This is a genomic window from Acidithiobacillus sp. AMEEHan (assembly GCF_030996345.1).
Classification (GTDB): domain Bacteria; phylum Pseudomonadota; class Gammaproteobacteria; order Acidithiobacillales; family Acidithiobacillaceae; genus Igneacidithiobacillus.
In genome coordinates this window covers 680001-905560 of sequence record NZ_CP118747.1, presented here as the reverse complement: position 1 = coordinate 905560, position 225560 = coordinate 680001, and the positions used below count along the sequence as shown (strand labels likewise).

216 protein-coding genes, 2 tRNA genes and 8 pseudogenes (2 of these 226 cut by a window edge) are annotated in these 225560 nt (G+C 58.8%); 123 read left to right on the top strand and 103 right to left on the bottom strand.

The features are described 5' to 3' along the window. Window positions 1-1823, bottom strand: partial view of an O-antigen ligase family protein gene (locus tag ORD17_RS04645; RefSeq protein ID WP_308389710.1) — the 5' portion only. The gene continues 256 nt to the left of window position 1, outside the view; 1823 of the gene's 2079 nt are visible here — the first part of the coding sequence; it begins with the start codon at window positions 1821-1823; its stop codon lies beyond the left edge, outside the window. 235 nt (window positions 1824-2058) lie between these two features. Here ORD17_RS04645 and ORD17_RS04640 point away from each other — a divergent pair, with 235 nt between their 5' ends. From ORD17_RS04640 to ORD17_RS04550, 19 genes and pseudogenes are all read left to right on the top strand, one after another. Further along, window positions 2059-2988, top strand: coding sequence for a glycosyltransferase family A protein (locus ORD17_RS04640; RefSeq protein ID WP_308389709.1), 930 nt, complete (start codon window positions 2059-2061; stop codon window positions 2986-2988). A 458-nt stretch (window positions 2989-3446) separates the two neighbouring features. Continuing rightward, window positions 3447-4304, top strand: a complete 858-nt coding sequence (locus ORD17_RS04635; RefSeq protein ID WP_308389708.1) for an oligosaccharide flippase family protein — start codon at window positions 3447-3449, stop codon at window positions 4302-4304. Between the two features lie 103 nt (window positions 4305-4407). Beyond that, complete coding sequence (locus ORD17_RS04630) at window positions 4408-5337, top strand: glycosyltransferase family 2 protein (protein ID WP_308390055.1); 930 nt, start codon at window positions 4408-4410, stop codon at window positions 5335-5337. 400 nt (window positions 5338-5737) lie between these two features. After that, window positions 5738-6385 carry an ABC transporter permease gene (locus ORD17_RS04625; protein WP_308389707.1) on the top strand — a complete coding sequence of 216 codons (648 nt, stop codon included), beginning with the start codon at window positions 5738-5740 and terminating at the stop codon, window positions 6383-6385. 14 nt (window positions 6386-6399) lie between these two features. Continuing rightward, the gene (locus ORD17_RS04620) at window positions 6400-7125 is read left to right on the top strand and encodes an ABC transporter ATP-binding protein (RefSeq protein ID WP_308389706.1); all 726 of its coding nucleotides are present in this window, start codon (window positions 6400-6402) and stop codon (window positions 7123-7125) included. Window positions 7126-7358: 233 nt separating this feature from the next. Then, a complete protein-coding gene (locus ORD17_RS04615) occupies window positions 7359-8321 on the top strand; it encodes an NAD-dependent epimerase/dehydratase family protein (RefSeq protein ID WP_308389705.1) in 963 nt (320 codons plus the stop codon). Next, on the top strand, window positions 8318-10225 hold the full coding sequence (locus ORD17_RS04610) for an HAD-IIIA family hydrolase (protein ID WP_308389704.1): 1908 nt from the start codon (window positions 8318-8320) through the stop codon (window positions 10223-10225). Before ORD17_RS04615 ends, ORD17_RS04610 begins: the two co-directional genes overlap by 4 nt. Then, window positions 10222-11202 carry a hypothetical protein gene (locus ORD17_RS04605; protein ID WP_308389703.1) on the top strand — a complete coding sequence of 327 codons (981 nt, stop codon included), beginning with the start codon at window positions 10222-10224 and terminating at the stop codon, window positions 11200-11202. The genes ORD17_RS04610 and ORD17_RS04605 overlap by 4 nt, the downstream gene beginning before the upstream one ends. Before the next feature lie 19 nt (window positions 11203-11221). Next, a complete protein-coding gene (locus tag ORD17_RS04600; RefSeq protein WP_308389702.1) occupies window positions 11222-11800 on the top strand; it encodes an SIS domain-containing protein in 579 nt (192 codons plus the stop codon). Between the two features lie 76 nt (window positions 11801-11876). Continuing rightward, on the top strand, window positions 11877-12932 hold the full coding sequence (locus ORD17_RS04595; protein WP_308387902.1) for an IS5 family transposase: 1056 nt from the start codon (window positions 11877-11879) through the stop codon (window positions 12930-12932). Window positions 12933-13194: 262 nt separating this feature from the next. Further along, window positions 13195-16437: a methyltransferase domain-containing protein gene (locus tag ORD17_RS04590; protein ID WP_308389701.1), complete on the top strand. Its 3243-nt coding sequence runs from the start codon at window positions 13195-13197 to the stop codon at window positions 16435-16437. Further along, on the top strand, window positions 16428-17375 hold the full coding sequence (locus ORD17_RS04585; protein ID WP_308389700.1) for a glycosyltransferase family 2 protein: 948 nt from the start codon (window positions 16428-16430) through the stop codon (window positions 17373-17375). Before ORD17_RS04590 ends, ORD17_RS04585 begins: the two co-directional genes overlap by 10 nt. 109 nt (window positions 17376-17484) lie before the next feature. Then, window positions 17485-17880 (top strand): annotated as a pseudogene (locus ORD17_RS04580) (ISAs1 family transposase); the annotation flags it as partial. Continuing rightward, window positions 17870-18912, top strand: a pseudogene (locus tag ORD17_RS04575) (IS256 family transposase); the annotation flags it as partial. The pseudogenes ORD17_RS04580 and ORD17_RS04575, both read left to right, overlap by 11 nt. A 489-nt stretch (window positions 18913-19401) precedes the next feature. Further along, entirely contained in the window at window positions 19402-20886 is a 1485-nt protein-coding gene (locus tag ORD17_RS04570; protein WP_308389699.1) for a glycosyltransferase family 2 protein, read from the top strand. Window positions 20887-21380: 494 nt separating this feature from the next. Next, on the top strand, window positions 21381-22187 hold the full coding sequence (locus ORD17_RS04565; RefSeq protein WP_308389698.1) for a glycosyltransferase: 807 nt from the start codon (window positions 21381-21383) through the stop codon (window positions 22185-22187). A gap of 281 nt (window positions 22188-22468) precedes the next feature. After that, window positions 22469-23507 (top strand): annotated as a pseudogene (locus tag ORD17_RS04560) (IS5 family transposase). Between the two features lie 182 nt (window positions 23508-23689). Next, the gene (gene glf, locus ORD17_RS04555) at window positions 23690-24826 is read left to right on the top strand and encodes a UDP-galactopyranose mutase (RefSeq protein ID WP_308389697.1); all 1137 of its coding nucleotides are present in this window, start codon (window positions 23690-23692) and stop codon (window positions 24824-24826) included. 95 nt (window positions 24827-24921) lie between these two features. Next, window positions 24922-25935, top strand: a pseudogene (locus tag ORD17_RS04550) (IS5 family transposase). Window positions 25936-26113: 178 nt separating this feature from the next. Here the strand turns inward: ORD17_RS04550 and wbaP are convergent. The 3 genes from wbaP to ORD17_RS04535 form a co-directional block, all read right to left on the bottom strand. Beyond that, complete coding sequence (wbaP, locus tag ORD17_RS04545) at window positions 26114-27565, bottom strand: undecaprenyl-phosphate galactose phosphotransferase WbaP (protein WP_308389696.1); 1452 nt, start codon at window positions 27563-27565, stop codon at window positions 26114-26116. A gap of 381 nt (window positions 27566-27946) precedes the next feature. Beyond that, window positions 27947-28369: a type II toxin-antitoxin system VapC family toxin gene (locus ORD17_RS04540; RefSeq protein ID WP_308389695.1), complete on the bottom strand. Its 423-nt coding sequence runs from the start codon at window positions 28367-28369 to the stop codon at window positions 27947-27949. Continuing rightward, a complete protein-coding gene (locus ORD17_RS04535; protein WP_308389694.1) occupies window positions 28366-28620 on the bottom strand; it encodes a plasmid stabilization protein in 255 nt (84 codons plus the stop codon). Before ORD17_RS04535 ends, ORD17_RS04540 begins: the two co-directional genes overlap by 4 nt. 508 nt (window positions 28621-29128) lie before the next feature. Between ORD17_RS04535 and ORD17_RS04530 the strand changes: the two genes are divergently transcribed. The 4 genes from ORD17_RS04530 (at window position 29129) to ORD17_RS04515 (ending at window position 32889) form a co-directional block, all read left to right on the top strand. After that, on the top strand, window positions 29129-29944 hold the full coding sequence (locus tag ORD17_RS04530) for a hypothetical protein (protein WP_308389693.1): 816 nt from the start codon (window positions 29129-29131) through the stop codon (window positions 29942-29944). Then, on the top strand, window positions 29941-30825 hold the full coding sequence (locus tag ORD17_RS04525) for a toprim domain-containing protein (protein WP_308389692.1): 885 nt from the start codon (window positions 29941-29943) through the stop codon (window positions 30823-30825). The genes ORD17_RS04530 and ORD17_RS04525 overlap by 4 nt, the downstream gene beginning before the upstream one ends. Continuing rightward, window positions 30818-32200 (top strand): AAA family ATPase, encoded by a 1383-nt coding sequence (locus ORD17_RS04520; protein WP_308389691.1) that lies wholly within the window; start codon window positions 30818-30820, stop codon window positions 32198-32200. The genes ORD17_RS04525 and ORD17_RS04520 overlap by 8 nt, the downstream gene beginning before the upstream one ends. A 227-nt stretch (window positions 32201-32427) precedes the next feature. Beyond that, window positions 32428-32889, top strand: a complete 462-nt coding sequence (locus ORD17_RS04515; RefSeq protein WP_248885619.1) for a hypothetical protein — start codon at window positions 32428-32430, stop codon at window positions 32887-32889. Between the two features lie 482 nt (window positions 32890-33371). Here the strand turns inward: ORD17_RS04515 and ORD17_RS04510 are convergent, their stop codons facing one another. Continuing rightward, window positions 33372-34742: a divalent metal cation transporter gene (locus ORD17_RS04510; protein WP_308389690.1), complete on the bottom strand. Its 1371-nt coding sequence runs from the start codon at window positions 34740-34742 to the stop codon at window positions 33372-33374. 245 nt (window positions 34743-34987) lie between these two features. Between ORD17_RS04510 and ORD17_RS04505 the strand changes: the two genes are divergently transcribed. After that, window positions 34988-35446 carry a hemolysin III family protein gene (locus ORD17_RS04505; protein WP_308389689.1) on the top strand — a complete coding sequence of 153 codons (459 nt, stop codon included), beginning with the start codon at window positions 34988-34990 and terminating at the stop codon, window positions 35444-35446. A gap of 1130 nt (window positions 35447-36576) precedes the next feature. Here the strand turns inward: ORD17_RS04505 and ORD17_RS04500 are convergent. The 4 genes from ORD17_RS04500 to mobF form a co-directional block, all read right to left on the bottom strand. Further along, window positions 36577-37356 (bottom strand): hypothetical protein, encoded by a 780-nt coding sequence (locus tag ORD17_RS04500; protein WP_308389688.1) that lies wholly within the window; start codon window positions 37354-37356, stop codon window positions 36577-36579. 3 nt (window positions 37357-37359) lie between these two features. Further along, window positions 37360-38076, bottom strand: a complete 717-nt coding sequence (locus ORD17_RS04495; RefSeq protein WP_308389687.1) for a hypothetical protein — start codon at window positions 38074-38076, stop codon at window positions 37360-37362. Window positions 38077-38086: 10 nt separating this feature from the next. Beyond that, entirely contained in the window at window positions 38087-38398 is a 312-nt protein-coding gene (locus ORD17_RS04490) for a hypothetical protein (protein ID WP_308389686.1), read from the bottom strand. Between the two features lie 341 nt (window positions 38399-38739). Next, window positions 38740-41613, bottom strand: a complete 2874-nt coding sequence (gene mobF, locus ORD17_RS04485; protein ID WP_308389685.1) for a MobF family relaxase — start codon at window positions 41611-41613, stop codon at window positions 38740-38742. Between the two features lie 241 nt (window positions 41614-41854). Here mobF and ORD17_RS04480 point away from each other — a divergent pair, with 241 nt between their 5' ends. The 10 genes from ORD17_RS04480 to ORD17_RS04435 all read left to right on the top strand — a co-directional run bounded on the left by ORD17_RS04480 (window position 41855) and on the right by ORD17_RS04435 (window position 55661). Further along, window positions 41855-45388, top strand: coding sequence for a helicase-related protein (locus ORD17_RS04480; protein WP_308389684.1), 3534 nt, complete (start codon window positions 41855-41857; stop codon window positions 45386-45388). Between the two features lie 202 nt (window positions 45389-45590). Then, window positions 45591-46208 carry an NYN domain-containing protein gene (locus tag ORD17_RS04475; RefSeq protein WP_308389683.1) on the top strand — a complete coding sequence of 206 codons (618 nt, stop codon included), beginning with the start codon at window positions 45591-45593 and terminating at the stop codon, window positions 46206-46208. A gap of 8 nt (window positions 46209-46216) precedes the next feature. Next, the gene (locus ORD17_RS04470) at window positions 46217-49114 is read left to right on the top strand and encodes a DUF1156 domain-containing protein (protein ID WP_308389682.1); all 2898 of its coding nucleotides are present in this window, start codon (window positions 46217-46219) and stop codon (window positions 49112-49114) included. Window positions 49115-49124: 10 nt separating this feature from the next. Further along, window positions 49125-49688: a hypothetical protein gene (locus tag ORD17_RS04465; RefSeq protein WP_308389681.1), complete on the top strand. Its 564-nt coding sequence runs from the start codon at window positions 49125-49127 to the stop codon at window positions 49686-49688. After that, window positions 49628-51967 (top strand): DUF499 domain-containing protein, encoded by a 2340-nt coding sequence (locus ORD17_RS04460; RefSeq protein WP_308389680.1) that lies wholly within the window; start codon window positions 49628-49630, stop codon window positions 51965-51967. Before ORD17_RS04465 ends, ORD17_RS04460 begins: the two co-directional genes overlap by 61 nt. A gap of 381 nt (window positions 51968-52348) precedes the next feature. Then, complete coding sequence (locus ORD17_RS04455; RefSeq protein WP_308389679.1) at window positions 52349-52690, top strand: hypothetical protein; 342 nt, start codon at window positions 52349-52351, stop codon at window positions 52688-52690. A 10-nt stretch (window positions 52691-52700) separates the two neighbouring features. Beyond that, window positions 52701-53240 carry a hypothetical protein gene (locus tag ORD17_RS04450; RefSeq protein WP_308389678.1) on the top strand — a complete coding sequence of 180 codons (540 nt, stop codon included), beginning with the start codon at window positions 52701-52703 and terminating at the stop codon, window positions 53238-53240. A 155-nt stretch (window positions 53241-53395) separates the two neighbouring features. Then, window positions 53396-53896 carry a hypothetical protein gene (locus ORD17_RS04445; protein ID WP_308389677.1) on the top strand — a complete coding sequence of 167 codons (501 nt, stop codon included), beginning with the start codon at window positions 53396-53398 and terminating at the stop codon, window positions 53894-53896. Window positions 53897-53950: 54 nt separating this feature from the next. Next, the gene (locus ORD17_RS04440; protein ID WP_014003049.1) at window positions 53951-55168 is read left to right on the top strand and encodes an ISL3 family transposase; all 1218 of its coding nucleotides are present in this window, start codon (window positions 53951-53953) and stop codon (window positions 55166-55168) included. Further along, a complete protein-coding gene (locus tag ORD17_RS04435) occupies window positions 55149-55661 on the top strand; it encodes a reverse transcriptase family protein (RefSeq protein WP_308390054.1) in 513 nt (170 codons plus the stop codon). The genes ORD17_RS04440 and ORD17_RS04435 overlap by 20 nt, the downstream gene beginning before the upstream one ends. A gap of 152 nt (window positions 55662-55813) precedes the next feature. On the opposite strand, the gene ORD17_RS04430 is transcribed toward ORD17_RS04435, so the two are convergent. The 3 genes from ORD17_RS04430 to rsmI all read right to left on the bottom strand — a co-directional run bounded on the left by ORD17_RS04430 (window position 55814) and on the right by rsmI (window position 57947). After that, window positions 55814-56866, bottom strand: a complete 1053-nt coding sequence (locus tag ORD17_RS04430) for a site-specific integrase (protein ID WP_308389676.1) — start codon at window positions 56864-56866, stop codon at window positions 55814-55816. A 102-nt stretch (window positions 56867-56968) separates the two neighbouring features. After that, window positions 56969-57044, bottom strand: a tRNA-Phe gene (locus ORD17_RS04425). A 15-nt stretch (window positions 57045-57059) separates the two neighbouring features. After that, window positions 57060-57947: a 16S rRNA (cytidine(1402)-2'-O)-methyltransferase gene (gene rsmI, locus ORD17_RS04420; protein ID WP_308389675.1), complete on the bottom strand. Its 888-nt coding sequence runs from the start codon at window positions 57945-57947 to the stop codon at window positions 57060-57062. 27 nt (window positions 57948-57974) lie between these two features. Between rsmI and ORD17_RS04415 the strand changes: the two genes are divergently transcribed. From ORD17_RS04415 to ORD17_RS04375, 8 genes and pseudogenes are all read left to right on the top strand, one after another. Further along, window positions 57975-59801 (top strand): penicillin-binding protein activator, encoded by a 1827-nt coding sequence (locus ORD17_RS04415; RefSeq protein ID WP_308389674.1) that lies wholly within the window; start codon window positions 57975-57977, stop codon window positions 59799-59801. Window positions 59802-59803: 2 nt separating this feature from the next. Further along, window positions 59804-60169, top strand: a complete 366-nt coding sequence (locus ORD17_RS04410; protein WP_308389673.1) for a YraN family protein — start codon at window positions 59804-59806, stop codon at window positions 60167-60169. Further along, a complete protein-coding gene (rfaE2, locus tag ORD17_RS04405; protein ID WP_308389672.1) occupies window positions 60166-61236 on the top strand; it encodes a D-glycero-beta-D-manno-heptose 1-phosphate adenylyltransferase in 1071 nt (356 codons plus the stop codon). The genes ORD17_RS04410 and rfaE2 overlap by 4 nt, the downstream gene beginning before the upstream one ends. Then, window positions 61233-62615 (top strand): FAD-linked oxidase C-terminal domain-containing protein, encoded by a 1383-nt coding sequence (locus ORD17_RS04400; RefSeq protein WP_308389671.1) that lies wholly within the window; start codon window positions 61233-61235, stop codon window positions 62613-62615. Before rfaE2 ends, ORD17_RS04400 begins: the two co-directional genes overlap by 4 nt. A gap of 6 nt (window positions 62616-62621) precedes the next feature. After that, entirely contained in the window at window positions 62622-63392 is a 771-nt protein-coding gene (locus ORD17_RS04395) for an RMD1 family protein (protein WP_308389670.1), read from the top strand. 53 nt (window positions 63393-63445) lie between these two features. Then, window positions 63446-64491, top strand: a pseudogene (gene waaF / locus ORD17_RS13445) (lipopolysaccharide heptosyltransferase II). Next, complete coding sequence (locus ORD17_RS04380) at window positions 64491-66803, top strand: cation-translocating P-type ATPase (protein ID WP_374693404.1); 2313 nt, start codon at window positions 64491-64493, stop codon at window positions 66801-66803. The pseudogene waaF and the gene ORD17_RS04380 overlap by 1 nt, the downstream one beginning before the upstream one ends. Then, entirely contained in the window at window positions 66800-67165 is a 366-nt protein-coding gene (locus ORD17_RS04375) for a cation transporting ATPase C-terminal domain-containing protein (protein ID WP_374693389.1), read from the top strand. Before ORD17_RS04380 ends, ORD17_RS04375 begins: the two co-directional genes overlap by 4 nt. 84 nt (window positions 67166-67249) lie before the next feature. On the opposite strand, the gene ORD17_RS04370 is transcribed toward ORD17_RS04375, so the two are convergent. From ORD17_RS04370 to ORD17_RS04355, 4 genes are all read right to left on the bottom strand, one after another. Next, window positions 67250-67798 (bottom strand): OmpA family protein, encoded by a 549-nt coding sequence (locus ORD17_RS04370; RefSeq protein ID WP_308389668.1) that lies wholly within the window; start codon window positions 67796-67798, stop codon window positions 67250-67252. 51 nt (window positions 67799-67849) lie between these two features. Further along, window positions 67850-69193, bottom strand: coding sequence for an OprD family outer membrane porin (locus ORD17_RS04365; RefSeq protein WP_308389667.1), 1344 nt, complete (start codon window positions 69191-69193; stop codon window positions 67850-67852). 142 nt (window positions 69194-69335) lie between these two features. After that, window positions 69336-70619, bottom strand: a complete 1284-nt coding sequence (locus tag ORD17_RS04360; RefSeq protein ID WP_308389666.1) for an esterase-like activity of phytase family protein — start codon at window positions 70617-70619, stop codon at window positions 69336-69338. Between the two features lie 47 nt (window positions 70620-70666). Further along, window positions 70667-71971 (bottom strand): porin, encoded by a 1305-nt coding sequence (locus ORD17_RS04355; RefSeq protein ID WP_308389665.1) that lies wholly within the window; start codon window positions 71969-71971, stop codon window positions 70667-70669. Between the two features lie 235 nt (window positions 71972-72206). Between ORD17_RS04355 and ORD17_RS04350 the strand changes: the two genes are divergently transcribed. Continuing rightward, entirely contained in the window at window positions 72207-73130 is a 924-nt protein-coding gene (locus tag ORD17_RS04350) for a LysR family transcriptional regulator (protein ID WP_308389664.1), read from the top strand. A gap of 32 nt (window positions 73131-73162) precedes the next feature. Beyond that, complete coding sequence (gene hemN, locus ORD17_RS04345; RefSeq protein WP_308389663.1) at window positions 73163-74545, top strand: oxygen-independent coproporphyrinogen III oxidase; 1383 nt, start codon at window positions 73163-73165, stop codon at window positions 74543-74545. Between the two features lie 153 nt (window positions 74546-74698). On the opposite strand, the gene ORD17_RS04340 is transcribed toward hemN, so the two are convergent. Continuing rightward, window positions 74699-75829, bottom strand: a complete 1131-nt coding sequence (locus ORD17_RS04340; RefSeq protein ID WP_308389662.1) for an SAM-dependent methyltransferase — start codon at window positions 75827-75829, stop codon at window positions 74699-74701. A gap of 10 nt (window positions 75830-75839) precedes the next feature. Between ORD17_RS04340 and ORD17_RS04335 the strand changes: the two genes are divergently transcribed. From ORD17_RS04335 to rimO, 3 genes are read left to right on the top strand one after another with little or no spacing between them, the layout of a single operon-like run. After that, entirely contained in the window at window positions 75840-76580 is a 741-nt protein-coding gene (locus tag ORD17_RS04335) for an SDR family oxidoreductase (RefSeq protein ID WP_374693403.1), read from the top strand. Window positions 76581-76593: 13 nt separating this feature from the next. Then, window positions 76594-76968, top strand: coding sequence for a NifU family protein (locus tag ORD17_RS04330; RefSeq protein ID WP_308389660.1), 375 nt, complete (start codon window positions 76594-76596; stop codon window positions 76966-76968). Beyond that, the gene (gene rimO, locus ORD17_RS04325; RefSeq protein WP_308389659.1) at window positions 76965-78296 is read left to right on the top strand and encodes a 30S ribosomal protein S12 methylthiotransferase RimO; all 1332 of its coding nucleotides are present in this window, start codon (window positions 76965-76967) and stop codon (window positions 78294-78296) included. Before ORD17_RS04330 ends, rimO begins: the two co-directional genes overlap by 4 nt. 34 nt (window positions 78297-78330) lie before the next feature. Here rimO and ORD17_RS13440 read toward each other — a convergent pair whose 3' ends face one another. The 8 genes from ORD17_RS13440 to ORD17_RS04290 form a co-directional block, all read right to left on the bottom strand. Further along, entirely contained in the window at window positions 78331-78585 is a 255-nt protein-coding gene (locus ORD17_RS13440; protein ID WP_374693402.1) for a TrmH family RNA methyltransferase, read from the bottom strand. 158 nt (window positions 78586-78743) lie between these two features. Further along, a complete protein-coding gene (locus ORD17_RS04320) occupies window positions 78744-79961 on the bottom strand; it encodes an ISL3 family transposase (protein WP_014003049.1) in 1218 nt (405 codons plus the stop codon). A gap of 177 nt (window positions 79962-80138) precedes the next feature. Then, window positions 80139-80549 carry a hypothetical protein gene (locus ORD17_RS04315; RefSeq protein WP_308389658.1) on the bottom strand — a complete coding sequence of 137 codons (411 nt, stop codon included), beginning with the start codon at window positions 80547-80549 and terminating at the stop codon, window positions 80139-80141. A gap of 49 nt (window positions 80550-80598) precedes the next feature. Further along, entirely contained in the window at window positions 80599-81147 is a 549-nt protein-coding gene (locus ORD17_RS04310) for a hypothetical protein (RefSeq protein WP_308389657.1), read from the bottom strand. 190 nt (window positions 81148-81337) lie between these two features. Continuing rightward, on the bottom strand, window positions 81338-81877 hold the full coding sequence (locus tag ORD17_RS04305) for a hypothetical protein (RefSeq protein ID WP_308389656.1): 540 nt from the start codon (window positions 81875-81877) through the stop codon (window positions 81338-81340). Window positions 81878-82084: 207 nt separating this feature from the next. After that, window positions 82085-82627, bottom strand: a complete 543-nt coding sequence (locus tag ORD17_RS04300) for a hypothetical protein (RefSeq protein ID WP_308389655.1) — start codon at window positions 82625-82627, stop codon at window positions 82085-82087. Beyond that, window positions 82624-83844: a hypothetical protein gene (locus ORD17_RS04295; RefSeq protein WP_308389654.1), complete on the bottom strand. Its 1221-nt coding sequence runs from the start codon at window positions 83842-83844 to the stop codon at window positions 82624-82626. The genes ORD17_RS04300 and ORD17_RS04295 overlap by 4 nt, the downstream gene beginning before the upstream one ends. Further along, window positions 83844-84503: a hypothetical protein gene (locus tag ORD17_RS04290; protein ID WP_308389653.1), complete on the bottom strand. Its 660-nt coding sequence runs from the start codon at window positions 84501-84503 to the stop codon at window positions 83844-83846. Before ORD17_RS04290 ends, ORD17_RS04295 begins: the two co-directional genes overlap by 1 nt. Window positions 84504-84621: 118 nt before the next feature. Here ORD17_RS04290 and ORD17_RS04285 point away from each other — a divergent pair, with 118 nt between their 5' ends. From ORD17_RS04285 to pyrC, 4 genes are all read left to right on the top strand, one after another. Then, on the top strand, window positions 84622-84825 hold the full coding sequence (locus tag ORD17_RS04285) for a hypothetical protein (protein WP_308389652.1): 204 nt from the start codon (window positions 84622-84624) through the stop codon (window positions 84823-84825). 137 nt (window positions 84826-84962) lie between these two features. Beyond that, complete coding sequence (locus ORD17_RS04280; RefSeq protein ID WP_308389651.1) at window positions 84963-85574, top strand: OmpA family protein; 612 nt, start codon at window positions 84963-84965, stop codon at window positions 85572-85574. Next, window positions 85571-87484 carry a penicillin-binding protein 2 gene (locus tag ORD17_RS04275; protein ID WP_308389650.1) on the top strand — a complete coding sequence of 638 codons (1914 nt, stop codon included), beginning with the start codon at window positions 85571-85573 and terminating at the stop codon, window positions 87482-87484. The genes ORD17_RS04280 and ORD17_RS04275 overlap by 4 nt, the downstream gene beginning before the upstream one ends. A 196-nt stretch (window positions 87485-87680) precedes the next feature. Then, entirely contained in the window at window positions 87681-88733 is a 1053-nt protein-coding gene (pyrC, locus tag ORD17_RS04270; protein WP_308389649.1) for a dihydroorotase, read from the top strand. Between the two features lie 128 nt (window positions 88734-88861). Here pyrC and lysA read toward each other — a convergent pair whose 3' ends face one another. From lysA to ORD17_RS04250, 4 genes are all read right to left on the bottom strand, one after another. Beyond that, entirely contained in the window at window positions 88862-90112 is a 1251-nt protein-coding gene (lysA, locus tag ORD17_RS04265; protein ID WP_308389648.1) for a diaminopimelate decarboxylase, read from the bottom strand. Further along, complete coding sequence (locus ORD17_RS04260) at window positions 90112-90243, bottom strand: lipoprotein (protein ID WP_308389647.1); 132 nt, start codon at window positions 90241-90243, stop codon at window positions 90112-90114. Before ORD17_RS04260 ends, lysA begins: the two co-directional genes overlap by 1 nt. Next, window positions 90240-91628, bottom strand: coding sequence for an argininosuccinate lyase (argH, locus tag ORD17_RS04255; RefSeq protein ID WP_308389646.1), 1389 nt, complete (start codon window positions 91626-91628; stop codon window positions 90240-90242). The genes ORD17_RS04260 and argH overlap by 4 nt, the downstream gene beginning before the upstream one ends. A gap of 212 nt (window positions 91629-91840) precedes the next feature. Beyond that, a complete protein-coding gene (locus ORD17_RS04250) occupies window positions 91841-92428 on the bottom strand; it encodes a cytochrome b/b6 domain-containing protein (protein WP_308389645.1) in 588 nt (195 codons plus the stop codon). 100 nt (window positions 92429-92528) lie between these two features. On the opposite strand from ORD17_RS04250, the gene ORD17_RS04245 reads away from it, so the two are divergent. Then, window positions 92529-92837, top strand: a complete 309-nt coding sequence (locus ORD17_RS04245; protein ID WP_308389644.1) for a hypothetical protein — start codon at window positions 92529-92531, stop codon at window positions 92835-92837. Between the two features lie 12 nt (window positions 92838-92849). On the opposite strand, the gene ORD17_RS04240 is transcribed toward ORD17_RS04245, so the two are convergent. From ORD17_RS04240 to ORD17_RS04230, 3 genes are read right to left on the bottom strand one after another with little or no spacing between them, the layout of a single operon-like run. Continuing rightward, window positions 92850-93782 (bottom strand): homoserine kinase, encoded by a 933-nt coding sequence (locus ORD17_RS04240; protein ID WP_308389643.1) that lies wholly within the window; start codon window positions 93780-93782, stop codon window positions 92850-92852. 4 nt (window positions 93783-93786) lie between these two features. After that, on the bottom strand, window positions 93787-94119 hold the full coding sequence (locus tag ORD17_RS04235) for a DUF2782 domain-containing protein (protein WP_308389642.1): 333 nt from the start codon (window positions 94117-94119) through the stop codon (window positions 93787-93789). 17 nt (window positions 94120-94136) lie between these two features. Next, entirely contained in the window at window positions 94137-94856 is a 720-nt protein-coding gene (locus tag ORD17_RS04230; protein ID WP_308389641.1) for a TIGR00730 family Rossman fold protein, read from the bottom strand. 66 nt (window positions 94857-94922) lie between these two features. On the opposite strand from ORD17_RS04230, the gene polA reads away from it, so the two are divergent. Further along, window positions 94923-97628 (top strand): DNA polymerase I, encoded by a 2706-nt coding sequence (gene polA / locus ORD17_RS04225; RefSeq protein WP_308389640.1) that lies wholly within the window; start codon window positions 94923-94925, stop codon window positions 97626-97628. Window positions 97629-97631: 3 nt separating this feature from the next. On the opposite strand, the gene ORD17_RS04220 is transcribed toward polA, so the two are convergent. After that, window positions 97632-98090, bottom strand: a complete 459-nt coding sequence (locus tag ORD17_RS04220; RefSeq protein WP_308389639.1) for an NAD-binding protein — start codon at window positions 98088-98090, stop codon at window positions 97632-97634. A 56-nt stretch (window positions 98091-98146) separates the two neighbouring features. Further along, window positions 98147-98866: a ribosome biogenesis GTP-binding protein YihA/YsxC gene (gene yihA / locus ORD17_RS04215; RefSeq protein WP_308389638.1), complete on the bottom strand. Its 720-nt coding sequence runs from the start codon at window positions 98864-98866 to the stop codon at window positions 98147-98149. Window positions 98867-98974: 108 nt separating this feature from the next. Here yihA and ORD17_RS04210 point away from each other — a divergent pair, with 108 nt between their 5' ends. Continuing rightward, window positions 98975-100798, top strand: coding sequence for a cytochrome c biogenesis protein ResB (locus ORD17_RS04210; RefSeq protein ID WP_308390052.1), 1824 nt, complete (start codon window positions 98975-98977; stop codon window positions 100796-100798). 28 nt (window positions 100799-100826) lie between these two features. Further along, the gene (gene ccsB, locus ORD17_RS04205) at window positions 100827-102005 is read left to right on the top strand and encodes a c-type cytochrome biogenesis protein CcsB (protein ID WP_308389637.1); all 1179 of its coding nucleotides are present in this window, start codon (window positions 100827-100829) and stop codon (window positions 102003-102005) included. A gap of 2 nt (window positions 102006-102007) precedes the next feature. Here the strand turns inward: ccsB and ORD17_RS04200 are convergent, their stop codons facing one another. Together ORD17_RS04200 and panD are read right to left on the bottom strand one after the other, a co-directional pair. Beyond that, window positions 102008-103237, bottom strand: a complete 1230-nt coding sequence (locus ORD17_RS04200; RefSeq protein ID WP_308389636.1) for an MFS transporter — start codon at window positions 103235-103237, stop codon at window positions 102008-102010. Window positions 103238-103243: 6 nt separating this feature from the next. Further along, window positions 103244-103609: an aspartate 1-decarboxylase gene (gene panD, locus ORD17_RS04195; protein WP_308389635.1), complete on the bottom strand. Its 366-nt coding sequence runs from the start codon at window positions 103607-103609 to the stop codon at window positions 103244-103246. Window positions 103610-103845: 236 nt separating this feature from the next. Here panD and ettA point away from each other — a divergent pair, with 236 nt between their 5' ends. The 8 genes from ettA to ORD17_RS04155 all read left to right on the top strand — a co-directional run bounded on the left by ettA (window position 103846) and on the right by ORD17_RS04155 (window position 110327). Then, a complete protein-coding gene (gene ettA, locus ORD17_RS04190) occupies window positions 103846-105513 on the top strand; it encodes an energy-dependent translational throttle protein EttA (RefSeq protein ID WP_308389634.1) in 1668 nt (555 codons plus the stop codon). Between the two features lie 64 nt (window positions 105514-105577). Continuing rightward, window positions 105578-106177 carry a nitroreductase family protein gene (locus tag ORD17_RS04185; protein ID WP_308389633.1) on the top strand — a complete coding sequence of 200 codons (600 nt, stop codon included), beginning with the start codon at window positions 105578-105580 and terminating at the stop codon, window positions 106175-106177. 90 nt (window positions 106178-106267) lie between these two features. Next, the gene (aroQ, locus tag ORD17_RS04180) at window positions 106268-106708 is read left to right on the top strand and encodes a type II 3-dehydroquinate dehydratase (RefSeq protein ID WP_308389632.1); all 441 of its coding nucleotides are present in this window, start codon (window positions 106268-106270) and stop codon (window positions 106706-106708) included. A 22-nt stretch (window positions 106709-106730) separates the two neighbouring features. Beyond that, window positions 106731-107204, top strand: coding sequence for an acetyl-CoA carboxylase biotin carboxyl carrier protein (gene accB / locus ORD17_RS04175; RefSeq protein ID WP_308389631.1), 474 nt, complete (start codon window positions 106731-106733; stop codon window positions 107202-107204). A 1-nt stretch (window position 107205) separates the two neighbouring features. After that, window positions 107206-108552 carry an acetyl-CoA carboxylase biotin carboxylase subunit gene (gene accC, locus ORD17_RS04170; protein WP_308389630.1) on the top strand — a complete coding sequence of 449 codons (1347 nt, stop codon included), beginning with the start codon at window positions 107206-107208 and terminating at the stop codon, window positions 108550-108552. Next, window positions 108549-109451 carry a 50S ribosomal protein L11 methyltransferase gene (gene prmA / locus ORD17_RS04165; RefSeq protein WP_308389629.1) on the top strand — a complete coding sequence of 301 codons (903 nt, stop codon included), beginning with the start codon at window positions 108549-108551 and terminating at the stop codon, window positions 109449-109451. Before accC ends, prmA begins: the two co-directional genes overlap by 4 nt. Then, window positions 109426-110070, top strand: a complete 645-nt coding sequence (locus ORD17_RS04160; protein WP_308389628.1) for a zinc-ribbon and DUF3426 domain-containing protein — start codon at window positions 109426-109428, stop codon at window positions 110068-110070. Before prmA ends, ORD17_RS04160 begins: the two co-directional genes overlap by 26 nt. Window positions 110071-110096: 26 nt before the next feature. Beyond that, window positions 110097-110327, top strand: coding sequence for a helix-turn-helix domain-containing protein (locus tag ORD17_RS04155; protein WP_308389627.1), 231 nt, complete (start codon window positions 110097-110099; stop codon window positions 110325-110327). On the opposite strand, the gene ORD17_RS04150 is transcribed toward ORD17_RS04155, so the two are convergent. Both ORD17_RS04150 and ORD17_RS04145 read right to left on the bottom strand, forming a co-directional pair. Beyond that, window positions 110309-110962, bottom strand: coding sequence for a transglycosylase SLT domain-containing protein (locus tag ORD17_RS04150; protein WP_308389626.1), 654 nt, complete (start codon window positions 110960-110962; stop codon window positions 110309-110311). The genes ORD17_RS04155 and ORD17_RS04150 overlap by 19 nt on opposite strands. Next, window positions 110959-111372 carry a ClpXP protease specificity-enhancing factor gene (locus tag ORD17_RS04145; protein ID WP_308389625.1) on the bottom strand — a complete coding sequence of 138 codons (414 nt, stop codon included), beginning with the start codon at window positions 111370-111372 and terminating at the stop codon, window positions 110959-110961. The genes ORD17_RS04150 and ORD17_RS04145 overlap by 4 nt, the downstream gene beginning before the upstream one ends. A 177-nt stretch (window positions 111373-111549) precedes the next feature. On the opposite strand from ORD17_RS04145, the gene ORD17_RS04140 reads away from it, so the two are divergent. From ORD17_RS04140 to ORD17_RS04130, 3 genes are all read left to right on the top strand, one after another. Then, window positions 111550-112224 (top strand): hypothetical protein, encoded by a 675-nt coding sequence (locus tag ORD17_RS04140; protein WP_308389624.1) that lies wholly within the window; start codon window positions 111550-111552, stop codon window positions 112222-112224. Between the two features lie 70 nt (window positions 112225-112294). Beyond that, entirely contained in the window at window positions 112295-113713 is a 1419-nt protein-coding gene (locus ORD17_RS04135; protein WP_308389623.1) for an NAD(P)/FAD-dependent oxidoreductase, read from the top strand. Window positions 113714-113731: 18 nt separating this feature from the next. Next, complete coding sequence (locus ORD17_RS04130) at window positions 113732-114451, top strand: glycosyltransferase family 2 protein (RefSeq protein ID WP_308389622.1); 720 nt, start codon at window positions 113732-113734, stop codon at window positions 114449-114451. Here ORD17_RS04130 and fabG read toward each other — a convergent pair. From fabG to ORD17_RS04065, 13 genes are all read right to left on the bottom strand, one after another. Continuing rightward, window positions 114448-115167, bottom strand: a complete 720-nt coding sequence (gene fabG / locus ORD17_RS04125) for a 3-oxoacyl-ACP reductase FabG (protein ID WP_308389621.1) — start codon at window positions 115165-115167, stop codon at window positions 114448-114450. The genes ORD17_RS04130 and fabG overlap by 4 nt on opposite strands. After that, window positions 115164-115595, bottom strand: a complete 432-nt coding sequence (locus ORD17_RS04120) for a hypothetical protein (RefSeq protein ID WP_308389620.1) — start codon at window positions 115593-115595, stop codon at window positions 115164-115166. The genes fabG and ORD17_RS04120 overlap by 4 nt, the downstream gene beginning before the upstream one ends. Before the next feature lie 12 nt (window positions 115596-115607). Continuing rightward, window positions 115608-116417, bottom strand: coding sequence for a beta-ketoacyl synthase chain length factor (locus ORD17_RS04115; protein ID WP_308389619.1), 810 nt, complete (start codon window positions 116415-116417; stop codon window positions 115608-115610). Beyond that, complete coding sequence (locus ORD17_RS04110) at window positions 116414-117610, bottom strand: beta-ketoacyl-[acyl-carrier-protein] synthase family protein (protein ID WP_308389618.1); 1197 nt, start codon at window positions 117608-117610, stop codon at window positions 116414-116416. The genes ORD17_RS04115 and ORD17_RS04110 overlap by 4 nt, the downstream gene beginning before the upstream one ends. After that, the gene (locus ORD17_RS04105; RefSeq protein WP_308389617.1) at window positions 117607-118800 is read right to left on the bottom strand and encodes a hypothetical protein; all 1194 of its coding nucleotides are present in this window, start codon (window positions 118798-118800) and stop codon (window positions 117607-117609) included. The genes ORD17_RS04110 and ORD17_RS04105 overlap by 4 nt, the downstream gene beginning before the upstream one ends. Before the next feature lie 8 nt (window positions 118801-118808). Beyond that, window positions 118809-119495 (bottom strand): hypothetical protein, encoded by a 687-nt coding sequence (locus ORD17_RS04100; RefSeq protein WP_308389616.1) that lies wholly within the window; start codon window positions 119493-119495, stop codon window positions 118809-118811. After that, window positions 119492-121819 carry an MMPL family transporter gene (locus ORD17_RS04095; protein WP_308389615.1) on the bottom strand — a complete coding sequence of 776 codons (2328 nt, stop codon included), beginning with the start codon at window positions 121817-121819 and terminating at the stop codon, window positions 119492-119494. The genes ORD17_RS04100 and ORD17_RS04095 overlap by 4 nt, the downstream gene beginning before the upstream one ends. Beyond that, window positions 121809-122411, bottom strand: coding sequence for a LolA-related protein (locus ORD17_RS04090; RefSeq protein ID WP_308389614.1), 603 nt, complete (start codon window positions 122409-122411; stop codon window positions 121809-121811). Before ORD17_RS04090 ends, ORD17_RS04095 begins: the two co-directional genes overlap by 11 nt. After that, a complete protein-coding gene (locus tag ORD17_RS04085) occupies window positions 122395-123297 on the bottom strand; it encodes an acyl-CoA synthetase (RefSeq protein WP_308389613.1) in 903 nt (300 codons plus the stop codon). The genes ORD17_RS04090 and ORD17_RS04085 overlap by 17 nt, the downstream gene beginning before the upstream one ends. Then, complete coding sequence (locus ORD17_RS04080) at window positions 123294-123554, bottom strand: hypothetical protein (RefSeq protein ID WP_308389612.1); 261 nt, start codon at window positions 123552-123554, stop codon at window positions 123294-123296. Before ORD17_RS04080 ends, ORD17_RS04085 begins: the two co-directional genes overlap by 4 nt. 23 nt (window positions 123555-123577) lie before the next feature. After that, on the bottom strand, window positions 123578-124897 hold the full coding sequence (locus ORD17_RS04075) for an AMP-binding protein (RefSeq protein WP_308389611.1): 1320 nt from the start codon (window positions 124895-124897) through the stop codon (window positions 123578-123580). Window positions 124898-124922: 25 nt separating this feature from the next. Further along, complete coding sequence (locus ORD17_RS04070; protein WP_308389610.1) at window positions 124923-125360, bottom strand: hypothetical protein; 438 nt, start codon at window positions 125358-125360, stop codon at window positions 124923-124925. A gap of 129 nt (window positions 125361-125489) precedes the next feature. After that, window positions 125490-125804 (bottom strand): phosphopantetheine-binding protein, encoded by a 315-nt coding sequence (locus tag ORD17_RS04065; protein WP_308389609.1) that lies wholly within the window; start codon window positions 125802-125804, stop codon window positions 125490-125492. Window positions 125805-126342: 538 nt separating this feature from the next. On the opposite strand from ORD17_RS04065, the gene ORD17_RS04060 reads away from it, so the two are divergent. Beyond that, the gene (locus ORD17_RS04060) at window positions 126343-127347 is read left to right on the top strand and encodes a hypothetical protein (protein ID WP_308389608.1); all 1005 of its coding nucleotides are present in this window, start codon (window positions 126343-126345) and stop codon (window positions 127345-127347) included. A gap of 69 nt (window positions 127348-127416) precedes the next feature. Here ORD17_RS04060 and ORD17_RS04055 read toward each other — a convergent pair whose 3' ends face one another. From ORD17_RS04055 to ORD17_RS04005, 11 genes are all read right to left on the bottom strand, one after another. After that, window positions 127417-128421 carry a class 1 fructose-bisphosphatase gene (locus ORD17_RS04055; protein ID WP_308389607.1) on the bottom strand — a complete coding sequence of 335 codons (1005 nt, stop codon included), beginning with the start codon at window positions 128419-128421 and terminating at the stop codon, window positions 127417-127419. Between the two features lie 23 nt (window positions 128422-128444). Then, window positions 128445-129194 carry a cell division protein ZapD gene (gene zapD / locus ORD17_RS04050; protein ID WP_308389606.1) on the bottom strand — a complete coding sequence of 250 codons (750 nt, stop codon included), beginning with the start codon at window positions 129192-129194 and terminating at the stop codon, window positions 128445-128447. A 63-nt stretch (window positions 129195-129257) separates the two neighbouring features. Further along, window positions 129258-129854, bottom strand: coding sequence for a dephospho-CoA kinase (gene coaE / locus ORD17_RS04045; protein WP_308389605.1), 597 nt, complete (start codon window positions 129852-129854; stop codon window positions 129258-129260). Beyond that, window positions 129851-130654, bottom strand: a complete 804-nt coding sequence (locus ORD17_RS04040) for a prepilin peptidase (protein WP_308389604.1) — start codon at window positions 130652-130654, stop codon at window positions 129851-129853. Before ORD17_RS04040 ends, coaE begins: the two co-directional genes overlap by 4 nt. Next, window positions 130638-130820 (bottom strand): hypothetical protein, encoded by a 183-nt coding sequence (locus ORD17_RS04035; protein ID WP_308389603.1) that lies wholly within the window; start codon window positions 130818-130820, stop codon window positions 130638-130640. Before ORD17_RS04035 ends, ORD17_RS04040 begins: the two co-directional genes overlap by 17 nt. A gap of 41 nt (window positions 130821-130861) precedes the next feature. After that, window positions 130862-132001 carry a sigma-54 dependent transcriptional regulator gene (locus ORD17_RS04030; protein WP_308389602.1) on the bottom strand — a complete coding sequence of 380 codons (1140 nt, stop codon included), beginning with the start codon at window positions 131999-132001 and terminating at the stop codon, window positions 130862-130864. After that, window positions 131998-133551, bottom strand: coding sequence for an ATP-binding protein (locus tag ORD17_RS04025; protein WP_308389601.1), 1554 nt, complete (start codon window positions 133549-133551; stop codon window positions 131998-132000). The genes ORD17_RS04030 and ORD17_RS04025 overlap by 4 nt, the downstream gene beginning before the upstream one ends. Window positions 133552-133588: 37 nt before the next feature. Then, window positions 133589-135289 carry a type IV-A pilus assembly ATPase PilB gene (pilB, locus tag ORD17_RS04020; RefSeq protein ID WP_308389600.1) on the bottom strand — a complete coding sequence of 567 codons (1701 nt, stop codon included), beginning with the start codon at window positions 135287-135289 and terminating at the stop codon, window positions 133589-133591. After that, window positions 135265-136119, bottom strand: coding sequence for a shikimate dehydrogenase (locus ORD17_RS04015; RefSeq protein WP_308389599.1), 855 nt, complete (start codon window positions 136117-136119; stop codon window positions 135265-135267). The genes pilB and ORD17_RS04015 overlap by 25 nt, the downstream gene beginning before the upstream one ends. After that, window positions 136113-137249 (bottom strand): anhydro-N-acetylmuramic acid kinase, encoded by a 1137-nt coding sequence (locus ORD17_RS04010; RefSeq protein WP_308389598.1) that lies wholly within the window; start codon window positions 137247-137249, stop codon window positions 136113-136115. Before ORD17_RS04010 ends, ORD17_RS04015 begins: the two co-directional genes overlap by 7 nt. 21 nt (window positions 137250-137270) lie before the next feature. Next, entirely contained in the window at window positions 137271-137756 is a 486-nt protein-coding gene (locus ORD17_RS04005) for a peptidylprolyl isomerase (RefSeq protein WP_308389597.1), read from the bottom strand. 144 nt (window positions 137757-137900) lie between these two features. Between ORD17_RS04005 and ORD17_RS04000 the strand changes: the two genes are divergently transcribed. The 8 genes from ORD17_RS04000 to ORD17_RS03965 are packed head-to-tail and all read left to right on the top strand — an operon-like array spanning window position 137901 to window position 145455. Next, the gene (locus tag ORD17_RS04000) at window positions 137901-140852 is read left to right on the top strand and encodes a type I restriction-modification enzyme R subunit C-terminal domain-containing protein (RefSeq protein ID WP_308389596.1); all 2952 of its coding nucleotides are present in this window, start codon (window positions 137901-137903) and stop codon (window positions 140850-140852) included. A 41-nt stretch (window positions 140853-140893) separates the two neighbouring features. Further along, complete coding sequence (locus ORD17_RS03995) at window positions 140894-141154, top strand: type II toxin-antitoxin system prevent-host-death family antitoxin (protein WP_308389595.1); 261 nt, start codon at window positions 140894-140896, stop codon at window positions 141152-141154. Continuing rightward, window positions 141144-141431, top strand: coding sequence for a type II toxin-antitoxin system RelE/ParE family toxin (locus ORD17_RS03990; RefSeq protein ID WP_308389594.1), 288 nt, complete (start codon window positions 141144-141146; stop codon window positions 141429-141431). The genes ORD17_RS03995 and ORD17_RS03990 overlap by 11 nt, the downstream gene beginning before the upstream one ends. Then, entirely contained in the window at window positions 141428-141586 is a 159-nt protein-coding gene (locus tag ORD17_RS03985) for a hypothetical protein (protein WP_308389593.1), read from the top strand. Before ORD17_RS03990 ends, ORD17_RS03985 begins: the two co-directional genes overlap by 4 nt. After that, the gene (locus ORD17_RS03980) at window positions 141583-143001 is read left to right on the top strand and encodes a restriction endonuclease subunit S (protein WP_308389592.1); all 1419 of its coding nucleotides are present in this window, start codon (window positions 141583-141585) and stop codon (window positions 142999-143001) included. Before ORD17_RS03985 ends, ORD17_RS03980 begins: the two co-directional genes overlap by 4 nt. Further along, window positions 142998-143732 carry a HipA family kinase gene (locus ORD17_RS03975; protein ID WP_308389591.1) on the top strand — a complete coding sequence of 245 codons (735 nt, stop codon included), beginning with the start codon at window positions 142998-143000 and terminating at the stop codon, window positions 143730-143732. Before ORD17_RS03980 ends, ORD17_RS03975 begins: the two co-directional genes overlap by 4 nt. Next, window positions 143729-144586: a DUF3037 domain-containing protein gene (locus tag ORD17_RS03970; protein WP_308389590.1), complete on the top strand. Its 858-nt coding sequence runs from the start codon at window positions 143729-143731 to the stop codon at window positions 144584-144586. The genes ORD17_RS03975 and ORD17_RS03970 overlap by 4 nt, the downstream gene beginning before the upstream one ends. After that, window positions 144583-145455 (top strand): GIY-YIG nuclease family protein, encoded by an 873-nt coding sequence (locus ORD17_RS03965; protein ID WP_308389589.1) that lies wholly within the window; start codon window positions 144583-144585, stop codon window positions 145453-145455. The genes ORD17_RS03970 and ORD17_RS03965 overlap by 4 nt, the downstream gene beginning before the upstream one ends. Before the next feature lie 108 nt (window positions 145456-145563). On the opposite strand, the gene ORD17_RS03960 is transcribed toward ORD17_RS03965, so the two are convergent. Continuing rightward, a complete protein-coding gene (locus ORD17_RS03960; protein ID WP_308389588.1) occupies window positions 145564-145842 on the bottom strand; it encodes a DUF1778 domain-containing protein in 279 nt (92 codons plus the stop codon). A gap of 142 nt (window positions 145843-145984) precedes the next feature. Between ORD17_RS03960 and ORD17_RS03955 the strand changes: the two genes are divergently transcribed. Next, window positions 145985-147493 carry a class I SAM-dependent DNA methyltransferase gene (locus tag ORD17_RS03955; RefSeq protein ID WP_308389587.1) on the top strand — a complete coding sequence of 503 codons (1509 nt, stop codon included), beginning with the start codon at window positions 145985-145987 and terminating at the stop codon, window positions 147491-147493. 60 nt (window positions 147494-147553) lie between these two features. On the opposite strand, the gene hemH is transcribed toward ORD17_RS03955, so the two are convergent. The 3 genes from hemH to ORD17_RS03940 are packed head-to-tail and all read right to left on the bottom strand — an operon-like array spanning window position 147554 to window position 149902. Further along, window positions 147554-148528, bottom strand: coding sequence for a ferrochelatase (gene hemH / locus ORD17_RS03950; RefSeq protein ID WP_308389586.1), 975 nt, complete (start codon window positions 148526-148528; stop codon window positions 147554-147556). Then, window positions 148525-149298: an exodeoxyribonuclease III gene (locus ORD17_RS03945; protein WP_308389585.1), complete on the bottom strand. Its 774-nt coding sequence runs from the start codon at window positions 149296-149298 to the stop codon at window positions 148525-148527. The genes hemH and ORD17_RS03945 overlap by 4 nt, the downstream gene beginning before the upstream one ends. 10 nt (window positions 149299-149308) lie before the next feature. Next, complete coding sequence (locus tag ORD17_RS03940; RefSeq protein ID WP_308389584.1) at window positions 149309-149902, bottom strand: glutathione S-transferase N-terminal domain-containing protein; 594 nt, start codon at window positions 149900-149902, stop codon at window positions 149309-149311. 155 nt (window positions 149903-150057) lie between these two features. Between ORD17_RS03940 and rlmJ the strand changes: the two genes are divergently transcribed. Genes rlmJ through prmB form a run of 4 tightly spaced genes read left to right on the top strand, consistent with a single transcriptional unit; the run spans window position 150058 to window position 152828 of the window. Continuing rightward, window positions 150058-150879, top strand: coding sequence for a 23S rRNA (adenine(2030)-N(6))-methyltransferase RlmJ (gene rlmJ / locus ORD17_RS03935; protein ID WP_308389583.1), 822 nt, complete (start codon window positions 150058-150060; stop codon window positions 150877-150879). Further along, on the top strand, window positions 150876-151151 hold the full coding sequence (locus tag ORD17_RS03930) for a hypothetical protein (protein ID WP_308389582.1): 276 nt from the start codon (window positions 150876-150878) through the stop codon (window positions 151149-151151). The genes rlmJ and ORD17_RS03930 overlap by 4 nt, the downstream gene beginning before the upstream one ends. Then, window positions 151152-151913 carry an exodeoxyribonuclease III gene (locus tag ORD17_RS03925; RefSeq protein ID WP_308389581.1) on the top strand — a complete coding sequence of 254 codons (762 nt, stop codon included), beginning with the start codon at window positions 151152-151154 and terminating at the stop codon, window positions 151911-151913. Between the two features lie 9 nt (window positions 151914-151922). Next, the gene (gene prmB / locus ORD17_RS03920; RefSeq protein WP_308389580.1) at window positions 151923-152828 is read left to right on the top strand and encodes a 50S ribosomal protein L3 N(5)-glutamine methyltransferase; all 906 of its coding nucleotides are present in this window, start codon (window positions 151923-151925) and stop codon (window positions 152826-152828) included. Here prmB and ORD17_RS03915 read toward each other — a convergent pair. After that, entirely contained in the window at window positions 152786-153727 is a 942-nt protein-coding gene (locus ORD17_RS03915; RefSeq protein ID WP_308389579.1) for a LysR family transcriptional regulator, read from the bottom strand. The genes prmB and ORD17_RS03915 overlap by 43 nt on opposite strands. Window positions 153728-153817: 90 nt before the next feature. Between ORD17_RS03915 and ORD17_RS03910 the strand changes: the two genes are divergently transcribed. Beyond that, entirely contained in the window at window positions 153818-155323 is a 1506-nt protein-coding gene (locus ORD17_RS03910; protein WP_308389578.1) for an MFS transporter, read from the top strand. Here the strand turns inward: ORD17_RS03910 and ORD17_RS03905 are convergent. Beyond that, window positions 155284-156189 (bottom strand): mechanosensitive ion channel domain-containing protein, encoded by a 906-nt coding sequence (locus ORD17_RS03905; RefSeq protein ID WP_308389577.1) that lies wholly within the window; start codon window positions 156187-156189, stop codon window positions 155284-155286. The two genes, ORD17_RS03910 and ORD17_RS03905, sit on opposite strands and share 40 nt — an antisense overlap. Window positions 156190-156267: 78 nt before the next feature. Between ORD17_RS03905 and argS the strand changes: the two genes are divergently transcribed. Further along, a complete protein-coding gene (argS, locus tag ORD17_RS03900) occupies window positions 156268-158010 on the top strand; it encodes an arginine--tRNA ligase (protein WP_308389576.1) in 1743 nt (580 codons plus the stop codon). Window positions 158011-158016: 6 nt separating this feature from the next. Continuing rightward, window positions 158017-158817, top strand: coding sequence for an SPOR domain-containing protein (locus ORD17_RS03895; protein WP_308389575.1), 801 nt, complete (start codon window positions 158017-158019; stop codon window positions 158815-158817). Here the strand turns inward: ORD17_RS03895 and ORD17_RS03890 are convergent. Together ORD17_RS03890 and rsmA are read right to left on the bottom strand one after the other, a co-directional pair. Further along, window positions 158786-159250 carry a YbjN domain-containing protein gene (locus ORD17_RS03890; protein WP_308389574.1) on the bottom strand — a complete coding sequence of 155 codons (465 nt, stop codon included), beginning with the start codon at window positions 159248-159250 and terminating at the stop codon, window positions 158786-158788. The two genes, ORD17_RS03895 and ORD17_RS03890, sit on opposite strands and share 32 nt — an antisense overlap. Further along, window positions 159247-160065 carry a 16S rRNA (adenine(1518)-N(6)/adenine(1519)-N(6))-dimethyltransferase RsmA gene (rsmA, locus tag ORD17_RS03885; RefSeq protein ID WP_308389573.1) on the bottom strand — a complete coding sequence of 273 codons (819 nt, stop codon included), beginning with the start codon at window positions 160063-160065 and terminating at the stop codon, window positions 159247-159249. Before rsmA ends, ORD17_RS03890 begins: the two co-directional genes overlap by 4 nt. Window positions 160066-160130: 65 nt before the next feature. On the opposite strand from rsmA, the gene ORD17_RS03880 reads away from it, so the two are divergent. Beyond that, window positions 160131-160685: an HNH endonuclease gene (locus tag ORD17_RS03880; RefSeq protein ID WP_308389572.1), complete on the top strand. Its 555-nt coding sequence runs from the start codon at window positions 160131-160133 to the stop codon at window positions 160683-160685. Here the strand turns inward: ORD17_RS03880 and pdxA are convergent. From pdxA to ORD17_RS03835, 9 genes and pseudogenes are all read right to left on the bottom strand, one after another. Then, window positions 160682-161683: a 4-hydroxythreonine-4-phosphate dehydrogenase PdxA gene (gene pdxA, locus ORD17_RS03875; RefSeq protein WP_308389571.1), complete on the bottom strand. Its 1002-nt coding sequence runs from the start codon at window positions 161681-161683 to the stop codon at window positions 160682-160684. The two genes, ORD17_RS03880 and pdxA, sit on opposite strands and share 4 nt — an antisense overlap. Then, window positions 161680-161943 carry an RNA-binding S4 domain-containing protein gene (locus ORD17_RS03870; RefSeq protein WP_308389570.1) on the bottom strand — a complete coding sequence of 88 codons (264 nt, stop codon included), beginning with the start codon at window positions 161941-161943 and terminating at the stop codon, window positions 161680-161682. The genes pdxA and ORD17_RS03870 overlap by 4 nt, the downstream gene beginning before the upstream one ends. Then, complete coding sequence (locus tag ORD17_RS03865) at window positions 161936-162058, bottom strand: hypothetical protein (RefSeq protein ID WP_308389569.1); 123 nt, start codon at window positions 162056-162058, stop codon at window positions 161936-161938. Before ORD17_RS03865 ends, ORD17_RS03870 begins: the two co-directional genes overlap by 8 nt. Next, window positions 162055-162854 (bottom strand): annotated as a pseudogene (locus tag ORD17_RS03860) (ABC transporter ATP-binding protein). The gene ORD17_RS03865 and the pseudogene ORD17_RS03860 overlap by 4 nt, the downstream one beginning before the upstream one ends. A 4-nt stretch (window positions 162855-162858) precedes the next feature. Then, window positions 162859-163170 (bottom strand): STAS domain-containing protein, encoded by a 312-nt coding sequence (locus tag ORD17_RS03855; RefSeq protein WP_308389568.1) that lies wholly within the window; start codon window positions 163168-163170, stop codon window positions 162859-162861. Further along, window positions 163160-163816: an ABC transporter substrate-binding protein gene (locus tag ORD17_RS03850; RefSeq protein WP_308389567.1), complete on the bottom strand. Its 657-nt coding sequence runs from the start codon at window positions 163814-163816 to the stop codon at window positions 163160-163162. Before ORD17_RS03850 ends, ORD17_RS03855 begins: the two co-directional genes overlap by 11 nt. 14 nt (window positions 163817-163830) lie before the next feature. Further along, a complete protein-coding gene (gene mlaD / locus ORD17_RS03845; RefSeq protein ID WP_308389566.1) occupies window positions 163831-164310 on the bottom strand; it encodes an outer membrane lipid asymmetry maintenance protein MlaD in 480 nt (159 codons plus the stop codon). A 16-nt stretch (window positions 164311-164326) separates the two neighbouring features. Beyond that, complete coding sequence (gene mlaE / locus ORD17_RS03840; protein WP_308389565.1) at window positions 164327-165103, bottom strand: lipid asymmetry maintenance ABC transporter permease subunit MlaE; 777 nt, start codon at window positions 165101-165103, stop codon at window positions 164327-164329. Further along, a complete protein-coding gene (locus ORD17_RS03835) occupies window positions 165100-165912 on the bottom strand; it encodes an ATP-binding cassette domain-containing protein (RefSeq protein WP_308389564.1) in 813 nt (270 codons plus the stop codon). Before ORD17_RS03835 ends, mlaE begins: the two co-directional genes overlap by 4 nt. Before the next feature lie 352 nt (window positions 165913-166264). Here ORD17_RS03835 and speD point away from each other — a divergent pair, with 352 nt between their 5' ends. Next, window positions 166265-166666 carry an adenosylmethionine decarboxylase gene (speD, locus tag ORD17_RS03830; protein ID WP_308389563.1) on the top strand — a complete coding sequence of 134 codons (402 nt, stop codon included), beginning with the start codon at window positions 166265-166267 and terminating at the stop codon, window positions 166664-166666. Between the two features lie 44 nt (window positions 166667-166710). Here speD and plsY read toward each other — a convergent pair whose 3' ends face one another. Next, on the bottom strand, window positions 166711-167316 hold the full coding sequence (gene plsY / locus ORD17_RS03825) for a glycerol-3-phosphate 1-O-acyltransferase PlsY (protein ID WP_308389562.1): 606 nt from the start codon (window positions 167314-167316) through the stop codon (window positions 166711-166713). Window positions 167317-167416: 100 nt separating this feature from the next. Between plsY and folB the strand changes: the two genes are divergently transcribed. From folB to ORD17_RS03680, 27 genes and pseudogenes are all read left to right on the top strand, one after another. Continuing rightward, window positions 167417-167782 carry a dihydroneopterin aldolase gene (folB, locus tag ORD17_RS03820; RefSeq protein WP_308389561.1) on the top strand — a complete coding sequence of 122 codons (366 nt, stop codon included), beginning with the start codon at window positions 167417-167419 and terminating at the stop codon, window positions 167780-167782. A gap of 143 nt (window positions 167783-167925) precedes the next feature. After that, entirely contained in the window at window positions 167926-168273 is a 348-nt protein-coding gene (locus tag ORD17_RS03815; protein ID WP_308389560.1) for a DUF4168 domain-containing protein, read from the top strand. Between the two features lie 139 nt (window positions 168274-168412). Next, complete coding sequence (gene rplM, locus ORD17_RS03810; protein WP_308389559.1) at window positions 168413-168841, top strand: 50S ribosomal protein L13; 429 nt, start codon at window positions 168413-168415, stop codon at window positions 168839-168841. An 11-nt stretch (window positions 168842-168852) separates the two neighbouring features. Then, entirely contained in the window at window positions 168853-169239 is a 387-nt protein-coding gene (gene rpsI, locus ORD17_RS03805; protein WP_215872946.1) for a 30S ribosomal protein S9, read from the top strand. Between the two features lie 73 nt (window positions 169240-169312). Then, window positions 169313-170347 (top strand): N-acetyl-gamma-glutamyl-phosphate reductase, encoded by a 1035-nt coding sequence (gene argC / locus ORD17_RS03800; RefSeq protein ID WP_308389558.1) that lies wholly within the window; start codon window positions 169313-169315, stop codon window positions 170345-170347. 162 nt (window positions 170348-170509) lie between these two features. Further along, complete coding sequence (locus ORD17_RS03795) at window positions 170510-171688, top strand: EAL domain-containing protein (RefSeq protein WP_308389557.1); 1179 nt, start codon at window positions 170510-170512, stop codon at window positions 171686-171688. Continuing rightward, window positions 171645-175484, top strand: a complete 3840-nt coding sequence (locus ORD17_RS03790) for an EAL domain-containing protein (protein ID WP_308389556.1) — start codon at window positions 171645-171647, stop codon at window positions 175482-175484. Before ORD17_RS03795 ends, ORD17_RS03790 begins: the two co-directional genes overlap by 44 nt. 8 nt (window positions 175485-175492) lie before the next feature. Continuing rightward, complete coding sequence (locus tag ORD17_RS03785; protein ID WP_308389555.1) at window positions 175493-178576, top strand: EAL domain-containing protein; 3084 nt, start codon at window positions 175493-175495, stop codon at window positions 178574-178576. A 134-nt stretch (window positions 178577-178710) separates the two neighbouring features. Then, on the top strand, window positions 178711-179052 hold the full coding sequence (locus ORD17_RS03780; RefSeq protein WP_308389554.1) for a hypothetical protein: 342 nt from the start codon (window positions 178711-178713) through the stop codon (window positions 179050-179052). 23 nt (window positions 179053-179075) lie between these two features. Further along, a complete protein-coding gene (locus ORD17_RS03775; protein ID WP_374693388.1) occupies window positions 179076-179330 on the top strand; it encodes a hypothetical protein in 255 nt (84 codons plus the stop codon). Window positions 179331-179421: 91 nt separating this feature from the next. Then, entirely contained in the window at window positions 179422-180393 is a 972-nt protein-coding gene (gene pdhA / locus ORD17_RS03770; RefSeq protein ID WP_308389553.1) for a pyruvate dehydrogenase (acetyl-transferring) E1 component subunit alpha, read from the top strand. A gap of 2 nt (window positions 180394-180395) precedes the next feature. After that, entirely contained in the window at window positions 180396-181373 is a 978-nt protein-coding gene (locus ORD17_RS03765; protein ID WP_308389552.1) for an alpha-ketoacid dehydrogenase subunit beta, read from the top strand. Between the two features lie 47 nt (window positions 181374-181420). Continuing rightward, entirely contained in the window at window positions 181421-184405 is a 2985-nt protein-coding gene (locus ORD17_RS03760; protein WP_308389551.1) for an FAD-dependent oxidoreductase, read from the top strand. A gap of 5 nt (window positions 184406-184410) precedes the next feature. Beyond that, window positions 184411-184887, top strand: a complete 477-nt coding sequence (locus ORD17_RS03755) for a phosphate-starvation-inducible PsiE family protein (protein WP_308389550.1) — start codon at window positions 184411-184413, stop codon at window positions 184885-184887. 96 nt (window positions 184888-184983) lie between these two features. Further along, a complete protein-coding gene (gene erpA / locus ORD17_RS03750; RefSeq protein ID WP_308390049.1) occupies window positions 184984-185334 on the top strand; it encodes an iron-sulfur cluster insertion protein ErpA in 351 nt (116 codons plus the stop codon). A gap of 106 nt (window positions 185335-185440) precedes the next feature. Next, the gene (locus tag ORD17_RS03745; protein WP_308389549.1) at window positions 185441-186604 is read left to right on the top strand and encodes a citrate synthase; all 1164 of its coding nucleotides are present in this window, start codon (window positions 185441-185443) and stop codon (window positions 186602-186604) included. 29 nt (window positions 186605-186633) lie between these two features. Beyond that, window positions 186634-187895 (top strand): annotated as a pseudogene (gene gshA, locus ORD17_RS13435) (glutamate--cysteine ligase). Between the two features lie 2 nt (window positions 187896-187897). Beyond that, window positions 187898-188830: a glutathione synthase gene (gshB, locus tag ORD17_RS03730; RefSeq protein ID WP_308390047.1), complete on the top strand. Its 933-nt coding sequence runs from the start codon at window positions 187898-187900 to the stop codon at window positions 188828-188830. Between the two features lie 39 nt (window positions 188831-188869). Then, window positions 188870-189426, top strand: a pseudogene (locus tag ORD17_RS13430) (YqgE/AlgH family protein). Beyond that, a complete protein-coding gene (ruvX, locus tag ORD17_RS03715) occupies window positions 189419-189859 on the top strand; it encodes a Holliday junction resolvase RuvX (protein ID WP_308389545.1) in 441 nt (146 codons plus the stop codon). The pseudogene ORD17_RS13430 and the gene ruvX overlap by 8 nt, the downstream one beginning before the upstream one ends. Next, entirely contained in the window at window positions 189838-190350 is a 513-nt protein-coding gene (gene pyrR, locus ORD17_RS03710; protein ID WP_308389544.1) for a bifunctional pyr operon transcriptional regulator/uracil phosphoribosyltransferase PyrR, read from the top strand. Before ruvX ends, pyrR begins: the two co-directional genes overlap by 22 nt. Next, entirely contained in the window at window positions 190350-191321 is a 972-nt protein-coding gene (locus tag ORD17_RS03705) for an aspartate carbamoyltransferase catalytic subunit (protein ID WP_374693401.1), read from the top strand. Before pyrR ends, ORD17_RS03705 begins: the two co-directional genes overlap by 1 nt. Beyond that, the gene (locus ORD17_RS03700) at window positions 191318-192604 is read left to right on the top strand and encodes a dihydroorotase (protein ID WP_308389542.1); all 1287 of its coding nucleotides are present in this window, start codon (window positions 191318-191320) and stop codon (window positions 192602-192604) included. Before ORD17_RS03705 ends, ORD17_RS03700 begins: the two co-directional genes overlap by 4 nt. Then, entirely contained in the window at window positions 192601-194403 is a 1803-nt protein-coding gene (locus ORD17_RS03695) for a HAMP domain-containing sensor histidine kinase (protein ID WP_308389541.1), read from the top strand. Before ORD17_RS03700 ends, ORD17_RS03695 begins: the two co-directional genes overlap by 4 nt. A 1-nt stretch (window position 194404) precedes the next feature. After that, a complete protein-coding gene (locus ORD17_RS03690; RefSeq protein WP_308389540.1) occupies window positions 194405-195778 on the top strand; it encodes a sigma 54-interacting transcriptional regulator in 1374 nt (457 codons plus the stop codon). Between the two features lie 23 nt (window positions 195779-195801). Further along, window positions 195802-196149: a hypothetical protein gene (locus ORD17_RS03685; RefSeq protein WP_308389539.1), complete on the top strand. Its 348-nt coding sequence runs from the start codon at window positions 195802-195804 to the stop codon at window positions 196147-196149. After that, window positions 196149-198269, top strand: a complete 2121-nt coding sequence (locus tag ORD17_RS03680; protein ID WP_308389538.1) for a diguanylate cyclase — start codon at window positions 196149-196151, stop codon at window positions 198267-198269. The genes ORD17_RS03685 and ORD17_RS03680 overlap by 1 nt, the downstream gene beginning before the upstream one ends. Here ORD17_RS03680 and msrB read toward each other — a convergent pair. Both msrB and msrA read right to left on the bottom strand, forming a co-directional pair. After that, complete coding sequence (gene msrB, locus ORD17_RS03675) at window positions 198200-198649, bottom strand: peptide-methionine (R)-S-oxide reductase MsrB (RefSeq protein WP_308389537.1); 450 nt, start codon at window positions 198647-198649, stop codon at window positions 198200-198202. The genes ORD17_RS03680 and msrB overlap by 70 nt on opposite strands. Then, a complete protein-coding gene (msrA, locus tag ORD17_RS03670) occupies window positions 198646-199236 on the bottom strand; it encodes a peptide-methionine (S)-S-oxide reductase MsrA (RefSeq protein ID WP_308389536.1) in 591 nt (196 codons plus the stop codon). The genes msrB and msrA overlap by 4 nt, the downstream gene beginning before the upstream one ends. Before the next feature lie 132 nt (window positions 199237-199368). Here msrA and ORD17_RS03665 point away from each other — a divergent pair. The 3 genes from ORD17_RS03665 to ORD17_RS03655 all read left to right on the top strand — a co-directional run bounded on the left by ORD17_RS03665 (window position 199369) and on the right by ORD17_RS03655 (window position 201519). After that, a tRNA-Lys gene (locus ORD17_RS03665) sits at window positions 199369-199444 on the top strand. 277 nt (window positions 199445-199721) lie between these two features. Then, window positions 199722-200261, top strand: coding sequence for a protoglobin domain-containing protein (locus ORD17_RS03660; protein ID WP_308389535.1), 540 nt, complete (start codon window positions 199722-199724; stop codon window positions 200259-200261). Between the two features lie 7 nt (window positions 200262-200268). After that, complete coding sequence (locus ORD17_RS03655) at window positions 200269-201519, top strand: HDOD domain-containing protein (protein WP_308389534.1); 1251 nt, start codon at window positions 200269-200271, stop codon at window positions 201517-201519. Here ORD17_RS03655 and ORD17_RS03650 read toward each other — a convergent pair. The 4 genes from ORD17_RS03650 to hemC are packed head-to-tail and all read right to left on the bottom strand — an operon-like array spanning window position 201467 to window position 204883. Beyond that, complete coding sequence (locus ORD17_RS03650; protein WP_308389533.1) at window positions 201467-202147, bottom strand: TonB C-terminal domain-containing protein; 681 nt, start codon at window positions 202145-202147, stop codon at window positions 201467-201469. The two genes, ORD17_RS03655 and ORD17_RS03650, sit on opposite strands and share 53 nt — an antisense overlap. 50 nt (window positions 202148-202197) lie before the next feature. Further along, a complete protein-coding gene (gene hemB / locus ORD17_RS03645) occupies window positions 202198-203184 on the bottom strand; it encodes a porphobilinogen synthase (protein ID WP_308389532.1) in 987 nt (328 codons plus the stop codon). Next, on the bottom strand, window positions 203181-203969 hold the full coding sequence (locus tag ORD17_RS03640) for a uroporphyrinogen-III synthase (RefSeq protein WP_308389531.1): 789 nt from the start codon (window positions 203967-203969) through the stop codon (window positions 203181-203183). Before ORD17_RS03640 ends, hemB begins: the two co-directional genes overlap by 4 nt. Beyond that, complete coding sequence (hemC, locus tag ORD17_RS03635; RefSeq protein WP_308389530.1) at window positions 203966-204883, bottom strand: hydroxymethylbilane synthase; 918 nt, start codon at window positions 204881-204883, stop codon at window positions 203966-203968. Before hemC ends, ORD17_RS03640 begins: the two co-directional genes overlap by 4 nt. Window positions 204884-205019: 136 nt before the next feature. Between hemC and pal the strand changes: the two genes are divergently transcribed. From pal to queC, 4 genes are read left to right on the top strand one after another with little or no spacing between them, the layout of a single operon-like run. After that, entirely contained in the window at window positions 205020-205595 is a 576-nt protein-coding gene (gene pal / locus ORD17_RS03630) for a peptidoglycan-associated lipoprotein Pal (RefSeq protein ID WP_308389529.1), read from the top strand. Window positions 205596-205612: 17 nt separating this feature from the next. Next, a complete protein-coding gene (gene ybgF, locus ORD17_RS03625; protein ID WP_308389528.1) occupies window positions 205613-206425 on the top strand; it encodes a tol-pal system protein YbgF in 813 nt (270 codons plus the stop codon). 2 nt (window positions 206426-206427) lie between these two features. Continuing rightward, the gene (gene queE / locus ORD17_RS03620) at window positions 206428-207066 is read left to right on the top strand and encodes a 7-carboxy-7-deazaguanine synthase QueE (RefSeq protein WP_308389527.1); all 639 of its coding nucleotides are present in this window, start codon (window positions 206428-206430) and stop codon (window positions 207064-207066) included. Window positions 207067-207076: 10 nt separating this feature from the next. Further along, window positions 207077-207754: a 7-cyano-7-deazaguanine synthase QueC gene (gene queC / locus ORD17_RS03615; protein WP_308389526.1), complete on the top strand. Its 678-nt coding sequence runs from the start codon at window positions 207077-207079 to the stop codon at window positions 207752-207754. Here queC and ORD17_RS03610 read toward each other — a convergent pair. From ORD17_RS03610 to ORD17_RS03540, 15 genes are all read right to left on the bottom strand, one after another. Beyond that, a complete protein-coding gene (locus ORD17_RS03610) occupies window positions 207751-208413 on the bottom strand; it encodes a LysE family translocator (protein ID WP_308389525.1) in 663 nt (220 codons plus the stop codon). The genes queC and ORD17_RS03610 overlap by 4 nt on opposite strands. Before the next feature lie 45 nt (window positions 208414-208458). Further along, the gene (gene tolB / locus ORD17_RS03605; RefSeq protein ID WP_308389524.1) at window positions 208459-209724 is read right to left on the bottom strand and encodes a Tol-Pal system beta propeller repeat protein TolB; all 1266 of its coding nucleotides are present in this window, start codon (window positions 209722-209724) and stop codon (window positions 208459-208461) included. Continuing rightward, window positions 209717-210682 carry a cell envelope integrity protein TolA gene (tolA, locus tag ORD17_RS03600; RefSeq protein ID WP_308389523.1) on the bottom strand — a complete coding sequence of 322 codons (966 nt, stop codon included), beginning with the start codon at window positions 210680-210682 and terminating at the stop codon, window positions 209717-209719. Before tolA ends, tolB begins: the two co-directional genes overlap by 8 nt. Then, complete coding sequence (gene tolR / locus ORD17_RS03595; protein WP_308389522.1) at window positions 210679-211098, bottom strand: protein TolR; 420 nt, start codon at window positions 211096-211098, stop codon at window positions 210679-210681. Before tolR ends, tolA begins: the two co-directional genes overlap by 4 nt. Then, entirely contained in the window at window positions 211095-211784 is a 690-nt protein-coding gene (tolQ, locus tag ORD17_RS03590; RefSeq protein WP_308389521.1) for a protein TolQ, read from the bottom strand. Before tolQ ends, tolR begins: the two co-directional genes overlap by 4 nt. Then, window positions 211739-212218: a tol-pal system-associated acyl-CoA thioesterase gene (gene ybgC / locus ORD17_RS03585; RefSeq protein WP_308389520.1), complete on the bottom strand. Its 480-nt coding sequence runs from the start codon at window positions 212216-212218 to the stop codon at window positions 211739-211741. Before ybgC ends, tolQ begins: the two co-directional genes overlap by 46 nt. Next, window positions 212208-213236: a Holliday junction branch migration DNA helicase RuvB gene (ruvB, locus tag ORD17_RS03580; RefSeq protein ID WP_308390046.1), complete on the bottom strand. Its 1029-nt coding sequence runs from the start codon at window positions 213234-213236 to the stop codon at window positions 212208-212210. The genes ybgC and ruvB overlap by 11 nt, the downstream gene beginning before the upstream one ends. 35 nt (window positions 213237-213271) lie before the next feature. Next, on the bottom strand, window positions 213272-213853 hold the full coding sequence (ruvA, locus tag ORD17_RS03575) for a Holliday junction branch migration protein RuvA (protein ID WP_308389519.1): 582 nt from the start codon (window positions 213851-213853) through the stop codon (window positions 213272-213274). After that, window positions 213850-214359, bottom strand: coding sequence for a crossover junction endodeoxyribonuclease RuvC (ruvC, locus tag ORD17_RS03570; protein ID WP_308389518.1), 510 nt, complete (start codon window positions 214357-214359; stop codon window positions 213850-213852). The genes ruvA and ruvC overlap by 4 nt, the downstream gene beginning before the upstream one ends. A gap of 33 nt (window positions 214360-214392) precedes the next feature. After that, window positions 214393-215148, bottom strand: coding sequence for a YebC/PmpR family DNA-binding transcriptional regulator (locus ORD17_RS03565; protein ID WP_308389517.1), 756 nt, complete (start codon window positions 215146-215148; stop codon window positions 214393-214395). 65 nt (window positions 215149-215213) lie between these two features. Continuing rightward, window positions 215214-215822 (bottom strand): lysophospholipid acyltransferase family protein, encoded by a 609-nt coding sequence (locus ORD17_RS03560; protein WP_308389516.1) that lies wholly within the window; start codon window positions 215820-215822, stop codon window positions 215214-215216. A gap of 5 nt (window positions 215823-215827) precedes the next feature. Then, window positions 215828-216919, bottom strand: coding sequence for a quinolinate synthase NadA (gene nadA / locus ORD17_RS03555; protein WP_308389515.1), 1092 nt, complete (start codon window positions 216917-216919; stop codon window positions 215828-215830). Window positions 216920-216955: 36 nt separating this feature from the next. After that, the gene (gene nudB / locus ORD17_RS03550) at window positions 216956-217405 is read right to left on the bottom strand and encodes a dihydroneopterin triphosphate diphosphatase (protein ID WP_308389514.1); all 450 of its coding nucleotides are present in this window, start codon (window positions 217403-217405) and stop codon (window positions 216956-216958) included. Next, complete coding sequence (gene aspS / locus ORD17_RS03545; protein ID WP_308389513.1) at window positions 217386-219176, bottom strand: aspartate--tRNA ligase; 1791 nt, start codon at window positions 219174-219176, stop codon at window positions 217386-217388. Before aspS ends, nudB begins: the two co-directional genes overlap by 20 nt. Window positions 219177-219248: 72 nt before the next feature. Next, complete coding sequence (locus tag ORD17_RS03540) at window positions 219249-219509, bottom strand: FmdB family zinc ribbon protein (RefSeq protein ID WP_308389512.1); 261 nt, start codon at window positions 219507-219509, stop codon at window positions 219249-219251. Between the two features lie 114 nt (window positions 219510-219623). Between ORD17_RS03540 and ORD17_RS03535 the strand changes: the two genes are divergently transcribed. The 3 genes from ORD17_RS03535 to ORD17_RS03525 all read left to right on the top strand — a co-directional run bounded on the left by ORD17_RS03535 (window position 219624) and on the right by ORD17_RS03525 (window position 223140). After that, window positions 219624-220280, top strand: a complete 657-nt coding sequence (locus ORD17_RS03535) for an NAAT family transporter (RefSeq protein WP_308389511.1) — start codon at window positions 219624-219626, stop codon at window positions 220278-220280. Window positions 220281-220412: 132 nt separating this feature from the next. Further along, window positions 220413-221963, top strand: a complete 1551-nt coding sequence (locus ORD17_RS03530) for a hypothetical protein (RefSeq protein ID WP_308390045.1) — start codon at window positions 220413-220415, stop codon at window positions 221961-221963. Then, window positions 221953-223140: a type II secretion protein gene (locus ORD17_RS03525; protein WP_308389510.1), complete on the top strand. Its 1188-nt coding sequence runs from the start codon at window positions 221953-221955 to the stop codon at window positions 223138-223140. The genes ORD17_RS03530 and ORD17_RS03525 overlap by 11 nt, the downstream gene beginning before the upstream one ends. 53 nt (window positions 223141-223193) lie before the next feature. On the opposite strand, the gene ORD17_RS03520 is transcribed toward ORD17_RS03525, so the two are convergent. Together ORD17_RS03520 and ORD17_RS03515 are read right to left on the bottom strand one after the other, a co-directional pair. Next, window positions 223194-223691: a DsrE family protein gene (locus ORD17_RS03520; protein WP_308389509.1), complete on the bottom strand. Its 498-nt coding sequence runs from the start codon at window positions 223689-223691 to the stop codon at window positions 223194-223196. Window positions 223692-223701: 10 nt separating this feature from the next. After that, the gene (locus tag ORD17_RS03515; protein ID WP_308389508.1) at window positions 223702-225021 is read right to left on the bottom strand and encodes a porin; all 1320 of its coding nucleotides are present in this window, start codon (window positions 225019-225021) and stop codon (window positions 223702-223704) included. A 299-nt stretch (window positions 225022-225320) separates the two neighbouring features. On the opposite strand from ORD17_RS03515, the gene tyrS reads away from it, so the two are divergent. Continuing rightward, on the top strand, window positions 225321-225560 hold the 5' portion of the coding sequence (gene tyrS, locus ORD17_RS03510; protein ID WP_308389507.1) for a tyrosine--tRNA ligase. Its footprint extends 969 nt past the window's final position; 240 of the gene's 1209 nt are visible here — the first part of the coding sequence; the start codon lies at window positions 225321-225323; the stop codon falls past the right edge of the window.

Here is a 225560-nt window from a genome sequence, read left to right as displayed (position 1 = left end):
TCAAAATAAGCCGCCGTTGCGATCTCGCTGCGCAGGTTGACGCTGGCGGGGTCCAGGGCCAGGCCCTTGCGCCAGGCAAGGACGGCGCGGTCCTGGGCCGCTTGCGGCGTCATCCCCAGGAGCGTGCTGCCATACTGGTTATAGAGCGAGCCGATGGCATTGTAGACCCCCGCCTGGCGCGGAATGCCCACCAGCGAGGCATGGTACTGCCGCAAAGCCGCTTTCAGCAGCACCCGCTTCTGTGCCGCTGGCATATTCGCGTCACTGGCTGCCAGGTTGAGGTAGGCATTGCCCATGTACACCCAGGGCTGGGTCGCCTGGGGCCGGGCAACTTCCAGAAAGCGCGCTGCCCGCATCAAGAATACCGCCCGACCGTTGGGGTTGCTGATGACCCCATCGAGCCAGGCATTGTTGCTGAACAGGGCATAGACCGCCGCATCGAGGGCAAGAAACCAGCCCGCCAATACCACGAGCACCACCAGGACCCCCTGCACCACTCCCGGATGGCGGATGCCCAGGCGCGGCAACAGAGGTGCCGTTTCCCCTTGGCGATGGTAGAGGTGCCAGGCCTGGGCGAGAAAAATTCCGGCCAGAATGCTCAGGGGCAGGTTGTAGAAGATGAAGTTGCCCAGGGCGTGGCCGGTGATGGCAAAAACCCCCAGCACCAGCCCCAAGGCCCAATAGCGGTTTTCCTCACTGATGCCGAGCCGTGCCGCGCGAAAAATCAGGCGATAAAGGGCATAGATCAAGGCCCCGGCAAAAGCGAGCAAAAAGCCCAGGTTGATGAGCCCACCCTCGGCCAGAAACTCGATGTAGTCGTTATGGGCGTAGGTCCCTGCCGAAGCTAGTTCCGCCGGCAGGCGGTAGGCAGGGTAGAACAGAAAATAACTGCCCAGCCCCGTACCCAGGTAAGGATGGCTCAGGAAGATATGCCAAGTAGCGATCCACATCAGGCTGCGGGATACCGTAGCAATGTTGGAGCTGATGTAGTGGGGATTGAGTTGGCCCAGGATGTCGTAGCCCTTGGGGTAGTTCATGAGGAGAAAGGCGATGAGAACCAGGAACAGTACAGCGGCCCAGCGCGACCAGACCCCGGGCTTTCCCCGAAAACCCAGCAAGGCAAAGGGCAGGGTACACGCCCAGGCGAGCAGACCGCCGCGGCTGCCCGTACTGAAATCTGCCAGCAGAATGATGGCGATAGTCAATAAATAGCCAAAGGTCACCCAATCAATGGACTTGGAAAGGAGCGCGCGAGGGCGACGCCCGTCCAGCCAAAAATAGCGCCCGACGAGCACGAAGAAAAACAGATTCATCCACGCCGCGTAACTGTTGCAGTCCATCAGCGGGCCTTGTGGACGCAGGCCCATCCAGTTCGCGCCTTCCCCCAGGAGACGGTAGTACTGCCAAAGCCCAATGGCCGACAGGATCCACGCGCTGGCAACGATCCCCCGCCAGAACCAGGGCCAGACCGCTTCCGCATCGCGCTCGGAGAGCATGGTCCAGGCGAGAAAGCCCAGAGGCACGGAACCCAGGGTCCAGAAATAAAACCAGCTACTATAGGGGACGTGGCTCCAGAACAGGGTCAGCCAGTACCAGAACAACCACAGCAACATGAAAGCCGGCAGATACCCCCGCGGCCAAGGCAGCCCCGCGCGAATCCGGGGCCACGCCGCTACCGCCCCCCAGAGCAGCAGCGATACGCTACTCACCGCCAGGAGCGGGATCAGGGAACCGTTGTAGTACCAACTGCTCAGGTAAGCGAAGAAGGGCAGGCTGACCAGTAGGGCGGTGCGGTTGAGGGACGGCTGCGCGGAAGATTTCATGGTCGCCAGTCTAACCCATCGACGCCAACAGCTAAACTGGTTTGGGCAACGAGATACATCGCCCAACATAGTTGTTGACTCTACACTAACTATGAGCCAGCCACATCGGGTAAGATACTACTACCGAGAACCGGATGTCTGTAATTTCATTTCTCTGTAGGGTGATTTGAGACCTGTACCAACTCCCCGTATGCCTTGGAACAATCTTGACCTCTTGCGTAAGGATATCTCCCCGATGGAGCACTGTGACCGACAGACTAAGTTGCCTGCCGTAGAGGGGGGGGCGTCGATCGCGTTGATTGTTCCAGTTAAGAATGGTGGACAGCGCTGGCGGATGGTAATTGATTCCATACTATCGCAGAACATACAGCCGCGACGCATACTCGTGATTGACTCCGGATCGACGGATGGATCGGCCGAGTTCGCCAAAGCCGCCGGCTTTGAAGTACATTGCATCGCTCCAGACGCGTTCAACCACGGCGGGACACGGCAAATGGCAGTAGAGATGGTTTCGGACTGTAAAACCGTCGTATTCCTGACTCAGGATGCCATTCTCGATGGCAGGCATGCCTTGGAGCAACTAGTGACCGAACTACACGCACATCCGCGGGCCGGCGTTGCCTATGGTCGGCAGCTTCCCCGCTTAGAAGCTGGTCCTATCGAACGGCACGCACGGCTCTTCAATTATCCCGAACAGAGTATCGAAAAAAGCCTTGAGGATATTGCGCGCTTGGGAATCAAAACGGCGTTTACCTCAAATTCGTTCTCAGCGTACAGGCGAGATATCCTCCTTCGAGCCGGCGGTTTCCCCAATAACTGTTCTATGGGAGAAGATATGATTGCTGCTGCCCGAATATTGCTCCAAGGAGGAACCGTGGTCTATGAGGCGCATGCCCGCGTCATCCACTCCCATGGGTTCACGATAGCAGAAGAAGCCCGACGCTATTACGCGATTGGCTATATGCACGCACAGCAACGAGCATTACTTGCGTCGTTTCAGAGCCCAACTTCGGAGGGGAAGCGCTTTGTGCGGTCAGAGATCCGCTTTCTTTCCCGACACGCGCCGCGGCAGATACCCGAAGCCCTGATACGAACGCTGGTGAAATTTGGTGCATACCACTTGGGCAAGCAAACAGCAACCGTATTCGGCGGGCGAACGAGGTGAACATGGGGCATCTTGCAGTTGCAACGCTCCCAAAACTTCCGGGGCGAGCCCCATGGTCTCTTTTGTTAATGGCTAGCGACATCTTGGTTTTTTTTCGGTAAACCGATGGCGAGATCCATAGCGCACTCGACGCTTCTCAATGTCTCTGGACGGGCCATACCAGCCTTTCTTTTGCTGTTCACCGTCCCGTTGTACCTTCATCTCATTGGTGTGGCCCGCTACGGGGCGCTGTCCATTCTCTGGTTGGCTTTGGGATACTTTGGAGCCTTCGATCTCGGCTTGGGCAGGGCAGTGGCCCAGCGCATCTCGAAGATTGCTGCCCAAAAAAAGTCTCTGACCCTCTGCAATTGCGCGCGCAGGGAGAACTCTTTTGGACAGCGTTGCTCGCAACACTTGCAGCCTCTTCTCTTGCCTCCATCTTACTTTTTTGGCCATTGATGATCTGGCTAGTGAGGCACGTGCTGGTATTGTCACAAGAGCTGCGGCAGGAAGTGCAGCATGCAATCCTGCCCCTTTTATTGTTTCTGCCGCTGGCGACCTCGCTCAGTGTACTCTTGGGGACTCTGGAGGGAAGAGAGCGCTTTGACTACCTAAATATTGGGCAAATCGTAGGCCTACTCTTGTATCAAGTCTTCCCATTGAGTGCAGCGTTCTTAGGGTACATAACCCTGCCGTACTTGGTGGGCGCAGCGATTTTTGGACGTCTTTTGGGATCACTTTTGCTGTTCCGGTTCTGCATCCGTATTCTCGACGGGCCTTTCCCGACCTTTCATTGGAAGCTTCTTCGTTCCATCCTTCCTTACGGTGCCTGGATCACGGTTAGCGCAGTCGTCAGCCCGATCATGAATCTCACCGACCGCTTTTTCATCGGGGCACAGTTAGGTATGTCTTTTGTCGCCCGCTATGTTGTCCCATTTAATCTCGTGATGTATGGCGGCATCCTGCCCCAGAGCTTGGCCACAGCGCTGTTCCCACGATATGCTTCGCTGGAAGATGATGAAGCGCGAGTAACCATGTTCACTGCCATGCGTATGCTTGCTGCTACCATCAGCCCCCTATGTATTGTAGGTATTTGGTGGTTGCATCCTTTTTTGGCCTGGTGGGTGGGAGCTTCTTTTGCTAAGTATGCTAGCCCTGTGGGGCAAATTTTACTGGTTGGAATATGTATAAATGCGATCGCTCATGCTCCGTATGGTTATTTGCAGGCTGTGGGCCGCGCGGATCTCACCGCCAAGTTTCACCTCGTGGAACTCATTCTATATCTTCCGGCACTGTGGTGGGCGATTTCCCTGTGGGGAATCCCGGGGCTGCGGTAATTTGGGACCTTCGGGTGCTTCTCGACCTTCTGCTTCTGCTCTTGGCGACCCAATCCACATCGCTTGGCCTCAGGATGGTTGCCCCTTGGTGGCATTCATTGGAATGACAATGGGGTTGACAGTGTTATTCATGGACTCACCTCCCTTGCCACACTCTTCGACGACTTTTTGGTGGTATTCTATAGGTGAGGTGCTTCTGCTTCTGCTAACAATAGCACAGTCCTGGCGAACCCTGAATGCTTGGGCGAGATCCTTTTTAATCCAACGCCGAGATCGGCGTCTCCCCCTTGCTGTGTCTCCCTCCTCTAGTAGCGCCACGCCAACCGTTGCAGTGGCTATGGCGGTATACAACGGGGAAAAGTTTCTCGTTGAACAAATACAGTCCATTCTGAACCAAAGCCATCCTCACCTACACCTCTACATCCGAGATGATGGATCGTCTGATGCCTCCAGAGACCTTCTGAGAAGGCTGCAAGAACGGCATCCAGAAAGAATCACCTTGATCGAAGATGGAGAGTCGCAGCTGGGGGTCATTGGCAATTTCCAAAGGGTGCTTACCTTTATCAAAGAATGGGGGAAAGAGTCCTACATCTGCCTGGCAGATCAGGATGATGTTTGGTTCACCGATAAAGTTGCTACCACACTCGCAAGGCTGCAGATCACAGAACTGTGGAAAGGTGCAGCATCGCCAGTTTTGGTGCACTCCAATCTTTGTGTCGTAGACGCCAATCTCGGAGTGATGGATCCCTCCTTCTGGTACTGCCAACATCTCGATCCAGGAAAAGACGACCTGAGAGAACTTTGTCTACAAAATATGGTGACGGGTTGCACAGTAATGATGAACAAGGCGCTACTGGAAAAGGCGCTACCCATCCCCTCTGCGGCGTTGATGCAAGATTGGTGGCTTGCCCTCGTTGCTTTCTGCTTTTGGCACAATTCGGTACATGCCCCAACCCACTGTGATGTATCGACAGTTCGGGAGAATCGATATGTGGGCGGGAAAATTCAGCTATGGGGGATGCTTTTTGCGTGAGATCCACAAATCCTGGTCCAGCAGCGCTGAGTTCTGGAGCATGTTCCAGAGTCTTCAGCAACAGGCATCAGCTTTTTTGGTACGCTATCGGGGGAGTTGCCGATGTCTCTTGTGAGAGACTTAGACCGATTCACTGTGGTCAGTCCACAGAGCGATATACAAGAAAGGTTTACTTTGGTACTATCACGCCATTTTCGGCGGCATGGTTGGGTCAGAACCGCTGCTTTGGCAGCCCGTCTCCTAGTTGTGTGAAGGATAAGCATGCTGCAATCAATCAAAAACATTGAGAAGTATTGGCGTTATCGGGATCTGGTGCGCAATCTTGTCACCTCAAATCTCAAGGTCCGGTATCAGGGTGCAATGCTTGGTTTTCCTGTGGTCTCTGGGGAATCCCTTAGCAATGATTCTCCTTTACTATTTTGTGTTTACGCATGTCTTCCGTAGCAACCTTCCCAACTACATACTGTACCTGGTTATCGGAGTTTTGCATTATAATTTGTTTGCACAGTCAGCCATTCAGGGGTGCGAGAGCCTGACAGGAGCATCAGGGCTATTACAAAAGATTTACTTTCCGAGAATTATGGTACCAGCCGCAAGTCTTCTTTTTACGTTAACATTATGGACGGTAGCCATTCTGATTTTGATAATTCTCTACCCTTTCTTAGGTGGAGTCTATAGATGGGAGCTGCTTCTATATCCGTTTGCTCTCGGATTATATGTCGCATTTATATGGGGTATTGTTCTTACGTTTTCAGTTTTGCAGGTAGAGTTCCGTGACCTAAAGCACCTGGTGGAAATTGCGGTGATGTTCTTATTCTGGTTTACGCCGCTCGGTTACTCCATTAATGTGCTTAAGCCAGAGACAAGAGCAATAATATCCTTAAATCCACTGACGCAGTTTATGGATTTATTCCACGCTATTCTGTATAGCGGCGCTGTTCCAGCTCTTAGCCATGTAGAGATAGCCCTGGCTTGGACGGTGGCCACGCTTCTTCTTGGGACCGCACTTTTTCACCAAAAGGCTCGCAGATTGGTGGAGGACCTGTAATGGGGAAGCCCGCTGTGAGCATCGAAAATCTGTCAAAGACATTTATTTTACGCCATAACCGCGCTTTAGGTGTAAAAACCAGATTCTTAAGTATATTTTATAAAGGAAAAAGAGAACGGAGAGAGTGTTTCAGTGCGCTTCAAGAGGTAAGTTTTTCGGTAGAAAAAGGCGAAGCTCTAGGATTGTTAGGGCATAATGGATCAGGGAAAAGTACCTTATTGCAGATAATTGCTGGCATCCTTCTGCCGACAAGCGGTAAAGTGGTAACGCATGGAAGAGTGGCACCCCTGATTCAGTTGGGTGTAGGTTTCAACCCCGAACTAACGGGGCTGGAAAATATTTTCCTCAATGCCAGCCTCTATGGATTTAGGAACAAGGATACTGCAAAAAGATTAAAATCCATTATTGAGTTTTCTGAGCTTTCGCATTTCATTGACACACCACTTAAAAACTACTCCTCGGGCATGCAGATGCGACTCGGATTTTCTGTAGCTGTCCATCTCGATCCGGACATTCTGCTAGCAGACGAAATTCTGGCGGTTGGAGACAAATCATTTCAAGATAAATGCCACGATAAGATCGCAGATCTTCGTAAGAATGGAATGACTCTTTTGTTGGTTTCTCATAGCAAGGATCAGGTCAATAAATTTTGCGACCAGTTCGTGCGTTTGGAGCATGGAAGAGTGGTTGAGTCTGGCCGAATCGAGCTAGCTGCGCACTCCTGCGATGGTAGACAATGATTCCGCTGATCCTAGGTATCCCCGAAAACCATGTATATTGGTCGATGTTGTTTAGGTGATCTCGGCTGATCGCATATCTTGTCTCTCACAGAATTGATTACACGGTTGGCTATCGCGACACGTCGAAGGCACCAACGCAGGGGTGTGCCCGGCAGACTAAACTGGCGCGGCAGGATCGGTTAGAATTAGCAGGAAAACTTCATTTGCTGGAAATGAACTGTCTGGAGACAACCATGAGCATCCTCATCACCGGTGTTGCCGGTTTTATCGGCTGCAATTTGGCAGGGACACTGCTTGAGCGTGGCGGCTATGTGTTCGGTGTTGATAACCTGTGCCGTGGGAGCTTGGCAAACTTGTACGATGTGGAACGGAACCCACGTTTTTCCTTCATTGAGGTTGACATGGCCGACAAGACCGCCTATCGTCGGGCATTCGTCGATTTCCATGCTCGTGATCCAATCACCGAGGTCTGGCACATGGCTGCCAATTCAGATATCCCAGCTGGGATCGCCGACGCTAGCATCGATCTGCGTGACACCTTCATGACCACCTTCAATACCCTTGAGCTGATGCGTGAGTTTAAGGTTCCGGTGATCGCCTTTGCGTCGAGTTCGGCGATCTACGGAGACCTCGGCAAGCGGCCGCTGACCGAGGACACCGGCCCGCTGCTGCCGATCTCAAACTACGGGGCGATGAAGCTGGCGTCGGAGGCGGCAATTAGCGCTGCAGTTGAGAGCGGCATCGCGCGTGCCTACCTTTTTCGCTTTCCCAACGTCATCGGCATTCCGTCAACCCATGGCGTGATCCTGGATTTTGTGCGCAAGCTGGCGGTGACTCCAGACAATCTTGTGGTGCTCGGAGACGGCACCCAACAGAAGGGCTATTTGCATGTCGTGGAACTGATCGATGCCATGCTGTTTATCCGCGACAAAGCACCCGAGCGGATCGCCGTCTACAATATTGGCCCTGGCGACGATGGCGTGACCGTGCGATTCATCGCCGAGGAGACGGTGCGTAAAGCGGCGCCTGGGGCGAGCATAACCTTCGGCAGCGGCAACAAGGGCTGGGTCGGCGACGTGCCGCAGTTCGTCTACTCGGTCGACAAGTTGCGGGCGCTTGGCTACCGTAACCAGTTAGGATCGGTCGAGGCCGTGCGGTTAGCATTGCACCAGATCGTGGAACAGGAGCGCCGATGAGGCAGGCGTTAATCCTCGCTGGAGGCAAGGGCACGCGGCTGCGCGAGAGACTGGGGGACCTGCCGAAGCCACTGATCGATCTATGCGGACGTCCGCTGCTCGAGCGTCAGATTCTGCTGCTTAAGCAGCATGGTTACCAGCGCGTGCTGGTACTGGTCAATCATCGCGCCGAGGCGATCACTGAGTTCTGCACTGCCAACGGCGGCTGGGGACTCGAGGTAGAGTGTATCGACGATGGCGAGCCGCGCGGCACTGCCGGCGCAGTGCTTGGCGTGTTTGACCGACTCGATGAGATCTTTCTGGTCATGTATGGTGACACCATGCTGCAGGTCGATCTAGGTCGCTTTGAAGCCTTCCACCGCAGGCAAGACGGGGTTGCGGCGACGTTGTTCCTGCACCCCAACGATCACCCGCATGACTCGGACTTAGTCGACGCCGACGATGCCGGGTTCATTCGCGGCTTTTACCCCTACCCACATCCAGACGGTTTCTGGCTGCCCAACCTAGTCAACGCGGCTCTGTACGTGGTGCACCGCGACGCTCTGCTACCCTGGGTCGGTAGCGAGGGCGCACTTGATTTTTGTAAGGACCTGTTCCCAGCGATGCTTGCGCGCGGGATGCAGCTGCGTGGGTACAAGAGCGCTGAGTATATCAAGGACGTTGGCACTCCGGTGCGCATCGACAAGGTCAGTGCCGATTTTCGCAGCGGTAAGATCGCCCGCGCGGCGTTGGATTGTGAGCAGATGGCGGTGTTCCTTGACCGCGACGGGACGATCAACCGCGAGGTCGGCCACCTCGCTCGCGCCGAGGAATTCGATCTACTGCCAGGAGTCGAGGACGCTGTAAGGCGGCTCAACTTATCTGAGTACCGAGTCTGTGTCGTGACCAATCAGCCGGTTATTGCGCGCGGCAAGTGTTCTCATGAAGAACTGCGCCGGATACACAACAAGATGGAAACTCTGCTCGGGCGCGCTGGAGCTTATGTCGACCGCATCGACTACTGCCCGCACCACCCCGACTCCGGATACCCAGGCGAGGTCCCTGAACTCAAGATCGCCTGCGACTGCCGTAAGCCGGCGACAGGGATGATTGATGCTGCGGTGCGCGCACTCAATATCTCACGGCCGCGCTCTTGGCTAGTCGGCGACTCCAGTGCCGACATGCTGGCGGCGCGCCGCGCTGGGCTGCGCTCAATCATGGTCGAGTCCGGACAGGCCGGTCTCGACCACAAGTATATCGTTGCGCCCGACTACGTCGCCGCCGATCTGGGCGCGGCGGTCGACTTCATTCTCAAGGGCCATGCGAGCCTGCTGCAGGCGCTGCGTCCCCTAGCCGCCAGTGTTGCAACCGGATCCCTGGTACTGATTGGCGGGCATTCGCGTGCCGGCAAGAGCACCGTAGCCTCGGCCCTAGCCGAGGTATTACGCGAGTCGGGGCTGATCTGTCACATAATCTCGACCGACCGCTGGCTGCGCAGCGCAACCAATCGCGGTTCCGGAGTTGACGGTCGCCACGATATGGCTGCGCTGCAGCAGCTGATCGTACGCTTGAACACGCGGCCGACTGCCTTGTCCGTAGTGCTCCCGGGCTACGCTAAGGGGTGGCGTGTGCAGATCCCTGCGGTTGAGACACTCGATATCGCACCGTCCGACGTCGTCATCGTCGAAGGTGTCGTAGCATTGGCGCTTGCCGCCCCCGGCTCACTGCGTTTGGTGGTCACAATCGACGAAGCGCTGCGGCACCAGCGCCTAGTGCGCGAGTACACACTACGCGGCGAGGCAGCGCAGGCCGAAGCCCTCTATTCGTCCCGGATGCGCGACGAATGGCCGTGGATCGAGGCCACTTCCGTCGGCGCGCTGCGCCTCGAAGTCCCCGCCCCGATTCTATCCGAGACCGACCGATGATCATCAGCCGCACCCCATTACGCATGAGCTTGGTTGGCGGAGGCAGCGACCTGCCCGCCTTCTACCGCCACCAGCGTGGCGCTATCGTCAGTACAGCGATTAATAAATATGTCTATGTTACCGTCAGTAAGAAATTCGACAACGGCATCCGCGTCGCCTACTCGAAGAATGAGGAGGTTGGATTAGTCTCCGAAATTGAGCACCGCCTAGTGCGCACGACTATGGAATATCTCGGACTAAGCGGCGGGGTCGAGATCACGACCATCGCTGACATCCCGTCCAATGGTACGGGTCTTGGATCGTCGAGCACATTTACGGTCGGACTGCTGCATGCGCTCAACGCATTCAATGGGCGCTATGTTTCGGCAGAGCGGCTAGGCGCCGATGCCTGCACCATTGAGATCGATCTCTGCGGAGAACCCATCGGTAAGCAGGACCAGTACGCTGCGGCCTACGGTGGGTTCAACCTGATCGAGTTTCTTCCCGACGAGAGCGTTATCGTCGAGCCGGTGATTTGTTTGCCCAGCACTCTGGCTGAGCTCCAACGCAATATCCTGGTCTTGTACACCGGGATTACGCGCAGCGCCTCCACGCTGCTGGCTGAACAGTCGGCTGCGGTAGCGACAAGCGAAGGCAAGCACACCACGCTGGCAACGATGGTCCGATTAGCCTATGTGCTGCGCGACGAACTGCAGAACAACAATCCCGATGCGGTCGGCGAAATTTTGCACGACAACTGGATGCTCAAGAAAAGCCTGACTAGCGGAATCAGTACCCCGACTATTGACGCTTGGTACGATGCCGCACGCCGCGCCGGGGCGACCGGCGGCAAAATTCTCGGCGCCGGTGCAGGTGGCTTCCTAATGCTCTATGCCAAGCCCGAACGCCACGAAGCGATCAAGGCCGCCCTTCCCGATCTGAGGCATATTCCGATGGCTTTTGAGCCTCTGGGTAGCCGGATCATCTTCTGTCACTGAAACAAAGGAGAGAGGACTCATGCGCACTTTCAAAGGCGCCACCCAGACCTACCTAGCCAAGCTGATGCAGCAGATAGACACCGTCGACTACGCTGATATGGACCGCGCTGTGGCTTTGGTCGCACGTGCTTGGCAGGATGACCGCCAGGTCATTGCGCTGGGCAACGGCGGTAGTTCAATGACGGCGCTGCATTTTATAAACGATTGGAACAAGAGCGTGTCGATGCGTGGCGGACGCCGCTTCCGTGGCCGTACCTTGGTCGACAATGTTGGTCTGCTGATGTCCTACGCCAATGACATTGCCTTCAATGATGTGTTTGTCGAGCAGCTCAGGCACATCATGGACCCTGGCGACCTAGTCATCGCTATCTCAGGCAGCGGAAACTCCGAGAACGTGATCCGTGCTGTCGACTGGGCAAACGCCAACGGCGGCATCACTCTGGGGCTGTGCGGCTATAACGGTGGCCGTCTCAAAGATCTCGTCCAGCATCGCGTCTGGGTCGCCGTCGATGACATGCAGCTGTGCGAGGACATCCACGCCATCTTCGGCCACATCGTCATGCAAACGCTGTGCGGCGACCAAGAACTAACCAATTGACCGCTTAGTTAAATTATCAGGATGCTGAAAAAGTCCGTGGTATAATTGGCGGACCAGGGCACGGAGGGATTCGATCATGCGTGGAACCAAGGTAGAGTCGGGTGCGATGTTCAGTTATCTGTCCCCCGAGGAGCGAGTGCCGAAGGATCATCCCCTACGTGCTATTCGGGTGATCGTAGATCGCTCCTTGGCAGAGCTCGACGGACATTTCAACCAGATCTACTCAGACCTGGGGCGCCCCTCGATTCCCCCAGAGCATCTGCTTCGTGCTTTGCTGTTGCAGGTCTTTTATAGCGTGCGCTCCGAACGGCAGCTCATCGAGCAGCTGAACTACAATCTCCTGTTCCGCTGGTTCGTGGGCTTGGGTATGGATGATTCGATTTGGGTGTCCACGGTGTTCAGCAAGAACCGGGATCGCTTATTGGACAACGGAACAGTGCAACGCTTCTTTCAGACGGTTTTGGCGCAAGCAAGGTCTCAGGGACTACTATCCGAGGAGCACTTTTCTGTAGATGGCACCTTACTGGAAGCCTGGGCTTCACAAAAATCCTTCCAGCCCAAAGACCCCGAGGATCGGCAGGGCGACGGCTCGGATTTCCGTGGGCAGAAGCGCAGCAATGACACCCATGCCGCGGTAACGGACCCCGATTGCCGTCTCTACAAGAAGGCACCGGGGGATGCCTCGCGGTTGGCGTATCTGGGGCATGTGCTCATGGATAACCGCCATGGTTTGATTGCCGGAGAGAAGGTCACTACGGCGGATGGGACAGCAGAGGTGGATGCTGCGTTACAGCTCATGGATGAGCTGGGTGGAAGCCACCGGATCACCCTTGGCGCCGATAAGGGTTACGATCGTCATGGCTTCGTCCAGGACCTTCGTGATCGGAATGTCACCCCGCACGTGGCCCGTAAGTGCAAGGGATCCGCGGTAGATGGTCGCACGACCCGTCATGTCGGGTACAACATCAGCATTCGTGTCCGCAAGCGGATCGAGTCGATCTTTGGGTGGATGAAGACCGTGGGCGGGATGCGCAAAACGCGATTCCGTGGATTGGAACGGGTGGGGCTGCACTTCACTCTGGTGTCCACCGCCTACAATCTGGTGCGTATGGCACGACTGGGGGTAGCGTGATGGGAGTACTGCGTCCAGAGTTCGGGAATCCGGGCAGATTGACCAGAAAAACCGCACAAAAGTGGTCCAGAACTGCCTTCAGGCCGCGTTTTTCGAGAAAAATAGGTGCCGAGCAGATTTTATTGCTCGGTTTTTCAGCGACCTGTTATACCCAGTCGAACCACATCATGCAAACGCTGTTAATGTTGCTATGGTTGAGAGATAAACTTGGTATTTGAGAAACGCCTGGAGCAGTTAGTTAGATACTATTGAGGGAGTATATATGGTTGAATTTTCTGGTGAGAAGATCGTTCCTGGGGCGAAAAATTGTGAGCCTAAATTTTCTGAAAAGATGTTTCAGGAACACATTGCCAGATACATTTTTGCCTCCGCATTTGTGAAGGGAAAACGAGTGCTCGATGTCGGCTGCGGAGTCGGTTACGGCGCGCACCACTTGGCAGTCAATGGCGCCGAATCGGTACTAGCATTTGACATCTCGGCTGATGCAATCAACCACGCCCGCGAAAATTACGCGCATCCCAATGTCGAGTTCGCTGTCGCTTCAGCTACAGAGTTCGACTTCGGGCAGTGTTTCGACGTTGTCACCTGTTTTGAGCTCATTGAGCACGTCGACGCGCAAGCCGAAGTAGTGCGCCGAATCCGTGTCTCACTGAAGGGCGATGGTGTGCTATTAATGTCCACCCCGCGCGCTCTCGTGCGGAAACGTACGCACTTCCACACCCACGAGTTCAGCGCCGAAGAATTTCGTGCGCTGCTTTCTACTGAATTTCGCTCCGTAGAGCTTTACTTCGAGAATAACCATTTCACTTCGATGGTGGCCTCTGCGATGCCGCAGCATATCGGGCATATTCAGTCGTTGCACGATACCTACTATCCAGAGAAAGCCGATTATTTCATCGCGGTCGCCTCGTCGGGGCATGTCATTCCAGCCGATACTCCCGAGCCGGTTCTAGTGGTTAGCGACGATGCTTATGTCAAACTGCTTGAGCATGATGTCGAAGTGCTACACCAGGCTGAGGACCGCCTGCAACGTGACCTAGAGGAGTTGCGTCAGATCGAACGCGAGATCAGACAGCAGGTTAGCGTGTCGAATGATAATATTGCCCGGCTCGAAGAAGACCTCCGCCGTGCCAAGGCTACGATTTTCACCCATGTTCTGGGTTCTGTTGGTTACGGATATAGGATATTGCATAAGGTCCATGGGTACTGGCGACGCCACGGTGCCGCCGCGACACTACGTGCAGTTCTGCGGCGCATCGGCAGCGGTGCACCATCGTTACCATCGAACCTAGTGGTTCTACCAGAGGTAGAGGAGAGAAATCTGGCTGATCGGCACTTTCATGTCGTTTTCATGATCGGTTGCTGGGAGGGTGAATCTAAGCGCTACAGAGTCTACAACTTGATTGAAGGATTGCGCGAACTGGGATACCGAGTTCTCGATCTGCCCTACTCAGAACTAGCTCGTCTGGTTGACCTACGAGTGAGGCCCGATGTTGTGGTGCTCTTTCGCGCTCCATTTGACAAAGGCGTCGGCATTGTGCGCTTCCTTAATTACGCAAAAAATCTGGACACCAAAATTGTGTTCGATATCGACGACTATGTATTTGAGCCCGACATTATCGATGCCATCGACGGTGTGCGCGTTCTCGAAGAAAAACAAAAAAGCTGCTACGTAGACGGTGTCTTGCGCTATCGCCGACTGCTCGAGCGGTGCGATCTGGTGACTGTGCCGACAGCTTATCTTAAGGCACGTGTTGAAGAGATCGGGCGCCCGGCGGCGGTGATTCCAAACTCTATCAATGCCGAGCAGATCGCTACTGCGCGGGAGTTGACGACGCGTTTGCCCGATCCGGCGTGTGTGCGAATTGGCTACTTTAGCGGCAGCTTCACCCACCAAAGGGATTTTGCAGAATGTGAAAGTTCGATACTCGAGATCATGGAACAGTACCCGCAGGTAGTTCTGCGCGTAGTCGGCTACCTCGAACTAGGTCCGCGTTGGGATGGGTTCGCGCACCGGGTCGAGCGCGCACCGTTTCAGCCACCCCAAGGAATGCTCCAGTTGCTCGCCGAGTGCGATATAAACATTGCCCCATTGGAGCTCGATAATGCGTATACCCAAGGAAAAAGCGAGCTCAAGTTCTTCGAAGCGGGTTTGGTTGGCGTGCCCACCGTGGCCAGCGCCACCGACACCTTCACGCGCGCAATCACGGATGGTGTCGACGGGTACTGCGTTCACGATGCGACCCAATGGCGTCGGATTCTGGAGGCGCTGGTGGTTTCACCGGAGTTGCGCATGCGTGTGGGTAAGGAAGCGAAACGCACCGCGCTTGAGCGCTACAGTATCTCCGGCGTGGCGCGTGAGGCAGTGCGCGTCTACGGGCTATCCAAGGCAGACCCTGAAACCTCGGACGAAACACCTCTACCGCCAGGGCGTCTGCGCATCGCCTGGGTAATCCCTGGCTTGATTATCGGCGGAGGTGGCCATCGCAATATCCTGCGCGCCGCTTATTTCCTCCAGAGATTTGGTCACCGCATTTCGCTGTACTTCACTGGCACGGAGCAAGATCCGGAAACGCTGAAGAATTTGATTAAGAAACATTTTTATGATTTGGACTGCCCAGTTTACCTATTTGATGGCAGGCTACGCTTGGTGGATGTCGTGTTCGCGACCCACTGGTCAACCGTTGCGCCGGCGCTGGCTGCGCGCGGTCAAGCCAAAGAGATAATGTACTTCGTCCAGGACTTCGAGCCATATTTTGCGCAGATGGGTACGGAGTATGTGTTGGCCGAGAACACCTACCGTCTAGGCTTGTACCACATCACATCTGGGCCGTGGTGCGAGCGTTTGCTGCGTCGCGATTTCGGCGCTGAGGCTGATCACTTCCAATTCCCAGTCGACAGGGGGATCTATCACCCGCGACAGCGCCGTAAAGCTAACCGCAATATTGTCTATTTCGCTAAGCCGGAAATGCCGCGGCGATGCTTCGAGCTCGGCGTCATGGCGTTGCGCGAGGTGCATCGTATGTGTCCTGACTTAGAGATTGTGATGTTTGGCTCTCGCCACTTGGGAAAACAGCACTTCGACTTCCCCGTGACTATTCGCGGGCTCGTGCCAACGCTCGAGGAGATAGCCCAGATGTATGCCGATGGCGATGTCGGGTTAGTGTTCTCGACAACAAATCCAAGCCTTATTCCATACGAAATGATGGCTTGTGGTTTGCCAGTAGTTGATCTGGACCGGGGCGATAACGCTGTGAATTATGGGGGACGCAGCGACATTGCTCTACTGGCCAATCCGATCCCTGAATGCATGGCACAAGATATTATGCTGCTGCTCAATGACGAGGCTGAGCGCCTGCGCAGGCGCGAGGCTGGATTGGCCTTTATTGACGGGTTCCCCTCGGAAGAAGAGATGGCCCGGCGCATAGAGGAGCTAATCCTGGCCCGCCTGGAAAGGTCCAGTTTCGATCACGTCACACGGGCAGGAGCCGAGATTTGCGCTTGATCTGTGCAATCATTATTTCATTCAATCCTGATCTCAACCGGCTGAGAGAAGTGCTTTCGGCGGTTTCGCCTCAGGTTGATCGAGTGCAGATAGTAGACAATGGATCATCTGAGGTGGAAGGATTGGTGGCGCTTGTCGGTTTGTTTCAGTCGTGTTCCCTGATGACTCTTAGCGGCAATCTCGGTGTTGGTGCTGCTTTAAACTTGGGAATCTACACAGCGCTAAGCGCCGGTTACGATACCGCTTTGCTGATGGATCAAGACAGTATTCCCTCCCCCACGATGGTGGGAGACCTACAGCACGGTTTACGCTGGATAATAAGTCAAGGTGAACACGTCGCGGCCATTGGCCCTCGATTTTTCGACCGGCATAGTGGGAAGCTTTCTCGCCATGTAGTGTTCGCAAGTTGGCATATAAGGCGGATTGATTGCCGGTCGGATAATCAGCCTTTACCTGTAGATTTTCTGATCACTTCTGGCTCTCTCGTGCCTCTTGATGCATTTGCTGTGATTGGTGGTTTCAATGAAGAGCTTTTTATCGATCACGTCGACACCGAGTGGGTGTTACGTGCGCGATCAAAGGGCTACCGGGTTTTTGGTGACTGCACGGCCGTCATGGAGCACGACCTTGGTGAGTATCGACGACGCATTTGGCTGGGGAGATGGCGTGAAGTTCCGATACACAAACCCTTCCGTTATTACTACACTTTTCGTAATAGTATCTGGCTTCGTCGACGGGCGTATGCGCCGGAGGACTGGAGGCGTGCAGATGCTGTTCGTATGGTTCAGCTATTCGTGTTCATGACCATTTTCCACCCGCATCGCCTTCTTGTGATCAAGATGATGTGGCGTGGACTGCAGGACGGACTGCGTGGACGGATGGGGCCTTCTGCCGATATAAGAGCACGGGGGCTTACGCATGAAAAAACCAATAGCTGATTAGCCTTGGGCCGTACATTGCCATCTTCCTGTTTTATCGTGAGGAGATGGTATGTTGTCCTGAGACTGGTGGGGAAGATTTCCGTCCTGAAAACGTCCCAGACGACCGAGGAAGACGGTACATCGACTCCTGGCTGTGCTGGTTATCGTGGTCTGCGCCGTGATCGCTGGAGCCGAAACCTGGGAAGATATCGCGCTGTATGGGCAGGGAAAGCTGGATTGGCTACGTACCACATTCTTGGAATTGCACCATGGCGCTCTTTCCCATGGCACCTTTCGGCGAGTCTTCATGATTCTTGATCTTGAGGCGGTTGAGCGCTGTCTCCTGAAGTGGGTGGCCGAATTTTCGGCAACAGGTCGAGAAGTGATCGCCATTGTTGGGAAGTCGAGCTATGATCGAAAGCGGCGTACGGGCAGTCCACAGCTGACTTCAGGAGAGTGGTGCACTATTGCTACAGAGGGTTTGCGGACCAATGAGCGACGAGGAGTGCGCCGTGAAGGATAGTATCGTTTTTGAGAATGGTATGGGAGAGCTGGGCTTGGGGACCGAGGGTGTCCTGCGGCGAGCATCACGTTCTCTAACCGAACAGGCCATAGAGACAGTGGAAGAGTTTTCTGCTGTCCAGATGGTCAATGGTCGTCAGGCGGTCGTTCGTAATGGCTATTTGCCAGAGCGAGAGATCATGACTGCCTTGGGACTTGTGCCGGTGAGCGTCCCCAAGGTTCGGGATCGTTCGGGTTCGGGGATTAAATTCAATTCGGCACTGGTGCCGCCATATGTGCGCAAATCGCGAACGGTGGCAGCCACGGTTCCCTGGTTGTGTCTGCATGGGGTATCTTCCGGTCACATGGAGGAGGTGCTTTCCATTCTTCTGGGCGAAGAAGCCAAGGGACTTTCCCCTGCGGCATTGGGACGCCTCAATCGCAGTGGGCAGAAGAACACACCACTTGGCAGCGCCGTTCCCTGGCGGGCAAGCGGTATGCCTACTGGTGGGTGGACGGTGTCTATACCAATCTGCGTGGGGAAGAGGATCCGCGTATCTGCCTGCTGGTGATTATTGGTGTGACTGCGGAGGGAAAGAAGGAGCTCGTCAGTGTCAGCGACGGCCTTCGCGAATCCAAAGCCCCCTAGCTGGAGATCCTGCACGACCTGCAGGCTCGTGGTCTGGAAGCTGCACCATTACTGGCGATTGGGGAGGGAGCCATGGGCTTCTGGGCTGCATTGGAGGAGGCGTATCCCGAAACCCGTCAGCAGCGTTGCTTGGTGCACAAGACCGCTAATATCCTCAACGAACCACCCAAATCCAAGCAGGATAAGGCGAAGGCGGCACTGCAGGAAATCTGGATGGCCGAGAGCCGGAAGGTCGCGGAGAGAGCTCTGGAGGCCTTTGTGCGCAACTACCAGGCGAAGTACCCCAAAGCCGTGGCCAAGCTGGAAAAGGATCGGGCGGAATTGCCGGCCTCTTATGATTACCCAGCTGAGCATTGGCGACATATCCGCACCACCAATGCCATTGAATCGACCTTTGCCACCGTGTACGTCGCCGGACATAGCGCACCACACGTGCCCCTGTAGGTTGACGCGTCAATCCCATGGTTACACTTGACCATGATTACCGATAAGCAAATAATGACGGACATGCCGTTAGAGGATATTTAGCTTTCGCTACCAGCTGAGGTAATGGCAAAGATACCCAAGACATTGACGCCGCACTTCAAGGGGAGAACCGCTGTGCTCAGTACGGTTTTTTGCGTGCCCGTGCGCGAACGGACTTGCGCTTGCGGTTAGATAACAGGCCCCGGACGCCCGGGCCACAGGCGTCCCATCCTCGCTGGGGCGAGGATCAGCACTCGGTTCACAAACGGCTAGATGGCCACCACGCGGCAGTGCATGCGCATTTACCTTCGCATTGGGCGATGGTTTCGGCGCGGACTGCACACAATGTGACATGCCGGGGACCACTCGCCCTAGCTTCGCGCTTCCGGCGACTAGCGGTCATCTAATAAATACATTATGGGATTACATATGAAATTGGTCTCTATTATTGTGCCTGTATTTGAAGTTGAAGAATATTTAGAAGAGTGTCTTTCCTCAATAACTAAGCAGACATACAAACATCTAGAGATTATCTGCGTAAACGGTATGTCAATGGATAATAGCGCTACCCTTGTTCGTCTTGCCGCTGAAATTGATCCAAGAATCTCCTTGATAAACCAGTCTCATAACAATGGGCTGGGGGGTGGCAGGAACGAGGGTTTGCGGCATGCGCACGGACAATACATCTTGTTTGTAGACAGTGATGACTGGATCGCTCCAACGATGGTTGAAAGACTTGTAGATGCGCTGGAGAGCAATGATGTAGACTATGTATTCTGCGGATTGAGAGGATATGATAATCACAAACGCTGTATGCTTTCGCCTGAACGCCCGTTTCATTCAGATTTGGTAGAAGAAATCGCGCTTCGCGGCGTTCTCGATTTACGTGAGCATCCGGAGTATTTAACAGATATTTATCCGTCGGCGTGGCTAACCCTGCGCCGACGCGCAGACATTGAAGCTATAGACGCACAGTTCCCTGAAATGAGGTTAGCAGAGGATCATCTGTTCCACTATATCTGTGGGATAGCTGCTAATAGTGCCCTCTACTTGGATGAGTATCTATATATTCATCGAAGGCGACGGCCAGGGCAGCTGTTGTCCGCTGATACAACTGATCGATCAATGCAACTATTTGATACCATAGAAGAGATCTTTAGCTGTTTCGACCGATATATGCCAAACTCTATGCTGCGCAGTTTGAAGGCAAAGATTTTGCTTCGCCTTGGAAACGAAAAACTGTCGGACATCAAAAAGAATAAACAACTTGCTCGTGCGTTCTTAAAAAAAACGTCTCATTTTTTAAACAACTATTCAATCAGCGAATTGAGGAGTGCGGCTGATAAGATGGTGGATGATTTTGCCATTTCAGTTCTTGCAGGGTACGCCTCAATGAAATTTGATGAGGACCAAATTGCGCACCAAACTGTTTTCAAACACGAGATGCCATTCGTTCCGGTAGCAACAAAAAATGACCGCTATAGAACAATAAAGATGGATGGAACATGGCGCGACATAATGATTGACTTTCATTATCCGTTCAACCTGCTGGAAACTCGCTTACGTTTCATCATATACATTGACTCAAAGGAATCAGTCCGGCTACGACACGCATTTCTTTGTGATCCTCGATTAGATGCGGACAATTCTGAAGGACAACCGGATGCTGATCAGGGCGAGTCTAATGTTTTAGAAATGAGCCAAGAATATGCACCAGGAATTTCTATTGTAGAAGTTAGCGCAGATTCGTTACGATGCTTACGTGGTGCACCAGATCCAGAAAGCGTCCGCTCAGTCTATTTCGGAGGGGTGGCACACAACGTTGTACTTAGCATGACAATGTCTTGTTTTTTTGAAGTCGAGTGGCGATGCTCAGTAGGAGAGAATAATTTGTCAGCATTTAGGATAACATAGCATAGATCAAGACCTTATTATTTAAATTCAGCATATCTGCTTATCAAAAAGATTTTTTGGAGAAATAGCAAGCTTCTTGGGGTTGCAAAATGAGAACTATAAATAAAATATATTGGGATTATTTTATAGACGTCATGAGTGGCGGGCCAACCGGTTATCTAGCGCAACTTCGAATAGGCCTAGATGACGCTACTCTTAGCGCGTCCTCACTAACTTGGATTGATTGCATCTCCAAGATTGCGGTCAAGGGGGAGGGCACAAAGATGTTACCGGCCCAGAATGAGCTACATAAGCATATCAGGTATTTCGAAAACTTAGAGAATTTCAACCTTTCAGACAGTGAATTTGAACGACTTATGCGACGAAATCCAAGGACCGTGCATCTGCATACTAGTCCATTAGCACTAAAGGTTATTCAGGCAATGAAATTGCGTAACATTTCTGGGATACCCGTAATGATAAGTAGCCACTGTCCTGAGTCAAATGGAAAAGAGATGGCTGATCAGTACCGCAATAGAGGCCTCGACGAAGCCCTTATTGATAGATTTGAGTTGGCAGTTAGAAAAGTCGAAGAACTTGCTTTCAGACAGGCAGATATTTGGATTTTTCCAAGTGAAGAAGCGCTTGAGCCATACAAACAAACAATCCCCGATTTTGCAGATTGGATGAAAAACAAAGACGTTCGCTATGTGGCGACTGGTGCTATGCCTGCTAGAAGAACAGCAGCAAACAACCCGCTATATCAGAAAATACCTGGGATCTCTAATTACCGTGTGATTTCATTCATTGGGAGACATAATTCGGTAAAAGGTTATGACATATTTATAGAAGCTGGGATGCATTTCATTAATTCAGATGAAAATGTTTTAGTTATAGTTGCCGGGGCCCCAAGTGATGAATTCCCATCTCCTGTACATCCCCGCTGGATAGAATTAGGTTGGTATCCTAACCCTGGAGATATTTTCGATGTTTCAGATATTTTTATCTTACCTAATCGCATGACATATTATGATCTAGTTTTGATAGAAGCCTTATCTTCTGGGGTAAATATCGTGGCTTCCGCCACTGGAGGAAATAAATCTGTCTATGCGCTAACAGAGGGTGCGATACGGCTCTTTGATGGAACAACCTCCGATCTGGTGCGTAATGTTAACGCCATTCTCCACAGCGGCTCACAGCCAGTTAGTCATCGCTCCAAGAGGATTGAGTCCACTTACTCCAAATATTTTACTCCTAGACAGTTCGCGGAAAGATATAATCGTGTAGTGGATGCGATACATTCGGAGTATATTAATAGATGATTAAAACGCGTGCGTACGTATACTTGGCACACTGGAAAAACAGGCATATCAAAATATCAGTTAGTTCGAATTATCTAGATTTTTCTTTTAACGGGAGAATCAATGGATTTGAGAAGCGCCTTATTTTGAAATCATCTATGACGCTGTTAATCACAGGGTGCTCATTCTAGATGTCTCGGGAACTATCTCGCTTTTATTTTAAGCAGCGACCGAAATGTCTGGAATACAATTGGCGGAACAGGGGGTGGGGAAGATTCATTCATACGTGGAGCCAAGTAGGGATGGGCGTGTTGTTCAGTTATCTTCTCCCGGAGGAGCGTGTATCAGCGGATCATCCCCTGCGTGCGATCCGGGTGATCTTGGACCGATCCTTGGCTGAGCTCGACGGTCACTTCAACCAGATCTATTCGGACCTTGACTGCCCCTCAATTCCCCCAGTGCATCTGGTCCGCGCTTTGCTTTTGCAGGTCTTTTACAGCGTTCGCTCGGAGGAACGCCAACTCATGGAACAGCTCGATTACAATCTCTTGTTCCGCTGGTTGTGGGCCTAGGAATGGATTCCCCGATTTGGGTGTCGACGGAGTCTACCCAGAACCGGGATCGCTTGTTGGATAATGGAACCAAGCAGCGCTTTTTCCAGACGGTCGTGGAGACGGCACGGAATCAAGGACGACTCTCCGAGGACCAATTCTCTGTGGATGGCACTTTCCTGGAAGCCTGCGCTTCACAGAAATCCTTTCGGCCCAAAGACCCGGATAACCGACAGGGCGATGGCTCTGATTCCCGCGGGCAGAAGCGGAGCAATGACACCCATGCGCCAATTGTAGACCCCGATTGCCGCCTCTACAAGAAGGCTCAGGTTGATGCTTCGCGGTTGGCCTCTATCTGGGGCACGTGCTAATGGACAACCGGCATGGGTTTATTTCCGGCGAGCAGGTCACCACAGCGGATGGTACGGCAGAAGTGGATGCTGCAGTGCAGCTCCTCGATGATCTGGGCGGTACGGATCGCATCACCCTGGGGACCGACAAGGGCTATGACCGGCACGAATTCGTGAAGGATCTTCGTGACCGCAACGTCGTGCCACATGTGGCCCGCAAATGCAAATGTTCGGCGATTGATGGGCGCACCACCCGTCACGTAGAGTATTTCATCAGTATCCGTGTGCGTAAGCGGATTGAGTCGATCTTCGGCTGGATGAAGAGTGTGGGCGAGATGCGCAATATGCGATTCCGTGGCTTGGATCGTGTGAGCCTGCACTTCACCCTGGTTTCCACTGCCTTCGATCTGGCGCGCATGGTGCGACTGGCGGTGGCGTGATGGGTTCACTGCGCCCAGAGTTCGGTAAATCGAGCAACATGACCACGAAAACCGCGAGCCGCTCATTTGGGCATTCGGGTGAAAATCAAATGTGTTGACAATATTATCGCCAGGTTTTTCAGTGGACTCTTAAGGGGTATGTTTTAAGTTCGGTACTATGCCTCTTTACTATTGAGTTTTGATTGTTTGTAGGTGATGAGGGTTATTCAATGAATGGGTATATTGTTTGCGTTGGTGCTGGATTTTCTGGATCCGTTATCGCTCGGGAGTTAGCTGAGAGGGGGATGCGTGTTTTGGTTGTAGACGCGCGACCACATGTTGCAGGGAATTGTTTTACCCAACGAGACTCCGAAACAAATATTATGATTCACGTATATGGACCTCATATTTTTCACACTAATAGCGATAAAGTGTGGAACTATATTAACCAATTTGACGAAATAATTCCTTTCGTAAATCGTGTAAAAGCGCACGCCAGGGGAAAAGTATATTCTCTACCAATAAACCTTTTAACAATAAATCAGTTATTCGGCAAGCAACTTTCTCCACGAGAGGCAGAAGACTTTATAAAACATAAGGCCGACCTCAGCATTTCCAACCCTGAAACTTTCGAACAGCAAGCACTTAGTTTTGTTGGCCGCGAAATATATGAAACATTTTTCCGTGGATACACAAGAAAGCAGTGGGGAATCGAACCTCAAAAACTGCCAGCAAGCATTCTTAGGAGACTGCCCGTACGATTTAATTATGATGATAATTATTATTCTTGCAAATATCAAGGAATGCCAAAAAATGGATACACCTTTATTATTGAAAGAATTCTTGATCATCCAAACATTTCCGTTCAGCTGTCAACCGTTTTTACTAGGGATTCGGCAAAAAATTTTGAACATATATTTTACAGCGGGCCAATCGATTCGTGGTTCGGTTATAGCGAAGGCCACTTAGGCTATCGAACATTAGATTTTGAAAGAATTCAGGAAGATGGAGACTTTCAAGGAAATGCTGTCATTAATTACTGTGACGAAGATGTTCCCTGGACTCGCATAGTTGAGCATAAGCACTTCACACCTTGGGAAAACCACGAAAAGACAATAGTTTATCGCGAATACAGTCGGCTGTGTGGGCCTAGCGATTCGCCCTATTATCCTATACGTCTTGTCGACGATAAACAACAGCTGGAAAAATACCTTCAAATGGCAAGGCAAGAGCATGGAGTTACATTTGTTGGTCGGTTAGGTACATACCGCTATCTAGATATGGACATTGCTATTTCAGAAGCATTAGGCGTTGTTGATCGTTTTGTCACTTCGCTGTAGGCGTTTCGTAGACTTATGGGCACCTCGAATAACCCGCTGGTCTCACGGATTTGGTAGAATGGCGTCTGTCCAGAGCGATTGGGGTTGATAAGGTGATTGCGCGGAGAACGGCGGTAACGAGTGATCTGTTGGCAGAGCAAGAACGAGCCCTGAAGATGGATGGCTTTGCCGATCCACTGCAGAAGATCGATGCAGTGGTGGATTTCTCTGCATTGGACGCGGCCATAGAGAAGATTCCTCCCCGCCCTGCGCAGCCCAAGGGTGGGCGGCCATCCTATCCCACGGAAGTGGTGGTACGAATTCTGGTCATCAAGCGCATGTATGGCCTCTCTGATGAGCAGACCGAGTATCAGCTTTTGGATCGTCGTAGTTTCCTGTGTTTCTGCGGCTTGGAACATTCTCGCTACGTTCCTGACCGGACCACGATTTGGAACTTTGAGAACCGGATTGGAGTAGAGGGTGTCTCTGCCTTATTCGAGGAGCTTGATCGGCAAATTCACGCCCATGGCTTGGAAGCACGTGCCGGGCAAATTGTCGACGCCACCTTGGTGCCTACGCCGAAGCAGCATTTTACCAAGGGAGACAAAGAACAGGTCGAACAGAACGCCGTTCCTGTCGACTGGAGGCCCGCCAAGCGGCGGCAGAAAGACTCTGATGCCACCTGGACCAAGAAACATGGCAAGTCGCACTAAGGATATAAGATGACCGTGAGTGTGGATCGGAAGCACATCCGCACCTGGGTAGCCGACACAGCCAGTGTCCACGACTCCCAGCGTTTGGAGGCGGCACTGGACCAATGGAACACCAGCGGCGAGATCTACGCCGACAAAGGCTACGTCGGCGCAGAACGCGAGGAGCGCCTGCGGGAGCACGGGTACCGTCCGCAGATTCAGCGCAGGGCGAAGATGGGCAAGCCTCTTTCTGCTTGTCAGGATCGTCGGAGCCGGCGCATTGCCAAGATCCGGGCACGGGTGGAGCATGTCTTCGCCGCCATCACCCAATGGGGCGGCAAGCGTATTCGCACTATTGGTCAGGCTCGTGCCACCTTTGCCATGGGCATGATGGTCGTGGTGTACAACATGCGCCGTTTGGCCTTTCTGGGGGCATAATGCGCCCAGAGTCGAGAAATTCTGGCTAAAAAGCCCAAATCAGTGAGGAAATGGACTTAAAATGGCTACCGTGTAGCCTAGGCAGGCTTTGTCACAACTCGTGGTCAGTTTTAGGGGTCAATCGAGGTTCCCTCTTGGTATATGGCAGCTCGCCCAATGCGAGCCATATCGCACTAAATCAGTAAGCACCATTTCTTCCCAACACCACCCCGACCGTACGCAGTAAGATGACGATATCGTACCAGAGGGTCCAGTTTTTGACATACCAGGCATCCAGGGCGCTGCGGTCATCAAAGGTGGTCTCGGACCTTCCGCTCACCTGCCAGAGGCCAGTGATGCCCGGCCTGACCAGGTGATACAGGGCGATATTCGGCCCGTAGCGCTCGGTTTCGCGGGCGAGAAGTGGCCGCGGCCCCACCAGGCTCATCTCGCCAAAAAGCACATTGAAGAGCTGCGGCAGTTCGTCCAGGCTGCTACGGCGCAGGAACTTGCCAATCCGGGTGATGCGGGGGTCGTCGCGCAGCTTGAAGTTGCGCTGGTACTCTTCGGCAATCGCGGGATTTTCGGCCAGATAACGCCGTAGGCGTGCTTCGGCGTCGGGAACCATGCTGCGAAATTTCCAGCAGGCAAAACTCTGCCCGGCTCGGCCAACGCGTTCCTGACGGAAAAAGACCGGGCCACCATCTCCGGCCTTGATGCGCCAGGCAATGAACAGAAACACGGGGCTGAGCACGAGCAGCAGAACGACGGATGACAGCAGATCAAAGGCGCGTTTCACCAGACGCGGACCAGGACGAGCCAGATTGTCACGAATCCGCAGCATGAAGACTTCGTGACTGAAAAAGTGCATCACTTCGAGGCCGTAGAGCGGTAGGCCGCGTAGGGCAGGCGCGATGGCGAGATTGGGGTAGTGCAGTCCGAGCAGGCGAATGAGCGATTCCTGCAGGCTCCATTGTTTGTTGTCCAAAGCCAAGATGGTTTCGGGGCTGCCCAGGGCACGCAGGGTAGCTAGCGGATCGGAACCGAGGGGGGTGACGTGGAAATGGTTTCTGGGATCGGAAAGCCTGGCATAGGGTTCCGTGTCGTCGGGACAGAGCACCCAACGAACCTCATAGCCCAGGACGGGATCGCTCTGCACGGCGGCGATGGCGTCCCAGGCGGCGGGGCCACTGCCGATGACCGCTACCGGTCGCTTCCACAGCTTGAGCCACAGAAATGCGCGGCGGAGTAGCAAACGTACTGCTGGTACCAAAAGCAGGGCGAGTAGCCAAAAGGAAAAGAGCCAGAGGCGCGACAGGGGCCATTTACCGCTGAAGGCGATGGCAGCGTTCAGGCCCAGGAGCACGGTGAACACGGCCAGGATGTCGCCGATTTCATCCCAAACCACGCGCCGACGGGCATAGTGCCCCTTGAGTTGAAAGGCAACAATGCCTAGAAAAGCAAGGAGCAGAAAAAGCAGGATATTGACCTCGACGAGGCTGCCCCACCAGTTGTCCAATACATACCAGACGCTTTCGTGGTAATACCAGGCATGGCTCAGGCGGCTGAAGTAGACGGCGAGGAAAAAGGCGAACAGGTCCCCGAGAATCAGAGCGAGAGGGATCCAGCGCTGCGGGCTATCGTGTCGCAACGTTCCTCCGGCATCGCGGGCGGTGTTTATCTATCCTTGGCCACATGGCGCAATCCTGCCGCAATTCTGTCCGGGAGAAAACCGCGGGGCCGAGCAGAGGGTCATCTCGCATGAGGAGGGAGAATAGCGCATGCGCAGGCAGAATGAGGTCGTGCCCTGGAGACATCGGCGAGCTATGATCGAATCTGGTGTACGGGCAGTCTACAGCTGACTTTATGGGGTGGCGCACTGTTGCTAGAAAAGGGTTTCGAGAGCGCGAGATTCTCACGCGTGTAGGCCCAGTGCCTGTGCAGGTACCCAAGACGCGCGACAGCTCGGTGACCTAGCCAGCTCGCCGGCGTCACGATGCTGACAGCGCCGTGGGGAGACTCTCCTGTGCCGTCACTGCAGGGCATCCCACGGGTTGATGACATTGAGACCGGCCGCTTGGAACGGCGCAACGTCGCGTGTGGCGACGGTGAAGCCGCGAGCGTTCGCAATGGCGGCGATGTAGCCGTCTGGTGTAGGGAAACCCTTGCCAGCGGCACGGGCGGTAACGGCCAGCTCGGCGTAGTGTCGTGCTGCGTCGGTGTCGAAGGCAAGCACGCGACCCCCGAACAGCTCCAGCAGACCATCCAGCGTTTGCGACAGCGCATCTTTGCGCCGACCGGACGGCAAGGCGCCGATGCCAAACAGCAGTTCAGCAAGCGTGACGCTGGACAGGTAGAGGGTTTCGGCCGCTTGCTTATCCAGCCACGCCCGCACGGCGGGATTGGGTTGCGCTTTCATCGCCTCGGAAACGACATTGGTGTCCAAGACGATCATTCACACCTCACAGGCTCGGCCGGGGTCTTGTCGCGCAACTGCTCGAAGGCTGCGATGTCGTCATCGGTCAGCCCGACGCGGCGGCCCAGCTCGGCCAAGGCCGTGCCCAGGCGAAGCCGCTCCGGCGGGCGAACGGTCGATTCGAGGATGTCGCGGATTTCGGCCTCGGTGCTGCGGCCATGCGTTGCTGCGCGTACACGAAGTGCGCGATGCACCTCGTCCGGCAGATTTCTGATGGTAACTGTCGCCATCTTGGCCTCCTGCGCTCTACGCTATCAATGATAGCATTCTAAAAATACTGCTATCACCGCGCAACAGTCCGAATGGCGCAGATCATGAAAGCGCAGGTCTTTGATGCCAGCACGAAAGAAAAACCTAGCAAAAAGTCACGTAAAGTCTTTGTGTTATTTGGTGCCCAGGGGCGGAATCGAACCACCGACACGAGGATTTTCAGTCCCAAATGTTATAACACGCTAACCTTCTGAGAATCCGGGTGAAAATATACTACCATATTATCAGCATGTTACAAATCACGTCTCCCGATGTTTACCGAACCATCCCTGCCTATAATTTTCCAAGTGTCGCGCCAGTGTCGCGCAGATTATGCGCATTCGTTGTCGGTTACACACTATATGTTGTTCTATTAAGTCGACGGAAACACAACATGATCCTGATCACGCTTGATCGAGCAAACAGCCAGAAGTACATTATGGGAGTGATCGGCAGGGCTAGCCGATCCTATGATCGTGGAGGTGATGCATGCTGAAGCCTATTCAAAGCGTGAATTCTATGTCGCGCGCGCCTAAGCGCCAGATCCGAGATTGGTTGTGGTGGTTGGTCTTGCTAGCTTTTATCGATGTGTTAACCGTCTGGACCATAAGACTATTTGTCAGTCCTCAGGCATGGCTGACCCCGGATGGAGCAGATGCCCTGGCGGCGGTGACCATGCTGCTTCTTGCAGGCGCCGTTACTGCCTTGGGAGCCTCCTGCTACCTCGGCATTTTTGCTGCCCTTGCGAAATGGCTGCACATTGAGAAAAAGGCGGTCGGCAAGGCCATAATTGCCGCTGCAGATGCGCTAGATATCAGCAGTTCCCATGACGCCAGCCAATTCATCGGTCGATGCCGGTCCGCCATTCGCAGAGCAAGCAGGCGCTCTCCGTATGCAGAACTCGGAGCGGTCGGGAATGTTAAAGCAGCTCTTGCTCACTCTCAGGGTGTTACTAAGGCGCACCGCGGCCAGGGCCGGCAAGCTGGAGCAGCCACAGCGACTCGCAGCAAGGCGAGCAGCAAATCTGCCGATGACGATGGCGGGGGAGACGGCGAATCACCCCGAGAACTATTCTACACATACTCTGCATTTTCTGCGCTTTTTGGGGTAGCGCCCCAAACCCTTCGTAATAAAGTCAGTGCCGGCCAGTTCCCCGCTCCGGTCAAAACAGCTTTCGGGCCGAGATTTACCCAAAAACACTTCGAGTACGCGTTAAACCCGCCCAGAAAATCAGACGATTCCGTTCCCCGCCAGCGAGGCCGCCCAAGAATCGCTCACGGTCAAAAGGCAGGGGGTGGATTATGAATGACCCCCGTCTTGAGCTCTTCCATACGCTCCAAGCTGCCGGCGTTGCGCCGGCAAGCCCTGCAGAGCTGGTGCCCGATGGAAACCTTCACCGCCATCACGTCGAGGGCGATCGACGGGGTACCCGCAACGGCTGGCATGTTCTACACCTTGACCCGCCCGCCTCTGGCGCTGGTGGCTCATGGAAAACCGGAGCCCGCGTCAACTGGTGTGCCAAGCACTTTCGAACCCTGAACCATGTCGAACTCGCCATCCTGCGCCGAAGAATTGAGCAGGAACGGGCCACCGCACAGACCGAAAGAGAAGCTCAACACTATGAAGCCGCCAAGCGTGGCGCATGGGTCTGGAAGCATGCCAGGCCTGCCGCCCGAAACCACGATTACCTACGCAGAAAAGGCTTAGAGCCGGGCATTGCCCGCCAACGCGGTGACGCTTTGGTCCTGCCTGTGCTGGATTTTCCGGGATATTTGCGCGGAGTGCAGTACATCCGGCCGGACGGTCAAAAGCGATTCCTCAGCGGCATGAAAAAGGCCGGGGCTTTTATCCCAGTAGCAGAAAAGCCGGACGGAAAACTCCAACTATGGATTGCCGAGGGCTGGGCCACCGCCTGTGCTCTCCAAGCCTTGCGTCCGCTCGTCTGCGTCATTGCCGGGCTCGACGCCGGCAACCTTCAAGCCGTGGCCACAGAGGCCCGTCGCCGATGGCCTGCGCTGGATATTGTGCTATGCCCGGACTTTGACAGCGTGGGTCTACGGAAAGCTCGGGAAGCGGCCGAGCGCGCGCGTGCAAAGATATTGCCACCGCCCGCTGAGATCCCACCGGGCTGCACCGATTGGAACGATTTTATGGCCTCAAGACGGCAGGGGGTGACCCATGCTTGAGAGCGACTGGACGCAAAACGTCCTGCCCTACGGAGATGGGTGCGCAACCTGCCGCAAGTCCCCATCTGAGCCCGCTGGTGTGGACGGTGGCTTTCCCGAACCACAGCCACTGGTGGACCTGCCGCGCGTGGATGTGGCCGGGGTGATCGATACCCCCTCGCCGCCACCGGATTTTGTCTGGAACGGCATGGTGCCCCGTGGTCACATCTGTCTGCTATCTGGGCATGGTGGGAGCGGCAAGAGCACCCTCGCGCTACAACTGGCCATTGCGGTGGCAATGGGCTTGCCTCTCCTGGGAGTACCGACAACGCCTGGCCGTGTGCTTGTTTTCTCTGGGGAGGACGCGGAGCCTTTGCTGCGCCATCGCCTGGCTACCCTCTGCCACGCTCTGGACGTAAATCCACATGCCCTGGCCGAGCGTCTGCTGGTGCTGGATGCAACCGAAAATCCCGCACTTGGCGAATCGGTTCGCGATCGGGAAACGGGTCGCGATTTTATCGCGCCGACCACCGTATATAAGCGACTGTGGGAAATTCTTACTGAGCACCAGCCCGTCTTGGTCGTTGTGGACAATGCCAGCGATGTTTTCGAGGGCAACGAAAACGATCGATCACAGGTCCGAGGTTTTGTGCGCTCCCTAGCGAAGATATGCCGCCAAGTGGGCAGCCACCCAGCGATCCTGCTGCTAACCCATACGCCCAAGCAGGCCGTGAACGGTCGGGGCGAAAGCTACAGCGGCAGCACGGCCTGGCACAATTCCGCACGCGCGCGCCTATCGCTCACGCCCGCCAAGGATGACGACAGCCGCCTAACCCTGAGCCTCGACAAGCTGAACATTGGCCCGCGAACTGCCGAGCCGCTGCATCTGGTGCGCTCTCATGGTGGAGTGCTGGAGCTGGATGAGAACGCACACGACGCGGAGGACGCGCCCAACGAACCGCCGACCAGCACCCTGCTGCACCTGCTGGCGGATTTCGTTAGGCGAGGGGAGCGTGTCAGCCCGGAGCCAAAAGCGCACACCAACGCATGGGCCATGCTGCGAGACGAAGTGGGCTTCCCGCGCAAAAAATACCGCAACGCCGGCGCACTACTCACCGCCATGAGGCAACTGGAGCGGGAAGGACTCATCAGCCGGGAGGACTACCGCGATGCCTACCGCAAGTCCCGAACGGCATGGGCTTTGACCGCCAAAGGATGGGAGGCCATCGGAGAAAGTGCGCCTTCTGCGTCCTCTGCGCCTTCATATGATGAGAGCGCACCTGTCACAGCCCCTCATGTGAGTGCGCCTTCTGCGCCCTCACATAGGGCAGGGGGTACGGGGGATAGAGAGCGCACCCATGAAGGCGCACCAGGAGGTGTCGCCAATGGGCAATAATCCTTCTTTCTCTTTGGCGGAATCATCCTGCGTGGGAGCACCTACCCGCGTCTCTTGTGGCGCCTGCGCCCACTTCCAACCCGATACCATCAACCCGCCACAAGGGTTAGGCCGTTGCACGCGCACGCTCTCCGGTTTGCCGCCCAAGGGCGGATCGGGGTACGGCGTCTGCTATCCCTTCAGCCTGCGCGTTTGCACGCACTATGAACTCATCAAGGAGGGAGACGATGATCAAACGACCCTCTCATCTTGACGATGCGGATCGGTGGTTGCTCGAGCATGATCCACTGCTCTCCAAGACCACGTCCGAGGCTCTCGCAAATCGTCGTATCCGGCAACAGCATGCTCAGGGCATGGCGCTACTGAAGGATGCGGTAGTGGCGTCAGGGGCAGCCGCACCGTTTCTGGAGGATGACCGAACCGCAGAGCGTCTCATTCGGCTGGCCCCGCCCGCAATCCGCAAGCTGGTGGCCTTGCGTCTGGAGTTCCCGAGTGCAAGCCAGGCACAACTGGGTAGGATGATGGGCTGCTCACGGCAAGCGGTAAGCAAAAAACGCCGACGGCTGTTGGCCTATCTCGAGGCCATGGCGGCATGCCCTCTCACCCAAACATCCGGATCGGTCACGGCAGCACCCTATTTTATGGAGCCCAATGGACAACTCGCTTGGGATTTTATAGAGTGTGAGTAGGACATGAATGCGGACGTCAGGATGCGTATTTTCCTTGGCGGGTCGTTCTGTCATCGAGTTAGCTGGGTGAGAACAATCGCTTTTGTTCAAGCGCACAGCGCTGACGATAGTAGCGACCACGTCCGTTGTTACTGTAAAGACTGGCCACGCGATTATTCAGTAGAGAACGTGCCAATGGCAGGAACGCAGCGGAAGCTGTCGTTTACAAATATGGTCATGTATGATGTTAGGGAAACAACCCATGGCATATTTTGAAGTAGGTATTCTTTGCGTTTAATGTATCCCACGGGAAAAGCCAACAGCTACTGTGACGAGCATCACCAGGATATACAAACGTAGAATCCAGAAGGCGATCCGAACCCAACCTTGTACGGGCGCACGATTGAGGGGGCAGGGCTGCTGGTGTGTTTCCTCCTCAAAAAATTCCAGAAACTCTTTGGTAGTAATCGAGTTAAAATCATCATATTTACGCATAACAAGTCCTAGCCTCGGTGGAATATCACAGTGTACCCATAAAGCCCATTGGCCAAAATGAGCAATCCGACAATGGTTAAGGCCGAGTAATTCTGCCAAGGCCGATTAACATATTCGCCCATGATCTCTCGGTCATTGAGCAGCATAAGAAGAAACAGCATGGCGGCTGGCATAAAAATGGAAGCGATCACCTGAACGGTAAGATTTAGGAAACCCAGTGGTACATGAGGGATCAGGACAACAATAGCCGCTAGGGCAGCGCTGAGAATACCAGACAGGTAGAAAGGTAGTGCATGCTGGGGACGCAGGTTCAAACTTCGTGGCAACTTGAGAGCCTCGGCCACCGCCCAGGAAGTGCTGGCGGTAATGGCGATAGCTGCGATGAGTCCAGCCTCGACCAGACCTAGAGCAAAAAGAGCGGTACCAAGGTTCCCCAATCGACTTTGTTGCAGGCTCTGCAGGATGGCCTCTATGTCAAAATTGGAAGCCCCTGGATGGCCATAGACCAGTGTCCCTGTTAATACGACGATGGCGATAGCGATTATCCCCATAGAAAGGCTGCCAATGGCCGTATCCGCTTGACCACCAAAAATATCTGCAATGGTAAGCCCCTTATCAACCACAGAGGATTGCTCGAAAAACAGCATCCAGGGAGCAATAGTGGTGCCCAAATTCGCTAGAACAACGTAGGTGAAAGCGCCCAATGCGGTGCCGACGGGAATATGCCAGGTGCCCACGGCAGCGATGACCTGTCCCCACTTTGGGTGCGCAGCAATGGCCAATGGCACAAAGATGATATTGGCGGCGGCAATCCAGAGCGCCAAACGCTCCCAAGTGCTGTAGTGTAAAAAAACCATGATAGAAGCGGCAAAGAACCAGGCAACCGGCACCGAGATATAAGGTGATACCCCAAAGACACTCATGCCAACCCGGATCCCGATAAACTCCGTTGCCAGGGTAAGAATGTTTGCAATGGTAAGATCAATTAAGGAAAAGACACCCCAAAAGGCCCCATAACGTCCCCAGATCATTTCTGCATGGCCGCGATGGGTAACCGCACCTAAGCGTACCGTCATCTCCTGAACGATATAAGCGACAGGAATCATCAGCAACAAAAAGGGAATAAAGAAGCCGATGCCGTACATCGCACCGGTTTGGGCGTAGGTAATGACACCGCCGGCATCGTTGTCAGCGATCATGACGAGAATGCCGGGCCCGATCAGGCTCAGGAACAGGAGCAGGCGCCGCCACCAGGAAGGATGGTGACGCAATTGATAAATCCGCCAGCGGTCTTCTATGCGCTGACGCTCCTCTTCCGGAAGTTGTTGCAGGAGGCCCGATTCTGTGGTTACGTCAGATGGTCCCGAATCGATCGTCATGGCATCGACTTCCCATCGGAAAAAAGAGTCAAGTGAAAGAAACTAGAGCACCAGTCCAAGTATACCCCCGCAAAGTCGAGAGCTCACTTACCTACCTACTCCGAAGCGAGAGGGGCGGCAGAGCCACCGGTATGCCGATGCCCGCAGCGCGGGAAAAGGTGAGTTATCGGCACTACTCTGGGCCGATTGCCATGGGGGCTACTGGCTGATATAACCCCTTGTATATCGGGCGAAGGGGTGCGGCGATGCGGGAGCAATCCAGTAGAGAAGAGCAGGTCAACGCCGTGTCCCACGGTGCGGGTGTGGGGCTTGCAATGGCCGCTTTTGTCTTACTGGTCGTGCCGCACTGGTCGTCGCTATCGACACGGGCTCTCCTGGCACTGGGACTCTTTCTGTTCACAGCAGCCTTGCTCTATCTGAACTCTCTCCTCTATCACGCTTGGCGCAGCGGGCCCAAAAAGGAGCGTCTGCAGATTCTGGACCGCACGGCCATCTACGGCCTCATTGCCGGCACCTACACGCCCGTGAGTATCCTAATGCTGCGCGGGCCTCTCGGTTGGGGGCTTTTTGCCGCGGAGTGGTCGCTGGCTATCGTCGGTGCCCTGCTTCTTTGGCGTTTCCGTGAGCGCTTTGCGGGTTTATCCCTTTGGTGGTATCTCCTCATGGGTTGGCTCATTCTGCTGGCGGTAGGTCCTTTATACTAGGTGGCTCCCGGCCTTTCCCTTTGGTACCTTGGCGCGGGCGGGCTAGCGTACACAGCCGGTGTAGTTTTCTTTGTGATGGATGCGCGTCGGTATTTTCACTTCATCTGGCACCTCTTTGTGTTGGCGGGTACCGCCCTGCAGTTCTGGGGTATCTGGCTCGCCGTAGGCACCTGAGGTGCGGGGAAAGTGTTGATCGCAGTTCCCCCCTGATTTTGCTTGGACGTGGTGTGCCTCGGGATTGCTTAGGAGGGATCTGGCAGACTGCTAGGGAATAGGCGGTGATGCAGCGAAAGCTGCCATTCACCGTTAGGATATAATGCACTTTAGAAATTTACAGTTATCAATAAGTAAATATCCTCCGGCAAAGCCGGAGGATATTTACTTAATTAAAAAGACAGAATGCATCATTTTGTCTCATGTTGTAGTAACTCTCCAAGCTTGATTCGCAGATAGCGTTCGATCGTGTTTGTGCTGAGTGTTATTGTCTCGTGTATTCTTGCCGCCAGCCATGACTCAGCTTTTGTTTCGTTTCCGGTGATCAAGGATAGGGATAACCAATATTTTTTAGGAAGATCAACTTCAAACCTTTTATCTGTTGTGCAACCTATATATAAGCATACCGTTTCCCCATCAATAGTGAGTGGACGTAGTGTCGTTATTTCTTTGCCGCAGTTATGGCAGTCAGTTGCGCATTTTGTTATTAGCATATCAACTCACAATGTTATCCATTGGACGATTGGAACCACTCTGTCCCATAGCAGGCCCTCAATGAGAAGTACAACCTGCTGTTTTTTCGGAATTTATCATGAAATGTCAACATAAGACAAAACAATGAAATCCTCACTCCCAGCCCCAGCAAGCCGAAGGATAAGATAGCCCACCAACATGTCCGCTTCCAGTCTTTTTCAGTCCTTCGAGATCACGTCAACCCTCATCTTCAATTAGCCTCTGGCGTTGAGCATAGTATAAGATTCCAGCGTCCGCAATGTCCCGCAGATGCTGGTGATCGTTGCTGGCATACACCTGGCGTGGACCAATCGCGCACAGCCTACCATCATACGAATGGCCCGGCAGAGAAGAATCAAACCGACCTTGCCAGGCCAAAGGAGATGGGACGTGATGGTAGAGCCTCAGGGTCCCGGCGGCGCCTTGGTGAGAACGCACACATAGTCTGGCCCTGCCTGATGGCAATACCGCTGGCCATTGGTGTACCGCTGGATGGGTTCGGGTGTGATCCGGTCGGTGGCATGCAGGTAGATGTCGTTGGCGATCCAGCCGGTCAGGATCAGCACCAGAATCACCGCCCCGGTAGCTGCGTACGACCAGGTGAGATCTGCCCGCACAGCCGCCTGGGCGGCTTTCCTCGCCTCGTCGGTGAAGGTGGCCAGCGCTTCCTGCTTTGCACCTTGGATGTAGCGCTGAATGGCCTCTCCCGAGAGCTGGGATGCAAGCGCCTGCTCTGCTTTCTCTAGCTTGAGGCTGCCGCTCTGCAAGGCCTTTCCCAGGGTTTCACCGCCTTTCTTCATCGACTGGTCGAGGAGGGGCTCCACCTCCGCATAAAAGTTCCGGGCGAATTTGCCACCTCCCGCCTCGAGCCGCGTCACAAACGCGTCGGACTGCCCTGCGATGCTGGTCGCCACTTCGTTGGCCGCGCGCCTCGCTCCTCGATAGATGATCTCCGGGATTGTGGCCACCTGGGCGGATAAGTCGGCCGCAGCCTCCATGGACACCGCCGCTGCCTGGTAAGAGATCTTCGTCGCAAGTACTGCGCCCCACATCGGGTCGTCTGGGCCGATCCGAAAGCGCGTTGACCAGTCGAGGAATCCACCGAGATCCTCCGCACTGATCCCCTTCAGTACCTGGGACATCGGTTCCGTGTTCGTCGTTTCTTTTTGGGTCTCATCGCGCATGATTCATTCCCCCTCCAGCAAGGGGATCACCGACCCTTGCCAAGATTTTTGCAGCCAGTGCTTGATGATCTGTCGCTCGACAATGAAGAGCGGGCTTTCCGGACCCGTCAGCGAGGCAAAAGACTGGCCCTGGTATTCCTTCACCCTGGCTCCTACGCGGGACGCCAGTTCCGGGATTTCCCCAGTCAAACCACCCGATGCGATCCACTTCTCCCGATACTGCGGAGCCGTGAACCAGTAGTAATCCCGGTCAAAATCGGATTCGTGGCGATTGACTACGGCCATTTTGCGATCCGCCAACTGGCAGATGGCGGATTCGTTCGCCAGGGTCGCGCTGCTGGACTCCCGCCCGATCATCCACGCCACACAGATCTGCAACCCCAGCTCTTGCGCAACGGGCGCGATAATCTCCGCATAGGCGTCAATCGCCTTGTGGGAATTGGCAGGGAGGTTCATGACTACGAAATCACTCTGCAGGGCTTCCAAGTGGCTAAAGAGGGTGGCTATCGCGTTCTCGGCGTCATTGCCGCTTTTATCCAAATTTACCGACAAGACCGAAACCACGTCCTCATACCGCGCCTTCACATCCCCGATTTTCGTATCGCCCTCCACAATCGCAACATTCCGTCCGGAGAACAACCCAAACTCAACAGCAAGCATGGAAAAAATGCTCTTACCCACGCCGCCTTTATCGCCATGGCTAATGACCAGATGTTTCATAAACTCTCCTTTACGGTTTATCCAGATCAACAGAAAGTGATTTACGTGGTTCCTGTGATATCGGTGTTTTATGAATTGGCGATAGACCCACAGGCTTGTGCGCCATGCCGGGCAAGGGCCGTTGCTCGACCCATAGGCGCCCATCGTCCACCCCTTTGCGTGCCCGTCGGACCGCATTTCCAAAACAAATGGGCGACCCGAAACGCACGTCTATAGCCGCTTCCACCAACGCACCAATATCCTTCCACGATTCGCCGGCCCTGTGCGCCGCCTCGATGGCTTCGAGGTAGGGAAGCACCTTTGCGGTAAGCGTTCGCGCCATACGACATCCTCCTGAAAGCGGCATCCGCGCCCTGTGCCAGATTTGCGCCGCTCACCCGTAGCTGGCGCAATGTCAACCCAAAACACGGTTTGATTTTTGGTTGACACGGAGTGGCACGGGAATGCCTCACAAAGAGCGTTGATTCACACGCTTTGCCGTGTACCCACGGAATGTTTCCATGTAGTTACGTTGGGTTACGCCCACCCTGCGGGTAGGCTTTTATCCGCACAAACGCACCCTGGCGGGATGTGGCGTTTGTGCTGCCGGAGAAGGCTCGCGGTCGAGTTGGCTCACGCTCGTTGCCGCCAGCATTTCGGCAGGATCGCAGGGTTCGGCCAGTGTCACCAACCAATGCCTTGGTCGTAAGCAGGGCTGCGTTGCTTTTTGGCGGTCAGGGTGTCTCGTGCCTTTTCTCTTTTCCGGGTTTCGCGCTGAGTTCTTTCTTCGGCACGAGCATGGGCCAGCTGGCAAGAGATAACTTCTCGGGCTTGGTCTCTGGCACTTTGCAGTGTGCCGCGCATCGCTGCCTCCCGCGCAGATTCTTGTTGTACGTATTTCCCCCAACTCTCGACCAGCCTTTCCTTGTCGTCGGTCAGGATTTCCAGGTGAAGTTTCTCTCGGCTCAGCGCGACGTAGCCGAGGTTCGCCCCAGCGCGGCTACGCTCGGCGATGACGATCGCCCGATCCACCGTGGCGCCTTGGGAGGCGTGAACGGTGCGGCAGTAGCCATAATCCATGACTTCACTGGCTTTCAGCTCTATCGACTTTCCATCGCGCAGCGTTGCGAACGCTTTTCCATTCTGGATGGCAATGACGGCATCATCGCCGTTGCGAAGATCGATGTCTCGGCTCTTGTCGTTCTGTCGGAATAAAACTTGGTCGCCCTCGCGCAATTCCATCGGGCGCACATCGAACAATTGCAGTGTGGTCGAGGGCCTGAGATGTACTGGTGCTTTCGCCTCCGCATGCAAGGGGACGACTTGCAGCTTGCCATTTTCGGTACCCACGATCCTCCAGCGGGTGCCGCGCTCCCCAACGCCGGACTCCGCGCGGCCAAGTTCCACCACTTGCCCCGGACGATAGAACGCAGCCTGCGCCTGATGGGCAACACTCAGGCTGACCTTGTCGAGAGCGGTGATCACCACGGATTCCGGGCCTAATTCCCCCCGCTCTATGAGACCCGTGCGGATCTCGGTATTGGCGATCCGTCTCGTGCCATTGCTGGCGGCCAGAACCAGTGTTTGCCCGCGCTCCTCGGAAGACAGCCTAAGGTAGGAAGCCGCCGCCGCCCTTGCCAAACATTCCTGCTTGACGGCTTTGTCGATCTTCTTTTGGCCTGGCACTGAATCGGGCAGGGGAATCTCCCGCAGGTACGGATCGGCAAGCCGCAAACCTTTTTCTGCGTCCCCGCCGGCAAAGGCTTCGGCAATGGCCAATAGTGCCGGGTCCTTTTGCCGGTTGATCTGGGTGATGCTGGCCTGGCGGAAACCGTTACAGCGTAACAGTTGCTCGAAGGGATTACCGGCCTGCACGGCCTGTAATTGCCGGGGGTCGCCCACGGTCAGAGTCCTTGCTCCGTCCTGTTGCGCACGCCGATAGAAGCGCAGCAAATCCCGACGCGAGACCATGCCCGCTTCGTCGACGATATAAAGGATCTGGCCAGAGGCTTCGCTCGATTTGCTGCGCAGGAAGGACTCCAGGGTTTGCGTCTGGCAGCCCGCAGACTGCAGTTCTGCAGCAGCCTTGGCCGAGGGGGCGAGTCCGATGACCTCGTATCCAGCCTGTCGATACTGTTCCACGATGACAGCCATGCTGGTGGTTTTTCCGGCGCCGGCAGCACCCACTATTCCCTGATGTTGCTCCCTGCCGATGAGGGCCATCCGTATGGCCTCAACCTGCCCATCGGAATAGTTCCAACCTTGCGCCTTCTGTCTTTGCTCCAGCAGTGCCGACGCCGATTCCGGGGAGTGGAGGGCTTCGGCCTTCCCCTGGGTGGCGATGGTCTGGATGGCCAACTCTTCCTGCACGGCGCGCTGGGTAGTATGCATCCGGCGCAACTTGCCGGTTCCATCCCGATCTACCTGCCCTGCATCCAATAGTTCGACGCTTGCCTGTAGGGCCGCGTCGATTGCCTCGACGGAAACCCCCGCTGCCATACCCTGCCGCAGCGCCTCGGCACGAACGGCGGACTGCGAAAATACCGTGTCGTGTTCGCTGCAATGCTCCAGCGCCCCCTGTACGGCAAGCGTTGCGCGGTCTGGGGGCGGCATTTCCCGCTGTCTGGCGCGTTCTAGGCTCTTCACCCATAGGTCGCGGGTGGGAACCTTGGCTTCCCGCAGGCGTTGGTGCCACTCCCACCGCTGCTCCGACTGGCTCAGTTGCCGTTTCTCCGCCCGGGTGGCGGACCAGGCCGCGTCCCGTTGCGCGACACTGGCAGCCTCGATGCCGCCCTTATCGCCCAGATCCGCCTGGATTTGTCCCCGTCGGCGGCTGAATGCCTCGATCTGGTCGCGGGTAATGCCCGCCACTTCGAAACCGGTAGCACTTTGCTCCAGTTCATAGCCGTGCTCTACGGCCAATCGGGCCATGGTGGCCAGGTAGATGGCATCGGCTTCTTTCTGGAGTTCACAGTCGACGCCTTGGTCATTGTTGATGCTGGTCCATTGCCCGTCGGAGCGACGCATGGCATTGATGACCGTCACATGGCTGTGCAGGTCCATATCCACGATCCCATCGACCGGGCGGGCGTCCTCGTGGCGATGCACGGCGGCGATGATGTCCCCGTCGTATTCCGATATCTGGCCGCCTTTGCCCAGACGCGCATAGACCATGCGTTCCTGCAGAAACGCTATGGCTGCTTTCACCCCCTCGTCGTGCCATGCTTTCCAGCGTTCATCCTCGCAGGCCATCATCGACACCGACTTGGGAGCGCTGAGGACATAGCCGTCGCCCATGCGGCGATTCTGGTGCCGTCCCGCCAAATCCGTGCCATCCGGCAGTTTCCCTTCCAGCAGTGCCTGGAACTGGTCGGTATCCACGGCTCCCGAAAGACCCAGGGCTTCTGCGCCCCGACCTGCCCAAAAAGAGGGCGCTCCACCGCGCTCGCTATAATAGCCAGCGGCCTGTTCTGCCGCCTCGCCCGTGTGTTCATTGCGCAGATATTTCGCGACCCCGGCTGCACCACCACTGCTTTTGATCGGTTTGATTCGAATCATTGTCCACCCCAGCCATCCGATGCTTCCTGTGGATAGCTGGCGCGGTGTCAACGGAGCACGCATGCCGGTACTACTGCGCCTCAAGCAATTTACCGCTCGGACATTTTCGTTTTATAGGCAAGGGGCAGCTAAAAAAACTTGGCCCATGAAGGATCCCCCATACCCCACTCAGATTGCCCAAGTAGCCTTATGCATCCGATGCTGTAGTCATGTAGACTGAACGAAAATATCGGGAGAGGTTGTGCTGAAGCTCGAACAGATTCAAAAGAACTCGGCCATCTCGGGTATCGAACCTGGGCAAGTGGTCCGCGTCGTCACCACGGAGCCGGTAGGCGATACCTCGCTCACCGTTTACTACAAGACCGCAGACGGCAAGCTGCGGGAGCGCATGCTGTTTCGCACGGACGAGGCCAAGTTGTCGCTGGCCGAAGCAGGCCGCCCGTGGGCATTCGATGCACCCGGGGATGAGTTCAAGCTCGCTGCCGAGGCCTACCGCATCAATCTGGCCCATCTCTTCGACCCGATGATGGCCGTCCACACGTCGAACGTGGAGCCACTGCCGCACCAGATCACGGCGGTTTACGAGTCCATGCTGCCGCGCCAACCACTGCGCTATGTCCTGGCCGACGACCCAGGCGCTGGCAAGACCATCATGGCAGGTCTCTTGATCCGCGAGCTGCTGATGCGGGCAGACGCCAAGCGCGTGCTCATCGTCGCTCCCGGCAGCTTGGTCGAGCAGTGGCAAGACGAAATGTTCGAGAAGTTCGGCCTCTCGTTCACGCTGTTTTCACGCGAGCAGGTCGAGCAGTCGCGTAGCGGCAATCCGTTTGATGATATCGATCTGATGGTCGCTCGCGTCGATCAGCTGGCGCGCGCCGAAGACCTGCAGGAGAAGCTGCGACTGTCGCACTGGGACCTGGTGGTCGTGGACGAAGCGCACAAGCTCTCGGCCAACTACTTCGGCAACAAGGTCAACAAGACCAAACGCTTCCAGCTTGGCGAGCTGCTGGGCTCGATCACGCGGCACTTCCTGTTGATGACGGCCACGCCGCACAACGGCAAGGAGGAGGACTTCCAGCTGTTCCTGTCACTGCTGGACGCTGACCGTTTCTACGGTAAGTTCCGCGATGGCGCCCACAAGGTCGATGTCTCCGATTTGATGCGCCGCATGGTCAAGGAAGACATGCTCCGTTTCGATGGCACGCGCCTGTTTCCGGAACGTCGTGCCTACACCACAAACTACCAACTCTCCGATCTAGAAGCTGCGCTCTACGCCGCCGTCACCGATTACGTGAAGGAGGAAATGAACCGGGCCGATCAACTCGACGGTCAACGCAAGGGCACCGTGGGCTTCGCCCTTACCGCCTTGCAGCGCCGTCTGGCCTCCAGCCCCGAGGCCATCTACCAGTCGCTCAAGCGTCGGCGTATCAAACTGACGCGCCGGGTCGAAGAAGAAAAGCTGCGGAATCGCGGCCAGGCGTTGGCCGAGACCCTTGGTCCAATCGGCTTCAACCATCCCCCAGAAGATATCTGGGAGTCGGCCGATGCATTCTCGCCTGAAGATTACGAGGACTTTGAGGAAGCCGTCGTTGATCAGGCCACCGCCGCGCGGACCATCCAGGAGCTCGAAGCCGAGATCTTCATCCTCGAAGGCCTGGAGGAGCAGGCCAGGCAGGTTGTCCACTCTGGCCAGGATCGCAAGTGGGACGAGCTATCCAAGCTGTTGCAGAATACCCCAGAGATGCGCGATGCCGATGGACGCCAGCGCAAGCTCATCATCTTCACCGAGCACCGTGACACGCTGAACTACCTCGCGGTCAAGATCCGTGGGCTGATCGGTAGCGAGGAGGCCGTAGTCATGATCCATGGCGGCGTCAAACGCGAAGAGCGCCGCAAGGTGCAGGAGCTGTTCCGCAATGACCCTGCCGTGCGCGTGCTCATCGCTACCGACGCTGCGGGCGAAGGCGTGAACCTGCAAAACGCCAACCTGATGGTCAACTACGACCTACCCTGGAACCCCAACCGTCTGGAGCAACGTTTTGGCCGCATCCACCGCATTGGCCAGACCGAGGTCTGCCACCTGTGGAATATGGTGGCCGCCGAGACCCGCGAGGGGGATGTCTTCCAGCGTCTGTTCGAGAAGCTGGAGGTGGAGCGTCAGGCCCTGGGCGGCCGCGTGTTCGACATCTTGGGCGAGGTCTTCGAGGATAAGCCTCTCAAAGATCTGCTGATCGAAGCTATCCGCTACGGAGCCGATCCCGAAGTCCGCGCCCGCCTGCTCCAGAGGGTGGAAGGTGCGCTGGATACCGAGCACCTCGAGAACATCATCAAACGCAATGCGCTATGCGAAGAAGTGATGGACGAGAAGCGCCTGTTCGCGGTGAAGGAGGAGATGGAAAAGGCCGAGGCCCGCAAGCTCCAACCCTACTTCATCCGCTCCTTCTTCAACCAGGCATTCCAGCAACTGGGTGGAGAGCTGCGCCCACGCGAACCTAGCCGCTATGAGATTACCCACGTTCCGGCCAACATCCGCGAGCGCGACCGAAGAATTGCCGGGCGAGATCGCCGCAACCTCGCCCCCGTGCTGCGCAAATACGAGCGCGTATGTTTTGAGAAGCAATACGTGCGCCTCACCGACCGGATCGGCGCGCCGATGGCCAGTTTGATCCATCCGGGGCATCCGCTGATGCAGTCGATCACCGACCTGGTGCTGGAAGCCCATCGTAACCAGCTCAAGCAAGGCGCCGTTCTCGTAGACCCAAGCGACATGGGCCTCACCCCTAGGGTAATGTTCCTCATCGATCATTCCGTGAAGGAAGGTGGCGACCCCGCCCATGTCGTTTCCCGCCGCATGCAGTTCGTTGAGATCGACCCGCAGGGCGTCGCGATCAATGCCGGCTGGGCACCGCACCTCGACCTCGAACCCATCGGCAAGGCCGACATGGGCCTGATCGAAGATGTGCTGGCCGCGCCATGGATCACGCAGAATCTTGAGCAGGAGGCCTTGGCGCACGCTTCCACGCATCTGGTGCCGGAGCACTTTGACGAGGTGCGTGCCCGCCGCGAGAAGATGATCGACAAGACCCTTGCCGCGGTCAACGAGCGTCTGGTCAAGGAGATCAACTTCTGGTCCGATCGCTACATCAAGCTGCAAGACGACATGGCCGCTGGCAAAGACGTTCGCCTGACACTGGAGAACGTGCGCCGTACCATCGATGACCTGAGCGTCCGCCGCGAGACGCGCGAGAAGGAACTTCTGTCCATGCGCCATGTGATTTCGGCGACGCCGGTGGTGGTGGGCGGCGCACTGGTGATCCCCGCTGGCCTTTTGGCACAGCGCAAGGGGCAGTCCGGATGGTCGGCAGACGCCAACGCCCGGGCCCATGTGGAACGGGTGGCCATGAAGGTCGTCATGGATACCGAGCGTGCCCTTGGTCATGAGGTCATCGATGTCTCGGCGCAGAAATGCGGTTGGGACGTGACCAGTCTGCCAAAAGCCGTGGATGGCAAGCTCCCACCCTCCCGGCATATTGAGGTGAAGGGTCGCGCCAAGGGACATAGCACGATTACCGTGACCCGCAACGAAATCCTCTACGGGTTGAACCAGCAGGATAAATTCATCCTCGCCATCGTGCTGGTGGACGGCGAGCAGCACGAAGGGCCATTCTACGTCATGAAACCCTTCACACAAGAACCCGATTGGGCGGTGACCAGCATTAACCTCGACCTTGACGAGTTGCTTGCGCGGGCGGTGCACGCGGAGAGAATGCAGTGATGTACTGGCGTAGTCTCAAAAAGAAACGTCTCCGCGAGGGAGGCGTCGGCCCGGAGATGCGATTCCCGGCGGGGCCAGGGGCAACCCACAAAAAAGAAACGCCCCTTTCGGGGCGTCGGGCCGGAGATACTATCTCCGGGGGGGTTCGTATAACGTATAGTATCACCTTCGCACCGCATGGCAAGGGGTCGGAAACACGTCCATGACTCGCGTCGCCGCCTATATAGATGGTTTCAACCTGTACTTCGGCCTGAAGCAGGCCCGATTCAAGCGCTACTTTTGGTTGGATGTGGCCGCGCTTGCACGCGCCCTACTCAAACCAGGCCAGCAACTAGTCGCCACCCATTACTTCTCCGCCCGTATTTGTGACAATGGCCGCAATGCGGCGGACCAGAAGCGGCAGAACGATTATCTGGAGGCACTGGCTGTTCAAGGGGTTCAGAGTCAGTTCGGCCACTACCTGGAAAAGAAACGCGAGTGCCGGGCATGCCACGCCACTTGGCTGGACTACGAAGAAAAGATGACCGATGTGAACATTGCTATCCAGTTGATGACGGATGCCTTCGACAATGCTTTCGACGTGGCCCTGGTCATCTCTGGCGACAGTGACCTCACCACACCCATCCGCCGAGTGCGCGAACGCTTTCCATCCAAGCGCGTCATCGTCGCCTTCCCGCCCCATCGCCATTCCAAGGCACTCAAGCAACACGCCAGCGGCCACCTTGCCATCAGCGAAAACAAACTGCGCGCCAGCCAGTTACCCGAACAAGTCGTCAAAGCTGATGGCTTTGTGCTCCAACGTCCAGCGCACTGGAAATAAGGCCAAACATGACCGCTCCCATCAAAAGCCCAAAAAAACTCATTGAAGTCGCGCTGCCGCTCGATGCCATCAATGTTGCCGCAGCCCGTGAGAAGTCGATTCGTCACGGTCATCCTTCCACCTTGCACCTATGGTGGGCACGCCGTCCGTTGGCGGCAGCTCGCGCAGTCATCTTTGCGCAGATGGTTAACGACCCCGGCTACCAGCAGGGCGGCGGCTTCAAGTATGGGGTGAACAAGGAAAAGGCCGCCATCGAGCGCGAGCGCCTGTTCAAGATCATCGAAGACCTGGTGCAGTGGGAGAACACCAACAACGAGGACGTGCTGGCCCGCGCCCGCGCAGAGATCGTGCGTAGTTGGCGCGAGACCTGCGAACTCAACAAGAGCCACCCGCAGGCCGCCGAGCTGTTCAACCCCGACAAACTGCCCGCCTTTCATGATCCCTTCGCCGGCGGCGGTGCGCTGCCGCTTGAGGCGCAGCGGCTGGGCTTGGAGAGCTACGCCTCCGACCTCAACCCCGTGGCCGTCACCATCAACAAGGCGATGATTGAGATTCCGCCGCGCTTTGCCGGGTGCAAACCTGTCGGCCCGGTTCCGCAAGGCGAGAAGCAGGCAAAACTACATGAGGACTGGTCTGGCGCACGCGGCCTGGCCGAGGATGTGCGGCGCTACGGAGCGTGGATGGGCGCCGAGACCGAAAAGCGCATCGGCCATCTGTACCCGAAGATCGAAGTCTCCGCAGAGATGGTGGCCGAGCGGCCCGATCTGAAGCCGTTTCTGGGACAGCAACTAACCGTCATCGCCTGGCTATGGGCGCGCACGGTCAAAAGCCCCAACCCGGCGTTCAGCCATGTGGATGTTCCGCTGGCTTCGACCTTCATCCTCAGCAGCAAGGCGGGCAAGGAAGTCTATGTGCAACCCGTGGTCGAGGGCGATAAATATCGCTTCACGGTGAAAGTGGGTGAACCTCCAGATGAAGCGAAGGAAGGCACCAAAGCTGCCGGTCGTGGCGCGAACTTCCGGTGTGTGATCTCGGGCGCGCCCATCAGCGGCGACTACATCAAGGCCGAAGGGCAGACAGGCCGCATGGGTGCGAGGCTGATGGCGATTGTGGCCGAGGGCGCGCGGGGGCGTGTTTATCTGGCACCGACTGCCGAGCACGAGGCCACTGCCTGGCAGGCGAAACCGGAATGGAAGCCAGAAGTCGAGTTTTTCCAGCAGGCCCTGGGTTTTCGCGTCGGCAATTACGGCATGACCAAGTGGAGCGACATCTTCACTTCCCGCCAATTGGTTGCCCTGACCACGTTTTCCGATCTGGTGCAGGAAGCCATCGAAAAGTGCCGGCAGGATGCGCTGGCCGCTGGTCTCGCCGATGATGGCGTGGGGCTGGATGCCGGCGGTTCGGGTGCGACGGCGTATGCGCAGGCAGTTGGAGTGTATTTGGCTTTGAGCGCAAGCAAGACTGCGAATCGCTCCAGCAGCATCGTCACCTTCAAGTCGGGAGTTCAATGTCCCGGAGACACTTTCGGGCGCCAAGCACTTCCAATGTCATGGGACTTTGCCGAGGCTAATGTGGTAACCGGCCCTAGCGGCTCATTTGAAAGCATGTTGTCAAATACGGTTGCTGGGCTCCTGGCTACTGGAGCCAATCCGCATGCATTCGGGAAAGTGTTTCAGAGTGATGCCGCTGCCCAAGACATCAGCTTCCGAAAAGTAGTCTCTACAGATCCACCGTACTACGACAACATCGGCTACGCGGATCTCTCGGACTTTTTTTACGTCTGGCTGCGCAAGTCACTGCGTCCCATCTTCCCCAGCCTCTATACGACGTTGGCCGTGCCCAAGGCCGAGGAACTGGTCGCCACGCCTTACCGCCACGGGGGCAAGACCGAAGCGGAAAAGTTTTTTCTGGATGGCATGACCCGAGCCATCCACAACCTGGCCGAGCAGGCGCATCCGGCGTTTCCGGTGACGATCTACTACGCTTTCAAGCAGAGCGAAACCACGGGGGACTCAGGCACGTCCAGCACCGGCTGGGAAACCTTTCTGGAAGCGGTGCTGGCGGCCAGTTTTGCCATTACCGGCACATGGCCGATGAGCACAGAACGAGAAAATCGGAAGCGAAATCAGGATTCCAACGCCCTTGCCTCCAGCATCGTCCTCGTCTGCCACAAACGCGCGCTCGATGCCGCTACCGTCAGCCGCCGCGAGTTCATCCGCGAACTCAATGCCGTGCTGCCCGAGGCGCTGCTGGACATGACCCGTGGCGGCGTCAATTCTCCCGTCGCGCCAGTAGACCTCTCGCAAGCCATCATCGGCCCAGGGATGGCCATCTTTTCGCAATACGCCGCGGTGCTGGAGGCCGACGGCACGCCGATGAGCGTGCGCACCGCGTTGCAATTGATCAACCGCTTCTTGGCCGAAGACGACTTCGACGCCGACACGCAGTTTTGCCTGCACTGGTTCGAGCAACAAGGCTGGGCCACCGGCAAGTACGGCGAGGCTGACGTGCTGGCGCGCGCCAAGGGCACCAGCGTGGCTGGCCTGCAAGCCACTGGCGTGGTGGAGGCCGGCAAGGGCGAACTGCGCCTGCTGCGCTGGGCGGAACTGGCGCGCGACTGGTCGCCGGAATCCGACATCCGCCTGCCCGTATGGGAAGCACTGCACCAGCTGATTCGCGCGCTGAACCAGGACGGCGAATCCGCTGCGGGCGCCTTGCTCGCCCGCATGCCCGCCCGCGCCGAGCCTATCCGCGCACTGGCCTACCGCCTCTACACCCTGTGCGAACGCAAGGGCTGGGCCGAGGAAGCCCGCGCCTACAACGAGCTGGTGACGGCGTGGAGCGCCATCGAACAGGCCGCTGGCGAGGCGGGCGTGCTCGGCTCGCAAGGTCAACTGGACATCTGAGAGGAAGAACATGGCATTGAAACCTTGGCGCGAGATCGCGGAGCCGCACTCCGATGTGCGGGAAGGCAAGTTCCAGCAGGCCGAATTCGCCGCCGACCTGTCGCGCGTGCATGCGGGCACGGCCAACGCGGAATATCAGAACCCGGCGCTGTTCTTTCAGCGCACCTTCATCACCGAAGGCATGCGACTGTTGCTGGATTCGGTGGTCAAGCGCCTTGCGGGCCAAGGTGGCGACCCGGTGATCCAATTGCAAACAGCCTTCGGCGGCGGCAAGACGCACACCATGCTGGCGGTGTATCACCTTGCCAAGGGCGAGGCACCGGTCAGCGACCTGCAAGGCGTGCCCGCCATTCTCGACGCAGCGGGCGTGACGGAACTGCCCAAGGCGCGCATCGCGGTGCTCGACGGCATTAAGTCCTCACCCAACCAGCCCGTGCAGCGCGAGGGGTTGATGGTGCGCACGCTTTGGGGGATCTGGCCTGGCAACTTGGGGGTGCTGAAGGTTATGACCTGGTGGCGGATGCCGACGCTTCGGGCACGTCACCCGGCAAGGCGGTATTGGAGACGCTGCTGAGACAATCTGCGCCCTGCGTCATCCTCATCGACGAGCTGGTGGCCTACGTGCGCCAGTTCGAGGACGGCAAGGCGCTGACCGGCGGCACCTTCGATTCCAACCTCAGCTTCGTGCAGGCGCTGACGGAAGCGTTGAAGGCCGTGCCGACCGCCGTGCTGCTCGCCTCGCTGCCGGAATCCGTCAAGGAGGCTGGTAGCCAGCGCGGCGAGAAAGCGCTGGCTTCGCTTTCGCACTACTTTGGGCGCATTCAGGCGCTGTGGAAGCCGGTGGCCACCGAGGAGGCGTTCGAGATCGTGCGTCGGCGGCTCTTTGCCAACATCAACGACAAACTGGCGATGGAGTCGGTTTGCCGCTCGTTCGCGGACTACTACATCGAAAACCACGACGATTTTCCGCAGGAAACGCAGGACAGCAAGTATCTGGAACGACTGACGCGCGCCTACCCGATCCACCCTGAGGTGTTCGACCGCCTGTACGAGGACTGGTCAACGCTGGACAACTTCCAGCGCACGCGCGGCGTGCTGAAACTGATGGCGAAGGTAATCCACCGCCTGTGGAAGGACGGTAACAACGATCCGCTGATCATGCCCGGCAGCTTTCCGTTGATGGATGCCGACACGCTGAACGAGGTGCTGTACTATCTGCCACAGGGCTGGACGCCGGTGATCGAGCGCGACGTGGATGGCGAGCGTTCAGAGACCTGGGAGATCGAGAACCAGGATACCCGCTTCGGCAGTGTGCAAGCCTGCCGCCGTGTAGCGCGCGCCATCTTTCTGGGCAGCGCGCCCAGCACATCCAACCAGGGCGTGCGTGGTCTGGAACTGGAGCGCGTGATCCTGGGCGTGGCCCAGCCGGGACAACAACCTAACCTGTTCAAAGACGCGCTGCGTCGCTTGGGTGACCGGCTGCACTACCTCAACCACGCCAACAACCGCTTCTGGCTCGACACGCGGCCCAACCTGCGGCGCGAGATGGAGGAGCGCAAGCGCCGCTTCCAAGACAAGGAAGACGTATTCCCCACCGTCCGCGATCGCGTGCAGCGCAGCTTTGCCAGCGGCGTCTTCGGAGGTATCCACGTCTTTACCGGCAGCGGCGATGTGCCCGACGACTGGGCGCTGCATTTGGTGGTGCTGCCGCCTGACGCCGCCTTCAGCAAGAGCGGCCAAAGCCTGGCCATCGACCGTGCCACCGAGATCCTTAAGAAGCGCGGCGACCAGCCCCGCTTCAAGCAGAACCGGCTGATTTTCCTGGCCGCGGACTACGACAGCGTGGGCCGCCTGAAGGACCATGTGCGTTCGTTCCTGGCATGGCGCAGCATCGTCGCCGACTACAAGGACAACCGCATCGTCCTCGACAACCTGATGGCCAAGCAGGCGAGCGCCAGCCTGGAGCAAGCCGAGGAGACCCTGCGCCGCATGATTCGCGAGACCTACAAGTGGCTCCTGGCGCCGATGCAGGAAGCACGCCCTGGTAAAGGCCTCTCCGAGCTGCGGTGGGAGCACTTCCAGGTCAACCCCGGGGCGCAAAACTGGTCACAAGAAATCGAGCGCGTGCTCAAGGAGAACGAACTGCTTATCAGTGAGTGGGCACCTATCCACTTGGCCAAAGTGCTGAAGGACTGGTTCTGGAAGGACGGTGTCAAGGAGACCAACGCCCTGAACGTCTGGCAGCAGAGCTGCCAGCAACTCTACCTGCCGCGGCTCAAAGACGATCGGGTGTTTCACCATACTTTGGCTGTAGGCGCGGAGAGCCGCGACTTTTTTGCTCTAGCCCAAGGCAAAGAAGATGGACGCTATGTTGGATTTGTCTATGGCCAGCGCACGGTACCCATCCTCGATACGGCGCTGCTCTTGATCGAGCCTGCGACCGCTACAGCTTACCAAGAGGCACTTCGGGCAGCGGAGGAGGCATCTCGGACCAAGACCGTCAACGGTGGTGGCGGTGCAGCCACAACCACAAGTCCTGCCAGTAACGACGCGTCCCGCGTGGAGGAATCTGCTACGCGTGGCTATTCGACGGGCGGCGCCACTGCAGAACAAGCGGTCAAGAAGCAGTTTTACGGTAGCATAGACCTCGATCCCTTTCAGGCCAAAAAACAGTTCGCCGATCTGGTCGACGAGGTAGTCCAACAGTTCACCATGCGCACCGGCGTTAAGGTCAGGATTGCCATCGAGATCCAGGCGGAGGCGGCGTCTGATGGCTTCGACGACGGCCTGCAGCGTGCCGTGAAGGAGAACTGCAACGTGCTGAAGTTCAAGAATGCGGAGTTTGAGGAATAGAAATGGCGGAGAAGGTCACGGAGGTGGCTTACTGCCATTCGATTGAAACAAGACGTTGGGTTGCGTTAGAAGTTCAGATATCGGGAGGATCGGTCAAGTCGGAGTTTTGTCGTGCCCGCGAAAGAGAGCGGACACTGATAGGCACTAAATTGTGAAGCGTAATGCTAGCATGCTTGGGGCAAAAGCTCTCAAGCTTGCATATCAATCACTTCAAAGGGACGCGAGAACACTAAATTCATGATCACGTCGCGGGATGTTCACTACATTGCAAACCTGTTATCGAGCCACGTTAAAAAAGAGCGTGACTCATCTGTTAATGCACATAGCGAATCTGCGTACAGAAGCGCCATAAGTAGATACTATTATTCAGCATATCTAGAATTGCGTGACATACTTATGCATATTAAACTGGAGGATGATGCCTCAAGAATTAAGCATGCTGAAATGTCAAAACAATTAGGCAGACTAAGGAGATTAGCCAATAAGAACCGCGCCAATGTTTCACACAGCGAGCATTCGGCAGTAGTGTCTTCGCTGAACGAACTAGCGGCCATAATTGATAAATCAAGAGCATTGCGAGAGAATTGTGACTACGATATTGGCAAGCCGTTATTTACAACATATGCTGAAGCTATAAATAATTTGAAAGATGCCAAAGGGTGGTATGCGACAGTGGTAGCGCATAAAAGAATAGTCGAAAGAATTCTGCCACAGTTAATTTAGGAGGCTGATTATGTCAAGTAACTCGCATGTGAATGAATTTCTAGCTCTTATGACTGCGAAGTACGGAAAGACACCAAAATTTGATTTTATTTACTCTGTCGTCAAAAAAGATGGACTAACAATAACAATTAAGAATGTAATCAAAGAGCCAGAAAGAAAGGCTATCGAAAAAGATATCAAGAGTTATTATAAAGGCAGGAGAGAAAAAATTCTGAACATATTTTTTCTTGATGAAAAAAAATTTTCGGAGGTTGATATCCTAAAAATTATTAAAGTGATATCTCCCGCGAGAGAGCAGAGAATAATTGCTGAGTATTGTGCAAAAATGAAAATTGCTAAAAATAAAAATAATAAAGATAGGATAATGACTATTATTGATTCTATGAGACGAAAAGGTCTGCTCGTAAGGGTCAAACTTCATTCTATGCAATATGGTTACGTGCCGACCGAAGCAGCTCTTAGAGTAATACCACATGGTGCATACAGAAACAGTTCTGATATTTCTAGGGCGCTTGCGTTTAGAGATGTAGATTGGTATAATGGTAATTGAGGTATGGTGCTTTTATGCCGCGAGGGTGTGAATCATGCCCACATGCGAATACCATAGACAGAAGGCTCGTCGGCCAATGCGCCGCCGCTCCTTCGGATCGTCGCCGCCTTGGCCGACGACTTCAACGAAAACCTAAGTAAGGTTTTGCTTATAGCATGAAAAGCCCACCATACCTCGTTTCTTTTTTTGATAAAGAAGACTTGAAAAAGGCTCTTTCTGAAGAGACGCGTGCATCTGATGGTATTGAAATAGAGAGGCTCATAGAAAATGGATTGCCCCCTGTTACATCGCTAAAAGTTTTATCTGTATTATTCAGCTTTAGCACAGGATTTGCCGTATCAATCACCAAAAGGAGCGATCGGCATTATAGGAAATTCAAAATAAAAAATGGCAAGAAGGTGAGAACTATAACCGCACCCAAAGCGGGTCTTAAAGTTGTTCAGAAATGGTTAAGTGTGCACTTGGGAAAATTATATAACCACAAAGATGTTTATGGATTCATTCCTGGAAAATCAACGAAAGACGCAGCTGTACCGCATTGTTCTAGCCTAACTGTTTATTCAACTGATATCATTGATTTCTTTCAATCTATAAGTTACCAGCATGTCGTAAATTCTCTGGTTAATATTGGTTATACAGGCTCCTCGACACATTGAGTGGGTAAGGCGGTATGATTGCTTTATGGGAAGGGCAGCGAGCTGAGGATAAGGATGGACCAAGGTAATCAACTGTTCACTCTGGCGTTGGGGTTGGTTCCGCCGTGGATGGTGGACGATGTGCGGTTCACGGTGGAGGAAAAGCGCCTGGACCTGCATGTGAACTTCCCAAGGGGTAGTCAGTTTCCCTGTCCGGTCTGCGGCCAGGACTGCCCGGTCTATGACACCCAGGAGAAGGTCTGGCGTCACCTCGACTTCTTCCAGCATGCGGCTTATCTCCATGCCCGCGTACCACGGGTCCATTGCCCGGAACACGGCGTGCATTTGGTATCCGTCCCTTGGGCGCGGGAAGGCTCGGGATTCACGCTGCTCTTTGAGGCTCTAGTCATGGCCATGGTCCGGGAGATGCCCGTGTTGACGGTCTCCCGCCTAGTGCGGGAGACGGACCAGCGACTCTGGCGGGTGCTCGATCATTACGTCGCCAAGGCCCGCGAGGCCGCGGACATGTCAGAGGTCCATTCCGTCGGTATCGATGAGACGAGCAGCCGGCGCGGCCATGATTACATCACCCTGTTTGTGGACCTCGTGGCGAAGCGCCTGCTGTTTGCCACACCCGGCAAGGATGCCGAGACTTTTGCGCAGTTCGCCGAAGATCTGCAGGCCCATGGCGGCAGCGCCGAGGCCATTACGGAGGTCAGCATGGACCTCTCGCCAGCCTTCCAAAAAGGGGCCGCAGAACACCTGCCCAACGCCCAGGTCACCTTCGATCGCTTTCACCTCATGAAGCTCGTCAATGAGGCCGTAGATGCCGTACGCAAGGGGGAAGCCCTCTCCCAACCAGACCTGAAAAAGAGCCGCTGGCTTTGGCTCAAGAACCCGGGAAAGCTCTCCGCCAAGCAAAGCGCCAGGCTCCGGGAGATCCTCAAGAACCAGAACCTCAAGACAGCACAGGCTTATCAGCTTCGCCTGACCTTCCAAGAAATCTTCACCGTCCAGAATCGCCACCAGGGCGCCACCCTGCTCAAGGCCTGGGTGGAAAACGTCAAGGACAGCGGATTACCGCCAATGGTCAAGGTCGCCTACACCGTCATGAATCACTGGGATGGTGTGCTCCGCTGGTTCGAGAGCCAGATCACCAACGGGATTCTGGAAGGCTTCAATAGCCTCCTCCAGTCCGCCAAGGCAAAAGCCCGTGGCTACCGTACCCACAAGAACTTTATCAACATGGCCTACCTGATCCTCGGTAAACTGGATCTCAGGCTACCCACATGAAACATCGAAGAACCGTTATACAGAAAAGCAAGCGGGGATTATAGCGTCATTATGCTGCTATAGAGGCTATCTTGCACAGGGGTCGCCCGCAAGTCCGGTAATATCCAATATGGTTTTGTCTTTTTTTGATGATGAAATCTCAGGCTACTGCACGGAACATGGCTTGAGATACACTAGGTACGCAGATGATATTGTAATATCAAGCACACGAATTCTATCACAGCATGAGATTGATGATATTAAATCCAAGGTTAGATCGCAGCTTGAAAAGTGCAACCTTATGATGTCAGAAAAAAAGGAGAAAGTAATATATGCTCCAAAGAGGATGAAAGTGTACGGACTAATTGTTAATGGCAATGTACCAAGATTAACCAAGGGATACAGGAATAGAATCAGGGCATTTATGCACCTAAAAAATAGGTCATTAATTAAAATTGAGGATACAAAAAAGATAGAAGGTCATATTAACTACTCTCTTTTCATTGAAAAATGAAAATGCATTTTTTCCTCTATTGATCAATTTAATTGTTATCATTTATTAAATTATCTCATACTAAAGGCTGATTCCTCTATCTACCAGCTCCAATGGCAGCTTTCGATGCGTTACTACCCACAGTGATAACTGGGAAGTAATGGCGCTCATCCTTACCCCAGCAGCTTCGCCAAATCCTCCGCCCGCAAGTGAGTGTACCTCTTGAGCATCTGCAAGGTTTTGTGTCCGGTAATGGCCGCTACCTGCATCGGATTCAGTCCTTTCTCGAATAGGCGGCTCGTAGCTTCGTGGCGCAAGTCGTGAAAGCGCAGGTCCTCAATCTTGGCCCGCTTGCAGGCCCTAATAAAAGCAAGATGAATCGCTTCGTAGGTGGTACCGAAAACCTTGTCATCCAGGGAGCTAGGCAGGTCGCGCAAAACTTCGACGGCAGTAGAGGAAAGCGGCACGGCTCTGGCCGTGCCATTCTTGGTTTCTGGGAGCAGTGCGATCCGCTTGTTCAAGTCCACATTCTTCCAGAACAATCCGGTAGACTGGATGGGCCGTTCGCCGTCGTCTTCGCTCTTGCCCTTGGTTTCCAAAATTTCCCCCGCTCTCATTGCAGTTTCGATGGCGAACCGGACCACGGGCAGGAGCCAGGGGTTCTGCGCCTTTGCGCACTCGGAGAAAAGGCGTTCTTCCTCGTTACCTTCTAACCGTCGATCTCGGCCTTGGGGGAGCTTAGGCTTGCGGACCAGTTCCACAGGGTTGATCAGTGAGGTCATGCCCCACTCGGTGCGGGCTACCTTGAACAAATGGGATAGGACGGCCAGGTGCAAGCGGATGGTGTTCGGGCTTTTGCCCTCCTGCTCCATATCTCTAATGACAGCCGCGACTTCTTTGCCTCCGACGCGGGCCAAAGCTGTCTTGGCGATAGGGCGAGACTGCCAATTTCGAATTTTCGACAACTCCGGTCCAGGTGTGCGCTTAGAAGACGTGACTTCGGTTGCGTACCGCTCGAAAGCCTCGGACAGCGTGGTTGCTTCGGCTTCTGTTGTGTCGCGCCAAGCTCCGCGCTCCATTTCTGCCTCGACGGTCTTTGCCCACCCCTCTGCCTCCGCTTTCTTTCGGAAGGTCTTAACCTGCTGTGGGAAACCCTTCTTCCGAATCCGCACTTGCCAACCAATGCGAACTCCTTGGTCATCGAATCTTGGGGAAACAGTTGCCATGCACCACGCTCCGTGACAGCTCTTTTTCATGCCAGAGTGTCGCGCCAGTGGAGCGGAAAATCAACAGAAGCTTGAGATTTCTTTATAACTCTTTGTTTTATATGGTGCCCAGGGGCGGAATCGAACCACCGACACGAGGATTTTCAGTCCTCTGCTCTACCGACTGAGCTACCTGGGCTGCGAGAGTCGCGATTTAATCCGACTCTGCTGCCGAAGTCAAGGCAAGGGCGCGCTGATAGAGGCGCCGGTGGGCGGCGCCGCTCTGTGCCTCGGCAAGGCGCACGGCTTGCGCCAAAGGGAGTTCTTGCAACAACGGACGGAGCAGGCGATCCAGCTCTGCCTCGCCGCTTTCGCGTTCTGGCGCACCGGCGAGTACCAGACACATTTCACCGCGTTGGCGCTCCGGGGAGGCGCTCAGAGTGGCCCGGATGGCTTCCAGGCTCTCGCCCAGCGTTTCTTCGTGCAGTTTGGTGAGTTCGCGGGCCAGAATGGCGCCGCGCTCGCCCGACAGCACCGCGATCATGTCCTCCAGGGTCGCCAAAATGCGGTGTGGTGCTTCGTAGAAGATCATGCTGCGGGTTTCCGCCTCGAGTTCGCGCAGGCGCTGCTGTCGTGCCGCACTTTTGGCCGGCAAAAAGCCCTCAAAGCAGAAGCGGTCCGTCGGCAGGCCGGCGAGCGCCAGGGCAGCCAGGGCCGCAGAGGGGCCGGGGATGACCGAGATCGCAACCCCCGCACGGCGCAGTTCGCGGACCAGCGGGTAGCCGGGGTCGGAGATCAGCGGCATGCCGGCATCCGAAATCAGGGCCAGGCGCTCGCCGGCCTGCAGGTAGGCAAGGATGCGAGGAATCTGGCGGCGCTCATTGTGCTCGTGGAGCGGTTCGCTGCGGGGCTGGATCCCGATGCTCTGAAAAAGGCGCTGGGCGTGGCGGCGATCCTCGACGAGGATCCGGTCGGCCTCAGCAAGCGCTCGCCGCGCCCGGGGGGAGAGATCCTCCAGATTGCCGATGGGCGTACCGACGATGTCCAATCGGCCGGGGTAATGTTCGCGTCCAGTGGGTGTCTCCCGCATCTCATTGCGCACCTGCAGTCTTCTCCCTACACTTTGCCCATGCAGCAGCTCTCCCGACTCTTCGCGCCGGCATGGTGGCGCCTCGGAAGTACGGCGCTCCTAACCGTGTTGTTGGGCGCTTGCGCCAGTATGCCACATACCCCCGCACCGACGCCCGCGCCAGCCGCCGTGACGGTGGCGCCGGCACCGGTGGAAATCAGCCAGGCGCAAAAAGCGGACCGTTTATTGGCCGAGGGAAAGGACCTCGCGGCGGCCAAGGAGTACATCCAGGCCGCCGCCGCGAGCGGAGCGGACCAGCAACTCGACTACCTGCTCAAGGCCGCGCAGGCATCCCTGGATGGCAATCGTACGCAGGTGGCGAGTCTGCTCAGCGCCGAGGTGCTGCGCCTGAGTCAGGATCCGTCCCAACGTGCCAAGGCGCTGTGGATTCAGGCCCAGGCCTACCAGCGTGATGGGCAGGACAAACTGGCGAGTGGAGCCCTCGCCGAGCTCATCAGCATCAGCAGCGTCTCTCCCGAGCAGCGTGCGACCGCGATGAAAGAGCTCGCGGAGATTTATCAGCGCGAAAACCACGATCTCACTGCCCTCGATTTTCTGGTGAAGCGGGATGCCCTGCTGTCTGGGGCAGCCAAGACGGAAAATCGCCGGCAGATTCATTCGCTGCTCGACGCGCAAAGCTCGGCGAAGCTGAAAAACTGGCAGGGGCGCAGCGGCGATCCGATCGTTCAGGAATGGCTGGCTTTTGCCCTGATCGCGCGGGAACATGTTGAACCCGCGGCCCGCGATGCGGCGTTTGCCGCCTGGCTGCAGGCGCACCCGGGTCATCCCGACATCCATTACGGGCATACAGCGGCGCCGCCAGCCGGTGGCGCAAAAGGCGCGATTTGCACCCTGCTCCCTACTACGGGTCGCTTTGCCGACAATACCCTGGCCTTCACGGCGGGCCTGCAGGCGGCGGCGCAGCAGGTGTCGGGGCCAGCCATTCACGAACTGAGCGACAGCAGCGATCCGGCACTGAATGCCACGCAGTATGCTGCGGGTGTGCAGGCCGGCTGCGCGGCTTTTGTCGGTCCCGTTCTGCCGCAGGACATCAATGCCGTGCTCGGCGCGCGGCACCCGCAGGATCCGCCCATCCTGCTCCTTGGTGACGTTGCCAGCGATCCCAGCAAAGGCATCTACGACTTTGACATCAGTTTGCAGGTGGTTGCCCGGCGGGTGGCGGAAGATGCTTTTCGGGCCGGTTACCGCCAAGCTGCGGTACTGTATCCTCTGGATGCCGAGGGTGCCGCCATGCAGGCGGCCTTTCTGGAAAATTGGAAGCGGCTGGGCGGAAACGTTGCGGGCGTGGCCCACTACCGGGTGGGGAGTGGCGATACGGCAGGCGTCGTGCAGGAGGCGTTGGGCTCTGCCGGTGGACGAGGGGCCTTCACTTTTCTGGTCACATCCGAGAAAAATCCGGCGGCGATCATTACCGATATCCGTGCGCACAGTTCCAGTCCGATCCTTTTGGCGGGCATCCCCACTTTTACCAGCGAGGATTCTGGCGGCCTGAGCGGCAGCAAGATATATGCGCTGGGCATGCCTTGGGTGTTCGATCCGCAGATGGCCGATGGTCCCGCCGCCCAGGCAGTCAAGCAGAGCCTGCCGCAGGCAACGGCGCAGCAGTGGCGTATGGCCGGGCTTGGGGTCGAGGCCTATGGTTTGCTGGCGAAAATTCTCGGGAGCACGGCATCGGCAGAACGGGAAAGCATGCAATCCATGGGGCTTTCCGAACGCCCGATGCAGCACGGCAAACGCAATCTGCGTTGGGTGACCTGGCAGAAGAACGGTGCCATGCAGGTCTTGCCGCAATTGCCGAGGCCCTGAAGATGCCTTCCCCCACCCAGAAAATCGGCCAGTGGCAGGAAGAGCGGGCGCAAGGGCTGTTATACGAACGGGGAATGCGCCTGCTGCAGCGTAATTTTCGCTGCCGCGCCGGCGAGATCGACCTCATCGCTCAGGACCGGGACAGTCTCGTCTTCATCGAGGTACGCAGCCGCAGCCACGACCGCCAGGGGAACGCTGCCGCCAGCATCGGGCCGCGCAAACAGCAACGGATCATCCGCGCAGCGCAATTTTTCCTGTTGCGCCACGCACAATATCAGTCCTGGCCCTGTCGCTTCGATGTCGTGAGCTTCGATGGCGCCGCAGAGGGCGAGTGGATTCGTGATGCCTTTCAGGTACCCAGCCCATGAGTGATTCGTCATTTTGGCCAGCTCAACTGGCGGAGCATCGCGCCCTCATGGCCGGGCTCGAGGAGCTGGCAGGGCCGTGTCGGCAGGCAGAGGCGCGCATCCTGCAAACCCTGCGTCGCGGCGGCAAGCTTTTGAGCTGTGGCAACGGTGGCTCCGCCGGTGATGCCGCTCACATTGCTTCGGAGCTGGTCAACCGCTTCGAGGGCTGGCGCCGTCCCCTGCCGGCCATTGCCCTCAGCACCGATGGGGCAGTGCTGACCTCGATTGCCAATGATATCAATTACGAGCAGGTCTTCGCCCGCCAGGTGGCGGCCTTGGGCAAGGCCGGCGACGGCCTGCTCGTGTTCAGCACCTCCGGCAATTCCGCCAACATCCTCGCTGCCGTGCGCGTGGCGCAGGCTCGGGGTATATGGGTTCTTGCCTTTACCGGCCGTGACGGCGGCGCCCTGGCGCGGGAGCTGCGTCCCGGAGACATCGAGTTGCGCGTGCCCCATGAACGCACGGCCCGCATTCAGGAAGTCCATCTCTTACTGATTCATAGTCTCTGTGCCGCCGTCGATGCCCACGCGGCGGAGCTGGAACACCCGCAAGCCCTGGACGACAAGATCGTCAACGACTGGGACGAGCTGGCCCGGCGGGTGGCCGGGCAGCGCCCCTTGGTGTTCAGCAATGGTGTCTTCGACATTCTGCACCGCGGCCATGTGCAGTACCTGAGCGAGGCGCGGGCCGAGGGGGCCTGTCTGGTCCTGGCGGTGAACAGTGATGCTTCGGTGCGGCGTCTGGGCAAGGGCGCCGACCGGCCGATCAATCCCCTCGACGATCGCCAGGGGGTACTGGCCGGCCTGGCAGCGATTGACTATGTCACGACGTTCGATGAGGACACTCCTCTGCGCCTGATTCAAAGGCTGCGGCCGGAGGTTCTGGTCAAAGGAGGCGACTGGCCCGTCGAGAGCATCGTTGGTGCCGGCGAGGTACAGGGCTGGGGCGGTCGGGTACTGAGTATCCCCTTTCGTCATCAGCGCAGTACCACGAGGCTGCTGCAGAAAATTCGGGAGACCCAGCCATGAGCCAGGGGATCATTGCCGGATTCAAGGCTTGCCTGGGCGCCGAGCGTGCCCGTGATGACCTCTACACGCGCGAGCTCTATAGCAGCGATGATACCCCCGAGGCACGCTTGCCTGCAGTCGTGCTCTTCCCCCACAGTCATGAAGAGGTACAGGCCATCGTCCGTCTGGCTGTCCGCCATAAGCTCCCGCTGACGGCGCGGGGGGCGGGTTCCGGCAATGTCGGCGGCGCGCTGCCGGTGGAAGGCGGGGCGGTGGTTTCCTTCGAGTGCATGACGGAGATACTGGAGTATGCCCCGCAGGAGCGCCTCATCCGCGTGCAAAGCGGCTGCATCACCGGCGACATCGATCGCATCGCGAGCCAAGATGGCCTCGCCTATTTGCCCGACCCCGGCAGCAGCCCGTACTGCCGCATCGGTGGCAATCTGGCGATGAATGCCGGCGGCCCGCATGCGGTCAAATACGGTGTGACCCGAGATTATGTCCTCGCTCTGCGGGCCGTGACTGGGCGTGGCGAAACCCTGGACACGGGCGTGCGCACCAGCAAGGGGGTGGTGGGTTACGATCTCACCCGATTGCTGGTCGGCAGCGAAGGCACCCTCGCCCTCATCACCGAGGCTACCCTGCGCCTGCTGCCGCGCCCCGCTGGCCGCGCCCTGCTGCGTGCTGCCTATGCCCGGAGCAGAGATGCTTGTGCTGCGGTGAATCGGGTCATGCAACAGGATTTTCTGCCCAGTGCGGTGGAGTTCATGGATGCCCACGCCCTGGCGGCGATCCGTGGCATGGGCGCCGCGAGCGACCTGCCCGAGAGCAGCCGGGCCCTGCTCATGGTGGAGGTGGATGGCGAAGTGGCGGATCTCCCGCGTCAGTTGGAGCTGATGGGCGCTGCGCTCGCCGGAGAGGGGCTGCTACAGATCGAGCGCGGTCAGGACGAGGCGGCCATTGCCGCCCTCTGGGCCGCGCGCAAGTCCCTGTCTCCGGCGACCAAGGCCATGGCCCCGCGCAAGATCAATGAAGATGTCGTGGTTCCGGTTCCCCGTCTCTGCGATCTTCTGGCCGAGATCGAAGACATCGCCAGCAGCGAACGCTTGCGGATCGTCAGCTTTGGCCATGCTGGCAATGGCAACCTGCACGTCAATTTTCTGGTGCATCCCGATGACCACGACGAGATGCGGCGCGTCGAGCGGGGCCTGGATCGTCTGTTCGGCAGCGTGCTGGCACTTGGCGGCACGCTCTCCGGAGAACATGGTATCGGCAGTGTCAAACGCGCCTTTGTTGGGCGCGAACTGGACCCCGTCAGCCTGCACCTGCAGCGACAAATCAAGGGGCTTTTCGACCCCCTGGGCATCCTCAACCCTGGCAAGCTGTTTCCCGACGACTGAGCCTCCATGCGGCCCCTTCTCCATGCCATTCAGCCGGTACGCCAGATCCAGCTCAAGAGCTGGAACGAATGCTTCGACATGGAGCGCGTCTTCGAAGGCCCGGCGCACCGCATGCTGCGCGATGGCGAGACCCGGGTGGTACTGTTTCGCTCGGGGGTGATCTGCTTCTATGAAGCAGGGCCGGCCTTGCAGGCGCGCATCATGGCGGGCGTGCAGGCGGCGTTTCCGGCGGTCAGTAAGGTGAACGTGGAAGAACTCCAGCTCCTGCTGAGCGACCGCGATGGAGTCGGAAAAGAGGCGGTGCAGTTACGCCAAATCGACGACGAACGGCTTTTTCTCGTTGCCCTGCGCTTGGCCCAGAGTCTGGCCCTGGAGCTGCATGAGGAGGCAGTCGAAAGCCTCCTCGAAACCACATTGAATCTGCTTTCCGAGGTCACCAAAAGCGGGCGCTTGCCGGGACGCAAGGGTGGGTATCTACGTTTTTTGGCGTCGACCTCGGCCACCCGCACCGAAATCCTCTCCCGCCTGGCGGTGCTCGACAACCCCGATATCGTCTGGGAAACCCCAGGCCTGGAATTGCTGTCGCGCGAGCTTTCCGCCGATCTCGAGCTGACCAGCCGCTTTCGCGCCCTCGATGAGAAACTCGATGCCATCCGCGAGGGCCTGGAAGTCATTGTCGTCGCCAGCCGCCACGAGCGCGAGACCATTCTGGAGTGGATCATCATCGTGCTGATTGCCGTGGAGCTGGTGGTCATGCTGCTGGGGAATCTGTGGTAGACGACGCAGTCGCCGGCGCGCAGGTCGCGGAGGCATCGCCGCGGATACCGCGCATGACCCGTCTGGCGCGCAGCAACGATCCAGCGCAGGTGCTGGTCATCGGTCCGTCCTGGGTGGGGGATATGGTGATGGCACAGGTGCTGTTTCAGGTGATGCGCCGACGCTGGCCGCGGGTGCAGATCGACCTTCTGGCGCCGCCGGCCAGTGCGCCCGTGGGGCTGCGCATGGCCGAGCTGCGGCGAGTGATCCCGCTGGAAATCCCGCATGGGGAGCTTGCGTTCAAGGCCCGGCGTACCCTGGCCCGAGAACTGCAGCCCGTGGATTACGATTGGGCCATTTGCCTGCCCAACAGCTTCAAGTCGGCGCTGATTCCGTATTGGATGAAGATTCCGGTGCGCACGGGTTTTCGTCGCGAGATGCGCGCGTGGCTACTCTCGGACCCCCATCGCTTGAACCGTCGCAAACTCCCGCGCACCGTGGACCAATATGTCGCCCTGGGCTTGCCGCCGCGTCTGCCGCAGCCGCACAGCCTCCCTGCGCCGCGCTTGCAGGTCGATGCAACGGCACGCTCCCTGGCTTGGCAGGAATTTGCTCTCGATCCCGGGCCGCGCGTGGTCGCCCTGGCCCCGGGGCCGAATATGGCCCGGCCAAGCGCTGGCCAGTCGACAAATGGACGCGTCTGGCCCAGGCCCTCCTGCAAAGTGGTCACGCGGTCTGGCTCTTTGGTAGCCCCAAGGATGCCCCCATCACCCAGGAAATCGCTGCCCAGGCTCCGGGGGCGGTCGATCTGGGCGGGCGTACCACCCTACTGCAGGCCATCGATCTGCTCTCTTTGGCGCCCATCACCGTCAGCAATGATTCGGGTCTGATGCATGTTGCCGGTGCGGTGGGCAGTCGCGTCATTGCCATCTATGGCCCGACTTCCCTGGCCATGACCCCGCCACTCGCGGAGAATGCCCAGGTCCTGCGTCGCGACCTGCCCTGCAGTCCTTGCGGCAAGCGTGTCTGCCCCTCAAGCATCACCGCTGCATGGAAGAGATCGAGGTCAGCCAGGTGCTGGCCAAGGTACTGGAAAGCTCCTAGGGAGCCGGAAGCGTGATGGACGAGCGCCAGACCGTGTCCGCAACCGCGCATTCCGTCGCTGCTGATAGTGTACTCAGGCAACTGGCCAGCCACTCCGAAGGACTGAGCCACGACGAAATCGCGGCGCGGCAACGACGCTATGGCGCCAATCGTCTGCCCACCCAGCCCCCGCCGAACTGGGCCCTGCGCTTTCTGCGCCAGTTTCGCGATCCCCTCATCTATGTCCTGCTCGCCGCATTCCTAGTCACTCTGCTCCTCGGGCACCTGCTCGATAGTGCGGTGATCCTAGCGGTACTGTTGATCAACGCCCTGATTGGTACCTTGCAAGAGGGTAAAGCAGAGAGCGCCCTGGCGGCGATCCGCAAGATCCTGCGCCTGCAGGCCAAAGTGCGGCGCGCAGGAGAATGGCAGAACGTCGACGCCGAGGAACTCGTCCCCGGCGATATCGTGCAGCTGCGCTCCGGCGACCGCGTGCCGGCCGATCTGCGCATCCTCTCGGCCCAGGGGCTGCGCGTCGATGAATCGCTGCTCACCGGCGAATCGTTGCCCAGCGACAAAGCGGCTGCGCCGGTAGAGGCCGACGCTGCCCTTGGCGATCGCCACAGCATGCTGTATGCCGGCACCTTTGTGCGGGCGGGGCGCGCGGTGGCGGTGGTCACGGCCATCGCAACGCAGACCGAGCTGGGCAAGATTCAGGGCCTACTGCAGGGGACGAATACCCTGCAGACCCCGTTGATCCGGCAGATGCAACGCTTCAGCAGGACCTTGGCGGTGCTGGTGCTGGTACTCAGTACGATGATGGCGGGAGTCGGGCTGGCACGAGAGATGCTGCCGCCCTTTGCAGTTTTTCTGGCGGTCATCAGTTTTGCCGTGGCCGCCATCCCCGAGGGACTGCCTGCCATCCTCAGCATCACGCTGGCGATTGGCGTGGAGCGTATGGCGCGACGCCAGGTCATCGCCCGCCATCTCCACGCCATCGAGACCTTGGGTGCGGTAACCGTCATCTGCACCGACAAGACGGGCACCCTGACCCGCAATGAAATGTTTGCCCGCGGGCTGCGCACCCATGCGGCCTGGTATGAGGCTAGCGGCACGGGATATGCGCCGCAGGGCGAGCTTGCCGGCGCCCAGTCGGGCGACAGGGCGCGTTTTGCTGCCCTGGAAGTCGCCAGTGAGGCCAACGATACGCAGCTACGGCAGGAAGAGGGGAATTGGCAGATCATTGGCGAGCCAACCGAGGGCGCCCTGCGCGCCCTGAGCGCCAAGGCCGGTTTTCCCGGCGAGGGTTATCGGCGCCTCGCCAGCATTCCCTTTGAATCGGCGCACAAGCTCATGGCGGTGCTGACAGAACGGCCAGATGGGCAGCGTCGGATCTTGCTGAAAGGTGCCCCTGACCGGGTTCTCGCGCGTTGTGGGAGCATGCTGGGTGCCGATGGCAGCACGCTGCCCATCGACATCCCTTTCTGGGAGCGGGAAAACCAAGCCCTGGCCAGCCAGGGCTTGCGGGTTTTGGCCCTGGCGCGACGTGATGTCGATGGAACACAGGAAAGCCTGGAACTCGACGGTTTGGGGCAAGATTTCACCCTACTGGCCTTGGTCGGCATTGTCGATCCTCCCCGTCCCGAAGCCATCACCGCCATTGCCGACTGTCGTCGCGCCGGCATCCAGGTAAAGATGATTACTGGCGATCATGCCGCTACGGCGTTGGCCATTGCCCGGGAGATGGGCCTGGTAGATGGCGGGAGCTCTGAGGTTCTTACCGGGCTTGAGCTCGATCGCATCGCGCCCGACGATCTCCCCACCGTCGCCCTGCGGACTCAGGTCTTCGCCCGCACCAGCCCAGAACACAAATTGCGTCTGGTCGAGGCGCTACAGAAGCGCGGACAGGTGGTGGCCATGACCGGAGATGGGGTCAACGACGCCCCCGCCCTCAAACGCGCCGACGTCGGTATCGCCATGGGGACGCGGGGCAGTGAAGCCGCCAAGGAGGCCGCCGACCTCGTGCTCGTGGACGACAACTTTGCCAGTATCGCCCGGGCGGTGGCTGAGGGTAGGGCAATTTACGACAATTTGCGCAAGGCCATCCTCTTCATCCTGCCCACCAATGGCGCGCAAGGTCTAGTGCTGCTGGCGGCGATCATCGCCGGGCTGCAACTGCCACTCACGCCTTTGCAAATCCTCTGGGTCAATTTGGTCATCGCCGTCACCCTGGCGCTCGCGCTGGCCTTCGAGCCGGCAGAGCCCGGAATCATGGAGCGCCCCCGCGTAACCCGACGGAGAGTCTCCTCGATTGGCGTTTTCTTCTCCGGGTCGGCCTCGTTTCCGTGAGTATCGGCGGCGCCACCATGGCCACCTTCTACGCCGAACTGTCCGCGGGAATGCCTGCGGAGTTGGCACGCAGCATGGCAGTGACCACTTTGGTGCTGAGTCAAGCGCTGTACCTTTTCAACGTCCGTCACCTGCAGGGCTGGGCATGGCGGAGATCGACACTGTTTCGCAACCCCAGCGCGTGGATTGCCCTGGCAGTGCTGTTTCTACTACAACTCGCCCTTCTCTACCTACCCATTCTGCAGCGGGTATTTCATACCGTACCATTGCCCCCCCGTCACTGGGGTCTGGCTTTCCTCATTGCCGTGCTGGTGTTTTTCCTGGTGGAGCTGGAAAAGCGCCTGCTTCGCAAGACAACATAAAAAAGCCCCGCGTGGCGGGGCGAGGCAGAGGAGGAGCAATGCCGAAGCACTGCAGGGTTGAAATCGTTTGCGCTTGCGTGCGAATTACTCGGTGACAGTCTTTTCCACCTTGATCGTGGAATTGATCTCCACGCGCTGGTTCTGGAAGCGACCTTCCGGCGTGGCATTGCTGGCAATCGGGTCCTCATAGGAGTGTCCCTTGAGCACCATACGATCACGAGCCACGCCATGGGCTTCCAGATATTTCGCCACGCTCTCCGCACGCTGCTCGGAGAGTTTGAGGTTGTAGGCGTAGCTTCCGACCTTGCTGCAGTAGCCATTGACGTTCAGAACCGCATCCGGGTGTTTCCCGGCAAAGGCGGCGACTTCATCCAGAACCTGGATGTCATGGCTGAGCAGCTTGGCGGAGTTGAGCTTGAAGTTGATGCCGGTAATGGTGATCGGTTTGCTTTCCAGTACCGTTTTCTGCACCGGCGCGATGGGTGCTGGAGCCGGAGCCGGAGTGGGCACTGGCGCCGGGGCCGGCGCGGCGACCGGCGCCTTCTTCGCTGGACAACCAGAGAATGGGGCCTCGGCACAGCCAGCGGCAGAAACGAGGACGGCAGCGAGTAGCAAGGTATGGGTAATGCGCATGGTTCTTTTCTCCTGGTAAGCCCTGCGGTCGAGGCCGCAGGGCAGGAAGTCTTAGAAGTCGTAGGTCAGCATGACGCGGTTGTAGATGAAATATCCCGTCGACAGGTCTCCGTGCGCAACCTCCACGCGATCACGAATGGAGAGCCCCTTGAGCCAACCCTGGGGGAAGTAGGTAAGATCGCCGTAGATGTCGTTGGCATATCCCGCGGTCTGCAGGTGGTACTGGGCATAGGCGGCCATGAAGAGGAACTGGTTGCTCAGGAAGTGCTGCGTCCACTTGACCTTCCAACCGTTGCCGGGTCCCATTTCCACCAACCCGCGGATCATGGAAGTGGTGTAGAGCGGATCGGTGGCGTAACCCACGGTATATGGCGAGACGATGGCGCCACCACCCACGGCCCCCTGATGGTAGAGGATCTCGTTGTAGCTCGCTGCCAACTGACCCTTGCCGAGGATTGCGCTGCCGCCGTCATAGTCGATACCGCCGATCACACCCCAGGCGGTGCTGTTGACCCCATTGCCTTTGAAGCCATCGATGGGCTTGGTCCCCGGCGCATAGCTGGAGTTCAGCAGGCTGTTGCTCTCCCACTCGCGATTGACCTGCGCTCCGAGGAAAGGATCTACACCGCTGCCGGTCTTGAGGGTGTACTGGGCGTCCCCATAGACGGTTTGGGTGAACTGATAGAAATTGTAGTACCAGGCCTGGGCATCGATGCCGTAGCGCTTGTAGCTGGTGCCGAAGGCAAGAACGCCATTGGAGGCGGTATCGGTGTTGGGAACAACGGCTGAGCCACCATAAATGGGATCGCCGTCAAAGCCCGTTTGGTAGTAGAGGTTATCGCGGTAGTAGTCGCCCGAGGTACGGCTCTTCCAGCGGAAGATGCGCATGCCGTAGATGTTCCAGCCACAATACGGAGAAACCTGGGCAAAGACGCCTTGGTAAGTAGCAGGAATTACGCGGGAATCGGAGCCATTGACCCAGGGGGTGTTGACAATTTGGTTGCCAGCACGAATGAGGACGACCTGCGGAATTTCATATTGCAGATAGGCCTGACCCAGGGCATTGATGGAAGTGCCAGTGCCCATGAGGGTGACATCCGGATTGACGCGGTTGGCACCCAGGCTGTTAGCGGTGTAGAAGCCGACATCGGCGCTAAAGCCGGCCAAAGAAGCCGTATGGGCATTGATGTAACCGCCCAGGGAAAAGGCACTGAGGTTGGTGGCGTTTTTGCCGAAGAAGCGATCAAAATAGTAGGCGCGGACCTGACCGTCGACGGTACCGTCGGTGATCCAGCTCTTCAAAGAATCGGCGCTACTGGCAGCGTGAGCGGCAGCACTGAAACCCGTTAGGGTCAGCAGTACCGCCAGCGTGGTGGCGCGGTGCTTGTACGACATGGGCATTCTCCTCTTCGGTGTATTTGCAACATTGTCAGGATAACAACGGAATGTGACAGCATGATGACAGTTCCGTGAACCTTTTATGACGTTATATCGTAATTTATATTTCGCCACCAGAGGAGAAGTCTGCCTCACTGCCTCAGCGCAATAGTCGCTGTGCCTCGTCGCTCAGGGGATATTCCCAGACCGTGCTTTTTCCACCTGCAATGCCAAAGTCATTATCGCTGATGAAGAGCAGGCTCCTGCCATCCACCAGGCTCATACCCTCGACTTTCCCCAGACCCTTGCCAAAGGCATCGTCGCTTTCCCAGAGCAGATGCAGGGAAACCGGCTTGACGCCGACCTTGGCCAGATCATTTTGCTCTTCCAGGCTGGGATGGGTATCCGGCCGGGCCCACGCTGTGCCGATCAGCTTGGTGGCGCCGTCAAGATTGGCCAGATAGACCGCAACCTTGCTGCCGGCCCGCAGCATCAGCAGAACGCGCTGATCATCTACCGCGCTCATAGCCGAGAGTTTGAGATCTTTCTGCTTTTCGCCCGGAGCAAAATCTTCGATCTTGGGAAATTCTACGGCATAGCCACCGGCCATTCCGGCAAAGTTGCCATCGGCATCGAGATGCAGGGCAATCAGCCGGTCGATCCGGGACTGCTTCGCCGTGTCGTCATTGGGATTGGCCAGGGGGCTTTGCAGGGCGACGAACAGCAGTTTTTGGTCCGGCGCCAGGGCCATCCCCTCAAAGCCGCGGTTGAGCTTGCGCTGGGCCAGCAACGGCGGCAGCACGGCGCGCACCGGGACGGCGCTGCCTGAATAGAAGCCCGCCGTACCCCTGGGGACCAGGCGCTCCTCGACGACGCCATTGGCTGCCACCCGGAGCAGACTCGGCCCATATTCCTCGCCGATCCAGAAACCGCCCTGCGCGAGTGCAGAGATACACTCCGTATCGACCCCGTTGGGGGAGAATGGCAGCGGCTGGAGTTGCGCATTCACGGGCTTCTCGCCTTTGGGAAGCTGGGGCGGCAGGCCGGTGAAGTTCTGCCCATTGCTGGCGTGCAGCGGAATCGGTTCTCCGCGCAGGGTTACCTGGCCTGCCTGCACCGTCAGGGGATAAATGCTGGGGGTGTAACCCGGGATGGGAAAAATCACCTCAGCTTTGCCACAGACTTCTTTGCCGAGCACCTTGCCACTCTTGTCGCAGGGGATATTCGGGCCCCGATCGCTGACGGCGTAGAACTCGGTCCACGCTGTGCCGTGGGCGTGGGTCAGACCACTGCCGGGGCCGATGCTCAGATGCAGCTCCCGACCGGCCACGACCACGCTGGCAAGGGGCTGGCGCAGGGAGGTACTGTCCAGCTCTGCCGCCTGACTGACAGAGGTGGAGAGTAGCGTAGAACAAACGACTGCAAGGAGAGAAAAATAGCGCATGAAGGCTCCGGAAAAGGAGGGGGAATCCCCCTCCGGAAGAGAAAGAATCAGAACAGGAACTGCCCGCGGAACTGCAGGATATTCATATCCGTGTTGTAGCGCGGGTCATTCCACCAAGTCGCGTTGCTGGGCTGGCTGGTCGGGATGGCCTCCACATGGGCATGGCTGTAGTCCAGCATCAAGCGCACATGTTCGTTGGCATACCAGTTGATGCCGGCGGTGATCTGGTTGCCGCGTCCGCCGTAAATGCCGGCGTTCGCGTCATTCAGGTTCAATTGATCGAAACGCATGGCCACTTCCCAGGCTCCGCCCGGACCAATGTCCTTGAGATAATGGAATTCGCCTAGCTTGGGCTTGAAATTGCGTGGCTGGCCAGTGAGGGTGTAGCTGGCCTGCACGTAATAGCCATTGAAAGTGGCAGTGGGCAGGCCCAGGCGACGGGAAACGTTCATGCCCACGTAGGCCCCTTCGAGGGAGAAGGGCCCCGCCACCGCGGCCGTCTCCAGGGTGTAGTTGAACTGACTGCTAGGGTTACTGACATAAGCCTCGAGCAGCTTGGTGCCGGCAATGCTGGTTTCGGGACGGGTGCCATAGAAGGCAGCGGCGTTCTTGTCACCAAAGCCGGTATAGTTGAGGTCGGCACCAAAGAAGAGGTCGCTGCCCTCGCTATGCAGCGGGGCGTAGGTGGCGCGGCCAGAGATGGTGTAGATACCGCTTTGGTTACTGGTGGTATTGCTGATCGACGCCAAGGTCTGCTGCTTGGTGTAAGCGGTACGCGCCACGCCACTGTATTTGGTGTACATCTTTTCGTCGAGGGCGTTCATGAAACCACCGAGTCCCAGCATCCAGTTATCCCCACTCTGGGTGATCTTCAGACCCATGCGACGATCGCCGTAGGTGTCGAGTCCTTCGAGCAGGGGCCGCTCCATGAAGACATTGTCGTTGGAGCTATTCAACTGGTCCATGGTGAAAAAGGTCTTCGACTGGCCAAGGGTAATGGTATTACCGGGGATCAAGCCGGTGTAAGCAAAGTAGGCATCCTTGAAACCCGCTGCGCCAGAGTCGGTGAATTCATACTGAAATTTGAATTTCCAATCCTTGGCAATCTTGCCCGCGGTGAAAATACGCGCCCGCCGCAATTTGGCGCCAGCGGCTCCCTCATCGGTGACGGATCCGTTCGGGCCAACAAAGGTTTTGTTGAAGTAGGTGGCATAATCCGCCTGGATGCGTCCGCCGAGGATCAGGCTGTAATCGTCGTGATTCGAGCGCAGTACCGTGGATTCATCGGCCTGCGCCAAGACGGGAATGGCAGAAAGGGCGGCTGTCGCCACCAGAATGAAGCGCTTTTTCATGATCGAACTCCCTCTACAGTTGGTGGATACTGCAAAGAGGCCAGCCGGATCCCTTCCTGCTGGAGAGGGTGGTCCTGATAGTTGCATACGCTCTTTACACTATCGTCTTGAGCGTCGCACTATAGCAAAGGATTGTTACATTTTTATGAACCTTTTATGTCACTTTTGTGACAATGGCTGCCTTCTTTTCCCGGGCTGGCGTATGATTCACCAAGAGCTTGAACCAAGGTCGACCATGCCCATCGATATTCGTCAGCTGCGCACCATCGAAGCGGTCCTGCAACACGGTAGTATTGCTGCGGCGGCGCAGCGTCTGCACCTGACCCAGTCGGCCCTCTCGCACCAACTGCGCGGCCTGGAGAATGAATTCGAGATCAAGATCTTTGATCGCGATAGCGGCAACAACCTGCGCCTCAGCCCGGCGGGGGAGCGGCTCTATGCCCTCGCGCGGGAGGTTCTGCCCGCCCTGCGGCGCACCCAGGAGGAGTTGCGCCGACTCGCCTCGGGACGGGGTGGGCGGCTGCGCATCGCGGTGGAGTGTCATACCTGTTTCGATTGGCTCACCCCGGCCATGGATCAGTTTCGTGCTGGCTGGCCGGATGTCGAAATGGACATCGCCTCGGGGTTTCAGCAGGACCCGGTGCAATTGCTGCGCGGCTATCAGGCGGACCTGGCCATTCTCAGCGCCTCCGAGGCCCTGCCCGGCGAAATCGAGCGCCATGCCCTATTCAGCTACGAGGTGGTGGCACTGCTGAGCCCCCGGCATCCCCTTGCCGAACGTCCCTTTCTGCTGCCCGAGGATTTCCTGGAGGAGACCGTCATCACCTATCCGGTGGAAGACCGGCGCTTGGACCTGTTCCGAGAATTTTTGCACCCCGCCGGTGTGCAACCCTGGCGGCGGCGGCAAGCGGAACTGACGGTCATCATCCTGCAATTGGTGGCCTCGGGGCAGGGGATTGCCGCCTTGCCTGCCTGGGCGGTGAGCAGCTATGGCGATCGCGGCTACGTGCGCGCCCTGCCGCTGGGGCCGCAGGGACTTTGGCAGGACCTGGAAGCGGCCACTTTGCAGGGGCAAAGTGAGCAGCCCCATCTCCAGGCGTTTCTGCGTGAAATTCGCGCCAGTGCGAGCAGCGAGCTGCGCGGCATTCGCAGCTTGTAGGGGCAGGGGCTCCAGGCACAGGAGGAGAAAGGATGGGCACGGAGACGGTACTTTTCGATATCGACTTGATTCGGCGCTATGACCAGCCAGGGCCGCGCTATACCTCCTACCCAACAGCGCCGCAATTCCAATCGGAGTTCGATGAAGGCGCCTTGCGGGCCGAGCTGCGCGCCAGCAACGCGAGTGGCAGGCCGCTGTCGCTATATTTCCATATCCCTTTCTGTGAGCATCTGTGTTTTTACTGCGCCTGCACCAAGGTGGTGACTCGCCATCGGGAATGGGGGCAGCCTTATGTGGAGAGATTGCTGCAGGAAATGGCCCTGAGCCGGCGCGATATCGATGCGCAGCGCCCGGTCACCCAACTGCATTTTGGCGGTGGCACCCCCACTTTCTTGCTGCGCGCGGATCTGGAGCGTCTGGTGGACGGGATCCAGTCGCAGTTCCATCTGCTCGATGATGATGCGGGCGAATATGGGATTGAAGTCGACCCGCGTGCCATCGAGCCGGGGGTGCTGGCCCTGCTGCGTAGCCGTGGCTGGAATCGCTTGAGCATGGGGGTGCAGGATCTCGACCCCGCGGTGCAGAAGGCGGTACACCGCGAGCAAAGCCTGGATCTGGTTGCAGAACTGCTGCACGAGGCACGCAGCCTCGGCTATCGCTCCGTCAGTCTCGATCTGATCTATGGGCTGCCGTTGCAAAGCCCGCAGAGCTTCGCCGAAACCTTGGCGCAAATCATTTCCCTGCGCCCGGATCGGCTGTCGTTGTTCAATTATGCCCATCTTCCCGAGCGCTTCCCGCCGCAGCGCCGCATTCGCGCCGAGGATCTGCCCAGTCCCGCGCAGAAACTGGAGATCCTGCAGCACAGCATCAGCGCCCTGGAGGCTGCCGGTTATGTATATATCGGCATGGATCACTTTGCCCTGCCCGAGGACGAGCTGACCCGGGCGCAACAACAGGGCCAGCTCTACCGCAATTTTCAGGGCTATTCCACCCACGCCAATGCTGACCTCCTGGCCTTTGGCATGAGCGCCATCGCCATGGTGGGCCCGAGTTACAGCCAAAACCGCAAAGACCTCGAGGCCTGGGGAGCGGCGGTGGATGCGGGACGTCTGCCAGTGGAGCGGGGGCTGCGCCTGAGCGCCGACGATCTGCTGCGCCGTGAGGTAATCACCCGCCTGATCTGTGATTTTCGCCTCGATCTCGCTGCCGTGGAGGGGCGGCATGGGATCGATTTCTGGCGGTATTTTGCCGCAAGCCGCAGGAGGCTGGAGGAGTTGGCAGGGGATGGGCTGATCGATCTGGAAGAACGGGCCATTACGGTGCTGCCCCCCGGACGTCTCCTGGTGCGCCACGTCTGCATGGCCTTCGACGCCTACTTGGGACGCAGCCAGACGCAGTTCTCGCGGGTAATTTAGAGGCCTTGCAGGTGCGCCGCCCATTGCTGCAGGGCCGTTTCTGGCACCTCGGCCTATTTGTAGTCGTGAAATTGGTAGGCCAGCCCTTCTTCGGTCAACCAGGCGAAGGCCTTTTTAGGGTGCTGCAGTTGGCAATGCCTTAGACGGTGATGCTCATGCTTCCTTTCCTTTCTCCAAGATCAATACCTGGAAACGCTCTCCCATCTCCTGCGGCAGGGTGAGTTTCTTGATTTCGTTGTTGAGGGCGAGGCGCTGCTCCGCGCCGGCCTGTGCCTGCAGTTCTGCATAGACCTCCGGTAGACCGTGGCTGACGAGAAAGCGCGCGAGGGGACCATACCAGACGATCCGCATTCCTGACGCCACGGCCGTTTCCATGAGGGTGGAAAAATTGACATCAGCCGTCAGATCACATAGCCCCGGCCAGTAGAAGGGCTCTTCCAGAAGGTGATGCCGATGGTAGGCGCGCAAGCTGCCCCGGTAGCGCTGTGGATGGTAATATGCCGCCGCTTCTTGGCCGTAGTCGATGAGGAGGATGCGGCCGCGTTGCAAGCGCTCGGCCAGACTCTGCAGCCACGCCGTCGCTGCTGGACAGACTTCGGTACGGTAGCCCACTGGCCAGTCAGCGAGGTAGGGTCGCAGGGGCTGCAGCAAGGGCGCGGGGAGAGGCTGGGGCGAAGGTGCCCAGGCAAAGCCGTTGGCATCTGCCATTACCCCCATCTCGCGCAGAGAGCCATCTGGCATCTTTTCCACGACGGCGACGGACATGGCATCGAGCACTTCGTTGGCGAGAAAGACGCCCTGCCACTCGCTCGGGAACTCCCGTAGATGCTGCACCGTGGGGCAACGAGCGCGCTGCTGCGCCTGCAGGTCGGGGCTGGGTTCCAGAAGGTGGTACGGAACCTGCGGCAGAGCGGCATGGATCTGTGCGGCGAGGGCCCCGCTGCCGCCACCAAATTCGAGGATGCCGTCGTGCCCAAGCCCGGGTGCCAGGGTACGGGCGAGAACCCGCCCGAGCACCGAACCCAGCTCGGGGGCGGTGATGAAGTCGCCAGCTGCTCCAAAGCGCTGCTGGCCGGCCATGTAGTAGCCTTTTCCCGGTGCATAGAGGGCCATCTCCATATACTCGGCGAAGGAAATCCACCCCCCGGCGGCGATGATGCGGGCGCGAATTTCCTCCTGCAGGGCCAGACTGTGGGCCTGGGCAGCGGGATCGGGCGGCGGCAGGCTAGATGCCTTGCGCCCTGCAGGCGATTGGGTTACAACCCCTCTTGGTTTTGGTTGCATGGAACTCCTGGTGCAGGCTTCGGAAAAGGTCGTTCTCCTCACGGGTGGCGCTCGTCGCGTGGGGGCGGCCATTGCCCGCGAACTCGCCGCGCGCGGCTGCCGGTTGGCTCTCCACTATAGACGATCGCGGCCGGAGGCCGAAGCCCTGGCGACCGCTTTGCAGCAGGAGTTCGCGACGGTAGTAGAACCGTTTCGCGCCGATCTGAGCGAAGCGGGCGCCCCAGAACGCCTGTTGCAGCAGGTAGAGGAGCGTTTCGGCCGTCTCGACGGACTAGTCAACAATGCCTCTCTGTATCGCCCGGCGCCCTTCTCCGAGCTGAGTCTGGAGGATTGGCAGAAGATGGAGGCGATCCATGTTCGTGCCCCGCTGTTCTTGAGTCGGGCCGCGTGGCCCTTGCTGCGCGTGCAAGCCGGGTCCATCGTCAACATTGGCGATGTGCATGCTGAGATCCCCCTACGCGGCTATCTTCCCTACAGCGTCAGCAAGGCCGCTCTGTTGGCGTTGACCCGTGCGCTGGCCAAGGAGCTCGGGCCGGAGCTGCGGGTCAACAGCGTTTCCCCCGGTGTGGTGCTCTGGGCCGAGGGACAGGATCCGCCGGATGGCGACCGCGCCGGACTCCTGGCCCGTACTGCCCTGAAGCGCGAGGGAGAACCTGCCGATATCGCCCGGGCGGTGGCTTGGCTGCTCTTCGATGCGGGCTACGTGACCGGGCAGAACATCGTCGTCGATGGCGGGCGCATGTTATATTGAGCCGATGAGCGATATGGAAAGAACCCCCGTCCGTTTCTACACCGAAGAGGAGCTCGATATCCTCGAGGAGACCGACCCCGTCGCGGCGGCGAAGATCGCCCACGCCCAGGCCATGGCCCAGCGCCTGATCGGGCGCAAGCGCAGTTTCGGTCCCGACGATCCCCTGCCCGAGCCGGCTCAGGTAGAAGAGGCGGTCGCGGCGGTGCGGCGCATCCTCAACCGCGACGGTGGCGACATCGAGCTGGTGGAGATCGTCGAGCGCGACGTGCGGGTGCGTATGAAAGGCGCCTGCGCCGGCTGTCCCAATGCCGTCATCGACCTGCAGCAGGTAGTAGAGAAGATCGTCGGCGCGGTCCCTGGCGTGGCCAGCGTGAGCAACACCTTTTGAACGACCCCAAGATCCCCAAGGTCGGCTTTGTCAGCCTGGGTTGCCCGAAGGCGACGGTGGATAGCGAGCGCATCCTTACCCGACTGCGGGCGGAAGGCTATGCCCTGGTGAGGGATTATGCCGGTGCCGATCTGGTGGTGGTGAATACCTGCGGCTTCATCGATGCCGCCGTCGAGGAGTCTCTGGAGGCCATCGGCGAGGCCTTGGCGGAAAATGGGCAGGTGGTGGTCACCGGTTGCCTGGGAGCCAAAGAGCAGGGCGATTTCGTGCGCCGTGCCCATCCCCAGGTTCTTGCGGTAACCGGACCCCAGGAAAACGGCGCGGTGCTCGAGGCCATCCATCAGGTCCTACCGCCGCAGCACGACCCTTTCACCGATCTGGTTCCGCCCCAGGGCTTGCGCCTCACCCCAGACCACTATGCGTATCTGAAGATTTCCGAAGGCTGCAATCAGTCCTGCAGCTTCTGCATCATCCCCAGCATGCGCGGCAAGCTCGTCAGCCGCGACCCCGGCGAGATCCTGCGCGAGGCCGAGGCGCTGGTGGCAGAGGGGGTGCAGGAGCTCCTCGTCATCTCCCAGGATACCGGTGCCTATGGGGTGGACCGCAAATACCGCAGCGCCTTCCATCATGGTCGTCCCCTCAAGACCCGCATCACCGATCTCTGCGCTGCCCTCGGGGAACTCGGGGTCTGGGTGCGCCTGCACTATGTCTATCCCTATCCCCACGTCGACGAGTTGCTGCCCCTGATGGCGGCGGGCAAGATCCTGCCCTACCTCGACGTGCCCTTGCAGCATGGCAGTCCGCGCATCCTCCGTGCCATGCGTCGCCCGGCGGCGGCAGAGCGTACCCTCGAGCGCATCGCGCAATGGCGACGGGAAGTGCCGGAGCTCATCCTGCGCAGTACTTTCATCGTCGGTTTTCCGGGCGAGACCGAGGCGGAGTTTACCGAGCTCTTGGACTTTATTCGCGCCGCCGAGCTCGATCGCGTGGGCTGCTTTGCCTATTCGCCGGTGGAAGGCGCCCCCGCCAATGCCCTTCCCGGCGCCGTACCCGAGCCCATCAAGCAAGAGCGCAGAGCGCGCTTCATGGCGGTGCAGGAAGAGATCAGCCGCGCCCGTCTGCAACGCTGGGTGGGGCGGGAGCGGGAGCTATTGCTAGACCACGTCGACGATCGCGGCCGTGCCCAGGCGCGCAGTGCCAGCGAGGCACCGGAGATTGACGGCGTGGTCTATGTCCGCAATGCCCAGGGACGCCGACCCGGTGACCGGGTGCCGGCGCAGATCGAGGCATCCGACGCCCACGATCTGTTCGCTGCCTTGAACGCGTGACGCTCTCGCTGTTGCGAGGACTGTAATCAGGCCGTTAGCCGCCCGCTCGAATACGATCCTGATACAACCTTCTCTGCCTAGTGATTTCGTAAAGCACTATCCCGGACGAAGTAGCTAAATTTAGGCTTTCGATGATACCGCACATAGGTATATTCACGCAGAACACACTATTCTCTACGGCCAACTCGCTAATTCCACGACTTTCGTTGCCAAACCAAACCGCAAGTTTTTTATATTTTGTATACTCTCCCAATCGCGCGCCACCATCGTAGCTTTGGAAACGATATATGCTTTTTCCACGCCGAGAGCGTTTACATTTCTAATCACTGCTCCGGCATTTCTAATATCATTTGGCTCTTCAATAACCGCGATAAGGTTTTTGCATCGGCACAATTTAACCTTATTGGCCCGCAGTCTAAGTGATACTTTTGATGGTTCTTCGATGTTTCATGTGGGTAGCCTGAGATCCAGTTTACCGAGGATCAGGTAGGCCATGTTGATAAAGTTCTTGTGGGTACGGTAGCCACGGGCTTTTGCCTTGGCGGACTGGAGGAGGCTATTGAAGCCTTCCAGAATCCCGTTGGTGATCTGGCTCTCGAACCAGCGGAGCACACCATCCCAGTGATTCATGACGGTGTAGGCGACCTTGACCATTGGCGGTAATCCGCTGTCCTTGACGTTTTCCACCCAGGCCTTGAGCAGGGTGGCGCCCTGGTGGCGATTCTGGACGGTGAAGATTTCTTGGAAGGTCAGGCGAAGCTGATAAGCCTGTGCTGTCTTGAGGTTCTGGTTCTTGAGGATCTCCCGGAGCCTGGCGCTTTGCTTGGCGGAGAGCTTTCCCGGGTTCTTGAGCCAAAGCCAGCGGCTCTTTTTCAGGTCTGGTTGGGAGAGGGCTTCCCCCTTGCGTACGGCATCTACGGCCTCATTGACGAGCTTCATGAGGTGAAAGCGATCGAAGGTGACCTGGGCGTTGGGCAGGTGTTCTGCGGCCCCTTTTTGGAAGGCTGGCGAGAGGTCCATGCTGACCTCCGTAATGGCCTCGGCGCTGCCGCCATGGGCCTGCAGATCTTCGGCGAACTGCGCAAAAGTCTCGGCATCCTTGCCGGGTGTGGCAAACAGCAGGCGCTTCGCCACGAGGTCCACAAACAGGGTGATGTAATCATGGCCGCGCCGGCTGCTCGTCTCATCGATACCGACGGAATGGACCTCTGACATGTCCGCGGCCTCGCGGGCCTTGGCGACGTAATGATCGAGCACCCGCCAGAGTCGCTGGTCCGTCTCCCGCACTAGGCGGGAGACCGTCAACACGGGCATCTCCCGGACCATGGCCATGACTAGAGCCTCAAAGAGCAGCGTGAATCCCGAGCCTTCCCGCGCCCAAGGGACGGATACCAAATGCACGCCGTGTTCCGGGCAATGGACCCGTGGTACGCGGGCATGGAGATAAGCCGCATGCTGGAAGAAGTCGAGGTGACGCCAGACCTTCTCCTGGGTGTCATAGACCGGGCAGTCCTGGCCGCAGACCGGACAGGGAAACTGACTACCCCTTGGGAAGTTCACATGCAGGTCCAGGCGCTTTTCCTCCACCGTGAACCGCACATCGTCCACCATCCACGGCGGAACCAACCCCAACGCCAGAGTGAACAGTTGATTACCTTGGTCCATCCTTATCCTCAGCTCGCTGCCCTTCCCATAAAGCAATCATACCGCCTTACCCACTCAATGTGTCGAGGAGCCCTTTTCTTTCCTCAGTCATTGTCCTCTCCCTCGTGTTTCCAGTCGCATGAGGTACTATACGCTATTTTTCGGTGGTTTCAGCAATGGCATCATCCTTCCTCATCTTCATGCGGCGTTCTCTTTATCAGGACCTCTTGGAATGCCTGATTCTATACGGATACCTTCTGGTATGACATTTATAATCGAGAGAGGGATCTGGAAGCCAGCTCCAATCAGGCGGAGGAGGAAGTTCTGCAACGTGTCCCCAAGTCCACCCTCCAGGGCCAGCAATGTCACCCTCATCGGTCGCAATCGACATCGATCGCCGCTGTTCTTTGGAAACAAAAATACCAAACGGTTTTCCTCCGTCAGTTTCTGTACGATGGCGATGAAGGTTTCCCGCCGCTCTTCATGGGACATCGGAGCACAATTGACAGACTCCCACAGGTAGTGCAAATCGTCACCGGAGTGAGAACTGCAAAAATGTTCCCAATTAACGAAATTTTTGGTTTTCTCAAAAAACTCATCAATGTTCATAATCGCCCCACTCCATAAGGAAAAGATAACCGAAAAAATCTTTCATTTGTCAAACGCTTTGGATGCGATACCTTTTACTCCAGCGAGGCAGATCAGGAAACTCGTCCAAATGCACCCATACCCACTCCTCTGGATTAGCAATGCAGTGCCCGTCGGTCCACAAACTCATGGGTGCCTCATAATTCTCTATTCCGCCAGATGAAATGGTTTTTCCTCTGCCAAGCCACGCGGATGGTGGACAGGTGCCATAACTTATCATTTCCATTCGAAAATTGGGATGTGATAGCGGCGGAATATACTCGCGCAAATACCTCACAATCAACGGGGTATCGGCACACCACACGTGCAGAAAGCCGTCTTCGTAGGTGTGCCACTCATCGTATTCCAGGCATGGATCCGGCTTGGCAAACACTAGGTGTTTCTCCCGCAACAAACGTTCGACAATTGCAATAAATAGCTCCAGACGTTCTACGTCGGTCATCTCGACATCCGTGAGAGATCGCCAAAGGTGATGCAGAGCACCATCAAAACACGCATCCAAAAGGTCTTCCCAACTTTTAATAACCATGTCTTTTTCAAAATACTCATCGGTTGTCATGGTAGATTCTCCCCCAGGGGAATACGTTCCATCTTGATCTCTTTGAAATCCTTGTGTAGGCGCATGTCGTAGGGAATATCAATCGTTCATACGGGTCTGTGGTCTTTGCTGACTCCGGCCTGATGGTGCAGCCACACTGCCATCCTGTCGGTACCGCGATGCTCTTGTAGGCCGCAGCGTCTGCCATCAACTACCTCGGGATTTGATTTTCTCGCCGCACTGCGGCAGTTCCGGGAACCTCCTCGAGGTGCGCCCATTTCCAGTCAAGGGGTTGGGCAATGCAGTGCCCGTCGGTCCACAGACTCATGGGCGTTTCGTACTCGTCCACGCCGGCGGTGGAGGTGGAATGTCCGCGTCCAATCCAAGCGGTGCTGGGGAAAGATCCGGGGTTTTCTATGTCTTCGGAAAAATGCGGGTGAGAGGGCGACGGAAGATCAGCGCGCAGATACTGCAGAAGGACGGGAACGTTCGCACACCAAACGTGGTACAGGCCGTCTTCGTGCCGCACCCAATCGCGTTGCTTACTATCAGGGGTAGGTAACACCAGACGCTTTTCATGCAGCAAGCGCTCCATCAGCGAAACAAAGAGCTCAAAACGTTCCTCTAGGCTCATCTCTACATCAGCAAGGGACTTCCACAGCTCGTGGACATGCTTGCCCCAATGTACCTCATAAAAGGCTTTCCAGCTTTTTTTGGTGGGATGCTTTTCCAGAAATTCGTCAATGGTCATGGGTACTTCTCCTCTCGCTTGCTTGTCGTGGTAATCGGAAGGCGGGGCCGAGTGTCCGCAATCGCGGCGCCAGAATGGATGCAGCAACCGTATTTCATTCGCCTCCTGAAGTCAGAAGCTCTGGAGTCCGGCTCCAAACAGGTGGATCAGGGAGCTTTCCATATACGACCACTTTCACTCGGTAGAAGCTGGGCTGCGCCAACACCGTTACCCTCGATCGGAGCGCAAAAAAGTCGGCGTCCATACGGGGCCGGGTGAGGTGTCCAAGTGTGTCCATATCCACTCCGTAGGCCAGGCGATACAAAGCCCGTCAGTCCAAAGACTCATCGGAGTCCTATCGTCATAATCCTTCCAAGATAGCTTCTCGCGCCCCCAGCCAAGCCAAGCAGTCATTGGAAAAGAACCGTATGTTTCCATATCCTCGGCAAAATATGGATAAGAAAGTGGCGGGAGGTAGCCACGTAGGTAGTTCAGAATCGTTGGAACATCCGCGCACCAGATGTGATACAAACCATCCTCATAACGGTGCCACCCCCACTCCTCGATATCTGGCTCGGCAAAAACGAGGCGCTTCTCCAGCAAAAAGCGCTCCATCATCGCAATACACAATTCCAAGCGCTCTTCATCACTCATCGGTACATAAGTAAGTGACTCCCACACATGGTACATATCATCAGCAAAGTGCGAAGCACAAAACTCCTCCCAACTTTTTTCGTATGGATTCTTTGCAAGAAATTCATCTATCCTCATAAAAATTTATCTCCTTGCGGAACACGCTCAATCTTGATTTCTTTAAGTCCCTCCCCTATCCGCATACCTTTGGGAATATCAATCGTCCATACGGGACCAGACTCCTTCTCAGATTTTGCAAGGTTTCGTAGTACCATGTATCCGTCTTTTGTGGGGATCTTGTATAGCACTGCCTGCTCTCCGGGGATACCTGTTGTTTTGTTACCCATTAGAACTGGCTCGGGCAATTCTTTTGCTCCGGCGATATCTAGCGCCATCTTTTTGGCAACAGCCTCCGAGTCCTGCATGAGCATATCCTTGCGCCCCTTTATCCGAAGCACCAATTGGGCATTCTCCTTCCCTGTTAGGTCTTTTTCCACCACCTGCAGAAATTTGCCATCATAGGCGATGAGTCGCAGCTCGCCGGTCTTCTTGAATGCGTCCCACGCCTCATGGAGCCCGCGATGGACATCCGTGAGGACGTGAAACTTACCAATCGCCCCCAGTTCGGCAACACCGGCGGCTTTGGCAGCGGCGTTGCTCTCGGCTATGGCTTTGGCCAGCGCGTTGGTGCCCTTAGCCCCTAGAACCATGACAACAGCGTGCCCGAGCAAGTTACCGACGACTTCGCTGTTGGCGTAGCTGGGCTCGCAGATATAGGCTACGACAGCCCGCAGACCGTTTTCACCTGCCTGTTTCAGCGCCTCGAGCAGCAGCTGTGGGTTGTGGGCAACTGCCTGGAGACTGGCGCCAATTTCCGAGGGATTGGTAAAAAGGGTCTTGAAGAACTCGTACGAGCCCTCGAGCTCTTCCTTGGCTCCCTTGTAAAAGCCCACCATAAATCCAGCTCCCGCACTGGGAAGCTTTTGCAGCGTTTCAGAGAGGGGCGCGAGCTTGCCTTCCTTGATTTCTTCAAGGCGTTTTTTGATGCAGGTGAGGTCGTCCCGTTGCGCCACCGCAGCATGGTTGGTAGGGGCAACGCAGGCTTCGAGCTTGCCATTCTCTCCCGTTGCCGCTTGCACCGGCGAGGGTGGGGGAACCCAGACAAAATATTGGGTATTGGCATAGTTGGCATTGGCACGGTTGACATTGGCATGGCTGGTCGGGCCATTACCCCCATTGGCCGGCACAATGTACTGCTGCCAATCGGCGCGCGCCTGGGGCAGGAATGCCCAAAAGAGGGAAACCAGCAGCAGCCAGCTAATACATACTCGATACTGTCGCAAACGTTCCAACATCAACGCTCCTCCTCTGTGTTTTGGGGCCTGGCCTTGCGCTGCCCAAAGGCCAGCACGGTTTGTGCGATCTGTTGCAGTTCTGCGGCGCTTGCTCGCCCGTACAGCGCGTGGATGCCCGTCTGACTGGGATAGAGCAACAAGGGAAGTACGCCAAAGTTTCGTTGCCAGTAGTGGGTGTTGTTCCGCACCAGACTCAGCGCGTACAGGGTCGGTGCCGGGGTGGCCGCGCGTGGACTTGCGGGTGACTGCAGCAGCCGCGCCTCGTTATGCGCCAGAGCGAGGACGGGATGCTCATCGCTCAGGATTAGGGCACTCAGGGCTTCGCTATGTGGATCGATGGCACCCACCGGCACCCAGCGGATGTGCAACTGCTCGCGGTAGGCTTGCAGGGCTTGCCATTCTTTGGCCCCAAGTGGGCAGACGGGGTCAAAGAACACTATGAGTGCCGGCCGGTTGCGCGGTCCGCTCTCTATGGCGGGGAGCGTGTTGGCATAGACATAGCTTTGCTGCAACAGCTCCGGCAAGCCTGTCTGGGTAAAAATGGCACTGGCAGACGAGGCAGTCAGGGGGAAGTAGATCCCTGCTAGCCACAACACCATACGCAAGAGGAGGCCAACCGCAATGCTCCCGCGTTTTCCCGGTGGGGAAAAATTTTCCATGTCGCTCCCTTCCTTCTTTGTTTTGTGGCAGTATAGTGCCTTCGCAAAAAACCGCAACAGATTGATTTTTATAGTTAATATTTACTAGGCGGTGTAAGCTGCGATAGGGGAGGAGAAAATGTCTGGATACATGCTGGGAAATCTCTTAGGGCGACTGCTGGTCTCCTGGCTGTTGGTTCTGTTGTTCAGCCTTGTCATCAAGAAAGGGAGGATGAAAGCCGCTTTGCGCGCCAGCGTCTGGCCTTGGGGCTGGTTGGCGGTGCTCGCCCTCTTCGGCTTGGGTCTTCTCGGTACGCTCCTGCGCCTCCAGCACGGGGGATGAGGTTTGGCTCCTCTCGGTCGTGGCGATCCGAACGCCGGGCGGGGGCGCGCCCGATGGAGAGAAAGTGAGGGCCGGAGCGAACTGTAGAGAGCCTCGCTGGTCAGAGGGATATACCGCGAAACAGAAGGATATCCACCATGCCGCAACGACTCTCACTTGTCTTTGCCCTGCGCGCTCTGCGCCAGCCCCTCTTCTTCCTTGCCGCCAGTGCCTTGCTCAGTGCCTGTGCGCAGAAGGTTTCTCCTACCACGCCTGCGCAGATGGCCCCAAGTAGTGCGGTTTCCAGTCCAAGTGCCAGTACGCAGGCACTGAATCAGGCCGAGGAGAGGGAGAAAAACCTCAATTACGGTCCTCTTGGCGGCCAAAACGAAAATCTTTCCAATGCCGAACTCGCGGCCTTGCCCCGTCATTTGCGCGTGCATTTCGCCCAGAATAGCTTTCAGGTCAGCGCGCATGCTCGCCACATCACTAACGAGAACGCGCGCTTTTTGCTGCGCTTCCCGAACCTGCATGTGCGCCTGGAGGGGAACTGCTCACAGCCAGGAACCCAGGAATATAACCTCGCCCTCGGTGAGTGGCGTGCCCATGCCATCAAGGAATTGCTGGAGGCGGATGGTGTCCCCGCCAGTCGCATCAGTACCGTTTCCTTCGGCAAGGATAATCTCCTTTGCAATCAGAACACCGCTGCTTGCTGGCATAAAAACCAGCGCGTCGATTTCGTCTATCGTGCCGCGACTGGCGGAGAATGAGCTCGCCCTCTCGACCCTTTCGTCCACTGCCTCGCTCGCGGCCGGTCTGGCTTGCGGGGGTCTTTGTCATCGGCTTTCTAGCGGTGCTCGGCCGCGATATTCAGGTACAGTACCTGCAGGCCCGACATCTCCGCGTGCAGGGACAGATGCGTTATCTGCATGACCAGCGTCTGCCCGCCCAGCGCGGGGTGATCTTTGGCGACAACGGCCTACCGCTCGCGGTCAACACGGCGGCCAGCACCATCTGGGGAGATCCCAAGGTGCTGGGGAAACATCAGGACCAGTGGCCGCAACTGGCCAAGGTTTTGGGTATTTCGGTGACCGAACTCGGTCAGCGTCTGGCCAGCGGTGGCGCCGACTTCGCCTACTTGGCGCGGCAACGACCACCGAGCGTGGGCCAAGCGGTGCGCGCTACGGGGATCCCCGGGGTTGGGGTGCTACCGAGTTCCCGCAGCTACTTTCCTCTGGGTGCGGCAACGACGCCGCTGATCGGATTGGTAGATCAGGCGCATCAGGGGGCGACGGGCATGGAGCTGAGCTACAACCAGTGGCTGGCCGCCCACCCGGGCTCCGAGGAAGCCTTGTTCGATGGCCACGGGCAGATCGTGCAGGTGCTGAAGGTGGCGCGGCTTTCCCACCCGGGGCGCGCCATTCATCTGACCATCAACCCGCAAATGCAGTACTGGGCCTATATGGCGCTGCTGCGTTCCCTGCGTCACTTTCACGCGGAGAATGGCTCGGCGGTGCTGATGAATGTGCATACCGGCGCCATCCTGGCCATGGTCAGCGCCCCCAGTTGCAACCCCAATCAGCCCGGCGCCTGCCGCTCCCCGGCCGATTACGTCAATAACGCCGTGCATCAGGCCTTTGAGCCCGGGTCGGTAATGAAGCCCTTTGCCATCGCTGCCGCCCTCGCCAGCCACAGCGTTGCCCCCAACCAAAAATTCCACGTCTTCCACCCCCTCTGGGTGGGCGGCTACCCCATCCGCGACGATGTTCCCCATCATATTCTGAATATCGAACACATCCTCAAGTACTCGAGTTGCATCGGCACGGCAAAGATTGCCCTACTGACCCCCGAGCGGACGCTGTACGACATGTATCGTGCCGTTGGTTTCGGTAGCATTCCGCCTCTTGGCCTGCCTGGAGAAACGGCGGGGGTGCTGCCGCCCTGGCAGAGCTGGGGTATTGCTCGTCATGCCACCATCTCGATCGGCTATGGGGTTTCGGTGACGACGCTGCAATTGGCCGCCGCTTACGCGAGTATTGCCAATGGCGGCTGGTATGTACGCCCGACCCTCTTTGCCGGGGCTGGCGTGCATCGCCATCGGGTGATGCCGGCCTGGGTCGCCGACGACTTGCGTCGCTGGCTGCAGTCCGTCGCCCGCCCCGGGGGCACGGGGATCCTCGCCGCCATCCCCGGCTATGCCGTGGGCGGCAAAACCGGCACCGCTAATATGGCCAATGGCGAGGACGGTTTTTATCATCATCGCACCAATGCCACCTTTGTCGGCTTTGCGCCGGGCCCGCGTCCCGATTTGGTCATGGCGGTCAATCTGCGGGGCAGCCACTTCGCCTGGAACTTCGGCGGCATCGAGGCGGCACCGGTCTTTCGCTATACCATGCGCCGTGCCCTACGCACCCTGGATGTGCCGCCGCGCTGCAATACTGGTGGCAAATTTCTGGAGATTCGCGTACCCGCCGGCTCCGACCTGCACGAGCTCGCCCTGCGCTACCACAGTACCAGCCGCTATCTGATGCAAATCAATCAGTTGGCAAGCCCTCAGGCCCTGGAGGCCGGAGCCTTCTTCAAGGTACCCATGCCCTTGGGCGAAAAGGATTTCTGCCGGGTACAAACGCCAGCGGTCAGCCGTGCCCAAGCCGAGATATGGAGCGAAGGCGGCGGCTGAGCGAATGCTTTGCGGCGTAACGCGAAGATACTCGCTGCGCTCAGCGGAGGTGACGGTTGCCGGGTCGATCCCCCAGGCGACCTCACTATGGAGCGGGCCACCGTGTGCCCTAGGCGTTGGACACAAACTGCGCATAGGCGAGCATGACGACCAATGCTACTCTTGGTGGGCTGCAGCGTAGAGGGAGATTGCCGGGATGAAATCGACAGAAATAGAGGAAATCCGCATCCTGCGGCCGGATGACTGGCATCTGCATCTACGGGATGGGATCATGCTGCGGACTGTCTTGCCAGACACTGCCGCGCGCTTTGGCCGCGCCATCGTCATGCCCAACCTGAAAGCCCCGGTCACCACGGTTGCTGCCGCCCAAGCCTATCGCCAGCGGATCCTGGCAGCCTTGCCGGAGGGGATGGCCTTCACGCCGCTGATGACCCTCTATCTGACGGAGGCGACTACAGTCGAGGAGATACGGGCGGCAAAGGCAAGCGGTATCGTGCACGCGGTCAAATATTACCCCGCCGGCGCCACGACAAATTCGGAAAATGGCGTGCGCGACCTACGCCGGGTGAATGCCGTCCTTGCCGCGATGGAGGAGTTGGATCTGCCTTTGCTGATGCATGGCGAGGTGACGGACCCGGCAGTCGATGTCTTCGATCGGGAGGCGGCGTTCATCGATCGCCATCTGCTGTCCCTGCGCCGCGATTTTCCGGGACTGCGCATGGTGCTGGAGCATGTCACGACCCGCGCTGCGGTGGATTTTGTGCAAGCTGCGGGTCCACGCACTGCCGCCACCATCACCGCGCACCATTTGCTGCTGAATCGCAACGCCCTGTTCCAGGGCGGTATTCGTCCCCATCATTACTGTCTGCCCGTTCTCAAACGGGAGCAGCACCGGCAGGCCCTGTTGGCTGCCGCCATCAGCGGTAGTCCGCAGTTTTTCCTGGGCACCGACAGCGCCCCGCATCCGCGCTCGGCCAAGGAGTCGGCCTGTGGTTGTGCGGGTATCTACACCGCGCATGCTGCTATCGAGCTCTATGCCGAGGTCTTCGCACAGGCCAATGCCCTGGATCGGCTGGAGGGGTTTGCCAGCCGTCATGGTCCTGCCTTCTACGGACTGCCCTGCAACCATGATCAGACAGCGTTGCGGCGCGAGACCTGGACGGTGCCGGAGAGTATGCATTCCGGAGAGGAGACGATCGTACCATTGCGGGCGGGCGAGCAGGTGTTCTGGCGGATACTGCGAATCTAGTGGACGTGGTTGTCCAGTAGCTGAGCGATCGCAAGTAGCTGGACGCCCTGCTGACTGCCCGAGCTACGCGCCCAGTCTGCTGCAGACTGGGCGCAGGCCGGTACCGGGCTGCCCAAAGGCGGCAGCGCTCAGCCGAGGAGGCAGTCCTGTTCCGGGCCGAGGAGGTCGGCAAGGGTTTCGCGGCGACGAATGCAACGGGTTTCCGCTCCATTCACCAAGACCTCCGGAGCGCGTGGGCGGCTGTTGTACTGGCTGCTCATGGCGAAGCCGTAGGCGCCAGCACCGAGGATGGCCAAGCTCTCTCCGGCGGGGACGGCAGGGAGTGAACGACTTTTGGCAAAGAAATCACCGCTCTCACAGACCGGCCCCACCACATCGCATTCCCGCAGCGGTGCATTGCTTTGTCGCAGCGGCAGGATTTCGTGCCAGGCACCATAGAGGCTGGGGCGCAACAGGTCGTTCATGGCCGCATCGACCACGCAGAACTGCTTGCCCTCATTCTCTTTCCAATATTCGACGGTACTCAGCAGTGCCCCGGCATTGCCGACCAGGGCGCGTCCCAGTTCCACCACTCGGCGGACATCCAGGCCGGCGAGGGCCGCATCGAGCACGGCGGCATAGTCGGCTGGACTGGGGGGCACTTCGTCGTGGTAACGGATGCCGACTCCCCCGCCCAAATCGATATGCGCCAGCTCGATACCCTGGCTGCGTAGGCGTTCGTACAGATCGCGCAGGCGCCGGGCGGCAGCAGCCAGGGGTTGCAGGTCGATGAGCTGGGAGCCGATGTGCGCCGCGACACCGAGGAAATGGATGCTCGGCCAGTCTCCCGCGCGGAGATACAGCGCTTCGGCAGCGGTGATGGGGATGCCGAACTTGCTTTCCTTCAGGCCCGTGGCGATATATTGGTGGGTGCCGGGATCGACATCCGGATTGACGCGCAACGCAACCGGCGCGCGCTGGCCCATCTCGGCCGCCACTTCGGCAATGCGCTCGAGTTCGGCGGCAGATTCCACATTCAGGCAAAAGATCCCTGCCTCCAGGGCCGCGCGGATCTCTTCGCGACTCTTCCCCACCCCGGAAAAGACGATCTTTTGCGGATCGCCGCCAGCCCGCAGCACCCGCGCCAGCTCACCACCGGAGACGATGTCGAAACCCGCACCCCATTGTGCCAGTAGACGCAACAGATGCAGGTTACTGTTGGCCTTGACGGCGTAGCAGGTCAGGGTCTGCACGCCCAGTGCATGCGCGAAGGCGTGGTAGCGTTCGCGCAGATGTAGTTCGGAGTAGACATAGCAGGGCGTGCCATAGCGCGCGACGATTTCGCTCAGCGGACAGTCATCCACGTACAGTTGCCCGTTTTGATAATGAAAAGGATGCATCAGTGGCTGCTCGTCGGGGCGCTGACGGGGGTGGGGGTTTTGGGAAGGGTGAGCGGCGTCTTGCGCCCGCAACCGGCAAGGGCGAGACTGCCGAGCAACAGCACCAGGATCCAGGGGCGCATCGGCATCATGCGCTTTCTCCCGCCAGCCGCTGTCTGGCGCGGGCGATGGCGGCACGCACCTGTTCCGGCGCGGTGCCGCCGAGGTGATTGCGGGCAGCCACGGATCCTTCCAGGGTGAGTACCTGGAAGACGTCGGCGGCAATCGCTGGGGACAGGGCCCGTAGTTCGGCCAGGGGCAGGGCTTCCAGGCCGATGCCACGCTCCTGTGCCAGACGCACGGCGCGGCCGACCACCGCATGGGCGTCGCGGAAGGGCACCCCTTTGCGCACCAGGTAGTCGGCCAGGTCGGTGGCGGTAGCAAAGCCCTTTTCCGCCTCGGCACGCATCCGCGCCGGCCGGGTCTGCAAGCCGGGCAGCATGCGAATCAGGAGCTGGAGACTCGCTTCGACCTCATCCAGGGCGGTGAAGAAGATGCCCTTGTCTTCTTGATTGTCGCGGTTGTAGGCAAGGGCTTGTCCTTTCATGAGGATGAGCAAGGCCGTGAGTTGCCCCATGACCTTGCCACTCTTGCCGCGAATGAGCTCGGCAACATCGGGATTTTTCTTTTGCGGCATGATGCTCGAGCCGGTACAGAAGGCATCGGGCAGGTCGATGAAGGCGAGTGCCGCCGACATCCAGAAGATGAGTTCTTCCGCCAGGCGTGACAGGTGCACGGCAATGATGGAAAGGGCAGCCAGGGTTTCGAGCAGAAAATCACGGTCGGAAACGGCATCGAGGCTGTTTTCGGCGACGTGATCGAAGCCGAGCTCGCGCGCCACATCCCAGCGGTCGATGGGGAAGGTGGTCCCAGCCAAGGCCGCGGCGCCGAGAGGCAGCACATTGACCCGCTTGCGAGCATCGCGCAGGCGCTCCGCATCCCGGCGGAACATCTCCACGTAGGCCATACAGTGATGCCCGAAGGTGACCGGTTGGGCGACTTGCAAATGGGTGAGGCCAGGCAGGATGGTATCTGCCTCGCGCTCGGCCAGGTCAATGAAGACGGCCTGCAATTCGTGCAAGAGCGCGAGCAGATGGTCTATGGCGCCGCGGGTATACAGGCGCATGTCCGTGGCCACCTGATCATTGCGTGAGCGACCGGTATGCAGCTTTTTGCCGGTGTCGCCGATGAGCGCAATCAGGCGGCTCTCGATGTGCATATGGATATCTTCGAGGCTGTCCGAATAGGCGAATTGTCCGTCGGCAATCTCTTGGGCGATCTTCTGCAGCCCGCTACAGATCGCCTCCACCTCAGCCGCCGTCAAGACGCCCACTCGCCCCAACATCCGCGCGTGCGCCGTTGAGCCGCGAATATCCTCCGCGTAGAGGCGCCGGTCCACGGCAATGGAAGAGGTAAAGCGTTCCACCAGGGCATCAGTACCGGCGGTGAACCGCCCCCCCCACATTTTTTCACTCATCACAGACCTCCTCGTCAGGCGCGACTATACCGCAATGCGGCTAGGACGGACCAGATTGTCTCTGCTGCACCAATCGTCGAGGGGGTAGGCAGCAGCGCCGGGGCCTAGCGGCCATGTGGCTGCGGAGGGGAAGTTACCAAGAGGAGCGCAGACCGGGGATATTTTCTCCGATGAGTGGCTGTAGACCTCGTCGTCTTTTCCGCGGCCATGGCTTAGGGTGAGAACAGACGGAAGATGTTCCAGATACCTTCCCGGCGCAGCGCGTGCAGCAGGGTAAAGGCGACATGAGCAATCCAGTAGGCCCAGACGAGATTGGAGAGCGCCTTGTGCAGGGGAAGGAGGGCATACAGGATCGCGCCAGGAGGGGTGCCACCCTGGGGTAGAAAAAAGAAAATGGCGGTACCGGTCAGGGCCATCCAGGTGACCAGTAATAGCCCTAGGCCATGCACTGCGGCAGCGAGGCCTGGTTTTGGGCCGATGGGCCGCAGCTGGCCGCGTAGCAAAGCGAACAGGTCCTCCCATACGGGTCGCCAGGGTCCACGCAGGGGAAAGAGCTGGGCGCGGATGGCGGGGGTGGTGAAAACCCACAGCCATTCCCAGAGTAGAAAAAGCGCCGTCGTCAGGCCGATCCAGGCGTGGGTACTGAAGAGTAGCTGGGGGATGCTGCCATAGTCGGCATGCTGAAAATCCGGCGTCATCCACAGCGAGCTGAACAGCTGCCAGGTGACACCAAAAGCGATACCGGCGTGCAGCCAGCGTGCCTCGCGTGGCCAAGGATTCTCGCGGGGACCGTCCGACATCTTTCCTCCCAGATGGATCATGGCGAGTATATCGCGATTTTCAGGCTTTCCCATAAAGGGACGAAAAAGTATGATGATACCAAAGATGGGGGAGCGTCGGATGATCGTACTCTACATATTGAACACCTTGTTTGTGCTGGGCATCGTATGGGCACTGTGGTTTCCGGCGGAAACGCGTCGGATTCTGACGCGTCTGGGCCTCTGGGAGTGGATACAGGGGATCGATCGCGAAGTTTTCAGCCGCTGGGTAGAGCGGGCTGGCATCCTTTTGATGATCGCTGCGCTGGCGCTCTTTGTTTCCATTGCCATGGGCGGCCATCCCTGGGACTGGGCTTTGCCTGCGGGCGAGGGACTTTTCTTTGGCGTCGCCCTCTGGCTGGCGGGCTTTTGGTCGCGACCGAAGCCTTGAGCCGGCGGGCGATCAACAAAACTCCCGCCGCCGCTCCAGGATGCGACGGTATTCCTCCGGGTCGCGTAGCTCGGTGAGTTGGCCGCCGCGGGGAAAATGCTTGGCCTCCAGCCGCAGCAGCCAAAAGCGCAAGGCGGCAGCGCGCATGTAGGGGAACCACAGGCCGTGCTCGCGCCGCTCGAAAGGGCGCACGCTTGCGTAGGCTTGCCAGAGGATGGCGGCAAGGTTTTTGTCGAGACTGCCATCGGGAAAGGAACACCAGGCATTCGCCACGATGGCGAGATCGTAGAGCCAGGCATCGTCACCGGCGTAGTAATAGTCGATGGTGCCGGTGATCTCATGGCCCAGAAAGAGGACGTTGTCGGGGAAGAGATCGGCATGAATCACCCCGCCCGGCAGCTTGGCGCGTGGCCACTGTTTTTGCGCCTCCCGTTCATCTGCGAGCAGCTCTCTTTCGGCAGGACTCAACTTGGGGAATAGTCGTCTGCCGGTTTCCAGGCACCAGTCGAGCCCGGCGGGGTTTGGATGCTCCTCGGGAAAGCCGCGACCAGCGAGATGCATGCGGGCGAGCAGTTGCCCGAGGGCATCGATCTCCGTCTCGTTGGGCACGCGGCCCTCGATGGACAGGCCAGGTAACCGTTGCACGATGGCGGCCGGTTTACCGCAGAGGGTACCGAGGATTTCGCCAGTGCGTGAATGCACTGGGGCCGGGCAGGGAATCCCCTGCTGACTGAGCCACTCCGTGACGTGCAGGTAATAGGGAATGTTCTCCCGCGGTAGGCGCTCGAAAATGGTCAGCACGAACCGTCCGGCCTGGGTATCGAGAAAAAAATTGCTGTTTTCGGTACCCGCGCAGATGCCGGCAATCTGTTCTAGGCTGCCGAGCTCATACTCGGCGAGAAAACTTGCCAACTCGGCATCGGGGAGTTCGGTGTAGACAGCCATGCGCTTACCAGCGAAACAGGGTCCACTGCGGCACGTCCATTTTTTCCGCATCGGTGTTGGGTACGCGGCTGAAGCCATGGCCGTTGCGGTTTACGAGATAGTATGGGGGAAAGGGCTTGGGCGGGATGACCTTGACCATGTAGACCTCGCCATCGGCTCTATATTCTTCGATCTTGGAGCCCTTGGGCACATGCAGTTCGGCCTCGGGCACACTGTTCTTCGGCGGTGCCAGTCGCGGCAGATGGTAAGGGTATTTCTCGGGTCCGCCATCCGCCAGCGCGGTGCCGGCATAGAGGATCGCACCCAAACCCAAAAATATTGCGAGACGGCGTGGCATGACCAGGTTCCTCCCCTTTATAGGTTGAGCAGAGCTTCGGTTTCTGCCGATGAGGGGGCAAAACCGCGTTTTTCATAATGGTCGAATATGGCGGCGACCACAGAGTCTGGATCGTCGAGTACGGTGACCAGATCCAAGTCGGACTCGTTGATGGTGCCATGCGCCAGCATGGTGCTCCTCCACCAGTCGATCAATCCATTCCAAAAGCCAGAATCGAAAAGAATGATGGGCATGCGTCGGGTCTTGCCGGTCTGTACCAAGGTGAGGCACTCCGCGAGCTCATCGAGGGTACCAAAGCCGCCGGGCATGACCACATAGGCCGCAGCGTACTTCATGAACATCACCTTGCGCGAATAAAAATGTTCGAAGGAGAGGGAGATGTCCTGATAGGGGTTACTGTGCTGCTCGTGCGGTAGTTCGATGTTGAGCCCGATGCTATAGCCGGTGCCGCGATGGGCGCCGCGGTTAGCCGCCTCCATGACCCCCGGACCACCGCCACTGATCACCGAAAAACCGGCGTTGGAGAGCTTTTCGGCAATGCTCAAGGTTTGCTGATACCAGCGGTGTTCCTCGGGCAGCCGCGCAGAACCGAAGATGCTGACGCAGGGCTCGACGGTGGCGAGCTTTTCGTAGCCGCGCACAAACTCCGCCATGATCTGAAAGATTTTCCAGGCTTCGCGGGTGAGGCGACTCTCGCCGCCGTCAAGAAGACGTTCCGTGTCCAGGGGTGCGCGCATTGCAGGCCTACCGTAGCTACTCAAATTTTCCGTATTATGGGGGAAAGCTGCCGAAAAGTCCTGCTCATGACCAAAAATCCTCGCATCCTGGTAGACGCCTCCAGTTTTCTCTATCGCGCCTTTCATGCCCTCCCGGATCTGCGCGCCCCGGACGGTCTGCCCACCGGCGCTATCTATGGGGTGATCAACATGTTGCGACGCCTGCAGCGCGAGTATCCGCAGGGCGAGATCGTGGTCGTTTTCGATGCCGCCGGGCCGACCTTTCGTGATACGATCTACTCCGATTACAAGGCGCAGCGCCCACCGATGCCACAGGAACTGCGGGTGCAGATCGATCCGCTGCTGCACTGGATTACCGCGATGGGCCTGCCGTTACTTCGCGAGCCGGGCGTCGAGGCCGATGACGTCATCGGTACCCTTGCCTGCGCCACGCCTGCCGATCGTCCCCTCCTGATCGTCAGCGGCGATAAGGATCTTGCCCAACTCCTCGATGCTCGTACAAAAATCATCGATACCATGAAAAATACCGTGCTCGATGTGCAGGCAGTGCGCGAGAAGTTTGGCGTCACGCCGGAGCAGATGGTGGACTACCTCGCCTTGGTGGGCGACAAGGTGGATAACATCCCGGGCGTGCCGGGCGCAGGACCCAAGACGGTGGCTAAATGGTTGGCACAGTATGGTACCTTGGACAACCTGCTTGCGCATGCCGATGAAATCGGCGGCAAGATTGGTGATGCCCTGCGCGCCAGTCGTGATTTTCTGCCGCGCAGCCGGGACTTGGCCAGGATTCGCTGTGACCTGGAGCTCCCCGTGGCCGAGCTTCCGCAGCAGCCGGCCAATACCGCGGCGCTGCTTGCCCTGGCCGAGCGTCTGGGCTTCAGTAGCTGGCGCCGCGAGTTGCAGAACGAATTGGCAGCGGCAGGGGATCCTGCGGGGTCTTCCGCTCTCCCCGGGGATACCATCGACCGCAGTCGTTACCAGCTGATCGATACGGAAGACGCCCTGCGAAATCTCTTGCCACGGGTAACTGCGGCGCAGCAGGTTGCCATCGATACCGAAACTACCTCTCTCAATCCGCATGATGCCGAATTGGTAGGGATCTCCCTTGCTTGGCAGGAGGGGGAAACGATACAGGCGGCCTATCTGCCTGTCGGACACCGCGAGGGGCGGCAGTTGCTGCGCGGGCAAGTCCTCGCAGAACTGCGCGCCTGGCTGGAATCGGACGCGGCGAAGATTGCCCAGAATGCCAAGTTCGACTGGCAGATCTTCTGGCAACAGGGCATAGAGCCACAGGGCCTGCTGCGCGATACCCTGCTCGAAAGTTATGTGCTCGACTCTACTGCTCCGCACGATCTTGATCATCTGGCGGAGCGCTTTCTGCATCACCAGAACATCGCCTATGAGGACGTCGCTGGGAAGGGCAAGAAGCAGCGCAGTTTCGCCGCGGTCCCGATCCGTGAGGCCCTGCCCTACGCCGCGGAGGACGCCGATGTCTGCCTGCGCCTCGATGTGTTGCTGTGGCCGCGGATCGACAAGGTGCAGGGTCTGCGGCGGGTGTTTGCAGAGATCGAAATGCCCCTCGCGCTGGTATTGGCGCGCATGGAGTGGGCAGGAGTGAAGATTGACCGGCAGCAGTTGGAGGCCCTCAGTAGCGAGCTGGCCGCGGCTATGCAGCAGGTCGAGCGGGAGGCGCAGGAATTGGCGGGGCAGTCCTTCAATTTGTCTTCCCCCAAGCAGATTCAGGAAATTCTCTTCGACAAGATGCAGTTGCCGAGTCAGAAGAAAACCAGGGGCGGGCAGGCCTCGACCGATGAGGACAGCCTCGCGCAACTGGCCAGCCATTCACCCCTACCGGGCCTGATCCTTGAGTATCGTAGCCTCGCCAAACTGCGCAACACCTACGCCGATGCCTTACCGCAGATGATTCACCCGCGTACCGGGCGCGTGCATACCCACTATCGCCAGGCGGTGGCGGCTACGGGACGGCTTTCCTCCAGCGATCCGAATCTGCAGAACATCCCAGTGCGCACGGAGCAGGGACGACGCATCCGCGCCGCCTTCATCGCTGAGCCGGGACATCTGCTGCTGAGTGCCGATTACTCGCAGATCGAACTCCGTCTGATGGCGCATTTGTCTCACGATGAGGGTCTGCTTGCCGCCTTTGCGGCGGGTGAGGACATCCACCGGGCAACCGCCGCCGAGGTCTTCGAGATCCCGCTGGAGCAGGTCGATGCGGAACGACGACGGGCGGCGAAGGCGATCAATTTTGGTTTGATCTACGGGCAGACGGCCTTTGGCCTGGCGCAGCAGTTGGGGGTCGATCAGGCCCGTGCACGGGCGTACATGCAGCGCTATTTCGAGCGCTATCCCAGGGTCCAGGCGTATATGGAAGAAAGCCGCAAACGGGCGCGGGAGCAGGGTTTTGTCGAGACCCTGTATGGCCGCCGTCTCTATGTGCCTGAGATTCAGTCGCGCAATCCCGCGCGCCGCGCTTACGCTGAGCGTGCCGCCATCAATGCCCCGTTGCAGGGAAGCGCCGCCGATCTGATCAAGCTGGCGATGATCGCCGTGGATGCCTGGTTACAGGAAGACCGGTCGCGGGGGCGAATGATCCTGCAGGTACACGACGAGTTGATTCTGGAGGTGCCGGACGACCGCTTGCAGGAAGCCAGTCAGGCCCTGCGGGCGCGCATGGAAGGGGTGGCGCAGCTCGCCGTCCCGCTGGAGGTGAGTATGGGCTGGGGGAAGAGCTGGGCGGATGCCCATTCCTGAAGCTCAGTGCCGATTGTTGCTTTGAAACATCTTCAGGATGGCATCACTGCTGAGCTCTTCGCCGTTCAGCGCCATGGCAAGGACCTCACCGCCAATGACCTGGGGGGCGATGATCATATCCGGCTGTACCCGTTGCACCCGTTTGAGATTTTTACTGTCATTGACCGCCGCCACGGTCTTCGCGGAGCCTTGTAGCTCGCGCGTAGCAAGTATGATGAAGGCATTTTCCGAATCGTCGGCGCGCAGAGCGAGAACCGCTGCGGCGCCTTGGGCATCAGCTCGATTGAGGATGTCGGTGTCGCTGGCGTCGCCGATGATCACATCCTCGGCGTGAAAATACGTGTCGTCGGGTTGGCGTAGCAGAATGACCCGTACGATCTGCCCGCGATCTTTCAACTGGCGATAGCTGTTGCGTGCCAGCGGCGTGTCACCAACGATAATGTAATGATCTTTCAATGGCATGAGAGATTCCTTGCGCCGCATCGAGAGAAATTGAACTTTACTTCAATCTTTAGGTTCTAAGGGGAGTAGTTTTCCCGGACTTCACCTCCCTGTCCGGGATGGGAGTCCTCTCCTCCCTTTGAGGACTCATTATTGTTCCCCGCCGCCGGCGGGGGACTTTTTTCCAGCCAAATGGTCAGTCTGCTCTGTAACTCCGGGAGCCCTTCGCCCTCTTTCGCGGAAAACAGCTGTGCCGTACTCCCTGCCATTTCTCCCGCACGTAGCACCCGCTGCAGGGTCTGCTTTGCTGCTCCGCGCGACAGTTTGTCGGCCTTGTTGAGAAGGACGTGAACGGGTCGCTGGCAGTGTGCGGCAAAGCGCAGTAGATCGCAGTCGAAGGGCATCAGCGGATGGCGAATATCCATCACCAGAACCAGTCCTACCAAACTCTGACGACTACGCAGGTACTGGCTGAGCAGCTCCCCCCATTGGCTGCGCATGGCCTCCGGAACCTTGGCGTAGCCATAGCCCGGGAGATCGACGAGGCGCTGGTCGGGGCTGCCCAGGGTGAAGAAATTCAGCGCCTGGGTGCGACCCGGGGTGCGGCTGACCCGGGCTAAGGCGCGCTGCTGGCAGACCCGATTGAGCACCGAAGATTTGCCCACATTGGAGCGCCCGGCCATGGCCACTTCGGCACCGCTGTCGGTGGGGAGTTGGCCTAAGCGGGTCACGCTCAGCAGATATTCGGCCTGCTGCAGGCCGGCAGTGCGCGCTTTCTCCGGCCTTGGATTTTGCATGGTATGTTCCATGCTAGGAGCATAGCCGTGCCATGTGGCTACTGGCAATTCTCTTCTGAAACGCTAGACTGCGGGCAGACGACAGAATGGGAGGTGGTCTTGCAGACCGTGAGTAGTGTTCATGCGGTGCAGTCTTCGCGACTACGCCTGCTGCTGCAGTTTTTGGGCTCCATGCGCCTGGCGGTAAGCCTGTTGGTCTTGCTCGCCATCGCCTCCATCATCGGCACGGTACTCAGCCAACAACAGCCTTATGACAACTACCAGCTCCAGTTCGGCAGCTTCTGGTTTCAGGTCTATCGCGAGCTGGGACTGTACAATGTCTATCGGACCTTGTGGTACACCAGTATCGTCGCCTTTCTGGTCCTGTCCACTGCCACCTGTGTGACGCGTAACGGTCCGCGCATGCTGCGTGACATGCGTGCCTTGCCGGTCCGCCAGCGCCGGGCGGCAATTCGGGCGCAGGAACATTTCTTCTCGCTCGATGCGGAGCTCTCGGCTGAGCTCATGGCCAGTCGCGTGGCAGGACTGTTGCGCCGGGGCGGTTTCCGCCCGCGTCTGGAGCGTGAAGGCAGTGAATTCTACGTGGCCGCGCGCAAGGGACGCTTTCACCGGTCGGGCTATTTCCTCACCCATCTGGCCATCATCCTGATTTGTGCCGCGGCCCTCTACAATGCCGATATTCCGGTGAAATGGGCGGAATGGACGGGCACCCTCAAGCCGGCCAAGAACTTCGACCTGCCACTCAGTGAAATTCCCCGTTCGGCCTGGATGCCGCTGCACAATCCCGCTTACCGCGGCATCATCACCCTCCCTGAGGGGCAGACGGCGGATGCAGTCTTCGAACTGGCCGGCGATGGCTACCTCGTGCAGCCCCTGCCGTTTCGCATCCACCTGCGCTCTTTCCACGTCAGTTATTACTCCACCGGCATGCCCAGCGATTTCGTTTCCGATGTGGTGCTCTACAGCCCGTCGGGTAAGGTGCTGGAAAGCGGCATCATTCGTGTCAATCATCCGATGTCCTATGATGGTGTGGAGATCTATCAGTCGAGTTTCAGTGATGGTGGCTCTCTCCTGCACCTGCAAAGTTACGTCTTGGGGATGCCGGCGCTGCAACCCGGGCAGCTCTCGGGTCGGGTTGGCCAGACCTTGCAGGCAGGGGATTCCGGCTATTCGGTGCAGTTGAAGAACTTCTCCCTCTACAATGTCATGCCGCGAACGGCGGTGGGTGACAAGCCCGACCCGAAAAACCCCATGGTCAACCTGGGACCCAGTTACACCTATGTGGTCCATGATCCGCATGGTGGCGCAGCGGAATTCCATACCTATTTCAGTCCCATCACCCGCGACGGGCAAGGGTATTTCGTGCAGGGATATCGTCAGGCGCTCGGCGACCCCTATCACTATGTCTATTTGCCCGTTGGGCCCAACGGCGGCATCTCCCTGTTTCTGAATTATCTGGCTGCCCTGCAGGTGGCGGCGCATGGCGGTGCGCAGGCATCTCCGGCGGTGTTTCAGCAGATCTTTGCGATGCTTGCCGCGCGTGTCGCACCCAATATGTCTGCTGCTGAGCAGGATCGCTTCGTGCAGGCGAGCCTGAATGCGTTGGCAGAGATGCGGGATTACCCCGCTCCTTTCATTTTGCATCTGCAGTCCTTCGACCATCGGTGGGCGGCCGGTCTGCAGGTTACCAAGTGGCCCGGCACGGTGCCCATCTACTGGGGATGTGTGGCCCTCGTTCTGGGAATTTTCATTCTCTTTTACCTGCCGCAGCGGCGAGTCTGGGCGCGGGTGGAGGGTCGGGAAGGCGGCAGTCATCTGGAACTGGGTGCCAGCGCTGACCGGAACAAGCGGGAGTTTGCCCGCGAGTTCGCTGCCTGGGAGCGTGCCTTGCGAGCGCCGCCTGGAAAAGAAGATACTACTTTGAATTGTTGACGCATTTAGAGAGAGAGGAGCGAAACACATGGCAAAGAGCATGGAATCCTGGGCAGAAGGGCTGCCCGCGGAGTTTCGGCACCGCACCCTGGCGGAGATCCTGCGCCAGGAAGCGGCCTGGATTCTGGGTCTGACGGCAGTTGCGGCGTTCATTCTGGCCCGCTGGGGCGCACAGTTCGATTATTGGCAGTATGTGGTTCTGCTGTCCTGGTATGTCGGCCTTTTGTTGGCAGGGGTTGCCTGGCGCCCGCTGCAGTGGACGACCGTAGCCAGTGTCTTGCCTGCATTGGGCGCGGTCTGGCTCTATGCCCACGGACAGACGGCAGAAAACGATTTTCTTCTGCACTACGTGTTGCAGGGCGTCGCCGCCGTAATGTGGATGTCAGCACTCCTCCTTCTCGGTACCGGGGCCTACCTGCTGTATTTTTTCTCGGGGCGTGAGTCGATTGGGCGTTGGGCGACGCGCCTGACCTGGGGCGGTGTGATCTTCGGTTTCATTGGTCTGGGCGTGCGCTGGCGCGAGACCTACCTCGGCCACCCGAGCTGGGGACACATTCCTGTCAGTAATCTGTGGGAAGTCTTCGTCCTCTTTTGTGCGACGACGCCATTGTTTTACCTGTATTACGAGAAAAAGGCGGAAAACCGAGGCCTCGGCGCCTTCATCATGCCCTTGGTGGCGGCAGCCGTGGCATTTTTGCTCTGGCTGACGCTGGCGCAACACATGGACCGCGTCGAGCCCCTCATCCCGGCCCTACAGAGTTTCTGGATGAAGCTGCATGTGCCGATGATGTTTGTCGGCTACGCCAACTTCACCATCGCCAGCCTGATCGGGGCAGCCTACCTGCTGCGCGAAGGATCTGTCCGGCGCCGCGGGGTCTTGGCTGCCCGTCTGCCCGACGCCGACCTCATGGACGAGGTCATGTACCGCGCCATCGCTCTGGGTTTCCTGTTTTTCACCGTGGCAACCATCCTGGGCGCAGTCTGGGCAGCACGCGCCTGGGGCGGTTTCTGGTCTTGGGACCCCAAGGAAACCTGGGCCCTCATCGTCTGGCTCAATTACGCGGGCTTCTTGCACGCCCGGGTGGTGAAGGGCTGGCGCGGCCGCGGCATGGCCTGGTGGTCCTTCCTGAGTCTGTGGGTGGTGAGCTTCTGCTTCCTGGGTGTCAACATGTTCCTGTCGGGCCTGCATTCCTACGGCAAACTCTGAGGCTACGAATCGGGCCCCTTCGCGGCGGCTTCGCTATTGCCGAAAAAGCGACTGAAAAGGAGTAGATACAGCGCTTGTAGCCCGGCGCCGAGGTAGAAGGGCCAGCTGAGCAGCCCCGCAGCGAAGAACAGTGCGGCGATGGCCGGGCCGATGGCGCGCGGTGCCTGAATGCTCAGACTGTTGATGGTGGCCGCGAGACCTCGGTGTCGCTGGTCGACAATGCCAAGAAACAGGGCCTGCCGGGAACCGATACTGCCCTGATTCATTGCCGAGCGGAGGATGTACGCGAGCATCGCCAGCCAGAAGGTTGGCGCCAGAGGAATCATCAGTAACATCAGCAGGCCGACCAGGCGCAGGCGCACGACCGTGCCGACCATACCAAAGCGCCGGTTCAGGCGAATGCTGAACAGGGAGCTGGCTGCCGCCACCAGAAAGGCGATGGCCATGCCTGGGCCGATCAGCGCGGGACCCGCATGAAAACGCAGATGCAGCCAATAGGCCATCAGGGGGCCGATCAAGCCGATGCCCAGGCCGTTGAGGCTGTTGATGGCGCCAAAGCCAAGCAACGGACGCCAGCGAAACGTCGCTGGGGCCGAGGTGCCTGCCTGCGTGGCCGGTGCGGATGCGGCCCGGGGTCTTGGTTCGTTGGCGCGGAACAACAACCACAGGCTGGTCAATGCGCCCAGGAGGACCAGAAGGAAGAGGCTGCGGTACCCCAGCAGTTCGGGAAGATCCGCTGCGAAAAAGCTCGGCAGGGCGGCAAGCGCGGCCCCCAGGCCCATCCCTGCGAGCCCGATGGCGGTATTGATGGGTAAGATCCGGCCCCAGATCTCCTGTGCGAGGATGCGGGACAGCCAAGCCTGCTCCGCCGGTGCGAAGGGGCCCGCCCCACCATTGGCGCCCCGTCCAAAGGCGCCGAGAAGGGCGGCGACGCCGAGCGCGGCGGGGTTGCTGCTGAGCAGTGCGAGGACGGCTGCCAGGACCTGGACACCCTCGTAGGCCAGTAAAAAACGTCGCGCCCCATAGCGGTCACTGGCGGGCCCCACCAGCAGGGTAGCCAGTCCACCCAGCAGTAGGCTGGCAGAATAGAGAGCGCCAATGGCCTCTGCCGTCCAGTGCAGGGCGTGCAGATACAGGGCGAAATCGACCACCAGAGCACCCTGCCCCACACTGCGCGCTGCGCGCGCGGCCAGCAGTCGGCGCGCGCTTGCAGGTACATTGGCGAGCAGCAAGATAGCTCAGACTACGAGAGAGGGGCGAATTTCCCGATTTTGTGTATCGACGTGGACCACTTTGGGTAGCCAGCCCTGCGCCTCCTGTGGGCTCATTTGGAGATAGCTCGCGATGATGAGAAGGTCGCCCAAGGCGACGCGCCGGGCAGCGGCACCATTGACCGAAATGCAGCCACTGCCAGGCGCGGCACTGATGGCATACGTGGTGAAGCGCTCGCCATTGTTCACGTCGTAGATCTGAATCTGCTCGAAGGGGAGAATGCCGGCCGCCGCGAGCAGATCGGCATCGATGGCGCAGGAGCCCTCATAATCGAGTTCTACCGCCGTCACCCGCGCCCGGTGCAGCTTGCTTTTCAGCATGGTGATCAGCATCAGCGTTCCTTCTTCTCGTTGGAATGATGGCGGGCGAGGCGATTGACACCCACGGCGACGAGCAAGAGCAGGACGGGCGTCCCTACCAGGATCACGATTTCTCCCCACATGCTGAGCATTTCTCTGCCCCTCCACCAAGCGAACCATGCGTATTGTAGCTGCTTGCCCGCAGGCGGGGAATCGCGCCAGCGTTTTTGCTACACTGGCGCACATCCAGATCGCAGCAAGGACTTCCAATGGCCCAATATGTGTACACCATGAATCGCCTGAGCAAGGTGGTACCGCCCAAACGCGCCTTGCTCAAAGACATCTCTCTGTCTTTCTTCCCTGGCGCCAAGATTGGCGTGTTGGGCCTCAATGGCGCGGGGAAGTCCACCCTGCTCAAGATCATGGCCGGGGTCGATAAGCAATATGAAGGTGAAGCGACGCCCATGCCCGATCTGAAAATTGGCTATCTGCCGCAGGAGCCGCAGGTCGATCCGGAAAAGACCGTGCGCGAAGCCGTAGAAGAAGGTCTGGGCGAGATCCTGACGGCGCGAGCCGAGCTCGAAGCGGTCTATGCCGCCTACGCGGAGCCCGATGCCGATTTTGACCATCTGGCCAGCGAGCAAGCACGCCTGGAAGCGATTCTGGCGGCTGGCGATGGCCATCAGGCCGAGCAGCAGATGGAGGTTGCTGCCGACGCCCTGCGTCTGGCACCGTGGGAAGCCAAGGTGGGTACCCTCTCTGGTGGCGAAAAGCGGCGGATTGCGCTGTGTCGCCTGCTCATCAGTCGCCCCGACATGCTTCTTCTTGATGAACCCACCAACCATCTCGATGCCGAATCGGTGGAGTGGCTGGAGCAATATCTGGCGCGCTTCCCCGGAACCGTGGTGGCGGTCACCCACGATCGGTATTTTCTCGACAACGCCGCCGAGTGGATTCTCGAGCTCGACCGTGGCCAAGGCATCCCCTGGAAAGGCAACTATTCCTCCTGGCTCGAACAGAAGGAAAAACGACTGGAGCAGGAAGCCCGCGCCGAGGCCTCGCGCATCAAGGCGATGAAGCAGGAGTTGGAATGGGTACGGCAGAGTGCCCGGGGACGGCAGAGCAAGAGCAAGGCGCGTCTGGCGCGGTTTGAAGAGCTGAGCTCCTATGAATATCAGGCGCGCAACGAAACCCAGGAAATCTTCATTCCGGTAGCGGAGCGACTGGGCAATGAAGTCATCGAGTTCGAGAATGTCGCCAAGGGATTTGGCGACCGGCTGCTCTTCGAAAATTTGAGCTTCAAGATCCCGCCGGGCGCCATCGTCGGTATCATCGGCCCCAACGGCGCCGGCAAGTCGACCTTTTTCAGGCTCATCACCGGCCAAGAGCAGCCGGATGTGGGCACGGTGAAGATCGGCTCGACGGTGCAGCTCGCCTACGTCGACCAGTCGCGCGATGCCCTTGCGGCCAAAAAAAATGTCTGGGAAGAGATCTCGGGTGGTCTGGATATCCTGCAGATCGGTAAGTTCGAGATTCCCTCGCGGGCGTATTGTGGGCGTTTCAATTTCAAGGGCGCAGATCAGCAAAAGCTGGTGGGGCAGCTTTCTGGCGGTGAACGTGGCCGTCTGCATCTTGCCAAGACCCTACTGACCGGTGGGAATGTGCTGTTGCTCGACGAGCCCTCTAACGACCTCGACGTGGAAACCTTGCGCGCGCTGGAGGATGCCCTGCTGGAATTTGCCGGCACGGTGATGGTGATCTCGCACGACCGCTGGTTTCTCGACCGTATTGCCACGCACATCATCGCCTTTGAGGGTGATGCCCATGTGGAGTTCTTCACTGGCAACTACCGCGAGTACGAGGAGGACAAGCGGCGCCGCCTGGGAGAAGAGGCTGCACGTCCCCATCGACTGCGCTTCAAGCCGATCAGCCGGTAGCCTTTGCTATTATACAGACTGGTTGGTATGATTCACCCACATTGCCAAACTGGGAGAAAGTCGTATGGACGTCATTACCGCCATTCAAAAGCGCCGGGCTGCCAAGAGTTTTGATCCGCAGCACAAAATGTCAGCCGAGACGCGCCGCGTGCTGCTCGAAAACGCCGCCCTCGCGCCCAGCGCCTACAATATTCAGCATTGGCGCGTCGTAGATGTGCAGGATCCGCAGTTGCGTCAAGCCATCCGCGAAGTGGCCTGGGGGCAGGCGCAGGTCACCGACGCCTCACTGCTCCTCGTCCTCTGTGCCGACCTCGATGCCTGGCAGGAAGAGCCGCAGCGCTACTGGGCGACCTCGCCGCAACCGGTGCAGGACTTCCTGCTGCCCAAGCTCGACGAATATTACCGGGGAAAGCCGCAAGTGGCGCGCGATGAGGCGATGCGCAGCCTGGGGATCTTCGGCATGGCTGTCATGTTGCTGGCGCAGGATCTGGGCTACGACAGCTGCCCGATGGACGGCTTCGATTTCGATGCCGTGGCGCGCCTCATTCAGCTTCCCAAGAATTATGTGATTGGCTATATGGTGGCCGTCGGCAAGGGCATGGACAATGCCTGGGAGCGCAATCGTCTGACGAGCAGCGACTGGTTGATCAAAGATCATTTCTGAGGGAAAAGGCGCCATTATCTGGATTTGTGGGACGCTTTGCGGCAGACTTTGGACTATGTACCGAAGGACCCCAGACGCAAGGTTGCCCGAGTGCCCCACATACTGACCCTACACGGACCCAACCTCAATCTCCTCGGCCGACGCGAGCCGCAGCACTACGGTCAAAGCACGCTGGCGCAGATCGATGCCGCCCTGCAGAGCCAGGCCGAAGCCTGGGGCTGGCAGTTGCGGTCGCTGCAGAGCAATGCGGAGCACGAGCTGGTCGATGCCGTCCACGCTGCCCTGCAGCAGGGAGTGGATTACATCATCATCAACCCCGCTGCCTTCACTCATACCAGTGTCGCCTTACGCGACGCGTTGAGTGCTGTCGCCATCCCCTTTATTGAAGTACATCTCTCCAATATTCACGCGCGGGAGCCCTTCCGCCACCACTCCTACTTTTCTGATCTCGCGCAGGGAAGCATCGTCGGTCTGGGGGCAGACGGTTATACTCTGGCCCTCGAGGCGATTCGCCGTCGTCTGTCGGCCTGAACGACACCAAAAAGGAAAGCATATGGACATACAATTCATTCGTCGCCTGGCCGATCTGCTCGAAAAAAGCTCCATCGATGAAATCGAGGTGGTCGAGGGGGAGAGCAAGGTACGCCTCTCCCGGCATCAGGTGGCCCCCGTCGCAGCACTGTCCTACGCTCCGCCTCCTGCCGCGCCCAGTGTTGGCCCTGTGTCCATGCCAGTGGCAGACACTCCCCCCAGCGTGGTGCAGGCGGAACCGGCGCAGCCTGAGGGGTACATGATCAAGTCGCCAATGGTCGGGACCTTTTACCGCGCCCCATCGCCGGAGGCCAAGCCCTTCGTGGACGAGGGTAGCGTGGTGAAGGCCGGCCAGACTCTTTGTATCATCGAGGCCATGAAGCTGTTGAACGAGATCGAGGCCGATGTCAGCGGCAAAATCCTCAAGATCCTCGTCGCCAATGGGCAGCCGGTGGAATACGGCGAACCTCTCTTCATCATTGCGCCCGAGTCCTGAGATGTTTGGCAAGATCCTGATCGCCAACCGTGGCGAAATTGCCCTGCGGGTGCAACGCGCCTGCCGTGAGATGGGAATCCGGACGGTAGCGGTACACTCCGAACCGGACCGGGACCTCATGCACGTCAAGCTGGCCGATGAGTCGGTCTGCATCGGTCCGGCAGCTTCGGACAAGAGTTACCTCAGTATCCCAGCAGTGATTGCCGCGGCGGAGGTGACCGACGCCGAGGCGATCCATCCCGGCTTCGGTTTTCTTTCAGAGAATGCCGATTTTGCCGAGCGCGTCGAACGTAGCGGCTTTACTTTCATTGGTCCGCGTCCCGAGAGCATTCGCATGATGGGTGACAAAATCGCCGCCAAGGCCGCCATGCGCAAGGCTGGGGTTCCGTGCGTGCCGGGCTCCGACGGTCCTCTGCCGGAGGATCCTGTCGAAATCCAACATCTGGCCCGAGAGATTGGTTACCCAGTGATTCTCAAGGCGGCCGGTGGTGGTGGTGGGCGTGGTATGCGCGTGGTGCACACCGAGGCGCATTTGCTGAATGCCGTCAGCCTGACCACCGCCGAGGCGGCTCGTGCCTTTGGCAACCCTGCCCTCTACATGGAGAAGTTCCTTGAGACGCCGCGGCACATCGAGTTTCAGGTGCTTTGCGACGGCCATGGCAATTGTATTCACCTGGGCGAGCGCGATTGTTCGGTGCAACGTCGTCACCAAAAGGTCATCGAAGAAGCGCCTGCCCCGGGGATCAGCACCGAGCAGCGTCGAACTATGGGCGCTACGGTCGTGCAGGCGTGCCAGGACATTGGCTATCGTGGTGTCGGGACCATCGAGTTCCTCTATGATCCCGTCGCCAAGACCTTTTACTTCATCGAAATGAACACCCGCGTGCAAGTGGAGCATCCGGTGACGGAGCTCATCACCGGTATCGATCTCATCAAGGCGCAGATTCGCGTCGCTGCCGGAGAAAGGCTCTGGCTCACGCAGGACGACGTGCAACTGCGCGGGCATGCCATCGAGTGTCGCCTCAATGCCGAAGATCCCGAGCGTTTTGTCCCATCCCCCGGTCAGATCACCGCCTGGCACCCCCCGGGTGGTCCCGGGATTCGGGTTGACAGCCATATCTATGCTGGCTACCGGGTGCCGCCATATTACGATTCGATGATCGGCAAACTGATTGCCAGCGGCGTCGACCGGGCGGAGGCCCTGGCGCGTCTGCGCAGTGCCCTACGCGAGATCAATATCGAGGGCATTCATAGTAATATCGCCCTGCATCGGCGGATCGTCGAAGATGCCCAGTTTGCCGCTGGCGGAGTGCATATTCACTACCTGGAGGCATTGCTCGACCTATGACCCCCGCATGGTGGCAGCTCCATCTGCGCGTGCCGGGTCAGGACCTGGCGGGAGTTGAGGAGCAGCTGCTGGCGGCAGGTGCCGAGGCGGTGAGCTGGCTGGAGGATGATGCGGCGGCCCCCGTCTTCGTCGATGGCGAAACCTGGCCGGTCAGTCAGGGCGAGGCGCTATTCCCCGGCACCCAGGAGGGGCGCGAGGCCATCGAAGGATTGCTGGCGCAGCCAGGCTGGCAGCGCTTTGCGCCGCGCGTCGAGGCGCTGGCGGAACAAGACTGGGTGGCGCAAATCCAGGCAGCGTTTCCGGCCCAGGCATTCGGACGACTCTGGGTGGCGCCACACTGGGCAGAGGTTCCCGCCGATGTCCTACTTTTGCGCCTGGATCCCGGGCGCGCCTTTGGTACTGGCTCGCACGCGACAACGGCGCTGTGTCTGGAGTTTCTGAGCGACACCATTGCGGGTGGCGAGACGGTACTCGACTATGGCTGTGGGTCGGGAATACTGGCCATTGCCGCTCTGCTGTTGGGTGCGGAATCTGCGCTCGGGGTGGATACCGATCCGGTTGCCTTGGAGGTCGCGCGTGAAAACGCCGCAGAGAACGGCGTGGCCGAGCGACTGTCGCTGTGCTTGCCGAAGGAGGAGAAAGCGCGGCAATATGCGCTTGTCGTCGCCAATATCCTTGCCGCGCCGCTCATCGGTCTCGCACCTCTTCTGGCGCAGCGGGTCGTGCCGGGGGGCCGCGTTGCGCTTTCCGGCCTGCTCCATGCGCAAGAGGAATCGGTGCGCGCAGCCTACGCCCCGTATTTTTCCTTTGCCCCAGGCAAGCGGCGCGAGGATTGGTCACTGCTGATTGGAGAACGTTTGCCAGGAGGGCAAGATGGAAGTCCAGTGCCCGCGTTGTGAATCGACTTTTGCAGTAGAGCCGCTATCTCTACGGCAGCATCAGGGATTGTTGCAGTGCAGCGTCTGTGGCGAGGTGTTTCGCGTGCCCATTGCCGCACCTGCCGTGGCCAAGTCTCTTGAGGCCGAATCTGCCCGCCGCGGCGGTATCGGTCGCTGGTTTTTGCTGGCGATCATTGTGTTTCTGTTTTTGGTCTTGGTCGTGCAGATTCTTTGGTGGACCCGCAGTTATGCCTATCTGGCGAGTTCTCCCGTCATTCGCAACGTGATCGTTCAGGCGGCAAATGGCCTAGGGGTCGAGGCCCCATGGCCGGGACCGAATCGCGAAATCCAGATCGTGCAGAGCACAGTTACGCCCTTGCCCAACCACCTGGCGTTGATTCGTGGTCAACTGGAAAATGGCTCAAGGATGGTACAGGCCTATCCGCAAATACAGGTAGTACTCAGCAATGCCTATGGCTCGACGATTCGTACCCTGACCTTCGCCCCTGACAAGTACCTGCCCGGAAATGTGCTGCCCCGTGATGGGTTTGCTCCCGGGCACAAGGTGTCCTTCGCTCTGCAGGGTCCCCAACTGGAAGCGGCGCCCGGCTATCAGGTCACGATCCTGAGCCTGCCGTGATGGAGAGTCCAGCCTCAGGCACGGAGATGCCGAGTCTGCGTGATTGCGTTTTACATGAGGTGGGACGCTATTTTGCCGATTTGGGATCGGAAACGCCGCAAAACCTGTACCAAAAAGTCATGGAAGAGGTCGAGCGCGCCCTACTGGAAAAAGTGCTGCTACAACATGCCGGTCAGCGCGCCAGTGCAGCTCGAAGCCTGGGAATCAACCGCAATACGCTCAGCAAAAAGATCCAGCATTACGGGCTGGAGATCTGAATCACCGGCTTTATCCAGCGCGTGCTGGCCTCCTGGGGCGGGGTGCCGTCGGCGAACTTTTGATAATACTCCATAACCTCGGGTACGTAGTTTTGCGTCTCTTGGAATGGTGGAATGTGGTAGCCTGCCTGGATCACCGCCTGACTGCCGGCGTTGTAGGCCGCCAGAACCAGACGCAGGTCGCCACCAAATTTACGCATCAGGTCCGCCAGATAGGCAGCGCCGCCGCGGATGTTTTCGGCAGCGTCGAAAGGATTTTGCACGCCAAAGCGACTCGCCGTGGCCGGCATCAACTGCATCAGACCCATCGCTCCTTTGCTCGAAACCGCGCCCGGATTGAATCCGGACTCCACGCGAATCACCGCATTGAGCAGTGCTGCGCTCAGGCCGTACTGCTTTGCTGCGGCCGTGACAAGGGGTTGTAATTCGCTGCGGGCGATGGGATTGACGTGCTGTCTGGCGATGTGCGTCGCCATCTTTGGCGTGCGCATGACGAGACGATATTGTTCTTTGTGTTGCGGCAGATTGGTGAGATGGATGACGCCATCGCTTCCCGTGTATGCGTAAATGTCGGCGTGCGCTGAACTGCACAGCAACGTAAAGCAGATGAGCGCCAGTATCCGCCGTCGGGTCATTTGATGACTCGCAAACCTGGTCTTTGCGACGCCGGCTTGTCACTTTTCGGCGCCGGTTCCGGCGCGGAAGGGGGCGTGGCTGGTTCGGGAAAGCCCATCCCTTCCTGGGTTTCGGCGGCGTAAATGGCTAGCACTGCGGCCATTGGTACGGCAATGCGACGGGCCACGCCAGCAAAGCGCGCCTGAAACTGAATCCAAGAATCGGCCATTTGCAGGCCCACCACCGCCGCGGGAGAGATATCGAGAACAATACGACCGTCACGATCATAACCTGAGGGCACCTCGACGCCGGGATAATCGACCTTGACGACGATGAAAGGGGAGAAGCCCTGCTCCACACACCAGGCATGAATGGCGTTCAGCAAAAAGGGCTTGGCGGATTCTGGTAGCAACTGCATCCCTCGGTTCACGATTGGCTCCCTGAGTAAATTAGAACAGATGCCAAGTATGACAAGCTTGGCGCCAAGTTGCAGCCCTGCGATTATCTTCTATAATCCCCAGTGTCATGAAGATGCCGGGAGTTCGCGGAATTATCATTCCACGAACTGAACGGTGCGGTTTCTGTCGCAGACACCACTGGAGTGTGTATGAAGGGATTTTCTCAACGTCGTAGAGCGATAACCATAGCCGCTGCCCTCGTGATTTCGGCGGGACTCGCGGGATGTGCGACCACGCCAACGACAACGACCAAAATGGCCTATGTCGTATATAATGTGAAACCAGCCGCGGGGGTTGGGTACCAACAAGTGGTGCACGCCTTCGTATCCGGAACAAAAGAATATCTATCTAACGCCAGCGTGCAAGAGAACCCACCTCCGTATCCCTTACCCAAAGAGCCGGGGCGCTTTCGTTATGAACAGCTTTCGAATGTTTCTGGAATGGGAGGATTGTCTGCCCTAGCTTCAATGTCTGGTGCTGTGATGCCGGATATTGTTAGCTGCCCTGGTGCCTCGGTTACAGCAAGAGGCGTGGACAACAGTTTTCACCGCTATGGCAAGAATTCAACTTATACGTTCTGTCTATATCCTTACGATGGGGGCTACCAGGTCGACGCGATCGGTTCTTATACGAGTCAGTCGGGATTTTCCTCTAATCCTGACGTACTTGGTGCGGAACTCGGCGGAGTGTTTACCAAAGCTGTTGGACTGGGGTCTCCTTCCAAGTTTATCGAAGATACCTTTGGCAATATCAAAAGCTCCCTAGAGAAGACTGGCTCCAAAGTCACGGTCGTAGATTCTTTTGATCCGTTTTCTACCAACTGAATAGCTGCGTCAAAAACGAGAATCATGGCGGCCTGGATGGAGTCGTCATGGTTCCGGCTTGTATCGATGAATGGAGGGTGCCGCCAAAAGCTCTGCTTCTGGCTCATGCGTCATCGGAAGAGGCTGGCTGTGGCCTGAAAATCATCTTTCCTGTAACATCGGCGTGAATCCAAGCGTGGTGGTTCTGGAGAGTGACTTGATGAATCAGCAGGGAGATACCCAGTCGGTTGACGCTGATGTCCTGGTAATCGGTGGTGGACCTGCAGGGTCAACGGTGGCCGCCTTGCTCGCCAAGAAGGGTTGGCGAGTCATGTTGTTTGATAAAGATCAGCACCCGCGCTTCCATATTGGGGAGTCATTGCTTCCGCAAAATGTGCCGCTCCTTGACCGGCTTGGGGTTCTGGAGCAGGTGGAGGCCTGCTCCATGGTAAAATACGGAATTGAGTTCGTTTCTCCATTTCATGGCAAAAAGGTTCAATATGAATTCGCCAAGGCTTGGGGGCGACGTTTTCCCCATGCCTTTCAGGTGAGGCGATCCTCCTTCGATCACATCCTGTTGCAAAATGCTAGCAAAAGTGGCACGCAAGTCTACGAAAGTTGCCAAGTGAAATCCGTTGAACTTCACTCTGGGATGTTCCCTGAAGTGATTACCGAGGATGTCGATGGTCGGCAACACCATTGGACGGCGAAGTATATTGTCGATGCCACAGGTCGCGACACCTTCCTAGCTTCGAAGTTTGGTGCCAAAAAACCAAATCAACGTAATAAGAGCGCCGCAATTTTCGCGCATTTTTCTGGCGCTCAACGCTTGCCTGGTAAAGCTGAGGGCCATATTACCATCGTGTGGTTCGCTGAAGGATGGTTTTGGTTCATTCCTCTGGCGGACGGTATCACCAGCGTCGGTGCGGTTTGTTCCCCGGAATTTCTGAAGACCAGGAAAACCGATTTGACAAGCTTTTTTTATAGTATAATTGCCATGTCTCCGGAGATCAGCAGTCGCTTGCAAGATGCAACGATGGTAGGAAAAGTATCCGCAACCGGGAATTATTCATATACTTCGTCGATGGCGAGTGGGTCCAATTATCTGATGGTTGGCGACGCCACCGGCTTTATTGATCCGGTGTTTTCTACAGGGGTATATCTGGCGATGCGTGGCGGCTTTTCCGCGGCGGAGACTATAGATACCTGTCTGCGTCATCCGGAGCGCAGCAAGGCCGCTATGCGGCGTTACGAGGCTTCCATTCGCCATGCGATGGGCGCGTTTACGTGGTTTATTTATCGCATTCGTCAGCCGGCCATGCGTAACCTTTTCATGTCGCCTCGTAATACCTTGCGGATGGAGGAGGCGGTTTTGTTTCTTTTGGCGGGGGGCGTTTCTGGGGGTTGGCAAGTGAGCCTTCGTCTATATTTATTTCGCGCCATCTACTATGCGACCAAATTTTCTCATTTCCTTAGAGGTGTTCACAAGACCTCTGCTTCACCTGGATGAGGCACTGCCGTGGAGCGGATGAAGCTGGTCTTAATCCCTAGCTACAATTCCGGCCCAAAACTTTATGAAACCGTAGTCGGCGCTTTGCAGAACTGGCAGGACGTTTGGGTGGTCATTGATGGCAGCGATGATGGTAGTGATCTGCCCCTCTCTCATCTGGATGCAAATGGCTTACGTATCATTCGGCGCGCTGTCAATGGCGGAAAAGGATCAGCGATATTGGATGGCCTCCGTACGGCCCAAGAATGTGGTTTTCACGATGTCTTGATCATGGACGGTGATGGTCAGCACCCGGTCGCAGAAATTCCGTCGTTCATGACTGCTGCAGAGCAGTGTCCAGGCGCCATGATCCTGGGGATCCCACGCTTTGATGAGGCAGCGCCAAGGATACGGGTTTGGGGAAGAAAGATCTCCAATTTATTGGCGCGCTTGGAATCTGGGGTTCCGATCGGTGACGTTCTGTTTGGGTTTCGCGTATATCCGGTGCAAGAGCTCCGTGCCGTTATGGAATCAAGCCGGCATATGCGTGGTTATGATTTTGATCCAGAGGTGGTCGTGCGATTGAGCTGGCGCGGAGTTCCATGGCATCACCGGGTAGTGCCGGTTTATTATTTTAGTGCCGAGGAAGGAGGAATATCTCATTTTCACTACCTTCGTGATAATTTACGCTTGGTAGCCATGCACCTGCGCTTGTTATCCTTAAGACTTTTGCAATGCATTGGCGTCGGGCGTCGTTAAGTCATGGCGCCATTCACCTGAATGAGTTGGCCGGATACGTAACTCGCCTGCTCCGAGGCGAGAAACGCAACTACGTTTGCCACCTCCTGCGGGGTCCCTGCCCGTTTCATGGGGACCAGGCGTTGTATCGCTTCGTCGGAAAATAGTTTGCTGGTATTCGGTGTGGCAATAATTCCCGGCGCTACCGTGTTCACCGTGATCCCACGACTAGCAAGCTCCAGCGCCAAAGTCCGCGTCGCTCCGTGTAGGCCCGCTTTTGCTGCTGCGTAATTGGCTTGGCCGCGATTTCCCACAACCCCTGATACAGAAGAGATATTGATAATTCTACCCCAGCGTGTGCGGATCATCGGGAGGAGTAACGGCTGAGTAACATGGAAAAAGCCATGCAGCGAGACGTTTATTACCTGCATCCATTGCTCTGTCCGCATACCGGCCAACGGCGCATCATCATGAATGCCGGCGTTGTTTACCAGAATCTGTATCGGCGTCTTCTGTAACAGGTTTGTGAGCGCCGACTGCGTCGATTCCGCATCCGTGACATCAAAATATATCGTTTCTGCAGAGCCACCGGCACTCTGAATTTGTCTTACCACCGCTATCGCTTGATCCGGATGGGAGTGGGCATGAACATGAACATGATTACCCGCTGACGCCAGGGCATTGGCAATGGCCGCACCGATGCTACCGCTGCCGCCGGTTACCAGTGCGTGCCTCAAGGATGGTCTCCAAAGATCACCATTGCCAAACCGCTGACTCGGGGGTTCGCGGCGGCGCTAATGAGAAACGAGTAGCGGGCGCCGGCGATGGAGCTTTCGTGGCGACGAACCAAAATTTGCAAAGGCCCTAGTGCGTCGGTGAGGACGGGTGCTTCAATGTGGACATTGCGTAAGCTGACCAGATAGCCGGGTGACGGGCTTTCAGCCAAAGATGCTGTAAGGGCTCCGTGCAACGCCATTGCTTGCGCTGCAATTTCTATGGCGCTTGCAGTGCCGAAGGTGGCGTCGCAGCGCCGCAAAGGGTTATTCGCGTGTTGATAACGTTGTGAAACTGCAGACAAAGTATCGGCATCCCACTCCAGCACCTCGTCAAGAAGGCACATCTCCCCGGCGTGCGGAATATGTCGCAAAATTTGCTCTCGTGCCATGCCGCCCATCGTCTACTTTTCCCCCAGCGAATTGATGAAGGATATTTCGAGAGGCAAGGAGTATCCGGGCAAGTAGTCCAAGACTACCACTTGCGGCTGCTTTTCCGCTAGGGCACACAGCAGTGGTAAGCACCTCGCCGCCGGAGTGTGACGCCGCAACACCTCCAAAGACGGATTAGGAACGAGGGTCGGCTCTGTCTCGGTGCCGGTTGCCATACTGAGGCAGGCGACACTCATTGGTGACGGCGCCGATGCCAAGACGAAAGCGATGCCGAAGAAGGGGGCACCTATCGAGCGGATATCCCCCAATGGCGCTGGATAGGGCATGTCATACGCGATGAGTAGGGCGGCACCACTGATCTGCGCTTGCGCCCCAGCTTCCAGCAATCCCGCCGCAAAGCTGCCGTCATATGCACAAACGCTGGTGGTAGCCTGGTGAGACCCGGTTGCAATGCTCCAATAGCCTGCGCACACATTATGCACGGAGTTGTGAAAATGAGTTGGAGAGAGTGCTGGTTCCGCATCAGCCAGGGTACACATGATTTCGTGAATCGTATTCCCTTCGCCGCCAGATGAGGCAAAAACCGCTGGGAGCTGGGCCGGGTTCCTTTGGCTGCTGGTGAGCGCCTCCAAGCCGACAGCGAGCGCTACCCGCACGATCTCCGGCGCTCGACGCCGCTCGTTGCTAGGCAGGAGGGTCGCCATGGGCAGTGGGGTGAGTGTGCCTTGATAGGGGATGATCCCCGCCAGCACATCTTGGCTCGCCGGCCAGCCGCTGAGACCTGGAGCCAGCAGGCCGATGCCCTCTATGAACAGTTTCATTCTCCCGCCTGCCCGAGTATGACGCTACAATTGACGCCGCCGAATCCGAAGGTATTACAGAGCACGTGCCGCACGGACGCCGTTTGTCCAATGCGTTGGTAGTTTATAACAAAGTCCGGGTCGATAGTGCGGGTGTGGGGACTGCCAGGGATGAACTGTGCGCGCAGTGCCAGTGCTCCAAAGATTACCCCCAACACCCCCGATGCACCGAGGGTATGGCCCGTAAACCCTTTACTGGAACTGCACGGTACGGTTTTGCCGAACAGGCTGGATACGGCTTTGTCCTCCGCAGCATCGCCAATGATCGTTGCTGTTCCATGGAGGTTGATGTAGTCGATTTCTTCTGCGCACAATCCTGCGGCATGCAGAGCGTTTTCCATAGCTTTGCGTGCTCCTTCGCCCTGGGGGTGAGGAGAAGACATGTGATAGGCGTCGGAGCTCTCACCCACGCCGAGAAGGCGAATGCTCCTGTCATGATGCCCGCCATGTGGTCTTTCCAGAAGCACGAAACCCGCGCCTTCGCCTATGGAAATGCCGTTGCGCTCGGCATCGAAAGGACGACAAGGACCTTCTGCGATGACTCCTAAGGCATGGAAGCCGAACAAGGTGGTGCCGCATAGGGTATCTACACCGCCGACCAAGGCGGCGTCACATACGCCAGCATCGATCATGCGTGCAGCACTGGCAAATGCTTTGGCGCTCGCTGCACAGGCGGTGGAAATGACATACGATGGTCCCTGCAATCCAAGAAATTCACGCACAAAGCGGCCGAGCGCATAGGTATTATGGGTCTCGGCATAGTGCAAGGTCTTGGGTAAAGCGCCGGTTACCGGATCCCTATGGCGATATGCCTGTTCGGTTTCCAGTATCCCAGAAGTGCTGGTTCCCAGAAATAAACCAATACGCGATGGATGATAGCGACGTTTCGCGCCCTCGACTGCATCCATCAGATCGTCTTGGAGCAATGCTCGCAAAGCAAGGCGATGATTGCGGCAATCATATGCTGACCATGGATCGGGTAATACCGAGTCCGTCAGACCATCCACTTGCCCAGAGTAAGCAGCAATCGGGAGAGGGATGAGCGGTTTTGCCGTCAAGCCGCTATGACCCATTCTCAAGTTGGCTAGCGTTTCCTGCTGGCCGGCCCCGATGGGAGAGACGACGGAAAAGGCAGAAAATACCAGGCCGGTCATGTTGCCTCCTCAAGATATCGAAGGATTCGCGAGGCCTCCCCCCGAAAACGTATGATATGGGCGTTGTAGCATTCTCGCAAATCTTCCTCTATATGCTTTTGGAAATATTGTGCCCGAGAATAAATGTCAACGAAATGAGTTAGATTATCGCGGAGTTGGGTATAGCGGAGACTTTTAAAAATTCTCTTCAGGTGAAACCGATAAGGGCCCCAGAAAGGGTTATCGTAGAAAATCAATTTCAAGTTTCTGTATACATCGTAAATATCGTTTGGCAATATTGCGGGCTCAAATATGGTGAGTGCTCCAGGCTTCGTTGGCAAACTACCCCAGCGCAACAGGCTGCTTCGAACGTTTGCATCGGTCAGAAGAGATTTGGCATCGGTCAGGGGCAAATCGTTGGTACGCAATACCAAGTCTACAAAAGTATTTTTTGGTACGGGAAATCTGAATGCTGCGCGCACCGCCCATTGCCCAGTTGGCCAGGCAGGCCAAATCCCGGCTTGTGCCAAGGCGTTATGAGCGACATGGACACAGTTGTCATTAAAGAGTTTCCACGTATATTGTTTCGATCCCTCGCGGTAGGGATGATTGAGCATGTTTAGGTAATTCACCACCGCTTCCATCTGCTCGCGATCTAATGGTACACGAGCGCAATATGCATCCCGGCCAAAGCGGACAGCGAAATCCGTTGCGATCGACAGCTCGTACATGTAGTCTTGTGTTGACATCCCGCGAGGCTTGTTGTTTAAGAATTGGGAATGAAATTCTATGCCATCAAGTATGCCAAAGGCTTTTGCCTGCTCTTGGGTGTGAAGATAGTTCTCATGGGTTAAAGGCTCGCCCACACCGAGTGTGCCCCGCATGAAGAAATCACGACCTTCTATGGCGATCCAATTGGCATTGCGATAATGTTCGTTGACGCTAATGCCGGCCCCGACCGTTGCAGGAGACTCGTCTTCGCCGCAAACCTGGAGCAGGGGATAGCCGTTAGCCGTCCGATCCACTTTGACGCCATTCAGGTACAATACCGAGTGGCCTCCGATGCCGCTGCTCAACTCGATGCCAACACCAGGCTTCTTGCGGAATTCCGAGAGAGCGGAAAATTCCGCATAATAAGGAAAAAAACTCGCATAGTTATCTTGATCTGGGTGCTTTCCGAGCTCTCGTGCGCGATTCGTGATGTTGTCCATAGGGTTCATCAGATGCCGTTTTGCAGGAAAGGTGAGCGGCTGAGAAATTCGTACCAAAGATTTTTCCACGTCGGCCAGTCATGGCCACCATCTTGCTCACAGATATTGCCAGATGGTAAATATCTTGCCAATAACTTTGCGCCAGAACAAAATCGGTCCTGACGTCCGTAGCCTAAATATAGTTGAGGGTTTGTGCCTTGCTTCTTTTTCAGATGCTGCGCTACCCATTCCAGTATCGATTGCTCCGTATTCGTCATCCCTATCCGGTCGAGCGGGAATTCAAATCCGCCGGCATTCGACAGCGCAGCCACGGTTCCCCGCGTCCCGATAAACGGGGCTAGCAAGAATATTCCGGTGACGTATCGCCAGTATATGCTGGAATATAGGAGTGCACCCATGCCGCCCAAAGAGATTCCTAATAGCCAAATGCGTTGGTAACCCTGATTGAGTGCGGGCAGGATCGCGTGTTCATGAAGCACGCTGGCCATGGTCTTGTCTTCCAGGTATATTCCGAGTTCAAATTCCAATGCCACAATATCTATTGGGCAAGTCTGGCTCTGCACTGGCGAAACCATATCGTGGGTAAAGAAATCCGCCGCATGCATGCCGGCACCAGGGAGCATGATCAGAAGCACACGGCCATCGCCAATCTCGGGCGATAGATACTCTAGGCGTGCGGCGATGGTTTCCTTCATGCGATCTCCGGTGCTTTTGGCAGGCTTAGAAGGGCTCCGGCAATCAGGCTGAGAAAGGTGCCGAGCGCTACAGTCACGCCAATATCATGAAGCACAGGAATGTCGGAGAAGCCCATCAGCCCATAAGCGCCAACCGTGCATAAATTGGCCAGTACGATGGACGTTATAGCGCGTTCCCAAAGTGGGTCCCCCGGCACGGCACGCTCAAAAAACAAACAATAGTTCGATCCCGTGGCGACGGTTAGCACAAAGCCCATTACAATGAAAATATTCAGTTTCGCATCGCCGAAGGTTACTATCGCAGCCGTCAAGACCACTGCCAACGCGAGCGGCACCGCAACTTTGAGCGTCCGTCGTATGGAACGTAGTCCCAGCCACAACAACGCGAGGATCGCTAAGCTACCGACGATGGCAAGCATTATCGCTTCGTGCTGGAAGGTCGCGAGGAGAGCTGTACTTTGCTCCTGTAGGTCCACCAGTTCAATCTTCCTGGAAGCTAGTGTTTGTTTAATGATTCGAGGCTGCGAGACGCCGAATAAGGGTGCGATAACCACCCACTGTGTCCGATAATGGACCAGCATGGAATCAAAGCGTAGTGCCAGCGCAGGTGGTAAATCGTCTGGCGTCAAGAGCGGTGCTTCGCGAGCTGCTGCCACATCCTTGAGAAACGGTGAGAATACTCCAGGTCGAAAAGGTAGACCCACCAATGCCTGACGTAAACGAGACCGGAGGATGGGTTCGGACGGCAGTGCAGCTCTGCGCGCCCGTTGGGTCGCATCGCTGGGGAGCACGTTACTGGGCAGATCGAAAGATCTTATATGGTTCTGAGTCTGTAAATGGCGCAGCAATGGCTCTAGCTCTTCACTTTTCTGTAATGCCTGCTGAGCACTTGCGGCAGAAAAGACCGCAAAGTAACGTTGCTTAGGTATCCCTAACTCTTTGCTAAGTCGTGTATTTAGTTCTTGGGCCGCTGGCGGAATAGGGCTCAGATTCATCAGGTTTTTGTCCCAAGTCACACCTCGATAGGCGAACAAAATCAGTGCCCCGGCGGCGACCGCCAGCAGGAAGATGACGCGGACAGGTCTGCGGTGCTGAATCAACCATCGCACAGGACGCGCAATGTTTTCCGCTCCTACCGCTTGAAACTGATGCGGAACCAAAGGCGGCAGAACGTAACGTGTAACCAACACAGAAGTGACTAATCCGGCAATCGAAAATAACCCCAACTGTGTAAACCCAGAAAAACTTGAGGCTAACATGGCGGAAAATCCGACGATCGAGGTTAAGGCTCCTAGTCGTAAGGTTGGCCAAATTCGTTTCAAAGTATCGTTTGTGTCTTCCCGACGACTGGTTTGTGTAAACAGGTAGGTAGCATAGTCTAGCGCTTCGCCAATCAGGGTGATACCAAATCCTAGGGTGATGCCCAACACGTAGCCAAATTGGAGGGATACAACCGCAATCCCAATTATTGCGCCGCTGATTATCGGTAGTAATCCGAGCAGGAGCATGCGGGGAGAACGATAGGCATAGATCAACAATAAAACTACGCCGAGTATTGCCAGTGTAGATAATAGGGTAACATCGTGTTGAATGATATCGCGTGTCTGTACGCCAAAGACACCAGGCCCGGTAAGGCGGATCCGAGTTTCTCGCGCACCGGCGGTAGTGCTGCGGATCTGATCAAAGCGGGTCTGTATGAGCTGGATATCGCGCTGTTGCGCATCCAGATCGAAGCCAAACGCGTGGGTGTGAACTAGCAGTAGCGCTGCATCACCGTTTGCGGATGTCCATACACCATGTCGCAACGCCGGGCCCGATCCAGATACGCGTAGATTTGTCATTATCCCTAGTACGGCATTTGTAGGGTCGGCGGCGAGGCTTTGCGACAGCAGAGGGCCCAAGTTGCTTGCCAGTAACCCAACATCGTGTTGCAAAGTATTATGCAATGTCGCTACGGTAAACTGCGATGGGATTGTGGTTGGACTGAGAAGGTAACGATTTTTCCACACAAATTGCTGCAGCGGCTCAGTTGATTGGGCATCACCATTCATCACATCGATAAAATGAGGACTTTTGCGCAGCGCCTGAGCTAATTTCTGGCTGAGGGTCGCCAACACCGGTGTTGGGGCGCCCTGTATAGATAATAACAAAAGACGCGAGGCTGCCCCGCCGTTCACTTGGCGTTCCAAAACTCGCTGCGCCAGCGGCGCGGAGTGTGGGAGAAAATTGGTCATCTTAGTGCGATAGGCACTGGTTATGTCCACGGCCAGGCCAATGATTAGTAGGATCCCCCAAAGTATCAGTGCCCAGCGATTAGTGCGCAAGCGTAATCGTCTCCGAAATCAGCATGTTCGTGACACTGCCAGTAGGGCTTATGGTTTTCATTCGCGTTAGGCGGCGGCCGTCGCCGTAGATCGTCATACTTTGCACCAATTTTTTTACATTTTCTGATCGCGGTAGGAGTTGAAGTTCCCAAGCGCTGCGAGATCCGTCGAGCCTAACGATATACAATTGCTTCAGTGTCGTTTCGTTACCCGAGAGAACCGCCTGTATTCCACCTATCAGACCACTGATTTGTGGTGCGTCAGTAACATTGAATACCTGTGTCTGATCATGGGGGCCGCCGCTGATCGTAATTCGTTGATGGTCAAGAATGAAGGTTTCATGTATCGGAGCGAGCGTCACCTTGACCAGATAGTCAGGGGCCTTGTAGCTCAGTACGCCGGTGCTGGTGAGTGGCTTAGATAGCAACGGCGAGGTCTGCGTTTGGGTGAAACTCGCAGACGCCGATTTGACCTCGGCCATTTGTTGCAGGAGTGTCTGCAGGTCCCAAGGGCCGGTCTGGGCCCCGGCTGGCCAAGGAGCCAGGCACAACAACCCAAGAACCCCAATGCGGGCTTTACAACCAGAAGTCATAAAAATTGAACCAATTGAACGGAGCATCACGGCAATAAAACTCCAAACGTTGGACATACCGACGCATGACCTCATCTATCCAAGCCTCCATGTCTGGGGGACGCTGTGTAAGGGCGGGGGCCAATTGCTCGAAGTATACCTCATAATCTCCACCCCCTCGGTACACGCTGGCCATCAGGACGATGGGCCGTTGCAGTAGCATTGCCACGCGAAAAGGGCCTTTGGGGAAGGCTGCCTTTGCCCCTAAAAATGGACAATGGGCCAAGTCTCTCCCATCAACATTGCGATCTGCCAAGACGCCGATGAAGTGTCCACGTTGCAAGCGATCTGCTACGGTAATGAGGGAGTCTAGACGTCCGAGGCCAATGACCTCCGCCGCCAGTCGGGGGTTTATTGCGCCCAGAACTTCACGAATTTTCTGCGCGTTTTCTTCATACATCAGCAAACTGATGGGTAGGTCCGCGCGCTGGCGACCGACCGTTCGCGCAACCTCGAAACTACCGAAATGTGCGCCGAATAACATGCATCCACCGCCTGTAGCTTCAATATCTTGCAGCAGATCTTCGTTATGAACAGTGATAGCAAACCACTGCTTCTGGTCATTCAACAGAAAGGCACGATCTAACAGGCAAGCAGCAAAGGTCAGAAAATGTTGAAAAACTTCCCGGGTTCTTGCCGGACGCCCAAACACCCGCGCCAAATAGGCGCGGGAAGCTTTCCTGGCATCGGCAGCGAAGAGCATGAAATACAAACAAATTGGGTACAAGAATAGGCGCATCAGAGGACGACCCACGCGCAACGCCACCCAGACATAAGCCTTGATCAGTGGCAGCGCGCCAAGCTCACGGCGATGGACCCATTCTTGCCTTCTTACCTCGCTTCTCATTTACTTTCCAAGGTGCCAGTCAATACCACCTCACCTCTGTCATAGCAGAAAAAGTGGATTTGACCTTCCTCCCGCGATTGCCAACGTAGCTGCAGCATTGCGCCGGGACGCACGATTCGCAAGAATTTTACGCTACGAATCAGGATGGGGCCGGGCACCGGCAATGTTTCTAGGATCCGATCGAGCATGAGAGCCCCAGGAACGATGGGATTACCGGGGAAATGCCCTGCCACGCTTGGATGGTCTGCGGTAAGCAAGATTTCTCCGCAGTTCCAATTCGTCATTGCGCTCGCGCCAGTAGCGCCAACAACTCATTGCGGACAACTTTGCCCGTGGCATTTCTGGGTAGAGCATCTACCAGCATGAGTTTGCGGGGAAGAAAGGCGGGGTCTAGGCGATCGCGCAATCCTCTCCGCACCGCCTCGACTGTCAATGTGGGAGCCACTACCACGGCCATTAGCCGTTGCACCACCATCCCGTCCGCATCCTCCTCCATGAGGAAAACACCATCTTCCACCCCGGGGATGCTCAGCAGTTGCGTGTTCAAATACGGTAGGGAGCTACGTTTCCCTGCCACGTTTACCATGTCTTGGGCTCGGGCGCCCAGGCGAAAATGCCGAGGCCCCGTGAAGTCCAAGACATCCTGTAAGGGTGCAACACCCTCCACAGAGGGACCTTCTGCCCAGCTCCCGGCTTCGTTTTGGAAGACCGATATTCCCTCAAAAAGATGCCAAACACCACCTTGAGATGTCCTTCGCGAAGCGATTTGCCCAGCTTCTGTGCAGCCATAGATTTCCATGAGAGGGGCTTGAAATCTTTCTTCTGCAGCGATCGCCAAAGAGGTCGGTAAAGCTGCAGTTGCCGACAGCAATAAATCTGCTACCGGTATCTCACCTTGTTCCGTTACCAAGGCGCGCAGATGCACGGGCGTCGTTACCAAAATGCGTGGCCGCGGCGTCCTGGAGAGGATTGCAAGAACGTCCGCAGGATACAAGGGCGTCCCTGCTTCCACGGCTAGGCCGTATTGTAGTGCAAGCAGGATGTTCGACTCTAGGCCGTAACTATGCTGATGTGGAACGGTGCTGACGACATTGCCACCGCCCAACGAATGGATGGCAAGCCGCTCTCCTGCTGCACGCGCGCTATGTACGAGGGTCGACCACGTTTTTTGCACAGGCTTTGGATCTGCGGTCGACCCAGAGGTGAATTGTATGCAAGCGACTTGTTGACCGGGGATCTGCAGCTTTGGGACTGCGCCTGAGGCGTGGAGATCTTTCGGGAAGATCAGGTGAGGAATCGGTAAATCGCCTCTGTCCGTAATGGCGTAGGTGTCCCTGTAGGTCTGACTAAGCAATCGCAATGCCTCGGGGGCGATGGACGCTGGCATGATGGTCACCTGTTGCCGCACCAGAGCGGCAGCGAAACTCACCAGAAAGCGATAGCGGTCAGCGCAGATATTGATGATATACGTACATTCTGGTAAGCATTTTGCCAGTGCTGCCACATCCTGCTGGAATTGTTCTATGGTCCAGCTTTGCTCTCCTCGCCTGGCGATGACACTGTTATCGCCGTGTTGCGCGAAAAGAAATGCCTTTGTCATACCGTCCTGCGCTATCATACCGTCGTCAGGAAGATTCCGTTGTTGAGGCTGCCGCTGTCTCCTGCATGGGCTTGGAAATCATGGCCAAAATCTCTGCGAAGGAATGGCGCGGTGGATGCTCCAGGCAGCGCTGACGAACCAGGTATTCTATGGCGAACATGGTAAGTACCAGGGGAAGGTCTAGTATGTTGACAAAAAAAGACCATATAACCAATGGCGCAAATAAGAGTAAAGAAATGGAAACAATTAATTGCGTCGCAAAGAAAAGCGTCCAAGCTATGGTTACCTTCCGTGTGTACTGGATCAATGCAGGATCGAGGTTTCCATGCATGCGCTGTACCATACTCGTAATGAGTGGTTGGCGCCCCGAACGCAATGTCAGTCCAAAAGTCAGCAGTAGACTGATATATATCGCCCATTGCATGATCGCCGTTGCTGATACAAGGGCAAGCTTTGCAAGCACCCATGGACTCCAGCCCAGTGTTAACGGTATGGACGCGGTTGCAAGGATAGCGAGATGTATGCAAACGGGAACGAAGACCACTGCGAGCAAAACATAAAGTTGTCGACGTTCGGGTGAGGCCGCGCTCACTCAGCTACCTCGATGGTCTTGGATGTATCGATTCAAGTTACGTAGGGAGCTGAAAATTTCGGCATTGTTCTCATTGCCTGCTTGCAATTTCACGCCGTAGTTTTGCGCTACCACCAGAGCGACCTCCAACATGTCGATGGAATCCAATCCGAGTCCCTCGCCGTAAAGTGGGGCTGAAGGGTCGATTTGATCCCCAGAGACGTCCAGATTGAGTGTTTTCACAATGAGGTTGGCAAGGGCCAATTCCTCATTGGTGAGATCCTTGCAGCTCATGTTTGCTGGCCATCCCGCGCCATTAGATGGACAGTTATCCAATCACACTCCCTGAGCACGCTGACAATCTTCGTTGAACCCAAAATCCAGAGCCTCCCATCTTAAGAAACGCTTCGTGTCATGATAACACCTAGCTGCGAGATTAGTCCCCGGCAATCTTCCTGGAGAATTCCTTTGCCCCCGCTTTCATGGCATCCCACGTCATAATGGCTCCATTCGCAATCCCGTGCCCGATTTGTGTGGCACCCTGGCCCACACGACTGGCGCCCTCGCTAAACTGTTGGGAAACGCTGCCAGTGTTGGGGGAACCTGCTGCTGGGGCGGGCCTTGCTGAATCAGAGGGCGCCTGGACCGCAGCGCGATGGTCATAAGTATCGGTTTGCGCACACGCCGCGCAAGCCAGACAAACCAAAGTAATCAAGACAAATCTACGCATAATCATAGCAATTAGGGTAACGGTTTCTGATCGGTAGCGCCAGTGCCAGTTCCAGTGTCGGGTGGTCGCTGTGCCCCTTGTCGGGCTGTGGCATACTTGGGGCTTTGCTCTAGCGGCAGACACGGGAATGCAAGGAAGAATAATATGCGTGGGGCTTTGCAACTTCTAAGGGTGATGCCCGAGGTATTATTTCGTCAGCCACAGGAGAATGTCGCACGGATTCTTGGCATCGTGCAGTATGGATTAGGTGCGACCGACATGGGGCTGCGCCAACTTGGTATTCCTTTGGCCAAAATTCCCGTGCTACCCCTCAACGCGCCGGATGGCATCTGTGAGATTTGGCAATCGTCTCTGCCAACCCAGGAAGGGCGAACAGAGGATGTCCACTGGCGTAACAATGGCATGGTGGCATTTTTGAGCTGGGACCAAGTAGATACGGAAGGTTCCGGACTGGCAAATGTTACTGAAGATGCTTATCATGCGCTATTTTCTGCTGTACATTTCCAAAAGCACCACTTGATACGGGTCTGGAACCATGTCGGCGAAATCAATGACGATTCTGCGGGCCTGGAACGCTACCGACAATTCAATATCGGTCGGCAGCAAGCCTTTGTCGGAACGGGGCGTTCCCTAGCCGGTGCGAGTGTGCCAGCAGCCAGCGCCCTGGGAGCAAGCGCGAGCGCTCTTGACGTGTTTGCTTTGAGCGCGGGACTACCAGCCGTTGCGATAGAAAATCCCCGCCAAACCAGTGCCTACCACTACCCCGCAGAGTATGGGCCGCGAGCACCCCTCTTTTCCCGCGCGAATCTGGTAGATATTGGTGGCGGAACGTTATTCGTGTCTGGGACGGCGAGCATTGTCGGTCATCAGACCCGGCACCAAGGCGACTGTCGGGCCCAGACGCGCGAGACCCTTCGCAATATCCAGGTGTTGTTGGACGAGACTCGCATGCAATACGGAAAGATATGGACATTGTCAGACTTGGAATTGAAAGTGTATGTCCGCTTCCGTTCGGACTTGCCGGCCGTGGTTGAGGAGATGGAAAGAGTTATTGGCGGGCCAGTTGACGCCCTGTTTCTGCAGGCAGACATCTGCCGAAAGGATCTCTTAGTAGAAATCGAGGCTGTTGGCTTGGCGCGGACTCGCTAGCAAGCCCAGACGTAACACAGATTACGGGCGAATCACCCATAATCCGTCTGTACCACCACAAGTCGGGTGTCATTGATGATGATACTGCATCACCCGCTCGACCTCGTTTTTGGCACCCAGGATTACCGGAACCCGTTGATGCAGTCCCTGGGGCGGAATATCGAGGATGCGCTCGCGCCCAGTGCTGGCCGCGCCGCCTGCCTGCTCAATCAAAAAGCCCATGGGATTGGCCTCGTAAAGCAGGCGCAATTTGCCCGGCTTTCTGGGATCCTTGGTGTCGAAGGGGTAGAGAAAAATGCCACCGCGGCACAGGATACGATGCACGTCGGCCACCATCGAACCCACCCAGCGCATATTGAAATCGCGTTGGCGGGGACCTTCCTTGCCGGCATTCAGCTCATCGATATAGCGGCGAACGGGTGCCTCCCAGTGCCGATGATTGCTCATGTTGATGGCGTATTCGCTGGTGTCTTCGGGAATGCGCATCTGCGGGTGGGTAAGGACATACTCGCCCACCTCCGGCAGCAGGGTGAAGCCATTTACCCCGAAACCCGTGCTGTACACCAGCATGTTGCTGGATCCGTAAAGGGCATAGCCGGCACAGACCTGCTGGGTGCCCGGCTGCAGAAAGTCCTCGAGCCGCGCGTCGCGCCCGGCCACCGGCGCCTTCAGGATGCTGAAGATGGTACCGACACTGATACCGACATCGATGTTGCTGGAGCCATCCAGCGGATCGAAGAGCAGGAGGTACTTGCCACGCGGTACCCCCGCCGGGATCGCGTAGGGGCCATCCTCTTCCTCGGAGACCATGCCCGCCAGATGCCCGGTCCAGTCCATGGATTTGAGAATGGCGTCATTGGCAATCACATCCAGCTTCTTTTGCACCTCGCCCTGCACATTACCAGTATCGGCGCTGCCGAGGGCTCCGACCAGGGCGCCACGATAGACCTGCGAGCCGATGAATTTGCAGGCGACCGTGAGGTCATTGAGCAATGCCGCAAAATCTCCGGAAGCCTGCGGATACAAACGGGTTTCTTCGATGATGAATTGGCTGAGGGTGGTACCGATCTGCATGCTTGGAGATCCTTTGGCTCGGTTCAACAGGCGCTGAGCGCCAGACGAAATGGGATGGTGGATTCTAGCGCGCGGCTCGGTCCAGGGTCCATCCATTGGAGAAACTGAATGTGCAAACGATGCATGCCACCACTGATTTTGGGATAGACCTCCGGCGTCTGCACTTCTATCTGCAGGAGGGAAACGGGTTGTCTAGGGTTGAGTGGTGTTCCAAAGCGTCCATGTTCGGCAGTTTGGAAACTCCAATCGAGAGATTCCCGCAAAAAAAGAAGGACGAGGGCAGTGCTTTCCTCCAGTAGGCCGAAGTGGGCGCGCCAGCGTTGCAACTGAGTGACGCGAAAGGTCGCCTCTTGTTGCTCCCAAAAAGCCAACAAGGGCAGATCGGCGCCGCTTAGGCCGCCAGCCACGGCCTGGCGCCCCCGAGCCAGCTGTAACAACTCTTGGTGACGCAAGCCCTCGGCGAAGTTTTGCGGACCACTGCGCAGGGCCTGCTGTTGCGCGTGTAGGCGATCTTCCCAGGCGCTCAACGCGCTTTGATCGACCAGCTGTGAAGCTTTCCATGCATGCAAGGCCTGGATCAGACGGTCCAGCTCGAGAAGCAAATCCACGCGCAACTCGGGTCGCTGGCAAAAATCGAGAAGCTCCAGAAAGGTCCGGAGCAGGGCGCGCAGGCCCTCCGGCGCAGAAAAATCCTGATCCAGACACTGAAACAGAGTTTCCAGGCGCAGCAAAGACCTCGTTCTTTCTTGCAGCGCAGTTTCGTATAAGGCCATCACAATTTTCTTTCCAGTTTCTTGGGCGAGAGTGCCACAAGCCCCGCCGCGAAGCAAAAAGCCTTATGGGTAGAGGGCTTGCCACCAGCGTTGCAAATGGAGCTGTAAATCGGCTGGAGTTTGCCAGTTGGGAATGATCCAGGTGGCAGCCCGGCGGCGTTCTTCTGGATGAATCTGTTGCGCAATCGCCGCTTGCGCCGTCTTCTGGTCCCAACCGCGCGCCACCAATCGCTTGATCTGCAGCCAGGCCGGGCAATCGATCAACAACACTCCATCGACAAGCTCGGTGTAGTGGCTCTCCACCAGTAGGGGGACAACCCAAAGGATGAGCGCCCCCGGATCCTGCTTGCCAATTGCCAGGCTCTCCGCCAGAAAGCGCTGCCGGATCTGTGGATGTAGCAGTTCTTCGAGCCACCGTTTGGCTTGGGTATTGGCGAAGATGACCTGGCGCAGCTGGGCGCGATCGAGACTGCCATCCGCGTGCAGGATATGCGAACCAAAATGCTCGGCGATCCGTTCCAGGTTGGGATGGCCAGGTTTCACCAGCTCTCGCGCAAATAGATCGGCATCCAGGATTTTCGCTCCCAGCGACGCGAGAAAATTTGCAGCGAGGCTTTTGCCACAGGCAATGCCGCCGGTCAGGCCGATACGACGGCTCATCCTGGTGCGGCCAGATGCAGGAACTGCTCGATCACGGCTTGCGGCCAGAGCAGCAGGATCGCCCCGCCGAGAGCGAGGTAGGGACCGAAGGGAATGGCGTAATCGCGGCCCTTGCCGGCGGCAAGGAAGATGATCGCCACCAGCCCCCCGCTCAGGGCGGCGAGGAAAAGCGCCAGAAACATGTCCTGCCACCCCAGCCAGGCGCCGATCATGCCGAGAAGTTTGAAATCGCCATGCCCCATTCCTTCCCGTCCACTCAGACGCAGGTAGATTTCTGCAAGACCGCGCAGTAGTCCGTAGCCGAGCAACAGCCCGAGGAGGGCGTCGACGGGGCGGGTCAGGGCAAAATCCGGCGTAATCAGCGCCGTGGCGTTGATGAGCAAACCAAGGAGCATCCCCGGTTTGGTGATGCGGTCGGGGAGAAGGTAGGTCTCGAGGTCGATGAGCGTCAGGGCGAGCAAGGCCCAGAGCAGGATCAATGCGGGCAGGAGCTGTCCACGCCAGCCCAGGGCCGCAGCGGCGAGGAGAGCCAACAGAGCGGCAGAAAGCTCGACCAGGGGATAGCGCCAGGAGATGGGAGCCTGACAGTAGCGACAACGACCGCGCAGGAGCAGCCAGCTCAATAGGGGAATATTGTCCCAGGGACGCAGTGCGTGTCCACATCTGGGGCAATGGGAGCCGGGGAACGCGATCGACTCCTGTCGCGGCAAGCGATGGATGACCACATTGAGAAAGCTGCCGACCAAGAGACCGACAATGGTCACCAAGACCCAGGCCAGGGGCTCAAGTGTCGTCGGCATGCAAACCTCTCTTCTCGCAGAGTTGCAGACGTAGGTCCAGAGAGCGTTGGCTGATGCCCAGGTTTTGTGCGCAGGCCGCTGCATCGTTCCGGACGGCCGCGAGCTGCGCGCGCAGAAATTCCTGCTCGGCGCTGCGTAGGCGTTGCGCCAGAGGGGAGAGACCCACCCTGCTGGGGGTCGGCCTTGGGCGGCTCGTATCCTCCGCGCTCAGATCCTGCAGCGTGATTTCCGGACCGGTATGGAGGGCGAAGGCGCGTTCGAGGAGGTTTTCCAGTTCGCGCACGTTCCCGGGAAGGATTGCTGCGCGAGCCAGTGAAGAGCGCTCGCTTCGATGCCCGGCAGGGTCTTCCCCTGACGTTGGGCGATTTTGCGTAACAGAGCGGTGACGAGCAGGGGTATGTCGCCCTGGCGCTGCCGCAGAGGGGGAATCTGCAAGGGTACCACATGGATGCGATAGTAGAGGTCCGCCCGGAATGTGCCGGCATGGACCATCTCTTGCAGATTCCGGTGGGTAGCGCTGATCAGGCGGATATCGACGGGAATTTCGCTGCTCGCGCCGATCGGTCGAATACTGCGTTCCTGCAACGCGCGTAGCAGTTTGACTTGCATCGCCATGGGGACATCGCCGATTTCGTCGAGAAACAGGGTGCCACCATCAGCGGCGAGAAAGAGGCCTTCGCGCTTCTGGTTGGCGCCGGTGAATGCCCCTTTCTCGCTCCCGAACAGTTCACTTTCCAGCAGTCCTTCCGGAATGGCCGCGCAGTTCACCGCAATGAAGGGCTTGTCACGACGTGGTCCTGCGTCGTGTATGGCACGGGCGCTGAGCTCCTTGCCGGTGCCCGATTCACCCGAGAGAAAGACCGGCGCGTTACTGCGCGCCAAGAGTCGGATCTGCTGGCGCAAGGCGCGCATCGGCTCGCTGTCACCCACCAGGCGCTCGCTACCACTGTCCGATCCATCGGGCTCCAGCACGGCCAGCGCCCGCGCCTGCTCGACCAGTCGGCGCAGCCGTTTGAGGTCGATGGGTTTGGTCATGAAGTCGAAGGCGCCGGCCTGCATTGCCTCCACCGCACCCTCTGTTGACGAGTAGGCGGTGATGACGGCAACTGGAACTTGCGGCGCATGGCGGTGGATATGGCGGACAAAGTCCAGCCCACTGCCGTCCGGTAGGCGCAGGTCGGTCAGGCACAATGCGTAGCTGTGCAGTTCCAGGGCTTCGCGTGCGCTGCGTAGACTGTGCGCAACTTGTACCGAGAAGCCCATCTCCGTGAGGGTGATATCGAGCAATTCCGTAATCGTCTGTTCATCATCCAGGACCAGTGCCCAGGAAGCGGCCTTCTCATTCATAACGGCGTGCCCAGATGCCACTCACGCAGCCGGAACCAAAACTCCGCGCCGCCGTCACGGTGATTCTGGACACCGATATCCCCGCGGTTGGCGCGGAGCAATTCGCGCACCAAAGGCAGGCCCAGCCCCGTGCCTTGGGATTCCGTCGTGAAAAAGGGTTCAAAAATACGCTCCAGGTTTTCTTCCGGAATGCCTTGCCCATGATCGCGTACGCGAATTTCCAGCTCTTCCCGGTCACGTGCAGACTCCACCGAGATATCCACTTGCAGGATATGGTCTTCGCCTTGTCCATGGCGCGCCGCATTCACCAGCAGATTGGCGAAAATCTGCTGAAGTTGCTCTGGATCACAGCTGGCCAGAGGGAGATTATTGGGGATGTCGAGTTTCACCTGGAGATCTTTTAACAATGGATCCTCGCGTAATTGATTCAGGACCACAGGTAACCAGGCGTTGAGCGAAATGGGTTCCGGATGGGCCGCCCGCGGGCGCGCCATTTCCAGCACGGAGTCGACGATGCGGTTCAGACGCTGCGACTCGCGATCGATGATGCTCAGCAGACGGTTTTCGCTCTCCTTCAGCGTTCGTTCCCCCAACAATTGTGCGGCGTGGCGGATGGCGCTGAGCGGATTGCGAATCTCATGGGCAATGTTCGCCGCGAGACGCCCCAGCGCCGCCATCTGTATTTCCCGCTGCCTTTCCCAAATAATCGTTGCATCACGCAACGTCAAGATCGTATAGGGTGTGTTGGGAAGCGGAATACTCTGCACCCAAAAGCTTCGTTTGCCGCCATCCGGTGCCGAAAGGATCAGTTCCTTTTCGCTCTGCGGCGCCTGCGCGTTGAGGAAATCTGCGAACTCCGGGCGCAACAGATCGAGTGCCTCCGGTAATCCAGAATCCTGCGGCAGGTTGATCATGGCGCGGGCAACGGGATTGCTGAATAACGTGCGATGTTGCCGGTCGAGGACCAGAATCCCGACATCACTTTGTTGAATGATTTCTTGATTCAGCGTGTTTAAATCGAGAATTTCCTGTTCTCTGGCGGCATTCCAGATGGCCGCACGCTCACGATTGCGCACCAGGTTGTCGGCGAGGAAGGCAACGGTGAGCAGGGCAACCAGGTAAATCAGCGTGCGGCTGGAAAACCATTCGATATCCTGCCAGCCGCTGATCAAAAAAATGAGCAGGATCAGGATCCAGACAAAGGCGAGAGCCGCTTTGCCGCGCAATTGATAGGCATTGGCAATGAGCAGCAGCAGAGGAAGTATGACGAGGGTTCCTGACAAGCCGCCGGTGAGGGCAAAAAGGGTCAGGACCAATGCCATATCGATGGTGCTGGTAAAAAGTTTGCTTCCTTCCCGCCAGAAGCCCGGCCACAACTGCAACGTGAAGAGAATGCCCAGACTCCAGAGGAGGGCGATGACACTGGTAGCGCGCACCGCATCGCTTGGCCCGGCAGGCTCGAGGATCAGGGGCTTGCTGGAGAGCGTGCTGACCAGGACCAACGCGGTGCTCACCAGCAGGCGCGAAAGGGCGAGGCTCCAAACCCCCATCTGGAGACGATGCTGGTGCTCAGCTTGCATAGTGCCGTCAGAGGTTGGTGACGCGAAGGACTTCTTCAAGACTGGTGATGCCTTCCTTTACCCGCAAGAGACCGGACTGACGCATGCTGAGAATGCCTTCCGCCGCGGCCTGACGGGACAGATCCATGGCCGACCCCCCCTGCAGAATGACCTCGCGCATGGCCTCGCTGATGGGCATGACCTGATAAAGACCCATACGGCCGCGATAGCCGCCGTTGCACTGTTCGCAGCCGACCGGTCCCATGGGCTGCAGACCTGGGAGATCCTCGGGCGCGAAGCCTGCTTCCAAGAGCGCCGCCTCCGGGATTTTTTCGGGCTTTTTGCAGGCGACACAAAGCTTTCGTACTAGGCGCTGTGCCATGACCAGATGCACGCTGCCGGCGATGTTGTAGGTCGGAATTCCCATATTTTCCAAGCGGGTCAGGCTTTGCGGCGCGTCATTGGTGTGCAGGGTGGCGAGCACCAAGTGTCCGGTCTGGGCCGCCTTCACGGCGGTCTCGGCGGTTTCCAGATCGCGCACCTCGCCGACCATGATCACATCGGGATCCTGACGCAGAAAGGAGCGGAGGGCCGCGGCAAAGTTGAGCCCGATGCGCTCGTTGATGTTCACCTGATTGATGCCATAAACGGGGATTTCTACCGGATCCTCCGCCGTGCTGATATTGACGTCGCCGGTGTTGAGGATGTTGAGCGCGGTATACAGGGTCGTGGTTTTGCCGGATCCGGTCGGACCGGTAACGAGGATCATCCCGTAGGGCCGGTGGATGGCATCGTCAAAGGCGCGCAATTGCTGTGGCAGGAAGCCCAGCGCTTCGATGGGCACCTTCGAGCTGGCCGGATCGAGCAGACGCAGCACAATGGTCTCGCCGAAGTTGGTGGGCAAGAAAGAGACGCGGAAATCGATGATTCGTGCCGGGGGGATGCGAACCCGCAGGCGTCCATCCTGGGGCAGGCGCCGTTCGGAAATATCGAGACGACAGAGGATCTTCAGCCGAGATGTGATGCCATCGCGCAGACCGATCGGGGGGTGGAGCATGTCCTGCAGCACGCCATCAAGGCGATAGCGCACGCGAATGTCCCGTTCGTAGGGCTCGATATGAATGTCCGATACGCCCTTTTGAATCGCATCGAGGAGGAGCTGCTGGACAAAGCGGACGACGGGGGCGTCCTCCCCGCGGGCATCACCGGCCAGATCAAATTCATCCTGTTCTTGCTGGGCGTCATCGGGGGCGAAAAATTCTTCGAGCTGATTCTTGAACCCGCCCGAGAATTCCGCAACCGCCTTGGCCAGCTTGTTGGCCTCGACCAGAATGGGATTGATCTGCAGACCGCCAGCATTGAAGCGGATGTCTTCGGTAGCCTTGACATCGGTGGGGTCGGCCATGGCCAGATAGAGCGCGTCGCGATGCAACGAAATGGGGAGGACCTGATGCCGCTCCAGAAGCGCTCGATCGATGCGACGAATGACGGTCTCGTCCAGTTGCACGGCATCCAGGTCGAGCATCGGCATTTTGTAGCGTTCGGAGAGATATTCCACCAAGGCGATTGCCGAAATCGCTTTCTTCTCTACCAGAAAAGGAAGCAGCGGCTGCTTGCCGCGTGTGGGATCGTTCAGCAGGGCGCGAAGAGAGTTCTCATCTGCCAAGCCTGCCCCGACGAGCCCACGCAAAAGGGGGGTCAAGGTTATAGCTTCGAGGTTTGCAGCCATGTCCGCAGGGTTTCCTCCACAGCTCCGGCGTTTGGCAACTGACCGGTCCAGATACGAAAACTTTCCGCCCCCTGCTCCACCAGCATGCCCAGACCGTCCACACAACGCAACCCATGGGCCTTGGCCGCCGCCAGCAAGGGGGTCTGCAAGGGTTTATAGACGATATCACAAACAATGCCGGATTGGGGTAAGCGCTCCAGGTCGATTTCTGGATGATCCTCGCCGCGCAGACCCCGACTGCTGGTGTTCACCAGTAGCTGGATATCGCCCAGGATTGGGGAGAGAGCACTTTGGGACAAGGCCAGGGGTCGGAGCTGCAGGGCGGGAAACTCGGCCGCCAGGGCCTCGGCACGGGCCAGGGTACGGTTGGCCAGATAGATGGGGGCGGCGCCCTCGTTGGCCAGGGCGTGCAGAATGGCTCGCGCTGCACCTCCTCCCCCAATCACCAGGCTGGGGCCGCTGATCGCTCCGGCGTGGCGGCGCAAAGCACGAGCGAAGCCAGTCACATCGGTGTTTTCACCCAAAATACGCCCGTGCTCGAAGAGCAAGGTATTGACCGCACCGATGGCGGCGGCGCGAGACGAGAGCTCATTGACGATTGGCAGTACCGCCTCCTTGTGCGGAATGGTGACATTGACGCCGCGCACCCCCAGGGCCTGCAGTCCAGCGATGGCGCTGGGCAGATGCTCCGTGGCGACGGGAAAGGGGGCGTAGAGAAAGTCCAGTCCGAGTTGTTCGGCAAATTGTCGCTGCATCCAGGGCGACAGACTGTGCTGCAGGGGATCGCCGATGATACCGCAGACCATGGCTCCGCCACTGGGTTTCAGCATAGCTGCGCGCGCAGGCTAAGGAGCTGCGACCAGTTTTTCCCGGGGTACAGGCTGCCGAGAACCACGGCTTCGCGTTGTCCGGTAACTCCGTGTAGATCGATAGTACGGCCGAGCAGACACTGTCCACCCAGCCAGGCAAAGGCCAGGGCTTCCATGGCGGCACTGGGGATGCCGCTCACCTGTTCACCCATTTCCACCGCGACATCCGGCAGAGCGGTCTGCAGGCTGCTAAGCAGGGTGCGGTTGTAGGCGCCACCGCCAAAGACCAGCATCCGCGCTGCCGGCGGCAGCCAGCGCTGGGCCGCCTGGGCGATGCTGGTGGCGGTCAGGGCACAGAGACTGGCGAGAAAATCCGCCTTCCCGTGCTGCCACGCCGACCATTGCGCCTCTACCCAGCGGGCGTTGAACAACTCCCGACCGGTGCTTTTGGGTGGCGGGCGGTGAAAGTAGTCCAGGGCAAGCCACTCCTGCACGACATTTTCCTGAACTTGTCCCTGCCCCGCCCAGTCACCGTTGGCATCATAGCGCAGTTCTCCGCGGCTTAGGACTTGCACCGCGGCATCGATCAGTACGTTGCCCGGTCCGCTGTCGAAGGCGCGAGTCGCTTGTCGGCTGCCCCGCGCGGGAACCCAGGTCAGGTTGGCCATCCCCCCAAGATTGAGGACCAGCAGGGGCCGATCAGTGGCGAGCCGAGCTTCATGAAAGGGGGGAACCAATGGCGCACCCTGTCCACCGGCAGCGACATCGGCGCGGCGAAAGTCATGGGCCACCGTGCATCCCGTTGCCTGTGCGACGTCATAGGCGGAGCCGACCTGCCAGGTATAGCCGTCGGGTCCATTGGGCTGGTGGGCGACAGTTTGCCCATGCAGGGCTAGCAGATCGAACTGCACCCCGGCGCTACGGATCTGCTGCGCGAACTCGCCATGCAATCGCCCGATTTCCCGGTCGATGGCGAGCAGCGGGCGGGCAGCGTCAGACTCCTGCAGGCGGAAAAGCCGCTCCTGCAGTTCGGGCGGATAGGAGTAGTGCCAATGACCGCGGGGCTCCCCCGCGCTCAGGGCAGAAAATTCCAGGAGAGCGGCGTCGATGCCATCGGCACTGGTGCCGGACATCATCCCCAGGATCAGCAAAGGCGTTCCCCGGATCCCCGATCAGTCGTGCTCGTGACCGTGCGGACCATGCACGTGGCCGTGCGCGAGTTCTTCGCTACTGGCGGCGCGCACGTCGAGCACCTTGACGGCAAAATGCAGGTTCATACCAGCCAGGGGATGGTTCAGATCGACGGTGATGTCCTCGCCTTCCATTTCGATCACTGTAGCGATCCGCACGCCCTCGTCGGTGTCGACCTCGAACTGCGCACCGACCTCGAGTTCTTCGGGATCGTCGAAATCCTCCTTGCCCACGACGTCGACCAGATCCTCGTCCCAGTCGCCGTAGCCATCTTCCGGGCTCACGTCCACTTCGACCTGATCGCCAACCTGATGACCATTGAGGGCGCGTTCCAGCCCGGGCACGATGTCGCCATGGCCATGCAGGTAGACCAAAGGTTCATCGCCTTCGGAGCTGTCGAGGATTTCGCCATCCTCGTCGGTCAGGGTGTAGTCCAGGGTTACGACGGTGTCTTTGGCGATCTTCATGACGGGGTTTCCTTGGTGGCGGGGTGTCCTTGGCGCAGTGTAGCCGTTGCCGTAGGAGGGTGCAAAACTCTGTATTGCTGCAGTACTTTTGGCACGAGAGGTGATCTGGATGATAATGGAAAAAACAACCGCCGCGGAGGTGCCGTGAGCAATCCGGAGCAGGACGCCCGTCAGAGCATCGACCAACTCCTTCAGGGGGCTGGCTGGCAGGTCTGCGATGCCGCTGCAGTCAACATCCATGCCGCCCGCGGAGTGGCGGTTCGCGAATTCCCACTCAAATCCGGCCACGGCTTTGCCGACTATCTCCTTTATGTGGATGGCAAGGCCGCCGGGGTCATCGAGGCCAAGAGGCAGGGCGTGACTCTCTCCGGCGTTGAGGTCCAGGCGACGAAATATAGGGAAGGGCTGCCGCCCGGTCTGCCTGCCTGGCACAACCCCTTGCCTTTCGCCTACCAGTCCACCGGAGTCGAGACCCGCTTCACCAACGGCCTGGACCCGGAACCTCGCGCGCGGCCGGTCTTCGCCTTCCACCGCCCGGAAACGCTGGCGGAATGGCTGGGGGATGCCGCCAGGGCCGACCTGGCGCAGGTCGCCGATATGCGGGGACGCTATGACGTGGCGGGCCGCACCGTCCTGGAACGCCTCCAGCACATGCCGCCGCTCCGTGCAGAGGGGCTCTGGCCCGCGCAAAGCACCGCCATCCGCAACCTGGAACACTCGCTCCGGGAGAACCGCCCCCGCGCCCTCATCCAGATGGCCACGGGCTCGGGCAAGACCTTCACCGCCATTTCTTTCATCTATCGGCTGCTGCGTTTTGCCGGTGTCCGCCGTGTACTGTTCCTGGTGGATCGCGGCAATCTGGCGGACCAGACCCTCAAGGAATTCCAGCAGTACACCTCGCCCTACAACAATTTCAAGTTCAGCGAGGAGTACATCGTTCAGCGCCTGAGCAGCAACACCATCGACCAGACGGCGCGCGTCTGCATCTGCACCATCCAGCGCCTGTACGCCATGCTCAAAGGTCGTGACCTGCCCGATGATCTCGATGAAGTGTCCGTAGATGATCTCGGTAACCTGTTCGGAAGGAACGGGCAACGCAGGGGGTCGCCAGACGAGGCGCAGAGTGAGCGAACAGCGGAGTTGCCTGGTGGCGCAATGAACAGCGCAGCGAGCGCCGCAACGCCGCATGGCGGCAGCCTGCCAGGCCCCGTTGAGCCCATCGAGTACAACCAGGCCATTCCTATCGAGACCTTCGACATCATCGTCACCGACGAATGCCACCGCTCCATATACAACCTTTGGGCCCAGGTGCTGGAGTATTTCGACGCCAGCCTCATCGGCCTTACCGCCACACCCAGCAAGCAGACTTTTGGCTTCTTCCATCAGAACCTGGTGATGGAATACAGCCACGAAATGGCCGTGGCTGACGGCGTCAACGTCAACTACGACGTCTACCGCATCCGCACCGCCATCACCGAGCAGGGCAGCAAGGTCGAGGCCGGCTATTCGGTACAGATCCAGGAACGCGACACCCGCAAGAAGCGCTGGGAACAGCTCGACGACGACTTTAGCTACGACCCCAACCAGCTCGACCGGGATGTCGTCGCCCCGGACCAGATCCGCAAAATCATCCAGACCTACCGCGACAAGCTCTTCACCGAAATTTTCCCCGGCCGCGAGTGGGTGCCCAAGACCCTCATCTTCGCCAAGGACGACGCCCACGCCGAAAACATCGTCGAAATCGTGCGCGAGGAATTCGGTAAGGGCAACGCCTTCGCCCAGAAGATCACCTACCGTACCACCGGCGCCAAGCCCAAGGACCTCATCAACGAATTCCGCACCAGCCCCATGCCCAGGGTCGCCGTCACCGTGGACATGATTGCCACTGGCACCGACATCAAAGCGGTGGAAGTCGTCATGTTCCTGCGCGCCGTCAAGTCCCGCGGCTTCTTCGAGCAGATGAAGGGCCGCGGCGTGCGTGTGATTGCGCCGGACGACCTGCAGAGCGTCACCCCCGACGCCCGCGCCAAGGACCACTTCGTCATTGTCGACGCCGTGGGTGTCTGCGAGCAGGACAAGACCGACTCCCGCCCCATGGAGCAGAAGCCCACCGTCAGCTTCGCCAAGCTCCTGCAGGCCGTCGCTTTCGGCAACACCGAAGACGACGTGCTCAGCTCCCTCGCCGGGCGACTGGCCCGCATGGAGCACCGTATCAGCGCCGAGGACGACAAGCGCATCCGCGCGCTTGCCGATGGTTTGGGCATCAAGGAACTCAGTCATCGCATCATCGCCGCCCTCGATCCCGACCGCCATCTCGAAGCGGCCAAGGTTGAGCTGGGCATGGCGCCCGACGACGACAGCCCTATTTCCGAACTCGCCCTCCAGAATGCGCGGCAGAAGATTATCCTCGATGCCGTGCGGCCCCTGCACGACCCGGAACTGCGGGCGGCCATTGACGAGATCAAGAGAAAAAACGAAATCGTCATCGACCACGTGAGCGCCGACGAAGTCCTCGAAGCAGGTTTTTCCCAGGACGCCCTCGACCGCGCCCGTGGCATGGTGCAATCCTTCGAGCAGTTCATTCAGGACCACAAAGACGAAATCACCGCCCTACAGGTGCTCTACAGCAAGCCCTACAAACAGCGCCTCAGTTTCGAGGCGGTGCAGGAACTTGCCGCTGTCATTCAAGAGCCGCCCTACCTGTGGAACGAATCCCAGCTCTGGAGCGCCTACGCTGCCCTGGAAAAATCCAGGGTCCGGGGCGCCTCGGGCCGCCGCATCCTCACCGACCTCGTGTCGCTGGTGCGCTTCGCCATCCATCAGGACAACGAGCTCATCCCCTACCCCGAGCGCGTCAACGCCAACTTCAAGGTATGGCTGGCCAGTCAGGAGCGTGGCGGCAAGCGATTCAGTGCGGAGCAGCGGCATTGGCTGGAAATGATCCGCGACCACATCGCCGCCAACCTGAGCACCGAGCCGGATGACTTCGAATATGCCCCCTTTCTGCAACGGGGTGGGCTGGGGCGGATGGAACAGCTCTTTGGCGAGGCACAACAGCCCCTGCTTGACCAGTTGAACGAAGCATTGGTGGCGTAACGCCCACCATTCTGACTAGAATATGGAGCCAATTATGGCTCATGAGGGGGTCCGCCATGGAACTGCTCTATACCAACGCCTCGGTCAGTATCAGCGAGCTCAAGAAGAACCCCAGCGCCGTCATAGAGGGTGCAGACGGCTTCCCCGTTGCTGTCCTCAACCACAACAAGCCCGCCGCTTACCTGGTGCCCGCTGCTGCCTTCGAGGCCATGATGGAAAAGCTCGATGACATCGAACTGGCCCGGCTGGTCAAGGACCGTGAGCACGAGCCCACGGTCAAAGTCGACCCGAATGAGCTATAGCCTGGAATTCCGACAGAGTGCCTGGAAGGAGTGGCAGAAGCTCGACCGCCCCCTGCGCGAGCAGTTCAAGGCCAAGCTGCTGGAGCGGCTGGAAAACCCCCGCGTCGAATCCGCGCGCTTATCCGGCCTGCCCGACTGCTACAAGATCAAGCTGCGCGCCGCCGGCTACCGGCTGGTGTATCAGGTCTTCGACGAAAGGATCGTGGTCGTCGTCGTGGCCGTGGGCAAGCGGGAGGACAGCGCGGTGTACCGCAAGGCCAGAGGGAGGGTGAAGTGATCCGCAACCATTTCGCCGCGAACCTGGGCATCAAATCAGAGGACTTCGGGCATGCGCCGTTCTTGCGGTATGGCGTATTGGGCAAAGTGCATCAACGGTTTTATGGCATGCAGACAGCGATGATTGCAGAACTGAACGAGACGTTGGCGGCATGAAGATCGAAAAAATGAAACTTCCGCCAAGTTGGGAGTGGAAGACAATGGGCGAAATTGCCGACGTCGTGGGCGGCGGTACACCAAAAACCAATGACCCCAGCAACTACGAAGATGGCTCAATTTCTTGGCTGACTCCCGCCGATCTCTCCGGCTACACCGCAAAAACCATAGGTCACGGCAGTAGATTCATAACACAGAAGGGGCTCGACACGTCATCTGCCAAAATGATGCCTGCTGGCACGGTTCTGTTTACTTCTCGCGCACCAATTGGCTACGTCGCAATCGCATCGAATCCAGTCTGTACCAACCAAGGCTTCAAGAGCTTCGTGCTCAAGGACGGTGTTTTACCGGACTACGCGTACTGGTGGCTGAAGGGGAACAAGGAATTAGCCGAGAGCATGGCAAATGGCACAACGTTTCTTGAACTATCCGGTGCAAAGGCAAAGCAACTACCGATACCGATCGCGCCCCTCGACCAACAAAAACGCATTGTCGCGGAAATTGAAAAACAATTCTCCCGCCTTGACGAAACTGTCGCCAGCCTCAAGCGCGTCAAGGCCAACCTCAAGCGCTACAAAGCCGCCGTCCTCAAAGCCGCCGTCGAAGGCCGTCTTGTCGAAACCGAAGCCCAACGCGCCCGCCGCGAAGGCCGCAGCTACGAAACCGGCGCCCAACTCCTGAAACGCATCCTCGAAACCCGCCGCAGCCAGTGGCAAGGCAAGGGCAAATACAAAGAGCCCGCCGCGCCCGACACCACCGGCCTGCCCGAATTGCCGGAGGGGTGGGTGTGGGCCGTTTCTGGGGCGATCTTCGACTTTGTTACCAGTGGCTCACGAGGATGGGCACAACACTATTCGGATTCCGGATCGATTTTTCTACGTGTGGGAAATCTCGATCACGGAACCATTGACCTCGATCTTTCGGAGATACAGCACGTGACACCGCCTGCGAATCCTGAAGCAGACCGGTCGCGGGTAAGGTCGGGGGATCTTCTAATTTCCATTACAGCGGAATTAGGCATGGTCGCCGTTGTACCCGAGAACCTTGGTGATGCATACATCAACCAACACGTTGCAATCGCTAGGTCCACAGACTTGGTCGATAAGAACTACATCGGTTGGTATTTCGCTTGTGAACACGGAGGCAAGAAACAACTCGAATTGCTTCGCCGAGGTGCAACCAAAGCAGGCTTGGGTCTTGATGACATACGTTCTGTGTACATTGCGCTGCCGCCCCTCACCGAGCAACGTCGCATCGTCGCCGAAGTCGACCGCCGCCTTTCCCTCATTCGCACAACCGAGGCCCAGGTCGACGCCAACCTCCAGCGCGCCGAGCGGCTGCGCCAGTCCATCCTCGCCCAGGCGTTTTTCGGCAGGTTGAAGCTATCAGAAGAATCGGTCGGAGAGGTGGCGTGACCATTGAACTAATTGAGATCATTGGTCGCTCGGAGCAGGGCATCACCAGGCCCTTCATTTGCCGAGGCGACGACAATCATGTGTATTTCGTCAAGGGCCGCAACGCCGGTAGACGCAGCCTCATCTGTGAGTGGGTGGCGGGGCAGTTGGCTTTGCGGCTCGGCCTGCCCATCGCGCCCTTCGAGATCGTATACATTCCTCCCGAACTGGTGTCCATCGCGATGCGGGAAGATCTACGCGATCTGGGTGTGGGCAATGCCTTTGCCTCCCGCAAACTGCCAGCAGTGGAGCTGAGCGCGTCTCAGATCGCTCAAGTACCCGTCGACCAACAGTGTGACGTCCTCGCCTTTGACTGGTGGGTCTGCAATAGTGACCGTACCTTGGGAGAACGAGGCGGTAATCCCAACCTGCTTTGGGACATAGCGCATGACCAGTTGGTGGTTATCGATCACAATCAGGCTTTCGATCCTTGCTGCTCAGCACAGGAATTTTTGGGTAAACATGCGTTCTGGGGCCAAGCCCCGATGCTCTTCCATGACTGGGTGGTAGAGCAAGGCTATGCCGAGCGCTTTCAGCAGGCAATGCTGGACTGGGAGGCGATCTGTGCTAGTGTGCCGTCCGAATGGCGTTTTCTGGATGACGAGCAGACACTGCCCACGGATTTTGATTTCCATGCCATCGGCCAATGGCTAATGCGATACCGGACGGACAATTTCTGGACACTCACATGAAGAAGATTCCCTGCCTCTATGCCATTGTTCGCTTCGCCCCTTTTGTGGAGACGGAGGAATTTGCCAATGTCGGCATTGTCCTCCTTGCTCCGACGGAGCAATATTTTGATTTCCGGTTGCTTGACCGACGACATGCCCGCGTCACTCGCTTCTTTGCGGAGTTGAAACCCGGAATCTTCAACACCAGCATGCGCAAGCTACGCGAGGAGTTACAGCGTGTTGCCGTCTTGCTGCGAGAGCAAGATCGCGATCGGGTGCTGAATCTCGACACGGACTTCGGCAGGAGCCTCTTTGCGGAAATCATTCGACCGCGGGAGACCATCATCAAGTTCAGCGAGCCTAGATCAGTCCTCGCTGCGGACCCGAAAGAGCAATTGAAAGCGCTGTACGGTTTCTATGTAGAGCGAAACTTTGCCACCCAGGAATACCAGGAAGCCCTGATGGAAAGGGGGTTGCGCGGTTGGCTGGTCGAAGCCCGACTCGCCGATCGTTTCCATTCCGAGCGCTTGGGGGATGAGACCTATGGGGCAAGATTCCCCTTTGTCGAGGGTGGCCCCGATCGTCCGCTGAAGGCGATCAAACCGTTGTATCTGGGCCAGGATGATCCTAGCAGGATCATCGATCATGGCGGACAGTGGGCTTTACGCGTGGCCCGACTCCGCAGGCGCCAGCGGTTGCCGCAGGAGTTGCTCTTTGCCGTACAAGGACCGGAGGACGAGGGCCGCAGCAGATTTGAGGCTTATGAGGAAGCTGTCGAAGAACTCCGGCAGGCCAACGTTGCCATTCTGCCCTTTGTGGATAAGCAACGCATCCTGAGTTTTGCCGCTACTGCATGGCGCAGGGAAGAAGGATGAATTCCGCAAAGCCTTTTTCTCTCCGCATCTTTGTCGCCGATGGTGATCCGGATGGCCTACGTCTGGTAGAGCGCTCCAATTGGGTCGGCAAGGCAATCGTCTTTCCACGTGCTTTGTTGCCCAAGATCAAGCAGCGTCAGGAACTGGATCAGGCTGGTGTCTACTTGTTGCTGGGGCCGCGGGAGGATGGCGAGGGTGAGATGCTGTATATCGGCGAAGGAGATCCCGTGCGTGCTCGGCTAGAAAGTCATTATGCGCAAAAGGACTTTTGGAACCGGGCCGTGTGTTTCATGGCGGCGCCGGGCCAGCTCAACAAGGCGCATGTGCAGTTTCTGGAGGCCCAATTGATTCGTCTGGCGAAATCCGCCAAGCGATTACCTTTGGATAACGCCAATCAGCCCACCGAGCCGAGTCTCTCGGAAGCGGACCACGCCGACATGCAGGTGTTTCTGGAAAACCTGCTGGGCATGCTGCCGGTTTTGGGCGTCCATGCCTTTGAACAGATTGCGCCGGTAGCCGCTGCCGCGGCTCAGGCGCTGCTTTTTTGCAGGGGTAAAGGCGTGACCGCCAGTGGTTATGAAGCCACCCAGGGATTTGTGGTCCAAGCTGGCTCCCAAGGGGTGGCCGAGACGGTGCCTTCCATGCAGCAGCATGTGCGCGGTATGTTTGACCTGCGTCAGGAGTTGATTGCAAACGGTGTGTTGCAGCGCGATACCGACCATCTTCGTTTTACCCAGGACTACGTATTCAGCTCGCCCTCCACTGCAGCCGCAGTGATACTTGGGCGTAGCGCAAATGGCCGGCTAGAGTGGAAGGATGCGGACGGTCGGACCTTGAAGGCGCTGCAGGATTTGGAGGCGAAGATGTGAGTGAACGGGTGTGGGATCGCTAAACATCATTAAGTCCCACCTCGCTACAGTCGAAAGCCGCGCGGTCGCGGGCCTGCGAGATGGGCGCGTCCTGCCAATCGGGCAGGTTCATATGCTTTCAGACAGGTGGCGCGCCGCCGCTAGGAGTTTGGCATTGGGCGCTGGTGGGTTCTCCAGCACATCGAGCACCCGCAGACTGTCGCGCTCGGACAGGGTCAGGTGCTCAGCCTGTGCGATGACCTTGCGGGCCGCGTCCAGCGCATGGCGCAAAACGAAATCAGTCATGTTGGTATGTTCGAGGGCCACTGCGCGTATGAGGAGCGTCTTGTCGTCCGGGCGAATGCGCAGATCGAGCCGGTTATTGTTTTCAACGATGGCGCGGGGCATATTGGCCTCCTTGTGGGTACTCAAATCGTACGAATATGTGACGGGCACCGCAAACATGGATGGTTTCAATCTACCTGCTTGGGAAACGCGCATGCGGAGCTTGTTGACGGCGCCAAGCGCGGATATTTAGACCGGGAAAACCATGAACACCGCCTCCATCGTCCAAAAACTCTGGAACTACTGCAACGTTCTGCGGGACGACGGCATGTCGTATGGCGATTACGTCGAGCAGCTCACCTATCTGCTCTTCCTGAAGATGGCTGACGAGCGCAGCAAGGGCCTGCACAGGCAGCCCAGTCCGGTGCCGCCGGGCTACGACTGGGAGAGTCTGCGCCGGCTGGATGGGGATGCGCTTTTTGACCACTACCGCCATGTGTTGGAGCGGCTTGGCAACGAGAAAGGGCTCCTGGGGCTTATCTTTGGCAAGTCGCAGAACAAGTTTCAGGACCCCGCCAAGCTGCGGCGGCTGATCGTGGACCTCATCGACAAGGAAAGTTGGGTGTCCATGAGCGCCGACGTGAAAGGCGACGCCTACGAGGGCTTGCTGGAGAAGAACGCCCAGGACACCAAATCCGGCGCGGGGCAGTACTTCACGCCGCGCCCGCTGATCCAGGCAATCGTCGATGTCATGGCCCCCAGGCCCGGTGAGACCGTCTGCGACCCGGCCTGCGGCACTGGCGGTTTTCTACTCGCAGCCCACGACTATGTGGTCGCCCACAACCCGCACATGACCAAGGACCAGCGCCGGAAACTGAAGGAAGAAACTTTCAAGGGCTGGGAACTGGTGCAGGCGACGGCGCGGCTCTGCGCCATGAACTTGTTGCTGCACGGCATTGGCAGTCAGGACTTCGAGCCCGTCGTGGTGGGTGACGCCCTGGCCGCCGACCCCGGTGAGCGCTTCGACCTAGTGCTCACCAATCCGCCTTTTGGTAAGAAGAGCAGCACCACCATCGTCGGCGAGGAGGGCAAGGTCAGCAAGGAGCGCGACATCGTCGAGCGCGGTGACTTCTGGACTACCACCTCCAACAAACAGCTCAACTTCGTCCAGCACGTCAAAACCCTACTCAAGCAGAACGGCCGCGCCGCCGTGGTCGTGCCCGACAACGTGCTCTTCGAAGGCGGCGCTGGCGAAACCATCCGCCGCAAACTCCTCCACGACTGCGACGTACACACCTTGCTGCGCCTGCCTACTGGCCTCTTCTATGCCCAGGGCGTGAAGGCGAACGTACTCTTTTTCGACAAAAAGCCTGCCTCCGAGACCCCGTGGACCCGTAAGCTCTGGATCTACGACTTGCGCACCAACATGCACTTCACCCTCAAGACCGATCCGCTGCAGCGCGAAGACTTGGGTGATTTCGTGTCCTGCTATCTGGCGTTAAACGGAAAGGGGATGCAGAACGCAGGTACCGGCGGACGTTCTCCCACCTGGAGCTCCGACCAGCCCTCTGGCCGCTGGCGCGCCTACGACTACGAGGAACTGCTCAGCCGCGACAAGGCAAGTCTGGACATTTTCTGGCTCAAGGACGAATCCCTAGAGGATGCCGAGAATCTGCCTGCTCCGGAGTTGATCCTGCAAGAGATCATGGAAGACTTGGAAGGAGCGCTGGCCCAGCTGCGGGAGATGGCGGGGGACCTGGGGAGCGAGGCGTAGGGCCGACACGGACAGGTCGGGTTTCTACCTCCGCCATAACCACGCCGGAACCCAAGCAGCTCAACGGGCCGGCAGGTGTTCGTCGATGATCTGCCGAAAATCGGCGATCCACGCCGGATCGTCATTCAAACAGGGGAGGTAATGCAACTGCTTGCCGCCGGCGTGGAGGAAAATTTCCTTGCCGCCGATGGCGACCTCTTCCAGGGTCTCTAGGCAGTCGGTGACGAAGCCGGGGCAGAGGCAGTCGATGCTGTCAACGCCTTGGCGCCCCAGCTCCTCCAGGGTGACGGCGGTGTAGGGTTCGAGCCAGCGCGCCGGCCCAAAACGGCTCTGAAAGGTCTGCACCCACTCGCCTTCCTGGAGGCCCAGGGCTGCCACCAGGAGTGCCGTAGTTTTTTCGCATTCGCCCCGGTAGGGATCACCGAGGGCGACGTTACGGGCGGGTAGACCATGGAAGGAGATGAGCAGCCGCTCTGCTCGTCCGCGTTCCTGCCACTGCTGCTGCACCGAACGGGCGAGGGCGCCGATGTAGCGGGGATCCTGGTGCCAGTCGCGCAGGAAATGCAGCTCCGGCAAGTTGCGCCAGCTACGCAACTCTGCTGCCACGGCATCGAAAATCGAGGCCGTCGTCGTCGCGGAATACTGGGGATACAGGGGCACTACCAGGATCTCCTGACATCCTGCATCGCGCAGCGCGCGCAAGCCCGCCGCAACCGAAGGTTGACCGTAGCGCATGGCCAGACGCACCAGCACCCGGCCCGGCTGCTCGCCGTCGTAGAGTGCTTGCAGGCCTGCGGCCAGTCGCTCGCTATACACCCGCAAAGGCGAGCCTTCGTCGAGCCAAATGCTGCGGTAAGCACGGGCGGACCGGGCGGGGCGGGTGAGCAGGATGGGACCGTTGAGGATGGGCCACCAGACGATGCGGGGAATTTCCACCACCCGTGGGTCGCTTAGAAACTCCCGCAGGTAGCGGCGTAGGGCCGGGGCGGTAGGGGCCTCGGGGGTGCCGAGGTTAACGAGGAGAATGCCAATCATGAGGGCTCCTTGATCTGCAGGACTACGGGGGCGTGGTCCGAGGGGCGCTCGACGGCGCGGGCACTGCGATCGATGTGGACTTCCTCGATGGCGGGAAGGAGGGCAGCGCTGCCGAGGATGAGATCGATGCGCAGACCGATGTTGCGGCGAAAACTGGCGGCACGATAGTCCCACCAGCTCCATTCTTGGGCATCGGGATGGCGATGGCGAAAGAGGTCAGTCAGTCCAAGCCCGAGCAGGTCGCGAAGGGCGGCGCGCTCGGCATCGGAGCAGAGGATTTCCCCGGCCCAGGCCGCCGGATCGTGCACATCGAGGTCGCCGGGGGCGATATTGAAATCCCCCAGTAGAAGCAGGCGCGGCCAGCGCCCCAGCTCGGCGCGGAGATAGTCTTGGAGTCGGGCCAGCCAGTCGAGCTTGTACTGGTATTTGTCGCTGCCCACCGCTTGGCCGTTGGGGACATAGACGTCGACGATGCGCAGATCGCCGATGGTGGCTGCGCAGATGCGCGCTTGCCCGTCACTGTCGTCCGGCCAGTCACAACGCGGATCATGCAGCGGCAGGCGACTGAGGATGGCGACCCCATTATAGGTGCTTTGTCCGTGGTACAGACTCTGATAGCCGATCTCCTGCAGCGCCGCCGCGGGAAAGCGATCGTCGGGAAGTTTCGTTTCCTGCAGGCAAAGCACGTCAACCCCTTCTGCCTGCAGCCAATCGAGCACCTGTGGCAGGCGTACCTTCAGGGAATTGACGTTCCAGCTGGCAATTTTCACGCGAGCATGCTCATTGCGGAGCGGTTTCGGCGACGCTGGGCCGATCGCGCAGGGATTGATACCAGCGATGCAGATCGACATAGGGAACGAGCAGCTCGGGGGCGCGCAGATCAACATAGCCAATGGCGGCAATGGCCCCGATCTGGCCCAGATCGAGAGCGCTGTCGTGGCGCCAATCCCGGCTTTGCGTCTGCAGAAAGGCCAAGCCATCCTGCACCTTGTCGCGCTGCTTCTTCAGCAGACCCGGATCCTGACAATCCTTGCTGCGACGATGCTCCTGCACCCAGGCAATGGTTGCATCCATGATGCCGTCGGCGAGGGCCTCCAGGCGCAAACAGCGGATCTTCTCCGCAGGATCGCTGGGGAGCAGCGGCGGCTGCGGATGAAACAGCTCCAGGTACTGCAGGATGACCGCCGAGTCATAGATCGCCTCGCCGTCGTTGCGCAGCAGGACAGGGATCTTGCCCAGTGGATTTTGTGCCTTGCCAGCATGTGCCGGGTCGCGCAGATCGACAGTTTCGACCTCGCAGGAGAGATTCTTTTCCCGTAGGGCGATGCGTACCTTGCGGGCGTAAGGACTGGTGGGCGTGCTGAGGAGTCGCATGGCAGTGTTCCTGTGCGCAATGGGCTTGTCCCTATGATGACCAATGCCTGCCGGCAAGCCAAGTGCGCGGCCCTTCCCACACGCCCACGAATGTCGCAACATCCTCGCCTATGAATTACCGACATCAATTTCATGCGGGCAATGCCGCCGATTGTATGAAGCACCTAGCGTTGGTGCTGGCCTTGACCCGGTTACTGCAGAAAGATCGGCCGCTGTATTTTGTCGATACCCACGCAGGGGCCGGCCGCTATGGTCTGCCTGCAGATGGCGAAGCGCAGGACGGCATCCATCGCCTTTGGCCGCAGCGGCGGGAGCTGGCGGAGTTGCGTCCTTGGCTCGACCTCCTGCTGCCGGACAATCCGGGCAAGGAACTGCAGCACTATCTTGGCTCGCCGGTCCTCGCCGCCCGCCTGCTGCGTCCCCAGGATCCTCTCTTTCTGTTGGAAAAGGTGCCGGGCATCGCGCAGGAATTGCGGCAGGCACTGGCTGGCCGGGAGCAGACGAGCATTCTCCAGGAGGACGCCTATCGGTTTCTCCACCGGCCAGCGCCACCGGCGGCGGGACGGGGTCTGGTCTTGGTCGATCCCGCCTTCGAGGCAGCGAATGAATGGGAGTTGTTGGCGGAAGCTCTGATTGCTGCGCTGCAGCACTGGTCGCTGGCGAGTTTCTTGGTGTGGTACCCCATCAAGATCCGCGGTAAGATTTCGCGCCTGCTACTGCAGTTGCAAGCGCATTCGGCGCTACAGAGCGCAGAGCTGCTGTGGGAAGCTGACGCCGGGCAAGAACGGCTGCGCGGTTCTGGGCTCCTGATCCTGCGGCCGGTGTGGGGCTTCGTTGAGCCTTTGGCTGCGGCCTTGAGTCGCATGGGGCCCTTGCTTGCCCTGCAGGGGGAGTGGTCGGTACAGCTGCGAGGCTTGCCGCAGCTAGCCCGTCGTACGCACGCCCCAAGTGAAACCTTAGGAAAGAAAAGGAAATGAATCCGTTGCCCCCCGTCGATCAGATCCGCACCCTGCATTTTTACGGCGGGCCCAAGGCAGAATTGCAGTTGTCTCTGCCGCAGCGGCCCGACAATCGCCTGTCCATTCAGGTACTCTATCAGCTCGCGCTCCGTCATGGCGTCATCAGCCCCAGCGGTGCGCGCGAAACTCTGGCGGAATTGCCGGCGGTGGCGGAGGCCACGGACGCCCGGGCGCTACTCCAGGGCGTGCTGGATCGCGGGGAATTTCTTGCCGTGCGAGTGCAGCGCTGAGTGCGTCTCTATAGCTGGAACGTCAACGGCTGGCGTGCGGCCCTGCGCAAAGGCCTGCGGGAGTGGGTAGCAGCGAGCCAACCCGACATTCTCTGCGTGCAGGAGACTAAGGCGGACCCCGTACGACTTGCGGCAAACGAGCGCGAGTTACCGGGTTATCAGGGTGACTGGGCTGTCGCCGAGCGCGCAGGATACAGCGGTGTTGCCACCTTCGTCCGCGATGGCTTTCCCCTGTTGCAAGGGGGCTTGGGAAATCCCCGCTATGACCGGGAAGGGCGCGTCCTGGTGCATGACTGTGGTGATTTCGACCTCTACAACGTGTATTTTCCCAACGGCAAAAAAGACGCTGGGCGGCTGGCCTACAAGCTCGATTTTTACTCCGATTTTCTCGCCCAGATCGAGGCGCGGGTGGCCGCCGGCCGGCCAGTCATATTTTGCGGTGATGTGAACACTGCCCATCATCCCATCGATCTTGCTCGGCCCGCCGAAAACGCCAAAATTTCGGGTTTCTTGCCGGAGGAACGGGCTTGGCTCGACCGCTGGGAGGCCGCCGGCTGGGTGGACAGCTTTCGTTACCTGCATCCGGAAACGCAGCGCTACTCCTGGTGGAGTCAGCGCACCGCGGCACGGGAGCGGAATGTCGGCTGGCGTCTCGATTATTTCTGGGTACACCGTAGTCTGTTACCACGTCTGCGTGGCGCCGGCATCGCTACGGAGGTCCAGGGCTCGGACCACTGCCCGGTCTGGCTGGAAATCGACTAGGAGAAAGCCATGCGTTGGCAGCAATATCGGGAACTCGCAGCAGGGTTGGAGAGCATCGAGGATTTCTGGCGCTATGGGCAGAGTCGTTTCTCTCAGGCGGGCATCGATTGCAGTCAGGGATACCAGACCCCGCGGGCCGAGGCGGCTGCCCTTATCGCCCGTCGCCTCGCCTTGGAGCCCGAGGATCTGCCGGAGCTGCGTGCCGCCCGGCTCACTGCGCTGGAGCGGGAAGCCGTTCTCGATGCCTTCTATCAGCGGGAGATCCTGCGCCGGCCGACGGCGTATATCCTGCAGGAGGCCTGGTTCGCCGGCTTGCGTTTCTTTGTCGATGAGCGGGTCCTGATCCCTCGCAGCCTGCTCGAACCGTTCATCGAAGAGGGCTTTGCCCCTTGGGTGGATGAGCAGCGCGTACATCGGATCCTGGAAATTGGCACCGGCTCCGGCTGTATGGCGGTGGCATTGGCGCAGCGCTTTCCCGAGGCGCAAGTCGATGCTGTCGATATCTCTCCCGCTGCCCTCGCCGTCGCTATGCGCAACATCGCCAGCCATGGTCTTGAAGAGCGCATCCGTTTGCTCGAATCTGACCTCTTTGCCGCCCTCCCCGGCGAGCGTTACGACCTGATTGTCAGCAATCCTCCCTATGTCGACGCCGCCGCCATGGCAGAACTGCCGCCGGAATATCGCCAGGAACCGCACCTGGCCCTGGCTGCTGGCGACGACGGTCTGGCTTGCCTCCTGCCTCTAGTGCAGGCTGCTCCGGCGCACTTGCGCCCCGGCGGAGTTCTGGTGCTGGAGACCGGCGATGCGGAGGAGGCTTTGCTGAGCCAATATCCGGACCTTCCCTTGATCTGGTTGGAGCATCCCGCGGGAGGCTACGGAGCCTGCCTCCTCCTCGCCGACGAATCGGCGCAGTAATTGACGCCCGCTGGTGCGAGCAACTGGAGAAAGGCGCGCAGGGCGTGCGAGGCAAGGGCCGGTTGCGGATGCACCAGATAGAGGGTCCAGAATAATCCTTGCGGCGGCTCCAGGCGCAGGGAGGCCAGCGGCCAGCGTACCTTGTCCAGGGCCTCGACCGAGGCGAAACCAATCCCCAGCCCGGCGGCGACCGCCTCGCGCAGGGCCTCCACCCCGGTGACTTCGACCGTGTAACTGGGCTTGAGGCCGGCGGCGCGCAACGCCGCCGCAACGCGTCGGCGAATGCCGGAATGTGGCTCGCGCCAGACAATGGGTTCCTGCAGGATCTCCGTCCAGGTGGCGCTCTGTTTTCCCGCCAGCACCCATGGGTGTTGCAGGGGCAGGATCGCTACCAGTTCGTCCTCGCGCCAGGGACTCTGGCAGAAGTCTTCGGGTAGCTGCTCTGCTGCGATGGCTTCTTCGGTAAAGAGCAGATCCCAATCCTTCCAGTTCCAGTCCTCCCAGGCCAGGGCGCCGGTCTGTAGACGTAGCTCGACACCGGGGTAGAGACTGCGAAAGCGCGCCAGGTGTTCCATCAGAAAATAGTTGGCGACGGTACTGCTGGCGGCAATGCGGAGTTGGCCCTCCTGCTGCTGTTGCCGACGACTGACCCAGTCCTCGATGCGTTGCAAATCGCTACGCAGGCTGCGCAGCAGCGGCAAAAGGGCCTCGCCTGCGGGACTGAGGCGAATACCACGCCCCTCGCGCAGATATAAAGGCTCGCCGACGATGCGCTGGAGCCGTTGCAGGCGACCGGAGATAGTCGGTTGACTGCGATGCAGTCGTTCGCTGGCGTGTGCCACACCGCCTTGCTCCGCTACCTCCAGAAAACTCAGCAGATCTTCTGGGGATATTTTCATTGGAAATACCGATCAATAAAGCCAAACAAATCCATTGGACCAATATAAGACGCGGCGCTACGGTTGCCTAGTTGAACTTTGGGGAGAGCGATGACGCAGCGCAGTGAAGGGATGCCGTGGATGTTGTTTCTCGGGGTGGGTCTGGCTCTTGCCCTGGGGTCTTTCGACGGCGCTGCGGTGCAGGGCATCTTTCCCTATATTGCGGGCGGCGTTGCCACCAGCAGCAACCACGCGCTCTGGGCGCTGACGTATTTCATCGTCAACTGGTCGGTGGGCATTACCCTGATGCCCTGGACCAATGCCCGCTTTGGTGCGCGGCGGGTGTTTCTGGGTGCCTGTTCTCTGGCTGCCCTGGGCAGTGTGATCAGCGCCAGTACCAGCAACCTGTGGATTTTGCTCCTCAGCCGTGCGATGGAAGGGATGGCGGCCGGTTTGCTGGTTCCCCTCAGCCAAAGTTTATTTCTCCGCGCCAGCCCGCCGGCGCGACACGGCCTGGTCACGGTGCTGTGGAGTAACGCCATGTTGGTGCCTTTCTTCGTCGGCCCAGCCATGGGTGGCTATCTTGCAGTCACCTTGACCTATCGCTGGATCTTTGCCCTGTCGGTCCCCATTTGGCTGCTCGCCGCTTGGATCGGCAGTGGACAGATTCGGGAAGAGCGCAGGCCGCGACCGCCAGGTTTCGATCTTCCAGGCTTTCTCCTTCTCTACGCAGGTCTGATGGCCCTGCAGATCGTTCTCGACAATGGCGAGCAGTACGGTTGGTGGCACTCGCGTTTCATTTTGCAAACGACCCTGGTGGCTGTCGCCTGTCTTTCTCTCTTTGCTTGGCGCGAAGCGACCGCTCGCCATCCCCTCCTGCGTTTTCACTACCTGCGCCAGCGCAACTATTGGCTTGGGCTACTTTTGCTCTGTTTCGGTTGGGCGCTGTTCATGGGCTGGGCATCCCTGCTGCCGCTCTGGGCGGAGGAAAACCTGGGCTTCAATGGCTGGTGGGGCAGTAGCATCCTCATTCCCATCGGCCTGGCCGCGGTACCCGTCTCGACCCTGATGGACCGCTTGCATGGGCTCGTGGGGCTGCGGCGCCTGGCCAGCGCCTGTTTCTTGCTCTTTGCTCTTGCCTACGGAACCGCCTACCTCAGTCCAATGATGAGTCTGGGAGATCTCTTCTGGCCAATTTTTCTGCTCGGCTTGGGCGTTGGCGCGCTCTTCGTACCCCTTACTCTCATCATCCTCTCGGGCGTCGACAAAGAAGAAATCCCCGCCGCCAGCACCACTAGTAACTTCATTCGTGTCTTCAGTGCCAATATCGGCGTCACCTTGCTGGAGGTCCTTTGGACCCGTGGCACGGCGCTGGCAGCGGCGCATCTGCGTGCCGATGTACGACCTCGTCCGGGCCTGCCCTTGTCGGTGCTCGTGCAGCATCTACAAAGCTTGGCAGCCACCTTGAGTCTCGACAATCTACTGCGCCTGTCGATGTGGATTGCCCTGGCCGCTGCGGCAGTGGCCTATCTCTTCCTCATCTCGCCACGCCGGCTGGCAGTTTCCGCGGCAAGCAGCTATGTCGAAGAGGAGGAGCGTGAAAGCGCCTCGGCGTAGGCTTTGGCTTCATCGGACCGTGCAAAACTGATCTCCTGACGTGGCCGTGGGATTTCGATCCCTGCCTGCTCAAGAGCGTCGGCGAGGAGCCAGTGGTACTCGGCATGGGTTCCTCCCGGGCGTACCAGGGCATTGCGTTCGACCCAGACGATCAGCTGGCAGTCGTAGCCGGCATCGCCGAAGGCAGTGACCCAGAGCCCGGGCCTTTTGCCCTCGACATCCAGGGTATGGGGGGAGCGTTTGGCAGCGGCGATGACCAGATCGCGCAGGGCCTCGCGATCGGTGCCGTAGGGCACCCGAAAGGGGATGTGCAGGCGCATGGTGCTGTCGCTCAGGCTCCAGTTGATGACTTCGCCATTGACGAACTGGGAGTTGGGGATCAGATAATCGACATTGTCGTTACTGCGTACCTGGGTGTAGCGAACCCCGAGGTGTACGACTTCACCGTGGGGACCGTTCTCTTTGATCTGGATGTAATCCCCCACCTTGATGCTCCGTTCCATGAGCAGGATCAAGCCCGAGGCAAAGTTGCTGAAGATGTTTTGCAGACCAAAGCCGAGGCCCACACCCACCACGCCGCCAAGGATGGACAGGCTGCTCAGGTTGACGCCCATGGTCTGCAGAACGATGAGGGCACCCAGGGCAAGGAAGAGATAGTAGCCAATGCGCGAGATCGCGTAGGCGAGGGCAGGGTCGAGGCGCCGACTGAGGAGAATCCGCGCACTGCGTCGCAGCCATCTTGCTCCCCAGAGGAGGAGGACGAGCAGGACGATCATCTCGATCACCCCTAGAGGCTCGATAGAAATTCCGCCGGGAAAGTGGATCGGGCTGCGAAACCAATCCCAAATCGTTTGCAATTGGATCATGAAGGGGTCAACCCCTGACGAAACGCGCGTGCATGCGCTACACTGCAGCAAAAATTCTTTTTGCTCAAGGTTTGTTTTGTGAAAAACTTCGTTGCCGAACCCCTTTTACGGGCTTTGCAGGCCCTGCAGCAGCAAGGCTTGCTACAGGATGTCCCCAGCCAAGTAGACTTCGACCGTCCGCGGCAGGCCGAGCATGGTCATCTGGCCAGCAATGTCGCTTTGCTTCTTGCCAAGAGTGCCGGTAAAAAACCCCGGGATCTCGCGAACCGTATTCTCGCTGCCTTACCGGAATCGCCCTGGATCGAGCGGGTGGAAATTGCCGGCCCGGGCTTTCTCAATTTTTTTCTGCGTCCGGCTGCCTTTCACGCGGTCATTGCTCAGGTACTGGAACAGGGGAGGGATTTCGGGCGCCAGAAACTTGGCGCGGGGCAGCGTTTGCATCTGGAGTTCGTTTCGGCCAACCCCACCGGCCCTTTGCATGTGGGGCACGGTCGTGGCGCCGCCTATGGCGCCAGTCTGGCAGAGATCCTGCGTTTTTGCGGCTATGAGGTGTTCTGCGAATACTATGTCAATGATGCTGGACGGCAGATGGATATCCTTGCCGCCAGTGTCTATCTGCGCTACCTGGAGGCCGCTGGCCACCCCCTACCCTGGGATTTCCCGCAGAGTGCCTATCGCGGCGAGTATGTTCGCGAAATCGCCGCCCATCTCCTGACCAGCGAAGGCGATGCCCTGCTGTTTGCGTCCAAAAGCATGCCCGATCTGGCGGTCATTGCCGATGGCGACGCGGCCATCGACCAGCTGATTGCCCATCTGAAAGACGCTCTGGGGGCGACAGCCTACGGAAGATTGCATGCCACAGGCCTGCAGGAAATCCTCGCGGACATCCGCGACGATCTCGCTGAGTTCGGCGTCGTCTACCAGAATTGGTACTCCGAGCGTTCCCTCATGGAGCAGGGCGCGGTCGAGCGGGCGATTGCACGGCTGGAAGATGGCGGACACTGCTATCATGCCGAGGGCGCCCTGTGGTTTCGCTCCACCGCCTTCGGTGACGACAAGGATCGCGTCCTGCGGCGCGAGAATGGTGCGTACACCTACTTTGCCTCGGACGTGGCCTACCACTTCGAGAAGACCACTCGCGGATTCACCCAGCTCATCGATATGTGGGGCGCCGATCATCACGGCTACATCCCTCGGGTACGGGCGAGCCTGCAGGCCCTCGGTGCGGATGCGAACGCCCTCGAAGTATTGCTGGTGCAATTCGCCATTCTCTATCGCGGCAGTGAAAAGGTATCGATGTCGACCCGAGCTGGCGAGTTTGTCACCCTGCGCCAGTTGCGCGAAGAAGTGGGAAATGATGCCGCACGGTTTTTTTACGTCTTGCGGCGCGCCGATCAGCATCTCGATTTCGATTTGGAACTCGCGACCAAGCACTCCGAGGAAAATCCGGTCTTCTACATTCAGTACGCGCATGCGCGCGTGCATTCTCTGCGCCGGCAGGCGGCGGAGCGAGGACTATCGCGGCCCGCACAGCTCCCTGATCTCGCCAGCTTGAGTGATCCACGCGAACTGGACCTCGCGGATCTGCTCTGGCGTTTTCCGGAGCAGGTGGCCAGTGCGGCCCGTGACCGCGAGCCGCATCAAATCGCTTTCTACCTCAAAGACTTGGCGGCGAGCTTCCACACCTACTACAACGCCACCCGCATTCTGGTGGAGGAAGATGAGTTGCGCCTGGCGCGCCTGAGCCTTGCCGACGCGGTTGCGCAGACCCTCGCAAATGGGTTGACCCTCTTGGGGGTCTCGGCGCCGGAGACAATGTGATCGGCAATGCGTGATTACAAGGGCCATAGTAGTCGCCAGCCGCAAGCAGAAGAGCATCGCCCCCCCATTCCACGCGCGGAGCGCGCTCCGCTAGCGGCAGAAACCGACGATGACGCAGACCTAGCCCTCGCCACGCGCCGCTCTGGTCATGGTTGGATCTGGTTGCTGTTGATCGCGTTTCTGCTGCTCAGCGGCGCGGTCTGGTGGTGGGTGGCCAGCCTGCCCATGGCCAGCGGCCAACTGGGTCTGCTCCCCGGGGTTGCCACGCCGCCGACGAGCTCTGCCAACTCCCCTGCCACTCCGCCGGCATTCTCCGCGCGTAGCGCCATGGCGGCGGCGAAATCTTCGAACAACACGCCGGCGGCGCTGAGCAACGCAGTCGCCGCCCCGGTCAGCAGTGCGACCGCTTCCGCGCAGAGTACCGTGCACTTCAACTTTTACCGCATCCTGCCACAAATGAAGGTGGATATTCCCGCTGATATTCTCGGCAGCGGGCCGGGCATCCCCAGCGCGCCGACCAGCAGCGCAGTTACCGGAGCACCCGTGCGCATACAGGTGGGGGCGCTGAATAATCTGGCTGGCGCACAAGTGATCCAGGAACGTCTGGAGCTGCTCGGCATCCCCAGCCATGTGGAAAAGCTGCGCGGCAATGACGGTGCCATCTACTACCAGGTATTCACCCGCCGCTATGCCTCTCCCGCCGATGCGCAGACGGCTCTGGCGAAGATTCGCGGCATGGGCGTGACACCCCTGTTGCAGCCCGTCAGCCCTGCCCTCAGTGCGCCGTCGGCGCCTCCAGCGCCTTGATCGCTGCCGCGGCGCTCTGCTTGCCATCGGCCACCGCCCGCAGGCCGGGAAGGTAATGATTGCAGGTTTCTACTGCCGATAGCAGATACCCTCGCAGCAGTTCGGCGCTAACGCAGGACTCCGGAACCTGCACGCTACTCTTGCAGTTGAGTTCCAGATCTTCCCAATCGAGCTCGAAGTTCCCGAGCGGGAGTCCATAGTTGGCGCGGGTCAAAAATTCGGCGACTGCCGGTAGGCGTGCCGCCGGAATCTCCAGACCCTGTGGACGCACATAGAACAGGATCCGCTCCAGCTCGGCATGGACATGACAGAACACGTCGAGGGTACCGTTGGGTACCGCCACGGCGCAGGTGATGACCGGATAGTCCTGCAGGGTCTTGGCGTTCCAGCCAAGATGACGAAACAAGGCCTCGGCGGCCTCCAGATGCTTCACGATGTCGCTCCTTTCTGCGCGAGTGCCTCGGCGAGGCGGACAAAAGTTGTAAAATCCAGGGTCTCGGCACGGGCCGAGGGGGAAATGGCCAAGGCCTCCAGCATAGCGCTATCGAGAATGCCCTTGAAGTTATTGGCCAGCGTCTTGCGTCGTTGCGCAAAGGCGAGACTGACAGCCCGGGTAAAATGCGGCAAGAGCTCTGACGGCAAACGGGAAGGGCGGCAGGGGCTGAGGCGGACAAAGGCGGAATCCACCTTTGGCACTGGACGAAAATTACCGGGCGCTACTGGAAACAGCACCTCGACTTGGGCTTGCGCCTGGACCATCAGCGACAGGCGGCCATAGGCGGAACTGCCCGGGCCGGCGGCCAGACGATCGGCCACCTCTTTCTGCAGCATGAAATGCATGTCGACAATCGCATCCTTCTGCGCCAGCAGGTGAAACAGCAGTGGCGTCGAGATATTGTAGGGCAGGTTGCCGACCACCCGCAGGGCCGCGCCTGCCTCTGTGGCAAGTTGAACAAAATCGACCTGCAGGGCATCGCCGGCAATCACTTGTAGCTGCTCGGGCGTGGCCAAGGCATGCAGATTGGGCAGAAGATCGCGATCGAGCTCGATGACCCGCAAAGGACCCGTGCCATCCGCTTGTGCTGCCAGCAGTGCTTGGGTCAGGGCGCCCGGCCCGGGTCCGATCTCGACGAGAGCGTCGCCCGGGCGCGGTGCGATGACCGCCACGATGCGCGAGACGATCGCCGGCTGTACCAGAAAATTCTGACCGAAACGTTTTTTTGCCTGGGGCAGTTTGGCTACTTGCAATTCTTGCCGTCCTTCATGGTATATTGCAGTAACGCCCCCAGCGGGCGCTAAGCAACGGAAAGCCAATGCATCTCGTGCTTCGTCTCGACGTCAGCGGCCGCCCCATGGCTTGGGAAACCTGGGAAGAAGCTGCTGCCCATTATGCCCGCGGCAATGTTGCCTGGACATTGGGAGATCCTTTTTTCACCGCGCATGGTGGTATGTCGCGGCACAGTGGGGAGATCTCCCTGCTCGATATCCACCCGCTGATCGCAGTGCGCGGACGCCACCAGGGCAAGATTCGTCCCCCTGCCCTCAACAATCCTACCCTGTTTCATCGCGACCGCCATCTCTGTCTCTACTGTGGCGGCAGTTTTCCCCAGCGGGATCTCACCCGCGATCACGTCATACCGCTGTCGCGCAAGGGTCGGGATGTTTGGACCAACGTCGTCACCGCCTGCCGCTGGTGCAATAGTCGCAAGGACAACCGCACGCCGGAGGAGGCCAACATGCCCCTGCTGGCCGTGCCGTTCACTCCCACTTGGGCGGAGTACCTGCTGCTCAGCAATCGTCGGATTCTTGCCGACCAGATGGAGTTCTTGCTGGCCCAGGTACCGGTTTCGCGGCAGCACGTCTTCTAGGCTTCCGGCGTCATATTCAGCCGGCGCTGACGCACGATTTCCGCCGCTGCTTGAATGGCATGCAGCAGGCTGTGGATCTCGGCCCGGCCAGTGCCGGCGAGTTCCAAGGCAGTGCCATGGTCGACGCTGGTACGCACGATCGGCAAGCCAAGGGTGATGTTTACGGCTTCCCCGAAGGCATGATATTTCAGCACTGGCAGGCCCTGGTCATGGTACATCGCCAGTACGGCGTCGGTGTCTTCCAGAAAGCGCGGTGTGAAAAGCGTATCGGCGGGCCAGGGGCCAGTGATGGCCCAGCCTTCGCCCTGCAGTTTGTGGATCACCGGGGCGATGACCTCAATTTCCTCTCTTCCCAGATGACCGCCCTCGCCCGCATGGGGATTGAGCCCCGTGACGCGGATACGCGGCTCGGCCACACCGAAATCCTGGCGCAGACCCTGCTGCAAAAGGCGCAGGCTGCGTTCGAGATCGCGGGCATTGATGGCGGCAGCAACGTCCCGCAGGGGGAGGTGGGTGGTGGCCAGGGCTACGCGCAAGCCGCGTCCGGCCAAGAGCATCAATACCTCGCTTTGTCCACAACGAGCGGCGAGGTACTCGGTGTGGCCGCTGAAGGGGATACCCGCGTCATTGATCACGCCCTTGTGCACCGGGCCAGTAATCAGCGCGTCGGCCAGCCCGGCTTGTAACAAGGATACGGCGCGATCCAGTCCCTCGAGAACGGCAGGGGCATTGAACGGATCGAGCTGTCCGGCGCGACAAGAATGCGGCAGCTGGATCGGCCATACGGAGAGAGACCGATTGTTTTCGGGCCACTCCTCTTCGGGATGCCAAGGGACCAGTGCTGTCGGCATCCCGAGTTGCAGGGCGCGGTGACGCAGGCAATCGATGTCGCCAATCAACACCAGAGGTGGCAACGCATGCTGCGCGAGGGCGACGCATAGATCCGGTCCGATGCCCGCGGGTTCGCCAACATGCAGCAGGAGTCGCGCTTGCTTCATGCCGAGTCCGCTGTGCCGAGAATGCTGACCACGCCGTCCGGCCCCTCCACCCGCGTTGGTAGACGGAGTATCGCCGCCTCGACCAAGCCTTGCGGCAGGTCCAGGCGCAGGCGATCGCCAGCTTGCACCAGGGTCCCCGCCTTGGCAGTGCGCCCGTTGAGCTGCACTCGTCCGGCGTCGCAGAGTGTCTTGGCGACACTGCGCCGTTTGATCAGGCGCGACATCTTCAAAAACAGATCGAGGCGCTGGCCCTCAGCCATTGCCGCGGGCCTCCTGCAAGAGGTCAGTGAAGACCTCCTCCAGCCGCGGCTCTTGCAGATGCAGATCGATGATCTGTGCGGGCAGTCCCTGCAGGCTGTGCAGCACTTTGCTCATGGGGTGCAATTCATCATCGACCTGCAGGACCCGAGTGTTGCCACTGGCGCCCAGCAACACCTCATTGAGACTGCTGGGCAATTCCCAGGGTCGCGGTCAAATTCGATGGTCAGCGTGCGTTTGCGCCGATTTTTGGCGAGCAGACGCTCCTTTCGGTCGAGGGCAATGACCTGCCCATGTTGCAGGATGGCGATACGTTCACAGAGCTCTTCCGCCTCCTCCAGATAATGGGTCGTCAGGATGACAGTATGGCCGAGGCCATTGTAACGTCGTACGAAACGCCAAAGACTCTGGCGCAGCTCTACGTCGACCCCTGCTGTCGGCTCATCGAGAACCACTACCGGCGGCTGATGTACCAGCGCCTGGGCGATGAGCACCCGGCGTTTCATACCGCCGGAGAGCGCGCGCAGGTTGGTATCGGCCTTGTCCGTCAGGTCCAGTTCGGCCATCAGCTCGTCGATCCAGTCGTCATTGCGGCGCAGGCCAAAGTATCCCGATTGCCAGCGCAGAAACTCGCGGACGGAGAAGAAGGGTCGTAGGCAAGTTCCTGCGGTACCACGCCCAGTAGTTGCCGGCTCTGGCGATACTGACGTTCCACATCGTAGCCAAACACCTCCGCGACCCCGCTGGAACGATGCACCACGCCGGAGAGGATATTGATCAGGGTGGATTTTCCTGCCCCGTTGGGACCGAGCAGTCCAAAAAATTCCCCCGGTGCCACGTCCAGGTCGACGCCAGCCAAGGCGAGGAAACCCGTGCCATAGGTCTTGCGGAGGCTGCGAACGTGGACCGCCATTGCCTCAGGCATGGGAATCTCCCTGCCAGAGTTGGGTCAGGCCATAGAGCTTTGCCAGATCGAGAAGCGTCGCGGGCGGGTTGCGGAGTTCTGCCGAGCTGCCCAGGCTGCGCTGGATACTTTGCCAATCGATTACGAAGGCCAATGTGGCACTATCCAGCGCCGTGACCTTGGCGAGGGACAGATATTCCCAGCGTTGCCGAAGAAGACTCGCGGCATCGCGACGCAGCCTTTGATCAAGGGGACGCAGACGCCAGTCACCGCGCAGCAGCAGCCCGCCCGCGCTGTCCCGCTCCCAGCTTGCTTCAGCTGGCATGGGCACTACTGGTGTTGCCGGCATCCGCTACCTTGTGCTTCAGTTCTTGCAGGAGAGCGGGAATACCCCGTTGCCCGGCGATATTGCCGAAGGCCTGGCGATAGTTGAGGACCAGACTCACGCCATCCACATAGATGTTGTAGATCTGCCATTGCTTGCCGTTCTCGATCAGGGCGTAGATGACGGGGATGGTTTTCCCCTGCTCCTGCTCGATGTCCATATTGACCTGCGCCACCGGAGGATTCTGCGAAATTTGCTGGCTGCCCTCCACCCGCACCTCCTGCCCGTGGTACTGGTTCAGCGCGTTGCTGTAGGTCTTGACCAGCAATTCCTGGAAGAGCTCGGTGAATTCCTTTTTCTGGGCGGCGGTCATTTGGCGCCAGTAGCTCGCCATCACGTAGGCCGACATGGTGTTGAAGTCGATGTGCGGAATGATTGCCGCGGCCACCTCTTTCTTGAGTGCTGGCGTAATGGGTTTTCCTTCATTCTTCTGCAGAATCTGCAAAACGGTGTGGGTCATGTCCTGGACGACGCCTGCAGCCGCCTGTGCGTCACTCGTCGCTGCGTAGGATGTCTGTCCCAGCAGGAAAGAGAAAAGAAAAACCGCCAGAAACCAGAACGGTTGCGCCCGTTGAATCTTGTGCATGGTAGTCTCCCGAATCAAGGTGTGCTGGTACCAGAGGAACTGCCACTGGCCTTATCAAAAACCATTTGTCCAATGAGCTGATCGATATTGACGGCCCCCTGGGTCAAGGTGATGGTGGCGCCCGGCTTCAGGTTTTGCGGCATGCCGCCAGGCTGAATGGCGACGTACTGCTCACCCAGAAGTCCCTGGGTGTAGATCGATGCGCCGGTGTCGATGGGGAGTTTGATGCTGCGCTCGATGCGCATCGTTACCTCAGCGCGGAAGGTCTGCGGATTCATGCCGATGTGGGTGACCTCGCCAATGGTCACGCCTCCCAGCTTGACCGGGCTACGGTCCTTGAGGCTGCCCACATTGTTGAAATCGGCGTGCAGGACATAGCCGTTGCCGTAGGCAAAGCCCGCGAGATTGCCCACGCGCAGGGCCAGCACTGCCAGGGCCGCGATCCCCAAGAGCACGAAGATGCCCACCCACCAGTCGATTGCCCGTTGACTCATAATCTCTTCCTCGACATCAAAAAAGTAGTGCGGTCAAAATGAAATCCAGGCCCAGAACGGCCAGTGATGCCATGACCACGCTGCGTGTGGTGGCGGCACCAACACCCTCGGCCGTGGGCTTGGCAGAAAAACCCTGCCAGACCGCGATCCAGGTCACAACCAGACCAAAGCAGAGGGCCTTGAGCAAGCCGTTGAGGATGTCTCCGCTAAGGGTTACGTTGGACTGCATCTGTGCCCAAAAGGTGCCCCCGTCGACACCCAGCACCGGTACCGAAACCAAATAGCCGCCGAATATTCCCACCAGATCGAAAATGACGCACAGAATCGGTACAGCGAAAATCCCACCCCAAAGCCGCGGTGCAACCACCCAGGCCAGAGGATTTACCGCCATCATCTCCATTGCCGCGAGCTGCTCGGTCGCCTTCATGGAGCCGATCTCGGCGGTCAAAGCCGAGCCGGCGCGGCCGGCGAAGAGCAGTGCGGTGAGCACCGGCCCCAACTCGCGCAGCAGAGAGAGGGCGATCAAGGTTCCCAAGGCCGAGGTTGCACCAAAGCGGGCCAGGGCGTAGTAGCCCTGAAAGCCCAACACCATTCCGGTGAACAATGCCGCGACGATCATCAGCGCCAACGACAGCACACCAAGTCCGTATACTTCCCGAAGCCACTGGCGGAAGCTGAAATGACGATTGCCAACCGCGCCCAAACCGCCCAGCAAGAGACGGGCGGCGGCGCCAAGACGCGGTACGCTCTCCCAGACCGCATGGCCGAGACGAGGGATGAAAAAATCGCTCATTTGCCCTCCTGCAATCCCAGGTCCTGGGCAAAGGTCGTCGCTGCAGGATAGTGAAAGGGCACCGGCCCCTCGGGGCTACCCCGCAGAAACTGCTGTGCCAAGGGAGAGTTGCTGCTGCGCAAGGCATCGGGGCTGCCTTCGGCAATCACCTTGCCGCCCCCCAGGATGTAGCCATAATCGGCAATTGCGAAGGTCTCCTTGACATCATGGCTGACGACGATACTGCTGGCCCCGAGGGCGTCATTGAGCCGGCGAATCAGACTCGCGATGATCCCGACGCTGATCGGATCGAGGCCGGTGAAAGGCTCATCATAGAGGATGAGCAGGGGATCCATGATCACCGCGCGGGCGAGGGCAACGCGGCGCGCCATACCGCCCGAGAGCTCCGCCGGCATGAGTTCGGCGGCACCCCGGAGGCCTACTGCCTCGAGTTTCATCAGTACGAGCTTTTTTAGAAGGGACTCGGGTAGGCGAAAATGACGACGCAGGGGAAAGGCGACGTTCTCGAAGGCGCTGAGGTCGGTAAACAGGGCGCTGTGCTGAAACAGCATCCCCATCTGTTGCCGCAGCCGGTAGAGTTCGGCGCGGGAAAGGCTGGCGGTATCCTTTCCGGCCACCAGCACCCGGCCGCGCTGACCCTGCAGGCTGCCGGCGATGAGGTTGAGCAGAGTGGTCTTGCCACCACCGCTGGCGCCCATGACGGCAACGACGGCCCCACGCGGAACCTGCAGGTCGATGCCATCGAGGACCACGTGCTCGCCCCGCGCAAAGTATAGACTGCGTATCTCTACCAGGTTTTCCTCTGCCAAAATCCCTCGTCCCTCGCATCGATCATCTCGCAATTATACGGGGTCGATGTGCTGCTAGGCCAATCGGGGATGTTACGGAGTCTTGCAGCCCAGAAATTCGCGGTAGTTGCTTATAAACCTTCCTTTTCTTGAGTGGGTTGCGATGTTTTTGGCGGCCCTTGCATCGCCGCGCGAAACCTGTATAGTTGCGGACCTGTTTCCACGGCACCGAAAGCAGTTACGGAGGGGTCAGTCCTTAAGAGACTCGGAGCGCGGCACTGCCGGTTCCAGCAAGGTAGGGCATAAAACCAAGTACTGTCTGGGGGTGCACGGGAGCTACTTCTTAACCATTTTGCTAGTTAGGGGGGCACCTATGCGCTCATTGGGACATCAAATCGTCGCGGACTTTTATGGATGCGACAGCAGTACCTTGTCGGATGTAGATTTTGTTACTGATGCCATGCTCGAGGCCGCTCGTCGTGCCAACTGCACCATCGTCACCCAGACCTTCCACCACTTTTCTCCCTATGGCGTGAGTGGCGCGGTCATTGTCGCTGAATCGCACTTGGCGATTCACACCTGGCCGGAGTATGGCTATGCCGCAGTCGATGTATTCACTTGCGGCGATGTCATTCAGCCGGAAGACGCCTTGAGTTTCCTCAAGGAAGCTTTCGGCGCGGCGCAAGTCTCCACCATGGAGATGAAGCGTGGACAGGTGGAGATGATGGGGGTTCCCAGCCACGAACTACGGGTAAAGCCCGCACTCTGCGCCTGAGTCGATGCGGTATCGCGAAGGGCACCTCGCAAGAGGTGCCTTTTTTATGGCCGGCGAAAACCGCCTTCCTGGCCGTGCAGCAGGCGCTGGATATTGCTGCGGTGACGCCAGAGCACCCACAGCGCCAACACCACGACGAGCCCGCGCAGGCTGGGCGGTGTCAGTAGGAACCAGGCATAGATTGGCGCGGCAACGGTGGCGATGAGTGCCGAAAGCGAGGATACCCGACTGACGGCGAATACCAGTAGCCAGGTGGCCAGGGTAGCGAGGCCGAGCGGGGGGCTGACGGCCAACAGGATGCCCAGGGTGGTAGCCACTCCCTTGCCACCGCGAAAGCCGAAATAAAGGGGATAGAGATGCCCGAGAAAGGTCGCCAATGCCACCAGTGCCACGGCCCAGGTCGGCAATGCTGCCAGACGAGCCGCCAAAACCGGCAGCAGGCCCTTCAGCAGATCTCCCAATAGGGTTAGCGCTGCCGCTTTCTTGCCGCCCAGGCGCAGCACATTCGTGGCGCCGGGGTTGTGAGAGCCCGCTTGCCGCGGATCTGGCAGTCCCAAGGCGCGGCTGACCAAGATGGCCGTAGCGAGAGAGCCGACCAGATACGCGGTCAGACACCAGAACAGGACCGGCCAGGAAGAAGTAAATAGCAAAACAGGGTCTCTCAGTGCATGGCAGCCGCCGGAGAAAGCGGTATCATAAAGCATTCTTCGGCGAAGAACAGGCTTTGCCGGGCAACAGAGTGGAGAGTCCATGGATATCCTTTTCGTGCGCGAACTCAAGGTCCAGACCCGAATAGGTATCTACGACTGGGAGCGTGAAATTCCGCAAACGGTCCTGATTGACCTGGAAATCGCCGCAGACGCAGCGCGGGCTGCGGCAAAGGACTGTGTGAGCGTTACGATCAACTACCAGAGCGTGTGTGATCGTATTGTCGAGTATCTGGAAGCCACGGAAATCCAGTTGGTCGAGACCGTCGCGGAAAACCTTGCGCGCATGGTGCGCGAGGACTTCGGCGCGCCCTGGGTGCGGATAAGCGTGCACAAACCCGCGGCGGTGCGTGGTACCCGCGACGTGGGCGTGCGTATCGAGCGGGGTACCTTGCCGACTGATGGTTGACGGGTGCGGGTGTCACACGATCTGCCCAGCATTCTTGCAATCCCGTAGCTGAGGCGATAGGGTGTTCGCGAGAACATCGAAGTGTTGACGTAACTTGCTGATATACCAGTTTATTGTCGGTGACGTTTGGGAGGAGAAGGCAAATGCAGAGTTTATCCGTTTCGCCGCTACGTGCGGGCATCATGAGTGTCGTGTTCCTGGGTCTTGCTGGCCTTGTCAGTGTTCCCGCGCTGGCCGCTACAGCTGGGCAGGTTCAGGACTTTGCCCAAGCCGTGGAGCAGATCAAGCCATTGAACGAGCAGGTCCATGCCGCGATCAACAAGCCTGGGGTCACGGACGCGCAGAAGCAGGCGATGAAGAAATCCTACATGGATAAGGTGAATGCCATTTTGGCGAGCCATCACCTGACGGCGCAGCAATATTCCAGCATGCTGCAGGAGACGCAGAAAAACCCTGCCTTTGCCAAGGAAGTCGAAGGCGCGATGCGCTGATTGCTGCGCGAATGAAACGCCCTGCGGCTCATTGAGGACATTACGCCTGTGGGCCAACAGGGCTGGGTTTTTTGTTGACAGGGAGAGTACTTCACTTTATTCTCTCGCGCCTTGACGTTCAGGTAGAGCGGAGTGCTGTATGAAAACCTATTCTGCCAAATCCCATGAAGTGCAAGGGGATTGGTTTGTTGTCGATGCAACGGACAAGGTCCTTGGCCGTCTTTCCGCGGAAATTGCCAAGCGCCTGCGCGGCAAGCACAAGCCGGAGTATACGCCGCACGCCGACATTGGCGACTACATCGTCGTCATCAATGCCGACAAAGTCGCAGTGACGGGCAACAAGGCCAAGGACAAAATGTATTATCGGCACACCGGTTACGTCGGCAACCTGAAGAGTGCATCTTTTGAGAAAATGATGGAGACGCACCCAGAGCGGGTCATCGAGATCGCCGTCAAGGGCATGTTGCCGAAGAATCCCCTGGGTCGAGCGATGTATCGCAAGCTCAAAGTCTACACCGGCGCGCAGCACCCGCATGCGGCGCAGCAGCCCCAACCCCTACAATTCTAAGGCGGATTCGTATGGAACAATATTACGGTACCGGTCGTCGCAAGAGTGCTACCGCGCGTGTCTACCTGCGGCGCGGCAGCGGCAAGATCAGCATCAACAAGCGCAGTCTGGAAGAATATTTTGGCCGCGAGACCTCGCGCATGATCGTGCTGCAGCCCTTGGAGCTGACCGGCAACGGCAGCCAGTTCGATATCCTTGTCAATGTCAGCGGTGGTGGCGCCAGCGGCCAAGCCGGTGCCATCCGTCATGGTATCACCCGCGCTCTGATGGCCTACGACGAGACCCTGCGTCGTCCTCTGCGTAGCGCCGGCTTCGTCACCCGTGACGCACGCGAGGTGGAGCGCAAGAAGGTCGGCAAGCACAAGGCGCGGCGTAGCCACCAGTTCTCCAAGCGCTGAGAACTATCGCGCTCGGTCCAGCCGCCTCCGGGCGGCTTTTCTATTTGTTCGGCAGTTCGCGGGGGGCGACATCATGATTCGCGTCGGGATTGTAGGGGGTACCGGGTATACGGGCGTCGAGCTTCTGCGCTTGCTGCTGCCGCATCCGGAAGTCGAAGTCGCTATAATCACCTCCCGAGGCGAAGCTGGGCAGCGGGTCGATGCGCTGTTCCCCAGTTTGCGTGGGCATACGGATCTCCAATTTTCCGCGGTTTCCAGCAAGGATCTCCAAGGTCTGGACGCGATATTCTTCGCCACTCCTCATGGTGTGGCCATGGAAATGGCACCGGAGCTTCTGGCGGCCGGGGTCAGGCTGATTGACCTGAGCGCCGATTTCCGTCTTTCCGATGCTGCACTCTTTGCGCAGTGGTACCACCAGGAACACTCCAGCCCTGCGCTTCTGCCGCAGGCCAGTTACGGCTTGCCAGAGCTCTTTCGCGACGAAATCCGCGGCAGTCGCCTGATCGCCAATCCTGGCTGCTACCCGACCGCGGTTGCTTTGGGCTTTGCTCCTCTGCTAGAGGCGGGGCTGCTCGACGCTGACTACTTGATTGCCGATTGTAAGTCGGGGGTGAGTGGCGCTGGTCGCGCGGCTCGTCTCAGTCTGATTTTACCCGAAACTGCGGATAGCGTGACTGCTTACGGCGTAAGCGGGCACCGCCACCGTCCCGAAATCGAGGCGACTCTGAGCCGGATCGCCGGGGCGGACATCCAAGTCCAATTCACCCCCCACCTGATGCCGATGATCCGCGGGATTCACGCGACTCTCTATGGCCGATTGCACAAGCCGATGAGCAACGCAGCATTACAGGACCTCTTTGTCGAGCGTTACGCGCAGGAGCCCTTCGTCGACGTGCTGCCCTTCGGCGAGCATCCCAGTACCCGCACGGTGCGTGGCGCCAATGTCTGCCGCATTGCCCTGCACCAGCCACGCCCAGGACAGGTGGTGATCCTCTCGGCTATCGATAATTTGGTGAAAGGCGCCGCCGGGCAGGCGGTGCAAAACCTTAATGTGCTCTTTGCCTGGCCGGAAAATCTGGGATTGGCGCAAATCCCACTCTTACCATAGCCGAAAATTATCAAAAAAGTTACGCCACGTATCATCTTTTTAAACGCGCGATCTAAGCTTGCTGAATCATTTTTTTCGACTATAGTAACTGGTGTGGGGGAGCAGGCTCTGCGCACTGGGGTCTGGCGACTGAGATTACACTGGGACGAGTGGCGCTGTTAAATGCTTAATGATTCTACCGTTTTTTCAGGCGTTACTCCGGTTTTCAAGCGTTCAGGACAGGCCTGCAGTAACCAGGCCCTGGAGGCCGTTTTTTTGGTTCCTGGCGGCACGCACAATTGGCGATTTCCAGAAGACGTGCTGGCCTATTTTCAGCCGATCTATTCCGTGTATCAGGAACGTATCGTTGCCGTCGAGGCGCTGGCACGCGTGCAGGCGAGCAATGGAGAGATTTTGTCGCCCACGCAGTTTCTCCCCTTCCTATCCTTGGGCCAACGGCGGGAACTCAGTCGGCAAATGCTGATGGCGGGTATTGCCTTGCTGGAAGCGCTGGATGCCAAGGGTATATCTCTCGACCTGTCCTTCAATGTGGATCCGGATTTCATGGAGGATCAGGACTGCGTGCCCTGCTTTCTGGGGGTGCTTGGCAGCACCACCATCACCCCGCAGCGGATTACGCTGGAACTCCTGGAGAGCGGGGATTTTTTGCAGGGTGACATTGCGGTTCGTCGTCTACAGGCCCTGTGCGATACGGGCGCACAGATTGCCCTGGATGATATCGGTAGCGCTTATTCTTCCTTGTTGCGGCTGAAAAACCTGCCCATTCAAAAAATCAAGCTCGACCAGGAACTGGTTCGCGATCTCGATCGCGAGCCCAAAATCATGGCTTTTTTGCAAAGTATGAAGTTTCTTGCCGATGGCTTGGGCGCCACCCTGATCGTCGAGGGCGTGGAGACCGCGACGATCCTCGATGCGGTAGCGCAACTGCAGCAGGATCTCGTGCAGGGCTACGCCATTTCCCGTCCCATGCCGGCGGAGGCGTTCATTGCCCTCGCCCAGAACCATATGCGTCCCGCAATCAGCTTCACCCCCGGCTCTCTGCTGGGGGCCTACGCGGCCCACGTGCTCCGTCGTCCATTGATGTATAGCCTGCAAAGTAACCACGATATCTCATCCCTGATCCAGTATCTGGACGATTGCCCCCTGCTGGACTACCTTCGTGCCCATCCGTGCCAGGCCAGTGCACCGGTGCTGGATGCTTATGCGGCATTGCTGAACGGGGTGCGGAATCGTCAGCACAACATGCCGTTCCATCAACAGATAGCAGAAACGGAAGGGCGACTGCAGGTGATACTTTATGACGCCATTCGGGCAGAGCGGCGCGATGCACCCGGAGCTTGAGGCCGCCACCCATCGGTCTTCAGGAATTCTCTCCTTGAAACCGGACTCCGATGCAGCTTTGCTCACGGAAATCCGTCTGCCGGTCGCAGATTCTTCGATCTCCGCGCGGCAACTGTGGTGGATAAATGTCTGGCTGTTTCTGGCAACCGTTCTGGCAGGAGCTATTGCCGGCTTGCTTTTTCATGACGTCTTGCCAAGCCAATATTGGCCTATCTGGCCCGCAGAGGGGGTGATTGCCTACGGCATACTGGCCTGGGGGCCGCGGGCTATTCCCGGCCTAGTGCTGGCGCGCATTTTCCTCAATTTGATCTCTTTGCATTATCCCGTACCCATTGCCCTGTGGGCCGACCTGGGCAGCATCCTGGCCCCGTGGCTGGGGCGCTGGCTCCTGTATCGAGTCACCCCCGATTGGCGGGGTTTTGGCAATGTTCGCCATGCGCTGAGTTTTCTTCTGCTGTTCTGTCTGGTCCCGGCTTTTGTGAATGCGGCCTGGCTGATCGCCGGCACGAAATTTTTGACCCATGTGGCTGGGTTGTCCTTGTGGCACATGTTTTCCTACTGGACTATTGCCCAAATGGCAACTCTTCTGAATATCGTTGCCGTGGCCCTGGTTTTGTTGCACGGGCATAGCCAGGTCCCTTGGCACTTTCCGCGCGGTTTTGCGCTCTTCGCCGTGCCGACGCTGGCTATCGTTGCAGCACTCTTTTTCCAGCATTTTGCGGCGAGCAGCCTGCCAGAGGCGGGCGTGGTTTTTCTGGTTCTGCCGTTTATCTGGATGTTATCCAAATATCCGGTGCAGCTGGTCTATCCGTTGGCTTCTCTCAGTTTTTTGCTGGCCTTGCTGGGGACTAGCCGGGGATTCGGTCCGTACGAACATAATCAGCTGATCCTCCCAGAGGCTTTGGCTCTGATCATTGGTTCGGTTCTCGAGTTAGTGGGATTGCTTGCCGGAGCCATGATCGCTGAACGCAGTGCCGCCCGCGTGGCCTTGGAGCGCCTGAATCGGGACCTGGAACGTCGGGTCTTCGTGAGCTCCCAGGACCTGCGGCAGCGCAATCGCGAGCTGCAGGTGCGCGATGCCTTTCTGCAATCGGTCACCGAAATCAACCGACTGTTTTCTACTCCGGCAGCGTCGGGGTTGCCGCAAATTCTGGAACAGTTCTGCAGTATCCTGGTTTCCCGAATGCGACTCGCTGCGGTATGGATCGGACATGTACAAGAGGGGGAAAACCGCATCGAGTTGACCGCTGCGGCCGGTCCTCTCGCCGCCCCCTTGGCCCAGGTAATGCTGCCTTGCTATGCCCGTGCGGGACTGCCGCAATCCCCCGCCGGACGTGCCATCGAATGCCAGCGCACCATGCTGTTTTCCAGCGACGATCCGCTCTTTACGCCGTGGGCAGACCTGATTCAGCAGTACCGCATGGGGGGTGGTATTTACTCGCCCTTCTCCTGGCCCGATGGCAGCGCCGGCGTGCTTGCCCTCTATCGCCACGTTGATACCGCCTTCCCGGCGGAAATCAGCGAACTGTTGGAACGCCTGAGCGCTGACCTCGCGGCCTTTCTCCGTCAGCGTCAAGTGGCGCGAGAGCTGGAAGACATTCGAAGGCTCCAGAAGACGATGTTGGTGAGTGGCGACATCGTCCTGCGTGCACGGGAAGCGCCGCAGATGCTTCGTGCCATCTGCGATGAGTTGATCCGGAGCACCTTGTTCAATGCGGCGTTCATCATCCGTCCGGATGCCGCAGGAGTGTTTCAGGCGCTGGCCCTGGCTGGGCACAATGTCGAATGGATCCTGCAGCGGCGCTGGACGATCCACCCCGACGATGTGCCGGATGGGCAATCGTTCACCTCCCGCGCCTGGCATCAGAGCAGCTTCCTGGTGGTTCAGGATTATTTGGGCGCACTGGGGGAAAATGCCGGCTGGTTTGCGCAAGCCCAAGAGAATCGTTGGCACTCCGTCGCGACCTTGCCTATCTATCACCGTGAAGAACGCTGGGCGATGCTGAACGTCATCAGTGATCGAGCGCACTTGTTCAACGAGGAGATCATCGAGGTGTTGCAGCGGGTGGCATTGCTGGTTGGACATGCTTTGGATGAAATTCATCTGAAGGGGCAGCTGTCGGAAGAGCGGCAACGACAGAGCCATCTCGCGCGCCACGACGCTCTTACGGGACTGGCGAATCGACGGGGACTGACCGAATTTCTGCAGCTTGCCATGGCCCGTGCACGGCGTAATGACGGTTTGCTCGCGTTGGCGGTACTGGATCTCGATGATTTCAAACCGGTCAATGATCAGTACGGTCACGCCGCCGGGGATCTCTTGTTGCAAGAGGTCGCCAATCGTCTTCGCTCGTCCTTGCGGCAGAGTGATCATCTGGCGCGACTCGGAGGGGATGAGTTCGTTCTGGTTTGGGACAGCCTGCAAAGTCGCGAGCAAATCCATTCCATACTGGAGAAGATTGGCGAAACCCTGGCGCAGCCCTATTTTCTCTCTGGCCTGCCGATGATCCATGTTCGTCTGAGCGCGGGGATCACGTTTTATCCCCAGCCGGAGGTGACCCCCGGAGATGCCGACCTGCTCTTGCGCCAGGCCGATCATGCCCTGTACGAAGCCAAAGAAAACAAAAAGGTACGGGATCGCTTCTGGTCGTTCTTCGCTGACGAGAGTGCTGACGAGCGACGCCAGATTCAGGCGTTGTTGCGGGATGGCCAGCTACTTCTCCAATACCAACCAATTCTGGATCAGCTGCACAACCGTATTGTCGGTGTGGAGGCCCTGGCAAGACTTGCTGGCGCAGAGAGGGCGATATCGCCGGGAGATTTCTTGCCCTTCCTGTCTCCGGAGGATCAATGGACCCTCACTAAACTCGTCCTCGCTCAGCTCAGTAAGGACTGGCAAGAGTGGCAAAGCCAAGGAATCAACCTCTGGATCGCACTGAATATCCCCCCCGGTTTTCTGGCAAGTGAGCGCGGCCTGCAAAGGCTGCGGCAACTGCTCGCGGATTGCGCCGTCCCGGCCCGGAATCTGGTGTTGGAAATCCTCGAGAGTGAGGAGTTGTTGTTGCTCGACTTCACCGCGCAGTCGATTCGTAGTCTGCAGTCGCTTGGGTATGGTGTTGGCTTGGATGATGTCGGAACCGGCTACGCCTCCCTTCTCTATCTGAAAGAACTGCCGGTAGATAAGATCAAGATCGACCAGGCCTTCGTCCTGCATCTCGGCGAGCATCCGAACGATCTGCATTTTCTGCGAGCCCTGCTCGATCTGGGGCAATCGCAGGGGCTGCAAGTCATCGTGGAAGGGGTGGAAAACCAGACCATTCGCAACGTCTTGCGCCTGATGCAGGTACCCCTGCTGCAGGGCTTTGCGATTGCTCGGCCGATGTTTGCCGAGGCCATTCCTGCCTGGTTGCAAGAGCGCGCACGCGTCCGCCCGCAGACCAAGACCACGGATTATGATTTGTTGCAGCTCTACGCCGAGATCATCGACTACCAGAAGACCATATTTGCCCTGGTGAGCTTGAATCCGGCCTGGTTTTTACGCTTGGCGCCCTGGTCCGGGACGCAATGTCCCATTCACACTCGCCTGTCTACTTTTCCTTTTGTCGGCTGGGAAGAGGTGCTGCAGGCTCACGAGGAATATCATCGGCAACTCGAACGTATCACCAAGGCCCTGGAAAGGGGCTCGGCTGGCGATTTCCACACCCTCCAGGACGCTGGGGAGCAGGTGTTGCGTAGCATAGAACGAATCATCCATCGTCCTCCTCTGCTGCAGGACGCCCTGCGCGCGCCTGCCTGAGCTTTGTCATGTCGCCGCTCGTTAGCCAACATTCCTTCGCACGACGAGCCCGGCGGCTTCGGCGCAGCATCCGCGCGTTCTTTTTGGGTATCGCCATCATATTTTTCCTGCTGTACCTCTGGCAGGCCCACACAGAAATAGAGCGTCAGCAGGAAAACTTCTTCCATCTCAAAACGCATCAGCTCAACACCATGGCGCGGCAGATACGGCGACGTCTGGATGGCCATTTTCATGATCTCCAGTTTTTGCGGGAAACGCTGCATTTTGCTTCGGCGCAATCACCCTACCCGGATCTCGATAGCAGAAAGGCACTGGAAAGTTACCAGAAGAACCACCGCAATTCTCTGGCGATCAACATCCAGGATGCGAGTGGAAATACCATTATCTGGTCGACCAATCGCGCGCAAAGTCCTCATGTCATGGTCCCGGGTGACGCGTTTTTCACTGCCAGTGGCGAACGCGACTGGCTCGTTGCCGACCCCCTTTACGCCCCGAGATATGGCTTGTGGATCGTTCCTACACGTATCCCTCTCTATGACGTCCGGAGGGAGCTGGTGGGGTTTCTCGGGCAACCGATTGCCATGCGGGATCTGTTGAATGAGGTCCCTCAGCCGGGTGTGGTGCTCTTGATCGAACGCCATGGTCGACCAATCGCGGAACTCGATGCGAGCGGCCACTGGGGGCCGCCAGACTCGCAGAATATCCTGGATCTGCAGCGGGTACGGGCTCCCCTACCGGGCGTTCCATGGGAGCTGGAGATGTGCTGGCCCGGCAGCACCTGGCTGGATGCCCTTTCTTTTGGCCAATGGTTGCAGCTCAGTCTGCCCTTTCTTGCGCTGATCATACTCCTATGGATTTTTTATCGAATAGCGATCAAAGCTGCGGATTCCATGCTTGGTTTGCGGCAATTCCAGTCGGCGGCGCTGGCCATCCATCACCGTTTGCTGCGGGTGACGAGCTTATTCGATCTCTACCCCGCGGTTTGCGATGCAATCGTTCAGGAGAGTAGCATCCACAGCTGCTTCCTGGTGCAAGCGGGCAGCAACGAGCGGGGTCTGACCCTACTTGCCATGGCGAGCCCTAGCGCCGATCTACTCGCCGGGCATGACCTCCCGCTATCCGTTGCCGCCAACGAAGATATCGCGCAGACGCTCATTGCTGCCGCACTGCAGCGCGGCAGTGTGCAACATATCGACCGAATACAGGACTGCGTGCTCCTGGCTCCGCTGCGGCACGCCCTGGACAAAGAACATCTCCGCCATGCCATCGCCCAGCCGATATTTCTTGCTGGTCGCACCGAGCCCTGGGGCGTGTTGCTTTGTTTGCAGCAAGGGCAGAATCAGGCAACGGACGCTGTCGAAGCATTCCTGCAGCAGGTTGCGGAAAGTTTTGGCCTGATTTTGAGTCTTTGGCAGCGCCGGGATGCGCTGCAACACGCCCAGGGAATGCTGGATCTTCTGGCGGACTTCGATCCCCTTACCGGCGCCGCCAATCGCGCGAGACTGGAACAAGCCTATACCAGGTTTCAGTTCCGGGTGGTGGAGGGCGGCGAGGGGGCGGCTCTGGCAGTGGTGGACGTCGATGATTTCCATCAGATCAATGAGCGTTTCCAACGCCAAACCGGAGACCAAATCCTGTCGCTCCTGCGTGAGCGCCTGGAGAGGGCTTTGGGACCGGACGATCTGGTGGCGCGTCTTGGAGGGGATGAGTTCATCCTGTTGTTTTCGGTTGTGGGTGGCGTGCCAGGTCTGCGGCAGAAGCTCAACGATGTGGAAAACGCGCTTGGCTTGGATTTTGCGTTGCCTGACGGCAATCTGCAGTTGGCGGCAAGTATTGGCGTGGCGACGCTCGCCGGTGACGACGAGCATTTTCTCGATAGCCTCTTGCGGCAGGCACGGCAGGCACTGGGCTTGGCCAAGGCGCACAAGGCCGACCGTTTGCACAGTTGGGCCATTGCCGGACAGGAACTGGAAACGAAGGCGCGCACCCTCGCGCAACGTCTGCTGGCTGAAAACGCCCTGGAGGTCTGGTACCAGCCGATCATCAACGGTTTGGATGGCAGTGTCCGGGGAGTGGAGGCCCTCGCCCGCCTGCGCGATACGGACGGGCGTATCTTGGCTCCGGCAGATTTTCTTCCCCATCTCAAATTGGAGGAGATCCAGAACCTGAGCTGGCAACTGCTCACAGTCGCGCTACAGGACATCGTCGCCCTGGAAAGGGAGGGTTGGCTCCTGGGGCTTTCTTTCAATGTCCCGGCACAATCGTTCACGCATTACTGCCTGCCTTGCCTGCGCGGCGTTCTGGCGGCAAGCCCCGTGTCGCCGGAACGCATCACCATGGAGATCCTCGAGAGCGGAGATTTTCTCGATCAGCCAGTGGCCGCCGAGGTGATGCGCGAGATTCGTGCCATGGGGATCCATCTGGCTCTCGATGATGTGGGTACCGCCTATGCGTCGCTCCAGCGCCTGCGTGATCTACCGATCGATAAAATAAAGGTGGATCAACACTTTGTACGCGCATTGCCGGATCATCCGGAGGATCTGCACTTCATCCGGGTTCTGCAGGATCTCGCCGAAGAAATTGGCGTGGAGCTGCTGGTGGAAGGTGTCGAGACTGCCGAAATCCTCGACGTGCTGCTGACGCTTGGGGTTGCTCAATTGCAAGGCTATGGCATCAGTCGGCCGTTGCCCTTCAAAGAGCTGCGTCGTTTCCTGGAAACCCCCCTGCGCCTGGACGGCGCAAGACCTGCAACACTGTTCGGATTGTTTGCGGGGATTCTGAGCATTCACGCCGTGATCAAAAAGACCCTGCAACCGGTAGGGCGGCAATTGTTTGTCCTGGAAAGTGCCTTACGTCGCGATGGTCCCTATGATGCTGCCTTGTCTCGCTTGGGCTACACGCCCGGAGAACCTCTGCATATCGCCTTTCGCCATTATCAGTCGATGCTCTCCCGGGCGTTGGCGGGCGGGGCAGATTCGCCGCACAGTCGTTATTGGCAGGACGTGGAGGAGGCGCTGCGCGAGCTCCAGCAGCAGATCCTTGCCGAGCGTCAGCGAGAGATTTGCGGCAATGGGGAGGTGCCAAAGTCTTAAGCGATCATGTCGACGTTTGGCGACAGTTGCGGAAACCAGCATGAGGATAAGGCATTGATTTTTTAGTGTCGCCATTTCCGGCACATGCTTTGCTTGGCGATTCGTCCGAAGGATCAGAGCACAGAGGTGTCGCCATGAAATTCAATTACAGGAAAATAGTCTCTGCGATGGTGGGGACGGCGTTGGGAATTGCCTCCTTGGCCTACAGCGTGGCCGCAAGCGCCGACGACCTGAATCTTGGGGTCGCGGTCCCGGGCCTGAGTCTGTATTTGGGCAATGCGCCCCGTTACTACGTCGCCCCCCCAGTGGTCTATGTACCGCCCCGTCCGATCTATTACGCGCCCCCGCCTCCCCGGGTGGTGGTATACCAGCCAGCGCCGCGCTGGCGACCAGGGCCCCCGCCGTGGGCCGGCCGCTGGCACCATGGGCGCGATCGCGACTGGGATGACGGTTGGCATCGCGATTGGCATCACTAAGGATTTAAAGGCGAAGAGATTGTATGAATATCATGAAATGCCGTATTGTAAAGTCTGCGCTTCTGCTACTGCTGGTCGCCGGCTTGGCGGGCTGCGCCAATATGAGCCCCACCGGTCAGCGCGCCCTGAGTGGTGGCGCTATCGGCGCTGCCGGAGGCGCCGTTCTGGGTACTGTCGTCGCCGGGAATCCCGCAGTTGGGGCGGCTGTCGGTGGTGCGGTCGGAGCCGGCGTCGGAGCGGCCCTACCGAGCATTGAGCGTTCCTTGAACGGGAATTGACGTGGTTGTGGAGCGGAAGCGTTCCGCTTGACGCTCGTTGGAACCCTTTGCGATCATGGCGTGATTTATCGGTTATGATCCTTGGGGGAATATGGAAGCCAGCGACCGAAAGCGCCTGCTGCGAGAAATGCTTTTTGCGCGTCGTTTTGAAGAGCGATGCGCCCAGGCTTATCAGGAACGGGAGATCGGTGGCTTTCTCCACCTCTATCCTGGCCAGGAGGCCTGCGCCATTGGCGTGCTGGAAAAGGCTCGCAAGGGACAGGACTATGTGGTGACTGGGTATCGGGACCACATTCATGCCATTCAGTGCGGCGCCGATCCCAAAGAGGTCATGGCAGAGCTCTACGGCAAGGAAACGGGTTCCTCCCGTGGGCGCGGTGGTTCCATGCACATCTATGACGTCGATCACCACTTCATGGGTGGCTATGCCCTCGTCGGGGGTCCCTTCCCGCTGGCGGCTGGCTTTGCCAAGGCGATCAAACTGCGCGGCGGCGATGAGATCGCCATTTGCTTTCTTGGGGATGGCGCCAATAACCAAGGCACCTTTCACGAAACCATGAATATGGCGAGCCTGTGGAAGCTGCCGGTGCTCTTCGTCTGTGAAAACAATCTTTATGGCATCGGCACGGCGATCGAGCGTGCCTCCTCCGAAATCAATCAGTACCTGCGTGTCGCCCCCTATAAGATAGCCGCATCCCAGGTGGACGGTCAGGACATCGATGTGGTCATGGCGGAGGCCGAAAAGGCCATCTCCCACGTCCGCGGCAAGAGGGAGCCCTATTTCCTGGAGTTGATGACCTACCGCCTGCGCGGGCACTCCATGTCCGATTCTGGTGCCTATCGCAGCAAGGAAGAAGTCGAGCAATGGGCGCAGCGCGATCCCATCGGCATCTACAAGAAGCGGCTGGAGGAAGCGGGCATCATCGATGCCGCCGCATTCCAGGCGATGGACGAGGAAATCCTGGAGCAGATCGAAAACGAGATCGTCCGCTTCGCCCTCGAGAGTCCGGAGCCCAGGGTCGAAGATCTGGAGCGGTATGTATATGTGGCGGAGGGGGCGTAAGCATGGCGGAGATGATGTATTGGCAGGCCATTTTGCGGGCCCATGACGAAGAACTCGCCCGTGATCCCCTGGTCTTTGCCATGGGGGAAGACATCGGTGTGGCAGGCGGTACTTACAAGGCCACGTCAGGTCTCTACGCCAAGTATGGTCCGGAGCGGGTGATCGACACCCCCATTTCGGAGAATAGCTACACCGGTATCGGGGTCGGTGCTGCCATGCTTGGCTGTCGGCCTATCGTGGAGATCATGAGCGTCAACTTCGCCTGGCTGGCGATGGATCAGCTCATGAACAATGCCGCGAAGATCCACTATATGTCCGGCGGCAAGATTCGCTGTCCCTTCGTCATGCGGGTGCCCGGTGGCACGGCGCATCAGTTGGGGGCGCAGCATTCGGCGCGCATGGAAAAGGTCTTCATGGGAATTTCCGGCCTGCGCGTCGTGACTCCAGCCACCCCCCGCGACGCCTACGGCTTGCTCAAGAGTGCCGTGCGCAGCGACGATCCCGTGGTCGTTATCGAACACGAGAGCATGTACAACCTCAAGGGCGAGGTGCCGGACGAGGAGTTCTTCACTCCGCTGGAAGGCGTGGAAGTGATGCGTCCGGGGCGAGATCTGAGCATCTTTGCCTATAACATCAGTGTCCACTGGGCCCTGCAGGCGGCGGAACGTTTAGCCAAGGAGGGCATCGACGCCGAGGTCATCGACCTGCGTGCCCTCAAGCCCCTCGATCGGGCCGGTATTGCTGCCAGCGTGCGCAAGACCCATCGGGCCCTAATCGTCGAGGAAGATGAGGCGCCCGTTGGCGTGGGATCGGAGGTGATTGCCATCATCAACGAAGAAGCCTTCTTCGAACTCGATGCGGCGCCAGTGCGCGTGCATGCCCGCGACGTTCCCATTCCCTACAACCGACGCCTCGAAAAAGCGGCCATTCCCAACGCCGATGAGGTCGTCGCTGCAGCCAAGAAGCTGCTGGGCAAGTGATTCCGGCGCCCTTTGGGGCGCGTCTGCCTTTTCGGAGATGCTGAGATATGGCTGAAGCGTACGTCATCAAAATGCCCCAATTGTCGGACACCATGACCGAGGGCGTGCTGGTCTCCTGGGAAAAGAAGCCCGGAGAACGCGTCGAACGGGGTGACGTGGTAGCGACGGTGGAAACCGACAAGGCAATCATGGATGTCGAGGTCTTCCGCAGTGGCTATCTTGCCGGCCCTTTGGTGGCAGTGGACAGCGTCATTCCTGTGGGTGAGGCAATTGGCTATCTGGTCGATAGTCCCGAAGCAACAGTGGAAACACCGGTGGCTGATGCTGGCGCGCCGCAGGCGGTTGCTGCCAGTGCAGAGCAGACTCCATCGGCCAGTGAAGATCTCGGTCATGTCATCAAGATGCCGCAGTTGTCCGACACCATGACCGAAGGCGTCTTGGTCTCCTGGGAAAAACAGCTAGGGGACAAGATCGAGCGCGGCGATGTCGTCGCCACTGTCGAAACCGACAAGGCAATCATGGATGTTGAGGTCTTCCGCGCCGGTTACCTCTCCGGACCTCTAGTGGCGGTGGATAGCGTCGTCCCCGTGGGGGAGCCGATTGCCTATCTGGTCGACAGCTCCGAACAGGTGCGCAGCGGTACTGCGGTCTCGGCAGACAAAGGTGGCGCCAGCGCGAAGCCGGCGGCCCCAACGGCTGCCGCGAAGACCGCTGCCCCCGTTGCCGTTGCGACGAGCACTCAGCCCAGTCGTCAGCCAGGTGCCCAGCCTGCCCCTCGTCCGCAACAAGGGAGCGCCTCGCCCTACGCCCGTCAGTTGGCCGGTGAGCGCGGCATGTCCCTGGAGGGGTTGCGTGGCAGTGGTCCCAACGGCGTCATCGTCGCTGCCGATGTACCTGCCGCTCAGGGTGGAGCGTCTTCCCCAGCCGCAGCAAGTATTCCCGTCCCGCCACCAGTCCCTGGCGAAGGCCGAGCAATGACGGCCATCGAAAAAGCGATCAGCCAATCGATGACCGCATCCTTGAGTATCCCCGTCTTTCACGTCACCATCCACGTGCAGCCGGAAGCGCTGATGCGCGCTGCCAAAGCCGCGGGGGTTTCGGTGACTGTTGCCCTCGCCAAGGCCGCCTCTGCTGCCCTCGCCAAACATCCGCTGATCAATGCCGCCTACCAGCCTGGCGACCGCATCGTCGATGATCGTCCCCACGACATCGGTATTGCGGCCACCACCGAGGACGGCGGCCTAGTCGTACCCGTTCTACGCAACGTGGCAGAGCAATCCCTGCAGGACTTGCAAGCCGCCTGGAAGCCCCTCCTCGAGAAGGCACGCAAGCGCCGCCTGAGTCCAGCCGAATATCAACACCCGACTTTCACCATCTCCAACATGGGGATGTATGGCATCAGTCAGTTCGATGCCATCGTCACTCCCGGCACGGCGGCCATCTTGGCCATCGCCGCCACCGGCCCCCAGGGGATGCCGATCACCATCACCGCCGACCACCGCGTCGTCAACGGTGCCGAGGCCGCGGCCTTCCTCAAGGATTTGCAAGACGCCATCGAACATCCGGAAGCCTGGGCAGGAAGCAGCGGCCCGGTGATTCCCGAGGGTGATTTCGACACCCAGGTGCTGGTCATCGGCGGTGGACCCGGCGGCGAGGATTGTGCCCGCGAGCTGGCGGAACACGGCATCAAGGTCACTTTGGTCAACAATGCCCCCTATCCTGGCGGCGAATGCCTCTGGCGCGGCTGTATTCCCTCCAAGGCCTGGCGGGCAGCGGCTGATCGCATCCGTGACCGCGCCCACGACGCCGCCATGGGTATCGGCCTGGGCACCCCGCAACTGGACTGGGCGCAGCTCGAAAAGCATCGCCGCGGCATCCTGCAAACCCGCGGCGAGATGGCCCTAAAAACCGACCAAGGCATGAAGATCGAGGTGCTGGAGGGCTTCGCGCGCTTTATCGATCCTCATACGGTAGAAATCAGCGGCAAAAACGCCCGTACCCTGAGCTTCGGCGCCTGCGTGATCGCCACCGGTGCGCCAGCCTTCGTGCCCCCCATCCCCGGCGCAAAAGAGGCCCTCGCCGCAGGTGCGGCGGTCACTTCCGACACCGTCTGGGAACTCAGCACCCCACCCAAGCGCCTCTGCGTGATTGGTGCTGGCGCCATCGGCATGGAAATGGCGCAGATGTTCCACGACTTTGGTGCCGAGGTCCTCGTCCTCGAGGCCCTGCCGCGCCCGGTGGCGGAAATGGAGAAGGAGGTCGCCGAGCAACTCATGGCCGCTTTGGCCAAGAACAGTCCGCGCCTGACCGTGCTGACTGGCGTGCAGACCCAGGAAATTCGTGGTGAGAAGGGCAATCTGACCCTGCGCTACCGCGATGCCGAGGGGCAGGAGCACAGCCATAACGCCGACCTGCTCCTGATTGCCACCGGCAAGCGTCCCGACACCAGCGCCCTGCAGCTCGAAAAGGCGGGGGTAAAACTCGGGGAACGTGGCGCCATTGCCACAGATGCCCGTTGCCAAACCAATGTGCCCCATATCTTTGCCGTCGGCGATGTGATTGGCGGCTACATGCTCGCCCACACCGCGGGACAGCAGGGTCGGGTGGCTGCTGCCAACCTGCTGGGAGAATCGGCGCGCTACGATGCCCGCAAGGATAGTGGCGTCACTTTCACCCGTCCCCAGGTGGCCTTCGTGGGCATTTCCGGGGAACAAGCCAAGGCGGCGGGACTCGACGTGGCGGAGGTCAAAGTACCTCTTTCCATCGACGCCAAGGCGATGATGACCGGTGAGACCGACGGCTTGATCAAGATGGTGGCGGACAAAAAAACGCACCGCATCGTTGGCGTGCATTTCCTCGCCGACCATGCCGACACTCTGGTCGGCGAGGCGGTGCTCATGGTCAGTGCTGAGCTCACCCTGGAGCAGGTAGGCAGTGCCATTCATCCCCATCCCACCCAAACCGAGCTCTTCGGTGAGATGGCGCGGCGCCTGCTTTCTCGACTGCGGCGCTCGGCGCGCAACAAGCAATAGATCCCTTGAACGAGCACGAGCACAAATCCGCCGCCAGCTATAGCGAGATCGTCGGGCTGCGCGGTACGGTCATTCGCTTCTACGGAAGGATGCTGGATTTTGTCATCACGATTCTCATCTTCCTCATGCTGGTCACCTTGCTCTATGCCGTCTGGAGCCTCATTGGCGATGTCTATGCGGCGTTTTTCAGCCTGCACCAGGAGGAGGTGATTTCCAGCCTGGTCTCGGATGTTCTTTCGGTCTTCGTGCTCATCGAGCTTTTTCGAACCTTTACCGACTACCTGGAGTATCACCGGATCCGCCTGCGGGTCCTAGCGGAGGTCGCCATCGTCTTCATCCTGCGTGAGCTCTTCATCGGCCTCTATGCCCATCGCTTGGGTCCTTTGGATTTGCTGGCCACGGCGGCCCTCCTGGCCGTGCTGGTGGCTGCCCGCGTTGCCGCCATCCAGTTTGTGCCCAAGCGTGGTCAGGACGCTTCTTGACGTCCGCAGGTAAAGGCGAGCAAAATCGTCGGATATTTCTGATGGTACGCGCACGCGCGTGAGGAGAATGTAGGAATGAGCACAGCTACGGAAACCATGACGGATCTGGACAGCCTGCCGCCGGTCATGACCCTGACCGACAGTGCGGCCGAGAAGATCAAATCCCTGATCGAAGAAGAGGGTAGCCCAGATCTCAAGTTGCGGGTCTTCGTCACCGGGGGCGGCTGTTCAGGCTTCCAGTATGGTTTCACCTTCGATGAAAACGTCAATGATGGCGATACCGAGGTCGAGCAGTTTGGCGTCCGCCTCTTGGTCGATCCGATGAGCTATCAGTATCTGGTCGGTGCGGAGATCGATTACAGTGAGGGGCTGGAAGGCGCGCAGTTCGTCATCAAAAACCCCAATGCCACGACCACCTGCGGTTGCGGTTCTTCCTTCTCCGCCTGAAATACCCCGGCAGTAGGAGGGATACAGGGAGGCGTCCGTCTCCCTTTCTTTTTTTGCGCGGGGTATGATGTAGAAGTTCCCTGCCCCTGTCCCAAGGAGAAACGCCATGACTGATGCCACTGTCGTCCCCGGACTGGAAGGGGTCCCCGCTACCCATTCCGCCATCTCGCATATCGATGGTGCGGCGGGCTTACTCTCGTACCGCGGCTACCCCATCGCCGAGTTGGTCGCGCAGAGCAGTTACGAGGAGGTCGCTCTGCTGCTCCTCGACGGGGAGCTGCCCAAGGCCAGGGATCTCGAACGCTTTGATGCGGGACTGCGGGCGCATCGTCAGATCAAGTACAATGTGCGAGAAATCATGAAGTTTCTGCCGGTGACCGGCCATCCCATGGACATGCTGCATTGCGCCATTGCCAGCCTGGGGATGTTCTACCCGCAGCAGGAGCTATCCGATGCCGAACGGGACAATGCCTCGCATCTCGATGCCATGGCGATGCGCATCATCGCGCGCATACCCACCATCGTCGCCATGTGGGACCAGATGCGTTTTGGCAATGATCCGATCCCGCCGCGCAGCGATCTGTCGCATGCCGCCAATTTTCTCTACATGCTGCACGGGCGCGAGCCGGACCCGCTGCATGCACGGATTCTCGATGCCTGTTTCATCCTGCACGCGGAGCATACGATCAACGCCAGTACCTTCTCGGTCCTGGTCAGCACCTCCACCCTCACCAATCCCTATCATGTGATTGCCGGGGCCGTGGGCACCCTGGCAGGCCCCTTGCATGGCGGTGCCAACCAGCGCGTGGTGGAGATGCTCGAGGAGATCGGTAGCGTCGAGAATGTCGTGCCCTTCCTCGAGGCGCGCCTCGCGGCCAAGGAAAAAATCTGGGGCTTCGGCCATCGGGTCTACAAGACCACTGACCCGCGTGCGGCCATCCTCAAGGGGATGATGGAGGACTTGGCGCAGGCCGGGCATCTGCGGCAAAGCAAGCAATTTGCCATCGCCCGCGCCTTGGAAGAAGCCGCCGCAGAACGCCTCGGACCAAAAGGCATACATGCCAATGTCGACTTCTACTCGGGGGTGCTTTACCACGAGATGGGCATTCGCAGCGACCTCTTCACTCCCATCTTTGCCATGGCGCGCAGCGTCGGCTGGCTGGCGCACTGGCGTGAGCAGCTCAGCAACAACCGCATCTTCCGGCCGACGCAGAATTACACCGGTGCGCCGAGCCGATCCTACCAACCCATGGCGGAGCGTCCCGCTTGATTTCCGTTCTCTCTACCCCACCGCGCCTGGTGACCAACCAGGTCGATCCGCTCCATGAATTGGAAGAGCACCTGATTCGTAACCAGTGTGCCATCGAGCGCTGGTTTCGTTGTCAGTGGCAGACTACCCCACCGCCCTTTTACGGATCGGTCGATCTGCGCAACGCCGGTTTCAAGCTGGCGCCGATCGATACCAACCTGTTTCCCGCGGGCTTCAACAATCTCAACCCCGATCATGAAGCGCTGCACATCACCGCCATCCAGCATTATCTGGATCAATATCACCCGAGCCTGCAGCGCCTGTTGCTCATTCCCGAAAATCACACGCGTAACCTCCATTATCTGGAAAATGTGGCGCGGCTCGCAGAGCTGCTGCGCGAGGCCGGACTTGAGCTGCGCATCGCGTCCTGGATGCTGGAAGAAGCGCAGGAGCACAAGTTGCCCTCGGGTGAGCGCCTGCTGATCGAGCCGCTGCGCCGTGTGGAATCCAGGCTGCAGGTCGATGATTTCGATCCGCAGATGATCCTGCTCAACAATGACCTCTCGGGTGGCGTCCCCGAGATCTTGCGGGGGCTGGAGCAGCCACTGCTCCCCCCCTGGCTGCCGGTTGGCAGACGCGGCGCAAGAGCCAGCACTTCGCCCATTACCGGCGCCTGGCAGTGGATTTTGCCGAGGTCGTCGATATTGATCCCTGGCTGATTGACCCGTTCTTCCGCCGCTGCACGCAGATCAATTTTCTGCAGTCCGAGGGACTGGAATGCCTGGTGACCAATGTCGACGCGGTCATCGCCGAAATTGCCGAACGCTATCGCCACTATGGCATCGAAGCGCGCCCCTTTGTCATCGTCAAGGCCGATGCCGGGACCTATGGCATGGGGGTGATGACTGCCTATTCAGGTGCCGAGCTGCGCGAGCTCAACCGCAAGGCGCGCACCCGCATGGCCAAGAGCAAGGAAGGGCTGGTGGTGAGCGATGTCTTCATCCAGGAAGGGGTGTATACCTTTGAGCGAACGCCGGAAGACTTTGTCGCCGAACCCGTCGTCTATCTGCTCGGACAGCAGGTCCTCGGCGGTTTCTATCGCGTACATCGCGAGAAGGGCGAGGATGAGAGCCTCAACGCCCCCGGTGCCCATTTCGAGCCCATGGCCTTTGCCGAGCCGGGAATCAATCCCTGTCGTAAATCGGCGCCGGATGCGCCAGTCAACCGCCATTACGCCTACGGTGTTATCGCCCGATTGGCGCTGCTGGCGGCGGCACGCGAGGCCGAAGACTGGGCCAAGGCGGGGCAGTGACGATGCGCGTTGCCGTGCTCATGGATCCCATCGCGGGGATCAAGCCCGCTAAGGACAGTACCTTTGCCATGTTGCTCTCCGCCCAGGCACGGGGGCACGAGTGCTGGGTCTGCACCCTGGACGGATTGTCTTTGCGGCAGGACGGGCAGGCTTGGGCCCGGCTGCAGCCGGTGCAGGTCTGGGACGATAGCGAGCATTTTTTTGCGCTGGGCGAAGCGGCCGCGCGGCCCCTGCGGGATTTCGATTGTGTGCTGATGCGCAAGGACCCGCCAGTAGACATGGATTTCCTGCATGCCTGCCAGATCCTTGAACACGCCCATACCTGGGTGGTCAATGATCCGGCCTCCATCCGGCTCGCCAATGAAAAGCTCTTCCCTCTGCAGTTTTCTCGTTGGCTCCCACCCTATCTGGTCAGCCGGGATATGGCAGAGTTGCGCAGCTTTTTGCATCGGTACGGAGAAATCGTCGTCAAACCGCTGGCCGCGCGCGGTGGCGAAGGGATCTTTTATCTGCACGGTGAAGACCGCAACCTGGGCTCGATCCTCGAAACGATCACTGCGCGCGGCACGCATTTCGTCATGGCGCAGCAGTACCTGCCGGCGATCCGTCAGGGTGACAAGCGCCTCCTTTTGGTGGATGGAGTGGCCGTACCCGGCGCCATGTTGCGCGTCCCTGCGGCGGATGACTTCCGCGGTAACCTCGTGGCGGGTGCGCAGGCGGTGGCTGCCGAGCTCAGTCCCGCCGAGCAGGAGCTCTGCGCCGAGATCGGACCCGTACTGCGAGAGATGGGTCTGCTCTTTGTCGGCATCGATGTGATTGGTGAGCGTCTCACCGAAATCAACGTGACGAGTCCGACCGGCGCGCGGGAAATTCGCCGCTTTTTTGGCATCGACGCGACGGACCGGCTATGGACCCGGATCGAACAGGGTCGCTGATACTGCCCTTTGCTGGGCAAAACGCGGTATCATAACAGCATGGAATTCTCATCGCTCAAAAATCATCTCTTGATTGCCATGCCCAGCTTGCACGACGGCCTCTTCGACCGTAGTGTCATTGTCGTCTGTGAGCACAATGCGGAAGGGGCGATGGGGGTAGTCATCAATCGCATCCTCGATATCAACATGGCCGACGCCCTCAAGGCCATCGACATTCGGCCATCGGAAGAAATGATCCACCGTCCAGTCTACTGGGGTGGGCCGGTCAGCCCGCAGCACGGCTTCATTCTCCATCAGCCCCGGGCGACTGGGAATCTTCCCTGCCGGTGAGCGATACCCTGGCGCTGACCAGCTCTCCTGACATCCTCGCGGCCATCGCCGAGCACTGTGGGCCGGAGCAGTATCTGCTGACCCTGGGCTACGCCGGTTGGGGCGAAGGACAACTGGAGAAAGAAATCCGCGAGAATTCCTGGCTGCACGGCCCGGTCGATCCGCGCGTGTTATTTCAGCTCCCCGCTGGCGAGCGTTGGCAGGAGGCGGCACGGGTACTCGGTATCGACATGCGTCTTTTGAGTGGCGCGGTGGGTCATGCCTGACGCTGGGCCTTGGCTCGGTATCGACTACGGCAGCAAACGGATCGGTGTCGCCTTTTTCGGGGAAGCCGGCCTCGGCGCACAACCTCTGGCCACCGTCCGCAACGGTGCGGGCGGGCCGGATTGGAGCGCGCTGGAGCGTTTGATCATGGACTGGCAACCGCAAGCCGTAGTCATCGGCTTGCCGTTGCAGGCAGATGGCAGCGAGGGCCAGACCGCCGCTGCGGCACGGCATTTTGCGCAGGCACTCGCGCAGCGTCATCCCCTGCCGCAGTACTGGATTGATGAGCGACTCAGCAGCCATGCGGCCGAGACGCAGATGTGCGAGCGCGATCTTTCCCGCACGGAACGCGACCGGCTGCGCGACCAGCTCGCTGCCTGTGCCATCCTGGAGAGCTTTTACGAGGAAGAACGATGGCATCGACCTGGGATCTGAGCACTCTCATCGATTCCTTGCAGCGCGATCTGCAGGCCCGCATCGACCCACAGAACTGCGTGATGGTGGGGATCTACACTGGCGGCGTCTGGATTGCGCGGGAACTGCACCGGCGTCTGGGGATTTCCGCCCCCCTGGGGGAGTTGGACATTTCCTTTTATCGAGACGACTTCAGTCGAGTAGGTCTGCATCCCGAGGTCAAGGCCTCGCGTATCCCGTTCTCCGTTGATGGTACCCATTTGATCCTGGTCGATGATGTTCTCTACACCGGTCGCACGATTCGCGCAGCGCTGAACGAGATCTTCGATTATGGACGTCCAGACCGGATCACTCTGGCAGTCCTCGTCGATCGGGGGCTGCGGGAATTACCCATCTGCGCCGATGTCGCCGCCCTGCGTTTGCGCAGCAACCCCTCCGATTACATCAAGCTGCGCGGGCCGAGCCCGCTGTCGCTGGAGTTTCTCCCCGGTGCGGAGGTGGCACCAGCATGATGCCCTGGCGCATGGGGGAAGGCGATCCGCAGCGGGATGCAGAGGGACGTCTGCGCAACCTACTGGGGATCGAGGGGCTGCGCGAAGGGGAGGTTCTCGAAATTCTCGATAGTGCGGAGTCCTTTCTGGGAATCGGCGAGCGCACGGTCAAGAAAATCCCTATCCTCCGGGGGCGTACCGTGGTGAATCTCTTTTATGAGAACAGCACGCGTACCCGCAGCACCTTCGAGCTGGCTGCCAAGCGCCTGTCGGCAGACGTGCTGAATATTGCCGTGGCGAGCAGCAGCGCCAGCAAGGGCGAATCCTTACTCGATACCGTCGACAATCTGCTAGCCATGCAGGTGGATGGCTTCATCCTGCGCCATCCAGAGGCCGGGGCCGCACACCTCCTCGCCCGTCATCTGGGCGAGCACGCCTGGGTAGTGAATGCTGGCGACGGCCAACATGCCCATCCTACCCAGGCCCTGCTCGATGTCTTTACGATTCGTCATCTGGTGGGCCCGATCGCGGAGCGGGTGGTGGTGATTTTGGGAGATATTCTACATTCCCGGGTGGCCCGCGCCCTCATTCATGCCCTCTCCATTCTCGGTTGCCCGCAGATTCGCGCAGTTGGTCCACGCACCCTCGTCCCGCCGGAACTGCAGAACCTCGGTGTGCATGTGTTTCATGAGCTGGAGCCGGCCCTGGCTGGTGCCAATGTCGTGTACGCGTTGCGCATGCAGCGCGAGCGTATGGACAGTCAGCGTCTACCCAGCCTCGAGGAATATCATCGCCGCTTCGGCCTGACCGCTGCGCGCCTGCGTCTGGCGGACGACAATGCGGTGGTGTTGCATCCGGGGCCGATGAATCGCGGCGTTGAGCTCAGTGCCGAAGTGGCGGATGGTCCGCAGGCCATCATTCTGGAGCAGGTTACCCATGGTCTGGCCCTGCGCATGGCCGTCCTTGCCCGCCTCGCCGGAGGCAATCCATGAGCTTGCGTCGACGGATTCGTAACCTGCGGCTGATTGATCCGGTCAGCGGCAAGGATCACCAGGGTGATCTTGCCCTGGCGGCGGGAAAAATCCTTGCGGTGGGCGAGATCCCCGGCGACTTCCAGGCGGACGAGGAACTCGATGGTAGCGGGCTCATCGCCTGCCCAGCCTTCATTGAAACGCAGTTTCAGGCCCATACCCCGGGGTCGGGGCTGCATGGTGACCTGCGCAGTGAATTGAACGCGGCAGCGGCCGGCGGTTTTGGCAGTGTCGTATTGGATCCGGATTCCGATCCCATTGCCGACCAGCCCGGCGTCCTCTGCGAACAGCGAGCGGCAGTGGAGGCCGTCGACCTGCTCCGCGTCTATCTGAGCGGCGCCTTGACCAGGGATTTGCGGGGGGAGAGCCTGAGCGAGATGGCGGCCCTTGCCGAGGCCGGGGCGCAAATCTTCAGCCAGGGACGACGATCCGTGGCCGATAGCCAACGTCTGCGCTTGGCCCTGAGCTATGCTGCAGACTTCGGACGCAGGGTCTTTCTCTGGCCAGAAGACGAAAGTCTCGCCGCCGGTGGCGTCATGGACGAAGGTCCTCTGAGCCTGCGCCTGGGACTCGCTGGGCGCCCGCAAGCAGCTGAGGAGATTGGCGTCGAGCGGGATTTGCGCGTTGCGGGTCTGGCGGGTGCGGCGGTGCATTTTCCGAGTCTCAGCTCAGCGGCGGCCATTGCTCGGGTTGCCGAGGCACGGCGCGGCGGGCAGGCGGTAAGCTGCGGCGTCAGCCTCCACCATCTGCTGCTGAGTGTCGAAGATATCGGTTATTTCAATAGCCACAGCAAGATCCTGCCGCCATTGCGCAATCAGAAAAACCGGGCTGATCTGCTGCATGCTTTGGCAAATGGGTCGATTCAGTGTCTCACGAGCCAGCACCTGCCGTGGGGCCGCGAAACGGAAGGGCAGACCTTTGCGCAAGCGCCTTTTGGCATCGCTGCAGCGGAGTGGACCCTGCCTCTTGCCCTACGCCTGGTCGAAGAGGGGATCTTGGACCTGCTGCAGCTGGTTCGTCTGTTCACAACCGGTCCTGCGGCTGTCCTCGGCCTTCCACCGCCATCCCTGGCGCCGGGCGCAACTGCCGATCTGTGCCTCTTCGATTCCACGGCCGAGCTGCGGCCAAGCCTCGCGGGCTTCAGCCGCGCCCGCAATCATCCCTACGCGGGTTGGTCGCTGCGCGGGCAGGTCCGTTACCTCTTTGTCGATGGACGGCTGCGTTACTGCCGCGCCACCGGATGAAACGACCCAATTCTCTCTCCTGGCTGACGGTGTTTGGCTTCGGACTGGCCATCGTGCCGTTGGTTCTGGTGATCGTAAGCATCACCCTGACCATCTCCCGCTTTGCGGAGGAAGGACAGAGTAGCATCCTGCGTGCGGTCGCCCTGAGTGACAGCGCCAACCGCATGGCCAATGCGGTCCGCTCCATGGAGCGCTACGGCCTGCAATACACGGTGTTGCAGGATTCGGCGCTGCTCGTACTCTTTCAGCAAAGTTTTGAGGAGTATCAACAGGTTAGCAAGCGTTTTGCCGCCGCAGGCCCGAGTGTGACCGATCAAAAGCGTTTGCATCGCCTAGATGAAAATCTTGCCAAGGCCCGCCGCGCCTTGCCTCTGGCAGCCCTCGAGGGTGGGCGGGGCAGTCTGGATCAGAATTTTAGTACTGCCAGTCGCGAAATGCAGCAGCTTCAGGAAGATGTCAATGATGGTATCAGCGCGCAGGTCAAGCATCTGGGCGACCGGGCCCTGCAGATCAAGCGGCTGACACTCTACGAGGTGTTGCTCGCGCTGCCGTTGACCATCGTCGTGGCCATCTTCTTCATCATCCTCATCACCCGCCCCATCAAGCGGCTCGATCGCGCGATCTCCGGTCTCGGGGACGGCGACCTCGCCAGTCCCATCCAAGTGAACGGTCCCAACGACATCGCCGCGCTCGGAGACCGACTGGAGTGGCTGCGACAACACCTGCAGGAGCTGGAGGCGACGAAAATCCACTTCCTCCGGCAGCTTTCGCATGAGCTGAAGACTCCACTCACCGCTATCCGCGAAGGCTCGGAACTACTCCAGGAGGACCTCGGGCAGGGCCTGGCCGCCGAGCAGCGCGAGATCGTCGACATCGTCCGCGACAACAGCCTGCGCCTGCAGCGCCTCATCGAAGATCTCTTGCGTTTCAGCGTTGCCGAGGGGCCCGCGGTGAGCGCCGGCATGCGCCATCCGATTCCGCTGCACGAGGTCATCGAAGAGCTGTTGCAAAGCTACAAGCCGTTGCTACGCAGCAAGGCTATGCGCGTAGAGCAGCAGATTGCCGAAGTCTGGACGGCGGCGCACCGCGACCGGATCCGCACCATCTGCGATAATCTGCTGTCCAATGCCGTGAAGTTCTCACCGCAAGGGTCTACCATACGGGTGCGTCTGTGGCAGGATGGCGAAGATGCAGTGCTCGACGTCATCGATTCCGGCCCCGGGGTGGCGCCCAAAGAGCGCGACAAAATTTTTGATATTCTATACCGCGGCAGCGCCAGCGAATCGGGAAAGATCGAAGGCAGCGGACTAGGTTTGGCGATTACCAGGGAATATGTTTTGAGTTATGGGGAAGTCTTGAGATTCTTGATGGTGAGGGGCAAGGAGCACATTTTCAAGTTCGTCTTCCCAGTATTCAGCATGACGCTTTTAGCCCTGAGTCTGAGCGGCTGCGCCGAGATGCCGGTGAGCAAGCCCGCACCCCATAGCGTCGTCCTTCAGCCCGACCAGATCATCGTCTCGCGCGCCGCCTATCAGGAGCTGCAGGACCGGGCAGCACAAGCGCAGAGTCAAGCGGCAGCGACGGCGGCCTGCGTTTCCGCGCAAAGCCGTATCGCCGGTTTGCAGAAGGAACTCGCGGACTTGCGCGCCGGAGATCCGAGTTATCAAAATCTACAAAATAAGATCAACGACCTGCAGAGCCGCCTCAACCAATCCCAACAACGGGAAGGGGAGTTGCGGAAAAAGCTCAACGAATTGATACAAATCGAAAAAAATTCCCGTATGGTGGGAGGGCGATGAATTGGCCAAGCAAGCGAAAATCTTACTGGTAGACGACGACGCAGATTTGCTGCGACTCCTGTCGTTGCGCATGAAAAGCGCAGGTTACCAGATCAGTACCGCGGCCAATGGGCGGGAGGCCCTTTCGCAGTTGGCGGTCGAACATCCGGCCCTGGTCATCACCGATCTGAAAATGGATGAAATGGATGGGATGGCGTTGCTCGATGCGATTCGCCGCGACTATCCTACCCTGCCGGTCATCATTCTGACGGCCCACGGCTCGATCCCCGATGCCTTGCTGGCCGCCAATCAAGGGGTCTTCGCCTTCCTTACCAAGCCCTTTGACGGCAAGGAGCTCATGGCCGAGGTCGAACGCGCCTTTCAGTTGACCGCCGCTGCCCCCCAGGGAAAGCGCGGCAAGGAGGCCGCAGGCTGGGAGCGTATCCTGACCCGCAGCGCCAAAATGCAGGCGCTGCTCGATCAGGCGCGCCTGGTGGCGGCGGCGGATGCCAGTGTTTTCATTCATGGTGCCAGCGGCACTGGCAAGGAGCTCCTGGCCCAAGCCATTCATCAGGCGAGTCCTCGACGTGATCGCCCGTTCGTGGCCGTCAATTGCGGGGCATTTCCCGAGCAGCTCCTGGAATCCGAACTCTTTGGCCACAAAAAGGGCGCATTTACCGGGGCTGCCAGCAATCATGTGGGCCTGTTCCAGGCAGCGGATGGTGGCACCCTTTTTCTCGATGAAATCGGTGACATGCCGCTTGCCTTGCAGGTCAAGCTCCTGCGCGCTTTGCAGGAGCGGCAGATCCGCCCGGTGGGTGCGACGGAGACCATTCCGGTGGATGTCCGGGTGATCTCCGCCAGCCACCGCGATCTGGAGCGGGAAATGGCTGAGCGGCGTTTCCGCGACGATCTTTATTACCGGTTGTGCGTGGTTACCCTGGAGCTGCCAGCACTGGCGGAACGTGCCGAGGATATCCCGCTGCTCGCGGAGCATTTCCTGCGCGAGGCGGCGACGCGCAACCGCAAAGACGTGCGGGGCATCGCGCCCGAGGCCATGGAGTTGTTGGTTACCGCTCCCTGGCCTGGAAACGTTCGCCAGTTGGCCAATGTCATCGAACAGGCCGTAGTATTGTCTACTACGCCACGCATCGGTGCGCCCCTGATTCGCCACGCCCTGCGCGACCGCGATGGCGAAGTGGTCCCACTCGCTGATGCCAAGGGCCGTTTCGAGATGAACTATCTGATTCAGCTCATGCGCATGACCCGCGGCAACGTCAGCCAGGCCGCACAGCTCGCGCAACGCAACCGCACGGAGTTCTATCGTTTGTTGCGCCGCTATCATCTCGACCCGGCGACCTTCAAGGAGGACGAGGAAGAGAGCCCGGAAACGTGATTCAGGAAACGGGGGAATAGTCTATGCCCATGGTCAATATTCTTGCCTATCTGGAAGTGCTGATTGCCTTGCTGATCCTGGTGTTCCTGGTAGTCACGTTTTTTTATCTTATCGCTCCGCAGGGGTTGGATGCCTTTTTACGGCGGGTGGGTGTACATCGGGGTATTGGCGCCTTGAATGCCCGCAATGTATTTGCGGCACTGCGCCAGCTGGGAATCCTGCTCTTCGTGCTGGGGGTCATTACCCTGGCGATGATTCTCTTTCGCGCCTGGCCGCGAGGCTGGTTGATTCCGGCCATCCAGGAGCTGGTGATGGCGGTGGTGCTGTTTTTCGTTGGTCATCTCGGTGCCAAAGGGCAGGCATCCAAGTAATGGTCGAGGGCTCCAGCACCCCAATCTCTGCGGACTCGGACCTGCAGCGCGGCGAGTTCTTCGCAGCGATCGAAGAAGCCTCACGCCGGGCATTTGTGGAGCTGTGTCGGGAGCCGGAGGTTGCGGCGTATGTCGCCACTCTGGACAGTAGTGTGCTGGAACACATGCAGGCGGCGCAACACCGCCACTTCGCGCGCTTGTTACTGGAAGAGGATCCCGCGGCATGTGAGGAGCTCAGTCGGAAACTGGGCGCAGTTCACCATCGCTTGGGCCTGCCTGCCGATTGGTTGGTGATGGCCAGCGAACTGTTTTCGGCACAGCTGCGACGCGCCCTCGCGGCCTTTGCATCGCCGATGCCAGAGCTGGAGCAGCGCATCAGTCGACGTTTGGCCAGCGACCTGGTCATACAATTGCGCAGCATGCGACAGTTGGAATCGGACGAAGAGCTGGTCATCGAAAAAATCGACATTCTGTTGCTCAGCGAGCCGGATGAGAAACAGTTGCTGCAGCGCATACTCAATAAAATCGTACTGTTGCCCGGTGTGGACGGTGCATGGATCGGCAAACCCCATGGCGGAGAACTGCAGCCTATCGCCGTTGCCGGCGCGCAGATGGCTAGCTACCTCGAGCAGGTCCAGATCCGCGTCGACGCAGGACCGACCGCCCGGGGTCCCATGGGGCGAGCCTGGAGTACCGGGCAGCCGGTGGCCGTCGACGATCTGGAGACAGATCCTCTGTTTCTACCGTGGCGGGAGACCGTGCACGGCACTGGTGCCTGGCGCAGCACTATCGCCTGTCCGGTAGAGGTCGCGGGCAATCTCGAGGCGCTATTTGGTGTATACAGCCGCACGCCACGGTATTTCTCCGCGCCCTCCCGTCGACGCACCCTGATGCGTCTCACTCGGATGCTCGGCATTGCACTCGAAAAACAGGACCAACACGAGCGTCTGGAACGCAGCAACCGACTGTACCAGACCTTTCTGAGTCAGGGAGACATCATCATGCGCTCCCGTTCCGCCGCTACGATTTTGCGTCAGACCTGTCATCGTCTGGTGGAAAATGGTCTATTCAGCACCGCTTTTGTCGTGCAACCGGATAGCCATGGCTATTTTGCACCGATCAGCGCCGCTGGCAAAAACAGCGATAAACTGACTCGGGCGCGGGTGCATGTCGATCAACGGGAGCCCGCGTCGCTCCTCGCGACGGCTTGGCGGGAAAGGCGCATGCAATACCACAACCACTATCTTGAGGATCCGAAATATCAGAGCCTTGCCGGCCTGGTTGCGGAATTCGGCTGGAACAGTCTGGCGGTCATTCCCATCCAACACCAAGGGGATCTCTGGGCACTTCTGTGTGTGGCCAGTGCCCAGCAGGGATATTTTGACCATACGCTATTGTCGGCTTTGGCGCGCACGGCCAAGATCCTGGGGTTTGGCCTGGACGAATTGGCGTTGAAAAATCAGATCGAAGCGGAGCGAGAAGAGCAGAGCTGGCGCGCCATGCATGATTCACTGACCGAACTCCCGAATCGTGCCGCGTATCTGGCAGAACTGCCCAAGGCCCTGGCGCGCACTGGGGAATGCCTGTTGGCAGTGTGTATGATGGATCTCGATGATTTCAAGCCAGTGAATGACCAGTACGGGCATGCGGCGGGGGATCTGGTGTTGCAAGTGGTGGCCCGGCGCCTACGTGCTGCCATCCGCGAGGACGATCTGGTGGCACGCTTTGGCGGCGATGAGTTTGCACTATTGTTGGGGAAGCTGGCTTCCTTGGACGTGCTGGAGTGCGTCCTGAACCGGGTCCAGAGCGCAATTCGGGAAAAAATCGTCCTTGCCGACGGCAGCGAAGTGCAAGTCGGTAGCAGTTTGGGCGTCACCCTCTATCCTCTCGACGATGCGCCTGAGGAGATCCTGCTACGACATGCCGACCAGGCTCTTTATGCGGCGAAAAGTGAGAAAGGCGACCTTGGCAAAGCCTTCTATCTCTATGATGGTAGTGATGGCATAGTGCTTCTCCCGGAGCCCTCCACGGTCCACGGGGATGCCGATCATCAGTCTGACAAGCCGTCGGCTGCTGGCGCCTCATCACGGAATTCCAATGCGGCAGAGTTCAAGCAATAGCGCAGCCCGGTAGGTGCTGGCCCGTCGTTGAAGACGTGCCCCAGATGGCTGTCACAACGGGCGCAACGAATTTCCGTACGGATCATGCCATGGCTCGTGTCGCGCAGCTCGCGGATGTGGTCGCCCGCAAACGGGGCATAGAAACTCGGCCAGCCGGTTCCTGAATCAAATTTTTCCCGGGAACGAAAGAGTGGCAGATGACACAACGCGCAGACAAAGACACCCGGACGTTTCTCATCCAACAATCCACCGCAAAATGGCGGTTCAGTACCATGCTCAAAGAGGACGTGGCGCACTTCGGCCGAGAGATGGCGAGCGCGTAGGGCGCGCTCTGCCGCACTGATTGGGGTAAGATCATAACCTGTCGACGAAATCTTCATGACTTCCTCCGATATTGCGGGAACAGGCTTGCCAAGGCCTGGATTTTGGGCTGTGCGACGGCGCAGATATAGGGTTGATCGGGGTTACGGCGGGCATAGTCCTGGTGGTACTCCTCGGCTGGATAAAATGCGTCGAGGGCGTGCAGCTCGGTAACGATTGGTTGCGAAAAACAACCGCTCTTTTCCAGCTGGGCGATATAGGCGCGCACCATATCGGCCTGGGCATCGTTGAGAAAAAATATGGCGGAGCGATACTGACGGCCGATGTCGTTGCCCTGGCCATCGCGCTGTGTGGGGTCGTGGGCCACGCCAAAAAACACCTGCAGTATTTGCCCGAAGTGCAGCTGTTGTGGGTCGTAGCGCAACTCTATCGCTTCTGCGTGATCCGTGGCGCCACTGCAGACCGCGCGATAATTGGCATCCTTTTCTTGGCCACCAGCATAGCCAGAAACCACCGACCGTACCCCGGCCAGTTCCCGGTACACTCCTTCCACACACCAAAAACAGCCACCAGCCAAGACGACTCTGGCGGGCACGTCCGCCTCTGGATCCTGCCAATCGGGAAGCGGGAGTACATTCGTTGGCATCCGAAACCTCCTGACAAGTGCTGGATGATGCCGGCAAGATAGACCTTCTTGCTTGGCCGCCGCAAGGGCACCAACCCGTCGAATACCGTCGGTTGACCCTAGCGGGGTGATCAACGCATAATTCGTGGCCCCGGGGGTGTAGCTCAGTCGGTAGAGCAGCGGCCTTTTAAGCCGTGGGTCATGGGTTCGAATCCCATCGCTCCCACCATCTCTTCAGGTTGGCCCTCTCTCTGTGGCGCTGCCCCATGCTTGGTTTGCCAGAATGCCACGAATACCATTCTGAGCGAGCGGAGCGACGCCTGGATTCTGATCCCTTGCAAAGCGCAGGATATGCTCTAATCTCCCCATCACGGGGCGGCGTGTCTGCCAGCCTGGAGAACGACGGGCGTTTCCAATTTTCGGCTTTCCGCCATCAGCATGGTAGGCGCACAGGAAGCAGGAACTGCTTGCCTGGAAAGAGGGTGGATCACAATTTGGAGGGTTGGATGGAGTTGTTAGAGTGTGCCCAGCAGGACCCGCAGTTACAGGCTTTCATCGCAATAGCCGGGATTACTGCAGAGGATCTTTGCTTGTTGCAGCAGGCAGCGCCAAAAATCGTTCCGGTCGTTCCCGAGGTGGTGGAGTCGCTGCAGGCCAATTTGTTGCAGCAGGAGCAAATTGCCGCCAAGCTCGGCCAGGCTTACGGCAACTACGCAGCGCACCTTGGCCAGTGGTTGACGAATCTTTTTTCGGGTCCGCATGATGCTGGCTTCCTCCGGCAACAAGAGGAATTGGGCAAACAAAATGTACAACATAAAATTCCTCCACTGTACAACGCCTTTATCATGAGCTTTTTGCGCGCGGCATTGCCGCATTCCTTTGGTAAGAATGCCATTGCCCGAGAGTTTCCGGATGGCGCGCTGACCGCGGCTACCCTTCGTCTTCTCGATTTCTGTCAATATCTTACGGACCGGGCATATACCACCCGTTTGCTGGAGGTTACCGGCATCTCAAAATCTCTCCTTGATCGTTTGATGACCGCATGACGACGGTATGACCGAAGAATCAGACAACAGCGCCGCAAACCTGGACCTCGTAGCCCGCCAGGCCATTCTCGATGGCAAGGGCAACGTGCAGGCCTACGAATTGTTGGCGCGGGAAGAGTATAGCCCAACCGAAGATCCATTTCTGGCTTCGGCACAGGTTCTGGTAAAGGTGTTTTCGGTCTACCAACTGGAGCAGCTTCTCGACGGGAAAAGGGCCTTCATCAACTTCACCAATAGTTTGTTTGACGAAAAAACCCTGGAATTGTTTCCCTGTGAGCGCGTCGTTCCGGAGTTCACAATTACCGAAGTACCAAAGCGCGAGTTTCTGGAAAAAATACAGTACTTGAAGAAAGCTGGCTTTCGCATTGCTCTCGACAGGTTTTCTGGAAAGGCGTGGGAAGTTCCGCTGTTACCCTGGATGAATTATGTAAAAATTGATGTCAGCGAGATTGCTGCGGCGGATATGGATAATTTACTGAAACTGGTTCGCGCGCAGAAATACGCTACCCGCATGCCGCTGCTCATTGCTACCCGTGTTGAGACGCGAGAACAGGCGGCCAACTGTTTTGGCGCTGGTTTCGACTGGAGTCAGGGATACTTTTTCATGCGGCCGCAGGTCGTCGCCCATCGTCATGTCGGCAATGATCAAAGAAATCTCTTTCAGCTGTTAAATTTGCTTTCTGGAGATGGGCCGATTGACGAGATTGAGGAGGGGTTTCGTCGCGATCCCACCTTGTCGGTGCAATTGTTGCGCTATCTCAATTCCGCAGGCATGCGCCGTAGTCGCGAAATCGATAGCATCCGGCAAGCCTTGCTCGTCTTGGGACGGGTTCCCCTGCAACGCTGGCTGACGCTGCTGATGTTCACCAGTCAGGGGCCCCGCAAGCACTCCCTGCTGGCAATGGCCAGCAGCCGTGCGCGCCTTGCGGAATTGCTGCGCCAGGAGAGTGTACATCTGGAGCAATCACCGGAGGCTTTGCACCGCTCATTTCTGGTGGGCATGCTGTCGCTCGTTGATGCCCTGTTCGACCAGCCGCTGACGGACATCTTGAAAGAACTGAAATTGCACTCCTCGGTCACTATGGCCTTGTTGGAGCGTGACGGTGAGGACGGCGTCCTGCTGCAGCTTCTCGAGAGTATAGAGCGGGGAGATTACCCGGCGATACAACAGTGGGCGACTCGCGCGGGAGTTCCAGTGGAGAGCGTCAATCGCTTGGCCCTGGAGGCCATGGCGTGGGCTGCGGCGCTGCCGCGTTAGAGAAAATTCCAGGTTCTGATGATGCGCAAATTCTGTGGTGGCTGTTGCCAGGCGGGGGGCAAGGGGGGAACGGCGCTGCGCTGATCAGGATTTCCCGTACAGCTTCAGCAAGGATCTGATTTTGCTCGCCCTGCACTACCTCTATGCGCAGTAATTCCCCGGAAGGTGATATCGTCACGGCGACCACGATCTTGCCGGTGGGGAGTTTTTGTTGGGTGAGTTGGGCTTTGGCCATGTCGACGATATGTTTTTGCCAGAGCAAGAGATAGTCGGCGAGCTCCCGCTGTTTGAGCGCCATTGGCGGGGTCTCTGCCCGCTCTTGGCTGCTGGGTAACCCTGGTCCTTGCGCCAGACTCGGGATATCGCTGGCTGGATGGAACTGGTTGTGCTGTGGCAGGGGAGTCAGGGTGATTTCCACCCGCGAGTCATGCGCTCGCTGTGCATTCTGGTTGGCTTGTTGTTCGGGCAAGAGAGCTACCCAAAAAAGCAGGAGGAGGGATCCGATGACCGCAGTTGCGGCAAGTAGCCAGGGGAAGAGTTGATCGAGGTCCTCTGCTTTGGGGACGAGTACTCGAGCCAGGTACAGTATCGTGCGAATGAGCAACACCCGTAGCCAGAACGAGAGCAATGCCAGTGATTCTCGGGGTCCGGATCGACGGCGACGGGAAGCGGCTGGAGTCACCGGAGCCAGTCACAAACCTCCACGGCCGAGTAGGTGATGATACCATCGGCGCCCGCGCGTTTGATGGCGAGCAGGGACTCCAACACCGAATTCTGCAGATCCAGGTATCCGGCTTGGGCGGCGGCGCGCAACATGCTGTATTCCCCCGAAACCTGATAGGCGAAAACGGGAAAGTCACAACGTTCCCGTACATCGCGGATGAGGTCCAGATAGGCCATGGCCGGTTTGACCATGACCATGTCGGCCCCCTCTTCCAGATCCAGCGCCAACTCGCGAAAGGCCTCGCGGCGATTGGCTGGGTCCATCTGATAGGCGCGGCGATCCCCAAAACTGGGGGCGCTGTCGGCGGCATCGCGGAAGGGGCCGTAAAACGCGCTGGCGTATTTGATGGCGTAGGAAAGTATCGCGACATTTTCGTGGCGAGCGGCATCCAATGCCTCACGAATCGCCAGCACCATGCCATCCACCATCCCCGAAGGGGCGATGACATCCACCCCCGCCTCGGCGTAGGAGAGGGCTTGCTGCTGCAGATTTTCCAGGGTGGCATTGTCGTCACGATCACCGTGCGCGTCGAGCACGCCACAGTGGCCGTGATCGGTGTATTCGCAAAAGCAGGCGTCGGCAATCACCAGCAGGCTTGGAAAACGTTCCTTGATGGCGCGGCTGGCGCGCTGCACCAGTCCTTCAGCAGCCCAGGAAGCGCTGCCCCTCGCGTCCTTGGCCTGGGCCTCCAACACACCAAAAAGCAGTACCCCCGGAATGCCACGATCCACGGCATCGCCACAGAGCCGTAACGCCGAGTCGATGCTATGGCGAAACACTCCAGGCATGCTGGAGATTTCGCTGCGAATCGCGTCGCCCTCTACGAGAAAGATCGGCAACAGAAAATCACCGGGATGCAGATGGGTTTCGCGCAACAGGGCGCGCATGGCTGCCTGGCGGCGCAAGCGGCGCGGCTGATGGCGGGAGGAATGGAGTTTCATGCGCTTTTCTCCTGCTGGCTCGCCCACTCCTCCAAAGCCGCGACCAAGCCGGCGTTGCTTGCCTCCGCTGCCACCCAGGGGGAGGGCAGGCCTTTACTGGTGATGGCTTCTGCCGTCAGCGGGCTAATGGCGATGATGGGGGTCTTCTTCAGCCAGCGTTGCCCGAGTCCGCCGACCATCTGGTAAAAATTGTGAAAGATTTCCGGGCTGGTGACGGTGACCGCATCGAGTTCGCCCCGCGCCCACGCGTGCAGCAGAGGCGTCGGGTTTGCCCCCGGAACGACACGGCGGTAGCAGAAGATTTTCTCCACCGTGGCGCCACGGTCCTCGAGGGTCTGCTCGATCAATTCGCGGCCCTGATCGCCGGCAAAGAGAGCGAAGCATTGCCCCGCCACCTTCTGCCACTCCGGGCTTTCCAAAAGACTTTCCGAGCCTGCGCGCTTGGGTGCCAGGGCTACCTCGATGCCAAACTCGGCAATAGCCTTGGCGCTCTCCCGGCCGACGGCGGCAACCCGGACTGACGCAGGCCACGTATGTTGCCCCCGACTCTGCCATCGACTCAAGGCAAAGTGCACAGCATTGCGGCTGGTAAACACCGCCCAATCGAAAGAATCGAGTTGGTCTAGGGCCGCATCCAGGGAATGCCAGGTCTCTGGCGCATCGATCTGTAACGCCGGGAAGGCGATGGGGCGCGCGCCACGGCGTTGCAGCTCCGCAATCAATTCGGCGGACTGTTCCCTCGGCCGGGTGACGACGATGCCTTTGTTCTGCAGGATACCGCTCATGTTGCTTGTAACTCCTTGATGATCTTGCCCGCCCCCTGGCGCAGAAGGTCCTCTGCAACCCTTTCGCCCAGGGCGACGGGATCGCTGGCGGATGCCTGCGCGCGCAACAGACGCAGTCCGTCCAGGCTCGCCACGCGACCTTCGAGCGTTAGTGTACCTTCTTCCCAACGAGCGAGGGCCGCCACCGGAAGGCGACAGTCGCCGCCCAAGCTACGGTTCATCGCCCGTTCTGCGCGGACACAAAGACTGGTTTCCAGGTGCGCAAGGGGCAGTACCAAGGATCGGGTCTTTTCGTCATCGGCGCGGATCTCGATGCCAATTGCCCCTTGTCCCACCGCTGGCAAGGAATCCTCCACCGCAAAGAAGCTGCGGATGCGTTCCTCCATCCCTAAGCGCTTGAGCCCGGCAGCGGCAAGAATGATCGCGTCGTAGTCGCCGCGGTCGAGCTTGGCCAGGCGGGTAGCGACATTGCCGCGCAGATCCTCGATGTGCAGGTCAGGGCGGCGGTGGAGCAGCTGCGCTCGCCGCCGCAGGCTCGAACTTCCCATCCGCGCGCCTTTGGGAAGCGCCATCTCATTCTCGTACTGCGTGGCGACAAAGGCGTCGCGCACATCCTCCCGCTCCAGGATCACGGCCAACTCGAGACCTTCGGGCTGCAGTGCGGGTACATCCTTCATGGAATGGACAGCGAGATCGACTTCTCCTGCGAGCAGCGCACTCTCGATTTCTTTGACGAACAGACCCTTGCCGCCCAACTGATGCAAGGGCGCTGCCAGCTCGCGGTCGCCCGTCGTGGTCATCGGTACGAGGTCTACGGAGAGGAAGGGATCCTGGGCCAGCAAGGCCCCGCGCACGTGCTCTGCCTGCCAGAGTGCGAGAGGGCTGGCGCGAGTGCCGATACGCAATGGGTCCATGCCAAGTTTCGTCGATTTCCGGAAAACGTCCCTCACCATAGCAGTGCCACTTCTCCTGTCAAGCACGTGGGCCGGAACGATTGCTGAAATTCCAGCGCCTGCGATACAATCAGCATTATTCCTTTGGAGAAAAATCATGCAGCTTCGCAGTGTCGTCGTCGTGTTCGGCCTTTCTTTCCTGGCGCTGTCGGGTTGCGCACGCAACGTCGGCAGTGGTGCCCCCACTGCAGTCACGCCCGTGGCACCTGTGAGTTCGGTCGCCACCAATGGCTACAATGGCCAGGGAGTGGGTTCTCAGGATCTCAACACCAATGGCCCCATTGGCGGTAGCAACCGCGGCCTGACGGCGGCAGAATTGGCGGCATTGCCCAGCCATTTACGTGTTCACTTCCCCTTCGACAGCGACAGGATGGACGCCAACGGCCAGGCCATTGCTGCCGAAAACGCCCAGTTCATGATGAATCATGCCCACGTGCAGGTGCGCCTGGAGGGCAATACCGACGACCGTGGTACGCAGGAGTACAACCTGGCCTTAGGCGAACGACGTGCGGAAACTGTCAAGCGCTATCTAGAGTCTCAGGGGGTGAGCGCTGCCCGTATCAGCACGGTCAGCTTTGGCAAGGATAACCCCCTCTGCACCCAGAATGATCAAGCATGTTGGGCACGTAACCGACGCGTCGACTTTGTATACAGTGGGGGGTACAACGGCTGATCTGGAGGTCGTTTTCGATGAAGGATAAGTGGACTGCAGCAATGGCAGGCGTGCTTCTGGTCGTGAGTTCTCCGGCCTGGGCAGAATCCCAGGGGCAGCAGATTCTGCAGCTACAGCAGCAGGTGGCGGTGATGCAGGGCGAAATCCAAAGCCTGATCGCCGTGCAAAAGGCGAGTCGCGGCAGTCAGTCCGCCCTCGGTGATCTCCTCAATCGCTCGCAGCAGATGCAACAGGAAATCCGAGAGCTGCGCGGCGAGCTGGAGAGTAAAACCCACGCCCTCTCTGTTGCTCAACAGGAAACCAATGACAAGCTGGCGGCGTTGTCTGCTGCTGTGGCCAGTAGTGGTGCTGCCACGGCGGTTACCGCGAGTAGTACGAGTGCGGCGTTGTTGAATCAGGCGCCGAGCAGTGCCATTGCTGCCGAGGCGAGCAGCGCGGCCAGTTCACCCGTACAGGGACTGGGCCAGGCTGATTACCAGCGTGCATTTGATCTGTTGCGCTCAGGGAAATACGGTACGGCGGCGACCGCATTGCAGGATTTCATTCATAAATATCCGCAGAGCAGCCTCGTGGTAGATGCCTATTACTGGCTTGGGCAGGCACAGTATGTACTCGGTCAGAATGATGCCGCCATCAAAAGTCTCAGCGCCGCTGCACAGCACACCCAGAGCAGCAAAGCGCCTGATGCCCTCCTGCGTATGGGGCAGATCTATCAGGCGATAGGTCAGCCGACCAAGGCGAGAGCCACCTTCAACCGGATTCTGAAGCAGTTCCCCAACACCCCGGCGGCGCAAAAGGCGCAAACTCAGCTGCAGGCCAGCGGTCAGTAACCATGGCGCGGCTGCGCGTCACGGAAATTTTTCATAGCCTGCAGGGGGAAACCAGTGCCACGGGGCGCCCGGCGACCTTCGTTCGCCTTACGGGCTGCCCACTGCGCTGCCAGTATTGTGACAGCGCCTACGCCTTTCATGGGGGCGAATGGATGGAGCTCGAAGCGATCCTCGCCCGGGTGGAGGAGCGTGCGCAGCAACTGGTCGTGGTGACTGGGGGCGAACCCCTTGCCCAGGCCGGGGTGCATGACCTGCTCCATAGACTCTGTGATGCTGGGCGTGAGGTCTATCTGGAGACCAGTGGGGCTCTTTCGGTCCGCGACGTCGATCCACGGGTGGTCAAGATTCTCGACATCAAGACGCCGGGCTCGGCGGAAAGCGAAAAAAATCATTGGCAGAATCTGCAGTACCTGAGCGCCCGGGACCAGGTAAAGTTCGTCCTCTGTGACCGCGCGGATTACGAATGGGCTCGGGACTTTGTGCGAGAGCATCCCTTGCCGGTTGCAGAATGGCTCTTTTCTCCCAGTTATGGCGCGCTGGATCTGCGCGAGTTGGCGGAGTGGATACTGGCGGACCGCTTACCGGTGCGTTTGCAGATACAACTGCACAAATGGATCTGGGGCGACATTCCTGGCCACTAGCGGAGGAGGCATGACGGCTAACGAAGCGATTCTGTTGCTTTCTGGGGGGCTCGACTCGGCTACCGTGGCAGGTTTTTTGCGCCGCGATGGTCGTACCGTCCACGCCTTGTCTTTCGATTACGGGCAACGCCATCAAAGCGAACTGGATTACGCTCGCGCCGTGGCCCGAGCCATGGGGGTTGCCAGTCATCGGATTCTCAAGATCGACCTCGGTGGCCTGGGCGGTTCGGCCCTCACCGATGCCGCCCTGGCGGTGCCGGAGACCGGTCTTGGCGAAGGGATTCCGATCACCTACGTGCCGGCGCGCAACACTGTATTCCTCTCCTACGCCTTGGCCCTAGCGGAAGTTCTGGGGGTGGCGGACATCTACGTCGGGGTCAACAGTCAGGACTACAGTGGCTACCCCGATTGCCGACCTGCCTTCATCGATGCCTTCAATCGTCTTGCGGCGGTGGCGACCAAGCTCGGTGTGGAGGGAGCAGCGCCGCAGATCCACGCACCGCTGCAGCAGATGCGCAAGGCAGAGATCATCCGCGCCGGACTCGACGCTGGCGTCGACTACAGTATCACCCGTTCCTGTTATCAGCTCGATGCGGCAGGACGCTCGTGCGGCCGTTGTGACGCCTGTCGCCTGCGCCTGGCGGCCTTTGCCGAACTCGGAATTGCGGATCCGGCCCCGTACCGCTAAAAACGCAGCTCACCAATCGCCAGAGCCAGCAGCGCCAGCCCAAGAAGCACGAAAATCCCCCCACTCCACTGTTGTAGGCGTCTACTGGCGATGGGGCCGCGCAGCCACCGCGCAAGGCGGGCACCCGCAGCGGAGTAGACGACATACCAACTGAATTCAATTACGGCAAAGCTGAGAACCAGCTCGGCAAATTGTAGCTGCAGATTCCCCTGGTAGCGCATGAATTGCGGTACCAGGGCAAGGGTAAAAAGGATGGCCTTGGGATTGCTCATGGCTACCAGAAACCCGGTGCGGTACAGGACTCCCGCCGAATGCCTTCGGCTTTCTGGCTCTGCGGCAGATCTCTGCGTTTCTGCCGGTATGCTGCTGCTGCTCCCAGCCTGCCGCCAGGCCGAGATGCCGAGATACAGCAAATACAACGCTCCGATGACGCGCACGAGAGTAAAGAGCCGAGGCCAGCTTTGCAGAAACAGGCCAAGGCCGCCCACGGAAACCAACATCATCAGCAACAATGCAGAAAAGCAGCCAAACATGGTAGCGACTGAACGCCCCAAGCCGTGGATCGCGCCGTGACTCATCAGCAGGAGCATGTTGGGTCCTGGGATTCCAGAAATGACCAGGACCGTCAGTACGTAGAGAAACCACAGGTGCAGGCTCATCGGGGTCGCGGGACCAAGAAGGAGACTGCCCGACGCTTATCGTCTTCAGTGCGACCAAGCGGGCTGGCTGTCCTCGCCCGCACCGTGCAGTATGGCCAGGGTGCGACCGTCGACACTGGCTTCTGCCAGAACCTTACGGCCGCCGCGGTGGGTGCCATAGATCACCATTTCGCCATTGTCGGCAAAGCTTGGGTGGTCACAGTTGCCCTGGGCATCGAGGACCTTCAGGTCGCCGCCCGAGGCGTTCATCACCGCCAGAGCATAAACGCCATCGGTACGGTGGATGAAGGCGATGCGCTGGCCATTGGGGGAGAAAGCCGGGCTCGCATTGTAGTTGCCGCTATAGCTGATACGGTGTTGGCCGCCACCTTGGGCGTTCATGACAAAGATCTGCGGACCGCCGTCTCGGTCCGACACGAAGGCGATTTGCCCACCATTGGGAGACCAGCTGGGGGAAGTGTTGATACTGCCGCCGTGGGTCAATTGTTGCCGCTGTCCAGTACTCAGGTCGACGGTGAAGATATTGGTCTCGCCACCTTCCGAGCGGGCGTAGGCGAGTTCTTCTCCGTTGGGGGAGAAGCTGGGCGCACTGACGATCTGACCTCCCGGAGCGATGGCCTGACGCCTGCCGGTGGCGAGATCCTGCACGAAGATGGTCGCCCGCGAATTTACATACGTTACATAAGCCAGACGCTGGTTGTTCGGGGACCATACCGGAGAGAGCAAGGGCATGCGTCCCTGTACCACCACATGCGGATTCCAGCCGTCCGACTCTGCCACGATCAGAGAATATTCAGGCCCGACCTGGCGCACGTAGGCGATGCGGCTGGCAAAAGGTCCGGGTTTTCCGGTGAATGCCTGATAGATCACGTCGGCTACGTGATGCGCGGTCATGTGCAGTTCTGCCGGGGAACAGGTGAAGCGTTTGGCGGCGAGCTCCTGCCCGGTGGCGACGTTGTAGACGTAAACGGTGACCGTGTAACCCGCTGCGCTTTTTTCCACCGCGCCGACGGCGAGACCAGTGGCACCGATGCCGGTCCAAGCGCTGGACTGCACCGCACCTGGAGTCTGCGGGTCACTCGGATAGCTGGCGGGGCTGAGAACCCGGAATAGGCCGCTGTGGCTGAGGTCGGCCCGTACCACGTCAGCTACAGTCGGCTGCCCGGCAATGCCAGGGCCGAACGAGGGAATGGCAATCGGCAAGGCCGTGGAGACGCTCTTGGTCACCTGCACGGTCAGGGCCGCCTCGCTGGGCAAAACGAAAGCGAGGGCTAACAGTCCCAGGAAAAATACGATGACGCTCTTACGCATGGTTGAGATCCTCGGCGTTGAATCGGATGACGACGCTTTTGTAGGCGCTGTAGGGTAGACCAATGGGAGGGACAAAAGGTGCCGCAGCTTCGACGGCGCGAATCACTGCCTGATCAAAGGCTGGATTGCCGCTGCCGCTGACCACGCGCGGCTGACCGATGATCGCGCCCGTTGGCGTCAGTTCGATGGCCACCTCACAGTTCAAGGATGCGGCAAAGGTGGTATCCCAGGCGCGGTATACTCGACGCTGGATTTTCTGGCCAAAGAGGGCGGCCAGGCGCTGATCTTCGGCGGCCTGCTGTGCCTTTGCTGCCGCCAGATTGGCCTCGGCCTGCGCCTTTGCCTGGGCCTCCAATTGCTGCTGAAGGGCCTTGGCCCGCGCCGCTTGGGCAGCCTTGGCCGCTTCCTCGGCCAGTTGCTTCTTCAGCGCCGCAGCGCGGGCCGCTGCCGCCTTCTCTGCCGCAGCTTTCTTGGCTGCTTCTTGGGCTGCCTCCTTGGCCGCCCGTTCCTCTGCTGCTTTTTGCGCCGCAGCTTTCTCCGCCGCCGCTTTTTGTGCGGCGGCCCGTCGGGCGGCTAGTTCCTCCGCGTGTCTTTCCGCTGCGGCCCGCTCCGCCGCGAGCTTGGCGGCAGCTTCTCGCGCCTGCTTTGCAAGCTGACTGGGCGAGGGTTCGGCAGGCTGCGGCGCTGGCTTTGGCTCAGGCTTAGGCATGGGCTTTGGCGCTGGGGCAGGCTTTGGCATCGGTCGTGGCGCTGGCTGGGGAGCTGGTGCGGGGACGGGTGCAGGCTTTACCGCTGGTGCGGGGGCCGGGCTTGGTAAAGTGCTCTCCAGGGTCGCCTGCATGGCAGCATGCCCGGCGGCCGGGATATTGACATGGAAGGTCCAGAACAAGGCCACCAGGACCGCCACATTGAGGACGACGGCCAGCAGTAACGGCAGGATGCGGGGTTGCTCGTTCAATGCCGTTCCGGTCGGGTAAGTAGGCCCACGTGAGAAATGCCCGCCTGCTGCAGGGCCGCCATGACCGCCATTACCTTGCCGTAGTCCGCATGGGCATCGCCACCCACCAGCACCTGCAGCTGCGCTGGATTACCGGCGCCGATCTTCTCTATGGAGTTCGCCAGGTTCTGCAGTTGCGGGCTCAGGTGTTGATCCTTGTACTGGAGATCGAGCTTGCCATCCTTGGCTACCGAGATGACGACAGGCGGGGTTTTATCCGGAACTGGTTTGCTCACGCCTTTGGGCAGATTGACGTTGACGCCCTGGGTCAAGAGCGGTGCCGAGAGCATGAAAATCACCAGGAGGACCAGCGATACGTCGATGTAGGGCACGACGTTCATCTCGGCCAGCAGACGACGGCGCTTTCGGCTTCTCATGCTTTGCTCTCGGGTAGCTGGCGATGCAGGATGTTGGTGAACTCGTCCATGAAGACTTCATAATGCGCGTCGAGTTCATCCAATCGATGCACGAAGCGGTTATAGAAAAAGGTCGCCGGAATGGCCGCGAACAGACCCGCGAGCGTTGCGATCAGCGCCTCGGCGACCGGTGGTGCCACCGCTGCCAAGGTTGCTTGTTGTGCCATACCGATGTTCATGAAGGTGGTCATGATGCCCCAGACCGTGCCCAGCAGTCCGACGAAGGGGGCCACGGAAGAGATTGAAGCGAGCAGGGGCAGGTTGCTCTCCAGCTGGCCAATCTCGCGGATCTGGGCACCGCGCATGGCACGCCGAGCGGCATCCAAGGCATCGGCAGCGTGCCCCTTACGCTGTCGCTGAAATTCTTCGTAGCCGGCGCAGAAAATACTTCCGGCGCCCATTTCCAACTGTGGATTGTTGCTCACATTCTGGTAGATCTGGGCCATTTCGCCGCCGCTCCAAAAGCGTTTCTCGAAGCGTTTCAGGGCCCGATGTGCGCTGGAGAACACCATCCCTTTCTGAAAGATGACGAACCACGACACAACGGATGCGATCAGCAATAAGAGTAGGATACCTTGCACGACGGGGCTGGCGTGCAGGATCAGGTGGCTGAGAGATAGATGCTGGGCTGAGGCAGTGGTGTCCATGAGGTCTCGTGTTCAGGGATGGTTGGGGAAGAAGGCACGCAGCACGTGCCCGGGTATGGGGTAGGGCGAAAATTGGTCGCTGCCAGGCAGGCGACTTCGACCTCGCCCAGACATAGCAGAATACCGGCACGTGCAACCCGCTGGGTAAAACGCATGCGCAACGGACGAACCTCGTCAATTTGGGTCTCGATCTCCAGCAGGTCGTTGAAGCGGGCCGGGGCGCGGAAGTCGAGGCGCGCGCGGCGCACGGCAAAAATCACACCCTCTTTCTGTTCCAACTGGTCCAGCTCCAGGCCCCTATCGCGTAACATTTCCGTGCGGGCGCGCTCCATAAAGCGCAAATAATTGGCATGATACACCACGCCGCCGTGATCCGTATCTTCATAATATACGCGCACGGCAAAGTGGCCTTGTGGCGGGGAGCTAGCCGGCATCGAAGAGGCTCCCGGACTGCCCCGATTCCGGTCTTGGCAGTCCTAAGGCGAGGTAGCTCTGTGCAGTCGCACAACGGCCACGAGGCGTGCGAATCAAATAGCCGGATTGAATGAGAAAAGGTTCGAGCACATCCTCGATGGTGCCGCGATCCTCGCCCAGGGCAGCGGCCAGGCTCTCCACCCCCACCGGTCCCCCGCCAAAACGCTCGATGATGATGCCGAGCAGGCGGCGATCCTGGGGATCAAAGCCGTGCTCATCCACCTCCATCAGCTCCAGGGCGGCGCGGGCGGTGGCATGATCGATCGTGCCATTGCCGCGCACCTGGGCATAATCGCGCACCCGGCGCAGCAGTCGGTTGGCGATGCGCGGGGTGCCGCGGGCACGCGCGGCAATCTCGCGCACACCTTCAGCGGCGGCTGGCACTTGGAGAATGCCAGCCGAACGTGCGACGATGCGACTCAGCTCGTCGATGCTGTAAAACTCCAAATGAAAGCTGATACCAAAGCGGTCGCGCAGCGGCGAAGATAGGAGCCCGGCGCGGGTGGTGGCGCCGATCAGGGTAAAAGGAGGCAAACCGATCTTGATGGATCGTGCCGCCGGACCTTCGCCAATCAGGATGTCGAGCTCGAAATCTTCCAGGGCCGGGTAGAGGATTTCCTCCACCACCGGACTCAGGCGGTGGATCTCGTCCACAAAAAGAACATCATGGGGCTGCAAATTGGTGAGGATGGCGGCGAGATCGCCGGCTTTGTCGAGGATCGGGCCAGAGGTCACCTTGAGGCCGGCGCCCATCTCCTGGGCAATGATGTGTGCCAGCGTCGTCTTGCCAAGTCCCGGGGGGCCAAAGAGCAGGACGTGGTCCAGTGCCTCCTGCCGCTGCCGCGCCGCGTCGATGAACAGCGACAAGGACTCGCGCAGGCGTTCCTGCCCCAGATATTCCCGTAGCAGCCGTGGACGTAGGGCGTGATCGATCTTGTCCCCCGCTTGCTCGGTGGCACTCAAGTGGTCTCGGTTCATGGCGCTGGGAGTACTCATGGCTGACAAAGTTCCCGCTAGCGACGCGCAAGAATTTGTAAAGATTGACGAATCAGTTCTTCGATGGGGAGTTCTCCCGACAATCCATCGACTACCCGTTGCGCCTCAATGGCCTTGTAACCCAGGCTCTGCAGGGCGGCGATCGCCTCCTGTTTGGGATCGCTGGCCAGCGTGTCAGGCTCCAGGGTGGCGCCGCCGCCGGCGATCTTGTCCTGCAACTCAATGATCATGCGCTCGGCCGTTTTGGCCCCAATGCCGGGGATGGCGGTGAGCTGCCTTTTATCTCCCAGAAGCAATGCCTTGCGTAACTGCCCGACTTCCAGACCTGCGAGGCAGGCGAGGGCCACCTTGCCGCCAATGCCGTTGACCTTGATCAGCAGACGAAAGAGTTCGCGCTCGTCGAGGGTCAAGAAGCCATAAAGCAGCTGCGCGTCCTCGCGCACGACAAAATGCGTGAATACCTGTAACGGACTTCCCTCGGCGGGGAGCCGATAGAAACTGGACAGGGGCATCTCGATTTCGTAGCCCACCCCCGAGACATCGAGCCACAGCCAGGGTGGTCGGCGTTGCAGAATATTGCCGTGCAGACTGGTGATCATCGACCAACGACCTCGCGGGTCTGCCAAAAAAGTTGCGTGCCAGCACTGTGGGCGTGGCAGATGGCACAGGCCAGGGCATCGGCGGCGTCGGCCTGGATCGCCTCGTGCACGCCGAGGAGACGACGCACCATGTGCTCCACCTGGGTCTTGTCGGCGTGACCGGCGCCAACGGTCGCCTTTTTGATTTGCAGCGCCGTATATTCGGAAACCGGTAAATTATGCTCCAAGAGGGCGACCAGCGCCGCGCCGCGGGCCTGGCCGAGTTTCAGCGCGGAATCGGCATTGCGTGCGAGAAAGACCTGTTCTACGGCAGCGCTCTGGGGCGAAAAATCGCGAAGTACCTGCTGCAGACTTTGGTGGATAACGGCGATTCGCTGCAGAAATGCTTGCCCGGAGAGGTTGATGCAGCCGTGGGCGATATGGCGCAGACGCCCTGCGGAATCAGCCTCGATGATGCCGTAGCCGGTGCGCAGGGAGCCGGGGTCGATGCCGATGATACGCTGCATGGCTGCTGGGGGTTATTCGTCGCTGACCGCTTCTCAGGATGCCGCTGCCTCCAGCCGCGCCATCTCCTCTTCGCTCAGCTCGTAATTGGCGTAGACGTTCTGCACGTCGTCATTTTCCTCCAGAAACTCGATCAGGCGCAGGAGTTTCTCCGCCTCCTCGCCACGGACTTCGATCGTGTTCTCGGGGATCATGGTGATCTCGCTATCCTCGGGTTGCAGCCCGGCATCTGCCAGTGCCTGGGTCACTGCGTGCAGGTCGGTGGGCGCGGTATACACGGCGATCCGTTCCCCCTCATTGACCACATCTTCCGCCCCGGCCTCCAGGGCCGCCTCCAAAATACGGTCTTCGTCGGCATCGGCGGGGAAGGTGAGCAAAACCCGTTTTTTGAATTGGTAGGCCACCGAGCCTGCGGTGCCCATATTGCCCCCCCGCTTCGAGAAAATATGGCGAATCTCGGCCACCGTGCGCACCTTGTTGTCCGTCATCGTCTCCACCAGGATGGCGACACCACCGGGGCCGTAGCCTTCATAGGTGACCTCCTCGTAGTCCACGCCCTCCAGCTCTCCAGTGCCCCGCTTGACGGCGCGCTCCACGGTATCCTTGGCCATATTGGCCGCATAAGCCTTGTCGAGGGCCAGACGTAGCCGAGAGTTGCTGCCGGGGTCACCACCACCGGCGCGCGCCGCTACGGTGATTTCGCGAATGAGGCGGGTAAAGATCTTGCCTCGTTTGGCGTCTTTGAGTGCCTTCTTGAATTTGATGGTGGACCATTTGCTATGACCGGACATAAGCAACTCCTGAATCTTCACAACTCGCTGATAGCGCGCATGATAGCCCAAATGTCACGCAAACGTCATGCCAGGGTGGTGATGGCGCTGCGGGTCGCGCCGAGGATCTCGCCGGCATCGGCATCCGGATGAAAATGCAGGGGAACTCCGTAGCGCAGTACGGGATGCTGACGCCGCAGCCAGGTCTGCCAGTCAGAGGAGTACTGGCGCACGCCCAGGATGCGGGCGGGGACCACGGGTGCGGCGCTCTCGCGTACCAGCCAGGCCAAGCCCTTTTCCATCCCGCCGCGGGCGATGCCGCCTTCGGGAAAGATACCGAGAACCCGCCCGTTCTGCAGTAGCCGACGCGCCTGCAACAGCGCGCGTAGGTCGCGGCCGTCGCGGCGCACCGGGATACACGCGCTGAGGTCCAGCCAAGGGCGCAGCCAGCGCAGATCGTAGTATTCCTGTGCCACCAGAAAGGAAATCAAGCGCTGATTGCTGGCAATGAGCAGCAGGGGGTCAAGTACCGAGAGATGATTGCAGGCGATGATGGCGGCGCCGGACGCGGGAACCGTGCTGGCGTCCCAATGGCTGCCTTGGTACCTCCGCGCATAACAGACGATGCCACGATGTAGGGCACGTTGCAAAACCGTCCAGTTACCGATCTGGTCGGCGGCAGCCGCCAGCACCATCGTGCTCAGGACTGCTCCAGCATGCGTTGCAGGGCGATCCGTGCCTCTGCGGCGGTCTGCTCGGGCACGCGAATGACATTGCGCTCGCGACCGGCGACCAATTCCTCCAACGTCAGCGCCAACTGCTCGGGGTCGATGCGAAACATGGTTGAGCACATGCAGACCATGGGAGACATGAACTCCACGGTCTTCCCCTCGGGACGTACCTCCTCCGCCAGGCGGGTGACCAGATTGATCTCCGTGCCCACCAGCCACTCGCTGCCGGGTTCCGCGGCCTTCACGGTTTTCAGGATGAAATCCGTGGAACCGACAGCATCGGCCATAGAGCAGACCTCAAAGGCAGCCTCGGGGTGAGCAATGACCTTGCCGTGGGGATGCGCGGCGCGCCAGCGTTCGATATGAATGGGCTGGAACATCTGATGTACCGAGCAGTGCCCTTTCCAGAGCAGGATCTTTGCTTGACGAATCTCTTCCGCTGCAAGGCCACCCAGAGGGAGTTCGGGATCCCAGACCGGCATCTCGCGCAGGGGAATGCCCAATTGATGCCCAGTCCAGCGCCCCAGATGCTGATCGGGGAAAAAGAAGGCTTTGGGACGCTGGTGGAAGCCCCAGTCGAGAATTTTGCGCGCATTGGAGGAGGTACAGACCGTGCCACCATGCCGCCCACAGAAGGCCTTGATTTCGGCGCTCGAGTTGACATAGGTGACGGGCGTGATTTCCACCTCGGGATCCAGGACAGTGCGCAGCTCCTCCCAGGCGCGCTCTACCTGCTCGATATTTGCCATGTCGGCCATTGCGCAGCCTGCCTGTAGGTCGGGCAGGATGCTTTTCTGCTCGGGGCGGCTGAGGATATCGGCTACCTCGGCCATGAAGTGGACCCCGCAAAATACGATATGTTCGGCGTCCAGCTCGGCGGCTGCCCGCGACAGTTGCAGCGAATCGCCGTGAAAATCTGCGTGGCGATACACTTCCTCGCGCTGGTAGTGGTGTCCGAGAATGACGGCACGCGAGCCCAGCGCCGCCTTGGCGACGCGAATCCGGGTATCGAGTTCCGCCGCCTCGTTGCGTCCGCGAAATTGCACCGTGTCGACTGTCACTGCTATCCCCGTCCCGTCCACCCCGAATCCCTCAAGCTAAGAGGCCGCACGCCCGGCGTCAAGGTTGCCGAAGAGGCGAATGATGGCGTTGCGGTTGGTCCACGAGCCGCAGCGTTCCGCCGCTTCGGCGGGCGACAACCAGGCAAAGGCGCAATGCTCCTCTGGACGCAGGCGTGGCGGTGCCGTCCTTGCCAGGCAGAGGGTGAAGATTCGCTCTTCGTTCTCTTTCACCCCGGGCGCGTAGCGCTCCGACCAGGGCGGAACGATGGGAAAACGGTTACGCACGCCGGTGTCGATCAGGCCAGTGGCAGCAAAGCCGGTCTCTTCCCCAAGCTCCCGCTCCGCCGCCTGGCGCCAGTCCTCTCCCGGCTCCAGGCTGCCGGTGACCGACTGCCAAAAACCTTGAGGCCGCACCCGTTCCAGCAGCAACACCTGTGCCGTGGTATGAACGAGTATGAGTACCGACTTAGGGATTTTGTAGCCCATCTCCGACCCCCGGCCGCAGCCGGATGCCAAGCTCCTGTAACTGCCGATCTGCTACCGGGCTGGGTGCTGCGGTGAGCAGGCAACCGGCCTTTTGCGTCTTGGGGAAGGCGATGACGTCACGGATGGTGTCGCTGCCACTCATCAACATTACCAGGCGATCGAGCCCGAAGGCCATGCCGCCATGGGGTGGCGCACCAAAGCGCAACGCGTCGAGGAGGAAGGCGAATTTGTCCTGCGCCTCTTCGGGACCGATCCCCAGGGCAGAAAAAACTTCCTGCTGCACGTCATGGCGGTGGATACGGATACTGCCGCCGCCGATTTCATTGCCATTCAACACCAGGTCATAGGCACGCGCCAGAGCATGTTCGGGATCCCGGCGCAGGGCCTCGAGATCCGCCGACTGCGGGGCCGTGAAGGGATGATGGGTGGACGTCCAACGATTTTCCTTGTCGTCGTACTCGAACATCGGAAAGTCGGTGATCCAGACCGGTTTCCATCCTGCCTGCAGCAGCCCGAGATCCTCCCCGACCCGGTTGCGCAGATTGCCCAGGGCTTCGTTGACCACCTTGGCGCGGTCGGCGCCGAAGAAGAGGATGTCGCCATCCTCAGCCTTGCTACGCTGCAAAATCTCCTGTAGCACCTCTTCCGAGAGGAACTTGACGATGGGGGACTGCAAACCCGCTGTCCCCGCCGCACGATCGTTGACCTTGATCCAAGCCAAGCCTTTGGCGCCGTAGATGGCGACAAAGTCAGTATAAGCATCGATCTGCGTGCGACTGAGGCTAGCACCCCCGGGCACGCGCAGACAGGCCACGCGGCCGCGCGGCGCATCGGCAGCGGCGCGAAAAACCTTGAATTCGACACTGCGCATCAGATCGGTCAGCTCAGTCAGTTCCAGCGGATTGCGCAGGTCTGGGCGATCCACGCCAAAGCGCTGCATGGCCTCGGCGTAGGTCATATGGGGAAAGGGATCCGGCAATTCTGCCTGCAAGACATCCCGGAACAGGCCGCGAATCATGGGCTCGGCCAAGGCCATGACGTCCTTCTCTTCGACAAAGGAGAGCTCGATATCGATCTGTGTAAATTCTGGCTGCCGATCGGCGCGCAGGTCTTCGTCACGGAAGCACTTGGTGATCTGGTAGTAGCGATCGAATCCCGCCACCATCAACAACTGTTTGAAGAGTTGCGGGCTCTGTGGCAGGGCGAAGAATTCCCCGGGGTAGGTGCGCGAGGGTACCAGATAGTCGCGCGCGCCTTCAGGTGTAGAGCGCGTTAGCACCGGAGTTTCCACATCGATGCAGCCGGCTTCGTCGAGGTAACTACGCAGATAGCGGGTGACTCGATGGCGCAGACGCAAGTTCTGCAGCATCTGTGGTCGGCGGAGATCGAGGTAGCGATATTGCAGACGCAGATTTTCGCTGATGCCCTCTTCATCCAACGGAAAGGGCAAGGCATCGGCGCGGCTCAGAATTTCGATTTCGTCCGCCAGAACCTCTACCTTGCCACTCGCCAAATGTGGGTTTTCCGTCCCGGCAGGACGTGCGCGCACCTTGCCGGCAACGCGCAACACGAATTCCGAACGACAGCCTTCGGCGCTGGCAAACGCCGACGGGCGATCGGGATCGACCACCACCTGCACCAGACCCTCACGATCGCGCAGATCGAGAAAGATCACCCCGCCATGGTCGCGCCGCCGTTGCACCCAGGCGCAGAGGGTGACCGACTCGCCGATTTGTTGTTCCGTAACCTGGTGACAATAATGACTGCGCATGAGGGTGTATCCTGGCCAAAAAATTGAGGGCCCGAGAGGGCCCGCTAATGGTGTCGCTCCCGACGCTCTACGTCAATGACAAGCGCAGGCGCCGCCCGCACACGGCGGTGCCGCGTTGGCGCTGCTCTCCTCGCTCTTGGTCGTTTTGCTGGAACCCTTGAAATCCGTTGCATACCAGCCGTTGCCTTTGAGAGCAAAGCCGCCGGCGCTGAGTTGCCGCTCCAGTCCGGGCTTGCCGCAGGCCGGACAATCGACCAGACGCGGGTCGGACATTTTCTGCTCGGCGCTGAGCTGATGCCCGCATTCCTTGCATACATATTCGTAAGTTGGCATCGATACCACTCCTTCTCTTACCCCAATCGGCTTATTATAAGTATGTTCTCGCCCTTGCCAATACAAGGGAGTACCATCTGCTCGCCGCATTCTTTCTTACAGAGGTACACGGACTTGCTTAGTGCAGATATCCACGGCGCGTTGCGCACTCTGATCGCACTGTTGGCTATTCTGAACCCGATTGGCGCCGTGCCCATCTTCATTGCTCTCACCAACGATGAGACTCCGCAGCAGCGCCTGCAGACGGCGAAGATGGCGGCGCGAGCGGTAGCAGTGGTGCTGTTGGTTTCCGCCTTTCTGGGGGAATACATCCTGCATTTTTTTGGGATCAGCATCGCCGCTTTTCAGGTCGCAGGTGGGATGATTCTGATGTTGCTCGCGTTCAATATGCTGCAGGCCAAGTCTGGAGGGCGCTACAAACATACCCCGGAAGAGGCGGCAGAGGGGATGCAGAAAGAGGCGGTGGCGGTAGTACCGTTGGCTGTTCCTCTGCTCGCTGGACCGGGCACCATGGTCACCGTCATCATCGCGCACAATCGCAGCAATTCGTGGCTGGCCAGCGGTCTCCTGGTCGTCGATATTCTGATCATTAGTCTGGTGGCCTATGCGGCCCTGCGCCTTGCCGAACCCTTGAGCAACAGAATGGGGGTTACCGGGATCAATATCTCGACCCGGATTTTTGGTCTGATTCTCGCGGCGATTGCCGTCACCTTTCTCGCCAATGGATTGTCCACGCTTTTTCCGGGGCTACATGCCACCGCCATCTCATAAGTGAATCTAAATCGCCTATCAACCGCGGTTGTTGGTAAGAAAGCTACTGTTTTGCATACAATATAGAAGGGAACAGACTCGTCACCCGTTTCCCGACCCGGCTCACGCCGCGGCACATGCTGTTGTACAAGAATTAGAGGTACGAAGATTAACGCACGGTTACAAGAAAAAGATCTGCAACTTCAGGAGCTGTCTGCTCGCTACGACTGGCCCACGGTCGAATACGATGAATCTCTGACTGCCTCTGCAGCCATCCTCCGTCGCCTGAATGTCGATGCGCTGCGCGCGGAGTTGTGGTTACCCATCCGCTGGGATGCTGACGGTGCCGAGGTAATCGTTTGCAACCCGGAAGATCCGCAGCTCGCGGAGCATATCCGCGCGACCCTGGGGGTCGAAGAACTGCGGCTGCGTTTGGCCACCCCAGCCGATCTGATCCGTCTGATCGAAAACAGCGCCGATCTCAACGAACATTTTCCTGTTTCCGGTGGCCGCACCCCTCTAGCCAAGGTGCGCACCTATCTGGCGGGGCTGCGCACCCGCTATGCCGCACAGCGCACCCAGTTTGCCCGCAGCCGCACCGGATTGGCCCTAGCGCGTACGGGTCTCACCTTCATCAGTATTGCTGTCGCCTTTCTGCGCTTCTTTGGTGGCGGCGACCTTCTGCTTTTTGAGCTTCCCCTTCTCGTCATTGGCGTCGCTGCCATCGTCGATGGGATCCTCTGGTATCTGCCGGCACGCCAGGAATCGGTGCGGATCAAGGCCTATCCGCCCTATGCAGTCCCCGAGGAGTACAGCGCGTTGGAAGTCCGCATCGAGCATGGGGAGCTGCAGTTCGAGCGCAGCCCCACCGTCCCAACGGCGACGGCACTACGGCAGCATTGGGATGCCCTGTCGCCGGTGGAGAGGCGCCGTTTTCTCGCCAACGATCGGACGGATCTGGCGGAGGAACGCACCATCCTCGCCTACTTGCGGGTGCAAATGGCCAAGGCCCGCACTGGGCTCGCCTTTGCCCGCACCGGGGTGGCTTTTGCCGGTATCGGCATTGGCTTCGCCCGCAAATTCGCCCTGGGACCCTGGACCATTTTCGATGCGAGCCTCATCGTCATTGGCACCTTGATGTTGATCGAAGGCTTTCTCTGGTATCGACCTGGTCGCCATGCGGCCAACCGTGCCCTCGAGGCGGTTCGTAAGAATTGGGAGAGGGTCGGCCCCTGGGATACCATTTTCGCTTCCCGTTGCCTGTATGCCGGCGGCGGTGACCCCGTCGCTGAGGCCACTGGTGCCAATGCTGCTCCCGGCGTCTACGCCACCACTGGGCTGGCCCTCGAGCGCACCACCCTTGCCGACAAGCGCAATGCCATGTCGCGTTTGCGCACGATCATGGCGCGCTCGCGCACGGGTATGGCCTTCATGCGCACCGGCTTCAGCGTCATGACCGTGGGCGCCGGCCTCTTCGTCTATTTTCACTTTACCGGTCATGCCCACATCCTTTGGACTGTCTTTGACCTGAGCCTGGTGATCATTGGCCTCTACCTGATTGGCGATGGCCTGCGTTGGTACCTCCCTGCCGAAGCCATCAAGCGCCGTTCGCCTTTCGTCGATGGGAATTTTGAGATTGCCGATGCTGACTACAGTCTCCCCAAAAGCGCCTGGAAGCGCATTTTCTATCGCTATGACGACTGAATCCTCTTCCCCCTACCAGGGGCTGGTCGACGCTGCCGTCCTCGACGCCGCGACTCTGCACGTTGCCCAGCGCAGCGCTGCCCGTCGCGGCATTCATACCGAACGCATCCTGCTGCACGAGCTGGGGGTGTCGCGCTGCGCGCTTCTTGAGGCTCTGGCACGTTACTACGGCTGCGCCTTCCTCCAATACGACGAACGGCTGCCGGTGCCGACGGAGCTCTTTGCCGGTCTCGACCCCAAGCAACTGCGGACCCAAGGATGGTTTCCCGTGCGCAAAGTCGGGGAAACGGTGATCGTTGCTGCCGTCGATCCCAACGCTGCGGAAATGCGCAATGCGGTACGTAAGAGTGTGCCTGCGTCTGTCTATGAGTTTCGCGTTGCCCTGCGCGAGGATGTCTCCTGGTATATCCAGGATTATCTCCATGCCGAAGCGCCCCTGCTCATCGGTATCGAGCGCACAGGGCTTGCCTACTGGCGCAACACCATGGCGCACTGGCGTACCAAACTCGCCGCCCATCGTACTGCGCATGCGCGGGCCCGGACTTCCATGAAGCTGCTGCGCTGGGGGCTGGCCATGATCGCCTTGGCGAACGTCCTCACCCACCTGACCGCCAACGTCCTCTCGCCCTATCACCTGCCGATCCTGCTCGTAGGCATTCTGCTGGCGTTCATCGGCCTGGTCGATTACCTGCGGGTACGTAAAGCGCGCATGGATCTCCCCTGCAGCAAGGAGCTTTTCGACATCACCATCGAGAACATACGCTTTACCGAGCGCTATCATCTGCCAGAAGCGCCCATCCATGCCAAGGATGACAGTCCTCTCGCCAAGCTCGCTGCCGCCATTCCCAACCATTGCTCGGTGTTGCGGCCGGTGCCCGCAAGTAAGGAACGCACCCATCTCGCGCGGGAGCGCAACATCCTCGCGGCGCAGCGCACCATCGCCTCCAGTCAGCGGACCTCCTATGCCCGCGCCCGCACGGGGCTCTCGTTGATCCGCACCGGCGTGGCTTTCATCGGCCTTGGCATCGCCATCCACAAGTTGCTGGGAGAGAGCCCCTACAGTTTCACCGAGTACCTGCTCATGGGGGCGGGCGCCCTGATGCTGATTGATGGCCTGCTTTGGTATCTCCCGGCGCGGCGCCTCAAATATGGCCTAGGACGCGAACTTTCTCGCTAACAAAAAAGGTGGCCCAAAGCGCGGCCACCTCAAGCGGGCTGAGAAAGATTGTATTAGGGTTTTATGTAGTCAAAGCCATGGGATTCGAGCTGCATGATGCGCACGATCCCCGCCGGTACGATGACCACCGATGGATCGAGGGGCGGCAAGTGGCCGGTCTTTTTCTTGAAAGCCTCCATGCTGTTATGGCAGACGTCAAATTCCACCCCTTCGGCATTGATGGCGGCAATTCGATCGGCAATGGCCTTGTTTTTGGGTAGATACATTTTGATGCCGGGCCCGAAGGCGACCACCACGATCTGTACTTGCTCTTGCCCAAAGTAATTGAGCAGGTTCTGCGCATTGTTGAGAGTGAGGTTCCATCGCGCCGGGTCGGCTTGACTTACCTGCAACACCACCTTGGCCTTGGCAAAGGGGTGATCATGAATGAAGGTGGGCTTGTTGAAGTCGAAGTCGTGCAACATCGATACATTGGCCCAGGCCGGGAGACTGCTGCACAGCAGCAGCACCGGGACGCTGAGAAGAAGGAGAAAACGGCGAAAAATTGGCATAGGAAACCTCTCAGAAAGCGATCATGGCTTGTAAAGCGAAGACGTTATCGACGGAATTTGCCACACTCTCACTGGTCGCATTGGGATGCGGCACATCCAGGGTGCGGAAGTAATAACCCGCCATCAACTTGGTCAGCGGAGTGAAGTGATACTGCAAGCCCACGGCATAGGTCTTGAAGATGCGATTCTGTGCCGGATCATTGGGCAGGCGATTATAATAGTCATAGCGCAAATTGACCTCGATATGCTTGGTCAAAAACAAGCCGCCCTCCACCATGTATCCCCAGGCCTTGTTGCCAATTCCCGGGTACAGTTGGGTCTGGTACAAGGCTGCCTGTTTCAGGTCGGCCTTGTTGAAGGCAGCAGGTGCATCGATCCAGCCATTGCCGCGCATATATTCAAAGCGGAACTGCCGACCCCAGGGATGCATATATCCCTGGAGGTATTGCAAGTCGGCGCCGTAACGATTCATGTCATAATTGACGCCATCAAAACGTGGCACGGCGTGCTGGTACCAGATGCCGCCCTGAATGTCACTGCGAAATGGTCCCTTGCCGCCCAGAATGTACGCCTCTTGCAAGCGTACTGCTTCCATCGGCTCATTCGATTGGTTCCCAGCAGCGACGGTGCCATACATCCCGACCATGGCGCCGTAGGTGAATTCCCAGGCGCCATTGCGAAACCAGTCAAAAACCATGGCACCGGGATATCGGTATCCGTTAACCCCCAGTTTTTCTGTGCCGGGAATCAGGTAGCCGGCGGGGCTATCCTTGCTGACATAGGCAGAATTCAGCATGGGCTGGTTCATCAACTGGTTGATGACCGTTGCGCTAATGACATAGTTATAACTCATGAAGCCCTGCATGGCGCCTTCGCTACTTGGGGCGCGAATCAAACCCACCTCCACCCGGGCTCCGGGGATGTAACTGAAAGTGACGTGACCATCGATCAAACCCGGTTGATACCCGCCGCGCACGTGGGTAAAACCGTTATTGCCGAATTCGCCTGCGACAAAATAGGAGATATTCGGGTTCAGGTTCCCGCGAAACATGATGCGAGCGCGCAGAATCCCGGCGGTGGTGTTCTGACTGAAGTCTGGCCCAATCTGATTAATGTGGGGCACCTCGTGGAGCAGGCCATCTTCAGTACCGGGTTGCGCCCAGACTGTCGGCTCGATAAAGCCCGATACTCCAAACAACGGGGCCTTTGCCGGAGAGATGCCTTGCAGCTCGAACCAGTTGGCGGCCTCCGCCCCCGGGGCATACAAGAAGCCGGCAGCGAGCGCGGCGGATACGACTCCTGATAGCAGTAGCGGTTTCGTTCTGGTCATGTATCACCCCTATGATTATGAATGTGCGGCTTACTAAGCAAGGCACATGCCATTGCTCGTATTGTCTGGGAAACCAATCGTTAATGGACATTACGACTGATGGGATGGATATTTTTTAGCTGGTTTGCTGTGCCAAAATGCATTTTCCCTGTTCTCTCGGGAACACCAGAAATTTCCTATAAAATAATTTTCCAAGAGAGCGGTTCCGGGCGTTTCCGTAGCAAGAGAGCCTCGCCTGGCTTCGTCCAGGCCGGCAGCGATGCTACCATCGCCCGTGAATTTGGCAGATGGAAGGTAACATGGATCACGCGACAGCTTTAGGCCAATTGCAGCTCGGCGCAGCCGATATCCTGCCCGAGGGTGGTCTGGCCTCGCTATTGCAGCGAGCAGAAAATGAAAAACGGCCGCTACGGATCAAGCTGGGTATGGACCCAACGGCACCGGATCTCCACCTCGGTCACACGGTTCTGCTACACAAGGCACGCCAATTTCAGGATCTGGGGCACGACTTGCTGTTTCTCATTGGAGATTTTACCGCA

What these genes read in the sequence shown, in the direction of transcription:
- lysA (WP_308389648.1), bottom strand. Translation starts at nt 90,112, where the DNA reads ATGCATCCTTTTCATTATCAAAACGGGCAACTGTACGTGGATGACTGT.
- ORD17_RS04510 (WP_308389690.1), bottom strand. Translation starts at nt 34,742, where the DNA reads ATGACGATCGATTCGGGACCATCTGACGTAACCACAGAATCGGGCCTC.
- ORD17_RS03990 (WP_308389594.1), top strand. Translation starts at nt 141,144, where the DNA reads ATGAGCTATAGCCTGGAATTCCGACAGAGTGCCTGGAAGGAGTGGCAG.
- ORD17_RS04530 (WP_308389693.1), top strand. Translation starts at nt 29,129, where the DNA reads ATGCTGAAGCCTATTCAAAGCGTGAATTCTATGTCGCGCGCGCCTAAG.
- ybgF (WP_308389528.1), top strand. Translation starts at nt 205,613, where the DNA reads ATGAAGGATAAGTGGACTGCAGCAATGGCAGGCGTGCTTCTGGTCGTG.
- ORD17_RS04640 (WP_308389709.1), top strand. Translation starts at nt 2,059, where the DNA reads ATGGAGCACTGTGACCGACAGACTAAGTTGCCTGCCGTAGAGGGGGGG.
- ORD17_RS04490 (WP_308389686.1), bottom strand. Translation starts at nt 38,398, where the DNA reads ATGGCGCGAACGCTTACCGCAAAGGTGCTTCCCTACCTCGAAGCCATC.
- ORD17_RS04340 (WP_308389662.1), bottom strand. Translation starts at nt 75,829, where the DNA reads ATGCAACCAAAACCAAGAGGGGTTGTAACCCAATCGCCTGCAGGGCGC.
- ORD17_RS04130 (WP_308389622.1), top strand. Translation starts at nt 113,732, where the DNA reads ATGAAGCTGGTCTTAATCCCTAGCTACAATTCCGGCCCAAAACTTTAT.
- ORD17_RS04140 (WP_308389624.1), top strand. Translation starts at nt 111,550, where the DNA reads ATGAAGGGATTTTCTCAACGTCGTAGAGCGATAACCATAGCCGCTGCC.
- ORD17_RS04505 (WP_308389689.1), top strand. Translation starts at nt 34,988, where the DNA reads ATGCGGGAGCAATCCAGTAGAGAAGAGCAGGTCAACGCCGTGTCCCAC.
- ORD17_RS04185 (WP_308389633.1), top strand. Translation starts at nt 105,578, where the DNA reads ATGGACGTCATTACCGCCATTCAAAAGCGCCGGGCTGCCAAGAGTTTT.
- ORD17_RS03960 (WP_308389588.1), bottom strand. Translation starts at nt 145,842, where the DNA reads ATGCCCCGCGCCATCGTTGAAAACAATAACCGGCTCGATCTGCGCATT.
- ORD17_RS03915 (WP_308389579.1), bottom strand. Translation starts at nt 153,727, where the DNA reads ATGAAAATATCCCCAGAAGATCTGCTGAGTTTTCTGGAGGTAGCGGAG.
- ORD17_RS04605 (WP_308389703.1), top strand. Translation starts at nt 10,222, where the DNA reads ATGATCATCAGCCGCACCCCATTACGCATGAGCTTGGTTGGCGGAGGC.
- ORD17_RS04630 (WP_308390055.1), top strand. Translation starts at nt 4,408, where the DNA reads ATGACAATGGGGTTGACAGTGTTATTCATGGACTCACCTCCCTTGCCA.
- ORD17_RS03765 (WP_308389552.1), top strand. Translation starts at nt 180,396, where the DNA reads ATGGCGGAGATGATGTATTGGCAGGCCATTTTGCGGGCCCATGACGAA.
- pdxA (WP_308389571.1), bottom strand. Translation starts at nt 161,683, where the DNA reads ATGAAGCAAGCGCGACTCCTGCTGCATGTTGGCGAACCCGCGGGCATC.
- rplM (WP_308389559.1), top strand. Translation starts at nt 168,413, where the DNA reads ATGAAAACCTATTCTGCCAAATCCCATGAAGTGCAAGGGGATTGGTTT.
- ORD17_RS04135 (WP_308389623.1), top strand. Translation starts at nt 112,295, where the DNA reads ATGGAGGGTGCCGCCAAAAGCTCTGCTTCTGGCTCATGCGTCATCGGA.
- ORD17_RS04030 (WP_308389602.1), bottom strand. Translation starts at nt 132,001, where the DNA reads ATGAATGAGAAGGCCGCTTCCTGGGCACTGGTCCTGGATGATGAACAG.
- ORD17_RS03880 (WP_308389572.1), top strand. Translation starts at nt 160,131, where the DNA reads ATGCATCTCGTGCTTCGTCTCGACGTCAGCGGCCGCCCCATGGCTTGG.
- ORD17_RS04280 (WP_308389651.1), top strand. Translation starts at nt 84,963, where the DNA reads ATGCCGCAACGACTCTCACTTGTCTTTGCCCTGCGCGCTCTGCGCCAG.
- ORD17_RS03695 (WP_308389541.1), top strand. Translation starts at nt 192,601, where the DNA reads ATGAAACGACCCAATTCTCTCTCCTGGCTGACGGTGTTTGGCTTCGGA.
- ORD17_RS04055 (WP_308389607.1), bottom strand. Translation starts at nt 128,421, where the DNA reads ATGCAGATCGGTACCACCCTCAGCCAATTCATCATCGAAGAAACCCGT.
- ORD17_RS03700 (WP_308389542.1), top strand. Translation starts at nt 191,318, where the DNA reads ATGAGCTTGCGTCGACGGATTCGTAACCTGCGGCTGATTGATCCGGTC.
- ORD17_RS04350 (WP_308389664.1), top strand. Translation starts at nt 72,207, where the DNA reads ATGCCCATCGATATTCGTCAGCTGCGCACCATCGAAGCGGTCCTGCAA.
- ORD17_RS04600 (WP_308389702.1), top strand. Translation starts at nt 11,222, where the DNA reads ATGCGCACTTTCAAAGGCGCCACCCAGACCTACCTAGCCAAGCTGATG.
- ORD17_RS03870 (WP_308389570.1), bottom strand. Translation starts at nt 161,943, where the DNA reads ATGGCTGAGGGCCAGCGCCTCGATCTGTTTTTGAAGATGTCGCGCCTG.
- ruvX (WP_308389545.1), top strand. Translation starts at nt 189,419, where the DNA reads ATGCCTGACGCTGGGCCTTGGCTCGGTATCGACTACGGCAGCAAACGG.
- gshB (WP_308390047.1), top strand. Translation starts at nt 187,898, where the DNA reads ATGCGCGTTGCCGTGCTCATGGATCCCATCGCGGGGATCAAGCCCGCT.
- ORD17_RS04260 (WP_308389647.1), bottom strand. Translation starts at nt 90,243, where the DNA reads ATGATGCCGATGCGCCCCTGGATCCTGGTGCTGTTGCTCGGCAGTCTC.
- ORD17_RS04380 (WP_374693404.1), top strand. Translation starts at nt 64,491, where the DNA reads ATGGACGAGCGCCAGACCGTGTCCGCAACCGCGCATTCCGTCGCTGCT.
- ORD17_RS04440 (WP_014003049.1), top strand. Translation starts at nt 53,951, where the DNA reads ATGGACCAAGGTAATCAACTGTTCACTCTGGCGTTGGGGTTGGTTCCG.
- erpA (WP_308390049.1), top strand. Translation starts at nt 184,984, where the DNA reads ATGACGGATCTGGACAGCCTGCCGCCGGTCATGACCCTGACCGACAGT.
- ORD17_RS04075 (WP_308389611.1), bottom strand. Translation starts at nt 124,897, where the DNA reads ATGACAAAGGCATTTCTTTTCGCGCAACACGGCGATAACAGTGTCATC.
- ORD17_RS04275 (WP_308389650.1), top strand. Translation starts at nt 85,571, where the DNA reads ATGAGCTCGCCCTCTCGACCCTTTCGTCCACTGCCTCGCTCGCGGCCG.
- aspS (WP_308389513.1), bottom strand. Translation starts at nt 219,176, where the DNA reads ATGCGCAGTCATTATTGTCACCAGGTTACGGAACAACAAATCGGCGAG.
- ORD17_RS04300 (WP_308389655.1), bottom strand. Translation starts at nt 82,627, where the DNA reads ATGAGGATAGATGAATTTCTTGCAAAGAATCCATACGAAAAAAGTTGG.
- ORD17_RS04155 (WP_308389627.1), top strand. Translation starts at nt 110,097, where the DNA reads ATGCCGAGTCTGCGTGATTGCGTTTTACATGAGGTGGGACGCTATTTT.
- ORD17_RS03855 (WP_308389568.1), bottom strand. Translation starts at nt 163,170, where the DNA reads ATGCCAGCTGAAGCAAGCTGGGAGCGGGACAGCGCGGGCGGGCTGCTG.
- ORD17_RS03775 (WP_374693388.1), top strand. Translation starts at nt 179,076, where the DNA reads ATGAATATCATGAAATGCCGTATTGTAAAGTCTGCGCTTCTGCTACTG.
- ORD17_RS04445 (WP_308389677.1), top strand. Translation starts at nt 53,396, where the DNA reads ATGAAAAGCCCACCATACCTCGTTTCTTTTTTTGATAAAGAAGACTTG.
- hemN (WP_308389663.1), top strand. Translation starts at nt 73,163, where the DNA reads ATGGGCACGGAGACGGTACTTTTCGATATCGACTTGATTCGGCGCTAT.
- ORD17_RS04160 (WP_308389628.1), top strand. Translation starts at nt 109,426, where the DNA reads ATGGAAGTCCAGTGCCCGCGTTGTGAATCGACTTTTGCAGTAGAGCCG.
- ruvB (WP_308390046.1), bottom strand. Translation starts at nt 213,236, where the DNA reads ATGAACCGAGACCACTTGAGTGCCACCGAGCAAGCGGGGGACAAGATC.
- ORD17_RS04100 (WP_308389616.1), bottom strand. Translation starts at nt 119,495, where the DNA reads ATGAAGGAAACCATCGCCGCACGCCTAGAGTATCTATCGCCCGAGATT.
- ORD17_RS04105 (WP_308389617.1), bottom strand. Translation starts at nt 118,800, where the DNA reads ATGGACAACATCACGAATCGCGCACGAGAGCTCGGAAAGCACCCAGAT.
- ORD17_RS04150 (WP_308389626.1), bottom strand. Translation starts at nt 110,962, where the DNA reads ATGACCCGACGGCGGATACTGGCGCTCATCTGCTTTACGTTGCTGTGC.
- ORD17_RS04085 (WP_308389613.1), bottom strand. Translation starts at nt 123,297, where the DNA reads ATGAGAAGCGAGGTAAGAAGGCAAGAATGGGTCCATCGCCGTGAGCTT.
- ORD17_RS04355 (WP_308389665.1), bottom strand. Translation starts at nt 71,971, where the DNA reads ATGAAAAAGCGCTTCATTCTGGTGGCGACAGCCGCCCTTTCTGCCATT.
- ORD17_RS04400 (WP_308389671.1), top strand. Translation starts at nt 61,233, where the DNA reads ATGAGCCAGGGGATCATTGCCGGATTCAAGGCTTGCCTGGGCGCCGAG.
- argC (WP_308389558.1), top strand. Translation starts at nt 169,313, where the DNA reads ATGATTCGCGTCGGGATTGTAGGGGGTACCGGGTATACGGGCGTCGAG.
- msrB (WP_308389537.1), bottom strand. Translation starts at nt 198,649, where the DNA reads ATGAAGATTTCGTCGACAGGTTATGATCTTACCCCAATCAGTGCGGCA.
- ORD17_RS03745 (WP_308389549.1), top strand. Translation starts at nt 185,441, where the DNA reads ATGACTGATGCCACTGTCGTCCCCGGACTGGAAGGGGTCCCCGCTACC.
- ORD17_RS04540 (WP_308389695.1), bottom strand. Translation starts at nt 28,369, where the DNA reads ATGATCGTCTTGGACACCAATGTCGTTTCCGAGGCGATGAAAGCGCAA.
- speD (WP_308389563.1), top strand. Translation starts at nt 166,265, where the DNA reads ATGCGCTCATTGGGACATCAAATCGTCGCGGACTTTTATGGATGCGAC.
- zapD (WP_308389606.1), bottom strand. Translation starts at nt 129,194, where the DNA reads ATGGCCTTATACGAAACTGCGCTGCAAGAAAGAACGAGGTCTTTGCTG.
- ORD17_RS04310 (WP_308389657.1), bottom strand. Translation starts at nt 81,147, where the DNA reads ATGACAACCGATGAGTATTTTGAAAAAGACATGGTTATTAAAAGTTGG.
- queE (WP_308389527.1), top strand. Translation starts at nt 206,428, where the DNA reads ATGGCGCGGCTGCGCGTCACGGAAATTTTTCATAGCCTGCAGGGGGAA.
- ORD17_RS03655 (WP_308389534.1), top strand. Translation starts at nt 200,269, where the DNA reads ATGACCGAAGAATCAGACAACAGCGCCGCAAACCTGGACCTCGTAGCC.
- ORD17_RS03520 (WP_308389509.1), bottom strand. Translation starts at nt 223,691, where the DNA reads ATGCCAATTTTTCGCCGTTTTCTCCTTCTTCTCAGCGTCCCGGTGCTG.
- yihA (WP_308389638.1), bottom strand. Translation starts at nt 98,866, where the DNA reads ATGCAAAATCCAAGGCCGGAGAAAGCGCGCACTGCCGGCCTGCAGCAG.
- ORD17_RS04565 (WP_308389698.1), top strand. Translation starts at nt 21,381, where the DNA reads ATGGCTGATCAGTACCGCAATAGAGGCCTCGACGAAGCCCTTATTGAT.
- mobF (WP_308389685.1), bottom strand. Translation starts at nt 41,613, where the DNA reads ATGATTCGAATCAAACCGATCAAAAGCAGTGGTGGTGCAGCCGGGGTC.
- ORD17_RS03515 (WP_308389508.1), bottom strand. Translation starts at nt 225,021, where the DNA reads ATGACCAGAACGAAACCGCTACTGCTATCAGGAGTCGTATCCGCCGCG.
- ORD17_RS03680 (WP_308389538.1), top strand. Translation starts at nt 196,149, where the DNA reads ATGGTCGAGGGCTCCAGCACCCCAATCTCTGCGGACTCGGACCTGCAG.
- ORD17_RS04450 (WP_308389678.1), top strand. Translation starts at nt 52,701, where the DNA reads ATGTCAAGTAACTCGCATGTGAATGAATTTCTAGCTCTTATGACTGCG.
- ORD17_RS03910 (WP_308389578.1), top strand. Translation starts at nt 153,818, where the DNA reads ATGACGCAGCGCAGTGAAGGGATGCCGTGGATGTTGTTTCTCGGGGTG.
- hemH (WP_308389586.1), bottom strand. Translation starts at nt 148,528, where the DNA reads ATGATTGGCATTCTCCTCGTTAACCTCGGCACCCCCGAGGCCCCTACC.
- ORD17_RS04320 (WP_014003049.1), bottom strand. Translation starts at nt 79,961, where the DNA reads ATGGACCAAGGTAATCAACTGTTCACTCTGGCGTTGGGGTTGGTTCCG.
- ORD17_RS04410 (WP_308389673.1), top strand. Translation starts at nt 59,804, where the DNA reads ATGCCTTCCCCCACCCAGAAAATCGGCCAGTGGCAGGAAGAGCGGGCG.
- ORD17_RS04470 (WP_308389682.1), top strand. Translation starts at nt 46,217, where the DNA reads ATGACCGCTCCCATCAAAAGCCCAAAAAAACTCATTGAAGTCGCGCTG.
- ORD17_RS04005 (WP_308389597.1), bottom strand. Translation starts at nt 137,756, where the DNA reads ATGAAGATCGCCAAAGACACCGTCGTAACCCTGGACTACACCCTGACC.
- folB (WP_308389561.1), top strand. Translation starts at nt 167,417, where the DNA reads ATGGATATCCTTTTCGTGCGCGAACTCAAGGTCCAGACCCGAATAGGT.
- ORD17_RS04615 (WP_308389705.1), top strand. Translation starts at nt 7,359, where the DNA reads ATGAGCATCCTCATCACCGGTGTTGCCGGTTTTATCGGCTGCAATTTG.
- ettA (WP_308389634.1), top strand. Translation starts at nt 103,846, where the DNA reads ATGGCCCAATATGTGTACACCATGAATCGCCTGAGCAAGGTGGTACCG.
- ORD17_RS03865 (WP_308389569.1), bottom strand. Translation starts at nt 162,058, where the DNA reads ATGAGCAAAGTGCTGCACAGCCTGCAGGGACTGCCCGCACAGATCATC.
- ORD17_RS03955 (WP_308389587.1), top strand. Translation starts at nt 145,985, where the DNA reads ATGAACACCGCCTCCATCGTCCAAAAACTCTGGAACTACTGCAACGTT.
- mlaE (WP_308389565.1), bottom strand. Translation starts at nt 165,103, where the DNA reads ATGAGCGATTTTTTCATCCCTCGTCTCGGCCATGCGGTCTGGGAGAGC.
- rfaE2 (WP_308389672.1), top strand. Translation starts at nt 60,166, where the DNA reads ATGAGTGATTCGTCATTTTGGCCAGCTCAACTGGCGGAGCATCGCGCC.
- ORD17_RS04015 (WP_308389599.1), bottom strand. Translation starts at nt 136,119, where the DNA reads ATGCTGAAACCCAGTGGCGGAGCCATGGTCTGCGGTATCATCGGCGAT.
- ORD17_RS04115 (WP_308389619.1), bottom strand. Translation starts at nt 116,417, where the DNA reads ATGAAACTGTTCATAGAGGGCATCGGCCTGCTGGCTCCAGGTCTCAGC.
- tolB (WP_308389524.1), bottom strand. Translation starts at nt 209,724, where the DNA reads ATGCGTAAGAGCGTCATCGTATTTTTCCTGGGACTGTTAGCCCTCGCT.
- hemB (WP_308389532.1), bottom strand. Translation starts at nt 203,184, where the DNA reads ATGAAACTCCATTCCTCCCGCCATCAGCCGCGCCGCTTGCGCCGCCAG.
- ORD17_RS03610 (WP_308389525.1), bottom strand. Translation starts at nt 208,413, where the DNA reads ATGAGCCTGCACCTGTGGTTTCTCTACGTACTGACGGTCCTGGTCATT.
- ccsB (WP_308389637.1), top strand. Translation starts at nt 100,827, where the DNA reads ATGGCAAAGAGCATGGAATCCTGGGCAGAAGGGCTGCCCGCGGAGTTT.
- ORD17_RS03970 (WP_308389590.1), top strand. Translation starts at nt 143,729, where the DNA reads ATGAAGAAGATTCCCTGCCTCTATGCCATTGTTCGCTTCGCCCCTTTT.
- ORD17_RS04240 (WP_308389643.1), bottom strand. Translation starts at nt 93,782, where the DNA reads ATGGCTGTCTACACCGAACTCCCCGATGCCGAGTTGGCAAGTTTTCTC.
- ORD17_RS03540 (WP_308389512.1), bottom strand. Translation starts at nt 219,509, where the DNA reads ATGCCAACTTACGAATATGTATGCAAGGAATGCGGGCATCAGCTCAGC.
- pyrC (WP_308389649.1), top strand. Translation starts at nt 87,681, where the DNA reads ATGAAATCGACAGAAATAGAGGAAATCCGCATCCTGCGGCCGGATGAC.
- prmA (WP_308389629.1), top strand. Translation starts at nt 108,549, where the DNA reads ATGACCCCCGCATGGTGGCAGCTCCATCTGCGCGTGCCGGGTCAGGAC.
- ORD17_RS03660 (WP_308389535.1), top strand. Translation starts at nt 199,722, where the DNA reads ATGGAGTTGTTAGAGTGTGCCCAGCAGGACCCGCAGTTACAGGCTTTC.
- ORD17_RS04245 (WP_308389644.1), top strand. Translation starts at nt 92,529, where the DNA reads ATGATCGTACTCTACATATTGAACACCTTGTTTGTGCTGGGCATCGTA.
- ORD17_RS03995 (WP_308389595.1), top strand. Translation starts at nt 140,894, where the DNA reads ATGAGGGGGTCCGCCATGGAACTGCTCTATACCAACGCCTCGGTCAGT.
- ORD17_RS04515 (WP_248885619.1), top strand. Translation starts at nt 32,428, where the DNA reads ATGATCAAACGACCCTCTCATCTTGACGATGCGGATCGGTGGTTGCTC.
- ORD17_RS03560 (WP_308389516.1), bottom strand. Translation starts at nt 215,822, where the DNA reads ATGGTGCTGGCGGCTGCCGCCGACCAGATCGGTAACTGGACGGTTTTG.
- pyrR (WP_308389544.1), top strand. Translation starts at nt 189,838, where the DNA reads ATGGCATCGACCTGGGATCTGAGCACTCTCATCGATTCCTTGCAGCGC.
- ORD17_RS04590 (WP_308389701.1), top strand. Translation starts at nt 13,195, where the DNA reads ATGGTTGAATTTTCTGGTGAGAAGATCGTTCCTGGGGCGAAAAATTGT.
- ORD17_RS04230 (WP_308389641.1), bottom strand. Translation starts at nt 94,856, where the DNA reads ATGCGCGCACCCCTGGACACGGAACGTCTTCTTGACGGCGGCGAGAGT.
- rpsI (WP_215872946.1), top strand. Translation starts at nt 168,853, where the DNA reads ATGGAACAATATTACGGTACCGGTCGTCGCAAGAGTGCTACCGCGCGT.
- ORD17_RS04495 (WP_308389687.1), bottom strand. Translation starts at nt 38,076, where the DNA reads ATGAAACATCTGGTCATTAGCCATGGCGATAAAGGCGGCGTGGGTAAG.
- nudB (WP_308389514.1), bottom strand. Translation starts at nt 217,405, where the DNA reads ATGGGCTACAAAATCCCTAAGTCGGTACTCATACTCGTTCATACCACG.
- ORD17_RS04110 (WP_308389618.1), bottom strand. Translation starts at nt 117,610, where the DNA reads ATGACCGGCCTGGTATTTTCTGCCTTTTCCGTCGTCTCTCCCATCGGG.
- queC (WP_308389526.1), top strand. Translation starts at nt 207,077, where the DNA reads ATGACGGCTAACGAAGCGATTCTGTTGCTTTCTGGGGGGCTCGACTCG.
- ORD17_RS04315 (WP_308389658.1), bottom strand. Translation starts at nt 80,549, where the DNA reads ATGAACATTGATGAGTTTTTTGAGAAAACCAAAAATTTCGTTAATTGG.
- ORD17_RS04535 (WP_308389694.1), bottom strand. Translation starts at nt 28,620, where the DNA reads ATGGCGACAGTTACCATCAGAAATCTGCCGGACGAGGTGCATCGCGCA.
- ORD17_RS04370 (WP_308389668.1), bottom strand. Translation starts at nt 67,798, where the DNA reads ATGCGCATTACCCATACCTTGCTACTCGCTGCCGTCCTCGTTTCTGCC.
- tolR (WP_308389522.1), bottom strand. Translation starts at nt 211,098, where the DNA reads ATGAGAAGCCGAAAGCGCCGTCGTCTGCTGGCCGAGATGAACGTCGTG.
- msrA (WP_308389536.1), bottom strand. Translation starts at nt 199,236, where the DNA reads ATGCCAACGAATGTACTCCCGCTTCCCGATTGGCAGGATCCAGAGGCG.
- pal (WP_308389529.1), top strand. Translation starts at nt 205,020, where the DNA reads ATGCAGCTTCGCAGTGTCGTCGTCGTGTTCGGCCTTTCTTTCCTGGCG.
- argH (WP_308389646.1), bottom strand. Translation starts at nt 91,628, where the DNA reads ATGAGTGAAAAAATGTGGGGGGGGCGGTTCACCGCCGGTACTGATGCC.
- coaE (WP_308389605.1), bottom strand. Translation starts at nt 129,854, where the DNA reads ATGAGCCGTCGTATCGGCCTGACCGGCGGCATTGCCTGTGGCAAAAGC.
- ORD17_RS04525 (WP_308389692.1), top strand. Translation starts at nt 29,941, where the DNA reads ATGAATGACCCCCGTCTTGAGCTCTTCCATACGCTCCAAGCTGCCGGC.
- ybgC (WP_308389520.1), bottom strand. Translation starts at nt 212,218, where the DNA reads ATGCCGGCTAGCTCCCCGCCACAAGGCCACTTTGCCGTGCGCGTATAT.
- panD (WP_308389635.1), bottom strand. Translation starts at nt 103,609, where the DNA reads ATGCTGATCACCATGCTGAAAAGCAAGCTGCACCGGGCGCGGGTGACG.
- ORD17_RS03795 (WP_308389557.1), top strand. Translation starts at nt 170,510, where the DNA reads ATGCTTAATGATTCTACCGTTTTTTCAGGCGTTACTCCGGTTTTCAAG.
- accB (WP_308389631.1), top strand. Translation starts at nt 106,731, where the DNA reads ATGGACATACAATTCATTCGTCGCCTGGCCGATCTGCTCGAAAAAAGC.
- ORD17_RS03760 (WP_308389551.1), top strand. Translation starts at nt 181,421, where the DNA reads ATGGCTGAAGCGTACGTCATCAAAATGCCCCAATTGTCGGACACCATG.
- mlaD (WP_308389566.1), bottom strand. Translation starts at nt 164,310, where the DNA reads ATGAGTCAACGGGCAATCGACTGGTGGGTGGGCATCTTCGTGCTCTTG.
- tolQ (WP_308389521.1), bottom strand. Translation starts at nt 211,784, where the DNA reads ATGGACACCACTGCCTCAGCCCAGCATCTATCTCTCAGCCACCTGATC.
- ORD17_RS03895 (WP_308389575.1), top strand. Translation starts at nt 158,017, where the DNA reads ATGCGTGATTACAAGGGCCATAGTAGTCGCCAGCCGCAAGCAGAAGAG.
- ruvA (WP_308389519.1), bottom strand. Translation starts at nt 213,853, where the DNA reads ATGATCACCAGTCTGCACGGCAATATTCTGCAACGCCGACCACCCTGG.
- ORD17_RS04360 (WP_308389666.1), bottom strand. Translation starts at nt 70,619, where the DNA reads ATGCGCTATTTTTCTCTCCTTGCAGTCGTTTGTTCTACGCTACTCTCC.
- prmB (WP_308389580.1), top strand. Translation starts at nt 151,923, where the DNA reads ATGCGTTGGCAGCAATATCGGGAACTCGCAGCAGGGTTGGAGAGCATC.
- ORD17_RS04290 (WP_308389653.1), bottom strand. Translation starts at nt 84,503, where the DNA reads ATGGAAAATTTTTCCCCACCGGGAAAACGCGGGAGCATTGCGGTTGGC.
- ORD17_RS03640 (WP_308389531.1), bottom strand. Translation starts at nt 203,969, where the DNA reads ATGAGCGGTATCCTGCAGAACAAAGGCATCGTCGTCACCCGGCCGAGG.
- accC (WP_308389630.1), top strand. Translation starts at nt 107,206, where the DNA reads ATGTTTGGCAAGATCCTGATCGCCAACCGTGGCGAAATTGCCCTGCGG.
- ORD17_RS04570 (WP_308389699.1), top strand. Translation starts at nt 19,402, where the DNA reads ATGAAATTGGTCTCTATTATTGTGCCTGTATTTGAAGTTGAAGAATAT.
- ORD17_RS04235 (WP_308389642.1), bottom strand. Translation starts at nt 94,119, where the DNA reads ATGCCACGCCGTCTCGCAATATTTTTGGGTTTGGGTGCGATCCTCTAT.
- ORD17_RS04595 (WP_308387902.1), top strand. Translation starts at nt 11,877, where the DNA reads ATGCGTGGAACCAAGGTAGAGTCGGGTGCGATGTTCAGTTATCTGTCC.
- ORD17_RS03685 (WP_308389539.1), top strand. Translation starts at nt 195,802, where the DNA reads ATGCCCATGGTCAATATTCTTGCCTATCTGGAAGTGCTGATTGCCTTG.
- ORD17_RS03780 (WP_308389554.1), top strand. Translation starts at nt 178,711, where the DNA reads ATGAAATTCAATTACAGGAAAATAGTCTCTGCGATGGTGGGGACGGCG.
- rlmJ (WP_308389583.1), top strand. Translation starts at nt 150,058, where the DNA reads ATGAAGCACCTAGCGTTGGTGCTGGCCTTGACCCGGTTACTGCAGAAA.
- hemC (WP_308389530.1), bottom strand. Translation starts at nt 204,883, where the DNA reads ATGGACCCATTGCGTATCGGCACTCGCGCCAGCCCTCTCGCACTCTGG.
- ORD17_RS04305 (WP_308389656.1), bottom strand. Translation starts at nt 81,877, where the DNA reads ATGACCATTGACGAATTTCTGGAAAAGCATCCCACCAAAAAAAGCTGG.
- pilB (WP_308389600.1), bottom strand. Translation starts at nt 135,289, where the DNA reads ATGGCTGCAAACCTCGAAGCTATAACCTTGACCCCCCTTTTGCGTGGG.
- ORD17_RS04475 (WP_308389683.1), top strand. Translation starts at nt 45,591, where the DNA reads ATGACTCGCGTCGCCGCCTATATAGATGGTTTCAACCTGTACTTCGGC.
- ruvC (WP_308389518.1), bottom strand. Translation starts at nt 214,359, where the DNA reads ATGCAGCGTATCATCGGCATCGACCCCGGCTCCCTGCGCACCGGCTAC.
- ORD17_RS03815 (WP_308389560.1), top strand. Translation starts at nt 167,926, where the DNA reads ATGCAGAGTTTATCCGTTTCGCCGCTACGTGCGGGCATCATGAGTGTC.
- ORD17_RS04625 (WP_308389707.1), top strand. Translation starts at nt 5,738, where the DNA reads ATGATTCTCCTTTACTATTTTGTGTTTACGCATGTCTTCCGTAGCAAC.
- ORD17_RS04295 (WP_308389654.1), bottom strand. Translation starts at nt 83,844, where the DNA reads ATGTTGGAACGTTTGCGACAGTATCGAGTATGTATTAGCTGGCTGCTG.
- ORD17_RS03785 (WP_308389555.1), top strand. Translation starts at nt 175,493, where the DNA reads ATGTCGCCGCTCGTTAGCCAACATTCCTTCGCACGACGAGCCCGGCGG.
- ORD17_RS03790 (WP_308389556.1), top strand. Translation starts at nt 171,645, where the DNA reads ATGACGCCATTCGGGCAGAGCGGCGCGATGCACCCGGAGCTTGAGGCC.
- ORD17_RS04500 (WP_308389688.1), bottom strand. Translation starts at nt 37,356, where the DNA reads ATGCGCGATGAGACCCAAAAAGAAACGACGAACACGGAACCGATGTCC.
- ORD17_RS04520 (WP_308389691.1), top strand. Translation starts at nt 30,818, where the DNA reads ATGCTTGAGAGCGACTGGACGCAAAACGTCCTGCCCTACGGAGATGGG.
- ORD17_RS04025 (WP_308389601.1), bottom strand. Translation starts at nt 133,551, where the DNA reads ATGGGGGTTTGGAGCCTCGCCCTTTCGCGCCTGCTGGTGAGCACCGCG.
- ORD17_RS03565 (WP_308389517.1), bottom strand. Translation starts at nt 215,148, where the DNA reads ATGTCCGGTCATAGCAAATGGTCCACCATCAAATTCAAGAAGGCACTC.
- ORD17_RS03705 (WP_374693401.1), top strand. Translation starts at nt 190,350, where the DNA reads ATGCCCTGGCGCATGGGGGAAGGCGATCCGCAGCGGGATGCAGAGGGA.
- ORD17_RS03930 (WP_308389582.1), top strand. Translation starts at nt 150,876, where the DNA reads ATGAATCCGTTGCCCCCCGTCGATCAGATCCGCACCCTGCATTTTTAC.
- ORD17_RS04040 (WP_308389604.1), bottom strand. Translation starts at nt 130,654, where the DNA reads ATGCCGACGACACTTGAGCCCCTGGCCTGGGTCTTGGTGACCATTGTC.
- ORD17_RS04330 (WP_308389660.1), top strand. Translation starts at nt 76,594, where the DNA reads ATGGAAAGAACCCCCGTCCGTTTCTACACCGAAGAGGAGCTCGATATC.
- ORD17_RS04120 (WP_308389620.1), bottom strand. Translation starts at nt 115,595, where the DNA reads ATGGCACGAGAGCAAATTTTGCGACATATTCCGCACGCCGGGGAGATG.
- ORD17_RS04365 (WP_308389667.1), bottom strand. Translation starts at nt 69,193, where the DNA reads ATGTCGTACAAGCACCGCGCCACCACGCTGGCGGTACTGCTGACCCTA.
- ORD17_RS04395 (WP_308389670.1), top strand. Translation starts at nt 62,622, where the DNA reads ATGCGGCCCCTTCTCCATGCCATTCAGCCGGTACGCCAGATCCAGCTC.
- ORD17_RS04060 (WP_308389608.1), top strand. Translation starts at nt 126,343, where the DNA reads ATGCGTGGGGCTTTGCAACTTCTAAGGGTGATGCCCGAGGTATTATTT.
- ORD17_RS04090 (WP_308389614.1), bottom strand. Translation starts at nt 122,411, where the DNA reads ATGACTTCTGGTTGTAAAGCCCGCATTGGGGTTCTTGGGTTGTTGTGC.
- ORD17_RS03905 (WP_308389577.1), bottom strand. Translation starts at nt 156,189, where the DNA reads ATGATCCAATTGCAAACGATTTGGGATTGGTTTCGCAGCCCGATCCAC.
- ORD17_RS03940 (WP_308389584.1), bottom strand. Translation starts at nt 149,902, where the DNA reads ATGCGACTCCTCAGCACGCCCACCAGTCCTTACGCCCGCAAGGTACGC.
- ORD17_RS03965 (WP_308389589.1), top strand. Translation starts at nt 144,583, where the DNA reads ATGAATTCCGCAAAGCCTTTTTCTCTCCGCATCTTTGTCGCCGATGGT.
- ORD17_RS03980 (WP_308389592.1), top strand. Translation starts at nt 141,583, where the DNA reads ATGAAGATCGAAAAAATGAAACTTCCGCCAAGTTGGGAGTGGAAGACA.
- ORD17_RS04415 (WP_308389674.1), top strand. Translation starts at nt 57,975, where the DNA reads ATGCAGCAGCTCTCCCGACTCTTCGCGCCGGCATGGTGGCGCCTCGGA.
- ORD17_RS04430 (WP_308389676.1), bottom strand. Translation starts at nt 56,866, where the DNA reads ATGGCAACTGTTTCCCCAAGATTCGATGACCAAGGAGTTCGCATTGGT.
- ORD17_RS03850 (WP_308389567.1), bottom strand. Translation starts at nt 163,816, where the DNA reads ATGCACAAGATTCAACGGGCGCAACCGTTCTGGTTTCTGGCGGTTTTT.
- ORD17_RS03525 (WP_308389510.1), top strand. Translation starts at nt 221,953, where the DNA reads ATGACGACTGAATCCTCTTCCCCCTACCAGGGGCTGGTCGACGCTGCC.
- ORD17_RS04250 (WP_308389645.1), bottom strand. Translation starts at nt 92,428, where the DNA reads ATGTCGGACGGTCCCCGCGAGAATCCTTGGCCACGCGAGGCACGCTGG.
- pdhA (WP_308389553.1), top strand. Translation starts at nt 179,422, where the DNA reads ATGGAAGCCAGCGACCGAAAGCGCCTGCTGCGAGAAATGCTTTTTGCG.
- polA (WP_308389640.1), top strand. Translation starts at nt 94,923, where the DNA reads ATGACCAAAAATCCTCGCATCCTGGTAGACGCCTCCAGTTTTCTCTAT.
- ORD17_RS04610 (WP_308389704.1), top strand. Translation starts at nt 8,318, where the DNA reads ATGAGGCAGGCGTTAATCCTCGCTGGAGGCAAGGGCACGCGGCTGCGC.
- ORD17_RS04465 (WP_308389681.1), top strand. Translation starts at nt 49,125, where the DNA reads ATGGCATTGAAACCTTGGCGCGAGATCGCGGAGCCGCACTCCGATGTG.
- ORD17_RS04285 (WP_308389652.1), top strand. Translation starts at nt 84,622, where the DNA reads ATGTCTGGATACATGCTGGGAAATCTCTTAGGGCGACTGCTGGTCTCC.
- ORD17_RS04220 (WP_308389639.1), bottom strand. Translation starts at nt 98,090, where the DNA reads ATGCCATTGAAAGATCATTACATTATCGTTGGTGACACGCCGCTGGCA.